Consider the following 230686-nt stretch of genomic DNA (forward strand, 5'->3'; position numbering starts at 1 on the left):
ACCCGCCGCTTCCCCGAATTGTCTGTGAACACCCGTTCACCCAGCCCCCTCTCTCCCGTACACTGCGCGATTGCGACAGTGTTTGTCGCATTGCCGAAAACCTTCTCAAAACTGGGTTTTGCGCTGTAACAAGTTGTCGCTTGGCCGCAAGGACAGGCGCGGATCAGTCCTTACAATCCCCCCATCGCTCGCCACTTCCAGGCCAGCGTTCCTCTTCAGGAGACTCAGATGTCCGTTGAGCAAGCCCCGGTGCAACGTGCCGATTTCGACCAGGTCATGGTCCCCAACTATTCTCCGGCGGCCTTCATTCCTGTGCGAGGCGAGGGTTCCCGAGTCTGGGACCAGTCGGGTCGCGAGCTGATCGACTTTGCCGGCGGCATCGCGGTCAACGCCCTGGGCCACTGCCACCCGGCACTGGTCAAGGCCCTGACCGAGCAGGCCAACACCCTCTGGCATGTATCCAACGTGTTCACCAACGAGCCGGCCCTGCGCCTGGCCCACAAGCTGGTGGACGCCACCTTTGCCGACCGTGCGTTCTTCTGCAACTCCGGCGCCGAAGCCAACGAGGCCGCCTTCAAGCTGGCCCGTCGCGTCGCCCATGACCGCTTCGGCCCTGAAAAGCACGAAATCATTGCCACCGTAAACAGCTTCCACGGTCGTACCCTGTTCACTGTCAGTGTCGGTGGCCAGCCGAAGTACTCCGACGGCTTCGGCCCGAAGATCACCGGAATCAGCCACGTGCCATACAACGACCTGGAAGCGTTGAAGGCACAGATTTCCGACAAGACCTGCGCCGTTGTGATCGAACCGATCCAGGGCGAGAGTGGCGTGGTGCCGGCTGACCTGGCCTACCTGGAAGGCGCGCGCAAGCTGTGTGACCAGCACAACGCCCTGCTGGTCTTTGACGAAGTGCAGACCGGTGTGGGTCGTACCGGCTCGCTGTACGCCTACCAGCACTACGGCGTGACGCCGGACATCCTGACCAGCGCCAAGAGCCTGGGCGGGGGCTTCCCTATCGGCGCCATGCTGACCACCAACGAACTGGCCAAGCACCTGGCCGTCGGTACCCACGGCACCACCTACGGCGGCAACCCGCTGGGCTGCGCCGTGGCCTGCGCGGTGCTGGATGTGATCAACACGCCGCAAACCCTGGCCGGCATCAAAGCCAAGCATGAGCGCTTCAAAACCCGCCTGGAGCAGATCGGCCAGAAGTACAAGCTGTTCAGCCAGGTGCGTGGGGTGGGCCTGCTGCTGGGCTGCGTGCTGACCGAGGCCTGGCAAGGCAAGGCCAAGGACGTGCTCAACGCTGCCGAAAAGGAAGGTGTGATGGTGCTGCAGGCCGGCCCGGACGTGGTTCGCTTCGCGCCAAGCCTGGTGGTTGAAGATGCCGACATCGATGCCGGCCTTGACCGCTTCGAGCGCGCCGTGGCCACCCTGACCCAGGGCTGATTCACCTGCGTTCCCTTCGCCGGCCCCTGTCGTGACCGGGCCGGCGATAGCCGATTTCAGTGCAGGTGCCTGTGTGCCTGCCGTTTTTCCGTGCCGCCGTGAACGGCCCGTATTCCAAAGGAGTGACACCATGCTGGTGATGCGCCCCGCGCAAATGGCTGATCTGAACGAAGTGCAGCGCATGGCTGCAGACAGCCCCATTGGTGTCACCTCGCTGCCGGACGACACCGCTCGCCTGGGCGACAAGATCGCCGCTTCCGAAACTTCCTTCGCCGCCGAGGTCAGCTTCAACGGCGAAGAAAGCTATTTCTTCGTGCTCGAAGACAGTGAAACCGGCAAGCTGGCGGGCTGCTCCGCCATCGTCGCTTCTGCCGGCTACTCCGAGCCGTTCTACAGCTTTCGTAACGAGACCTTCGTGCACGCCTCGCGCGAGCTGAAGATCCACAACAAGATTCACGTGCTGTCGCTGTGTCATGACCTGACCGGCAACAGTCTGCTGACCAGCTTCTACGTGTTGCCGGAACTGGTGAGCAGTGGCTGGGCCGAGCTCAACTCGCGCGGCCGCCTGCTGTTCATGGCCGCGCACCCGGAGCGTTTTGCCGACTCGGTGGTCACGGAGATCGTCGGCTACAGCGACGAGCAGGGTGAATCGCCGTTCTGGGATTCCATCGGCCGCAATTTCTTCGACCTCAACTACGCCCATGCCGAGCGCCTGTGCGGCTTGAAAAGCCGTACGTTCCTGGCCGAGCTGATGCCTCACTACCCGATCTATGTGCCGCTGCTGCCCGATGAAGCGCAGGAAGCCATGGGCCAGGTGCACCCGCGCGCGCAGATCACCTTCGACATCCTCATGCGTGAAGGCTTCGAAACCGAGCACTACATCGACATCTTCGACGGCGGCCCAACCCTGCATGCGCGTACTTCGGGCATTCGCTCGATCGCGCAAAGCCGCGTGGTACCCGTGAAAATCGAGGAAGCTCCGGCCAAGGGCAGCCGCCCGTACCTGGTCTGCAATGGCCAGTTGCAGGACTACCGCGCGGTGCTGCTGGAGCTCGACTGGGTGCCGGGCAAGCCGGTCAGCCTCAGCCTGGCAGCCGCCGATGCACTGGGTGTGGGCGAGGGCGCGAGCGTGCGCCTGGTCGCGGTCTGAGGTCTGGCAACAGACGTTTCGGGATTGATGCGTTAGCAGAGTTTCGCGCCGGCAGACGCCGACGCTCAAGGAGATAGCATGATCGTTCGTCCTGTACGCAGCAGCGATTTGCCTGCGTTGATCGAATTGGCACGCAGCACCGGTACCACCGGGCTGACCACGCTGCCGGCCAACGAAGAACGCCTGGGGCATCGCGTTGGCTGGGCGGAAAAAAGCTTTCGCGGCGAAGCCGAGCGTGGCGACACCGACTACCTGTTCGTGCTGGAAAACGACGAAGGCCTGGTGGTGGGCATCAGTGCCATCGCCGGTGCCGTCGGTTTGCGCGAGCCCTGGTACAACTACCGGGTCGGCCTGACCGTCAGCGCCTCGCAGGAGCTGAAGATCTACCGCGAAATCCCTACCCTGTTCCTGGCCAACGACCTGACCGGCAACTCCGAGCTGTGCTCGCTGTTCCTGCGCAGCGACCATCGCTCCGGCCTCAACGGTCGCCTGCTGTCGCGTGCTCGCATGCTGTTCATTGCCGAGTTCCCCGAGCTGTTCGGCAAGAAGATCATTGCCGAAATGCGTGGCATGTCCGACGAGCAAGGCCGCTCGCCATTCTGGGAAAGCCTGGGTCGGCACTTCTTCAAGATGGAGTTCAGCCAGGCCGACTACCTCACCGGCGTGGGCAACAAGTCGTTCATCGCCGAACTGATGCCCAAGTTCCCGTTGTACACCTGCTTCCTGTCCGAGGCGGCGCGTAGCGTGATCGGCCGGGTGCACACCGACACCGAACCGGCGCTGGCCATGCTCAAGCAGGAAGGTTTCAACTACCAGGGCTACGTCGACATCTTCGATGCCGGCCCGGCCATTGAATGCGAGACCGCCAGGATCCGCGCGGTGCGCGAAAGCCAGACCCTGGTGCTGGCGGTCGGCACGCCGGGCGATGACGCCACTCCATTCATCATCCACAACCGCAAACGCGACGACTGCCGCATCACTGCCGCACCTGCGCGGCTGGCTGCCGGTACCCTGGTGGTCGACCCGGCGACCGCCAAGCGCCTGCGCATGGGCGCAGGCGACAATGTGCGCGCCGTGCCGCTGTCTGCAAGCCGGGAGGCCCAGTAAATGACCACGCATTACATCGCAGGCAATTGGCAGTCCGGCCAGGGCGAACCCCTGCAGTCGCTGAACCCGGTGACGCAAGCTGTGGTCTGGCAAGGGCAGGGCGCTGACGCCAGTCAGGTTGACGCTGCCATCAAAGCTGCACGCCAGACCTTCCCGGCCTGGGCGCAACTGAGCCTGGAAGCGCGCATCGATGTACTGGAAAAATTCGCCGAGCAGTTGAAAACCCATGCCGAAGCGCTGGCCCAGTGCATTGGCGAAGAAACCGGCAAGCCGCTGTGGGAATCGGCGACCGAAGTCACCAGCATGATCAACAAGGTGGCGATTTCGGTGCAAAGCTATCGCGAGCGGACGGGGGAAAAAAGCGGCCCGCTGGCCGATGCCACGGCGGTGCTGCGGCACAAGCCGCACGGTGTGGTGGCGGTATTCGGCCCCTACAATTTTCCCGGCCACCTGCCCAATGGTCATATCGTGCCGGCGCTGCTGGCGGGCAATTGCGTGGTGTTCAAGCCCAGCGAGCTGACTCCCAAGGTCGCCGAACTGACCGTCAACTGCTGGATCGCTGCGGGCTTGCCGGCGGGTGTGCTCAATCTGGTGCAGGGCGCGCGCGAGACCGGCGTTGCGCTGGCCGCCAACGCAGGTATCGATGGGCTGTTCTTCACCGGCTCCAGCCGTACCGGCAACCTGCTGCACCAGCAGTTCGCAGGGCGCCCGGACAAGATCCTGGCCCTGGAAATGGGCGGCAACAACCCACTGGTGGTGGATGAGGTCAAGGACCTCGATGCTGCGGTATACACCATCATCCAGTCGGCATTCATTTCCGCTGGCCAGCGCTGCACCTGTGCCCGCCGCCTGCTGGTTCCGCAAGGCGCCTGGGGTGATGCGCTGATCACCCGCCTGGTCGAGGTGTGCAGAACCATCACGGTCGGCGCCTTCGATCAGCAGCCAGCACCGTTCATGGGCTCGGTGATTTCGCTGCAGGCGGCGCGGGCGCTGATCGCAGCCCAGGCCGAACTGGTCGCCAAGGGCGCCGTAAAACTCCTGGAAATGACCCAGCCGCAGGCGAATGCTGCGCTGCTGACCCCCGGCATTGTCGATGTCACCGCCGTGGCTGGGCGCCCGGACGAAGAGTTCTTCGGCCCGCTGCTGCAAGTGGTGCGCTATGTCGATTTCGACGCTGCCATCGATGAAGCCAACAACACTCAGTACGGCCTGGCCGCCGGGTTGCTGTCCGACTCACGTGCGCGCTATCAGTACTTCTGGCTGCGTAGCCGCGCCGGTATCGTCAACTGGAACAAGCAACTGACCGGTGCCGCCAGCAGCGCGCCTTTCGGTGGCGTGGGTGCCAGCGGCAACCACCGTGCCAGTGCCTATTACGCGGCCGACTACTGCGCTTACCCCGTGGCTTCGCTGGAGACCGCCAGCCTTGCCTTGCCGGCGACCCTCACGCCGGGCATCACCCTATAACAACAGGTCACGGAGCCTAGCCGATGAAATCCTATGAAGTGAATTTTGATGGCCTGGTGGGGCCTACCCACAACTATGGCGGCCTGTCCTACGGCAACGTGGCTTCGCAAAGCAACAGCCAGCAGGGTTCCAGCCCGCGTGAAGCGGCGCGCCAGGGCCTGGCAAAAATGAAAGCCCTGGCCGACATGGGCTTCAAGCAGGGTGTGCTGGCGCCGCAGGAGCGCCCCGACGTGGCCGCGCTGCGCCGCCTGGGCTTCAGCGGCAGCGATGCCGAGGTGATCCAGCGCGCCGCCATCGATGCCATGCCGCTGCTGGTGGCCAGCTGTTCGGCGTCGAGCATGTGGGTGGCCAACGCCGCCACGGTCAGCCCCAGTGCCGACACCGCCGATGGCCGTGTGCACTTCACCGCCGCCAACCTCAACTGCAAGTACCACCGCAGCATCGAGCACCCGACCACCAGCCGCGTGCTGGGGGCCATGTTCAACAACGAGAAACACTTTGCCCACCACCCGGCGCTGCCTGCCGTGGCACAGTTCGGTGACGAGGGGGCGGCCAACCATACGCGGTTCTGCCGTGGCTATGGTGAGGCTGGCGTCGAGTTTTTCGTCTACGGTCGCAGTGCCTTCGACAGCCGTTATCCGGCGCCGCAGAAGTATCCGGCGCGGCAAACCCTCGAAGCTTCGCAGGCAGTGGCCCGGCTGCATGGGCTGAGCGATGACGGGGTGGTCTACGCTCAACAGAACCCGGCAGTGATCGACCAGGGCGTATTTCACAACGATGTGATTGCTGTGGGTAACGGCGAGGTGCTGTTCTACCACGAGGACGCGTTCCTCGACACCGACGCGGTACTTGGCCAACTGCGAGCTAAACTGGCCAGCAAGGGTGGCAACTTCCAGGCCATCTGCGTGCCGCGGGCGGCGGTGGGGGTAGAGGACGCGGTGCGTTCCTACCTGTTCAACAGCCAGCTGCTCAGCCGTGATGACGGCTCCATGCTGCTGGTGGTGCCGGAAGAATGCCGCAGCAACGAGCGCGTGTGGGCCTACCTGGGCCAGCTGACGCACCAAGGCGGCCCGGTGAAGGAGGTCAAGGTGTTCGACCTCAAGCAAAGCATGCAGAACGGCGGTGGCCCGGCTTGCCTGCGTTTGCGCGTGGCATTGAAAGAAACCGAACTGGCGGCGGTCAACCAAGGCGTTATCATGACCGCCCCGCTGTACGACACCCTGCTGCAATGGGTCGACAAGCATTACCGTGATCGCCTTGTAGAGGCGGACCTGGCCGACCCACAGCTACTGCTGGAGTGCCGTACGGCCCTGGACGAATTGACCCAGATCCTGAAGTTGGGCTCGGTGTATCCGTTCCAACGCCAACCTTGAAGAGAGACTTTGTTATGACCGACGCCCTGCGCCTGATCCTTGAAGATGAAGACGGCACCCAGCTGGAAACCTCCTGCACCCGCTTTGCCGTGGTCTGGCAAGGCAAGGAAGTGTGGATTCAGCAGGATGGCCGTGGCCAGCTGCTGATCGGTGTGGATGTCGATGAGGACGATAGCGAATACGCCAACCTGCTGCTGCGTCCGATGGCCACCAACCTGGTCAGCCTGCAGCTGGAAATGGAACCGGCTGAAGTCGCCGAAGGCGACGATCACGTCCATGGTCCCGACTGCGGCCACCACCACTAAGGAAGCCCCTATGCTCGCCCTTGGCAAATTGCTTGAGCTGACCCTCACCGATCACGAACCGGCCGAGAAGACCCAAGTGACACCCAAGGGCGCGCGTTTGCGCTGGCTGGGGGAGGGCGCGCTCGAAGTGCGTCCCCCCGAAGCCGAGGATTGCGGGCTGGACCTGCTGCTCTCCGCCGGTATTCACGGTAACGAGACGGCGCCGATAGAGCTGCTCGAGCGGCTGCTCCACGGGGTCGCCAACGGCAAGATCAAACCGAAAGCGCGGGTGCTGTTCCTGTTTGGCAACCCCGCAGCGATCCGCAAGGGCGAGCGCTTCATCGAGCAGGACATCAACCGCCTTTTCAATGGCCGCCACGAGCTGTCCAGCGGCTTCGAGGCCCTGCGTGCCGCCGAGCTGGAACAATTCGCCCGGGTGTTCTTCAGCAAGCCGCTGCGCAGCCGCCTGCATTACGACCTGCATACCGCCATTCGCGGTTCGAAGATCGAGCAGTTTGCCCTTTATCCTTATAAAGAGGGCCGCACCCATTCCCGCCGCGAGCTGGCGCGCCTGGCCGCAGCAGGCATGGAGGCCGTGCTGCTGCAGAGCAAGTCCTCCATCACCTTCAGTGCCTTCACCTACGAGCAACTGGATGCCGAAGCATTCACCCTGGAGCTCGGCAAGGCGAGACCGTTCGGGCAGAACGAGCAGGTCAACCTCGACAGGCTGGAGGAGCGGCTGATCCAGATCATCGAAGGCACCGAGCCAGAGGGTGAAAGCTCTCTGGATGGTCTGCAGCTGTTCAGCGTCTCCCGCGAGATCATCAAGCACAGCGACAGCTTTCACCTGCACCTGCCTGCAGACATCGAGAACTTCTCCGAGCTCAGCAAGGGTTACCTGCTGGCCGAAGACCTGGCCGAAACGCGCTGGGTGGTGGAAGAGGAGGGCGCGCGCATCATCTTTCCCAACCCCAAGGTCAGAAATGGCCTGCGGGCGGGCATCCTGATCGTGCCGGATTCGGGCCAGCAGCTGGAGTGAGGCGCCCATCTCAGTCCTGCTATTTCGGATCCCATTACGGATGAACACCTTTTAATTCACCGCCTGTTCCATTTTCCCTTCCCTTGGGCGGTAATTGGCTTGCCAGTGGCGAAAGGCTGGATTTAGCATCCATTCATGCCATTTTCGTTTGCATGGCCATCAAAGCCGTCCAATCGACACTTTCTATCGCATAAACACACTGCACCGAGATTGCAGGACCGATATAATGCGGCCCTTTGCCGTCGTTTCGTCGACGTGTTTGCCCGACTGGGCCGCCGTTTCCGTGGAAGAACCTATGAAAAGCGCAGAAATCCGTGAAGCCTTCCTTCGCTTCTTCGAAGAGCAGGGACATACCCGAGTCGCCTCCAGTTCGCTGATTCCGAACAACGACCCGACCCTGCTGTTCACCAACGCAGGCATGAACCAGTTCAAGGACTGCTTCCTCGGTGCGGAGAAGCGTGCCTACACCCGGGCCGTCAGCAGCCAGAAGTGCGTGCGCGCCGGTGGCAAGCACAACGACCTGGAAAACGTCGGTTATACCGCGCGTCACCACACCTTCTTCGAAATGCTGGGCAACTTCAGCTTCGGCGACTATTTCAAGCGCGACGCCATCACCTTCGCCTGGACCTTCCTGACCTCGGAACAGTGGCTGAACCTGCCCAAGGAAAAGCTCTGGGTCACCGTCTACGCCACTGACGACGAAGCCTACGACATCTGGACCAAGGAAGTTGGCGTGCCGGCCGAGCGCATGGTGCGCATCGGCGACAACAAGGGCGCCCCGTACGCCTCCGACAACTTCTGGACCATGGGCGACACCGGCCCGTGCGGCCCGTGCACCGAGATTTTCTACGACCACGGCGCCGACATCTGGGGCGGCCCGCCCGGCTCGCCGGAAGAAGACGGTGACCGCTACATCGAGATCTGGAACAACGTCTTCATGCAGTTCAACCGCACTGCCGACGGCGTGCTGCACCCGCTGCCAGCGCCGTCGGTGGACACCGGCATGGGCCTGGAGCGCGTCAGCGCCGTGCTGCAGCACGTGCACTCGAACTACGAGATCGACCTGTTCCAGAACCTGCTGGCTGCCGCGGCCAAGGCCATCGGTTGCAGCAACGAGGGCCAGGCCTCGCTCAAAGTGGTCGCCGACCACATCCGTTCGTGCGGCTTCCTTATCGCCGACGGCGTGCTGCCATCCAACGAAGGCCGTGGCTACGTGCTGCGCCGCATCATCCGTCGCGCTTGCCGTCACGGTAACAAGCTGGGCGCCAAGGGCAGCTTCTTCTACCAGATCGTCGCCGCACTGGCTGCCGAGATGGGCGAGGCCTTCCCTGAGCTGAAGAGCCAGCAGGCGCACATCGAACGCGTGCTCAAGGCGGAAGAAGAGCAGTTTGCCAAGACCCTGGAGCAGGGCCTGCGCATCCTCGAGCAGGACCTGGCCCAGCTGCAAGGCGACGTGGTCCCGGGCGACGTGGTGTTCAAGCTCTATGACACCTACGGCTTCCCGATGGACCTGACCGCCGACATCGCCCGTGAGCGTGAGCTGACCATCGACGAAGCCGGCTTCGAGCGCGAAATGGACGCCCAGCGTGAGCGTGCCCGTTCTGCCAGCGCCTTCGGCATGGACTACAACAGTGTGGTCAAGGTCGACAGCGCCACCGAGTTCCTCGGCTATGACGCCACCGAAGGCCAGGGCAAGATCATCGCCCTGTACAAGGACGGCCAGGCGGTCGACCAGCTGGGTGAGGGCGAGCAGGGCGTGGTGGTGCTTGACCGCACGCCGTTCTACGCCGAATCCGGTGGCCAGGTTGGCGACTCGGGCTTCCTGCAGGCCGGGGCTGCACGGTTTGACGTGCGCGACACCACCAAGACCGGTGGTGCCTTCCTGCACCATGGCGTGGTCGCCAGCGGTGCGCTGCTGATCGGTTCGCCGGTCGAGGCCAAGGTCGATGCCGAGGTGCAGCACGCCACCTCGCTGAACCACTCCGCCACCCACCTGCTGCACGAAGCGTTGCGCCAGGTGCTGGGCGAGCACGTGCAGCAGAAGGGCTCGCTGGTCGACAGCCAGCGCCTGCGTTTCGACTTCAGCCACTTCGAGGCACTGAAGCCAGAGCAGATCAAGCTTCTGGAAGACATCGTCAACCGCGAAGTGCGCAAGAACACCCCGGTTGAAACCGAGCTGACCGACATCGAGACCGCCAAGGCCAAAGGTGCCATGGCGCTGTTCGGCGAGAAGTACGGCGATACCGTGCGTGTACTGAGCATGGGCGGCGATTTCTCGGTGGAGCTGTGCGGCGGTATTCACGCCAAGCGAACCGGTGACATCAGCCTGTTCAAGATCATCAGCGAAGGCGGCGTGGCCTCTGGCGTACGCCGTATCGAAGCAGTTACCGGGGCTGCGGCGCTGGCCTACCTGAACGCTGCCGAAGAGCAGGTCAAGGAAGCCGCGCAGCTGGTCAAGGGTAACCGCGACAACCTGATCGACAAGCTGTCGGCTGTGCTCGAGCGCAACCGCCAGCTGGAGAAGCAGCTTGAACAGCTGCAGGCCAAGGCCGCCAGCGCCGCCGGGGATGATCTCTCCAACGCGGCCGTTGAGGTCAAGGGTGCCAAGGTACTTGCAGCCCGCCTGGATGGGCAGGACGGCAAGGCCCTGCTGGCCCTGGTCGATCAGCTGAAGAACAAGCTCGGCCACGCAGTGATCCTGCTGGGCAGCGAGCATGAGGGCAAGGTCGTGCTGGTGGCCGGCGTGACCAAAGACCTCTCCAGCCAACTCAAGGCTGGCGATCTGATGAAGCAAGCCGCTGCGGCAGTGGGTGGCAAGGGCGGTGGCCGTCCGGACATGGCCCAGGGTGGCGGCGTCGACGTCGCTGCACTGGACCAGGCCCTGGCGCTGGCCGTGCCGTTCGCAGAGCAGGGACTTTGAGATGAGGGGGCCGGCGGTCTAGTCGCCGGCCCCTTCATGTTGGATTGTTTTTTGGGGCCCTGTATGGGCTGAGGCACCATTGAAATGGCGTTGATCGTACAGAAATTTGGCGGCACCTCTGTCGGTTCCATCGAGCGGATCGAGCAGGTAGCCGAAAAGGTCAAGAAACACCGTGAAGCGGGCGACGACCTGGTGGTCGTGCTGTCGGCCATGAGCGGTGAAACCAATCGCCTGATCGATCTGGCCAGGCAGATCACCGATCAGCCGGTGCCGCGTGAGCTGGATGTGATCGTGTCGACCGGTGAGCAGGTCACTATCGCCCTGCTGACCATGGCCTTGATCAAGCGTGGTGTGCCAGCGGTGTCCTACACCGGCAATCAGGTGCGCATTCTTACCGACAGCTCGCATAACAAGGCGCGCATCCTGCAAATCGACGACCAGAAGATTCGTGCCGACCTCAAGGAAGGCCGTGTGGTGGTTGTAGCGGGCTTCCAGGGCGTCGACGAGCACGGCAGCATCACCACCCTGGGCCGTGGCGGCTCCGATACTACCGGCGTGGCCCTGGCGGCGGCGCTGAAGGCTGACGAGTGCCAGATCTACACCGACGTCGACGGTGTCTACACCACCGACCCGCGCGTTGTGCCGCAGGCCCGTCGCCTGGAGAAGATCACCTTCGAAGAGATGCTGGAAATGGCCAGCCTCGGCTCCAAGGTGCTGCAGATCCGGTCGGTGGAGTTCGCCGGCAAGTACAACGTTCCGCTGCGCGTGCTGCACAGCTTCAAGGAGGGTCCGGGGACCCTCATTACCATTGATGAAGAGGAATCCATGGAACAGCCGATCATTTCCGGTATCGCCTTCAACCGTGATGAAGCCAAGCTGACCATTCGCGGCGTGCCGGACACCCCGGGCGTGGCCTTCAAGATCCTCGGCCCGATCAGCGCTTCGAACATCGAAGTCGACATGATCGTGCAGAACGTCGCTCACGATAACACCACCGACTTCACCTTCACCGTGCACCGCAACGAGTACGAGAAGGCGCAGAACGTGCTGGAGAACACCGCCCGTGAAATCGGTGCGCGTGAAGTGATCGGCGACACCAAAATCGCCAAGGTATCGATCGTTGGCGTCGGCATGCGTTCGCACGCCGGTGTCGCCAGCCGCATGTTCGAAGCCCTGGCGAAGGAGAGCATCAACATCCAGATGATCTCCACGTCCGAGATCAAGGTCTCGGTGGTGATCGAAGAGAAGTACCTGGAGCTGGCGGTACGTGCGCTGCACACCGCGTTCGAGCTTGACGCCCCAGCCCGACAGGGCGAGTAAGGCGCTGCCTGGAAGGGCGCGGCTTGCCGCGCCCTTCGCGTTTCTGCTTGCCGCGCAGGCCCTGTCCTGCCCTGTGTGGCGAGTAACCGGGCCAGGTCGTCGTCCACGGCCAGGCCCAGATACCCAAGACTGTTACCCCTGAATGTTTGCGTAAGGAGAAAGCTATGTTGATTCTGACTCGTCGGTGCGCCGAGAGCCTGATCATTGGAGACGGCGAGATCACCGTGACGGTGCTCGGCGTGAAAGGCAACCAGGTGCGTATTGGCGTCAGCGCCCCCAAGGAAGTGGCTGTTCACCGTGAGGAAATCTACCTGCGGATCAAGAAAGAGAAGGATGAAGAGCCAAGCCTTTAATTCTTTTGAAGTTTTTTTCAAAAAAAGGGTTGCAAAGGTGAAAGAGGTTCTTTAATATTCGCCTCGTGTTGCGGTGAGGTGGCCGAGTGGCCGAAGGCGCTCCCCTGCTAAGGGAGTATACCTCATAAGGGTATCGGGGGTTCGAATCCCCCCTTCACCGCCATTATTCGCTTAGGGCGCTGTAAACAGTAAGAACGCTAAGTAGTTGATCTTAAACGAAAAAGTTCTTGCAAAAATGTTTCAGCGACCTATAATGCGCGGCAAGACACGGACTCATAGCTCAGCTGGATAGAGTACTCGGCTACGAACCGAGCGGTCACAGGTTCGAATCCTGTTGAGTCCGCCACTTTTGAAGTGGCTTTGATTACAAGGCTACTTCAAACAACCAGTGGTAATCTGGTCTAAAACTACCAATTGCGGACTCATAGCTCAGCTGGATAGAGTACTCGGCTACGAACCGAGCGGTCGCAGGTTCGAATCCTGCTGAGTCCGCCACTTTCTTGAAGTGGCTCTGCTTGCAAAGCTGCTTCAGTCAACCAGTGGTAACCTGGTCTAAAACTACCACCACGGACTCATAGCTCAGCTGGATAGAGTACTCGGCTACGAACCGAGCGGTCGCAGGTTCGAATCCTGCTGAGTCCGCCATACCCCATCAAGAAGCCCGCTCAATTGAGCGGGCTTCTTGTTTTTATCGCCACTGAAATTGTTGGTGATGTCGATCTAAGCTCTTCTGTGAGCGCAATGTGCTTTCCCATCTTCCGCAACCGTCGCACTGATGGCTTCGACCGTTGTCCTAGCTTTATCACGCAAACGATTGTTCTGGCCGAAAATTTAAGCGATCTGACAGCTTGAGCAGTGTATGATTGCGCCCGTCAGCCCCGCCGGGGCTTGTGGAAAACCACCATGGACTTACCCAGTAGTTACCCCTTAACAAGTTTTATACAGAACGATCTGACCGATTGATTCTCCCGGCGTGCTCCACTGCTGGGAGTGGAGTTCGCCTATGACTGAAGTAGAAGTAAAAAAAGCGCAAGACAGCCTGCAGGACCGCCTGGCCCAGGTGGTCGAATTGCTGCAGCGCCAGCGCGTGGTCGAAGACCTGACCCACCGCCAGGAAGGTGCGCACAACGACCTGGTGGAAAACCTGGTACACCGCCAGAACCTCGTCGAGCTGCAGCGCAAGCTCGATGACCTGCACCCTGCCGACATCGCCTACATCCTCGAAGCCTTGCCCCTGGAAGACCGCCTGACGGTCTGGCAGCTGGTGCGCTCGGACCGCGATGGCGACATCCTGCTGGAAGTATCCGACTCGGTTCGTCAATCGCTGATCGCCGACATGGACGATCACGAACTGCTCGCTGCTGCCAAGGAAATGGACGCCGACGAGCTGGCCGACCTTGCGCCCGAGCTGCCGCGCGACGTTGTCCACGAGCTGATGGAAACCCTCGATGCCCAGCAACGCGAGCGCGTGCGTTCGGCGCTGAGCTACGACGAGGAGCAGGTCGGCGCGCTGATGGACTTCGAGATGGTCACCATCCGCGAAGACGTCAGCCTGGAAGTGGTGTTGCGCTACCTGCGCCGCCTGAAAGAGCTGCCCAACCATACCGACAAACTGTTCGTGGTCGACTACGAAGGCATCCTCAAGGGTGTACTGCCTATCAAGCGCCTGCTGGTCAACGACCCGGAGAAGAAGGTGGCGGAGGTCATGGCGACCGACCCGGTATCCTTCAAGCCCGAGGAAGATGCCTACGACGCTGCACTGGCGTTCGAGCGTTACGACTTGGTATCGGCACCGGTAGTCGACAAGAACGACCGCCTGATTGGCCGTCTGACCATTGACGAGATGGTCGACCTGATCCGTGAGGAAAGCGAAAGCGAAGTCCTCAACATGGCCGGTCTGCGTGAAGAGGAAGATATCTTTGCCTCGGTCTGGCGCTCGTTGCGCAACCGTTGGGCATGGCTGGCGATAAACCTGATTACCGCCTTTGTCGCTTCGCGAGTGATTGGTCTGTTCGAAGGCTCGATCGAGAAGCTGGTGGCGTTGGCCGCGTTGATGCCGATCGTAGCGGGTATTGGTGGCAACTCCGGTAACCAGACCATCACCATGATCGTCCGTGCCATGGCGCTGGACCAGGTGTCGCCGGGCAATACCAGCCGCCTGATGCGCAAAGAGCTGGCGGTGTCGCTCATCAACGGCCTGGTCTGGGGCGGGGTGATTGGTGCGGTGGCCTTCTGGCTGTATGGCAGCTGGTCACTTGGCGTGGTCATGACCGCGGCGATGACCTTGAACTTGTTGCTGGCGGCGCTGATGGGCGTGCTTATTCCGATGACCCTGGCCCGCCTTGGGCGCGACCCGGCGATGGGCGCGAGTGTGATGATCACTGCTGTGACCGACAGCGGCGGTTTCTTCATCTTCCTCGGCCTGGCTACGGTGTTCTTGCTCTGACCCGGCTGCAGGAGAGATTGCCCAGCCCATTGGGCTGCGCTTTTGCGCACAGAACTGATGCTGGGCGCTCCGCGTACACTGTGGGAGCGGGTGCGCCCGCTCCCACAGGTCCCTGGGGGCCGCCCACAAAAAAGCCAGCTTACGCTGGCTTTTTCATGTTCGCTGCAAACCTCAGGAGGCGTCGGCAGCCATTTCCACATCATGAGCGATGAGCGCCACCAGGGCGTTCTGCTGTCGGTGGGACAGCTGGCGGAAGCGTTGCAGCAACTCGCGCTCATGCAGGGACAGCTCCGGGCTGTCCAGGCGCATGCTCAGCTCTTCACCCAGCGCACCTTCCTGGATCAGGCTCTGTTCCAGGCGGGCGATGATTTCGGAGTTCATGCTGCGGTGATGGTTGCGCGCTACCTCGGCAATGCGCTCACGCATCCCGTCTGGCAGGCGGACGACGAACTTGTCAGCGGTGCGGCTCGAATAAATAGCCTGTTTCAATGGGCGCATATAAATTGACCAGATTTTGGTTCAGGGGGAAGCGGTTCTCAAATTGGCCGCACGGGATGGAAGTACGACCGTGGCGACGACAAAATGTTCAACCGTCGGTGAAAAATGGGTGTTCATCTTGCCTCATAGTCGCCGTTTCCTTGGCGTCAATTCTGTGACAAATAGTGAGCCGGGTAAAGGCTTTCTGCCAGTACCAATTATCAGAAATGAGCACTGGTTTGAAAAGTTTTACATACTCCGACTTGGCTAACCGTCAGACTTTTGCCGTCAAAAACGGGTAAAACACAGCAAAAGATCAGGAACCCCCCTAAAATGCGCCGGTTCCCCTACATAGAGCATAGTGGCTATGCAACATGACGCAAGCGACCGCCGATCAGGGACAGGCCGGTTGATATTTTTGTTAGGGCCGTCGGGTTCGGGGAAAGATTCCCTGCTCGACGCGTCACGTGAGCGGCTGGCGGCCGCAGGTGTGGAAGTCGCCCGGCGCGTCATCACCCGTTCCGCTGAAGCGAAGGGCGAAGCCGCCCAAGGCGTGACGGCGGAACAGTTCGAAACCTTGTGTGCACAGGGCGCCTTTGCCATGCATTGGCGAGCCAACGGCCTGGGCTACGGCATCCCGCGTCAGATCGACGATTGGCTGGCGGCGGGCAGGGCGGTGCTGGTGAATGGCTCGCGGGCCTATCTGGCCGAGGCCCGCCAGCGCTACCCGGACCTGTTGGCCGTGCTGATCGAGGTCAGGCCCGAGGTGCTGCGCCAGCGCTTGCTGGCACGCGGCCGGGAAACGGCAGAGGAAATCGAGCAGCGCCTGGCCCGCAACGCCCGGATGCAGACATCGGCCGACCCGTCGGTGCATGTGCTGGACAACTCCGGCACCCTGGAAACAGCTGTGGCGGGGCTGTTCCTTTTGCTTGGCGATGAGGGTGTGCTCCCCCGGTTGTAGCAATACCAGAAAAGGATTACGCAAAATCCCCGGCGAGTACATGACAAACGCCAGCATGCTGGTTAACATGCTGGCCGACCCGCTGCGCAGCGCCCGCTGCCGGTGCTTGCGTCTCAGTAGCTCAATTGGATAGAGCATCCCCCTCCTAAGGGGAAGGTTGGCAGTTCGAACCTGCCCTGGGACGCCATTTCTTGCCTCTCCCGTACCCGCAGGGCAACACTCGGTCAGCTGGCCACAAGCTTGCCTGCCAGGCGCTGACGCATCACCAGATACCCCGTCAAGACCAGCCCCACTGCCAGCACCGTAAACCAGAACTGGAAGCGCGACGCCGGGTCGAACGCCTGGGTGCCGATCACCGTCAGCAAGGCGAACAGTGCGACCAGATTGGCATACGGGAAGAACCAGGCACGGAATGCGTTCGGGTCGACGGGTTCGTGGCGGGTTTTCCAGCGCATGGCCACGTGGGCGATGATGATGAAGATCCACACGATCATCACCAGGCTGCCGGTGCTCTTGGCCAAGGTCATGAACAAGTCGCCGCCGCTGAGAAAATGCACGGTCAGGATCATCACGCAAATCGACAGGCTCAGCAGCAGCGCATTGATCGGCACGCCCTTGGCGCTGGTACGCGAGAACAGCTTGGGCGCGTGCCCACGCTGGCTCAGCGAGAACAGCATGCGCGAGTTGGAGAACATGAACGAGTTCATCACCGACATGAACGAGACGAACAGCACCAGCTTCATGGCCACTGCCGCGGCGCCGAAACCGGCCAGGCTGAACAGCGAGACGTAGGGCGAGGCCAGGTTGGCCTTGTCGGTCCACGGCAGGCACAGGATCAGGATCGACACCGAGCCGACATAGAACAGCATCACCCGCAGGATCACGCTCTTGATCGCGCGGATCACGTTCTGCCGCGGGTTCTCCGATTCACCCGCCGCGACGGCGGCGATTTCGCTGCCCCCCAGCGAGAAGATCACCACGATCACGCCGGCCATCACCGGCGACAGGCCGTTGGGCATGAAGCCGTCATGGGCGGTGAGGTTGACCAGGCCGGGGGAGGGGATATCGCTGTGCAGGCCGAGCAGGATGGACAGGCCCAGCAGCATGAAGATGAGGATGGTGGCTACCTTCATCGCAGCCAGCCAGTATTCCACTTCGGCAAACGAACGCACCGAGTAGGCATTGCTGGCCATCAGCGTCACCAGCATCAGGAAGGCGCCTGCCCAGATCGGCAGCCAAGGCAGAAAGTCATGCAGGATGGCGCCCAGCAATACGGCTTCGAGGGTGATGGTCATCATCGACTTGAACCAGTACAGCCAGCCGACGGCAAACCCCGCCCAGTCGCCCAGGTACATGTTGGCGTAGGTCGAAAACGACCCGGCATCCGGGGTGCGGCAGGCCATTTCCCCGAGCATGAACATGACCAGCGTGACCACCAGGCCGCCGATGAAGTACGACAGGATGGCTGCAGGCCCCGCCGATGCGATCAGCGCCCCCGAACCCATGAACAACCCTGCACCGATCACCCCGCCTAGCGCAATCATGGTGATATGCCGCTGCTTCAGGCTTTGCTTCAAACTGTTGGATTGCATTTCCTTGTCCTCTCTTATTATGGGGGGATACGAAAACATCCCCCGACGCAGGCGTCGTCATGCGCCTGCGTCGACGCGCGGCTGCCTTTTACAGGCAATGGCTACCAGCCTGCCACCATGGACAACAAGACCAAGGAGCTCAAACGAATTCTATGCACAACGTCCTGCCGATTTTTCCTGAGGGTTGTTGTGCTCCATGCTGCGGCGCAGAGCCTTTGGCGGCGGTGGAAGTGCCCTGCAGCGCCCAGTGTTTCAAAGCCCAAAGGACACCCATGCCCACGCCACCGGCCAGGGCCGCGCCCAGTCTTCAGGAATGCCAGCACCCAGGTACATGGCCACCAGCACGGACAGGTTCCAGCCGAAGCACATGGTGATGGCCGTGCCGGCTTGGTAGGGTAGGCATCGCCGCATGGCGTTTGCCCGGCGCCGAGGGCAACCAGAAGGTTGCCGCTGTGGAAGAGGCGTTGCTGCAACTGGCTTGAGCCGTTGCCGGGGAAAACCGTAGGCAAATAGCGCGTTGGGGCTATTCCGGTGGCGGCACGTCGGGCATATGCTTGCCCGTCAAAGGCATGATGTTGCCGTCTGCGGCAATTGCCATCATCGTCGGCAGCCCCTATGAAACGGGGCGCAGTTGCTGGGCATCAGGGAGAGCGTCCATGAATCAGGAAACCAGGCCGGCACCTGCAGGCTTCAGTGAACAGCAGCTGCACACCTTGTTCGAATTGATCAGTGATGGCATCTGGGACTGGAATGCCAACACCGGCTATGTCTACCGCAACCCAGGCTGGTACGCCATGCTCGGGTACCCCAGCCATTCCATGGACAACTCGGTCCTCACCTGGGAAAACGTCATTCACCCAGAGGACTACCCGCGGGTAATGGCGCATTTCGAAGCGTATATCCAGCAGCGCAACGAACATTACCTGGTCGAGTACCGCTGCCGGTGCCGCGATGGCAGCTACCTGTGGATCGAAGACAGCGGCTACATCATCGCCCGCAACGAGGACGGCTCGGTCGCGCGCATGCTGGGTGCCCACCGCAACATCGATGCCGGCAAGCGCCTGGTGGCGCAGCTGGAGCAGAAGAATAAGTCGCTGGAGTGCCAGGTGGCCGAACGCACCCGTGAGTTGTCCTGGGTGAACCAGCAGCTGCAGCGGCAACTGGACGAAAACCGCGAACTGGCCGAGCGCGATGCACTGACCCGCATTGCCAACCGTTATCGGCTGGAAAAGGCTTTGCAGCGGGAATGCGAGCGAGCCCAGCGCTTTCGCCAGCCATTGTCGCTGATCGCCATGGATCTGGATGATTTCAAGCCGATCAACGATTGTTACGGCCACGCTCGCGGCGACGCGGCGCTGGTACGGGTGGCCGAGAACTTGCGCACATGCCTGCGCGATATGGACCTGTTGGCCCGCTGGGGCGGTGACGAGTTCGTCATTGTGCTGCCGCAGACCACGCTGGGGGAGGCATTGGATGTGGCAGTGCGCTTGCGCCGGGTAATGGAGCAGGTGGAGCCGGTGGGGGATTGTCGGTTGACCATGAGTTATGGCGTGGTGCAGTGGCAGGAAGGGGAGGACCAGCAGGCGCTGCTGGCGCGTGCCGACCAAGCGCTTTACCGGGCCAAGGGGGCCGGGAAGAACGCCATAGGTCAGTGAGTTGGTTTATGGTTTTAGGATATCGCATCAGGGCTGACAGGTGCTTGCCGCGAGAGGTGCAGCGCCTGTGGCAAGCACCTATCAGCCCAGACGATCCATGTGGCCTCCCGCCATCACCCCTACCCCAGACAAAAAAACACCCGCAACGCCTCACGGCGCAGCGGGTAAAATCGGCCTGGGCCGCTTCAGTGTCAGATATGCAGGGCGTGGCCCAGCGCGCGCAGCGCCGCTTCCTGTACCGCTTCACCCAGCGTCGGGTGCGCATGGATGGTGCCGGCCACGTCTTCCAGGCATGCGCCCATTTCCAGCGACTGGGCAAATGCCGTGGACAGCTCGGAAACCGCCACGCCCACCGCCTGCCAACCCAGGATCAGGTGGTTGTCGCGGCGCGCCACCACGCGCACGAAACCGCTTTTCGCTTCCAGGCTCATGGCCCGGCCGTTGGCGGCGAACGGGAACTGCGCGACGATGCAGTCCAGGCCTTGCTGGCTTGCCTGCTCCGGGGTCTTGCCGACCACGACCACTTCCGGGTCGGTGAAGCAGACTGCGGCAATCGCCGTCGGCTCGAAGCGGCGCGCCTTGCCGGCGATGATCTCGGCTACCATCTCGCCCTGGGCCATGGCCCGGTGCGCCAGCATTGGCTCGCCCGCGACGTCGCCAATGGCCCAGACGTTATGCATGCTGGTCTGGCAGCGCTCGTCGATGGCGATTGCGGCGCCGTTCATTTTCAGGTCCAGGCATTCCAGGTTGAAACCTTGGGTGCGCGGGCGACGGCCCACGGCCACCAGTACCTGGTCGGCCTCCAGCCGCAGTTGCCCGCCCTGGCCATCGGCGGCCAGCAGGCAGCCATTTTCGTAACCTTCGACGCTGTGGCCCAGGTGCAGGGCGATGCCCAGCTTCTTCAGCGACTCGGCCACCGGGGCGGTGAGCTCGCTGTCATAGGTCGGCAGAATGCGCTCGCGCGCCTCCACCACACTGACCTGCGCGCCCAGCTTGCGATAGGCGATGCCCAGTTCCAGGCCGATATAGCCACCGCCCACCACCACCAGGTGTTGCGGCAGGGCTTTCGGGGCCAGGGCTTCGGTCGAGGAAATGACCGCGCCACCCAGCGGCAGCATTGGCAATTCGACACTGCTGGAGCCGGTGGCCAGCAACAGGTGTTCGCACTGGATGCGCTGGCCATCGACTTCGACCTGCTTGCCATCAAGCACCTTGGCCCAGCCCTGCACCACCTTGACCCCGTGCTTTTTCAGCAGGGCGCCAACGCCGGTGGTCAGGCGGTCGACGATGCCGTCTTTCCAGGCCACGCTCTTGCCGATGTCCAGCTGCGGCGAGGAGACGCTGATACCCAGCTCCGATGGCCCGGCAAACCGTGAGGTCTGGTGGAACTGCTCGGCCACGTGGATCAGCGCCTTGGACGGGATGCAGCCGATGTTCAGGCAGGTACCGCCCAGCGCCTGGCCTTCCACCAGCACCGTAGGGATGCCCAGTTGCCCGGCGCGGATGGCCGCCACATAGCCGCCAGGGCCGCCGCCGATGATCAGCAAGGTAGTTTGGATAGTCTGTTGCATGCTCACTCCACGAACAGGCAGGCGGGTTGTTCGAGCAGGCCACGCACGGCCTGAATGAACAGCGCGGCATCCATGCCATCGACCACACGGTGGTCGAACGAGCTGGACAGGTTCATCATCTTGCGCACGACGATCTGGCCGTCGATCACCACTGGCCGCTCGACCATGCGGTTGACGCCGACGATCGCCACTTCCGGGGTATTGACCACCGGCGTGCTGACGATGCCGCCCAAGGCGCCCAGGCTGGTCAGGGTGATGGTCGAACCAGACAGCTCATCGCGGTTGGCCTTGTTGTTGCGCGCGGCAGTGGCCAGGCGCGAAATCTCGCTGGCGTTGGCCCACAGGCTGCCCGCTTCGGCGTGACGCAGTACCGGCACCATCAGGCCGTTGTCACCCTGGGTGGCGATACCCACATGCACCGCGCCATGGCGGGTGATGATCTGGGCTTCGTCGTCGTAGGTGGCATTGATCTGCGGGAAGTCACGCAGCGCCACCACCAGCGCGCGCACCAGGAACGGCAGCAGAGTCAACTTGCCGCGGCTGTCGCCATGCTTGCTGTTGAGCTGCTGGCGCAGCGCTTCCAGGGCGGTGACGTCGATTTCTTCCACATAGCTGAAGTGCGCGACCCGACGTTTGGCATCCTGCATGCGCTGGGCGATCTTGCGGCGCAGACCGATCACCTGCACCTGCTCGCTGTCGGTGCGCCTGGCATAGCCAGTTGGCGCCTGCCCGGCGGCACTCTGCGGCTTGCTCATGAAGGCGTCGAGGTCTTCATGCAGGATGCGCCCGGCCGGGCCGCTGCCATGCACGTAACGCAGTTCGATACCGGCATCCAGCGCGCGCTTGCGCACTGCCGGCGACGCCAATGGCTTGTCGCCCGGCTGGCGCGGCACGATGGGGGCGGCCTCGTGGTTGACCGGCGCCTGCTGCTGGTAGGCAGCGGGTTTTACTGGCTGCTGTGGCTCCGGCTTGGTCGCCACCGGGGCCGCAGCGGTTTCGGCGGGTTTCGGCATTGGCGTATCCACATGGTTGCCGCTGCCTTCCACTTCGATGCGGATCAGCTCGCTGCCGACCGCCATCACTTCACCGGGCTGGCCACCCAGGGCCAGCACCTTGCCGCTGACCGGCGAAGGGATTTCCACGGTGGCCTTGTCGGTCATGACGTCGGCCACTACCTGGTCCTCGGCGATCATGTCGCCGACCTTGACGAACCATTCAACCAACTCGACCTGCGCGATGCCTTCGCCAATGTCCGGCATCTTGATGACGTGCGTGCCCATTCAGACCTCCATGACCTTTTTCAGTGCCGCACCTACCCGCGAAGGGCCTGGGAAGTAAGCCCATTCCTGTGCGTGAGGGTAGGGGGTGTCCCAGCCGGTGACGCGCTCGATGGGCGCCTCCAGGTGATGGAAGCAGTGCTCCTGCACCAGCGACACCAGTTCGGCGCCAAAGCCGCAGGTACGCGTGGCTTCATGCACGACAACGCAGCGGCCGGTCTTCTTCACCGACTCGACGATGGTGTCCAGGTCCAGCGGCCACAGGCTGCGCAGGTCGATCACTTCGGCATCCACGCCGCTTTCTTCAGCGGCCACCTGGGCCACGTACACGGTGGTGCCGTAGGTCAGCACGGTGACGTCATTGCCAGGGCGGGCAATGGCGGCCTTGTCCAGCGGCACGTTGTAGTAACCATCGGGCACGGCGCTGTGCGGGTGCTTGGACCACGGCGTTACCGGGCGGTCGTGGTGGCCGTCGAACGGGCCGTTGTACAGGCGCTTGGGCTCGAGGAAGATCACCGGGTCGTCGCATTCGATCGAGGCAATCAGCAGGCCTTTGGCGTCATACGGGTTCGACGGCATCACCGTGCGCAGCCCGCAGACCTGGGTGAACATCGCTTCCGGGCTCTGGCTGTGGGTCTGGCCGCCATAGATGCCGCCGCCGCATGGCATGCGCAGGGTCAGCGGGGCGATGAATTCGCCGGCTGAACGGTAGCGCAGGCGCGCCATCTCGGAAACGATCTGGTCCGAGGCCGGGTAGAAGTAATCGGCGAACTGGATTTCCACCACCGGGCGCAGGCCGTAGGCGCCCATGCCTACGGCGGTGCCGACAATGCCGCTCTCGGAGATCGGCGCGTCGAACACGCGGGATTTGCCGTACTTGGTCTGCAGGCCTTCGGTACAGCGGAATACGCCACCGAAGTAGCCGACGTCCTGGCCGTACACGACCACATTGTCGTCGCGCTCAAGCATGATATCCATGGCCGAGCGCAGGGCCTGGATCATGGTCATGGTAGTGGTGGCCATGGCGGTTTCCGGGTTGATGCTGTTGTTGTGGTCGTTCATCTCAAACCCCCAGTTCCTGGCGTTGACGGCGCAGGTGGTCGGGCATGTCCTTGTACACGTCCTCGAACATCGAGGCGGCGCTCGGAATGTGACCGTTGGCCATGGTGCCGTACTGCTCGGCTTCCTTCTGCGCCGCAATCACGGTGGCTTCGAACTCGGCCGTGGTGGCTTGGTGCTCTTCCTCGGACCAGTGGCCGATCTTGATCAGGTGCTGCTTCAGGCGGGCGATCGGGTCACCCAGCGGGAAGTGGCTCCAGTCATCGGCGGGGCGGTACTTGGACGGGTCGTCAGACGTCGAGTGTGGCCCGGCACGGTAGGTGACCCACTCGATCAGGCTCGGGCCCAGGCCCCGACGGGCGCGCTCGGCGGCCCAGCGCGAAGCGGCGTACACGGCGACGAAGTCGTTGCCGTCAACCCGCAGCGAGGCGATGCCGCAACCCACGCCACGGCCGGCAAAGGTGGTCGACTCGCCACCGGCGATAGCCTGGAAGGTGGAGATGGCCCACTGGTTGTTGACCACGTTGAGGATCACCGGCGCACGGTACACGTGGGCGAAGGTGAGGGCGGTGTGGAAGTCCGACTCGGCGGTGGCGCCGTCGCCGATCCAGGCCGAAGCGATCTTGGTATCACCCTTGATTGCCGAAGCCATGGCCCAGCCGACCGCCTGCACGAACTGGGTCGCCAGGTTGCCGCTGATGGTAAAGAAGCCGGCCTCGCGCACCGAATACATGATCGGCAGCTGGCGACCCTTCAGCGGGTCGCGCTCGTTGGACAGCAGCTGGCAGATCATCTCCACCAGCGACACGTCGCGGGCCATCAGGATGCTTTGCTGGCGGTAGGTGGGGAAGCACATGTCGGTGCGGTTAAGCGCCAGGGCCTGGCCGCTGCCGATGGCTTCTTCACCCAGGCTCTGCATGTAGAAGGACATCTTCTTCTGGCGCTGGGCGACCACCATACGGCTGTCGAAGATCCGCGTCTTGAGCATGGCACGCATGCCTTGACGCAGCACTTGCGGGTCGATGTCCTCGGCCCACGGGCCTTGGGCGTTGCCCTGCTCATCGAGCACGCGGACCAGGCTGTAGGACAGGTCGGCGGTGTCGGCAGCATCGACATCGACAGGGGGTTTACGGGCTTTACCTGCATCGTTAAGGCGCAGGTAGGAAAAATCGGTCTGGCAGCCTGGCCGGCCGGTAGGCTCGGGCACATGCAAACGCAGGGGGGCGTACTCGTTCATGCTGTTTACGCTCGCTCGGATATTTGTTTTTGTGAGCTCTGAAGCGGCCGCCGCTGAATACCGGCTTGTGACTGGTAGGTCAGCGTCATCTACATCTTAGTGGCCCGGCAGGAGAATTTTTCTCTCAAGTTGATTGCCTTTGCCGATCGGGCCAGATAAACATTCCGCATAAACACAAAAAACCGGTGATTTTGTCTCATGCGCAAACTCGATCGTACCGATATCGGCATTCTCAACAGCCTGCAAGAAAATGCCCGCATCACCAATGCCGAGCTGGCACGCTCGGTCAACCTGTCGCCGACGCCCTGTTTCAACCGGGTGCGGGCCATGGAAGAACTGGGGGTGATCCGCCAGCAGGTGACCTTGTTATCACCCGAGGCGCTGGGGCTTGATGTGAATGTGTTCATCCATGTCAGCCTGGAGAAGCAGGTGGAGCAGTCGCTGCACCGCTTCGAGGAAGAAATCGCCGAGCGGCCCGAGGTGATGGAGTGCTACCTGATGACGGGGGACCCGGATTACCTGCTGCGGGTCTTGCTGCCGAGCATCCAGGCGCTGGAGCGGTTTCTCGATTACCTGACGCGGTTGCCGGGGGTGGCGAATATACGCTCGAGCTTTGCGTTGAAGCAGGTGCGCTACAAGACGGCCTTGCCGTTGCCGGCCAATGGCATGACCTTGCGCGAATAGACGTCGTTTGAGCCGCTGATCATATTGGGCAATGCCCTTGGCTGGCATGGGCTACAGGTTGGGTCCTGCAGCCCATGCCGAGGCCCAATGTGGTTATGAGGCGAGTTGGATGTTTTTAAGATAGAACGTGACTATTTCTCCAGGCGTTTCGCCTGAATTCAGAAACCTGGCCCGATTCAGAGACAGGTCCACCGATGCGTCTTTGGACTTTGCCCGTGCTACACGGTGGCCGTGTTTGTCGCGCAGGTAGAACGGAATGCTGTCGGCGCTCTCCACGTTACCGTTCCAGTCCCGAAGCGTGTCAATTTTCCAATAGTCGCCAAATCCAGCCAGGTGCAGGGGGAGGTTCGTCACTGCATCAGTGACCCTGCCCGTCCATCCCGTGCCATACAGGCCCAGCCAGCCTCTGCCATTTCTTTCCAGCCTCGCGCCTGCATAGTTCCATCGGTTATTGCATTTTATGTTGTAGATCGCGCGCTCCCCGGCAGAGCCCCGCTCCATTCTCAGATACTCGAAGTCAAATTTGATACGCAGGAATTGGCCGCTGGTGAGTTGGTGGTCTTCGCGGTCGTTTTCGGCGCATAACCAGCCTTGGTCATCCAGTCTCATGGTAGGCTCATACCAACTTGCGTCTGCAACTACCACTTGGCCTGCGCCTTCACAATGCAACTCGGCGGTGAAATCAGCTTTGATCATGTAGTCTCCGGTCTTAGATAATCCCAGCATGGGGTGAGTAACGGTAATGCTCATGCTTGAGAAAAGAGAGTTGGAAAGCGTTGATGCGCAATAGGCCAGCTCCCTTCAAGCATGCCTCTTGAAACCAGACATAGGGCCAGCGTCCGCACTGTCCGGCACTGCGTTAACTCACCGCTACTCGATCAGGTTGATATTGCGTAGGTTGAACTTGAGTATGTCGCCGGGTGTTTCGCCGGCGTTCAAATATCTGTCATGTCTGGTGGACAGGTCGACGGCGGCGTCATCTGGCGTTGCCAGCGCAACACGATGGCCGTGTTTGTCGCGCAGGTAAAATGGAACGTCTTCGGCACTACGCAAGTCACCATCCCAATCCTGCAGTGTCTCGATTTTCCAGTAGTCACCCAGTCCTGCCAGGTGCAAGGGATAGTTTGTCACGGCGTCCGTGATTCTGCCGATCACACCCGTACCATATAGACCCAGCCAGCCCCTGGCATTTCTTTCCAGCCTGGCGCCGTCGTATTCCCACCCGCTTTTGCATGAGATGGAGTAAAGCGTGCGTTTCCCGACGCCTTGCCCTTCCTCTTTGATGTAATTGAATTTAAATACAATAGGTCTGTACTCCCCGCGGGTGAACTTATACTCGTCGCGCTCGGCATCAATGCACAACCAGCCCTCGTCATCCACTAACCCTTCCGGGTTAAACATTTTCCCTTTCTTGCTAAACAGACTCGGGCTTGCAACGACCACTTGGCCTCCGCCTTCGCGGTGCAACTCTGCGGTAAAATCAGCTTTCAACATACAGCCCTCCGGTTTCAATCACCCCAGCATGGGGTGAGCCCAAGGTAATCTTCAGGCGGGCGCAGGGGGGAGATGGAAAGCCTTGCTGCCAAGTCGGGGGCAGCGGGTAACCTCTAGTGAGCTTGCTGCTTGATATTTTAAACACCCCCGGCCTATGTTGTTGTCGGCATACAACAACAAGGACAAGTGTCATGAGCACTGCTCAGCTCCAAGGTATCGATGAAGTCGAATGCGTCACCCCCGACCTTAACGGCGTGCCACGCGGCAAGGTGATGACCGCCGAAGGCTTTCTCGAAGGCCGCCGCCTTCAGATGGCCCGCGGTGTGCTGCTGCAATGCATCATGGGCGGCTACCCGCCGGCGAAGTTCTATGGTGGCGATGACGGTGACCTGGCGCTGGTAGCCGAGCCCGGCCAGCTGCATCGTCTGCCTTGGAGCAGTGACGGCCGTGCCCTGGCCATCTGCGATGCCATCGAACTGGATGGCCGGCCTTCGGCGCTGTCCACCCGTGGCCAGCTCAAGGCGGTGATCGCCCGCTACGCAGCGCTGGGCCTTGCGCCAGTGGTGGCGACCGAGCTGGAGTTCTTCGTGTTTGCGCCCAACAGCGACCCGCTGCAGCCGTTCCAGCCACCGTTGGGTACCGATGGCCGCCGGGAGTCGGGCCATTCGGCATTCAGCGTCAGTTCCAACAACGGCCTGCGCCCGTTCTTCAGCGATGTCTACCAGTGCATGGCCGCGTTGGGCCTGCCGCGCGACACCTTCATGCACGAAATGGGCGTCAGCCAGTTCGAAATCAACCTGCTGCACGGCGACCCGCTGTTGCTGGCCGACCAGACCTTTCTGTTCAAACACCTGCTCAAGGAGGTGGCGCTCAAGCACGGCCTGACCGTGGTGTGCATGGCCAAGCCGCTGGCGCGCACCCCGGGCAGCTCGATGCATATTCACCAGAGCCTGGTCGAAGCCAGCAGCGGGCGTAACATATTCAGTGATGCGCAGGGCCTGCCGACCGACACCTTCCACCACTTCATCGGCGGCCTGCAGGCGTGCATGGCCGACTTTACTGGGCTGTTCGCGCCCAACGTCAACTCCTACCAGCGGCTGTGCCACCCCTATGCCTCGCCGAACAACGCCTGCTGGTCCGAGGACAACCGCGCCGCCGGCCTGCGCATCCCGGCCAGTGCACCGGTGGCGCGGCGAGTGGAAAACCGCCTGCCTGGCGCCGACGCCAACCCGTACCTGGCCATTGCCGCCAGCCTGGCTGCCGGCCTGCATGGCATCGAGCAGCGCCTGCAGCCGTCGCCGGCCATTCAGGGCGAGTTCGAGGTGCCGGAGCACCTGGGCCTGCCATGCACCCTGCATGCTGCGCTGCAGCGGCTCAAGGGCAGCACGCTGGCGCGGGAACTGTTCGGCAGCGAGTTCATCGAAGGCTACATCGCCAGCAAGACCCTGGAGCTGACCGACTTCTTCGACGAAATCACGCCATGGGAACGCCGGGTGCTGGCGGCACAGGCCTGATCGCGACACGACCTGCACCGGACACGCCTCTGCACCGGCAAATCGCTTATGGGGGGCCTGCGCCAGGCGGTTTTTGCCTTTATGCTGCTAGCACCCAACCGCCACCTGACCAGGGAGCTTCACGGGACGTATGCGAAATATCTGGAAGCCGTTTCAGTCGTTGTATTTCGCCGCGCTGATGATGTTGATCGGCTCGGGCCTGCTCAGTACCTACCTGGCCCTGCGCCTGGCTGCCGATAATGTCGACAGCCTGTGGATTGGTGCGCTGATGGCTGCCAACTACTTCGGTCTGGCCCTGGGCGGCAAGGTCGGCCACCGGTTGATTGGCCGGGTAGGGCATATCCGTGCGTACGCCACCTGCGCCGGTATCGTCGGCGCGGCGGTGCTGGGCCATGGCCTCACCAGCTGGTTGCCGGCGTGGGTGGGGCTGCGAATGATCGTCGGCCTGGGGATGATGTGCCAGTACATGGTCATCGAGAGCTGGCTCAACGAGCAGGCCGACGTCAAGCACCGCGGGGCGGTGTTCAGCGGCTACATGATCGCCTCTTACCTGGGGTTGGTGCTCGGCCAGCTGATCCTGGTGGTGCATCCGCAACTCGGCCCCGAGCTGCTGATGCTGGTGGCCATGTGCTTTGCCCTGTGCCTGGTGCCGGTGGCGATGACCCGGCGCATTCACCCGGCTCCGCTGCGCCCGGCGCCGATGGAGCCGAAGTTCTTCATCAAGCGCGTGCCGCAGTCGCTCAGCACGGTGCTCGGCTCCGGGCTGATCGTCGGCTCGTTCTACGGCCTGGCGCCTTTGTATGCCTCCAGTCAGGGTATGAGCACCGAGCAGATCGGTCTGTTCATGGGTAGCTGTATCTTTGCCGGCCTGCTGGTGCAGTGGCCGTTAGGCTGGCTGTCGGACCGCTACGACCGAGCGGTGCTGATCCGCAGTGTGGCGGTTGGCCTGGCGCTTGCCGCTGCGCCGCTGGCGATACTGCCCAGCGTGCCGCTGGAGCTGCTGTTCGGCATGGGCTTTCTGATTTCGTTGCTGCAGTTTTGCCTGTACCCGTTGGCGGTGGCATTCTCCAACGACCATGTGGAAAGCGAGCGACGGGTGTCGCTGACGGCAATGCTACTGGTGACCTATGGCGTGGGCGCATGCATCGGGCCACTGGCGGCGGGCGTGCTGATGAAGGTGCTGGGCCCGCAGATGCTGTATGCCTTCTTCGTGTTCTTCGCGCTGGTGCTGGTGTGGCGCATCCGGCCGAAAGCGGTTACCGGGCTGCACCAGGTGCAGGACGCGCCGCTGGGCCACGTGGCAATGCCCGCAGCCGGTTCGCCGTTGTCGGCAGCGCTGGACCCGCGGGTGGATGAGCAGACCGTGCAGGACGTGATGCAGGCGCCGGTGGCGGCGGAGGATACCGAGGCAGAAGAGAAGGGTGAGTCAGAAAGCAAGCCACAGGTTGCAGAACCTGCGGAGGCCAACAAAAGCTAGGTTGCCTGCCCTGGCCTCATCGCCGGCAAGCCAGCTCCCACAGGTACAGCTCATAGCCTGAGACTGGCGCCGTCCCTGTGGCAGCTAGGTTGCATGCCTTGGCCTCATCGCCGGCAAGCCAGCTCCCACAGGTACAGCTCATGGCCTGAGACTGGCGCCGTCCTTGTGGCAGCCAGGTTGCCTGCCCTGGCCTCATCGCCGGCAAGCCAGCTCCCACAGGTACAGCTCATAGCCTGAGACTGGCGCCGTCCGTGTGGGAGCTGGCTTGCCGGCGATGGGGCGCGTAGCGGCCCCAATGGCCAGCACAGGAGAAACACAAATGAAAACGCCACCTCGAAAGGTGGCGTTTGCGTTTTACAGACCGACGATCAATAGTCGTCCTTGTCAAACCGCCGCGCTTCACGCTGCAGCTGGTAGACAAAACTCTCGATTTTGCGCTGCGCCTGCCCACTGAGGTTGTGGAAGCGCACGCCAGCGAAGGTGGTGTTGATACGCTCTTCGTAGTGCAGGTGGCGCAGCTCGACCATGGTATCCACCAGGCCCAGCGGGTTCCCCGCCTTGAACCGCTCGTACACCTGCCCCAGTTGCAAGCGGTCTTCGACATTGCCCTCGAAGCGCAGTTTGCAGCCGGTGGCGGAGATGTCCAGCAGTTTGCCGCGCAAGGCGCCGTTGCCCTTGAGGTGGGTGCCGTCGAGGATGATATCGACCAGCTGCGAAAGCTTCAGCGCGGCACGGAAGGCGTTGCGGCGCTGGTGGTAGGTCATCTCTACAGGCATGGCGCCACGGTAGCTGCGGTGGCCATCGACCTCGGTAATCTTCAGTTCGTGGTCGCATTCCCAGGCGATGCGTACGCCATCGTGGAAGCCTTCGACGCGGAAGTGTTCGCCATTCTCGATGAACTTCTCGCCGTCACGCGGGATCATCTCGTCCAGCGCCAGGGTGTTGCTGTCACGGTCCACGTGCACCACGTAGCTCTGGAAGCGCTGGCTGCGGTCGTGGAAGGTGATGATCAGGGGGTCGTGGCTTTCCTGCAGCTGCCGCAAGTTGGCCGCAATCTCCAAAGGGGTGTTCAGCACCTTCGGCGGCTGCGGGGCATCGGTTTCATTGAACACGGCTTATCGTTCTCCAGGCAAAAGCGACACACGCAAGTAACGGCATTTTGCCAGTATGTTCCGTGCCTTGATAGAAAAAATCACACCTGGCTGAGCGCCCGAGGCTTGGCCAGCAGCGAGGTGCTGCCACGGCTGTCGTAGAGCGACGGCGAATCGCCACCCATGAGAATCCTGACCTGGTTGCTGGTGATGTGTTGCTGCACCTGGATGATCCGGCCATTGGTCTGGTTGACCTGCTGGCAGTCGTCCATCAGCTTCGACAGCATGTCGAGCCGCTGCAGCATCGCCTCGCCGTGCTGCGATTGCGCGGCCAATGCCTGCACGCCGGCACGGTCGGCAGTCAGGCCCAGGCTGCCGAGCAACTGGCTGCGGCGCTGGCCATGCTGCTCGAGCAAGATGATCAACGACTGCTTGCGGGCCAGGATCTGCTCCAGCAACGGCATGTCGCGGCCGTGCAGGGCGATTGCCTCCTTGTTCAGGAGATCGAGCAGTTCCTGCATCGGGGCAATGTCATCTTCCATCAGTTGCAGCAAGGTCGTGTCGTGCATGGCTAACTCTTGGCTTTTCAAGCGTCCGTGAAGTCAGCGCGCCGTAGGGTCAGCGCTGGGCTTCGAAATCAAGCAGTTTGCTGGCGACCCGGCCGGCATCGACCTGGTAGCTGCCATCGGCGATTGCCTGCTTCAACTGGGCCACGCGGGCGTTGTTGACCACTGGCTCGTCGCGCAGCTTGTCGCTGATCTTTTGCAACTGCTTTGCCTCTTGGCTGAGGTGTACCGCTTCTCCGCTGGCGCTGGTGCCGCTGGCGGCTTCCGGGCTGGCTGCCGGTTTTTCGGCGCTGCCGGGCGCGCTGTTGCCGCGCACACCGCCCGTGACGGACGGAGAGTTATTCAAACGACTGAAGTCGATGACCATGATCAGAAACCTCTGGGTATTTGGACGCTTGCCTTGTTTTCGGCCAACCCGATAGAAACTTTAGGCACAAATGCACAGCCGCCTGTCAGCAAGCTCGCGAACCCGTGTTCTGACACAGTTTAGAAAAAGCGGTTCCTCTCTGCCAGCGCAATCTGGCGGCTGGCCTACATGCTCACCTCGACCTGGCCCGGGCCGGTCACCCTGGCCTTGACCACCCGCTTGGAATTCAGGTTGCGCACCCGAATCTGCTCGCTCAGGCCACCCTTGGCCAGCGCTTCGCCGGGCATGCGCACACTCAGGCTGCCGCTGCGGGCGATGATCACCACATGGTCGCCCTTGCGTACCACCTCGGCCTGCTCAAGGTGCTGCGGGGTGAGCACCTGATCGATCACCGTGGGGCGCAGCATCTTCATGCCTACCGCCTGGTCCAGCTCGGTCAGGAAGCCCTGGCCCAGGGTGCCCACATCGCGCTCGCGCAGGGCCACGTCGCCTTCGCCCACCACGTTGTCACGCTTGAGCGGGCGGGTTACCACTACCACGTCGCGGAACAGGCGCACGGTAGCCGGCACAAACACCGTCCACGGTGCGGCGCTGTCACAGCGTACCCGCACTGTCACCCGGCCCAGCGGTAGCGCGGGGCTTTCCAGCGAGGCGTCCAGCTGCTGGCTGCACAGCGGCATGCGCAGGCGCGGGTCCAGCGGGTTGACCTGGATTTCGTAGCGGCCGGCTGTCTGGGTGGTGGCCAGATAATCTTCGACGGTGAATTCAAGAAACCCTTGGGTGACACCGATAAGCTGTTCAGGCAAGGTGAACGCGTCCGCTACCGTGCGAACGCCGGGCACCAGCAGGCACAGGGTTGCCAGCAAGCCAGTCAGCAGGTGCGTCAATCGTCGGAAAAATGTCGTTTTCGTGTGCATGGCGCTCAAAAAAGCAAAGCCCGTGCCGACTCGCTACCTGAGTTGCAACCAAAGGCTGAAATGTAAAGGAGTCTGGCATGGCGGGTGTTATGGATTCGGTCAACCAGCGCACGCAGCTGGTGGGGCAGAATCGCCTGGAATTGCTGCTGTTCCGCCTCAATGGCCAACAGCTGTACGGCATCAACGTATTCAAGGTCAGGGAAGTGCTGCAGTGCCCTGCACTGACCCTGCTGCCCAAGGCGCACCCCGTGGTGCGTGGCGTTGCCAACATTCGCGGGGCGACCATCCCGATCCTCGACTTGTCGATGGCCACCGGGTTGCGGCCGTTGGAGGAAGAGACGCGCAACAGCTTCGTGATCATCACCGAGTACAACACCAAGACCCAGGGTTTCCTGGTGCACTCGGTAGAGCGCATCGTCAACATGAACTGGGAAGAAATCCACCCGCCACCCAAGGGGACCGGCCGCGACCACTACCTGACGGCGGTGACCCGGGTGGACAACCGCATGGTCGAGATCATCGACGTGGAAAAGGTGCTGGCCGAAGTGTCGCCGTCGTCCGAGTCGGTGTCGGTCGGGGTGATCGATGCCGAAACCCAGGACAAGGCCGTGCTGCTGCGGGTGCTGACCGTCGACGATTCATCGGTGGCGCGCAAGCAGGTCAGCCGTTGCCTGCAGACCGTGGGGGTCGAGGTGGTGGCACTCAATGACGGCCGTCAGGCCCTGAACTACCTGCGCCAGCTGGTGGATGAGGGGAAAAAGCCGGAAGAAGAGTTCCTGATGATGATCTCGGACATTGAAATGCCGGAAATGGACGGCTATACGCTAACGGCAGAGATCCGCAGCGACCCACGCATGCAAAAATTGCACATCTGCCTGCATACTTCGCTTTCCGGGGTGTTCAACCAGGCGATGGTCAAGAAGGTCGGTGCCGATGACTTCCTGGCCAAGTTCAAGCCGGACGACCTGGCCCAGCGGGTGGTCGACCGGATCAAGGCAGCGCATTGAAGCAGCCGGGGTACGCCCCGGCACCAGTGATTGAAAAGAGGCGGCAAAGTAGTGTCTACGGGTAATTTGGATTTCGAACAGTTCCGGGTCTTCCTGGAGAAAGCCTGTGGCATCCTGCTGGGCGAGAACAAGCAGTATCTGGTTTCCAGCCGTCTCAACAAGCTGATGGAACAACAGGGCATCAAGAGCCTGGGCGAGCTGGTGCAGCGCATCCAGACCCAGCCGCGCAGCGGTTTGCGCGAGCAGGTGGTCGATGCCATGACCACCAACGAGACCTTGTGGTTTCGCGATACCTACCCGTTCGAAGTGCTGAAGAACAAGGTGATCCCCGAGTTCATCCGCAACAACCCCGGCCAGCGCCTGCGCATGTGGTCGGCGGCCTGTTCGTCGGGGCAGGAGCCGTATTCCATCTCGATGGCCATCGACGAATTCGAGCGCAGCAACCTTGGCCAGCTGAAGATGGGGGCGCAAATTGTTGCCACCGACCTGTCCGGCACCATGCTGAACAACTGCAAGACCGGCGAGTACGACAGCCTGGCGATTGCCCGCGGCCTGTCGCAGGAGCGCCTGCAACGTTACTTCGACCCCAAGGGGGCCGGGCGCTGGGCAGTGAAACCGGCGATTCGCAGCCGGGTCGAATTCCGCTCGTTCAACCTGCTGGACAGTTATGCCAGCCTGGGCAAGTTCGACATCGTGTTTTGCCGCAACGTGCTGATCTACTTCTCGGCGCAGGTGAAGCGCGACATTCTGTTGCGCATTCACAGTACCCTGAAGCCGGGCGGGTACCTGTTCCTGGGGGCTTCGGAGGCGCTGAACGGGTTGCCGGACCATTACCAGATGGTGCAGTGCAGCCCGGGGATCATCTACCAGGCCAAGTAAGCCCAAAGGCCGGCAGCGACAATTGCCGGCCTTTTTGTTGCCTGTCAGGGCCTTATCGCCGGCAAGCCAGCTCCCACAGGACCAGCACAGGCCTCAGCATTTGTGCAGTACTTGTGGGAGCTGGCTTGCCGGCGATGCAGGCGGCGCGGTGCCGACGTCAATTTTTTGGTTTGCCGCTCTTGCCGCCCGGCAATTGCCGCTTTCGCCGCACAAGGCGGAAGGCCTTTGCCGCTTTTCTGGCATCAACCCCACCGAACGCTGCCTCGCAGCCCAGTGTTTCCAGGCTTTGCAGTGGTTGGCACAGCCCTTGCTATACCTTGCTCAACGATATTCCGGTCAACCTCCGAAGGTTTCCCCGATATGAGCATCAGCTTCGACAAGGCGCTTGGTATCCACGAAAAGGCCCTGGGCTTCCGCGCCCAGCGCGCCGAAGTGCTGGCCAACAACATCGCCAACGCCGACACGCCCAACTACAAGGCGCGTGACATGGACTTTTCCTCGGTGCTGGCTGCCGAAACCAGCAAGCAGCAGGGTGGCCGGTTCGCCATGGACCGGACCAACAGCCGCCATATCGAAGCCGATGGGCTGGCGATCGCGGCCGACGATACCCTCAAGTACCGTACCCCGCTGCAGCCTTCGATCGACCAGAACACCGTGGACGCGCAGATCGAGCAATCGAACTACACCGAAAACGCCATCGGTTTCCAGGCCAGCTTCACCTTGCTCAACAGTAAATTCAAAGGGCTGGTTTCCGCCCTGCGGGGAGAATGACCATGTCCCTTTCCAGTGTTTTCAATATTGCCGGTAGCGGCATGAGCGCGCAGAACACGCGCCTGAACACCGTCGCTTCCAACATCGCCAACGCCGAGACCGTGTCCTCGAGCATCGACCAGACCTACCGCGCCCGCCACCCGGTGTTCGCCACCACCTTCCAGGATGCGCAGGTCGGCGGCAGCCAGTCGCTGTTCGAGGACCAGGGCGAAGCGGGGCAGGGCGTGCAGGTCAAAGGCATCGTCGAAGACCAGAGCACCCTGGAAGCGCGCTACGAGCCGAACCACCCGGCGGCGAACAAGGATGGTTACGTCTACTACCCCAACGTCAACGTGGTCGAGGAGATGGCTGACATGATCTCCGCCAGCCGCGCGTTCCAGACCAACGCCGAGCTGATGAACACCGCCAAAAGCATGATGCAGAAAGTCCTGACCCTGGGGCAGTGATAGGAAGCCGACATGACCACCACCAATTCCACCACCGACGTCGGTAGCGCCTACCTGACATCGCTGCAGAAGCAGACCTCCAAGACCGACAGCAGCACCGGTGCCGCCGGCAGCGCGTTGGGCAAGGACGCGTTCCTGCAGTTGCTGGTTACCCAGATGCAGAACCAGAACCCGCTCGACCCGCAGGAAAACGGCGAGTTCGTGGCCCAGCTGGCGCAGTTCAGCAGCCTCGAAAGCATGCAGTCGCTGAATGATGCGGTGACCTATATCGCCACTGGGCTGCAGTCTTCCCAGGCCCTGCAGGCGTCGTCGCTGGTCGGGCGCAATGTGATCGTGCAGACCGACAAGGCCGTGGTCGACACCAGCAAGGACATGAAGGGTTCGGTCAACCTGACCTCGTCCAGCACCTCCACCTCGGTGGGTATCTACGACAAGGACGACAAGCTGGTACGTACCATCGAGCTGGGTACCCAGAAGGCCGGCAGCATCGACTTCACCTGGGATGGCCTGAACGACGACGGTGAAGTGGCCGATGCCGGCACCTACACCTTCAAGGCCAGCGCCTCGATCGATGGCCAGGCCACGGCCATGACCACCAACCTGCCGGCCTCGGTGACCAGCGTGACCATGGGCAGCAACGGTTCGGAAATGACGCTCAACCTGGCCGGCCTGGGCAGTGTTGCGCTTTCCAAAATTCAAAGCATCGGCATCTAGGGCCTGAGCAAAACGACAGGAGTTACACATGTCTTTCAATATCGGCCTTAGCGGCCTCTATGCAGCAAACAAGGCCCTGAACGTTACCGGCAACAACATTGCCAACGTTGCCACCACTGGCTTCAAGTCGTCGCGCGCCGAGTTCGCCGACCAGTACTCCAACTCCGTACGTGGCACCAGCGCGGGCAAGACCGTGATCGGTACCGGGGTGAAAACCGCTGCGGTTTCGCAGTTGTTCACTCCAGGCAACATCAATGCCACCGGCCAGGCGCTGGACATGGCCATCGATGGCAACGGTTTCTTTGCCCTGAACGACAACGGTTCGAAGATCTACACCCGTGCTGGCGCGTTCTACAGCGACAAGGCCGGTTATGTGGTGAACTCTTCGGGTGCCAACCTGCAGGGCTATGCAGTCGGTGAGGACGGCAAACTCATCCAGGGCGTGCTGACCAACCTGCAGATCGATACTTCCAACCTGACGCCCAAGCCAACCAGCCTGATCACCGAGAAGATCAACCTCAACTCGGCCGCGACCAGCCCTTCGGTAACGCCGTTCGACCCGACCAACGCCAGTTCCTACAACTTCACGTTCAATACCCCGGTGTACGACAGCCAGGGCAACGAACACCAGATGAACCAGTATTTCATCAAGGACGACGCGACCAACACCTGGTCGATGCACACCACCATCGATGGCCGAAACCCGGAAAACCCGGCTTCCACCACGCCGCTGGTCAACAATGTGCCCTTCAAGTCCGATGGCACCCTGGACAAGGATGCAATGACTGCGGGCGCGGTCACCGGTGGCCTGGCCATTGGCGAAGACAAGATCTTCCAGCTGCAGAACTGGATCCCTGCGCAGAAAAATGCGGCCGGCGAGTGGTCGGCCAATGGCGCCATCGCCAACGCCGGCGGTGTCAAGCTGGACATGCTGGGAGCCACCCAATACAACGCCTCGTCGGCAGAAATCGCCAAAACCCAGGATGGCTTCGCCACCGGTGAGCTTTCGGGGTTGAGCATTGACCAGAACGGCTACCTGTTTGCCAGCTTCACCAACGGCAAGGACAAGGTGATCGGCCAGGTGGCGATTGCCAACTTCGCCAACCTGCAGGGCCTGACCCCGATTGGCGGGACCAACTGGAAAGAGTCCTACTCCTCGGGTGTGCCGGTGATCGGCGCCCCGGACACCGGTACCCTGGGCCAGATCTCGGGTGGTGCGCTGGAAGATTCCAACGTCGACCTGACTGGCGAGCTGGTCAACCTGATCAAGGCGCAGAGCAACTACCAGGCCAACGCCAAGACCATTTCCACCGAAAGCACCATCATGCAGACCATCATCCAGATGACCTGATGATGGCTGGGGCTGCTGCGCAGCCCATCGCGACACAAGGCCGCTCCTACAGGAGATCGCGATTCCGTTGTAGGAGCGGCCTTGTGTCGCGATGGGCCGCAAAGCGGCCCCAAATTCTAAAAGGCTGACACTCATGACAAGGCTGCTGCTGATAACCCTGCTGGCCATGGCCCTGCCGCTCTCCGCCGCCCCCGCCCCGTTCTACCAATGGCAAAGCCTGGTCACCGGCCGCTACCTGTGCTCGGCCCACAACCCGGGCAAGGGCTGGGTGCGCCATGCCGGCCCCTATAACAATGCCGCCTGTCGCAGCCATTGAGCACGCCCTTGCCGCAGGCGGCAAACATCCGCCGACAAACTGACGTTTCTTGCCCCTCGTCCCGCTGAAACCCCCGTAAACCGGTCGTTTCAGACTTGGTTCGATTATTGCTTCGAACCTGCCAAGTGACAGCGCGGCAGCGACGCGCAGAGGAGATACTGTGGACAAGTTGCTTTATGTGGCCATGACCGGTGCCAGCCAGAACGCGCTGGCGCAGAAGGCTCACGCCAACAACCTGGCGAACGTTTCCACCAACGGTTTTCAGCGTGACCTGGAGCAGGCCCGTTCGATGCCGGTGTTCGGTGACAGCTTTCCGGCGCGCGCCTACGCCCTGACGGAGCGCCCGGCCACCGACTTCAGCGAAGGCCCGCTGGTTGAAACCGGCCGCGAACTGGACGTGGCGGTGACCGGCCAAGGGTTCATCGCTGTGCAGGCACCCGACGGCAGCGAAGCCTATGTGCGCACCGGCAGCCTGAACATCGATGCCCTCGGCGTGCTGCGTGCCGGCAACGGCATGCCGGTGATCGGCAACGGCGGCCCGATCGCCATCCCGCCAGAGCAGAAGGTGGAAGTGGGCGCCGACGGCACCCTCAGCATCCGCTCCATGGGTGAAGACCCGCGGGTGATCGCCGAAGTCGACCGCATCAAGCTGGTCAACCCGGACACCAAGGGCCTGCAAAAGGGCCTGGACGGCCTGATCCACACCGCCTCCGGCCAGCCGGCCGATGCCGACGTCAATGTGCGGGTGGTGTCGGGCTTCCTGGAAGGCAGCAACGTCAACGCTGTCGAGGAAATGACCTCGGTACTGGCGCTGTCCCGCCAGTTCGAACTGCACGTCAAGATGATGAACACGGCCAAGGAAGGCGACGAAGCCATGGCTCGGGTTTTGCAAATCGGCTAATCACTTTTGAACGGGTGCCGTAAAACAGGCGCACGAGGAGAATTACATGCTTCCGGCTCTTTGGGTCGCTAAAACCGGCCTGTCCGCCCAGGACACCAACCTCACGGTCATTTCCAACAACCTGGCCAACGTCTCGACTACCGGCTTCAAGCGTGATCGTGCCGAGTTTGCCGACTTGCTGTACCAGATCAAGCGTCAACCGGGTGCCCAGTCCACCCAGGACAGCGAGCTGCCATCGGGCCTGCAGGTCGGTACCGGTGTGCGCATCATCGGTACCCAGAAGAGCTTTGTCGCCGGCAGCCTGCAGACCACCGAAAACCCGCTGGACATGGCAGTCAACGGCCGTGGTTTCTTCCAGGTCCTGCAGCCGGATGGCACGGTTTCCTACACCCGTGACGGTACCTTCCACCTGAACTCCGACGGCCAGATCGTTACCGCCAACGGCTACGCCCTGGAGCCTGCCGTGGTCGTGCCCAACGACGCGCAAACCTTCACCGTCGGCACTGACGGCACCGTGTCGATCACCACCGCCGGCAACCCGGCCGCCCAGGTGATCGGCAACATCCAGACCGCCGACTTCATCAACCCGGCCGGCCTGCAGGCGATTGGCGACAACCTGTTCCTCGAGACTGCCGCCAGCGGCGCGCCGCAAGTGGGCACGCCGGGCCTGAACGGTTTCGGCACCACCCAGCAGCAGACCCTGGAAAACTCCAACGTCAGCACCGTGGAAGAACTGGTGAACATGATCACCACCCAGCGCGCCTACGAGATGAACTCCAAGGTCATCTCCACCGCCGACCAGATGCTGTCGTTCGTTACCCAGCAGCTGTAAGCCGCTTCGTACTTTCGTTACACCCGTGCCCGTGAGGTAAGCGTCATGAATCGTCTGTTGTCCGTTTTCGCCCTGGGGGGGGCGGTGTTGCTGGCAGGTTGCGTCGGCCCGACGCCCAAGCCCAACGACCCGTACTACGCGCCGGTGTTGCCGCGCACCCCATTGCCGGCAGCGGCCAACAACGGTTCGATCTACCAGGCCGGGTTCGAGCAGAACCTGTACAGCGACCGCAAGGCGTTCCGGGTGGGTGACATCATCACTATCACCCTCAACGAGAAAACTTCGGCCAGCAAGAACGCCGGTTCGCAGATCGCCAAGACCAGCAAGACCGACATCGGCCTGACCTCGCTGTTCGGCAGTACCCCGAACACCAACAACCCGTTCGGCGGCGGTGACCTGTCGCTGGAGGCCGGCTACAGCGGTGACCGCGCCACCAAGGGCGACAGCAAGGCCACCCAGGGCAACACCCTGACCGGTTCGATCACCGTGACCGTGGCCGAAGTGCTGCCCAACGGCATCATTGCCGTGCGCGGCGAGAAGTGGCTGACCCTGAACACCGGCGAAGAGCTGGTGCGCATTGCCGGCATGGTCCGTGCCGACGACATCGCCACCGACAACACTGTGCCGTCCACCCGGGTGGCCGACGCGCGCATCACCTATTCCGGCACCGGCTCGTTCGCCGATGCCAGCCAGCCGGGGTGGCTGGACCGCTTCTTCATCAGCCCGCTTTGGCCTTTCTGAGTGCAGATGACCATGTTCAACCTGAGGCAGCTGTTTGCCGCAACCCTGCTGTTGTCCTGTGCCTTCGCGGCCCAGGCCGAGCGCCTGAAGGACATCGCCAGTATCTCTGGCGTGCGTTCCAACCAGTTGATCGGCTACGGCCTGGTGGTGGGCCTGAATGGCACGGGTGACCAGACCACCCAGACGCCGTTTACCCTGCAAACCTTCAACAACATGTTGTCGCAGTTCGGCATCAAGGTGCCGGCCGGTTCCGGCAACGTGCAGCTGAAAAACGTCGCTGCCGTGTCGGTGCATGCCGACCTGCCGGCGTTCGCCAAGCCAGGGCAGGTGGTGGACATTACCGTGTCGTCGATCGGCAACTCCAAGAGCCTGCGCGGCGGCAGCTTGCTGATGACCCCGCTGAAGGGTATCGACGGCAATGTCTACGCCATCGCCCAGGGCAACCTGGTGGTGGGCGGCTTCGACGCCGAAGGCCGTGACGGCTCGAAGATCACCGTCAACGTTCCGTCGGCCGGGCGCATTCCCGGTGGTGCCAGTGTCGAACGTTCGGTACCGAGTGGCTTCAACCAGGGCAACACCCTGACCCTGAACCTCAACCGCCCCGACTTCACTACTGCCAAACGCATTGTTGACAAGGTCAACGACCTGCTTGGGCCGGGCGTGGCCCAGGCCGTGGACGGTGGCTCGGTACGGGTCAGTGCGCCGATGGACCCAAGCCAGCGGGTGGACTACCTGTCGATTCTGGAAAACCTCGAAGTCGACCCTGGCCAGGCGGTGGCCAAGGTCATCATCAACTCGCGTACCGGCACCATCGTCATTGGCCAGAACGTCAAGGTGTCGCCGGCAGCGGTGACTCACGGCAGCCTGACCGTGACCATTACCGAAGACCCGATCGTGAGCCAGCCGGGGGCGTTTTCCAACGGCCAGACTGCCGTGGTGCCACGTTCGCGGGTAAATGCCGAGCAGGAAGCCAAGCCGATGTTCAAGTTTGGCCCGGGCACCACGCTGGATGAAATCGTCCGTGCGGTGAACCAGGTGGGCGCAGCGCCCGGCGACCTGATGGCCATCCTCGAAGCGCTGAAACAGGCCGGCGCCTTGCAGGCCGACCTGATCGTGATCTGAGGACGGCGCCCATGAACAGCAAAAGCCTGGTTTCCGGCAGCGCCGACAGCGGCGCCTATACCGACCTGAACCGCCTGAACGCGCTCAAACACGGCGACCGCGACAGCGAAGCCAACGTGCGCAAGGTGGCCCAGGAATTCGAGTCGCTGTTCATCAGCGAAATGCTCAAGGCCTCGCGCAAGGCCAGCGACGTGCTGGCCGCCGACAACCCGATGAACACCGAAACGGTCAAGCAGTACCGCGACATGTACGACCAGCAGCTGGCTGTGAGCATGTCCCGCGAAGGCGGCGGTATCGGCCTGCAGGACGTTTTGGTGCGGCAGCTGACCAAGGGCCGCAGCGCCTCGGTCAACACCAGCCCGTTCCCGCGTGTCGATAATGCTGGCCCGGCGCTGTGGGGCAACAAGGTGGCAGAGCCGGTACACGCCGCCGATACCACCACACGCAATGACGTCGCCGCGCTCAACTCGCGGCGCCTGGCCTTGCCCAGCAAGCTCACCGATCGCCTGCTGGCCGGTATCGTGCCAGCTGCGGCCACGGCCAACACCGCCGCCGTGCCGGCTCGCGATGGCCAGCAAGTGGCCAAGGCCTTTGCCGTGCCGGACAACGGCCTGCGCATTGTCGGCCGCGCCGTGGCCCAGCCACCGCTGGCGCCGAAAAAGGCCTTTGCCGACAGTGACGAATTCGTCGCCACGATGCTGCCGATGGCCGAGCAGGCCGCCAAGCGCATCGGTATCGACCCGCGCTACCTGGTGGCCCAGGCCGCGCTGGAAACCGGCTGGGGCAAGTCGGTGATGCGCAACAGCGATGGCAGCAGCAGCCACAACCTGTTCGGCATCAAGGCCAGCGGCAACTGGCAGGGCGAGCAGGCGCGCGCGATCACCAGCGAATTCCGCGATGGCCAGTTCGTCAAGGAAACTGCAGCGTTCCGCAGCTACGACTCGTACCAGGACAGCTTCCACGACCTGGTCAGCCTGTTGCAGAACAATTCTCGCTATCAAGGTGCGCTGGATTCGGCCGATAACCCGGAGCAGTTTGCAAGAGAGCTGCAGAAGGCAGGTTATGCGACCGACCCGGGCTATGCGCGCAAGATCATCAGCATCGCCCAGCAAATGCAGACAACCCCGCAATACGCCATGGCTGGCAGAACCACGAATCTATAAAAGGACTAAATCATGTCGAGCCTGATTTCGATTGGCCTGAGTGGCCTGAATGCCAGCCAGGCGGCATTGTCGGTAACCAGTAACAACATCGCCAACGCCGCGACCAGTGGCTACTCGCGCCAGCAGACACTGCAGGCGGCCGGCCCGTCGCATAATATTGGTGCGGGTTTCCTGGGCACCGGGACCACACTGGCGGACGTGCGCCGCATCTACAGCTCGTACCTGGACAACCAGTTGCAGACGGCCACCTCGCTGCAGGCAGACTCGGTTACCTTCCAGGACCAGATCACCAGCGTCGACAAGTTGCTGGCCGACCGTGACACTGGCATCAGCTCGGTCCTCACTGCATTTTTCTCGGCGCTGCAGACCGCGGCGGCCAAGCCGGGTGACGTTGCCTCGCGCCAGCTGCTGCTGACCCAGGCGCAAACCCTGAGCAACCGTTTCAATGCGGTAAGCACCCAGTTGACCCAGCAGAACGCCACGATCAACTCCCAGCTCGATACCATGGCCGGGCAGGTGAACAAGCTCACCGCCAACATTGCCGAGTACAACAAGCAGATCACCGCGGCCAGCGCCTCCGGCAACACCCCCAACAGCCTGCTGGACGCACGCAGCGAAGCCGTGCGCCAGCTCAATGAGCTGGTGGGCGTGACCGTGCAGGAGCGTGAGGGCAACTACGACGTGTACCTGGGCAGTGGCCAGTCGCTGGTCACCGGGACCAAGGCCAACACCCTGTCGGTGGAGCCGGGTGTGGCCGACAAGAGCCAGGCCGGCCTGCGCATCAACTATGACTCGTTCAGCTCGGACGTGACCTCAGTAGTGTCGGGTGGCTCGATTGGTGGCTTGCTGCGCTATCGCCAGGACGTGCTGACGCCGTCGATGAACGAGCTGGGTCGGGTTGCCCTGGTCGTTGCCGACAGCATCAACAGCCAGCTGGGGCAGGGCCTGGATGCCAATGGCCAGTTCGGCAGCTCGCTGTTTTCCAGCATCAACAGCGCCACGGCCATTGCCCAGCGCAGCCTGGCCTCGTCGAACAACAGTGCCGGCTCCGGCAACCTGGACGTGACCATCGCCAACAGCGGCGCGCTGACCACCTACGACTACGAGGTGAAGTTCACCAGCGCCAACCAGTACAGCGTGCGCCGCTCCGACGGCACCGACATGGGCAGCTTCGACCTCAGTGCCGACCCGGCGCCGGTGATCGACGGCTTCAGCCTGTCGCTCAAAGGTGGCGGCCTGGCGGCAGGCGACAGCTTCAAGGTCATCCCCACCCGTGCCGCCGCGGGCAGCATCACCACCACCCTGACCGATGCCAACAAGCTGGCCTTCGCCGGGCCGGTCAGTGCAGCCGTGGGCAGTGGCAACAGCGGTACCGGCACTATCACCCAGCCGACGCTGGGCGAGTCGCTGGATATCTACGGCGGTGCCGACACCGCGCTGATCCAGCAGTCGATTCGCGACTCGATGCCGGTGCGTGTGGTGTTCGACGCGGCCAGTGGTGGCAGCCAGGGTTACAAGCTGTTCGATGCCAAGGGCACCCAGATCGGCACTGGCAGCGTGGTGCCTGGCCAGGACAACAAACTGTCCGTGGCCGTGCCCATGCTCGATGCCGCCGGCGAGCCGATTCTGGATGGCAGCGGCAAGCCGCGCACGTTCTCGGTGGAAACCACCATTGGCGGCAGCCCGGCGGCCAACGACAGCTTCACCCTGTCGTTCAACGCCGACGGCAAGGCCGACAACCGCAACGCCACGGCGCTGCTGGACCTGCAGACCAAGTCGACGGTCAACACCGGCTCCGGTGGCGGTACCAGCTTCACTTCCGCCTATGCCTCGCTGGTCGAGCGCGTGGGCGCCAAGGCCAGCCAGGCGGCCATCGACAACACGGCGACCGAGGCAGTGCTCAAGTCTGCCAGCGAAAGCCGCAACGCGGTGTCCGGGGTGAACCTGGATGACGAAGCCGCCAGCCTGGTGAAATTCCAGCACTACTACACAGCGTCGTCGCAGATCATCAAGGCGGCGCAAGAAACCTTCAGCACCCTGATCAACGCCCTGTAAGGAGTAGCTAACGTGCGTATTTCCACTGCTCAGTTCTATGAGGCCAGCGCCAGCAGCTACTCCAAGAACTTCTCCAGCATGAACAAGACCAACGACCAGGTCACCTCGGGCATTCGCATCCAGACTGCGGCCGATGACCCGGTCGGTGCCGCGCGCCTGCTGCTGCTGCAACAGCAGCAGTCGCTGCTGGACCAGTACAGCGGCAACATCAACACCGTCAGCAATGCCCTGCTGCAGGAAGAGAGCGTGCTCTCCACCATCAACGATGCCATGCAGCGTGCCAGCGAGCTGGCGATCCGCGCTGGTGGCGCCGGGGTGACCGACTCTGACCGTGTGGCGATCAGTACCGAGCTGAAAGAGATCGAAGCGAATATCTTCGGCCTGCTGAATTCGCGCGACGCCAACGGCGACTACATGTTCGGTGGCTCGAAGAGCGAGTCGCCGCCCTATGTGCGCAATTCCGATGGCACTTACAGCTACCACGGTGACCAGACCCAGCTGAGCCTGCAGGTGTCCGACACCCTGAACCTGGCCACCAACGACACCGGTTTCAGCGTCTTCGACTCGGCCAGCAACAAGAGCCGCACCCAGTCGACCCTGCTGGCGCCGGCCAGCGACGATGGCGTGGTCGGCGTGTCGCCAGGGCTGATGACCTCGAGCAGCAGCTACAACAACAGCTTCACCGCCGGCCAGCCGTACAAGCTGACGTTTACCAGCGCAACCCAGTACACCATCACCGACGCCAGCGGCAAGGACATCACCTCGGAAACCGCGACCAACGGGACCTTCGACAGCAAGACCGAAGGCGCCAACAAGATTGGCCTGCGTGGCGTGGAGTTCGAAATCACCGTAACGCTGGAGGAGGGCGCCGATGCCGACGCCGCCGTGGCGGGCCGTGAGTTTTCCCTGCAGGCGCGTGCCGACTCGTTCAACACCACCCGCAACGCCAGCAACACCTCTGGCGCTCAGGTCACCGGCAGCACCGTCACCGACGAAGCCGCCTACCGCAGCACCTTCCCCAGCAATGGTGCGGTGATCAAGTTCACGGGGCCGGGCGCCTACGAGTTCTACGCCCAGCCGCTGACTGCAGACAGCAAGCCGGTGGCCAAGGGTACCTTCACTGCGCCGTCGCTGACCGTGGCGGGTGTGACCTACCAGGTGTCCGGTTCGCCGGAGGCGGGGGACCAGTTTGCGGTCACTGCCAATACCCACCAGAACCAGAACGTGCTGGAAACCCTCAGCCAGCTGCGCGCAGCTTTGGACACGCCGGTGACCGGCACAGGCCAGGCCAATGCGTTGAAGGATTCGGTGGCCTCGGCAATCGCCAACCTGGCCAGCGCCCGTGAGCAGATTGACATCACCCGGGGTTCGATCGGCGCCCGTGGCAACTCGCTGGAGATCCAGCGCCAGGAGAACACCAGCCTGGGCCTGGCCAACAAGACCACCCAGAACGCCATCGGCAACACCGACATGTCGCAGGCCGCCATCACCCTGACTTTGCAGCAGGCCATGCTCGAGGCCTCGCAGCTGGCCTTCTCGCGCATCTCGCAGCTGAGCCTGTTCAACAAGCTCTGATCTGCCGTGCCGAACACCGGGGCTGCTTTGCAGCCCCGGTTTTTTCGTGCCCGCAAAAACCTGGCCCTGCACCCTCGGCACGGCTTTCGTAGCATTTCAATGTGACCAATGAGTCAAAACGTTCATCTTCCCTGTATTCTATGCAGCAGCTGTTGCAGCATTTTGTTACCGGTGCGCAGGCGAGCACTGCCTTCAGCCCCCAGCGGTGACGCTCCGGTATTTGGCGCCCTCAATTCATCGAGTGGTGGTCTTTGGCTGTTTTCATTGGGAAGCCAGAATGATTGGCATCAAAAGCATCGCGAGTTACGTGCCCACCGCTGGCCTGGACAACTACGTCCAGGGTGCGAAGTTCGGCAAGGACGAAGAGTTCATGTTCGGCAAGATCGGCGCGTCGTTCCTGCCGCGCAAGGCCGAAGAGCAGGAAACCTCCGACCTGTGCGTAGAAGCCGCCCAGGCACTGTTCGCCAGCAACCCTGACCTCGACCCGCAGTCGATCGATGCGTTGATCGTGGTCACCCAGAACGGCGACGAAGAAGGCCTGCCGCACACCGCCGCCATCGTCCAGAGCAAGCTCGGCCTGTCTACCCGCGTGGCGGCGTTCGACGTGTCGCTGGGCTGCTCCGGCTACGTATACGGCCTGTACGCGATCAAAGGGTTCATGGAAGCTGCCGGGCTGAAGAACGGCCTGCTGATCACTGCCGACCCGTATTCGAAGATCGTCGACCCGGAAGACCGCAACACCACCATGCTGTTCGGCGACGCCGCTACCGCCACCTGGATGGGTGAAGGTGCGGTGTGGAACCTGGGTGAGGCGCGTTTCGGCACCGACGGTTCCGGTGCCGAGCACCTGAAGGTGACCGATGGCAAGTTCTTCATGAACGGCCGCCAGGTGTTCAACTTTGCTCTGGTCAAGGTGCCGGCGCACCTGCATGAGCTGCTGGATGCCAGCGGCCTGAAGTCGTCGGATATCGACGCCTTCTGCATTCACCAGGGCAGTGCGGCGATTGTCGATGCCGTGGCTCGACGCTTCGAAGAGCAGCACCCTGAGAAGTTTGTGAAAGACATGCTGGAAACCGGCAATACCGTGTCCTCCAGCGTGCCGCTGCTGCTGCAGAAGCACATGCTTGACGGCAGCTGGAAGCGCGTGGCCATCAGCGGCTTTGGCGTGGGCCTGTCGTGGGGCTCGGCCATCCTGTACCGCGACTGACCCCTCAGCCAGTCCAGAAAAGCGCCCGGCGGCCACCGCCCGGCGCTTTTTTCATGCCCGAAATAAAATTACGGCCCTGGCTCAATCTCTGTGGGAGCGGGTTCACCCGCGAACACCGGCTAGGCCGGTGCCATCCACCGCGTTGCCTTCTTCGCGGGTGAACCCGCTCCCACAGAGAAGGGGGCCTTCAGTTTCGGCTTGAACGGTTTTTGACGCCAATAAACCGCCCTTAACCCCTTGATTTCTCAGGGCTGGCCTCGCGCCAGCATTTTTTTTCGAAAAAGCCCTCAAGCAACCCGCGCACCCGACGATAACTATTACGAAGGTTCTCTAGGCCAATCCGGCGGTTGCCAAGGCCGGAAGCCGCAGTACCCATCCAACGAGGATTTCGTCATGGCTTTAACTGTAAACACCAACATTGCGTCGATCACCACCCAGGGCAACCTGACCAAGGCCAGCAACGCTCAAACCACTTCGATGCAGCGTCTGTCCTCGGGTCTGCGTATCAACAGCGCCAAAGACGACGCTGCCGGCCTGCAAATCGCCAACCGTCTGACCAGCCAGATCAACGGCCTGGGTCAGGCAGTGAAGAACGCCAACGACGGTATCTCGATCGCCCAGACCGCCGAAGGCGCGATGCAGGCTTCGACCGACATCCTGCAGAAAATGCGTACCCTGGCCCTGTCCTCGGCTACTGGCTCCCTGAGCGCCGACGACCGTAAGTCGAACAACGACGAATACCAGGCTCTGACCGCTGAGCTGAACCGTATTTCCGACACCACCACCTTCGGTGGCCAGAAGCTGCTGGACGGTTCGTACGGCACCAAGGCCATTCAGGTTGGTGCAAACGCCAACGAAACCATCAACCTGACGCTGGACAACGTTTCGGCCAAGAGCATTGGTTCGCAGCAAATCAAGAGCGTGGGCATCACGCCTAGCGACACTGGCGTCGCCGGCGGTGATATCACTGTTACCGGTAACGGTCAGAGCAGTGATGTAAACATCAAGGCAGGTGCTTCGGCCAAGGAAATCGCCAAGACCCTGAATGGCGCAGTTGGCGGCTTGACCGCTACCGCAAGCACTGAAGTCGAATTCACCATCGATGAAGCTGCAATCGCTGCTGCTACCCCTGCCTCTGCCAACTTCAAGCTGGAGGTCGGTGGTCAGACTGTTGACTTCGTTGGTGTCACCGACACCGCCGGTCTTGCCGACCAGCTGAAGTCCAACGCTGCCAAGCTGGGTATCAGCGTCAACTACGACGAAACCAAGGGCACCCTGTCGGTCAAGTCCGACACCGGTGAAAACCTGAAATTCACCGCAGCCGATCCAGGTGCCGTTGCCGGTATCGAGGTTGCTTCCAAAGACGCTTCCGGTAAGCTCGGCACTGCAGCTGCACTGGATGCGGCTACCCTGATTGTCACGGGTGCAGTCAACCTGGACTCCGCTAAAGGCTACTCGCTGACCGGCGCTGGTGTTGAAGACCTGTTCGCAGGTACTGGTGTTACCGCAGCTACTTCGGCCAAGACCTCGATCGCCGAAACCAACGTGACCGACGCTACCTACGCTCAGAACGCTCTGGCCGTTATCGACAAAGCCATCGGCTCGATCGACAGCGTCCGTTCGGGCCTGGGTGCTACCCAGAACCGCCTGCAAACCACCGTCGACAACCTGCAGAACATCCAGAAGAACTCCACCGCTGCCCGCTCCACCGTGCAAGACGTTGACTTCGCTTCGGAAACTGCCGAGCTGACCAAGCAGCAGACCCTGCAACAGGCTTCGACCGCGATCCTGTCGCAGGCTAACCAGCTGCCATCTTCGGTCCTGAAACTGCTTCAGTAATTCAGGCGCCTGAGTAAAAGGTGAAAGGGCGCGTTTACGTGCCCTTTCACCTTTTTTGACATGAGGAGTTCGAAACATGGACATGAGTGTCAAGCTGAGCCAGGTGTATCCGACAGTGCTACCCCAAGCGCCAGTCGCTGATCGCGATCAGCCATTGCCTGCCAAGGTGCAGGAGGCCGCAGCCCCCGATAACAAGCCGCATTCGCGCGAAGACCTGGAAAAAGCGGTTGGCGAAATTCGTGATTTCGTTCAGTCGAGCCAGCGTCAGCTGGACTTTTCCATTGATGATGCCTCCGGTCGGGTCGTGGTCAAGGTAATAGCCACCCAGTCCGGTGAGGTAATCCGGCAGCTTCCGTCGGAACTTGCGCTGAAGTTGGCGGAAAGCCTCAGTGAGGCCAGCAGCCTGCTGTTCGATGATCAGGCGTAGGCTGGCATGATTTTTGTTGCTGTCGGCCCTTTGATGGATTTATCCGCCAAGGATCCGGCAGCTACTGAACAAGGAGAGCAATGATGGCAGGTACAACAGTCAGCGGTATTGGCTCGGGCATTGATACCCAGGCGATTGTCGAATCCCTGGTGGCCGCGCAGAAAGCGCCGAAGCAGGCGCAGATCAATACCCAAACGCTGAAGGCAACCACCACGTTGTCCTCTATCGGCAAGATCCAGGCGGCCCTGGATGCCTTCCGTGGTGCGTTGACCACGATGACAGACAGCAACAGCTTCGGCGGCCTGAGCCTGAAGTCCTCGGATGAGAAGGTTGCGACCGTCACCATGGGCACCGGGGCGGCCAACGGTTCGTTCAAGTTGATTGTCGACAAATTGGCGACCGCCTCCAAGGTTTCGACCAAGGTCTATGCCAACGGTGCGGGCTCGGTAGTCAATGGCGGTACCACGCCCACCACCCTGACGATGACCCAGGGCGGCAAGGCCTTCGACTTGAGCGTTCCCGCTGGTGCCACATTGCAGCAGGTGCGCGACAGCATCAACAGCCAGTTCGGTGTTGCAGGCCTCAGTGCCAACGTGCTGACGGATGCCAATGGGTCGCGCCTGATTGTCACCTCGACCAAGATGGGTGAGGGCTCGGACATTACCCTTTCGGGCAATTCGGGCATCGACACCGGTTATACCGTTGTCGACGAGCCTACCGACGCTGAATATACGCTCGACGGTATCGCCATGAAGTCCAAGACCAACGACATCAATGATGCCGTCAGTGGGCTCAATATCAAGTTGGTGGGCACTTCGCCGACAAGCGCTACGAGTGGTGAAAAGACAGCCACCATTCTCTCGCTGACTACCAGCACCACCACCTTGAAATCGGGCCTCAAGGGTTTCATCGATACCTACAACGCCTTGTTGACTGTGATGAACGCAGAAACCAAGGTTACCAAGAATCCCGATGGCACCATGACGGCTGCGGCGCTGACCGGCGATGCCACGATGCGCACGCTGATGACTTCCATTCGTGAAGAGCTCAATGCGGTGTCGGGCAACGGTACCTTGAAATCGCTTGCCGCCTTTGGCGTCACTTCTGCCCAGGATGGCGGTGCGTTAAGCCTGGACGACAAGAAGTGGGACAAGGCCGCCACCACCAACGCGGCGGACCTTACCAGTATCTTCAATGGCAAGGACGGCCTGTTGGCGCGTCTGCAAAAAGTCACCGAGCCATTTGCCAAGGCCGCTACCGGTACCCTTGCCGAGCGCTCCAAGGTCCTCAGCGAAAGCCTGACCAAGCTCAAGACCGAGCAAGACACCCTTGACGCCCGTATGGAAGCCCTGCAAAAAAGCCTGCAGGACAAGTACAACAACATGGACACCCTGGTCACTCAGCTGCGCCAGCAACAGAACTCGGTATTGAGCACGCTCAACGCACTGAACAAGTCGAACAGCGACGATTAAGCCGTGAACATCACGTGAAGTCCGGGCATGATGCCCGGCTTCATGTCATCGGCCGGTAAAGTTTTTCGCCAGCTGCCCGATACAGGGAATATCACCCCAACAAGCCTGCCCGCCACGAGGTCGCAAGATGAATCCCATGAGAGCCCTTCGTCAGTACCAGAAGGTCAATTCCCATGCCCAGATTTCCGAAGCCACGCCGCACCGCCTGGTGCAGATGCTGATGGAAGGCGGCCTCGATCGCATGGCCCAGGCCAAGGGTGCAATGGCGCGCGGTGATATCGCGGAAAAGGGCCTGATGCTGGGCAAGGCCATCGATATCATCATCGGCCTGCGCGACGGCCTGCAGCCGGAAAAAAGCGAAAACCCCGAGTACGTCGAAAAGCTCGACGCGCTGTATGTGTACATGACCAACCGCCTGATGCAGGCCAACGTCGAAAACGATGCCAGCATGATCGACGAAGTTGCCCAGCTACTGATCACCGTAAAAACCGGCTGGGACGGCATCGCCGACGCCCAGCCTGCCAGCTGACGGCAAGGAGAATACCGTGACCGCACTGCAACGCCTCGATGACACCTGTGATGCCCTGGTCGGCGCCTTGAGCGAGCGAGACTGGGATGCCATTGCCCAGCTGGATGTGGCCTGCCGCACCTGCATCGACGAGGTGCTGGAAACCCACGCGATGGACCAGGCGTTGCTGCGCGAGAAGCTGGAAGGGGTGCTGGAGGTCTACCGCAACCTGATCGACGTGACAACCGGTGAGCGCCAGGCAATTGCGCAAGAGATGATGCAGATCAATCAGGCGAAAAATGCTTCGAAGGTTTACCATCTCTTCAGTTAAGATGCGCACAACTTAACAAAAGGCGCCATAAATTTGACTGTATGGCCCTTTTTGACTTTACTAGTGGCTGTTCTCGAATTTCAGACGTCCGAACACTGACCATTCAGTCGGAATGATGTCGAGCATGCCCCTGCAGGGCGCCGATATGACTAGGGAAGTTGCTATTGCATGTGGCGTGAAACCAAGATTCTGCTGATCGACGACGACAGCGCCCGCCGCCGCGACCTGGCGGTGGTGCTGAATTTCCTCGGCGAAGAAAACCTCGCTTGCTCAAGCCAGGATTGGCTGCAAGCGGTCGAGCCGCTGTCCTCGAGTCGCGAGATTTTGTGCGTGCTCGTTGGCACCGTGAATGCTCCGGGCAATCTCCTGGGGCTCGTTAAGACAGTGGCCGGGTGGGATGAGTTCCTTCCGGTTCTGCTTTTGGGAGAAATTTCTTCGGCCGAGCTGCCGGAAGAGCTTCGCCGTCGGGTCCTGTCCAATCTGGAAATGCCGCCCAGCTACAGCCAACTGCTGGATTCGCTGCACCGTGCCCAGGTCTATCGCGAGATGTACGACCAGGCGCGTGAGCGCGGCCGCCAGCGCGAGCCCAACCTGTTCCGCAGCCTGGTCGGCACCAGTCGTGCCATCCAGCATGTGCGGCAGATGATGCAGCAAGTGGCCGATACCGATGCCAGCGTGCTGATCCTGGGCGAATCCGGCACCGGCAAGGAAGTGGTGGCGCGCAACCTGCACTACCATTCCAAGCGCCGCGAAGCGCCGTTTGTGCCGGTGAACTGTGGCGCGATCCCGGCCGAGCTGCTGGAAAGCGAACTGTTCGGCCACGAGAAGGGCGCCTTTACCGGGGCGATCACCAGCCGTGCCGGGCGTTTCGAACTGGCCAACGGCGGTACCCTGTTCCTTGACGAAATCGGCGACATGCCGCTGCCGATGCAGGTCAAGCTGCTGCGTGTGCTGCAGGAGCGCACGTTCGAGCGCGTGGGCAGCAACAAGACCCAGAGCATCGACGTACGCATCATTGCCGCGACCCACAAAAACCTCGAGAACATGATCGAGGACGGCACCTTCCGCGAAGACCTGTATTACCGCCTTAACGTATTCCCGATCGAGATGGCCCCGCTGCGCGAGCGGGTCGAAGACATCCCGTTGCTGATGAACGAGCTGATCTCGCGCATGGAGCACGAGAAGCGCGGCTCCATCCGCTTCAACTCCGCCTCGATCATGTCGCTGTGCCGTCATGGCTGGCCGGGCAACGTGCGTGAGCTGGCCAACCTGGTCGAGCGCATGGCGATCATGCACCCGTACGGGGTGATCGGCGTGTCCGAGCTGCCGAAGAAATTCCGTTACGTCGATGATGAAGACGAGCAGATGGTCGACAGCCTGCGCAGTGACCTGGAAGAGCGTGTGGCGATCAATGGCCATGCGCCAAGCTTCAGCAACCACGCCATGCTGCCGCCTGAAGGCCTGGACCTGAAGGATTACCTTGGCAGCCTGGAACAGGGGTTGATCCAGCAGGCGCTGGACGATGCCAACGGTATTGTTGCGCGCGCGGCTGAGCGTTTGCGCATTCGCCGTACCACCTTGGTCGAGAAAATGCGCAAGTACGGCATGAGCCGCCAGGGTGGCGAGGAGCAGGCCGAGGATTGAAGTCCGGCGCACGCCTGTGCGGGCCCTTTCGCGGGTGAACCCGCTCCCACAGGTACCGCGCAGGCCTGTAGGAGCGGGTTCTCCCGCGAAGAGACCAGCACAGGCACTGCACAAGTCTCGAACCCCGCGCTGATCCTGTGGGAGCGGGTTCACCCGCGAAGAGGCCGGCACAGTCCAGCCAAATCCCCATCCCCGGCACGGCTATTGCTACACCGCTGGCAACACACCGTTTTTATGACGGTCAGCCACGCGAGAGAGCACGATGCCCCAGGCCGCCCACCTATCCCGAGCCCCCGATCCGCAGGGGCAAACCCCGGTCGAGCCGGACAGCCGCCCGGGCATCGAGCATGCCTTCGCCCTGTTCAACCAGGTGTCCAGCCAGCTCAGCCAGTCCTACAGCCTGCTCGAAGCCCGGGTCAGTGAGCTCAAGGGGGAGCTGGCCGTGGTCAGCGCCCAGCGCATCGCCGAGCTCAACGAAAAGGAACGCCTGGCCAACCGCCTGCAAAATCTGCTGGACCTGCTGCCCGGTGGGGTGATCGTGATCGATGGCCAGGGCCTGGTGCGCGAAGCCAACCCGGCCGCCTGCGACTTGCTCGGCGAGCCGCTGATCGGCCAGCTGTGGCGCCAGGTGATCGCCCGCAGCTTCGCCCCGCGCAAGGACGACGGCCACGAAGTCTCGCTGCGCGACGGCCGCCGGCTGTCCATCGCCACCCGCTCGCTGGACGCCGAACCCGGCCAGCTGGTGCTGCTCAACGACCTGACTGAAACCCGGCGCCTGCAAGACCAGCTGGCCCGCCACGAGCGGCTGTCGTCACTGGGGCGCATGGTCGCCTCGCTGGCCCATCAGATCCGTACACCGCTGTCGGCAGCCATGCTGTACGCCAGTCACCTGGCCGATCCCGAGCAGGCCCTGAGCGCGGAAACCCGCCAACGCTTCGCCGGCACTCTGAAGGAGCGCCTGCACGAGCTGGAGCACCAGGTGCGTGACATGCTGGTGTTCGCCCGTGGCGAGCTGCCGCTGGGTGACCGAATTACCCCCAAAGGCCTGTTCCAGGCCTTGCAGCAAGCCGCCCAGGCGCATGTGCAAGGGCACGCCGTGCGCTGGCAGTGCGACAGCCACCTTGGCGAGTTGCTGTGCAACCGCGACACCTTGGTCGGTGCCTTGCTCAACCTGATCGAGAATGCCTTGCAAGCCAGCGATGGCCCGGCGCGGCTGAAGGTGCACCTGTTCCGCCGCGAGCACACCTTGCATTTGTGCATCAGCGACGCGGGCTGTGGCATCGACGCCGATCTGCTCGGCCGCCTGGGTGAGCCGTTCCTCACCACCAAGGCCACCGGCACCGGTCTGGGCCTGGCGGTGGTCAAGGCAGTCGTGCGGGCGCACCAGGGCACGCTGTGCCTGCGCTCGAAAGTGGGCCGCGGCACCTGTGTACGGGTCGAGCTGCCGTTGATCGACGGGCAACCGTCGGAGGGCGTGTAATGCCAATCAAGGTGCTGCTGGTCGAGGACGACCGCGTATTGCGCCAGGCGCTGGGCGACACCCTGGAAATCGGCGGTTTCGCCTACCAGGCGGTGGGCAGTGCCGAGGAAGCGCTGGAGGCGGTGCTGGAAGAAGCCTTCAGCCTGGTGGTCAGTGATGTGAACATGCCCGGCATGGACGGGCACCAGCTGCTGGCCCAGCTGCGCCGCCAGCAACCACAGTTGCCGGTGCTGCTGATGACCGCGCACGCCGCGGTCGAGCGTGCCGTCGAGGCCATGCGCCAAGGCGCCGCCGACTACCTGGTCAAACCGTTCGAGCCCAGGGCGCTGCTCAGCCTGGTCGAGCGACATGCTGCCGGGCGGGTGGCGAACGACGAAGGCCCGGTGGCCTGCGAGCCGGCCAGTCGCCAGTTGCTGGAGCTGGCCGCCCGGGTGGCGCGCAGTGACTCCACCGTGCTGATTTCCGGTGAGTCCGGGACCGGCAAGGAAGTGCTGGCGCGCTACATTCACCAGCAGTCGCCACGGGCAGCGCAGCCCTTTGTGGCGATCAACTGCGCGGCCATCCCCGACAACATGCTCGAGGCCACGCTGTTCGGCCACGAGAAGGGCGCCTTCACTGGTGCCATTGCCGCGCAGGCGGGCAAGTTCGAGCAGGCCGAAGGCGGCACCTTGCTGCTCGACGAGATTTCGGAAATGCCCATGGCCTTGCAGGCCAAGCTGCTGCGCGTGTTGCAGGAGCGCGAGGTGGAGCGGGTAGGCGGGCGTAAGCCGATCAGCCTCGATATTCGGGTGCTGGCCACCACCAACCGTGACCTGTTCGGTGAAGTGACAGCCGGGCGTTTCCGTGAGGATCTTTACTATCGCCTGTCAGTGTTCCCCCTGGCCTGGCAGCCGCTGCGCGAGCGCCCAGGCGACATTCTGCAGCTCGCCGAACGCCTGCTGGCGCGGCATGCGGCCAAGATGAAGCATGCTCCCGTGCGCCTGTCGCCGCAGGCCCGCGCGTGCCTGCAGGCGTATGCGTGGCCGGGCAACGTGCGGGAGCTGGACAACGCCCTGCAGCGGGCGCTGATCCTGCAGCAGGGTGGGGTGATCGAGGCGGCGGATTTCTGTCTGGCAGGCGCCATTCCATTGTCGGCCGGCACCGAGCCATCCCTTGAGGTGGTTGCGCAAGCCAGCGGGCTGGGTGATGACATGCGTCGCCACGAGTACCAGATGATCATCGACACCCTGCGCGCCGAGCGCGGCCGCCGCAAAGAGGCGGCCGAACGCCTCGGCATCAGCCCGCGCACCCTGCGTTACAAGCTGGCTCAGATGCGTGATGCCGGGTTTGACGTCGAGGCCAGCCTGTTCGGCTGAAGATCGAAGGGGCTGCTGCGCAGCCCATCGCCGGCAAGCCAGCTCCCACAGAGACCGCATTGGCTTGAAGCCTGCACTTTACCTGTGGGAGCCCGGCTTGCCGGCGATGGGGCGCGAAGCGGCCCTGATAAACTGGCATTCAAGGCTGGCACCTTTGTTGCTTTACGTAGGCTATCCGCCGCATGAGTGTCAAAAAAATGCGGCCGCAGGAGAGAGAAGGTCATGAGCCAAGGTGTTGAATTCAATCGTCTGATGCTGGACATGCGGGCCATGCAGGCCGATGCCATGTCGCTGCCAAAAGTCACTGCCGCGCCCGAACTGGCGCCAGGGCAGAGCAGCTTTGCAGACATGCTGGGCCAGGCCATCGGCAAGGTGCATGAGACGCAGCAGGCCTCGACCCAGCTAGCCAATGCCTTCGAGATCGGCAAGAGCGGCGTCGACCTGACCGACGTGATGATCGCTTCGCAAAAGGCCAGCGTGTCGATGCAGGCCATGACCCAGGTGCGCAACAAGCTGGTCCAGGCGTACCAGGACATCATGCAGATGCCGGTTTGAGGACGGATGTAACCCATGGCTGAAGCAGTCGTCGACAACGCCCCTGCCAAAACCGGCTCGCCGGCGGCCAAGCCGCCGCTGTTCGGCATGGCGTCCCTGGAAAACATCGCGAAGATGCCCATGCTGCGTCAGGTCGGCCTCATGGTCGGCCTGGCCGCCAGCGTGGCGATCGGCTTTGCCGTGGTGCTGTGGTCGCAACAACCCGACTACCGGCCGCTGTACGGCAGCTTGTCGGGCATGGACACCAAGCAGGTCATGGACACCCTGGCCGCTGCCGACATCCCCTACAACGTTGAACCCAATTCCGGCGCGCTGCTGGTCAAGGCCGACGACCTCTCCCGTGCGCGCCTGAAACTGGCTGCCGCCGGCGTGGCGCCGAGCGACGGCAATGTCGGTTTCGAGCTGCTCGACAAGGAGCAGGGCCTGGGCACCAGCCAGTTCATGGAAGCCACCCGCTACCGCCGCAGCCTGGAAGGCGAACTGGCGCGCACCGTGTCCAGCCTGAACAACGTCAAGGCTGCCCGCGTGCACCTGGCCATCCCGAAAAGCTCGGTGTTCGTGCGTGACGAACGCAAGCCCAGCGCCTCGGTACTGGTCGAGCTGTACCCGGGCCGTGCCCTGGAAGCCGGGCAGGTGATGGCCATCGTCAACCTGGTCGCCACCAGCGTGCCGGAGCTGGACAAGTCACAGGTCACCGTGGTCGACCAGAAGGGCACCTTGCTGTCCGAGCAGTTGCAGGATTCGGCCCTGACCGAGGCCGGCAAGCAGTACGACTACAGCCGCCGCATGGAAAGCATGCTGACCCAGCGCGTGCGCAACATCCTGCAGCCGGTGCTGGGCAATGATCGCTACAAGGCCGAAGTGTCTGCCGACCTGGACTTCAGCGCTGTCGAATCGACTGCCGAGCAGTTCAACCCCGACCAGCCGGCGTTGCGCAGCGAGCAGTCGGTGGACGAGCAGCGCGCCAGCAGCCAAGGGCCGCAGGGCGTACCCGGCGCGCTGAGCAATCAGCCGCCCGGCGCTGCCTCGGCCCCGCAGACCACCGGTGGCGCGGCCACCCCGGCCGCCGCCATTCAGCCAGGTCAGCCGCTGGTGGATGCCAACGGCCAGCAGATCATGGACCCGGCCACCGGCCAGCCGATGCTCGCGCCGTACCCTGCGGACAAGCGCCAGCAAAGCACCAGAAACTTCGAGCTGGACCGTTCCATCAGCCACACCCGCCAGCAGCAGGGGCGCATGACCCGCCTGTCGGTGGCGGTGGTGGTGGACGACCAGGTCAAGATCGACCCGGCTACTGGCGACACCACCCGTGCGCCGTGGGCTGCCGAGGACCTGGCACGCTTTACCCGCCTGGTGCAGGACGCCGTCGGCTTCGACGCCAGCCGGGGCGACAGCGTGACGGTGATCAACGTGCCGTTCGCCGTCGACCGTGGCGAAGAAATCGCCGAGATCGCCTTCTACCAGCAGCCGTGGTTCTGGGACATCGTCAAGCAGGTGCTGGGCGTGGTGTTCATCCTGGTGCTGGTGTTCGGCGTGCTGCGGCCGGTGCTTAACAACATCACAGGGGGCGGCAAGCAGGCTGCCCCGGATAGCGACATGGAGCTGGGCGGCATGATGGGGCTCGATGGCGAACTGGCCAACGATCGCGTCAGCCTGGGTGGCCCGACAAGCATTCTGCTGCCTAGCCCGAGCGAGGGTTACGAGGCACAGCTCAACGCAATCAAAGGCCTGGTGGCCGAAGACCCGGGCCGTGTTGCCCAGGTCGTGAAAGACTGGATCAACGCCGATGAGTGATAACCGAGCCGTTACCGCCAAGCTGAGCCGCGTCGACAAAGCGGCGATCCTTCTGCTCTCGCTGGGCGAGACCGATGCCGCCCAGGTGCTGCGGCACATGGGCCCCAAGGAAGTGCAGCGGGTGGGCGTGGCCATGGCGCAGATGGGCAATGTGCACCGTGACCAGGTCGAGCAGGTGATGAGCGAGTTCGTCGACATCGTCGGCGACCAGACCAGCCTGGGGGTGGGCTCGGATGCCTACATCCGCAAGATGCTCAACCAGGCGCTGGGCGAAGACAAGGCCAATGGCCTGGTCGACCGCATCCTGCTGGGCGGCAACACCAGCGGCCTGGACAGCCTGAAGTGGATGGAGCCACGCGCCGTGGCCGACGTGATCCGCTACGAGCACCCGCAGATCCAGGCCATCGTGGTGGCCTACCTGGACCCCGACCAGGCCGGTGAAGTGCTGAGCAATTTCGACCACAAGGTGCGCCTGGACATCGTCTTGCGCGTGTCGTCGCTGAACACCGTGCAGCCGGCGGCATTGAAAGAGCTGAACCAGATCCTCGAGAAGCAGTTCTCGGGCAACTCCAACGCTGCGCGCACCACCCTGGGCGGCATCAAGCGCGCCGCCGACATCATGAACTTCCTCGACAGTTCGGTGGAAGGTGCACTGATGGACGCGATCCGCGAAATCGACAGCGACCTGTCGGAGCAGATCGAAGACCTGATGTTCGTCTTCAACAACCTGGCCGATGTCGACGACCGCGGTATCCAGGCACTGCTGCGCGAAGTGTCGTCCGACGTGCTGGTGGTGTCGCTCAAGGGCGCCGACGAGCGGGTCAAGGACAAGATCTTCAAGAACATGTCCAAGCGTGCCTCGGAGCTGCTGCGCGACGACCTGGAGGCCAAGGGGCCGGTACGGGTCAGCGACGTGGAAACGGCGCAGAAGGAAATCCTCACCATCGCCCGCCGCATGGCCGAGGCCGGCGAGATCGTGCTCGGCGGCAAAGGCGCCGAGGAAATGATCTGATCCAGAGGGCGACGCGGTCCCTGTAGGAGCGGCCTTGTGTCGCGAAAGGGCTGCGAAGCAGCCCCGACTATAGCTACTGCGAAGCTGAAATCTGGGGCTGCTCCGCAGCCCTTTCGCGACACAAGGCCGCTCCTACAGGGGGCGCGTTGGTTGCTGCTGGCTTTTGAGTATCTGAAAACATGTCCACCAAAGAACATCACCCCAGCGACCTGATCCGCGCCCGCGACCTCGAAGGCGTGGACGTGTGGAGGCTGCCCAGCTTCGACCCGGAGCCCGAGTACGTACCCGAGCCCGAGCCGGAACCCGAGGTGATCGAGGAAGAAGTCGAGGAAGTGCCGCTGGAAGAAGTCCAGCCACTGACCCTGGAAGAACTCGAGGCCATCCGCCAGGAAGCCTACAACGAAGGTTTCGCCACCGGTGAGCGCGAGGGCTTCCACAGCACCCAGCTGAAGGTTCGCCAGGAAGCCGAAGAGGCCCTTAAGGCGAAGCTGGTCGGTCTTGAGCGGCTGATGGCCAACCTGATGGAGCCCATCGCCGAGCAGGACACGCAGATCGAGAAATCCCTCGTGCACCTGGTGGCGCACATGACCCGCCAGGTAATCGGTCGTGAACTGCGCAGTGACTCCAGCCACATCACCCAGGTGCTGCGCGAAGCGCTGAAGCTGCTGCCCATGGGCGCGGACAATATCCGCATCCACCTCAACCCGCAGGATTTCGAGCTGGCCAAGGTCTTGCGCGAACGCCATGAGGAAAACTGGCGGCTGCTCGAAGACAGCGCGCTGCTGCCCGGCGGCTGTCGCATCGAGACGGCCCATAGCCGCATTGATGCCAGCATGGAAACCCGCATCGAGAAGGCCGTGGCACAACTGTTCGACCAGCTGCACGACCATTCCCTGCACCCTGCCGCGCCAGACATGGCGGTAGACCTGGATGCCCCGCTCGAGCGTTCTGTGGATGGCCCGGATGCGCCTTGAACGCACCACTTTCGGCAAGCGTCTCGGCAGCTACGCCGAAGCCATCGAGCTGCCGACCCAGCCCATTGTCGAAGGCCGCCTGCTGCGTATGGTCGGCCTCACCCTGGAAGCCGAAGGGCTGCGCGCCGCCGTAGGCAGCCGCTGCCTGGTGATCAACGACGACAGCTACCACCCGGTGCAGGTCGAGGCTGAAGTCATGGGCTTTGCCGGGCCCAAGATATTCCTGATGCCGGTCGGCAGCATCGTCGGCATCGCCCCGGGCGCCAGGGTGGTGCCGCTGGATGACGGCGGCCGGCTGCCGATGGGCATGAGCATGCTCGGCCGGGTGCTCGATGGCGCCGGCCGCGCGCTGGATGGCAAAGGCGGGATGAAGGCCGAGGACTGGGTGCCGATGGACGGCCCGGTGATCAACCCGCTCAACCGCGACCCCATCAGCAAGCCGCTGGACGTGGGTATCCGCAGCATCAATGGCCTGCTCACCGTCGGTCGTGGCCAGCGCCTGGGCCTGTTCGCCGGTACCGGGGTAGGTAAATCGGTGTTGCTGGGCATGATGACCCGCTTCACCGAAGCCGACATCATCGTGGTTGGCCTGATCGGCGAGCGCGGTCGCGAGGTGAAGGAATTCATCGAGCATATCCTCGGTGAAGAAGGCCTCAAGCGCTCGGTGGTGGTGGCGTCGCCCGCCGACGATGCGCCACTGATGCGCCTGCGTGCCGCCATGTACTGCACGCGTATTGCCGAATATTTCCGCGACAAGGGCAAGAATGTGCTGTTGCTGATGGACTCTTTGACCCGCTTTGCCCAGGCCCAGCGGGAAATTGCCTTGGCCATCGGCGAGCCGCCCGCCACCCGGGGATACCCACCGTCGGTATTCGCCAAGCTGCCCAAGCTGGTGGAGCGGGCCGGTAACGGCGAGGCGGGTGGTGGTTCGATTACTGCGTTCTACACCGTGCTGTCCGAAGGCGACGACCAGCAGGACCCGATCGCCGACTCGGCGCGTGGTGTGCTCGACGGCCACTTCGTGCTGTCGCGCCGGCTGGCCGAGGAAGGCCATTACCCCGCCATCGATATCGAGGCCTCGATCAGCCGGGTCATGCCGCAGGTGGTCGATGCCGATCATTTGCGCCAGGCGCAGAAGTTCAAGCAGTTGTGGTCGCGCCTGTCGCAAAGCCGCGACCTGATCAGCGTGGGCGCCTACGTGCCCGGCGGCGACCCGGAAACCGACCTGGCGATTGCCTTGCAATCCAGGCTGGTGGAGTTCTTGCGCCAAGGCCTGCGCGAGAACGTGGGCATGGCGCAGAGCCGCGACCAGCTGGGGGCGATCTTCTCGCCCCCGGCGGGCTGATAGGCCATGGCGCTGCCTGGGCGCGCCGCGCGCCTGGCGCCGGTGGTGGACATGGCCGAGGAGGCCGAGCGCAAGGCAGCGCAGCGCCTTGGGCATTTCCAGCAGCAGGTGACCACGGCGCAGGCCAAGCTGGCCGAACTGGAGCGTTTTCGCGAGGATTACCAATTGCAGTGGATCAACCGCGGCGGGCAGGGCGTCAATGGCAGCTGGCTGGTCAATTACCAGCGCTTCCTGGGGCAGCTGGAAACGGCCATGACCCAGCAGCGCCAGAGCCTGGTGTGGCACCAGAACAACCTCAACAACGCCCGCGGCACCTGGCAGCAGGCCTATGCCCGGGTGGAAGGTTTGCGCAAACTGGTGCAGCGCTATATGGACGAGGCCCGGCGCGCCGAAGACAAGCGCGAGCAGCGCTTGCTGGACGAGCTTTCCCAGCGCCTGCCGCGGCAGAATCACCTTTAGCCTGTACCGGCCCTATCGCCGGCAAGCCAGCTCCCACAAGAATTGCGCAGGGCTCAGGCCTTGCGCCGCACCTGTGGGAGCTGGCTTGCCGGCGATAGGGCCGGTACAGGTATGACCTTGCTACACCTGCAGCGGCCTGCTAAACCTTAATGGAGTTGCATTCGCCATCATCGAAGGAATCGCTAGCATGGCAGTCGATACGGATATTTCGCCGGACGGGAAAAAACTGACGATCAAGATCAAAGGGCGCTTCGACTTCGGCAAACACCAGGAATTTCGCAAGGCTTACGAACGCATCAGCAAGCCGGATTCGGTGGTCGTCGACCTCAGCGACGCCACCTACATCGACAGTTCCGCACTCGGCATGCTGCTGATGCTGCGCGACCATGTGGGCGGCGATGACTCGGATGTGCGTGTGGTGCATACCAACTCCGACGTGCGCAAGATCCTCGCCATTTCCAATTTCGAAAAACTCTTCGATATCAGTTGAGCGCCGACATGCCGGCCGAACAGGCGTTGACCGTGCTGGTTGCCGAAGACGGTGCCGCCGACCGCCTGCTGCTGGCGCAGATCGTTCGCCGTCAGGGCCATCAGGTACTTACCGCAGAAAACGGCGAGCAGGCAGTGGCGCTGTTCGTCGAACGGCGCCCGCAGCTGGTGCTGCTTGATGCGCTGATGCCGGTGATGGACGGCTTCGAGGCAGCGCGGCAGATCAAGGCCCTGGCTGGCGAGGCGCTGGTGCCGATCATTTTCCTGACCTCGCTCAATGAAGAGGAGGGCCTGGTGCGCTGCCTGGAGGCGGGCGGTGATGACTTCATGGCCAAGCCCTACAGTGCGGTGATCCTCGGCGCCAAGATCCGCGCCATGGACCGCTTGCGCCGGTTGCAGGCCACCGTGCTGCAGCAGCGCGACCAGATTACCCGGCACCATCACCACCTGCTCAACGAGCAGCGTGTGGCGAAGGCGGTGTTTGACAAGGTGGCCCACTCCGGCTGCCTGTCTGCGCCGAACATTCGCTACCTGCAATCACCTTTTGCGCTGTTCAACGGTGACCTCATGCTGGCGGCTTTCACCCCGGCCGGCGAAATGCGTGTGCTGCTCGGGGATTTCACCGGCCACGGCCTGCCTGCGGCGGTGGGCGCCATGCCGCTGGCCGAGGTGTTCTACGGCATGACCGCCAAGGGCTACGGCATGGCGCAGATGCTCCGCGAGATGAACGCCAAGCTCAAGCGCATCCTGCCGGTCGACATGTTTTGTTGTGCAGTGCTGCTCAACCTCAGCATGCAGCGCGGTACGGTGGAGGTGTGGAACGGCGGCATGCCCGATGGCTATCGCCTGTCGGCGAGCGGCGAGGTGTTGTCGGCGTTGAGTTCGCGGCATCTGCCACTGGGCATTCTGGCGGCCGAGCGGTTCGATGACAGCACCGAGGTACTGCCGCTGGCGCCCGGCGAGCGCCTGCTGTTGCTGTCGGACGGCGTGCTCGATACCGCCGACAACGATGACCGCCTGTTCGGCGTGCAGCGGCTGCGTGCGGTGCTTGCCGACAACCGTGACCCGGCGCAGCTGTTCGACCAACTGATGCAGGCCCTGGAGGACTTTGGCGGGCATCCGCGCGACGACATCAGCTTGTGCGACATCCGCATGTTCAGCGCCGATGAGCGGGTGCCGGCGCCGACGATTTACGCTGACAGTGGTCGCTCCAGCCCGCTTGACTGGTCACTGGGCTTCGAAGTGCGTGGCGAGAGCCTGAAGCGCTTCAACCCGGTGCCGTACCTGGTGCAGTTGCTGCAGGAAATCCACGGGTTGCGCGCCCGTACCGGTAGCTTGCACAGCGTGCTCAGCGAGCTGTACGCCAACGCCCTCGAGCATGGCGTGCTGGGCCTGGACTCGCAACTCAAGCGCGATGTGCAGGGTTTTACCGACTACTATCAGGAGCGCGCCCGGCGGCTGGGGTCGCTGACCGATGGTTTTGTACGCATTGATTTCAAGGTTGAACCGCATGCCGATGGCGGGCGTCTGATGATTCAGGTTCGCGACAGTGGAGCGGGGTTCGATGTGCAGCGGGTGCTTTCCCGGCCTTCGCAGGAGCACGGTCTGAGCGGTCGTGGCCTGCACCTGGTACGGCGGCTGGCCAGCCACGCGCGCTGGAGTGAGGGCGGGCGCTGTGCGCACGTCGAGTTCGTATGGTGAGCCACAGGCAGGCTCAGGCATAATCTGGCTTGATCAAGGAGTGAACAAGTGACTGACATGCATATCGACCAAAAGGTGCTCAGCGACCTGCGTGATGTCATGGAAGAGGGCTACCTGCAGCTGGTGCAGACGTTCCTCGAAGATTCCGAGCGGCGCCTTGCGCAGCTGCACGCTGCCAAGAGTGCCGAGGAGCTTGGCATCGCCGCGCACAGTTTCAAGGGCAGCAGCAGCAACATGGGTGCGGTGGCGCTGGCCGCGCTGTGCCAGCTGCTGGAAGACCGTGCCCGGCAGCCGCCGCTGTATGGCATCGAGGACCTTGTCAATCGCATCGACCAGGAATTTCTGGAAGTGCAGCGCTTCTACCAGGACGAGCACCAGCGCATTTCTGCGGGCTGAGACTCGACTTGGCGCGAGTCTTGCCTGTCTCTGGCCGGATGATCTTTTTGTTTCTGGCGCGGAGACCGCTCGATGCCTGTCGCACCCAACCCTTTGTTGCAAGCCAACGCCATCGCCAATTCCTCGCGTGCTGCCTCCGCGCAGATGGACAAACCGCTGCAGGCGCTGGGCGACAAGGGCGACGGCTTCGGCCAGGTGATGGCCAGGCAGGGGCGCGACAAGGTCGGCGGCCAGGACGACAAGGTCGCCCAGGCCAAGCCCAAGGACAAGCCCGAGGTTGCACAGGGCGGCAAGAAAGACCCCGCCGACAAAGCCGCAGTTGCCGATGACGGCAACAAGTTGCCAGCAGACGACCAGGCCGATACCGGGCTGCGCGATGCCAGCCTGGTGGCCGGCCAGGTAACCGACGCACAGCCAGGCAGCCAGCTGATCCAGGCCCAGGCCGAGGCGGTGGCGCCTGTGTTGCAGGCCGCTACGGCGCAGGCCTCTGCCGCGCAACCCGAGGAGGCGGCTGCCGAGGAAGCATTCGACCCGGACGCCGATCCCCTGGCCAATTTGCCTACACTGCGCCTGGCTCTGGAGCACAGTGCCCAGGCCAAGGGGGGCACTTCGGCGCATGCTCTGGACCCGTCACAGGCTCAGGGTGAAGAAGGGCGGGCAGCCGTCAATACCTTGGCGAATCTGGTCGAAGGCGGCGAAGGCGAATCCACTGAATCGGGTGACAAGGCCTTCGGTGCCTTGCTCGAAGATGGCCTGAAGGACACCAAGAGCGCCAGCAGCGATACCCGTGTCGACGATTTCGCCAACCGCCTGGCCAGCCTGACCCAGGCTGCCACGGCCAAGACCGCCAATGCCGTGCCGGCCAGCGCCAGCCCGTTGCACCAGCCATTGCCGATGAACCAGAACGCGTGGGCCGAAGGCTTGGTCAACCGGGTCATGTACCTGTCCAGCCAGAACCTCAAGTCGGCGGATATCCAGCTGGAGCCGGCAGAGCTGGGCCGCCTGGACATTCGCGTCAATGTAGCGGCGGACCAGGCCACCCAGGTCACCTTCATCAGCGGCCACGCTGGCGTGCGTGACGCTCTCGACAGCCAGGTGCACCGCTTGCGCGAGCTGTTTGCCCAGCAGGGGCTGGCGCAGCCGGATGTGAATGTGGCTGACCAGTCGCGCGGGCAGCAACAGCAGCAGGGGCAGGCGCAGGGTAGCAACCTGTCGGGGGTGGCGGCGCGGCAGGCGGAGCAGGGTCGTGAGGTTGTCGACAGCGCCCGGCCTGTGGAACAGCAGGTGGTTGTGGGTGACAGTGCGGTCGATTATTACGCCTGATGTTTACATGGGCGGGCCCTATCGCCGGCAAGCCAGCTCCCACAGGTACTGCACAAGGCTCAAGACCTGCGGGGAGCCTGTAGGAGCTGGCTTGCCGGCGATAGGGCCGAGCCTGCTCAAGCGCAATTGGTCCACCTCTGCAAAATCTGGCATAACACTTGCTCAAGCCAAGCCATTCTCCCTTGAACTCCCAATGGACGACGGATTATTGGCATGGCGAAAAGCGAAGCAGTCAAAGACCCCGCCACTAAAGGCAAACTCAAGCTGATCCTGCTGGCCGTCGTGGGCCTTTTGCTGGCGATCGGGCTTTCGGTGGGCGCTACCTGGTTCTTCATGCACAAGAGCGAGCCGGCCCCGGCCGCCGAAACTGCAGCCAGCAACGTCAAGCCTGTGGCCATCTACGAAGCCCTGACCCCGGCCTTCGTGGTCAATTTCAACCAGAACGGCCGGCAGCGCTACATGCAGCTCAGCGTCACCCTGCAGGCGCGTAACCAGGCCGACATGGACGCCCTCAAGGTGCACATGCCGGTGATCCGCAACAACCTGGTGATGATGTTCTCCGGCCAAGGCTTCGACACCCTTGCCGCCAGCCCGGTCGGGCAGGAGATGCTGCGCCAGAAGGCCACGGCCGTGGTTCAGGAAGTGGCGCAGAAGGAAGTCGGCAAACCGGTCATCGACCAGTTGCTGTTCACCAATTTCGTATTGCAGTAGGAGTCCGCAATGGCCGTACAGGACCTGCTGTCCCAGGATGAAATCGATGCCCTGTTGCACGGCGTCGACGACGGGCTGGTGCAGACCGAAAGTGCATCGGAACCCGGCAGTATCAAAAGCTACGACCTGACCAGCCAGGACCGTATCGTGCGGGGTCGCATGCCGACCCTGGAAATGATCAACGAGCGCTTTGCCCGCTACACCCGCATCAGCATGTTCAACCTGCTGCGCCGCTCGGCCGACGTGGCAGTCGGCGGCGTGCAGGTGATGAAGTTCGGCGAGTACGTGCATTCGCTGTACGTGCCCACCAGCCTCAACCTGGTCAAGATCAAGCCGTTGCGTGGCACCTCGCTGTTCATCCTCGATGCCAAGCTGGTGTTCAAGCTGGTAGACAACTTCTTCGGTGGCGATGGCCGTCACGCCAAGATCGAAGGCCGTGAATTCACTCCGACCGAACTGCGGGTAGTGCGCATGGTGCTGGACCAGTGCTTCGTCGACCTCAAGGAAGCCTGGCAGGCGATCATGCCGGTCACCTTCGAGTACATGAACTCCGAGGTCAACCCGGCCATGGCCAACATCGTCGGCCCCAGCGAGGCGGTGGTGGTATCGACCTTCCACATCGAGCTGGACGGCGGTGGCGGCGACCTGCACGTGACCATGCCGTACTCGATGATCGAGCCGGTGCGGGAAATGCTCGATGCCGGCTTCCAGTCCGACCTCGACGACCAGGACGAGCGCTGGGTCAAGGCCCTGCGCGAGGACGTGCTGGACGTGGCCGTGCCTGTGACCGCCACGGTCGCCCGGCGCCAGCTGAAGTTGCGCGACATCCTGCACATGCAGCCTGGCGATGTGATCCCGGTGGAGCTGCCCGAGCACCTGGTGCTGCGCGCCAACGGCGTGCCGTCGTTCAAGGCCCGGCTGGGTTCGCACAAGGGCAACCTGGCCCTGCAGATCATCGACCCGATCGTGCGCCGCTGACGGCGCAGCGCTCGCTCATAACGAATTGAATGCCTCTCGAGGAAACCATGGCTAACGAAAACGAAATCACCTCCGCAGAGGACCAGGCACTGGCCGATGAGTGGGCCGCAGCGCTGGAAGAAACCGGTGCCGCCGGCCAGGCCGATATCGATGCGCTGCTGGGGGGTGACACCGGCGGTATGGGTGGCCCGGGCCGCCTGCCGATGGAAGAGTTCGCCAGTTCGCCCAAGCCGAACGAGAACGTCAGCCTGGAAGGCCCGAACCTGGACGTGATCCTGGATATCCCGGTGAACATTTCCATGGAAGTGGGCAGCACCGAGATCAATATCCGCAACCTGCTGCAGCTCAACCAGGGCTCGGTCATCGAGCTTGACCGGCTGGCGGGCGAGCCACTCGACGTGCTGGTCAACGGCACGCTGATCGCCCATGGCGAAGTGGTCGTGGTCAACGAAAAGTTCGGCATCCGCCTGACCGACGTGATCAGCCCCAGCGAACGCATCAAGAAGCTGCGCTGAGTGAAGGGCACGATGCGCGCCATCGCGGCGTCCGCGGTGCTGCTTGCCAGCCAGGCCGGTCTGGCCGCAGCCACCCCTGCGGCGACCCCGGCGTCTGCGCCTGGCAGCCTGGGCGGGCAGCTGGCGCAGATGGTCTTCGGCCTGCTGTTGGTGGTGGGCCTGATCTTCTTTCTGGCCTGGCTGCTGCGGCGCCTGCAAAGCACGGCGGTAAAGGGCGGGCAGGTGATCGAGATCGTCGGCAGCCGCGCCATCGGCCCGCGTGACCGGCTGTTGCTGGTGCAGGTGGGCAACGAGCAGATCCTGATTGGCCATACCCCCGGCAGTATCGAGGCCCTGCATGTCATGGCCGAGCCCGTGCAAGTGCCGGTTGGCAGCCGCCAGGCGGCGCCCGAGTTTGCCCAGCGACTGATGGAGCTGATGGGCAAGGACCCTAAGGACAAGAAGTGATGAGTGGCGCGCTGCGTACGTTGTTGACCCTGGCGCTGCTGCTGGCGGCGCCGCTGGCCCTGGCCGCCGACCCGCTGTCGATCCCGGCCATTACCCTGTCCAATGGTGCGGACGGGCAGCAGGAGTATTCGGTCAGCCTGCAGATCCTGCTGATCATGACGGCGCTCAGCTTCATCCCGGCGTTCGTCATCCTGATGACCAGCTTCACCCGCATCATCATCGTGTTCTCGATTTTGCGCCAGGCGCTGGGCCTGCAGCAGACGCCGTCCAACCAGATCCTCACCGGCATGGCGCTGTTCCTGACCCTGTTCATCATGGCGCCAGTGTTCGACCGAGTGAACCAGAACGCCCTGCAGCCCTACCTGAACGAACAGCTTACCGCGCAGCAGGCCATCGACAAGGCCCAGGGGCCGCTCAAGGACTTCATGCTGGCACAAACCCGGCAAAGCGACCTGGACCTGTTCATGCGCCTGTCCAAGCGCACCGACATCGCCGGCCCTGACCAGGTGCCGCTGACGATCCTGGTGCCGGCGTTCGTCACCTCGGAGCTGAAGACCGCATTTCAGATCGGCTTCATGATCTTCATCCCGTTCCTGATCATCGACATGGTGGTCGCCAGTGTGCTGATGGCCATGGGCATGATGATGCTGTCACCGCTGATCATCTCGCTGCCGTTCAAGATCATGCTGTTTGTTCTGGTTGATGGCTGGGCGCTGATCATGGGCACCCTGGCCAGCAGTTTCGGCGGCGTCTGACGCCGTCAAGGAGAGCGCATGACCCCGGAAATTGCCGTTGACCTGTTCCGTGATGCCTTGTGGCTGACCACCCTGATGGTGGCCGTGCTGGTGGTGCCAAGCCTGCTGGTGGGTCTGGTTGTCGCGATGTTCCAGGCGGCCACGCAGATCAACGAACAGACCCTGAGCTTTCTGCCGCGGCTGCTGGTAATGCTGGTCACGTTGATCGTCGCCGGGCCCTGGCTGGTGCAGAAGTTCATGGAGTACATCACCAACCTGTACACCAACATCCCGCAGCTGATCGGTTGACGCGGCGATGCTGGAGCTGACAGACGCGCAGATCGGCACCTGGGTCGCCACGTTCATCCTGCCGTTATTCCGGGTGACGGCGGTGCTGATGACCATGCCGATCTTTGGCACCCGCATGTTGCCGGCGCGGGTGCGCCTGTACGTGGCGGTCGCCATCACCGTGGTGATTGTGCCGGCGCTGCCGCCACTGCCTGAATTCGACCCGCTGAGCCTGCGCGGGATGTTGCTGTGCGCTGAGCAGGTGATTGTTGGTGCGCTGCTCGGTTTTTCGCTGCAGCTGCTGTTTCAGGCGTTCGTGATCGCGGGTCAGGTCGTTGCCATCCAGATGGGCATGGCCTTCGCCTCGATGGTCGACCCTGCCAACGGCGTCAACGTGGCGGTCATCAGCCAGTTCATGACCATGCTGGTGAGCGTGCTGTTCCTGTTGATGAACGGCCACCTGGTCGTGTTCGAGGTACTGACCGAAAGCTTCACTACTTTGCCGGTGGGCAATGCGCTGGTGGTCAACCACTTCTGGGAGCTGGCCGGGCGCCTGGGCTGGGTGTTCGCCGCCGGCCTGCTGCTGATCCTGCCGGTGATCGCCGCCTTGCTGGTGGTGAACATCGCATTTGGCGTGATGACCCGCGCGGCGCCGCAGCTGAACATCTTCTCCATCGGTTTTCCGCTGACCCTGGTCATGGGCATGTTCATCTTCTGGGTCGGCCTGGCCGATGTGTTGTCCCACTACCAGGCATTGGCCAGCGAAGCGCTGCAATGGCTGCGTGAACTGGCGAGGGCGCGCTGAGCATGGCAGAAAGCGAAAGTGGCCAGGACAAGACAGAGGACCCCACCGAGAAGCGCAAGCGCGATGCCCGCGAGAAAGGCGAGATCGCCCGCTCCAAGGAGCTCAACACGGTGGCAGTGACCCTGGCCGGTGCCGGTGGCCTGCTGGCGTTCGGCGGCCACCTGGCCGAGACGCTGCTGGCGATGATGCGCATGAATTTCAGCCTGACCCGCGACATCATCGTCGACGAGCGGGCCATGGGTGCGTTTCTTCTGGCATCGGGCAAGATGGCGATATGGGCGGTACAGCCAATCCTGATCCTGTTGTTTGTGATCTCCTTCGTGGCGCCTATCGCGTTGGGCGGTTTTCTGTTTTCTGGCAGCCTGCTGCAACCTAAATTCAGTCGCATGAACCCGCTGTCGGGGATCAAGCGCATGTTCTCGATGAACAGCCTGACCGAGCTGCTCAAGGCGCTGGCCAAGTTCTTCGTGATCCTGATAGTGGCGGTGGTGGTGCTGACCAACGACCGCCAGGCCTTGCTGTCGATTGCCAACGAGCCGCTGGAGCAGGCGATCATTCACAGCTTGCAGGTGGTGGGCTGGAGTGCGTTGTGGATGGCGACCGGGCTGTTGCTGATTGCGGCGGCGGACGTGCCGTTCCAGCTGTACCAGACGCACAAGAAAATGAAGATGACCAAGCAGGAAGTGCGCGACGAGTACAAGGACAGCGAGGGCAAGCCCGAGGTCAAGCAGCGCATTCGCCAGCTGCAGCGCGAGATGTCGCAGCGGCGCATGATGGCCGCGGTGCCGCAAGCCGATGTGATCATCACCAACCCGACGCATTATGCGGTGGCGTTGCAGTATGACCCGGAGAAGGGTGGGGCGGCGCCGTTGCTGCTGGCCAAGGGGGCTGATTTCACGGCCTTGAAGATTCGCGAAATTGCTGTCGAGCACAAGATCCAGATTCTTGAGTCGCCGGCGCTGGCGCGGGCGATCTACTACTCCACCGAGCTCGAGCAGGAAATCCCCGCCGGGTTGTACCTGGCGGTGGCGCAGGTGCTGGCCTATGTGTTCCAGATCCGCCAGTACCGGGCGGGTAGAGGGAAGCGACCGGAGCCGTTGAAAGACGACCTGCCGATCCCGCCGGATTTGCGGCGTGACAGTTGATCTTGTCTCAGGGCCGGGACAGGCAATATAAATCCCCCACCGAGCAAAGTTGGACAGCTTCTTGCAAAGCCAGCCGCAGACGCCCCTCGGGCGTCAAAGTTTTGCATCAAGAGGACTCGCGGTGGATCGCACTCAGTTAATCAGCAACGCCCGTAACAACCTGGCCGGTCTTGGCCGGGGCAACCTGGGTGTGCCGCTGTTGCTGCTGGTGATGTTGGCAATGATGATGTTGCCGATACCGCCGTTCCTGCTCGACGTGTTCTTCACCTTCAACATCGCCCTGTCGATCGTTGTCCTGCTGGTCTGCGTGTACGCCCTGCGGCCGCTCGATTTCGCCGCATTCCCCACCATCTTGCTGGTGGCCACGCTGCTGCGCCTGGCCCTGAACGTGGCCTCCACCCGAGTGGTGATGCTGCACGGCCAGGAAGGCCATGGCGCCGCCGGCAAGGTGATCCAGGCCTTTGGCGAGGTGGTGATCGGCGGTAATTATGTCGTTGGTGCGGTGGTGTTCGCCATCCTCATGATTATCAACTTCGTGGTGGTCACCAAGGGCGCCGGGCGTATCTCGGAGGTGAGCGCGCGTTTCACCCTCGACGCCATGCCCGGCAAGCAGATGGCTATCGACGCCGACCTCAACGCCGGCCTGATCGACCAGGCCCAGGCCAAGCACCGCCGTGCCGAGGTGGCCCAGGAGGCCGAGTTCTACGGTTCGATGGACGGTGCCAGCAAGTTCGTCCGCGGGGACGCCATCGCCGGCCTGTTGATCCTGTTCATCAACCTGATCGGCGGCATATTGATCGGCATGATGCAGCACGGCATGAGTTTCACGGAGGCTGGCAAGGTGTACGCCCTGCTGACCATTGGTGACGGTTTGGTGGCGCAATTGCCTTCACTGCTGCTGTCCACCGCTGCCGCGATCATGGTTACCCGTGCCTCCGGCTCCGAGGACATGGGCAAGCTGATCAACCGGCAGATGTTCGATTCGCCCAAGGCACTGGCGGTTTCCGCCGGGCTGATGATCGTCATGGGCCTGGTGCCGGGCATGCCGCACGTCGCCTTCATCAGCCTTGGCCTGCTGGCGGGCGGTGGCGCCTACCTGGTGTGGAAGAAGCAGCAGAAGACCAGGCTGCAGGCACTCAAGGAGGCGCAGCAGCAGCAGGACTTGCTGCCTTCGCCGCAACGTGCACTGGAAACCAAGGAGCTTGGCTGGGACGATGTCACGCCGATCGACATGATCGGCCTGGAGGTCGGTTACCGGCTGATCCCGCTGGTCGACCGCAACCAGGGTGGTCAGCTGCTGGCGCGGATCAAGGGGGTGCGCAAGAAACTGTCCCAGGACCTGGGCTTCCTGATGCCCACGGTGCACATCCGCGACAACCTCGACCTGCAGCCCAGTGCCTACCGCCTGACCCTGATGGGGGTGATCCTTGCCGAGGCCGAGATCTACCCGGACCGCGAACTGGCCATCAACCCGGGCCAGGTATTCGGCACGCTCAACGGTATTGCCGCGCGGGACCCGGCATTCGGCCTGGAAGCGGTGTGGATCGACGTTGGCCAGCGCTCGCAGGCGCAGTCGCTGGGCTACACCGTGGTTGACGCCAGTACCGTGGTGGCTACCCACCTCAACCAGATCCTGCAGAAGCACTGCCACGAGCTGATCGGCCACGAAGAGGTGCAGCAATTGCTGCAGGTGCTGGCCAAGGCATCGCCTAAACTTGCAGAAGAGCTGGTGCCCGGTGTCATTTCCTTGTCGGGCCTGCTGAAGGTGCTGCAGGCCCTGCTGTCGGAGCAGGTACCGGTGCGCGATATCCGCAGCATTGCCGAAGCGATCGCGAACAATGCCGGCAAGAGTCAAGATACCGCCGCGCTGGTGGCGATGGTGCGCGTCGGATTGTGTCGCGCCATCGTGCAAAGCATTGTCGGCGTTGAGTCTGAGCTGCCAGTGATTACCCTGGAGCCAAGGTTGGAACAGATTTTGCTCAATAGTCTGCAAAGGGCCGGGCAGGGTCAGGAAGATGGTGTTCTTCTGGAACCTAGCATGGCCGAGAAGCTGCAACGTTCGCTGATCGAGGCGGCTCAGCGCCAGGAAATGCAGGGCCAGCCGGCCATCCTGCTGGTGGCCGGCCCGATCCGCGCCATGCTGTCGCGTTTCGGTCGCCTGGCTGTACCGAATTTGCATGTGCTGGCGTATCAGGAAATACCGGACAACAAGCAAGTCACCATCGTTGCCACCGTGGGCCCTAACGGCTGAGGTAGTGGATAATGCAAGTTAAGCGATTTTTCGCCGCCGATATGCGTCAGGCCATGAAACTGGTCCGTGATGAGCTGGGCGCCGATGCCGCGATCATTGGCAACCGCCGCATTGCCGGTGGTGTCGAACTGACGGCCGCGCTGGACTACAAGCTGTCCGCCCTGGCCCCGCGCGTGCCCAACGCCGAGCTGGAAGAAGAGCTGCGCAAAACCCACACGCGCATCGCCACTGCCCAGGCCGAGCTGGACCACCGCCAGGACAGCAGCGACAACAACCGCCAATTGTTTGCCGGGCAGTCGCTGACGGCCGCCGAACCGCTGGTCGAGCCCCACGTTGACACCCCCGAGGCGGCTGCCGCCCCGGCCGCGGCACCAGTCGACCCGCGCCTGTTCGATGCCATGCGCTCCGAGCTGTCGGGCCTGCGCGAGCTGCTGGAAGTGCAGCTCGGCTCCCTGGCCTGGACTCAGTTGCAGGGCAGCAAGCCGCAGCAGGCCAACCTCTGGCGCCGCCTGCAGCGCATCGGCCTGTCCGGGCCGATCGCCCGTGAGCTGCTGGACCTGACCGCCGAAATCGAAGAACCACGCCAGGCCTGGCGCATGCTGCTGGCGCACCTGGCGCGGATGATCGACATTCCCGAAATCGAGCCGATCGAAGAGGGCGGGGTGATTGCCGTGGTCGGCCCGGCCGGCATGGGCAAGACCACCACCCTGGCCAAGCTGGCCGCCCGCTACGTGCTCAAGTACGGCGCGCAGAACCTGGCGCTGGTGAGTATGGACAGCTTCCGCATCGGTGCCCAGGAGCAGCTCAAGACCCTGGGTCGCATCCTCAACGTGCCGGTGACCTACGTCGACCCGGGCCAGTCGCTGGCTGCGGCGCTGGAGCCGCTGCTGCGCAAGCGCGTGGTGCTGATCGATACCGCCGGCCTGCAGGCCAGCGACCCGGCCCTGCGCATGCAACTGGAAACCTTGGCCGGGCGTGGCATTGCCGCAAAGAATTACCTGGTACTGGCCACCACCAGCCAGAAGCAGGTGCTGACCGCCGCCTATCACAGCTACAAGCGCTGTGGCCTGGCCGGCTGCATCCTGACCAAACTCGATGAATCGGCAAGCCTTGGCGATGTGCTGAGCCTTGCCATCAGTCATGAACTGCCCGTGGCCTATCTCACCGATGGCCCGCGCATTCCAGACGACCTGCACTTGCCACGTGGGCACCAGCTGGTGACCCGGGCAGTCAATGTGCAGCAGCAGGACGAGCCCAGTGAAGAGGCCATGGCCGACATGTTCGCTGATCTCTATCACAACCCACGGCGAGCGGGTTGACCATGAAGCGTGTGCAAAGTCGCTATACCAAGGGGTACGCAGAATTGCCCTACGTGTGGCCTGAGTCCCAGCGAGACAAGGTAAAGAACAGACATGGGTAGCATGCATCCTGTACAGGTGATCGCCGTGACCGGTGGTAAAGGTGGCGTCGGCAAGACTAACGTTTCAGTGAACTTGTCCCTGGCGCTGGCCGAGCTTGGCCGCAGGGTCATGCTGCTCGACGCCGACCTGGGCCTGGCCAATGTCGACGTGTTGCTGGGCCTGACTCCCAAACGTACCCTGGCCGATGTCATCGAGGGGCGCTGCGAGCTGCGCGATGTGATGCTGCAGGGCCCCGGCGGCGTGCGCATCGTGCCGGCGGCCTCGGGCACGCAGAGCATGGTGCACCTGGCCCCGGCCCAGCATGCCGGGCTGATCCAGGCGTTCAGCGACGTCGGCGACAACCTCGACGTGCTGGTGATCGACACCGCTGCGGGCATTGGCGACTCGGTGGTGAGCTTTGTCCGCGCGGCGCAGGAAGTGCTGCTGGTGGTGTGTGACGAACCGACCTCGATCACCGATGCCTACGCCCTGATCAAACTGCTGAACCGCGACTACGGCATGAACCGTTTCCGCGTGCTGGCCAACATGGCGCAGAGCCCGCAGGAAGGGCGCAACCTGTTTGCCAAGCTGACCAAGGTCACCGACCGCTTCCTTGACGTTGCCCTGCAGTACGTGGGCGCCGTGCCGTACGACGAGTGTGTGCGCAAGGCGGTGCAGAAGCAGCGTGCAGTCTACGAAGCCTTCCCTCGCTCCAAGTGCGCGCTGGCCTTCAAGGCGATTGCGCAGAAGGTCGACAGCTGGCCGCTGCCGGCCAACCCGCGCGGCCACCTGGAGTTCTTCGTCGAGCGTCTGGTGCAACCCACCAGCGCGGGACCCGTGCTATGAACGCGAGTGGCTTCAAGATGTACAGCCGGGCGTCGAAAGACGCCCAGTACGAGCTGATAGAACGCTACGCGCCGCTGGTCAAGCGCATCGCCTACCACCTGCTGGCGCGGCTGCCGGCCAACGTGCAGGTCGAGGACCTGATCCAGGCCGGCATGATCGGCCTGCTGGAAGTGGCCAACAAGTACGACGCCAGCAAGGGCGCCAGCTTTGAAACCTACGCCGGTATCCGCATCCGCGGCGCGATGCTGGACGAAGTGCGCAAGGGCGACTGGGCACCGCGCTCGGTGCACCGCAACACCCGCATGGTCAGTGACGCGATGCGCGCAGTCGAAGCCAGAACTGGCCGTGACGCTAAAGATCATGAAGTTGCTGCCGAACTTCAATTGAGTCTCGATGATTACTACGGGATCTTGAACGATACCCTGGGCAGCCGCCTGTTCAGCTTTGACGACCTGTTGCAGGACGGCGAGCACGAAGGGCTGCATGAGGATGGCGCCAGCGGCCAGGTCGAACCTGCCCGCGGCCTGGAGGACGAGCGCTTCCAGGTAGCCCTGACCGAGGCCATCGCCAACCTGCCGGAGCGTGAGCGCCTGGTGCTGGCGCTGTACTACGACGAAGAGCTGAACCTCAAGGAAATCGGTGAGGTGCTTGGGGTCAGCGAGTCGCGGGTCAGCCAGTTGCACAGCCAGTGTGCTGCGCGCCTGCGCAGCCGCCTTGGGGAATGGCGGGCGCGTTGAGCCCGTTGTCGTTGCAGTCGTTTTCTACGTTGTACCGGATTGATTGAATGCGCGCTCGCAGCCGAGCGCGTTCGAGACTGCTTGGAGGTCTACTTGAACAAAGATATGAAAATCCTCATCGTTGACGACTTTTCGACGATGCGGCGGATCATCAAGAACCTGATGCGCGACCTGGGTTTCACCAACACGCACGAAGCGGACGACGGCACCACGGCGCTGCCGATGCTGGAGAACGGTGACTACGACTTTCTGGTGACCGACTGGAACATGCCTGGCATGTCCGGCATCGACCTGCTGCGTAAGGTGCGTGCCAGCGAGAAGCTGAAAACCATGCCGGTACTGATGGTGACCGCCGAAGCCAAGCGCGACCAGATCATCGAAGCGGCCCAGGCCGGCGTCAATGGTTACGTGGTCAAGCCGTTCACCGCTCAGGTGCTCAAAGAAAAGATCGAGAAGATCTTCGAACGCGTCAACGGCTGAGTCACGCCAGGGGGCGCGCCATGGAATCATCACAAACGTCGTTGGGCGAGTTCGAATCGACCCTCAAGAAGCATGCCCAGGAGCTGGTCGAAAGCCTGGAGCGAGGCCGTTTTGGCGAGGCGGTGCAGCTGATTCACGAGCTGAACCAGACCCGCGACCGCGGCCTGTATCAGGAAGTCGGCAAGCTGACCCGCGAGCTGCACAGTGCCATCGTCAGTTTCCAGATCGACCCGACCATGCCGCAAGCCGAGGAGGTGTCGCAGATTACCGACGCCACCGAGCGCCTGTCGTATGTGGTCAAGCTCACCGAGGGCGCGGCCAACCGCACCATGGACCTGGTCGAGGAAAGCACTCCGGTGCTCAACGACCTGGCCAGCGAGGCCAAGGCGCTGAGCACCGACTGGCAGCGCTTCATGCGCCGCGAAGTGGCTGCGCCAGAGTTCCGTGACCTGGTCAAGCGCGTCGACAGTTTCCTGACGCACAGCGCTGAAGGCAACCGCAAGGTAGCTGGCCACCTCAACGACATTCTGCTGGCGCAGGACTACCAGGACCTGACCGGTCAGGTGATCAAGCGTGTCACCACGTTGGTGACCGAAGTGGAAAGCAACCTGCTCAAGCTGGTGCTGATGGCCAGCCAGGTCGACCGGTTTGCGGGCATTCAGCATGACCACGATCAATTGCGTGCAGAAAAAGATCGAGAAAAACATCCGACTCGGGGTGAAGGTCCGCAGATTCATGCCGATAAGCGTGAAGACGTTGTGTCCGGTCAGGACGATGTCGATGATTTGCTGTCCAGCCTGGGTTTTTAAGGAGCACGTTTGATGAGCTTCGGCGCCGATGAAGAAATCCTCCAGGATTTCCTGGTAGAAGCCGGCGAAATTCTTGAGCAACTGTCCGAGCAACTGGTCGAGCTGGAAAGCCGGCCCGACGATGCCGACCTGCTCAATGCGATCTTTCGCGGTTTCCACACTGTAAAAGGGGGCGCCGGCTTCCTTCAGCTGAACGAGCTGGTGGAGTGCTGCCATATCGCCGAGAACGTGTTCGACGTGCTGCGCAAAGGTGAGCGCCGGGTCGACGCGGAACTGATGGACGTAGTGCTTGAAGCACTGGATACGGTCAACAGCATGTTTGGCCAGGTGCGCGAGCGCGCCGAAGTGACTCCGGCCACCCCTGAGCTGCTGGCGGCATTGTCGCGCCTGGCCGAACCTGGCAGCGCCGAAGCGCCTGCGGCAGCCGTTGCTGCACTCCAGCCCGCCGCCGAGGCGCCGCTGGCTGCTGCGGCCGATGACGCGCAACAGGACATCACCGACAGCGAGTTCGAGCAGCTGCTCGATTCGCTCGATGCGGTCAAGGCACAAGCTGCTGCCGACGAGCAGATGCAGGGTGAGCCCGTCAGTGCGGCCGGCGACGAAATCACCGACGCCGAGTTCGAGTCGTTGCTCGACCAGTTGCACGGCAAAGGCCAGTTCAGCGCTGAGGTTGTGGCGCCGCCGGCTGCCGTCAGCGCTGAAGCGGTCAGCGACGAGATCAGCGACGCCGAGTTCGAATCGCTGCTCGACCAGTTGCATGGCAAGGGTACGTTCCAGGTCGATGCGTTGCCGGGTGCCAAGGCGCCGTCGCCTGCCGCCGCTGAACAGACCGCTACGGCCAGCGCCGCCAGCGACGAAATCAGCGAACACGAATTCGAAGCCCTGCTCGACCAGTTGCACGGCAAGGGCAAGTTCGGCGGCGACGTTGCTGCGGTCGAAGCACCGGCTGCGGCCAGGGCGCAGGCGCCAGCTGCGGCGCCTGCGCCTGCCAGCAAACCTGCTGCTGCCCCTCGCGCGCCGGCCCCGGCCGCCGACAAGCACGCGGTCAGCGAAGCGGAAACCACCGTGCGGGTGGACACCGCGCGCCTGGACGAGATCATGAACATGGTCGGCGAACTGGTGCTGGTGCGTAACCGCCTGGTGCGCCTGGGCCTGAACAGCGGTGACGAGGCCATGTCCAAGGCCGTGTCCAACCTCGACGTGGTTACCGCCGACCTGCAGACCGCGGTGATGAAAACCCGCATGCAGCCGATCAAGAAAGTCTTCGGCCGCTTCCCGCGCCTGGTCCGCGACCTGGCTCGCCAGCTGAAAAAAGAAATCAACCTGGAGCTTGTCGGCGAAGAGACCGACCTCGACAAGAACCTGGTCGAGGCCCTGGCCGACCCGTTGGTGCACCTGGTGCGCAACGCCGTCGACCATGGCATCGAGATGCCCGATGAGCGTGATGCCTCCGGCAAGGCGCGCACGGGCCGCGTGGTGCTGTCGGCCGAACAGGAAGGCGACCACATCCTGCTGTCGATCTCGGACGACGGCAAGGGCATGGACCCGAACATCCTGCGCGCCAAGGCCGTTGAAAAGGGCCTGATGGACAAGGACGCCGCCGAGCGCCTGAGCGAGTCGGACTGCTACAACCTGATCTTCGCCCCGGGCTTCTCGACCAAGACCGAGATTTCCGACGTGTCGGGGCGTGGCGTGGGCATGGACGTGGTGAAGACCAAGATTTCCCAGCTCAACGGCTCGATCAACATCTACTCGGCCAAGGGTCAGGGCTCGAAGATCGTCATCAAGGTGCCGCTGACCTTGGCGATCATGCCGACCCTGATGGTGATGCTGGGCAACCAGGCGTTCGCCTTCCCGCTGGTCAACGTCAACGAAATCTTCCACCTCGACCTGTCGCGCACCAACGTGGTCGACGGCCAGGAAGTGGTGATCGTGCGCGACAAGGCACTGCCGCTGTTCTACCTCAAGCGCTGGCTGGTGCAGGGCCAGGTGCACGAAGAGCAGCGCGAGGGCCATGTGGTGATCCTGTCGGTGGGCACCCAGCGCATCGGTTTTGTCGTCGATCAACTGGTTGGCCAGGAAGAAGTGGTAATCAAGCCGCTGGGCAAGATGCTGCAGGGGACCCCGGGGATGTCCGGGGCCACCATTACCGGTGACGGGCGCATTGCGTTGATTCTCGACGTCCCGAGCATGCTCAAGCGTTACGCCGCGCGGCGTATTTGATTTCGGTGGCGCACCCTGGCGGGTTGCGCCGCCTAATGGAGTGTTTATGGCAGTCAAGGTCCTGGTGGTGGATGATTCCGGTTTCTTCCGCCGCCGCGTCTCGGAAATCCTCTCGTCGGATCCGACGATCCAGGTAGTGGGTACCGCGACCAACGGCAAGGAAGCAATCGACCAGGCGCTGGCGCTGAAACCCGATGTCATCACCATGGACTACGAAATGCCCATGATGGACGGCATCACCGCGGTGCGGCACATCATGCAGCGCTGCCCGACGCCGGTGCTGATGTTCTCCTCGCTGACCCATGAAGGCGCCCGGGTCACCCTCGATGCGCTGGATGCCGGTGCGGTTGATTACCTGCCGAAGAACTTCGAGGACATCTCGCGCAACCCCGACAAGGTCAAGCAGATGCTGTGCGAGAAGGTGCACACCATTTCCCGCAGCAACCGCCGTTTTGGCAGCTACGCCAGCCACGTGCCGTTGGCCGCACCTGCACCGGCGCCTTCCAGCAGCCCTGCACCTGCCAGCGGTTTCACCAGCCCTGCACCAGCGCGTACTCCCGTGCCTGCCCGTGCACCGGCCGCTGCGCCTACGCATTCGCCAGCCGCCAAGCGCAAGCCCTACAAGCTGGTCGCCATCGGCACCTCCACCGGTGGCCCGGTTGCCCTGCAGCGGGTGCTGACCCAGCTGCCGGCCAGCTTCCCGGCACCGATCGTGCTCATCCAGCACATGCCGGCCGCGTTCACCAAAGCCTTTGCCGAACGCCTCGACAAACTGTGCCGCATCAGTGTCAAGGAAGCCGAGGACGGCGACATGCTGCGCCCCGGCCTGGCGCTGCTGGCCCCGGGGGGCAAGCAGATGATGATCGACGGCCGTGGCACGGTGAAGATCCTGCCCGGCGACGAGCGCCTGAACTACAAGCCGTGCGTGGACATTACCTTCGGCTCGGCGGCCAAGTCGTATGGCGACAAGGTGCTGTCGGTGGTGCTCACCGGCATGGGCGCCGATGGCCGCGAAGGTGCGCGCCTGCTGAAACAGGGCGGCAGCACGGTGTGGGCCCAGGATGAAGCCAGCTGCGTGATCTATGGCATGCCCATGGCCATCGTCAAGGCCAACCTGGCTGACGCCGTGTACAGCCTGGACGAAATCGGCAAGCACCTGGTGGAGGCGTGCGTCTGATGGACGTCCTCAGCCTGATCGGCCTGATCCTCGCCTTTGTCGCCATTGTCGGTGGCAACTTTCTCGAAGGCGGCCATGCCGGTGCCCTTGTTAACGGCCCGGCGGCGCTGATCGTGCTGGGCGGTACCCTGGCGGCGGCGCTGCTGCAGTCGCCGCTGTCGTCGTTCAAGCGTGCCTTGCAGATCCTGCGCTGGATCCTGTTCCCGCCACGGGTCGACCTGGCGGGCGGGATCGACCGCGTGGTGAACTGGAGCCTGACCGCACGCAAGGAAGGCCTGCTGGGCCTGGAGGGGGTGGCCGACAGCGAGCCCGACCCTTATGCACGCAAGGGCCTGCAGTTGCTGGTGGACGGCGCCGAACCGGAAGCCATCCGCAGCATTCTCGAAGTCGATTTCCTGACCCAGGAAAGCCGTGACATCCAGGCTGCCAAGGTATTCGAGAGCATGGGCGGCTACGCGCCGACCATCGGCATCATTGGTGCGGTGATGGGCCTGATCCACGTGATGGGCAACCTGGCCGACCCGGCGCAACTGGGCAATGGTATTGCCGTGGCCTTCGTCGCCACCATCTACGGGGTGGCCAGCGCCAACCTGATACTGCTGCCGATCGCCAGCAAGCTGAAGGCCCTCGTCATGCGCCAGTCGCGCTACCGCGAGATGCTGCTCGAAGGCCTGCTGTCGATTGCCGAGGGTGAAAACCCGCGCTCGATCGAGCTGAAGCTGCAAGGCTTCATGGAGTAACCCATGCGTCGCCGTCGCCATACCGAGGAACACGAAAACCACGAACGCTGGCTGGTGTCGTACGCCGACTTCATTACCTTGCTGTTCGCTTTTTTTGTGGTGATGTACTCGATTTCCTCGATCAACGAGGGCAAGTACAAGGTCATTTCCCAGGCCTTGCTCGGGGTGTTCAACGACCCGGAACGCAGCATGAAGCCGATCCCTATCGGTGATGAGCAGCCGTTGAGCGTGCGCCCGGCCGAGCCGTTGGTCAAAGAGAGCGAGCAGACCGAGGCTGCCTTGGGCGCGACCAATGTCGACCCGCTGAAAACCATCAGCGATGACGTGCGCGATGCCTTTGGCGATCTGATCAACAGCAACCAGATGACCGTGCGTGGTAACGAGCTGTGGATCGAGATCGAGCTCAATTCGTCGCTGCTGTTCGGCAGTGGCGATGCCATGCCCAGCGACAAGGCCTTTGCCATCATCGAGAAGGTGGCCAACATTCTCAAGCCGTTCGCCAACCCGGTGCACGTCGAGGGCTTTACCGACAACCTGCCGATTCGCACGGCGCAGTACCCGACCAACTGGGAGCTGTCGTCGGCGCGGGCGGCGAGCATCGTGCGCCTGCTGGCCATGGAAGGGGTCAACCCGGCGCGCATGGCCTCGGTGGGCTACGGCGAGTATCAGCCGGTGGCCGGCAACGACACCGCCGACGGCCGTGCGCGCAACCGGCGGGTGGTGCTGGTGATTTCGCGCAACCTCGAAGTGCGCCGGAGCCTGACCGGCTCGGGCAGTGCCAACGCTAAACCGGACGCTGCATTGCGCCGGGCTGGCACACAAAGTGCACCGGCAACGCCAGCAACGGTGGCGGGGCAATAAGTCGTCAAATCTCTGTCACTGTTAACGAGTTCATGACATTGACGGCGATCCCTGTGGGAGCGGGTTCACCCGCGAAGATCGCGACTCGGTATATGGCACCGGCTTTGCCGGTGTTCGCGGCGGTTCGACGCTTCGATAAACCCGCTCCCACAGTGATTGCGCGAGCTTTCAAATTTTGAGCAAGGCAGTGTCCCTGCCAAATCAATAGATAGAGTTTGCTTGATGAGAGTCTGGGCAGTAGCCAATCAAAAAGGTGGCGTCGGCAAGACCACCACTACCATTGCCCTGGCCGGCCTGCTGGCCGAGGCCGGCAAGCGCGTGGTCGTCGTCGACCTCGACCCGCACGGCTCGATGACCAGCTATTTCGGGCACAACCCGGATGCCCTGGAGCACAGCTGCTACGACCTGTTCCTGCACAAGGGCGGGGTGCCCGAAGGCTTGCCTGGGCAACTGCTGCTGCCCACCAGCGACGAGCGCATTTCGTTGTTGCCGTCGAGCACCGCGCTGGCGGTGCTGGAGCGCCAGTCGCCGGGGCAGAATGGCCTGGGGCTGGTGATCGCCAAGAGTCTGGCGCAGCTGTGGCAGGATTTCGACTACGCCCTGATCGACAGCCCGCCATTGCTCGGCGTGCTGATGGTGAACGCGCTGGCGGCCAGCCAGCAGCTGGTGATCCCGGTGCAAACCGAGTTTCTGGCGGTCAAGGGGCTTGAGCGCATGGTCGGTACGCTGGCGATGGTCAACCGCTCGCGCAAGCAGGCACTGCCTTACCAGATCGTGCCCACCCTGTTCGACCGCCGTACCCAGGCCTCGCTGGGCACGCTCAAGCTGTTGCGCGATACCTACGGCCAGCAGGTGTGGCAGGGCTACATCCCGGTCGACACGCGGCTGCGCGATGCCAGCCGCAAGGGTGTCACGCCCTCGCAGTTCGACGGCAAGAGCCGCGGCCTGATTGCCTATCGGGCGCTGCTAAAGCACCTGCTCACTTACAAGACTGCAGCGCAGGTGGCTTGATGACCCAGACTCGGCACACCAGCACCCGGCCACAGGTGGCCCTGCAATCGTACCTTGACGGGTTGCTGCAGGAGGCCACCGAAGCTGACGACCTGATCGAGCTACCGGCAGCGGCGCAAGAATTCGCCGCAGCGGTGCGCGAGGAGCAGGCGCGTGATGCCCGCCAGCCGGCAAGGCAAGCGCCAGCCGAAGCCGACATCAGCCCTGCGCTGCGACCTTTCGCCGAGCCCCGGCTGGCGGTGTTGCCCAGCGTGATACCGGTTGAACCGCCGGTGGTGACCGTGGTCGAGCAGCAGGTGGTGGCCGAGGCCGCCATACCGGTGCTGGTCGAAGAGCAAGCCCCGCAGCCCGCGGTACCGTTGGTCGATGTGCATTTGCCGGCCCCCGACCTGCCTGCGCCGCCACCCAGTGAAGACGGTCGCCCGGCGTGGGCGGCCGAGCCGTTCGAATGCCTGCTGTTCGACGTTGCCGGTCTGACCCTGGCGGTGCCTCTGGTGTGCCTGGGCTCGATCTACAACCTGGCGGGCCAGGAGCTGACGCCGCTGTTCGGCCAGCCCGACTGGTTCCTCGGCATCCTGACCTGCCAGGCCGGCAACCTGAAGGTGCTGGACACGGCCCGTTGGGTGATGCCTGACCGCTATCGCGATGACTTTCGCCAGGGCCTGCAATACGTGATTTCCGTGCAGGGCTACGAATGGGGGCTGGCCGTGCACCAGGTCAGCCGTTCGCTGCGCCTGGACCCGTCCGAGATCAAGTGGCGCAGCCAGCGCGGCCAGCGGCCATGGCTGGCCGGCACGGTGATTGAACACATGTGTGCCCTGCTCGACGTCGCCGCACTGGCCGAGCTGATCGCCAGCGGCGCGGTCAAGCAGATGCATGCCAAACAGCAATGACAGCGAACACACCGCCAATGGCGGATTTTGAGGGTAGGGGAATGAAAAAGTCGTCCGCACAAGGTTCCGAAGATCCGATTCTGCAGTGGGTTACCTTCCGTCTGGACAACGAGTCCTACGGCATCAACGTGATGCAGGTGCAGGAAGTGCTGCGCTACACCGAAATCGCTCCGGTGCCGGGCGCGCCTAGCTATGTGCTGGGCATCATCAACCTGCGCGGCAACGTGGTGACGGTGATCGATACCCGCCAGCGCTTCGGCCTGATGCCCACCGAAGTTACCGACAACACCCGTATCGTCATCATCGAGGCCGACAAGCAGGTGGTCGGCATCCTGGTCGACAGCGTGGCCGAGGTGGTGTACCTGCGCCAGTCCGAGATCGAGACCGCGCCTAACGTGGGTAACGAAGAGTCGGCCAAGTTCATCCAGGGCGTGTGCAACAAGAATGGCGAACTGCTGATCCTGGTCGAGCTGGACAAGATGATGACCGAGGAAGAGTGGTCCGAGCTGGAGAATATCTGAGTTGATCCTACAGGTTGCTGTCATCTTCCTGACGCTGGTCTGGGCGCTGAGCCTGTGGTTTTTCCTCAACTACAGCAAGCGCCAGCGCGAGCTGGCCGCGCAGCAGGCCGAGGGCGATGCCCTGCGTGACCAGCGCATCAAGGACCTGGCCAAGCGCCTGGACGACTACCAGAACGGTACCGTGCGCATGGGCGAGGCGCTGCACGCGTTGAGCGCAGTGGTTACCCCGCTGCCCGACAAGATCCAGCAACTGGAGCAGCGCGACCCCAGCAACGTCACCTTCAGCCAGGCGGCCAAGCTGGTGGGCATGGGCGCCAGCGTCGCCGAGCTCACCGAAAGCTGCGGCCTGACCCAGGCCGAGGCGGAGCTGATGAGTAAATTGCATCGCAGCGAAAACGCCTCGTCCTGACGGCTCTGCCCCGGTCTGTTCGCGTATTTACCCCCGACCAGGCCGGGTCTGCTGCCGGCTCATGAGTGGCTCCAGGAATGATTGCCGCCAACCCTGGCGAAGCGGTTGAGTGGCAGCAGTGTGCGCATGGCCTTTTGGCTTTGGGCCAGGTCGACGAACCGGTAGGCATTGATCCGGGGTATGGCGTAAAGGTTGATCAGCTGGCGCAGGGTACGCAGCCCTGGCAGGTGACGGTCGACGACGTCGGTGAGCATGGCTGGGCCGGTAAGGCGACTGAGGCGGTTGGCATAGCGGTAGAAGTTGGCTGGGTCATCGGCCAGGCTCGGCTTGCTGTCGTAGAAGTCCTGGTTGGTCTGGTAGCGGGCGTGGATTTCTTCGGATATGGCCTCCAGCAACGGATTGCCCGGGTGGCTGCCTATCAGGCTGGTATTGTACAGGCAGTTCATGCCCAGCTTTTCATTGGACATGGGCGGCGCCAGCAGCAGGCCATCCGGGGTGGTGGCCAGCGTTACCTGGTCGATAGCTTCGCCAGGGCTGCCGGCGGTTTGCCCGTCGGTGACCTGCGGGTATTCGCCAGTGCGAAGCAAGGTGTCGTCGACGTCCATGTACAAGCCGCCTTCATGGTGCAGCATCGGGTAGCGCAGCACATCGGATGCCGAGGCGTAGTTGGTGGCGATACCACCGTTGCCATCCAGGGCCGCGTCGTACTGTGCGTAGTAGCGGCTTTGGCGAAAGGCCCTGAAGAACGCTTGCTCCTCTAGTGGCAGTACTTGCAGGCCGGGCGCATGTTCGGCCAGCAGTTCAAGGTTTTCGGCATAGGCCTGAGGGGCGGATTTGCCAAGGTACAGGCGCAACTCGTACTCGCTGTCCTTCAGCCGGGCAGCGTTATTGCCCAGGTTGGCCAGGAGCTTGGGGCTGATGGTGCGGTCGCCTACCCACAGGCACGAAATGGTCTTCGGAATCGGGTAGCTGTTGCTGGCCTGCACCGGGATATCTACCGGGAACATGAGCTCTACGCCCAGCGCACGCAGGCTCTGGCTGCGCATGCCATTGCCGGGCACGCGACTGGCGGGCGCAGCGACCAGGTCGCGGCGGCCAGCCAGGGCAACGTAACCGGTGGGCTCGATCTCGTTCAGATCCCCTTCGCGAATGAACACATCACGTTGAAGGTCGTAGACCATGCGCTGTGTGTAGCCGTCGATGCAGGCATCGAGGTGGTCGACATTGCTGTCGTATTGGGGCACGCGGATGACAGCGTCGGCGATGGCCTGATCGCAATCGGGCAGTGGCGGGATCGGCTCAGTGATATGGAAATAGGGCACGCCTTCCGGGGCTGGCAAGCGCGGGGCTGAGACCGGGCTTGCCGGGTAACCGATCTGCTCGTTCAGCCGGGTGGGCGGCACGAAGCCATCGAGTTTGAACTCGAACAGGGTCTGGGCCTTGGTGGCGCCTGCGATAGCCAACGGCAGGGCATTGAACAGGCCCCAGGTGATGTTGCCGACGCCATCCTGCTTTTCGTGCAGCGATTTGCCATTGATGGCCTGGTCCAGTCCCAGGCCCAGTTGTGCGATGCCGCCGATAGCCAGCAATGGCGCCAGCCCGGGTACTACCAGGCACAACGGAGCCAACAGGCTGAGGGTGCTGGACAGGTAACCGCCCCAGCGGGCTTTGCTGACCTGGCTGTCGGTGGTGATCAGAAAGGCTGCGTCGTCGTAACTGCGTTGGCGCTGGTGGTCTGCCATTGCCTGAAACAGGTCACCATCAATGTCGGGCGAGTATTTTTCCTGACGGTAATTCACGTAGGTGCGCGGTGACCACTTGCCGTCGTCGTTGAAAAAGCCATGTTCAGGCGGTAACGGATGCCGGGCAGGGTACGCGGCCAAACCCTCAAGGGCTGTATCCAGGCCGCTGAAGTCGAGGCCCTGGGGGGCGTCCGCCAGCCTGAAATGCTGCTTCAGCGCTGCGCGTCTGTCAGGGTTTTTGCATTGTTGGCCTACCCAGTCCTTCAGCAGGTCTTCGCTGGCGAACTCCAGCAGCGGCGAGCTGTTGCCGGGAACATAGAGCACGATCAAGCCGCTGGCGGGGGCCTTGAGGCACAACAGATCGGTGGCTGCGTAGCCGTAGATGTTCAACATGCTCACCCGTAGCGCACTGTCACGTGGCATCAGCCCGCCGGCTTGCCATATCAACCTTCTTGCTGCCTCGCTGAGGCTGCCTTCGCTGACCTGTTTGTTACAAGCTGCGATGAAGTTGAGCTTGCTGGCCAGCCGGTGGCCGTTCAGGTGGTCTCGCCAGTAGCGGTCCAGCTGGGCCTTGAAGGGGATATGGAAGTCCAGGGCGGCGATGAAGCGCTGCAATGCCTCGGCGGCTATCGGCAGGAGGGTCGAGGCGTCATAGCGTTGCGGCGAGGTTCGGCGAAACAGCCCGTTGAATACCTGGTATGGGGCGCCATAGTGGTTGAGCGCCGGTGCCGGCAAGGTCTCGACCAGGCGCAGCGGACCGCCAGGCAAGCTGCCGGCCCACGGCTGGCGAAACAGGGCGCCGAACAGATCGTTGTTGGTTACCCCCTGCCAGTTGGCCAGCAGAGCCTCGACCAGGCTTGCACGCTGAGTGACCGCGACCAGGTGGCCAGCTCGCACATCGGGGGCGTGATGCAAGGTAACCACGTCGATCTGCGTGGGGTCGAGATCATGGCCCTGTCTGGCCAGCCATTGGCGCAGGGCGCGGCTGGCCTCCTGGTCCGGGCGAGGCACCTGGCGCAGGTGGTCGCGAACATACTGCACGCCGGCGGCGTTGATGCGGGTCGTGGACATGGTGTTCACCTTGCTCATTTTTGGAAAGGGCAAGGCTGAACGGGTGACGCCGACTGGGGGTGGTAGATAGCTACCGGTTGTCGCCTGGTGGCGGCAGCAGGGTTACCGGGGTGATGTCGCGGGGCGTGGCGGGTTCGTCACTGAAGCCGGGCGGCACCTTGCCGCGCAGTTGCCAGGCAAATGCAATGATCTCTGCAATGGTCAGGTACAGCGCCTCCGGGATCTGCTCACCCAGCTCCAGGCGCGCCAGCAGGCGCACCAATTCGGCGTTTTCGTAGATCGGCACCTCGTGTTCGCGGGCCAGCGCCAGGATGGCTTCAGCGAGTGCATCGTCGCCCTTGGCGCTGAGGGTGGGGGCTTGCTGGCCGTCGTAGCTCAGGGCGATGGCCTGGCGGGGATGCTTCTGAGTCATGCGTTTTCATCCACCCAGCGTTGCTCTACCCGCGTGCGCGGGCCTTGTGGCGGGGTGCCGGGGTGGCATTCCAGGTCGCCGACATCCAGGCCGCGGGCCAGCAGGCGTTCGCGCAGGGCGCCGAGCTGGGTGTCGATCAGCCGCGCGGTTTGTTCGCGTTCTGCCCACAGCTGCCCGCTCAGCCGGCCCTGGCTCAGTTGCGCCTGGACCTGCATGGGGCCCAGTGGTGAGAGGTCGAAGGCCAGCTCGATGCGCCACAGGGCTTGTAGCGGGTCTTGCGCCTCATGCTGACGGTCGGCCTGTTGTTGCGGGGTTTCCTCGCGCTGCAGCTTCACCTGCAAGGGGATGAACTCCTGGCCGTGGCGGATCGGCACTTCGGTTTGCCAGGTGCTCTGCAGGTTGCCGTTTTCCAGTGTGCCGGTTTGCTGCAGGCTGCTCATGGCGTGGCTTTGCAGGCGTGAAACGGCAGCAGCGGCCAGGCGCAGCAGTTGCTGCAGGTCGCCTTCTTCTTCCATGGCCTTGAGCAGGCGCGACGGCAGCGGGAAGGCCCCGGGCTGCGGTTTGGGGCTGACCCGCTCGAGCATGCCCAGTGCGCCGCGTGCCAGCGCCGGCATGGTCACGGCGAGGCTGGCCGGGGCCAGGTTGGGGGCGCCGGTCGGGTTGATCGGCGCCTGTGCCACCAGCCGCAGCAGGTGCGCCTTCAGGTCGGTAGCGACGCTGGCAGGGAAGCCGCCCAGCAGTTTCGCTTCGAGGAAGGCCCCGCTGTTGTTCAAGGCCTGGGCCACACCCTTGGCGTCGCCCAGTTGCCGCGCGTCCGGCAGGCCGGCCAGCAGGCGTTCGGCGCTGGCCCGCAGGTTGCCCTCGACGCCTGGGTCGCGGGTCAGCTGTTGCAGGGCGTTAAGCAGGCCGGGCAGCGAGGCCTGCCGGTTTTGCTGGGTCAGCAGCTGCTGGGCAATATTGAGCTGGTCCTGCCGTCCGCTAAGCGGCACGAAGCGCAGCGACTGGTCGCCCTGCACCAGCGCACTGAGCAGGCTGCCGATGGCCAGCGGGCGCGGGCTGTCGATGCTCAGGGTAGCGCCGGCCTGGGCGCTGTTGAGCAGGCTGACCAGCGCCCGGTAGGCGGCGGGTTGCCCAGGGCCCTGGGGCAGCAGCTGATTGGTCACGACCTTGCCTTGCAGCAGGGTGCCCACTGGCACTTTGCTGGTATCGAGGCGGGTGAGGGTGGCGATCTGGCTGGCGTTGGCTTGCTGCAGCAGGATCGCCAGGCGATTGCCTTCGGTCTGGCTGACCGTGACCTGGCTGCCTTGGGGCAGGGGCTGGCTGGCGCTGGCTTGCAGCTGGGTCTGCACGCCGTTGGCCTGGATCAGGCGCAGCACCAGCTGGAATTCCTGGCCCGTCTGGCGCAACGACACCACCTGGGCCTGCGCGGTCTCGCCGGGGGCCAGCAAACCGGGCTGTGCCTGGATAAGGCGCAGCAGTTCGCCGGTCATGCCCGCCTTCATGGCTTGGTTGTTGATCGCGGTTTGTGTGCCGAGACTATTGATTTCAGTCATGATTGTATACAACCTGTCGAGCCCGGCCTCTTGGCAGCGCGGCGGCGCGTGTAATAATGCCGAGCGCCCGTGGTTGCCAGTATAACGGCAGCGCGGGGGGCGACTTGAGACATGAGGGCGTCAGCGCGGTGTTGCCTGCTTCGCGGGTGAACCCGCTCCCACAAGGTTTTTGTGCAGCATCCGAGCGCTGCGCGGTACCGGTAGGAGCGGGTTTGCCCGCGAAACAGGCAAAATATCGGGCTGGGCCCTACCAAGATAAGGCGAAACCGTGACCCTTCACCTCCAAGCCGCAGGCCTGGCCTGCGAGCGCGACTGGCGCCTGCTGTTCGAGCACCTCGCTTTCGAGCTGCGGCCCGGCGACATGCTGCAGATCAGCGGCCCCAACGGCAGTGGCAAGACCAGCCTGTTGCGCCTGTTGGCGGGCCTGATGCAGCCGACCGCCGGGCAGATCCTGCTGGGCGGCAAGCCATTGGCCGAGCAGCGCCATGCCCTGGCCAGCATCCTGCTGTGGATCGGCCATGCCGCCGGTATCAAGGACCTGCTCACTGCCGAGGAAAACCTCACCTGGTTATGCGCCTTGCACCAGCCCGCCAGCCGCGATGCGATCTGGGCGGCGCTGCAGGCAGTAGGCCTGCGCGGTTTCGAAGACGTGCCCTGCCACACCTTGTCTGCCGGCCAGCAGCGCCGCGTGGCCCTGGCCCGGCTGCACCTGGCCTGCCCGCCGCTGTGGATTCTCGACGAGCCGTTCACCGCCCTCGACAAGCAAGGCGTGGCGCAACTTGAAGCGCACCTGGCAGCCCACTGCGAGCAGGGCGGCACGGTGGTGCTGACCACCCACCACACGCTCGACCGCAAGCCGTCCGGTTACCGTGAGCTGAACCTGGGGCAGTGGGCCGCATGAGCGTATTCATCCTGCTGCTGCGCCGTGAAGCGCGCTTGCTGTTCCGGCGCCCGGCCGAGCTGGCCAACCCGCTGGTGTTCTTCGCCATCGTCGTGGCCTTGTTCCCGCTGGCGGTCGGCCCGGAAAGCCAATTGTTGCAAACCTTGTCGCCAGGCCTGGTCTGGGTGGCGGCGCTGCTGGCGGTGCTGCTCTCGCTGGACGGCCTGTTCCGCAGCGATTTCGAAGACGGCTCGCTGGAACAATGGGTGCTGTCGCCGCATCCGCTGGCGCTGCTGGTGCTGGCCAAGGTGCTGTCGCACTGGATCTTTTCCGGGCTGGCACTGGTACTGTTGGCGCCACTGCTGGCATTGATGCTGGGGCTGCCCAGCCAGTGCTTGCCGGTGTTGCTCGCTTCCTTGTTGCTGGGTACGCCGGTGTTGAGTTTGCTGGGTGCGGTAGGTGCCGCGCTGACGGTCGGTCTGAAGCGTGGTGGTTTGTTACTGGCATTGCTGATTCTGCCGTTGTATATCCCTGTATTGATCCTGGGCAGTGGTGCGTTGCAGGCGGCGTTGCAGAATATGCCCGCAACCGGCCACCTGCTCTGGCTCGCCAGCCTGACGGCCCTGGCCGTGACCCTGGCACCCTTTGCGATAGCGGCTGGCCTGAAGATCAGCGTTGGCGAATAACGAGTCCCGGGCTCTCAAGCCCGGCAAATACCCTGGATGTACCCTGATGAAAATAAGCTGGACGTGGTTCCACAAGCTGGGCTCCCCCAAATGGTTCTATGCCATCAGCGGCCGCATGCTGCCCTGGCTGGCTGGCGCTGCCGTGCTGCTGCTGGCGGTCGGCATCACCTGGGGCCTTGCCTTTGCGCCCGAGGATTACCAGCAAGGCAACAGTTTCCGCATCATTTATATCCACGTGCCGGCGGCGATGCTGGCGCAGTCCTGCTATGTGCTGCTGGCAGTGGCCGGGGTGGTGGGCCTGGTGTGGAAGATGAAACTGGCCGACGTCGCCCTGCAATGCGCCGCGCCGATCGGCGCCTGGATGACCGCCGTGGCGTTGGTCACCGGCGCCATCTGGGGCAAGCCGACCTGGGGCAGCTGGTGGGTCTGGGATGCACGACTTACGTCCATGCTTATCCTGCTTTTCCTGTACTTCGGCATCATTGCGCTGGGCCAGGCAATCAGTAACCGTGACAGTTCGGCCAAGGCCTGCGCGGTGCTGGCGATTGTCGGCGTGATCAATATCCCGATCATCAAGTATTCGGTGGAGTGGTGGAACACCCTGCACCAGGGCGCCACCTTCACCCTGACCGAAAAACCGGCGATGCCCGCCGAGATGTGGCTGCCGTTGCTGTGCACGGCGCTGGGCTTCTACTGCTTCTTCGGCGCCGTGCTGTTGCTGCGCATGCGCCTTGAAGTGCTCAAGCGCGAAGCGCGCGCCAGCTGGGTCAAGGACGAAGTGTTGAACAGCCTGGGGCGGAGGGCGGCACAATGAGTTTTGCCACCTTCGGTGACTTTCTCGCCATGGGCCACCATGGCCTGTACGTGTGGTCGGCCTATGGCATTTGCCTGGCAGTGCTGGCGCTGAATGTCGCCGCACCCCTGTTGGCCCGCCGTCGTTACCTGCAAGAAGAGGCGCGCCGTTTGCGCCGGGAGAACAACCAGTGAATCCGCAGCGCAAGAAACGCCTGTTGCTCATCGTCGGCCTGCTGGTCGGCGTCGGGGTTGCCGTCGGCTTTGCCTTGAGCGCATTGCAGCAGAACATCAACCTGTTCTACACACCCACCCAGATCGCCAACGGCGAAGCGCCGCAGGATACGCGCATCCGCGCCGGCGGCATGGTCGAGAAGGGCTCGGTGCAGCGCTCGGCCGACTCGCTGGACGTGCGCTTCGTGGTCACCGATTTCAACAAGTCGGTGCCCATCACCTACCGCGGCATCCTGCCCGACCTGTTCCGCGAAGGGCAGGGTATTGTTGCCCTCGGCAAGGTCAACGCCGAAGGCGTGGTCGTGGCCGATGAGGTGCTGGCCAAGCACGACGAGAAGTACATGCCACCCGAGGTCACCAAGGCCTTGAAGGAAAGCGGCCAGGCCGCCGCCGGCGCGGAGGCCAAGCCATGAACGCTGCACTGGTGATCCCCGAACTCGGCCAGCTGGCAATGATCCTGGCCATCTGCTTTGCCATCGTGCAGGCGAGCGTGCCGCTGCTCGGCGCCTGGCGTGGCGACAGCCTGTGGATGAGCCTGGCGCGGCCGGCGGCCTGGGGGCAGTTTGCCTTCCTGGCCTTTGCCTTCGCCTGCCTGACCCATGCCTTCATGACCGACAATTTCTCGGTTGCCTATGTAGCCAGCAACTCCAACAGCGCCTTGCCCTGGTACTACAAGTTCAGTGCCGTATGGGGTGCCCACGAAGGTTCGCTGCTGCTGTGGGCGCTGATCCTCGGCGGCTGGACCTTCGCCGTGTCGGTGTTCTCGCGGCAGTTGCCGCAGGTGATGCTGGCCCGAGTGCTGGCGGTAATGGGCATGATCAGCGTGGGCTTCCTGAGCTTCCTGATCATCACCTCCAACCCGTTCCAGCGGCTGCTGCCGCAGGTGCCGACCGATGGCCGTGACCTTAACCCGCTGCTGCAGGACTTCGGTCTGATCGTCCACCCGCCGATGCTGTACATGGGCTATGTGGGCTTCTCGGTGGCCTTCGCCTTCGCCATCGCCGCCTTGCTCGGCGGTCGCCTGGACGCAGCCTGGGCGCGCTGGTCGCGGCCCTGGACCATTGTCGCCTGGGCCTTCCTCGGGGTGGGTATCACCCTGGGCTCCTGGTGGGCTTATTACGAGCTTGGCTGGGGGGGCTGGTGGTTCTGGGACCCGGTGGAAAACGCCTCGTTCATGCCCTGGCTGGTGGGCACGGCGCTGATCCACTCGCTGGCAGTGACCGAAAAACGCGGTGTGTTCAAGAGCTGGACCGTGCTGCTGGCCATTGCCGCGTTCTCGCTGAGCCTGCTGGGGACTTTTCTGGTGCGTTCCGGCGTGCTCACCTCGGTGCACGCATTTGCTGCCGACCCGTCGCGCGGCATTTTCATCCTGATCTTCCTGTTGTTCGTGGTCGGTGGTTCGCTCACCCTGTTCGCCCTGCGTGCGCCTGTGGTCAAGAGCCAGGTCGGCTTCACCCTGTGGTCGCGTGAGACGTTGCTGCTGGCCAACAACCTGGTGCTGGTGGTGGCGGCCTCGATGATTCTGCTCGGTACGCTGTACCCGCTGGTGCTCGATGCGCTTACCGGGGCCAAGCTGTCGGTCGGCCCGCCGTACTTCGATGCCTTGTTCCTGCCGCTGATGGCCTTGCTGATGGTGGTGATGAGCGTGGGCGTGCTGGTGCGCTGGAAGGACACCCCGGGCAAATGGCTGGTCAGCATGATGACCCCCGTGCTGATCGGCAGCGCCATCCTCGCCCCGGCTGCCGGCTTCATCGTCGACGACTTCGACTGGCCGACCCTGACCGCCTTCGCCCTGGCCGCCTGGGTGGTGCTCGGCGGGCTCCGTGACATCTTCGACAAGACCCGCCACAAAGGCCTGATCAAGGGCTTGCCAGGCCTGGGTCGCAGCTACTGGGGCATGCAACTGGCGCACCTGGGCCTGGCGGTGTGCGCGCTGGGCGTGGTGCTGTCGAGCAACAACAGCGCCGAACGCGACCTGCGCATGGCGCCGGGCGAAAGCGTGGAGCTGGGCGGTTACCAGTTCCTGTTCCAGGGTGCCAGGCATTTCGAAGGGCCGAACTTCATCTCCGACAGGGGCACCGTGGTGGTCAGCCGCGATGGCCGTGAGGTCACCACGTTGCACCCGGAGAAGCGCCTGTACACCGTGCAGCAGTCGATGATGACCGAGGCCGGCATCGACGCCGGCTTTACCCGTGACCTGTACGTTGCCCTCGGCGAGCCACTGGAAAACGGCGCCTGGGCCGTGCGCGTGCACATCAAGCCTTATGTCCGCTGGATCTGGCTGGGCGGTCTGCTGACTGGCCTGGGTGGGTTGCTGGCGGCCCTCGACCGGCGCTACCGCGTCAAGGTCAAGACCCGGGTGCGTGAGGCCCTGGGCGTGTCTGGAGCAGCTGCATGAAGCGTTGGATCATGGTAGTCCCACTGGTGGTGTTCCTGCTGGTGGTGGTGTTCCTGTACAAGGGGCTGTTCCTCAAGCCCGACGAGCTGCCTTCGGCAATGATCGGCAAGCCATTCCCCGCGTTTTCCCTGGCCTCGACCCAGGGTGACCGCACGCTGACCCAGGTCGATCTGCACGGCCGCCCGGCGCTGGTCAACGTCTGGGCCACCTGGTGCCCGTCGTGCAAGGTCGAGCACCCTTACCTGAACCAGCTGGCCCGGCAGGGCGTGGTGATTCACGGGGTCAACTACAAGGACGACAACGCCGCCGCGCAGAAGTGGCTGGCCGAATTCCACAACCCCTACCAGCTGGATATCCGTGACGAGCAGGGCAGCCTGGGCCTGGACCTTGGCGTGTATGGCGCGCCGGAAACCTTCCTGATCGATGCCAAGGGTGTGATCCGCTACAAGCACGTGGGCATCGTCGATGCCACCGTGTGGCGTGAGCAGCTGGCGCCGCTGTATCAGGGCCTGGTCGACGAGGCCAAGCCATGAAGCGCTGGCTGGCAGCCGTTGTGCTGGGCCTGGGCGTAGCGAGTGTGGCCAAGGCAGCCATCGACACCTATCAGTTTCGCGATGATGCCGAGCGCGAGCGCTATCAGCAGCTGACCAAGGAACTGCGCTGCCCCAAGTGCCAGAACCAGGACATCGCCGATTCCAACGCGCCGATTGCCGCCGACCTGCGCCGGGAAATCTTTCGCATGCTCGGTGAAGGCAAGAACAACCAGCAGATCGTCGACTTCATGGTCGACCGCTACGGCGATTTCGTGCGCTACAAGCCGGCGCTCAGTGGCCGCACCTGGCTGCTGTGGTTTGGCCCGGGAATATTGCTGACGGGTGGTTTCGTGGTGCTGGCGCTGATCGTGCGCCGCCGCCGCAGTACGGCCGCACCGGGCGGTAATGAGTTGTCTGCCGAAGAACGCGAGCGTCTCGCCAAACTGCTGGATAAAGAACAGACCCATGATTGAATTCTGGCTTAGCGCGGGCCTGCTGCTGCTCGCTGCCCTCAGCTTCCTGCTGATCCCGATCCTGCGTGGCCGTCGTCGTCAGGCAGAAGAAGACCGCACCGCCCTGAACGTGGCCCTGTACCAGGAGCGCATCGCCGAACTGGCTACCCAGCAGGCCGCCGGAGTGCTCGACGAGGCGCAGCTGGCCAAGGGCCGCGACGAGGCTGCCCGAGAGCTGCTGGCCGATACCGAAGGCGCCGAGGCACCCCGTCAGGGCCATCTTGGCAAGGCCTTGCCGTTGCTTGCGGCCGTACTGGTGCCGCTGATGGCGCTGGGGCTGTACCTGCATTTTGGTGCGGCCGACAAGGTGGCCCTGACCCAGGAGTTTGCCCAGGCACCCAAGTCGATGGAAGAAATGACTACCCGCCTGGAGCGCGTGGTCAAGGCCCAGCCGGATTCGGCCGAGGCCCTTTACTTCCTCGGCCGCGCCTATATGGCCGATCAGCGCCCCGCTGATGCCGCGCGTACCTTCGAGCGTGCCGTGGCCCTTGCCGGTCGTCAGCCAGAGCTGCTCGGGCAGTGGGCCCAGGCCTTGTACTTTGCCGCCGACAAGCAATGGAGTCCGCAACTCCAGGCCTTGACTGACGAAGCATTGCAGGCCGACGCCAACGAAGTGACCAGCCTGGGCCTGCGCGGTATTGCCGCGTTCGAAGGCGAGCGCTATCAGGAAGCCATCGACTACTGGAAGCGCCTGCTGGCGCAGTTGCCGGAAGGCGATACCTCACGTGCGGCCCTGCAGGGCGGCATTGATCGCGCCGCCGAGCGCTTGGGCGGCTCGCCAGCGCAGGCCGCAGAGCCCGCGGCGGCAGTAGCAACGGCCCGTTTGAAGGTGCGGGTAGAACTGGCTGCCGCGTTGCAGGACAAGGTCAAACCGGAGGACACGGTGTTCATCTTTGCCCGCGCCAGCAATGGCCCACCGATGCCGCTGGCGGCCAAGCGGGTGACGGTGGCGCAGTTGCCGATCGAGGTGGAGTTGTCTGATGCCGATGCGATGATGCCGCAGATGAAACTGTCCGACTTCAGCGAAGTCCAACTGGTTGCACGTGTGTCACGGGCTGGCCAGCCTACCCATGGCGAGTGGATTGGCCAGGGCGCGCCAATGCCCAGCGCCAGCCAGGCCACCCAGCACCTGACCATCGACAGCCCTGACAAGTAAGAGAGCACTGCCATGCACAGCACCGTCCGCCTGACCCTGATCACCCTGGCCCTGGGTTTGTCTGCGTGTACGGTGCATCAGCCGTACGAGCAGCCCGCGCCACCGATCGAGCGGGTGCCGCCGCAGGGGCCGGTTGTGAAGCCGCTGCCGGGTGGGCAGCCGTCCACCCAGCCAAGCAAGCCGGCGGCGATTCCCAAGCCGATGCCACGTACCTCGGCCAGCTTTGCGCCACCGCCTGGCGGGGCCAGCCACTGGGACCCGAAGCTGGGTGTCTACGTACTCGAGAAGCAACCCAATACCTTCTACCGCCAGCGCACCTATTACCGGTTCGACAATGGCTGGAGCTGGTCGCTGAGCCCGAACGGCCCTTGGCAGGACACCGACAGCAGTGGTGTGCCGGGTGGGCTGGGGCGCGCTTTCGGCCAGTAGAGCGGGCTTGCCCGCAAAAGTGCCGAAACACCTGCCGACGCCATCCAGCGGCATGCCGACGAAATCGATGCCGTACTGACTCGCGGCGCGCTCGGTCAAGGTGCTGGGGTACTCCGTGCTCACACCCCACGTAGCCGGCCAGTCACCGGAAGGGGCGCGCGCTACGGTCAATCGGGTGCTGCGCAACCTGCAGGCGTTCTTCGCCGGCGAACCCGTGTTGACCCCAGTGCGCCTGTAACCTTTTCCCAGATATCCGCCTGGCAGCGCCCAGGTAACAAGGAGTGTGTGCATGCAACTCGAAATCTTCCAGGTCGATGCCTTTTCCGCCGAACCCTTCGGTGGCAACCCGGCTGCAGTGATCCCGCTGCAGAGCTGGCTGCCGGACGACGTGCTGCAGCGCATTGCCGAAGAGAATAACCTGTCGGAAACGGCTTACTTCGTACGTAATGGGGGAACCTTCGACCTGCGCTGGTTCACGCCCACCGTGGAAGTCGACCTGTGCGGCCACGCCACCTTGGCCTCGGCCTATGTGCTGTTCGAACAACTGGGCGAGCATGCCCAGGTGCTGCGCTTCAATACCCGCAGCGGCGAGCTACGCGTCAGCCGGGGCGCTGACGGGCTGCTGGCCATGGACTTCCCGGCCAAGCAACCGGTGGCCGTGGACGTACCGGCCGGGCTGCTCCAGGCGTTGGGCCTTAGCCAGGCGCAGGCGCTGTACCACAGCGACGATTATGTGGTGGTGATCGATGACGCCCTGTTGCTCGATACGCTGAAGCCGGACTTCGTTGCGCTGTCGGCGTTCGATGTGCGCGGCATCGCCGTGACCGCCGCAGGCCGTGGCTTTGATTTCGTCACGCGCTGGTTTGGCCCGCGGGTTGGCGTCAATGAAGACCCGGTGACAGGTTCGGCGTATACCTCGCTGGCGCCGGTCTGGGCCGAACGCCTGGGCAAGCACGTGTTGACCTGCGAGCAGGGCGGTGTGCGCAAAGGGCAGCTGCGGTGTGAAGTGCCGGGCAATGGCCGGGTGATAATCAGTGGGCGTGCGGCGCTGTACCTGCGCGGCACTGTGTTCATCTGACCGACCGATATTGCCCCTTGTAGGAGCGGCCTTGCGTCGCGATGGGCTGCGAAGCGGCCCCAGGATCCAACGTGTCCGCTTGAATCCTAGGGCCGCTTCGCAGCCCATCGCGACACAAGGCCGCTCCTGCAAGAGCGCGCATCTATACTTGCAGGCCCATCTTCCGCTCAAGGAGCCAGCCATGGCCCTGGAAAAACACGGCACCTGCCTGTGCGGCGCTACCCGGCTTACCGTCACCGTCGACAATACCCACATCAGCGCCTGCCACTGCAGCATGTGCCGCAAGTGGACCGGCGGCCCGCTGCTGGTGGTCGATTGCAGCAAACCCCCGCTGATCGAAGGGCGTGCGCCCAGCGTCTACGATTCGTCCGACTGGGCTCAACGCGCTTTTTGCGGCCAATGCGGCACACATCTCTACTACCGGCTCAAGGCCAACGACTTCCATGCCGTCCCGGTCGGCCTGCTCGACGGCGACCAGGACTGGGATTTCAATATGCAGATCTTCGTTGAAGAGAAACCTGCCTGGTACTGTTTTGCCAACCAGACCAGGGAAATGACCGGGCAGCAGGTGTTTGAGCAGACCAGCTGATTCAGGTCGGTGCACTTGTCAGCCCTGATGCGCTCCCTACGGCTGGCTCGCCTCCGCGCCCAGCCATGCCTCCAGAGAATGCCACCGTGCATCTATCTTTTGCCTGACCCCGCACACACTTGCCAAACCGGTGCATTCCTGAGAAAAGGGCGGCTTTGTTTTCCAGCGTTGGAGTGTCCCCGTGAGCCAAGAACTGCAGATCATCGACCTGGTCGAGGGTGAAGGCAAAGCCGCCGTCAAAGGCGCCCTGATCACCACCCAGTACACCGGCTGGCTGGCCGACGGCAGCGAGTTCGATTCGTCCTGGTCGCGCGGCAAGCCGTTCCAGTGCGTGATCGGCACAGGCCGGGTGATCAAGGGTTGGGACCAGGGAATCATTGGAATGCGCGTCGGCGGCAAGCGCAAACTGTTGGTGCCGGCCCAGCTGGGCTATGGTGAGCGCAGCATGGCGGCAATCCCGCCGAATTCGGACCTGACGTTCGAGATCGAATTGCTGGAAGTGCTGACGCGGGATGATTGATGAGGGCCCTGCATACGGGCACCGACCTATTACCCAGGTTCTGGCACCGTACACAATTCAGCAACACCGTTCCCTTAATCTAAGCATTGCCCAGGGAACGGCATCCACCTCCAGGGAGGAACCAAACGGGTTCAGGGCACTCTGACCCTCACTCGTTGCCAAGGATGGCATTCACTACTAATGGCGCCCCGTGATACCGCAAGCGGGGCGATGTGGCGGGTAGACCCGATTTTCTTTGCCACACGAGCCTGCCTTGATGAAGTTGCCTACATTCTTCCGCCGTCGTCGCCCCTTGCTGCTGAGCCTGGTGCTTGCAGCCGTCGCCGTACCGTTGGCGATGGAGGCAATCGAAAGCCGGGCACAACCGGTAGATGGCACCCAGACCCTGGTGTTCCTGCGCCATGCCGAAAAGCCGGGCGAGGGGCTGGGCCAGTTGAACTGCCAAGGCCTCAACCGTGCGCTGGATCTGGCCACGCTGTTGCCCGAGCGCTTCGGCAAGGCCGACTATGTGTTCGCTGCCAACCCTTCACGGCATGTCGAGGAAGGCAGCCAGGAGCAAACCTACAGCTACATTCGCCCGTTGATGACCATCACCCCCAGCGCCATCCGCCTGGGCCTGCCGGTGAACATCGACTACGGCGCCAACGATACCGACGAACTGGCCGATGAGCTGCTGAGCGACAAATACCGCAACGCGACGGTGTACACCGCCTGGTCCCACGGTTACCTCCCGGAGCTGATCAATAGCGTGGCCGGCAAGGCCCTCGGTGAAGAGCGGGTGATCACCGAGGACTGGAGCGGCGACGACTTCGACACCCTCTACGTACTGACCCTGACCTGGCATGACGGCAAGGCCAGCCTGCTCAGCCGCAACGTGCGCCAGGGCCTGAACGACGGCGCGCATAGCTGCCCGAGCTGATCCGCTGGTACTGTTCGGCCATGGTGCCGGAACAGGGATGAGCGATGAAACAGCGTGTGGCGGTAATTGGCGGTGGCGTGATTGGCCTGGCGACGGCCTACGCCCTGGTCCGCGAGGGGCATTCGGTCGACCTGATCGAAGCCCGCGACAGCCTGGCGTCGGCCACCAGCTTCGCCAACGGCGGGCAATTGTCCTATCGCTATGTGGCACCGCTGGCCGACGCCGGCGTGCCATGGCAGGCGCTGGGCTGGCTGTTGCAGGGTGAGTCGCCGCTACGCTTGCGCTTGCGCATGGACCCGGCGCAGTGGCGCTGGCTGTTGGCGTTTACCCTGGCCTGCCGGCGCAGCGTCAATCGCCGCAATGCCGCGCAGTTGCTGGACCTTGCGCTGCACAGCCAGGCTGTTCTGGCGCAATGGCGCGAAAGCCAGGACTTCGGCGATTTTGCCTGGCGACGAAACGGCAAGCTGGTGGCCTTTCGCAGCGAGCGCGCTTTCACCCATGGCCGCGATCAGCTGCTGGACCCGGCCAGCCAGCGTGTGCTGAGTACAGCCGAGCTGCGCGTGTTGGAACCTGCACTGGATGGCGCGCCGTTCGTAGGCGGCGTATTTACACCCGATGAAGAAGTCGGCGACTGCCACCTGTTCTGTCAGCGACTGGCGGCGCTGCTGCGCGCTTCGGGCGAGTGTCGTCTGCTGCTCGGCCAGCCGGTAACGCAACTGGTGCGGCACCAGGACCGGGTGGTGGCGCTGCAGCTGGGGCTCGACCGGCTGGACGTCGAACAGGTGGTGCTGTGTGCCGGGCATCGCGGCACAGCTTTGGCTTTGCCAGGCATGAAGCTGCCGGTCTACCCGTTGAAGGGGTACAGCCTGACCGCACCGATCAGTGCCGGGCACCAGGCGCCGGAGCTGAGCCTGACCGACTATGAACGCAAGATTGTCTATGCCCGTCTGGGGCAGCAACTGCGAGTGGCGGCGATGGTGGACATTGTCGGCTTCGACGAGTCGGTAGAAAAACGCAGGCTGCAGAGCATGCGGCGGTTGGCGCTGGAGACGCTGCCCAAGGCTGCAGATTATGGCCAGGCGGTGGAATGGGCAGGGATGCGACCGGCGACACCGACCGGCGTGCCGATGATTGGCGGCACGCTGTATCGCAATGTGTGGCTGAACCTGGGGCATGGGGCCTTGGGATTCACCCTGGCCTGTGGCAGTGCGCAGCGGTTGGCCAGGATGATGGATTAGCAGGACCGGCCCTGTCGCCGGCAAGCCAGCTCCCACAGGTACCGCAGGCCTCAAACCTTGCGCAGTCCCTGTGGAAGCTGGCTTGCCGGCGACAGGGCCGGTACGGGTAAACAGAAGGCTAGCGACCGAAGCGCATCGGCCAACCCACCACCTTCTTCGCCCGCGGCGTGGCATAGGTGCGCACCTTGGAAGTGCTCAGCCCCATGCGCACCAGCGATTCGGCAATGGTCACCGCCGCGCTCACACCATCCACCACCGGCACGCCAGTGCGCTGGCGGATCTGTTCATCAAGCCCGGCCATGCCGCCGCACCCCAGGCAGATCACCTCGGCCCTGTCCTCACGCACAGCGCGTTCGGCCTGCTCGACAATCGCCTCCACCGCCCGTTGCGGGTCGGCCTCCAGTTCCAGCACCGCCAGCCCACTGGCCCTTACCGACGCGCAGCGGTCATACAGGCCGGACAGCTTCAGCCGGTCCTCGATCAGCGGCACGGTGCGGTCCAGGGTGGTCACCACCGAGTAGGCGTGGCCCAGGTACATCGCGGTGCTGGCGGCGGCATCGGTGATGTCAACCACCGGTACATTCAGCAGTTCCTGCAGGCCTTCACGGCCATGCTCGCCGTAACCGGCCTGGATCACGGCGTCGTAAGGGCCCTCGTAGGCCAGCACCCGGTCCATTACGGCGATGGCGGCCAGGTAGCTTTCGAAGTTGCCTTCCACCGATTCGGCGCCGAACCAGGGGGTGAGGCCGACGATTTCGGTACCGGGCGAGGCCACGGCGCGGGCCTGCTCTGCAATGGCTTCGGTGATGGCTTCGGTGGTGTTGACGTTGGCGATCAGGATACGCATGTTCGGTTTTCCCCGGTCAGTGGCTGCTGTGGTCGACGGCAATGCATTCGCCGCTGACATCAAAGTATTGGCGGTGGCGTGGCGCGATCAGCAGGTACACGGCGGCGGCGATGCCGGCCCCGATCAGCCAGGAGAACGGCGCCACGCTGTGGAAGTTGGGCACCAGGGCCAGGACGATGGCCAGTAGCGCGGCCGGCAGGAAGGCGGCCACCGCGCGCAGGTTGATGCCCTTGGTGTAGTGGTAGGCGCCGGCCGGGTCTTCGCTGTACAGCTGCGGCACGTTGATGCAGCCTTTGCGCAGCAACCAGTAGTCGGCCATGATCACCCCGTACAGCGGGCCGAGCAGGGCGCCCAGGCCGGACAGGAAGTAGACGATCACCAGCGGGCTGTTGTAGAGGTTCCAGGGCAGGATCAGCACGGCGAGGGTGGCGCTGATCAGCCCGGCGCGCTTGAAGTTCAGGTGGCGTGGCGCCAGGTTGCTGAGCACGAAGGCCGGGGCGACGAAGTTGGCCATGATGTTCACCGCCACGGTGACGATCAGGAAGGCCAGGCAGCCGAGCACCAGCAATGGCGTGCTGGGGATGGCGGCGACGATCTGCGTCGGGCTGTCGATGATCTGGCCATTGATCTGGAACTGCGCGCCGCACAGCACCACGGTGATCATGGCGAACACCAGGATGTTCACCGGCAGCCCCCAGAAGTTGCCGACGCGGATGGTCTTGCGGCACGGCGAGCTGCGGGCGAAGTCACAGAAGTTCAGCACCAGGGTGCCGTAGATTGCCAGCCACAGCGCGCCGCCGGCGAAGATGTTGCGCCACATATCAACGCCGGTCAGTGGTGCGGCCACCGACCAGGCGATATGCGCGTCAGCCTTGATGTACATGAACACCGCCAGGGAGGCGACCGTCATCAGGATTACCGGGCCGGCGAAAGCCTCGTAGCGGCGCACCATCTCCATGCCGTAGGCCAGGATCCCCAGCTGCACCAGCCAGATCGCAACGAAGCAAACCCAGCCCAGGCTCGACAGGCCGAGAATGCTGTCATGATCGTAGGCGGCCAGTTGCGGCCACACGGCCGTCAGCAACACGCGCAGCACCACTGACGCCAGGTAGGTCTGGATACCGAACCAGGCAATGGCAATGACCGCGCGGATCAGCGCCGGGATCTGCGCGCCGTGGATGCCGAAGGCGATGCGGCTGATGACCGGGAACGGCACGCCGGTCTTCTGCCCCATGTAGCCCGACAGGTTCATGAAGAAGTACACCAGCGCCGCACCAATGCCCAGCGACAGTAGAATCTGCCAGCCACCCAGGCCGAGGGCGAACAAGCCCATGGCGAACGAATAGTTGGCGATGTTGTGCACATCGTTTGTCCACAAAGCGAAGATGCTGTAGCGCCCCCAGCGCCTGCCTTCGATGCGCGTCGGGGCAAGGTCGCGGTTATGCAGGCGCGGGCTCAGGGCAAGTTCCGGCGGGTTGCCGGCGAGGGTGGAAGCGGGGTGGGTGCTGGCGACGGATAGTTCAGGGGCAAGGTCGAGGCTGTTGCTCATTCCGGCGGGCTCCTGATGCACGTGACTGCGATGAGCGGGCATGCGCACGGGCTCGCCATCTCGTCGGTGCAGCGTTGGCATCACAGGGTTCTGGGCGCGGCGGCCGCTGTTGGGGCGGCGTCGCGAGTTCTTGTGTATTTATGTTTTGGTCGGTTTGTATACAAAACACGAACACACAAAAGCCAGTTCCATGCCAAGGGAAAAGCACACTTCAGGTGGCCATCATTTTGAATCTATCTAGTTGAAAGATAAGTTGATGAAATAACGAAGTTATAAGTTGACCAAATGAACAGGTTTAAATTTCAAGAGGCATAATTAGTTGATCATTTGGTCAAAATTAGTTGTGAGTACGGTGTAACGTATTGGGGCGTTACCTAAAAAGTGCACACAAAAATGGCACATAAGGTGACATTCTTGTGTACAAAAAATAGGCAGCTTTTCCAGTGCGGGCCTTTTCGGGGCACCGCTGACATCAATTCATTGGCGGTAACCGCCGCTTGACCGGGCTCTTCTTGACGATCGCGGTATTGGTATCGGCCAGTACATTGATACGGTCGAGCAAGGTGTCCAGCTGCTCCATCGAGCGCACGTGCAGCCGGGCGATGAAGCAGTCCTCGCCGGTAACCTTGTCGCATTCGGTGAACTCGGGGATGGCAATGATCTGCCGCTCCACCTCGTGCAACTGCCCCGGCAAAGGGCGAATGCGCACGATCGCCTGCAACTGGTAACCAAACGCGTGCGGGTCCACCTCCACGGTGTAGCCGCGCAGCACGCCGCGCTCTTCCAGGCGGCGCAGGCGCTCGCTGACGCTGGGCGCGGACAACCCGCTGACCTGGCCCAAGGCTTTGAGCGAGCGGCGCGAGTCCTCCATCAACGCATTGATCAGGGTCTGGTCGATGTCATCCGTCATTTTCGCCTCGTTAGGTAAACCATGTAATTTGCCTTGATAGTAAAGGTCAGCTTTCTAATTTGCCTTGGTTTTCCGCTGGAAGGCCCGCCAGTAACCTTCGCATACTGTTGCCATCGTCAATGGGAGGTGTGGGATGGACAGTTCGTTGCGCCGTGGTTCGCTGGAAATGGTCGCTGCCATGCTGATTTCGGGGACCATAGGCTGGTTCGTGCTGGTATCGGGTCAGCCGGTGCTGGACGTAGTGTTCTGGCGTTGTGTGTTCGGCGCGGTGACGTTGCTGGTGATTTGCGCTGCGTTCGGTTTTCTGCGGCCAGGTGTGATCAGCCGCACGGTGTTCCTGTTGGCAATTGTCAGTGGCATGGCCATCGTCGGTAACTGGCTGCTGTTGTTTGCCTCGTACTCGCGAGCGTCCATCGCTATCGGCACGGCGGTGTACAACGTGCAGCCGTTCATACTGGTAGGCCTGGCGGCGCTGTTTCTAGGCGAGAAGATCACCTTGGCCAAGCTCACCTGGCTGAGCGTGGCGTTCCTCGGCATGCTGGCCATCGTCAGCGCCCATGGCACGGGGCAGGGGGGCGGCGAGGACTACCTGCTGGGCATCGCACTGGCCTTGGGGGCGGCGTTCCTGTACGCAATTGCGGCGTTGATCATCAAGCGCCTCAGTGGCACACCCCCGCATCTGATCGCCTTGATCCAGGTGACTACAGGCGTGCTGTTGCTGGCGCCGTGGGTCAAGCTCGGCGGGCTGCCGGTTGAAGTGCCGGCGCTGACCAGCCTGCTGACCCTGGGCATGGTGCACACCGGCTTGATGTATGTGCTGTTGTACAGCGCGATCCAGCGCCTGCCCACGGCGTTGACCGGCGCGCTGTCGTTCATCTACCCGATTGCGGCGATTCTGGTCGACTGGGTGGCGTTCGGGCATCGCCTGGCGCCGCTGCAGTGGCTGGGGGTGGGGTTGATCCTGCTGGCCGCGGCGGGGATGCAGCAGGGCTGGTGGTTCAGGCCCAAGGTGTTAGTGGTCAAGGGCCATTGAGGCCGCTTCGCGCCCTATCGCCGGCAAGCCAGCTCCTACAGTTATTGCGCAAGCCTCACGCGTAGTGCTGTGCTGTGGGAGCTGGCTTGCCGGCGATAGGGCGCAAAGCGCCCTCAGGGGGTAGAATGCCGCTTTTTGCCAGCCTGCGACCCACCATGACCTCGCCCATCCAGACTCTGGAGCAACATCTGCTCGCCGCCCTCGACCCTGCCCCGCAGGAAACCCGCCGCCTGTTCCACGGCCGCGGCCGCTGCTGGCCGGGCCTTGAGCAGGTCACCGTCGACTGGCTGCAAGGGGTGTTGTCGGTCGCGCTGTTCCGCGAGCCGCCCGAAGGCCAGCTGGCCGAACTGGAAGCCATGCTGCGCAGCCTGGCCGAGCAACCACTGTGGTCTGGTCAAGCCATCATCATCCAGCACCGCTACCTGCCCGACAGCCCGGGCCAGTGGCTGCTGGGCGAGCCATGCCAGCAACGCGAGGTGGTCGAGGACGGCCTGACCTACCTGCTGGACCTGGGCGTGCGGCAGAACAACGGCCTGTTCCTCGACATGCGTCATGGCCGGCGCTGGGTGCGCGAGCAGGCTGCAGGCAAGCGCGTGCTGAACCTGTTCGCCTACACCTGTGGCTTCTCGGTGGTAGCGATTGCCGGTGGCGCCGAGCAGGTGGTGAACCTGGACATGGCCAAGTCGGCCCTGGCTCGTGGACGGGACAACCATCGGCTCAATGGTCACGATGCCTCGCGGGTGGCGTACTTGGGGCACGAGCTGTTCAAGTCATGGGGCAAGGTGCGCAAGTATGGGCCGTATGACCTGATCATCATCGACCCGCCGACGTTCCAGCGCGGCAGTTTCGTGCTGACTCAGGACTACGCGAAGATTCTGCGGCGCTTGCCAGAGCTGCTGAACGAGGGTGGGACAGTGCTGGCGTGCGTGAACGACCCGGGGATCGGGCCGGAATTCCTGATAGAGGGGATGGCGGAGCAGGCGCCGACACTGGCATTTGTCGAGCGCCTGGAAAACCCGCCGGAATTTCCGGATGTGGACCCGGCGGGGGGGCTCAAAGCCTTGGTATTCCGTCAGATCTGATATTGCCTGCACCGGCCCTGTCGCCGGCAAGCCAGCTCCCACAGGGACTGCACAGTATGCAAGACCTGTGCAGTACTTGTGGGAGCTGGCTTGCCGGCGATAGTGCCGACTTGCCTGCATCAATTACTGATTATTGGTGTAGATCTGGTCAAACACCCCACCATCGTTGAAGTGGGTCTTCTGCACGGTGCGCCAGTCACCAAAGGTCTTCTCCACCGACAGGAAATCGACTTTCGGGAAACGGTCGGTGTACTTGGCCAGTACCGTCGCGTCGCGCGGGCGCAGGTAGTTGTTGGCGGCGATTTCCTGGGCCTCTGGCGACCACAGGTACTTCAGGTATTCCTCGGCTACGGCCTGGGTGCCTTTCTTCGCCACCACCTTGTCGACCACACTCACCGGCGGCTCGGCTTCGGCCGACACGCTCGGGTAGACCACTTCGAACTGGTCGCGGCCAAACTCGCGGGCGATCATCTCGGCTTCGTTCTCGAAGGTCACCAGCACGTCACCAATCTGGTTGGTCATGAAGGTGGTGGTGGCCGCACGGCCGCCGGTGTCCAGCACGGGTGCCTGCTTGAACAGCTTGCCGACAAATTCCTTGGCCTTGTTCTCGTCACCGCCTTGCTTGAGCACATAGCCCCAGGCCGACAGGTAGGTGTAGCGGCCGTTACCCGAGGTCTTCGGGTTGGGCACGATCACCTGCACACCGTCCTTGAGCAGGTCGGGCCAGTCCTTCAGCGCCTTGGGGTTGCCCTTGCGCACGATGAACACGGTGGCCGAGGTGAATGGCGCGCTGTTGTTCGGCAGGCGGGTCACCCAGTTGTCCGGCACCAGCTTGCCGTTGTCGGCCAGAGCATTGATGTCGGTGGCCATGTTCATGGTGATGACATCGGCCGGCAGACCATCGATCACCGCACGCGCCTGCTTGCTAGAGCCGCCGAAGGACATCTGCAGGTTGACCTTCTCGTTGTGCTCGGCTTCCCAGTGCTTCTGGAAGGCCGGGTTGTAGTCCTTGTAGAAGTCGCGCATCACGTCGTAGGAAACGTTCAGCAGGGTCGGGGCGGCCTGGGCGATGTTGCCCAGCGCCAGGCCTGCGGCGAGCAGCGAGGCGGTGAAGAGTTTTTTCACGTTGCGTCCTTGTTCTTGAAGGTTTTTGGGGCAGGTTGCCAGCGACTATAGCGGGTGGGTTTGCGCGGATTAAAGAACAAAAATGACTTTGGTTATTCCGCTGCCTATACCGGCCCCATCGCCGGCAAGCCAGCTCCCACAGGTACTGCACAAGGCTTGATAGCTGTAGTGCACTTGTGGGAGCTGGCTTGCCGGCGATAGGGCCAGATCAGGCAACATCACTGTTTGGGAAACAACCCATTCCCGCACCGGGAACAGAACGCCGCCCCATGCTCATGGGTTTTCTTGTGGCAGGTCGGGCAATCATGCTGCAACTGCTCGCCGCGCATTGCATTGGCCAGCTCTGCGGTGAAGATCCCGGTCGGCACGGCAATAATCGAATAACCGGTAATCATCACCAGTGACGACAGCACCTGCCCGAGTGGCGTTTTCGGCACGATGTCGCCAAAGCCTACCGTCGTCAGGGTAACGATGGCCCAGTAGATCCCTTTGGGGATGCTGGTGAAGCCATGCTCCGGCCCCTCGATCACATACATCAAGGTGCCGAACACCGTCACCAGGGTCGATACGCTGACCAGGAACACGATGATCTTCTGCTTGCTGCCGCGCAGCGCCTCCATCAGGTAGTTGGCCTGCTTGAGGTACGGGCTGAGCTTTAGTACGCGGAAGATCCGCAGCATCCGGATCACCCGGATAATCAGCAGGTACTGGGCGTCGCTGTAGTACAGCGCGATGACCCCCGGCACGATCGCCAGCAGGTCGACCAAGCCGTAGAAGCTGAAGGCGTAACGCAATGGCTTGGGCGAGCAGTACAGGCGGGTGATGTACTCGGCCAGGAAGATCGCGGTAAAGCCCCACTCGATGGCGGCCAGCAGGCCGGCGTAGCCTTGGTGAACCTCGTCGATGCTGTCGAGGATTACCGTGACCAGGCTGGCCAGGATGATCAGCAGGAGGATCTTGTCGAAGCGCCGGCCGGCTACGGTGTCGGTCTGGAAGACGATGACGTAGAGGCGTTCGCGCAAAGATTGCGAGGACATGAGGTACCTGATACTTGACGTTGATGATCAACACTAAGGTGCGCGGGTGAGATGCACAAGCCGGCGCAGAGCTAGGGAACTGTTAGAAATGCCAGTTTTCCGCTGCAAGGGCAGCGGCCATCATTGAGCCTCAGTCTGCTTGAAAATGGAGCGAACAGAATGTCTGGATTACCTGCTTCACCCCCGTGCGCCGGCGAAACCCTTCTGCTGCAGGATGATGGCCTCGGTAGTACCGTCGCCGATCAGCGCGTTCGTCGTGAGGAGTGGTCTTTTCCACCCTATGGGCAGCTTCCCAAGCAGCGGGCCGGCGGCGGGCTGCGGTTTGTCGGGCAGTGGTTTGATCCCGCCGTGCAGGGATATCTGATGGGCAACGGGCACAGGGTGTATCGCCCGGCAATCATGCGGTTCCTGAGCTCCGACAGCCTAAGCCCCTTTGGTGCGGGCGGAGTCAACGCCTACGCATACTGCTCTGGCGATCCCGTAAATTTTCACGATCCTTCGGGACGTGGCAGAACGCTTCTTACCAAGCGGTTGAATAAATTCAATCTACCGAAGGAACCCCTTCGCGATTTTCTTAGACCACTGATTGATATAGAAAATTTTGGTAAGAAAAGGACGGTATACAAACTTAAAGGCGAACAATTTGAAAGGTATGAGTTCATGGGGTTTGGGACTAAGATCAAGGGGGAAAAGCTCTCCAGAACTAGGGTATTTGACTCCTTCTTGAGCGACGAGGTTTTTTATCGGCGTGACGATTTGTTTATTCCGGCAAGCAAAGCTCCTCCAAGCACAGTCGAAGGCCTTCTGAACGCTGGTTTTAGAAAATTCAAGTTTAACGTCGATACTCTTCTCGAGGCCATATCGCCTAAAGTGGGGAAAGCCCGAGCCGTCGGAATTGCCGATCTCAGCCTGAATGTCCAGAGCAACGACTATGGTGATGATCTTTCCGTTCTAATGCAGCGCACTAGAAGTACATCATCGAACTAAGTGGCCTTCACATGCGTTGGGTCAAGTCTTGATGCGATCTGCCTGGTTTCATTTGAACCAGGACGGCGCCCATGACCCAGCTGGCGACGACGAATGGAGCAGTCAGCAGCGGCAGGTCGAGGTTGGACGCAGTTCGTTGAATAACGATCGCCATGACGATCGCCAGCAGTGTCACCCACGGCCGCTCTCCTTGCCGACTGAATGCCAGTGCCGCCAGCGCGGCGTTGAAGCCATAAAGTCCAAGCCATGCCGCCTGGAAATCGCCGGCTAGCCAAGCTACGCCGGCGCCTAGCAATGAGCCAATTATCGCCCAGGTGGCGGCATAGGGATTAGCCAGGTACAAACCGCCGGCGATCAGCAGCCCTGCCATGGGCTGGTCCAGTAGGAAGATCTGGCCCACGCCGCGAAATACGGCAAATAGAGGGGCTGCGTCGACCGACGCCGAGGTGCCGGGGTCGGCCAGCAGCAGCGTGGCCCAGCCCAACAGCACGAACGGCGCGGTATAGGCGATCAACAGCTTGCCACCGCGCTTGCGCCACTGGTGGGTAATGATGCTGGACAGGCCACCCGCAGCGATGATCAGCGGCGGCAGAATGACCGACCAGGGCAGCACGGCGCAGATCAGGATGCCGATCAGCACGCCGTTGTAGCAGTACAGCCCGGCCTGGCGGTCGGCGCGGTCGTAGCCGCGGGCCTGGGCAGTCAGCAGGCCGGCCAGGGCGCCGAGCAGGGCGCCGCCGACCAGGCTGGGCGCGGTGAGCAGGATGGCCAGCAGGCAGCACAGGCCGCACAGGGGGCTGCGCAGCAGCAGTACCTGGCTGAAGCCGTTGAGCATAGCCGTGGCCCAGTCGGGGCACGGGTTGACGGAATTTTTACTGTACATGGGGCAGTCAGTGAGGTGGGTGGAGGGCGGTGGGCCTCTTTGGGCCTCAGGTTTTCCGCAGGTGTGCTTTATGTGTTGGGGGAGGGCTGCGCCCTCCATTCGCCGGCAAGCCAGCTCCCACAGGGGGCGCAAAGCGCCCCCTGCAATCTCAGATCAAGGTCTCGATCCGCAGGGTGTTAGTCGACCCCGGCTTGCCGAAAGGCACACCGGCAGTGATCAGCAGCGTGTCGCCACGGGTTGCCATACCCTGCGCCTGGGCAATTTCCAGCGCAGTTGAAACCACCTCGTCAACCTGACGCAGGCGGTCGTTGACCACCGAGTGCACACCCCAGGCCACGCTCAGGCGGCGCGCGGTGTTCAGGTTCGGCGTCAGGTTGAGGATCGGTGCCCGTGGTCGCTCGCGCGCAGTACGCAGGGTAGAGGCGCCCGACTCGCTGTAGTTGACCAGCACCGCCACCGGCAGGATGCCGCTGATGCGGCGAATCGCGCAGCTGATGGCGTCCGACACGGTAGCCTCGGCCTTCGGCCGGCCAACATCCAGCTGGGCCTGGTAGTCCGGGCCGTTTTCTACCTGACGGATGATCTTGCTCATCATCTGCACGGCTTCGAGCGGGTAGTCACCCGAGGCCGTCTCGGCTGACAGCATGACCGCATCGGCACCTTCGGCCACGGCGTTGGCCACGTCGGTGACTTCGGCACGGGTCGGGGCGGGCGAAAAGCGCATGGACTCGAGCATCTGCGTGGCCACCACCACCGGTTTGCCCAGCTGGCGGCAGGTAGCGATGATGCGCTTCTGGATCTGCGGCACGCTTTCGGCCGGTACTTCCACGCCCAGGTCGCCACGGGCCACCATGATCGCATCTGCCAGTTCGGCGATGGCTTGCAGTTGCTCGACCGCCGAAGGTTTTTCGATCTTGGCCATCAGGTAGGCGCGGTCGCCAATCAGCTGGCGCGCCTCGACGATGTCTTCCGGGCGCTGCACGAATGACAGGGCCACCCAGTCCACGCCCAGTTCCAGGCCGAAGGCCAGGTCGCGGCGGTCTTTTTCGGTGAGCGGGGACAGATCGAGTACCGCTTGCGGCACGTTGACGCCCTTGCGGTCGGACAGCTCACCACCGTTCAGCACTTCGGTGTCGATGGCGTCGCTGTGCTTGGCGGTAACCCGCAGGCGCAGCTTGCCATCGTCCAGCAGCAGGTCCATGCCCGGCTCCAGCGCGGCGATGATTTCCGGGTGTGGCAGGTTGACCCGGTGGCAGTCGCCCGGGGTTTTGTCCAGGTCCAGGCGCAGCGCCTGGCCGCGTTGCAGCTGCACCTTGCCCTCGGCAAAACGGCCGACGCGCAGCTTTGGCCCTTGCAGGTCCATGAGGATGCCCAGCGGGTAGTTGAGCTGCTGCTCGACTTCACGGATCCACTGGTAGCGCAGGGCGTGGTCGGCATGTTCGCCGTGGCTGAAGTTGAGGCGGAAGATGTTCACCCCGGCTTCGACCAGCTGGCGGATGTCATCGATGCCATTGATCGCAGGGCCAAGGGTGGCGAGGATTTTGACTTTTTTATCAGGCGTCATGATTGGGCAGTCTCGAGGATCAGGATGGCGCGGAAGTCGTTGACGTTGGTGCGGGTCGGCTCGGTGACGATCAGCGCATCCAGTGCGGCGAAGTAGCCGTAGCCGTTGTTGTTGTCCAACTCGTCGCTGGCCGACAGGCCCAGGGCCTCGGCGCGGGCGTAGCTGCCTGGGGTCATGAAGGCGCCGGCGTTTTCTTCCGAGCCGTCGATGCCGTCGGTATCACCGGCCAGGGCATACACGCCCGGCAGGCCTTTGAGGCTTTCGGTGAGGCTGAGCAGGAACTCGGCGTTGCGCCCGCCACGGCCATTGCCGCGTACGGTCACGGTGGTTTCGCCGCCGGACAGGATTACGCAGGGCGCCTTCAAAGGCTGGCCGTACTGGACGATCTGCCGGGCGATACCGGCGTGCACCTTGGCCACTTCGCGCGATTCACCTTCCAGATCGCCGAGGATCAGCGGGCTGAAACCGGCCTGACGGGCTTTGACCGCCGCTGCCTCAAGCGACTGCTGGGGCTTGGCGATCAACTGGAAGTGGCTGCGGGCCAGGGCCGGGTCATCGGCCTTGACGGTTTCCGATGCGGGGTTGTTGAGCCAGTCGATAACGGCTTTCGGTGCTTCGATGTTGTAACGCTTGAGGATGGCGAGCGCATCGGCCGAAGTGCTCGGGTCGGCCACGGTGGGGCCGGAGGCAATTACCGTGGCGAGGTCGCCGGGTACATCGGAAATCGCATAGGTGTAGACCGTGGCCGGCCAGCAGGCCTTGGCCAGGCGGCCGCCCTTGATCGCCGAGAGGTGCTTGCGTACGCAGTTCATCTCGCCGATGGTGGCGCCGGATTTCAGCAGCGACTTGTTGATCTGCTGCTTGTCCGCCAGGGTCAGGCCCTCGGCAGGCAGGGCCAGCAGCGCCGAGCCACCGCCAGACAGCAGGAAGATGACGCGGTCGTCTTCGTTGAGGTTGCTGACCAGCTCCAGCACGCGCTTGGCCACGGCCAGGCCGGCGGCATCAGGGACCGGGTGGGCGGCTTCGACCACTTCGATCTTCTGGCAGTTGGCGCCGTGGCCATAACGGGTCACGACCAGGCCAGAGACTTCGCCCTGCCAGCTTTTCTCGACCACTTCGGCCATGGCGGCTGCGGCCTTGCCGGCGCCGATGACGATGACCCGGCCGCTACGGTCGGCGGGCAGGTAGGGTTCGAGGACTTGGCGGGGGTGGGCGGCAGCGATGGCTGTGTCGAACAGCTCGCGGAGAATTTTTTGCGGATCGACCGACATGGCAGGCTCCCAGTTATTGTTGTTCTGCAGAATCAAAAACGCCCCTGGAACTGCCTCCGTGCAGGCCGAACCAGGGGCGGGTGTTGCTCGGTGTCACCTTATGAGCCTGTGGTCGCAGGTTCATCGGTGTGGAATTCATCGCGGGCAGGCCAGCTCCCACAGGTACAGCACAGGATTGAGGGATTGTGCGGTCCCTGTGGGAGCTGGCTTGCCGGCGATCGGGCTGCGCAGCAGCCCCCGAATTCGAATTACTTGTCGCCGCGGATCGAGAAGTTGGCCATGTGCTCCAGGCCTTTGATCAGCGCCGAGTGGTCCCAGTTGCCGCCACCCAGGGCCTGGCAGGTGTTGAACACTTGCTGGGCGTTGGAGGTGTTGGGCAGGTTGATGCCCAGTTCCTTGGCGCCCTGCAGGGCCAGGTTCAGGTCTTTCTGGTGCAGGTTGATGCGGAAGCCTGGGTCGAAGGTGCCCTTGATCATGCGCTCGGCATGCACTTCGAGGATTTTCGACGAGGCGAAACCGCCCATCAGTGCTTCACGCACCTTGGCAGGATCGGCGCCGTTCTTGGCGGCGAACAGCAGTGCTTCGCTGACGGCCTGGATGTTCAGGGCGACGATGATCTGGTTGGCGACCTTGGCGGTCTGGCCGTCGCCGTTGCCGCCCACGCGGGTGATGTTCTTGCCCATGGCTTCGAACAGCGGCAGTGCGCGCTCGAAGGCTTTCGGGCAGCCACCGACCATGATGCTGAGGGTCGCGGCCTTGGCACCGACTTCACCACCGGACACCGGGGCGTCCAGGTAGGCGGCGCCGGTGGCCTTGATTTTTTCGGCGAAGGCTTTGGTGGCGGTCGGCGAGATCGAGCTCATGTCGATCACTACCTTGTTCGGGCCGACGCCTTCGGCCACGCCGTTTTCACCGAACAGTACGGCCTCGACCTGTGGGGTGTCGGGGACCATGACGATGATGAATTCGGCTTCCTGGGCAACTTCTTTAGGGTTGGCCAGGGCCACTGCACCGGCTGCGATCAGGTCGGCAGGGGCGGCGTCGTGGTGAGTGGAAACGAACAGGCTGTGACCTGCTTTTTGCAGGTTCTGGGCCATGGGCTTGCCCATGATGCCGGTGCCGATGAAACCGATTTTAGCCATGAGAGATTACCTCGTTGTATTTGTTGAATCTCGATGGAACAGGGCAGCACAGTCCTCCTGTTGGACACAAAACTCCTGTGGGAGCGGGTTTACCCGCGAAGCAGGCACCGCGGTGGATGGCACCGGCTTTGCCGGTGTTCGCGGGTGAACCCGGTCCCACAAGGTCAATTGTGTGTCACAGGGTGTGAGCAGCCTTCAGATTGCGTTGTGGGTCTTCAGCCAGCCCAGGCCGGCTTCAGTGGTGGTCAGCGGCTTGTATTCCGCGCCCACCCAGCCCTGGTAGCCGATGCGGTCCAGGTGCTCGAACAGGAAGCGGTAGTTGATCTCGCCGGTGCCTGGCTCGTTGCGGCCGGGGTTGTCGGCCAGCTGGATATGGTTGATCAGCTTCAGGTTGGTTTCCATGGTGCGAGCCAGGTCACCTTCCATGATCTGCATGTGGTAGATGTCGTACTGCAGGAACAGGTTGTCGCTGCCCACTTCGGCCTGGATTTCCAGGGCCTGCTGGGTGGTGTTCAGGTAGAAGCCCGGGATGTCGCGGGTGTTGATCATTTCCATGACCAGGCGGATCCCGGCGGCCTTGAGCTTGTCGGCGGCATACTTGAGGTTGTCGACGAAGGTTTTGCGCACGTCGGCGCACTGCAGGCCTTGCGGGCGAATGCCGGCCAGGGCGTTGACCTGGGTGTTGCCGAGCACCTTGGCGTATTCGATGGCCTTGTCGACCCCGGCGCGGAACTCTTCGACGCGGTCGGGGTGGCAGGTGATGCCACGTTCGCCCTTGGCCCAGTCGCCCGCCGGCAGGTTGAACAGCACCTGGGTCAGGCCGTTGGCGTCCAGCTGCTGCTTGATTTCGGCGGCGCTGAAGTCATACGGGAAAAGGTACTCGACGCCGCTGAAACCAGCGTCTGCGGCAGCCTTGAAGCGGGCCAGGAAGTCCTGTTCGGTGAACAGCATGGACAGGTTGGCAGCGAAGCGAGGCATGGTTGTCTCCTTGCAGAATAGAGCCCCCGGCCGTGCTGGCGCGGGGGCGTCAGGCATTCAGTCGAGCATCGAGATCGCGGTAGGCGCGTCGTTGCCGACCAGGGCCAGGTCTTCGAACTCGTTGACCGCGTTGATCTCGGTACCCATCGAAATGTTGGTGACACGCTCGAGAATCACTTCGACAACCACCGGTACGCGGAACTCTTCGGCCATCTTCTGCGCCTTGAGCAGGGCAGGGGCGATTTCGGCCGGCTCGAATACGCGGATGGCCTTGCAGCCGAGGCCTTCGACCACGGCTACGTGGTCCACACCGTAGCTGGCGGCGTCGGTCGAGTTGATGTTCTCGAACGCCAGTTGTACACAGTAATCCATGTCGAAGCCACGCTGCGCCTGGCGGATCAGGCCCAGGTAGGCGTTGTTCACCAGTACGTGGACGTATGGCAGGTTGAACTGCGCGCCCACTGCCAGTTCTTCGATCATGAACTGGAAGTCGTAGTCACCCGACAGCGCTACAACCTTGCGCTTCGGATCGGCTTTCACCACGCCCAGGGCTGCCGGGATGGTCCAGCCCAGCGGGCCGGCCTGGCCGCAGTTGATCCAGTGGCGTGGTTTGTACACGTGCAGGAACTGCGCGCCGGCAATCTGCGACAGGCCGATGGTGCTGACGTAGCAGGTGTCTTTGCCGAACACCTGGTTCATTTCTTCGTACACGCGCTGCGGTTTCACCGGCACGTTGTCAAAGTGGGTCTTGCGCTGCAGGCTGGCCTTGCGCTGCTGGCAGTCTTCCAGCCAGGCGGCACGGTCTTTCAGCTTGCCAGCGGCTTTCCACTCGCGGGCCACTTCGAGGAACATGTCCAGCGCCTTGCCAGCATCGGAAACGATACCCAGGTCCGGGGTGAACACGCGGCCAATCTGGGTCGGTTCGATGTCGACGTGCACGAACTTGCGGCCTTCGGTGTAGACGTCGACGGAGCCGGTGTGGCGGTTGGCCCAGCGGTTGCCGATACCGAACACCAGGTCGGATTTCAGCAGGGTGGCGTTGCCGTAGCGGTGCGAGGTCTGCAGGCCGACCATGCCGACCATTTGTGCGTGGTCATCCGGGATGGTGCCCCAGCCCATCAGGGTCGGGATCACCGGTACGCCGGTCAGTTCGGCAAACTCGACCAGCTTGTCGCTGGCGTCGGCGTTGATGATGCCGCCGCCGGCTACCAGCAGTGGGCGCTCGGCGTCATTGAGCATGGCGAGGGCTTTTTCGGCCTGAACGCGAGTGGCGGACGGCTTGTTGACTGCCAGTGGCTCGTAGGCGTCGATGTCGAATTCGATTTCGGCCATCTGCACGTCGAACGGCAGGTCGATCAGCACAGGGCCTGGGCGGCCGGTACGCATTTCGTAGAAGGCCTTCTGGAAGGCGTAAGGCACCTGGCCTGGCTCCAGAACGGTGGTGGCCCACTTGGTGACCGGCTTGACGATGCTGGTGATGTCGACAGCCTGGAAGTCTTCTTTGTGCAGACGCGCACGTGGGGCCTGGCCGGTGATGCAGAGGATCGGGATGGAGTCGGCAGCGGCACTGTACAGGCCGGTGACCATGTCGGTGCCGGCCGGGCCGGAAGTGCCGATGCACACGCCGATGTTGCCTGGGTTGGCACGGGTGTAGCCCTCGGCCATGTGCGAGGCACCTTCGACGTGGCGAGCGAGGACGTGATCGATGCCACCGACTTTCTTCAGGGCCGAGTACAACGGGTTGATGGCAGCCCCTGGGATGCCGAACGCGGTATCTACACCTTCACGGCGCATGACCAGAACGGCCGCATCGATTGCTCTCATTTTGCTCATGGGTTGTGCCTCATCGATTTTGTAATTGTATACAACTTGCTTTGCGACAGAGTGTATTCACGCCTGACGGTTTAGGTCAATGGGTTTTCATCGGGTCAGCTGGCTTTCGTCTGAGCGCCCGTGAAAACAGGGGTTTGCGCTATCGCATACGATCATTTGAAAATATTGTATACAAAAATACTGTTCGTTGTGTTCTATTTGTGTGATCGGTTTTCAACTGCCCTCAGGGCTTCTCACAACAAGAAGAGGACCTTTTGCATGAATGCTTTGAACCTGAAACTCGCCGTCAGCCTGGTCAATGCCGCGCTGGCAGCGGGCCGCAAGATCAACGCCGCGCCGCTGACCGTGGCGGTGCTGGATGCCGGCGGGCACCTGCTGGCGCTGCAGCGCGAGGATGGTGCCAGCCTGATCCGGCCCGAGGTGGCCACGGGCAAGGCCTGGGGGGCGATTGCACTGGGCAAGGGCTCGCGTTTGCTGGCACTGGATGCACAGCAGCGTCCGGCGTTCTTTGCTGCGCTTAACGGGTTGGGGGAACGGCCGGTGGTGCCGGCACCGGGTGGGGTGCTGATTCGTGATCAGGATGGCAAGGTGCTGGGTGCGGTAGGGATCAGCGGCGATACGTCGGATATCGACGAGCAGTGTGCGATCAGTGCGATCGAGGAGGTGGGGTTGCGGGCGGATGCGGGTGTAGCAGCTTAAACCTTTATTGCCTGTTCTGGCCTCATCGCCGGCAAGCCAGCTCCCACAGGGACACCACAGTCAGATCTGTGATGGCCCTGCGGGAGATTGTATGGTTTTCTGCAAGCTGGCTCCCAGAGGTGCTTCACCGATCTTCAGGTCTGTGGAGGACCTGTGGCAGCTGGCTTGCCGGCATGGGCTGCAAAGCAGCCCCACTGGCCCTGTCAGGCCACCTCTGGCTCACAACCCTTGAGCACCATGCGAATGATGGTCTCGGCCGCCGCATCATAATCACTGTCAGCCAGCTTGGCCTTGCCGGTCACTGCCGAAATCTGCCAGTCGAAATCCGCGTACGTCTGCGTCGCTGCCCAGATGCTGAACATCAGGTGGTGGGCATCGACGTGGGCGATCTGCCCGCGGTCGATCCAGCGCTGGATGCACTCGATATTGTGACGGGCCTGTTCGTTCAGCTGTTCCACCTGGTTCGGCGACAGGTGCGGCGCGCCATGCATGATTTCGCTGGCAAACACTTTGGACGCATGGGGCAGGTCCCGCGAAATGCGAATCTTCGAGCGAATGTACGCACTCAGCACTTCTTTCGGATCGCCGTCGGCATTGAACGGCGTGGATGCCTGCATGATCGGCGCGATGATGCTCTCCAGGACCTCGCGGTAGAGGTTGTCCTTGGACTTGAAGTAGTAATACACGTTCGGCTTGGGCAGGCCGGCCTTGGCCGCGATATCGCTGGTCTTGGTGGCGGCGAAGCCCTTGTCGGCGAATTCCTCGCTGGCCGCGCGCAGGATCAGTTCCTTGTTGCGCTCGCGAATGGTGCTCATGGTCAGGGATCTTCCTCGTGTCTGGCCACCTCTAAGAGGGATCGGGCATGGTAGCACCGGGCTCGACGGGCGCTCAAGGCAGCGGCTTTGGGCTAGACTCCCGCTCATTCACACATTTGGAAACAGCTCAACATGGCAGGAAGCAGTCTACTGGTACTGATCGACGACATCGCCACCTTGCTGGACGACGTTTCGCTGATGACCAAGGTCGCGGCAAAAAAGACCGCAGGTGTATTGGGCGACGACCTGGCGCTCAATGCCCAGCAGGTCACCGGAGTGCGTGCCGACCGCGAACTGCCGGTGGTATGGGCGGTGGCCAAGGGCTCGCTGGTGAACAAGGCCATCCTGGTGCCGGCGGCGCTGCTGATCAGTGCCTTCATCCCCTGGGCGGTGACGCCGTTGCTGATGCTGGGCGGGGCGTACCTGTGCTTTGAAGGCTTCGAGAAGCTGGCCCACAAGTTCTTGCACAGCAAGGAGGATGACGCGGCGCAACACGAGGCACGCAAGGAGGCGGTGGCGGATGCCAGTGTTGACCTTGTGGCCTTCGAGAAGGCCAAGATCAAAGGCGCGGTGCGCACTGATTTCATCCTGTCGGCGGAAATCATCGCCATTACCCTGGGCATCGTCGCCGACTCGCCGCTGCCCCAGCAGATCATCGTGCTGTCGGGCATCGCCATTGTCATGACCATTGGCGTTTACGGGCTGGTCGGCGGCATCGTCAAGCTGGATGACCTTGGGTTGTGGATGACTACCAAGGCATCGCGCCTGGCGCAGGGGCTCGGCAACGGCATCCTGCGGGCGGCGCCATACATGATGAAGAGCCTGTCGGTGATCGGCACCGCGGCCATGTTCCTGGTAGGCGGCGGGATTCTGGTGCATGGCATCGCGCCTTTGCATCACGCCATCGAGGCATTCAGCGAAGGGCGCGGCGGGGCGTTGACAGGTGCGCTGCTCAACGCTGGGGTAGGTGTGGTGGCCGGTGCCGTGGTGCTGGCCGTGGTAAGCATTGCGGGGAAAGTGTGGCGGGCGGTTAGGCCGGCCACTTGAGGCGCATGGCCGGGGCTTTGCCTTAATGCCAGTCAGTTAAGCAATGGGGCCGCAAAGCGGCCCCCGACATACAGGTCAGAAGTGAACCTTGACCAGGAAGCTCATGGTGTTCTGGTCAGTGGTGAACGCATCGGAATCCTTGATCCCGTACTTGTTCTTCCAGTAATCGTACTCCACACCCACGTACAGCTGTTTCTCGCCCAGGTGCAACGCCTTGCCCAGGTCATACTTGATCTGCGGGTTGAAGTGCAAGTTGGCCTGGTAGGTGCCGCGGCGGTTCTCGTCATTGTCCACCACCCAGTCCATGAAGCCATCGATCAGCACGTCGGAATCGCCGACCGGGATGGTGTACGACCATACCGGGGTGATCTGCCACACGTTGTCGCCGGCGCGGCTGCCATCGGTGGTGCGGTTGTAGAAGTTCAGCTGGAAGTAGTCGAAGCCGGGGATGGCCAGGTCGAAGCCGGGGCCGATCAGGTAGCTTTCGGTGTCACCCTCGCCAAACTCGTAGGTCATCGCCAGCAGCACGTCCTTGACCGGGCCGAATTCCAGCTTCTGGTCGAAGATCTTGTTGAACGACAGGCGCGGGCTGATCTCGCCGTAGTAGGTGTTCGGGCCGTTACCTGCGTCTTTCTGCCCCTGGTAGAAGATCTTGTCGACAAAGATGAAGTTGTCGCCGTATTTCCAGCCGTCCGCGTGCTCGAAGGTGACCGTCTGCTGGATCGCCGGGTTGACCTTGAAGTTCTTGCCCCACAGGTAGGTCAGGCTGTTGTTCTGCCACTGCAGCAGGTCGTCGGCTTGGGTGGCGCCGCAGGCCAGCAGGCCGCCGGCGAGGATCAGGCTATTGATGGTACGCATCGCGAGTGTCGCTCCCTTGGTTGATCTGTTGTCAGCGCTCGGTGGTGGCGCTGTTCTTGTCTTTCGGGTCAGCTTTTTTCGATAGGCCACAGCTGTTTGGCAAGGGTTGGGCCAACTTTTCCGGGTTGGCAAAACCTTCCTGCTCGACTTCGTTCTGAACGGATGAAAAGGGTCTTTCAGGCTGGCAACACGTTGGCCAACCGCCCGTATTCATTGACTGAGCGGTCAGTAAACGCAGGCAGAATCCGTTCTGCCCTGATCGAGGGGGCGCGCAGATTACTGGCTTGCGCGCCGGGCCTCAAGTGCTCCGTCCTGGAGCGGGGTGATACAAACTTGTGCGTTTGGTCAACTTTCTAGAAGTGTACCTTGACAAGGGCACTGGCGACGCTCTGGTTACTGTCCAGGTTACCGCGGCTGTCGATGCCGTATTTGTCCTTCCAGTAGCTGTATTCAAAGCCGACATAAAGCTGTTTGGCGCCCAGGTTCAGCGCCTTGCCCAGGTCGTATTTGACCTGCGGGTTGATGTGCAGGTTGGCGTGATAGGTGCCGCGGCGTGTCTGGTCGTTGTCGGTGACCCAGTCCAGGTAGCCGTCGATCAGAATGTCTGACCTGCCCACGGGGATGGTGTACGACCAACCGGGGGTGATCTGCCAGACATTGTCACCGGGGCGGCTGCCCTCGGTGTTGCGCACGTAGAAGTTGAGGGTGAAGTAGTTGAAACCGGGGATGTCCAGGTCAAAGCCGGGGCCGATCAGGTAGGCCTCGTTATCGCCCTCGCCACGCTCGTAGGTCATGGCCAGCAACACGTCCTTGATCGGGCCGAAGGCAAGCTTCTGGTCGAAGATCTTGCCGAACGACAGGCGCGGGCTGAACTCGCCGTAGTAGGTGGTCACGCCTTTGCCCGGGTCGGGCTTGCCGTTGTAGAAAATCTTGTCGACGAACATGAAGGTGTCGCCGTACTTCCATTTGTTGGCGTGCTCGAAGGTCACCGTCTGCTGGATGCTCGGGTTGACCTTGAAATCCTTGCCGTACAGGTAGGTCAGGCTTTCGCCGTGCCACTGCAGCCATTCGCCAGCGTGAGCGGGGAGGGTGGCCAGCAGGCTGCTGCCCAGCAAGAGACTTGATGCGATGCGTTTCATGTTGTGGTTCCCGGACTTATTGTTTTTGTTGGGTTTTTTTGGCGCGCAGGCGCCCCGGGCGGCCCATTCCGGCGGGCCGACGGTGTTGCGATCAATGCAAAGGGGAGAAAGGGCGGCGTTGCGCCGCCCTGCGACTCAGTGCTGGTGACAGGCGTCGTTGTGCACAGCGCGATCGGCGCCACCGAGGATGTTGAACAACACGTTCAACACCAGGGCACTGACCGTGGCCATGGCAATACCGCTGTGGGTGATGGGTTCCATCCACTGCGGCATTTGCGCAAAGAACTCCGGACGCACCACGGGGATCAGCCCGAAGCCGACACTCACGGCAACCAGCAACTGGTTGCGGCGGTCGCCGATGTCCGCTTCCTGCAGAATCTTGATCCCGGTGGCGGTGACCATGCCGAACATGGCAATGGAGGCGCCGCCCAGTACGGCAGGCGGGATCGAGGCAATCAGGAAGGCCGCCTTGGGCAGCAGGCTCAGCACGATCAGCAGTGCACCGGCGACGATCGTGACAAACCGGCAGCGCACCCCGGTCATCTGCACCAGGCCGATGTTCTGGGCGAACGAGGAGTGGGTGAAGGTGTTGAAGAACCCGGCGATAAACGATGCACCGGCATCGCACAGCAGGCCGCGACGCAGCATGCCTGGGGTAACTTCGCGATCGGTCACCTTGCCCAGGGCCAGGAACATGCCGGTGGACTCGACGAAGATGATCACCACCACCAGGCACATGGACAGGATCGGCGCCAGGCTGAAGGTCGGCATGCCGAAGTGAAGTGGGGTTACCACTTGCACCCACGGTGCGTCGCTCAGGCCGGACAGATCGACCATGCCGATGGAACCGGCCAGGATGTAGCCCAGGCCCATGCCCACCAGCACCGACACGTTGACCCAGAAGCCACGCATGAAGCGGTTTATCAGCAGGATTACCGCCAGCACCAGGCCGGCTACCATCAGGTAGATTGGCGAACCGAAGGCTTCCGCTTCATGGCCGCCACCGGCCCAGTTGACTGCCACCGGGAACAGTGACAAGCCAATCGAGGTGATCACCGTGCCGGTGACCAGTGGCGGGAAGAAGCGTACGACCTTGGACATGAACGGCGCGATCAGCATGCCGAAGAAGCCGGCGGCGATGGTTGCACCGAAAATCCCCTGCAGGCCTACGCCCGGCATGCCGGCCATGGCCACCATGCTGCCGACGGCAGCAAAACTGGCACCCATCATCACCGGCATGCGGATGCCCACCGGGCCGATACCGAATGACTGGATGATGGTGGCGACGCCAGCGACCAGCAGGTCGGCGTTGATCAGGAAAGCGACTTCTTCACGGGACAAACCGGCGGCCTGACCGATGATCAACGGCACAGCGATTGCGCCACCGTACATCAGCAGGACGTGTTGCAGGCCAACCAGTATCAGTTGGAACAAGGGCAGAGGTTCTCGCGGCGGCGCAACAGGGATGTACGCCTTGCGTGACTCGGACATGCAGCACCTCGAGTTTTGTTTTTATTCTCGGATCCAAGCGGCAGGCCCAAGCGGCAGGCTCCCGGTGAAGAGAGCCTGGAATTCCCGCTTGAGTCTGAACGCTCGATGCTAGCTTGTTGCGTATGGCTTGAAACCGAGGCCGGCAATACCGGCCTCTTCGCGGGTGAACCCGCTCCCACAGGAGCGGCGAGATCCCGAGAGTTGTGTATCAGTTCACCGGGGCGCCTTTGGCGATCCAGTCACCGACCAGCTTGCGCTCTTCGGTGGTCATCTGGGTGATGTTGCCCAGCGGCATGATCTGGCTGGCGACCGCTTGCGCCTGAATGCGCGCGGCCTGGGCCTGGATCTGCTGCGGGGTGTCGAACATCACGCCGGCAGGAGCCGCGCTGAACAGTGGGCTGGTCGGCTTGGACGAGTGGCACACGGTGCAGCGTTCCTGGATGACATTGTGGATCTTGTCGAAAGCGTCACCGCCAACCTGCGCCGTGGCCTGGGCAGGAGCCTGGGCTTCAGCGGCGGGTGCTTCGGCAGCCTTGGCGGCGTCCTCGGCGCGCTGCTCGGCAGCGGTCTTGCCACCTACGGCGGTCGCCGGCAGCGGCTGGTACTCGATCTTCGCTGCGGCTTGCTCCGGGCTTACGGCCATCGGTTTCGGGCCGGTGACATAGGCCAGGCAGATCATTGCCAGGGCGCCGACGGGCAGGGTCCAGGCGTACTTGTTGCTGTCATGGCGGGTGTTGAAGTAGTGGCGGATCAGTACCGCGGCCACTGCAATGCCAGCCAGGATCAGCCAGTTGTACTGGCTACCGTAGGTGCTCGGGAAATGGTTGCTGATCATGATGAACAGCACCGGCAGGGTGAAGTAGTTGTTGTGACGCGAGCGCAGCAGGCCCTTGGCCGGCAGTACCGGGTCAGGTGTCTGGTTGTTCTCGATCGCCGCCACCAGCTGGCGCTGGGCCGGCATGATGATGCGGAACACGTTGCCGACCATGATGGTGCCGATGATCGCGCCGGTGTGCAGGTACGCACCACGGCCGCTGAACACCAGGCTGAAGCCCCAGCATGCAGCAATGATCAGCACGAACAGGACACCGCCGAGCAGCGCTGGCTTCTTGCCCAGAGGCGAGTCGCACAGGAAGTCGTAGATGAACCAGCCGGCGACCAGCGAGCCGATACCGATGGCCACACCTTCGGCGCCGCTCAGGGTGCTGCCAGGGGCCAGCAGGTACAGCGCCGGGTTCCAGTAGAACACCACGCACAGCAGGGCGATACCGGACATCCAGGTGAAGTAGGCTTCCCATTTGAACCAGTGCAGGTTCTCGGGCATTTTCGGGGGTGCGAGCTTGTATTTCTCCAGGTGGTAGATACCACCGCCGTGAATCGCCCAGAGATCACCCGACAACCCATCGCGCGGGTTGCTTCGGTTCAGGTGGTTCTCCAGCCAGACGAAGTAGAACGATGCACCGATCCAGGCGACACCGGTGATCATGTGAACCCAGCGAATGCTCAGGTTCAGCCATTCGTGAAGGTGTGCTTCCACAGTATGTACCTCTGCCAGTCACCGTTCAGGTCGAAACCCGGATGACCGACCTTCTCTTATTGGTGGGGATTGAGGACCAGCATTTGTTCCTCGGTGAAGTAATGCTCATCGCAGTTGTTGCCAGAACCACTGCGATCAACCACCAGGAAGTCATCCCGCTTTTCGATCGTCAGCACCGGGTGGTGCCAGACGCCGCGATGGTAATTGATGCCCTGCCTGCCATTACTGCGGAAGGCGCGGACCAAACCTGATACAGGTGCATCGCCAACTGGCGCGACCACGATCAGAAAGGGGTTGCCGAGCAGCGGAATGAAAGCCTGGCTGCCCAGCGGATGGCGTTCCAGCATGCGCACGGTCAGCGGCATGTCTAGCGCGTCGGCGCGGAAGATGCTGATGATCGCCTTGTCTTCAGGCTCGGCGGTTTCGACCGTGGCGAGCTTGTGAAAGCGCATGGTCGAGCCGTTGTTGATCATGAAGTGGTCGCTGCCGTCGGTTTCGATCACGTCTCCGAACTGGGCAAAGGCTTCTTTGGTCAGGGGCTCGATCATCAGGGTGCGCATGCGGGTCTCTCTTATATGTTCGTTGTACTGAAAAAGGTTCGGCTGTCGCTTACAACTGCAGCAGGCGGAACAGGGCGATCAGATTGATCTGCGCCAGGGCTTCCTTGAATTCGGCATCGGCATCGTTGTGGATGCGTTTTTCGAAGGCGGCCAGGATCTGGTGCCGGTTGCTGCCCTTCACCGCCATGATGAACGGGAACTGGAACTTGGCCTTGTAGGCATCGTTCAGCTCGGTGAAACGGGCGAACTCTTCGGCGGTGCACTGGTGGATACCGGCGCCGGCTTGCTCATTGGTGCTCGATTCGGTCAACTCGCCCTGGACGGCGGCCTTGCCGGCCAGGTCCGGGTGAGCGTTGATCAGCGCCAGCTGGTCGGAGTGGTTGGCGCTGAGCAGGATGTCGCTCATGCGCTGGTGCAGCGCCTCGATCTCGTCCAGTTCAGCCAGTTGCCCCAGGTCATAGGCTTTTTCGGCAACCCACGGCGAGTGCTCATAGATGTCGGCGAACGCCTCGACGAAGGCGTCACGGCCCAGGGTGGAAGGCTTGAGGGTTTTGAAGGCGGTCATCAGGCGGTCTCTTTCTTGTACGGGTGGGTGGCGTGCCAGTGGCGGGCGATGTCCTCACGACGGGCGAACCAGACCTGGTCATGGCTTTTGGCGTAGTCGACGAAACGCTTCAGCGCGGCCAGGCGCGCCGGGCGGCCCACCAGGCGGCAGTGCAGGCCGATGGAGAGCATTTTCGGTGCTTCGGCGCCTTCGGCGTACAGCACATCGAACGCGTCCTTCAGGTACTGGAAGAACTGCTCGCCGCAGTTGAAACCCTGTACCTGGGTGAAGCGCATGTCGTTGGTGTCGAGGGTGTAGGGGATCACCAGGTGCGGCTTGCCGGTGGGGTTGTTCGGCTCCCAGTAGGGCAGGTCGTCGTCATAGGTGTCGCTGTCGTACAGGAAACCACCTTCTTCCATCACCAGGCGGCGGGTGTTCGGGCCGGTGCGGCCGGTGTACCAACCCACCGGGCGCTTGCCGCTGATTTCGGTGAGGATGCGGATGGCTTCGAGCATGTGCTCGCGCTCCTGGGCCTCGTCCATGTTCTGGTAGTCGATCCAGCGGTAGCCGTGGCTGCAGATTTCGTGGCCGGCTTCGGCCATGGCACGGATCACGTCGGGGTGGCGCTGGGCGGCCATGGCCACGGCGAACACGGTCAGCGGCACGCCGCTGTCCTTGAACAGCTTCAGCAGGCGCCACACACCGGCACGGCTGCCATACTCGTACAGCGACTCCATGCTCATGTTGCGCGCACCCTGCAGCGGCTGGGCGGCAACCATCTCGGACAGGAAGGCTTCGGATTCCTTGTCACCGTGCAAGATGTTGCGTTCGCCACCTTCTTCGTAGTTGAGAACGAAAGACAGCGCGATGCGAGCGTTGCCCGGCCAGTGCGGGTGAGGAGGGTTGTTGCCGTAACCGATCAGGTCGCGAGGGTAGTCAGCGCTCACTGCAGTCTTCCTTCTTGTGCGTTAGTGCGGGTGGTGGGCGGGCCGCGTCGGTATGTCGCACCACCGGATGGGCTGATTGTATACAACTTCTGAAATCTTTTGTAAGCCTGTTTTTCCGCATTTCTTCCCTTTTGTCGCTTCGCAGCGCTCTGGAAATACAGTGCAAGAAACCTGCCTGATCGGTCAGCTAATGATGTTGACGTCGGCACGCAGCGTGTATTTGCGACCGATGGGTCGTTTATGGGCATGATCGGGGAGGAGCGCAAGAAGGGCCCAAAAAATTGTGTACAATTTTGCATCGGAATGTCTTAATAGCGTCATTCCCGCACATCGCAGGCCCTTTGGCGTGGTGATGGCCGTGTATTTTTTGCCCACAGATTGAACAAGAGGCGACAAGCAATGGGACGTTTGACCACACACGTACTGGATGCCGCGCATGGCTGCCCCGGCAGCTCGATCAAGGTCGAGCTGTACCGCGTCGAAGGCCAGCAGCTGGAGCTGGTGAACACCGCCCTGACCAACAGCGATGGCCGCGTCGACGCGCCGCTGCTGCAGGGTGACGACTATCGCAGCGGTGTCTACCAGTTGCAGTTCAGCGCTGGTGATTACTACCGCGCCCGCGGCGTGCAGCTGCCGGCCCAGGCGTTCCTGGACGTTGTGGTGCTGCGCTTTGGTATCGATGAACAGCAAGAGCACTACCACGTGCCGCTGCTGATTTCGCCGTACAGCTATTCGACCTATCGTGGAAGCTAGTTGGTCGCTAGAAGAATCTTCGTAGGTCCTTTGGCCCGCTCTCACACTGGCGGGCTTTTTTTCGTCTGCTGTTTTTGCATTGTCTGATCTGGCCTCTTTGCGGGTAATCGGATCGCCGCACCGCCGCACACAAACATCTATCACCTAACCCCAGGAGCGGGTTCACCGCGAAGAGGCAGGCACAGGCTAAAGCAATAGAGAAAGGGCGCCGAGGCGCCCTTGACTGGTGCAATGAGGGGTCAGAGAAACACGAACTTGGCTATGAAGATCGCGCACAACACCCACAAGCTGGCCGAGATTTCCTTGTATTTGCCGGTACCGGCCTTCAGCGCCACATAGCTGATGAAGCCCAGCGCAATACCGTCCGCTACAGAGAACGTCAGCGGCATCATGATCACCGTGACGATCGCCGGAATGCTGTCGGTGGCTTCGTCCCAATGAATGTGCGCCATGCTGCCCATCATCAGCATGGCCACATAGATCAGCGCACCCGCCGTCGCGTACGCCGGAATCATCCCGGCCAGCGGGGCGAAGAACATCGCGGCGACGAACAACAGGCCGACCACCACCGCCGTCAGACCAGTACGACCACCGGCAGCGACCCCCGCAGCGCTCTCCACATAGCTGGTCACCGGCGGTACGCCGACCACCGCACCGAACACGCTCGAAGCACTGTCAGCCTTTAGCGCCCGCGAGAGGTTCTCGATACGCCCGTCCGGCGCCACCAGATTGGCCCGCTGCGCCACGCCCATCAGCGTGCCTGCGGTGTCGAACATGTGCACGAAGAGGAACGCCAGCACCACGCTGATCATGCTGACGTTGAACACGCCAGCCACGTCCATGGCCATCCAGGTGGGTGCCAGGCTGGGCGGCATCGACATCACCCCGCCAAACTTGACCAGGCCCAGGCCCCAGCCAGCCACGGTTACGCCAATGATGCTGATCAGGATCGCACCGAACACCCGCTTGTAGCTGAGGATGGCGATCAACAGGAAGCACACGGCTGCCAGCAGCGGCCCTGGCTCATGCAGCGAACCCAGCTTGATCAGCGTGGCCGGGCTGTCGACGATGATGCCGGCGGTCTTCAGGCCGATCAGCCCGAGGAACAATCCGACGCCGGCCCCCATGGCATGGCGCAGGCTGACCGGGATGCTGTTCAGCAGCCATTCGCGCACTTTCGACAAGGTCAGGAACATGAACAGCACGCCTGAGACGAACACCGCCCCCAGTGCCGTTTCCCAGTTGTAGCCCATGGTGCCGACCACGGTGTAGGTGAAGAAGGCGTTGAGCCCCATGCCCGGCGCCAGGCCCACAGGCCAGTTGGCGTACAGGCCCATCAGCAGGCAACCCAGCGCGGCGGCGATGCAGGTGGCGACGAAGGCTGCACCATGGTCGATGCCGGCGTCGGCCATGATGTTGGGATTGACGAAAATGATGTAGGCCATGGTGATGAAGGTGGTCACCCCGGCGATCATCTCGGTTTTGACGGTACTGCCGTGTTGCTTGAGTTTGAAAATCCGCTCCAGCCAGCTCGTTTCGAGCGGTGGGGCGAGATCCAGCGCAGGGGCTTCGGATTTGCGGCTTTCCACAGCGAGTACTCCTCAAGTCTTTCTTGTTGTTGTAGGGGCCAGTTCCTGAGCGATGCACTTGGTAGCCCCAAGAGGGAAGGCAGACGTCCGACCTGTTTGTTGACTCATGGGTCAAGAAGTTGCTCGGTGGATTATGCTTTTGTGTACAAAGAATGCAAATAATGTTTTATCTTTTGTGTGCGCAATGCGTCGTACAACGGCTATATAGGTAAAACGCCCCCTGCGGAATCGCCTCAGCCTGTGTACAATGGCGCCATACTTTCTCTTCGTGCCTCGAGAGCCCATGAACGAACAGCTGCAACCTCTGAAGAAACCTGCGCGTGTCGGCAAGGCCGGCCGCAGTGGTACCCAGGACGACATCGTCTACGCGCACATCTTCGAGGCGATCCTCGAGCAGCGCCTGGCACCAGGCACCAAGTTGAGCGAGGAAGCACTGGGCGAAATCTTTGGCGTCAGCCGCACCATCATCCGCCGCGCGCTGTCGCGCCTGGCCCACGAAAGCGTGGTGCTGCTGCGGCCGAACCGCGGTGCGGTGGTGGCCAGCCCGACGGTAGAAGAGGCGCGCCAGGTGTTTTTCTCGCGGCGCATGGTCGAACGTGCCATTACCGAACTGGCCGTGCAGCACGCCACCCTCGAGCAGTTGAACGAGCTGCGGCAGATGGTGCGTGAGGAGCGCGACAGCTTCTCCCGGGGTGACCGGGGTGCCGGCATCCGGCTTTCCGGCGAGTTCCACCTCAAGCTGGCCGAAGCGGCGGGCAATGCACCGCTGGTCAGCTTCCAGCGCAGCCTGGTGTCGCAGACTTCGCTGATCATTGCCCAGTACGAAAGCGGCAACCGCTCGCACTGCTCGTATGACGAGCACATGCAGCTGATCGACGCCATCGAGGCGCGCGATGCCGACCTGGCAGTGAACCTGATGATGCACCACATGGACCACATCGACAGCAAGCTGAACCTGGACGAGGAGAGCGCCTCGGACGACCTGCATGCGGTGTTCTCGCATTTGCTGAAAAAGCCCAAGGTTTCGGCCAAGGGTTGATCGTTTGCCTGGCTGATTGAAGGGGGCCGCTTCGCCGCCCATTCGCAGCACAAGGCTGCTCCTACGGGCATCGCGTAACCCCTGTAGGAGCAGCCTTGTGCTGCGAATGGAACGCGAAGGGGCCCCAGTCATTTCTGGCCATCAGCCAAAGGTCTGCTAAATTCTTGTGGGCAAACCTTCATCAAGCAGTTGGGCTTGCGCATCCGTTGCGTTCCACTACTTGTTGAGGAAAGGTCCATGACCCTGTCTCTGGGTAAACGAATGGGTGCCGAGCTGATCGGTACCTTCTGGTTAGTGCTTGGCGGCTGTGGCAGTGCGGTAATCGCAGCCAGTTCCCCTTTGGGCATCGGTGTACTCGGTGTCGCCTTCGCCTTCGGCCTTACCGTGCTGACCATGGCCTTCGCCATCGGCCATATCTCCGGTTGTCATCTCAACCCCGCCGTGTCCTTCGGGCTGGTGGTGGGCGGGCGCTTCCCGGCAAAAGAGCTGTTGCCCTACGTGATAGCCCAGGTGATCGGCGCCATCCTGGCGGCCGGGGTGATCTACCTGATTGCCAGCGGCAAGGCCGGTTTCGAGCTGTCTTCGGGCCTGGCATCGAACGGCTACGCCGACCACTCGCCAGGTGGCTACACGCTGGGGGCGGGCTTTGTCAGCGAAGTGGTGATGACGGCGATGTTCCTGGTGGTGATCATGGGCGCAACAGACGCCCGGGCGCCGGCCGGCTTCGCACCGATCGCCATCGGCCTGGCCCTGACCCTGATCCACCTGATCTCGATCCCGGTCACCAATACCTCGGTCAACCCCGCGCGCAGCACGGGGCCCGCCTTGTTCGTCGGTGGGTGGGCGTTGCAACAGCTGTGGCTGTTCTGGGTGGCGCCGCTGATCGGGGCTGCAATCGGCGGCGCATTGTACCGGGGCCTGGCGAAAGAACCTTAGCGCTGGTGCACGCAGCGCCCGGCAGCGTAGGTTTCGCGTATGGTACGGTCGTCGCCCAGGGTGGTGAGCACGAACAGGGTCTCTTCGATGCTGTTGGACTGCTGGATGCGGTAGTCCAGCAGCGGCGTGGCCTTGTAGTCCAGCACCACGAAGTCGGCATCATTGCCGGTGCGCAGGCTGCCGATGCGATCGTCCAGGCGCAGTGCGCGGGCACCGCCGAGGGTGGCCAGGTACAGCGACTTGTACGGGTGCAGGCGCGCGCCTTGCAGCTGCATCACCTTGTACGCTTCGTTCAGGGTGTTGAGCAGCGAGAAGCTGGTGCCGGCGCCGACGTCGGTGCCCAGGCCGACGTTGACCTTGAACCGTTCGGCCTGCGGCAGGTTGAACAGGCCGCTGCCAAGGAACAGGTTGGAAGTAGGGCAGAAGGCCACCGCCGAGCCGGTTTCGGCCAGGCGCTGGCACTCGTCGTCGCACAGGTGCACGCCATGGGCGAACACCGAGCGCTCGCCCAGCAGTTCGAAGTGGTCGTAAACGTCCAGGTAACCCTTCTGCTCGGGGAACAGTGACTTGACCCAGTCGATTTCCTTGAGGTTTTCCGACAGGTGCGTGTGCATGTACACGCCCGGGTGCTCCTTGAGCAGCTGGCCCGCCAGGGTCAGCTGTTCAGGTGTGCTGGTGGGCGCGAAGCGCGGAGTGACGGCGTAATGCAGGCGACCCTTGCCGTGCCAGCGCTCGATCAGGGCCTTGCTTTCGGCGTAGCCGGATTCGGCGGTGTCGGTCAGGTAGTCCGGGGCGTTGCGGTCCATCATCACCTTGCCGGCGATCAGACGCAGGTCCAGGCGCTCGGCCTCTTCGAACAGGGCATTGACCGACTCGGGGTGCACGCTGCCGAACACCAGTGCAGTGGTGGTGCCGTTGCGCAGCAGCTCCTTGAGAAAAATCTTCGCTACCTGGTCGGCGTGGTTCTTGTCGGCGAACTGCTTTTCGCAAGGGAAGGTGTAGGTGTTCAGCCAGTCCAGCAGCTGCTCGCCGTACGAGCCGATCATACCGGTCTGCGGGAAGTGGATGTGGGTGTCGATGAAGCCCGGGGTGATCAGTGCGTCCTGGTAGTGCTGCACCGGGATGTCGGCATCCAGGCTTGGCAGCAGTTCGCTGGCGTGGCCAATGGCGCTGATACGGCCATCGTCGACTACCAGCAGGCCGTCTTCAAAGTACTCATGGGAAGCCTCCAGGCCCACCTCGGCCGGGTCGGCGATGCTGTGCAGGATGGCGGCACGGTAGGCTTTGCGGGTAACGGTCATAACACACTCGTCATAGGGCTTGGCTGCGCCGGGAGGGCGGCAGCAACTGGGCAATGGGGCCGGCATTGGCAGCAGCATCGTGCTGGCCGAAGCAGGCGTTGTAGGTGGCGATGATTTCGCCGGCGATGGACACGGCGATCTCGATGGGCAGCTTGCCCTTGACCTCCGCCAGGCCCATGGGGCAGCGCATGCGCGCCATCACGGCCTCGTCGAAGCCGCGCTCGCGCAGGCGGTGCTCGAACTTGACGCGTTTGGTCTTCGAGCCGATCAGGCCGAACCAGGTGAAATCGTTGCGCTTGAGAATGGCGGCGGTCAGCTCCATGTCGAGCTGATGGTTGTGGGTCATGACGATGCAGTAGCAGCCTGGCGGCAGTGCTGCCACTTCGTCGACCGGCTCTTCACTGACCACTTTGGTCACCCCGTTGGGGATGAACTCGGGGAATTCCTGCTCGCGCGAGTCGATCCAGCGCACCCGGCAGGGCAACGCGGCGAGCAAGGGTACCAGAGCCCGGCCGACATGGCCCGCGCCGAACACGGCGATCTGCGCCTGTACCGCCGCCATGGGTTCGAACAGCAGCACGGTCACCCCGCCACAGCATTGGCCCAGGCTGGCCCCCAGGCTGAAGCGCTCCAGGTGCGGGGTAGTGCGCTGCTCTTCGAGCATCTGCCGGGCGATGTGCAGGGCCTTGTATTCCAGGTGGCCACCGCCGATGGTGTCGAACAGGCCGCTGGCACTGACCACCATCTTCGAGCCGGCGTTGCGCGGGGTAGAGCCGCGCTCCTCGATGATGGTCACCAGCACGCAGGCTTCGCCCCGGGACTGGTGGTCGGCGAGGGCGTTGATCCATTGGTGCATGATCCATAACCTCTTTTAAGGTCTTCCACAGTCCCTGTGGGAGCGGGTTTACCCGCGAATGCGAGGGTGGAATTACCGCCGCCTTCGCGGGTGAACCCGCTCCCACAGGGTTCCTCGCTGTCAGTGAGGAGCGGTTTCCAGTTCCTGTTCGGCAGGCTGCGTGGCAGCCACCGCCTTGCGCATCTGCTCGCACCCCCACAACACCCGCTCCGGCGTCGCCGGCGCATCCACCTGCGGCTGCAGGCGATAATCGGCCAGGCTGGCCACGGCGTCCTTGATCGCACACCAGGCGGCGATGCCGAGCATGAACGGTGGCTCGCCCACGGCCTTGGAGTGGAACACGGTGTCTTCCGGGTTCTTGCGGTTTTCCACCAGCTTTACCCGCAGGTCGATCGGCATGTCGGCCACCGCCGGGATCTTGTAGCTGGCCGGGCCGTTGGTCATCAGCTTGCCCTTGGCGTTCCACACCAGTTCTTCTGTGGTCAGCCAGCCCATGCCCTGGATGAAGCCGCCCTCTACCTGGCCGATGTCGATGGCCGGGTTCAGCGAGTCGCCCACGTCGTGCAGGATGTCGGCACGCAGCATCTTGTATTCGCCGGTCAGGGTATCGACGATCACCTCCACACAGGCGGCGCCAAAGGCGAAGTAGTAGAACGGCCGGCCGCGTGCCTGGCTGCGGTCATAGTAGATTTTCGGCGTGCGGTAGAAGCCGGTGGTGGACAGCGATACCTGGGCGAAGTACGCCTGCTGCACCAGTTGCTCGAAGCTGACGATCTGGTCGCGCACGCGCACATGGCCGTTGCGGAACTCGACGTCTTCCTCGGTGACCTGGTAGTGCCGAGCGGCAAACTCGGTCAGGCGCTTCTTGAGGATTTCGGCCGCGTTCTGCGCCGCCTTGCCGTTCAGGTCGGCACCACTGGAAGCAGCGGTGGGCGAGGTGTTGGGCACTTTGTCGGTGTTGGTGGCGGTGATCTGGATGCGGCTGAAATCCACCTGGAAGACCTGCGCCACCACCTGCGCCACCTTGGTGTTCAGGCCTTGGCCCATCTCGGTCCCGCCGTGGTTCAGGTGGATGCTGCCATCGGTGTAGATGTGGATCAGCGCACCGGCCTGGTTGAGGAAGGTGGCGGTGAACGAAATGCCGAACTTCACCGGCGTCAGTGCCAGGCCTTTTTTCAGGATCGGGCTGTTGGCGTTGAACCGACGGATCGACTCGCGGCGCTCGGCGTAGTCGCTGCTGGCTTCCAGTTCGGCGGTCATCTCCTCGAGCATGTTGTGCTCGACGGTCTGGAAGTAGTGGGTGACGTTGCGCTCGGTCTTGCCGTAGTAGTTGGCCTTGCGCACCGCCAGCGGGTCGCGGCCCAGGTGGCGGGCGATGTGGTCCATCACCTGCTCGATGGCGACCATGCCCTGCGGGCCGCCAAAGCCGCGGTAGGCGGTGTTGGAGGCGGTGTTGGTCTTGCAGCGGTGGCCGTGCACGGTGGCGTCGCCCAGGTAGTAGGCGTTGTCGGAGTGGAACATCGCGCGGTCGACGATCGAACCGGACAAGTCGGGCGAGTAGCCACAGTTGCCGGCCAGGTCGAAGTTGATGCCATGCAGGCGGCCGTCATCGTCGAAGCCCACGTCGTATTCCACGTAGAACGGGTGACGCTTGCCGGTCATGGTCATGTCCTCGACCCGCGGCAGGCGCATCTTGGTCGGCTGGCCGGTCAGGCGCGCCACCACGGCACACAGGCACGCCGGGCTGGCGGCCTGGGTTTCCTTGCCACCAAAACCGCCACCCATGCGGCGCATGTCCAGCACCACCTTGTTCATCGGCACGTCGAGCACTTCGGCGACCAGCTTCTGCACTTCGGTGGGGTTCTGCGTGGAGCAATAGACGATCATGCCGCCGTCTTCAGTGGGCATCACCGAGGACACCTGGGTTTCCAGGTAGAAGTGCTCCTGGCCACCGATGTGCAGGGTGCCCTGGATGCGGTGCGGAGCGCTGGCCAGGGCAGCAGCCGAGTCGCCGCGCTGGTGGGTATGGCTGTCGAGGACGAAGTGCTTCTTGCGCAGCGCCTCGACCACGTCCAGCACCGGCTCCAGGTCTTCGTACTCGATGATCGCGGCCATGGCGGCGCGGCGCGCGGTTTCCAGGTCGCGGGCGGCGACAGCGAGTACCGGCTGGCCAAAGAACTCGACCTTGTCGATGGCCAGCAGCGGGTCGCCGGCCACCACCGGGCCGATGTCCTTGAGGCCGGGGATGTCTTCGTGGGTGATGGCGATACGCACGCCCTCGAATGCATAGCAGGGTGTGGTATCGACGCGCAGGATGCGCGCATGAGCGCGGTCGGCAGTGCGTGCGTACACGTGCAGCTGGTTGGGGAAGTCCAGACGGTCGTCGATATACACCGCCTCGCCAGACACATGCTTGTCGGCGCTGTCGTGCTTGACGCTGCGGCCGACACCGGTGGTCAGGTCCTGGCTGAACAGTTCGGCCATCTCGGCCTGGCTCTTGGCTACGTGATGGTTAGACATAAGCGGTCACCCGGGTCTCGATGTGCGGCGTTTGCTGTTCGATGAAGTACTTGCGCAGCAGGTTCTGCGCGGTCAGCAGGCGGTATTCCTTGCTGGCGCGGAAGTCGCTGAGCGGGGTGAAATCCTCGGCCAGAGCCTGGCAGGCGCGCTCGATGGCGGCCTGGTTCCACGGCTTGCCGCGCAGCGCCGCCTCGCAGGCGCGGGCCCGCTTGGGGATCGCCGCCATGCCGCCGAAAGCGATGCGCACGCCGCTGACCACGCCGTCTTCGATGCTCAGGTTGAAGGCGCCGCACACGGCAGAGATGTCATCGTCCAGTCGCTTCGACACTTTATAGGCGCGGAACGCCCAGTCGCTGGTGGCGCGTGGCACGATGATCTTCTCGATGAACTCGCTGTCCTGGCGGGCAGTGATGCGGTAGTCGATGAAGTAGTCTTCCAGCGGCATCACCCGTTGCCGCTCGCCCTGGCGCAGGACAATCTGCGCATCCAGCGCGATCAGCAGGGGCGGCGAGTCGCCGATCGGGGAGGCGTTGCCGATGTTGCCGCCGAGCGTGCCCTGGTTGCGGATCTGCAGCGAGGCGAAGCGGTGCAGCAGGTCGCCGAAGTCGGGGTATTCCTGGTGGAGCGCGCCGTAGCAGTCGGTGAGCGGGGTGGCGGCGCCGATCTGCAGATGGCTGGCGGTTTTTTCGATGCGCTTGAGTTCGGCCACGTGGCCGACATAGATCATCACCGGCAGGGTCTTGTGAAACTGCGTGACCTCCAGCGCCAGGTCGGTACCGCCGGCCAGCAGTCGCGCTTCGGGGTGCGAACTGTACAGGTCGGCCAGGTCGGCCACGGTCAGCGGCACCAGGCAACGCTTGTCGCCGCTGTTCAGCTCGCCGGTCTGGGTCGGTGCGATGGCCTTGAGGCGGCTGATGGTCTGCGCTTGCTGGGCATCGAACTGGTCGCGGCAGGGCTGGCGGCAACTTTGTTCGGCGGCATCCAGGATTGGCCGGTAGCCGGTGCAGCGGCACAGGTTGCCGGCCAGGGCTTCCTGGGCCAGGTGCAAGTCAGGGCCGCTGCTGTTCTTCTGCAGGGCAAACAGTGACATGACGAAACCGGGGGTGCAGAAGCCGCACTGCGAACCATGGCAGTCGGCCATGGCCTGTTGCACGCTGTGCAGCTGGCCCTGGTGCTTGAGGCCTTCGACGCTGATCAGTTGCTTGCCGTGCAGCGACGAGACGAAGGTCAGGCATGAGTTCAGGCTGCGGTAACGCAGGCTGTCGTTGCCCTGGTCGTCCTCGGTCAGTTCGCCGACCACCACGGTGCAGGCGCCGCAGTCGCCGCTGGCGCAGCCCTCCTTGGTGCCGGGTTTGCCCAGGTGCTCGCGCAGGTACTGCAGCACCGTCATGTTCGGGTCCAGGGCATGCTCGCTGCGCAGCTCCTGGTTGACGAGAAACTGGATCACGGGGGTGGCCTCGCAATGGTTTTATTGTTGTTGGGCGGACTCTAAGCAAGACCTGTCCAGCAGGTCAATATTTTTCTGACTCAAAGGTCAAGAAAATGCCCGTATCCATACCCGCCCGATCAGTACGCCCATATCACAAGCATAGATCGCGCCGCGCGCATGGCTGTCTGACAGGTCAAATAAACCGCCTGGCCCCTCTGCGCCAGCAGCGATCAAGTACGCTACAATCCGCCCCTTGTGCGAGCTCAACGATTTTGAAGGAAAACCATGACGTTCAAGGCCCCGGACAGCCTTTCCGAGCAGATTGCCGATTACCTGGCCGAACGCATCATTCGCGGCGAGCTGGCGCCAGGCGAGCGTATCCAGGAGCAAAAGGTTACCCAGGCGCTCAACGTCAGCCGCGGTTCGGTGCGCGAGGCGCTGCTGATCCTCGAGCGCCGTCACCTGGTGGCGATCCTGCCGCGTCGCGGTGCCCACGTGACCGAGCTGGACGAGCGCAGTGTGCGCAGCCTGTGCGCGCTGATGGGCGAGTTCTACATCCTGCTGGGCAACGCGGTTGCGCAAAAATGGCGCACCGATGCCGACCTGCGCCCGTTCCTGGACATCCAGCAGCGCCTGCAGCGCGCCCATGACCAGCTGGACATCAAGGCGTTCGTCGCTGACAGCTTCGCGGTCATGCGTGCGGCCTACCCGTTTGCCGACAACCCGTACCTGCAGGAAACCGTGGAAAACCTGCAGCCAGCCATGAGCCGCGCCTACTACCTGTCGCTGGACCAGCGCCAGGCCAACATGATCGACTACCTGGACCTGTTTGCCCGCCTGCTTGACGCCGTGGTTGCCCGTGACCTGCCGCGCATTCGCGAGGTGCTTACCGCCTATGGCCAGCGCAGCTGCGAACTGGTGCTGGCGGCGCTGGCCCGAGGCTGACCGATGCGCCTGAAATGCATTCGCCTGGCCGGGTTCAAGTCATTCGTCGACCCGACCACGGTCAACTTCCCCAGCAACATGGCGGCCGTGGTCGGCCCCAACGGTTGCGGCAAGTCCAACATCATCGACGCGGTGCGTTGGGTGATGGGCGAGAGTTCGGCCAAGAACCTGCGCGGCGAGTCGATGACCGACGTCATCTTCAATGGCTCCAGCGGCCGCAAGCCGGTCAGCCAGGCCAGCATCGAGCTGGTGTTCGACAACAGCGAAACCACGCTGGTGGGCGAATACGCCGCCTACGCCGAGATATCGATCCGCCGCAAGGTCACCCGCGACGCGCAGAACAGCTATTACCTGAACGGCACCAAGTGCCGGCGCCGCGACATCACCGACATTTTCCTGGGCACCGGCCTGGGGCCGCGCAGTTATTCGATCATCGAGCAGGGCATGATCTCCAAGCTGATCGAGGCCAAGCCCGAGGAACTGCGCAATTTCATCGAAGAAGCCGCCGGCATTTCCAAGTACAAGGAGCGCCGCCGCGAGACCGAGAACCGCATCCGCCGCACCCAGGAAAACCTGGCCCGCCTGAGCGACCTGCGCGAAGAGCTGGAGCGCCAGCTGGAGCGCCTGCACCGCCAGGCCCAGGCCGCCGAGAAGTACCGCGAGTACAAGGCCCACGAGCGCCAGCTGAAGGCGCGCCTGTCGGCGTTGCGCTGGCGCGATCTGGACGAGCGCGTGCGCCAGCGCGAGTCGGTGATTGGCGACCAGGACGTTTCGCACGAAGCGTTGGTGGCCGAGCAGCGTAATGCCGATGCGAGCATCGAGCGCCTGCGCGACGGCCATCATGAGTTGTCCGAACGCTTCAACCAGGTGCAGGGCCGCTTCTACTCGGTGGCCGGTGACATCGCCCGGGTCGAGCAGAGCATTCAGCACGGCCAGCAGCGCCTGCGCCAGTTGCAGGACGACTTCAAGGAAGCCGAGCGCACGCGGCTTGAAACCGAGTCGCACCTGGGTCACGACCGCACCCTGCTGGCTACCCTGGGTGAAGAGCTGGCCATGCTCGAGCCCGAGCAGGAACTGACCCTGGCCGCCGCGGAAGAGGCTGCGGCGGCCCTGGAAGAGGCCGAGCTGGGCATGCACGGCTGGCAGGAGCAGTGGGACAGCTTCAACAGCCGCTCTGCCGAACCGCGCCGCCAGGCCGAAGTGCAGCAGGCGCGCCTGCTGCAGCTGGAGGCCAGCCTGGAGCGCCAGGCCGAACGCCAGCGCAAGCTGGGTGAGGAGCGCGAACAACTGGGTAGCGACCCGCAGGACGCCGCCATGCTGGAACTGGCCGAGCAACTGGCCAGTAGCGAAATGCAGCTTGAAGAGCTGCAGCTGTCCGAAGAGCAGGTGGTCGAGCGCCTGGAAAACCTGCGTCAGCAGCTGCAACAGGCCACCCAGGCCCAGCAGCAGGCGCAGGGTGACCTGCAGCGCCTCGGTGGCCGCCTGGCTTCGCTGGAAGCCCTGCAGCAGGCGGCACTGGAGCCAGGTGCCGGTGCTGCCGACTGGCTGCGTGGCCAGGGCCTGGAGCAACAGCCGCGCCTTGCCGAAGGGCTGCGGGTGGAGCCGGGCTGGGAATTGGCGGTTGAGACAGTGCTCGGTGCCGACTTGCAGGCCGTGCTGGTAGATGATTTCAGTCGTCTCGATTTCGCTGGCCTGGAACAAGGTGAACTGCGCTTGCTGGTGGCCAGCAGCGTCAGCCCGGCATTGCCCGGCAGCCTGCTGGCAAAGGTCGAAGGCCGTATCGACCTGGCGCCCTGGCTGGGCCAGGTCAAGCCCGTGGAAGACCTGGCCCAGGCGCTGGCGCAGCGCGCATCGCTTGGCGAAGGCCAGAGCCTGGTCAGCCGCGACGGCTACTGGGTGGGTCGGCACTTCTTGCGCGTGCGCCGTGGCAGTGAAGCCGAGGGCGGCGTGCTGGCGCGCGGCCAGGAAATCGAGCGGCTGGGCCAGCAGCAGCTGGAACAGGAAGCGGCGCTTGAGCAGCTGGAGCAGCAACTGCAGGCCTTGCGTGAGCAGCAGCTGGGCCAGGAAGAACAACGCGAGCAACTGCGCCGCCGCACCCAGGAAGAAAACCGCCTGCATGGCGAGCTGAAAGCCAGCCTCTCGGCCAGCCGCGCCCGCGCCGAGCAGGTCGAACTGCGCCGCCGGCGCCTGCAGGAAGAACTGGCCGAGCTGGAGGAGCAGCGCGCCCTGGAGCACGAGCAACTGGGCGAAGGGCGCTTGCTGCTGCAGGAAGCCCTGGAACTGATGGCTCAGGACACCGAACAGCGCGAGCAGTTGATGGCCCGCCGCGACACCCTGCGCGAAAGCCTCGACCGGGTGCGTCAGGATGCCCGCCAGCACAAGGATCACGCCCACCAGCTGGCCGTGCGCCTGGGGTCGCTGCGTGCCCAGCACGACTCCACCCGTCAGGCCCTGGAGCGCCTGGAGCAGCAGGCCGCGCGCCTGACCGAGCGCCAGCAGCAACTGAGCCTGAACCTGGAGGAGGGCGAGGCCCCGCAAGAAGAGCTGCGCCTGAAGCTGGAAGAACTGCTGGAGCGGCGCATGAGCGTCGACGAGGAAATGCGCCTGGCCCGCTTGCACATGGACGAAGCCGACCGCGAACTGCGCGATGCTGAAAAGCGCCGTACCCAGGCCGAGCAGCAGGCCCAGCTGCTGCGTGGCCAGCTGGAGCAGTTGCGCCTGGAGGCCCAAGGCCTGGATGTGCGGCGCAAGACCCTGCAGGAGCAGTTGCTGGCCGATGGCTACGACCTGCAAGGGGTGCTCGCCACCCTGGAGGCCGAGGCCAGCGAACAGGCCACCGAACAGGAGCTGGAGCAGCTCGACGCGCGTATCCAGCGCCTGGGCGCGATCAATCTGGCGGCCATCGAAGAGTACGAGCAGCAGTCTGAGCGCAAGCGCTACCTGGACGCCCAGAACGCCGACCTGGTCGAAGCCCTGGAGACACTGGAAAACGTCATTCGCAAGATCGACAAGGAAACCCGCAATCGCTTCAAGGATACCTTTGATCAGATAAATGCCGGATTACAGGCACTTTTCCCAAAAGTTTTCGGTGGCGGCAGCGCTTATCTGGAACTGACGGGCGAAGATCTACTCGATACAGGGGTGACGATCATGGCGCGACCGCCGGGCAAGAAGAACAGCACCATCCACTTGCTGTCCGGCGGCGAGAAGGCACTGACCGCTTTGGCGCTGGTGTTTGCCATCTTCAAGTTGAACCCCGCACCGTTCTGCATGCTCGACGAGGTCGATGCACCGCTGGACGATGCCAACGTCGGGCGCTACGCGCGCCTGGTCAAGGAAATGAGTGAGAGCGTGCAGTTCATCTACATCACCCATAACAAGATTGCCATGGAGATGGCGGATCAATTGATGGGGGTGACCATGCATGAACCAGGTTGTTCACGTCTTGTAGCAGTTGATGTGGAGGCGGCCATGGCCATGGTCGACGCTTGATGCGCGACGATAGGGGCACATTCTGCAGCGAAATGCCCCCGTAAGGTGCGACAGACGGTGTAAAGTTGTCTTTGGTCGTGCTAGCTTAATGTCACTCGTTTTTTGCGTGGGTAAAACGCCTGTCAGAACATAGAGTTGGCGCCACGTGTTAAAGGGCTTTGAACCCTTTGTTTTCAAGCATATTTTTATAGAGGCACGGGATTACATGGAAATCGGTCTGCGCGAGTGGCTGATCGTCATCGGCATCATTGTCATTGCCGGGATTCTTTTCGACGGCTGGCGCCGCATGCGCGGCGGTAAAGGCAAGTTGAAATTCCGTCTGGATCGCAGTTATTCCAACGTACCGGACGAAGAGGGCGGCACTGCCGAAGTGCTCGGCCCACACCGGGTGCTGGATGCCCACAAAGAGCCTGAGCTGGACGAAAGCGACCTGCCGTCGCTCAGCGCTTCTGGGCGTGATCGCGAGCGCGAGCCCAAGCCTGCCAAGGCCAGCAAGCGCGGCAAGCGTGCCACCGCTACGGCAGAGGTGCAGCAGGGCGATCTCAACCTCAGCGCCGCTCCGCGCGAGGCCGACCTGTTTGCCGACAGCGATGACGACTTTGCCGCCGACAACACTCGCAGCAGCGGTGCGGCGCCTGCCAGCAGCAGCGTCAAGGAGCTGCCGCCGGCAGAGGAAGTGCTGGTCATCAGCGTGATTTCCCGCGACGAGGGCGGTTTCAAGGGGCCGGCACTGCTGCAGAACATCCTGGAAAGCGGCCTGCGCTTCGGCGAAATGGACATTTTCCACCGTCACGAGAGCATGGCCGGTCACGGCGAAGTGCTGTTCTCCATGGCCAATGCGGTCAAGCCTGGTGTGTTCGACCTGGACGACATCGACCACTTCAGCACCCGCGCAGTCAGCTTCTTCCTTGGCTTGCCAGGCCCGCGTCATCCGAAGCAGGCCTTCGATGTGATGGTGGCCGCGGCACGCAAGCTGGCCCACGAGCTCAACGGCGAGCTCAAGGATGACCAGCGCAGCGTGCTGACCGCCCAGACCATCGAGCACTACCGCCAGCGCATCGTCGAATTCGAGCGCCGCGCGCTGACCCAGAAGCGCTGACAGATCCAGACGAAAGAGCAGCCTGAGGGCGTGCTGGTCGGTTCGGGTACCTTTGTTGCCTGTGCTGGCCTCTTCGCGGGTAAACCCGCTCCCACAGGTACAACACTGCCCTTGAGGTTTGTGCTGTCCCTGTGGGAGCGGGTTTACCCGCGAAGAGGCCGGCACAGGCAACAATTACCTTGAACCCCACGCACCACTCCCAGGCTGCTCTTTTGCTTTGCAAGAGAAGACAAATCCCATGACCGCCGAATCCCGTATCCACGAACTGCGCCACGAACTCGACCAGCACAACTACCGCTACTACGTGCTCGACGAGCCCAGTGTGCCCGACGCCGAATACGACCGTCTGTTCAACGAGCTCAAGGCCCTGGAGGCCGAAAACCCGCACCTGGTAACACCCGACTCGCCCACCCAGCGCGTCGGCGGCCAGGCCTTGGCCGCCTTCAGCCAGGTGCGCCACGAAGTGCCCATGCTCAGCCTGGGCAACGCCTTCGAGGAAGCCGACCTGCGTGAGTTCGGCCGCCGCGTGGTTGACGGCCTCGACCAGCCCGGGGCGGTCGACTTCAGCTGCGAACCCAAGCTCGACGGCCTGGCCGTGAGCTTGCTGTACCGCGACGGCCAGTTGGTGCAGGGCGCCACCCGTGGCGATGGCACCACCGGCGAGGACATCAGCGCCAACGTGCGCACCGTGCGCAACATCCCGCTCAAGCTGCAGGGCGAGGGCTGGCCGGCGGTGCTGGAGGTGCGCGGCGAGGTGTACATGAGCAAGGCCGGTTTCGATCGGCTGAATGCTACTCAGGCCGAAGCCGGCGCCAAGACCTTCGCCAACCCGCGCAACGCCGCCGCTGGCAGTCTGCGCCAGCTGGATTCGAAAATTACCGCCAGCCGCCCGCTGGAGTTCTGCTGCTATGGCGTCGGTCAGGTTTCCGAGAGCATCGGCGACAGCCATATCGGCGTTCTCGAGCAGCTCAAGGCCTGGGGTATGCCGATCAGCCGCGAGCTCAAGCACGCGGCGGGTATCGAGGAATGCCTGGCCTACTACCGCGACATCGGCGAGCGGCGCAACAACCTGCCGTACGAAATCGACGGTGTGGTGTTCAAGGTAAACAGCCTGGCCTCCCAGCGCGAGCTGGGTTTCCGTGCCCGTGAGCCGCGCTGGGCAATCGCCCATAAATTTCCGGCCCTGGAAGAACTCACCGAAGTGCTCGACGTCGAGTTCCAGGTTGGCCGCACGGGTGCGGTAACGCCTGTGGCACGCCTGAAACCGGTCAAGGTGGCCGGCGTGACCGTGTCCAACGCCACCCTGCACAACATGGATGAAATCGCCCGCCTGGGCCTGCGCATCGGTGACACGGTCATCATCCGCCGTGCCGGCGACGTGATTCCGCAGGTGATGCAGGTGGTGCTAGAGCGCCGCCCGGAAGGTGCCCGTCCGGTCGCCGTGCCAAGCGAATGCCCGGTATGTGGCTCGCAGGTCGAGCGTACCCAGCTGGTCAAGCGCAGCAAAGGCAAGGAAACCACCAGCGAAGGTGCGGTATATCGCTGTGTCGGCCGGCTGGCGTGTGGCGCCCAGCTCAAGCAGGCAATCATTCACTACGTGTCGCGCCGCGCCATGGACATCGACGGCCTTGGCGAGAAGAGCGTCGAGCAACTGGTGGACGAAGGCCTGATCGGTTCGCCGGCAGACCTCTACAAGCTTGAATTCGAGCAGATCGTCGGCCTGGAAGGCTTCGCTGAAGTGTCCAGCAGGAAACTGCTGGACGCCATCGAGGCCAGCAAGCGCCCGAGCCTGGCGCGTTTCATCTATGCACTGGGCATTCCGGATGTTGGTGAAGAAACCGCCAAGGTGCTGGCCCGCTCGTTGGGCAGCCTGGCACGGGTGCAGCAGGCGCTGCCGCAGGTGCTCACCTACCTGCCGGACATCGGCCTGGAGGTTGCCCACGAGATCCACAACTTCTTCGAAGACGAGCACAACCAGAAGGTTATCAGGCAATTGCTGGACAGCGGCATGCAGCTGCAGGACGAAGGCGAGCTGGCGGCAGAGTTTGCGGCCAGCACCACCCTGGCCGGCATGATTGCCAAGCTCGACATCGCCTCGGTCGGCCCGACCGGTGCCGAGAAGCTGGTGGCCAAGCTCGACAGCCTGGAAAAGATCATCGCGGCCGACGGCATCGACCTGCGCCAGGCCTTGGCGGCCAAGCAGGCCGATGCCGTGCGTGAGTTCTTCAAGGATGAAGCCAACCAGAAGCTGGCGCGGGCCATCGAGGCGCAGCTGCTGGCGTTCGGCATGCACTGGAGCAGCGAGAAGAAGGTTGCCGAAGGCCTGCCGCTGGCGGGCCAGACCTGGGTGCTGACCGGCAGCCTGGAGCGCATGAGCCGCGACATAGCCAAGGACAAGCTGGAAAGCCTGGGGGCCAAGGTGGCCGGCTCGGTTTCTGGCAAGACCCACTGCGTGGTGGCGGGGCCGGGTGCCGGTTCCAAGCTGGCCAAGGCCAGCGAGCTGGGGGTGAAGGTGCTCGATGAGGATGCCTTCATCGGCTTCCTGGCCGAGCAGGGCATCGCGGTCTAACCCTTCTGCGCCACCCCTGTAGGAGCGGCCTTGCGCCGCCCCTCCCATTGTAGGAGCGGGTTCACCCGCGAATAGGCCTTTGCAGGTCACCCCTGTCCGGACAAGTCATTGAGAAATGATGACTTTTTCTCATCCAGAGGTTGTATCTGCCCCCAAGACCGGTACAATGGCGCCACTCGCTGCTCAGCGAGGCATGTAGTGGTGGCCCCATCGGTCCCCCCGCATTGATTACCCGTCAACCTGGTCAGATCCGGAAGGAAGCAGCCATAGCGGGAACATCGAGTGCCGGGGTGTGGCTGGTGGGGCCGCCTCCATTACGTAAGTCCTTAATTCTAAAGGACTTCCTCCCAAGAAAATCTAGAAGTGGGCCAGTACCGTATTGCACCTAGTGGTGCGCTGTGGACGGCATTCTAGCCGACTATAAACCGCCTTCAGACAGCCTCCACCACCACTTTTTGCTGCCGTGGTAATAGTCGTGTTCGTCAGGTTACTGTGAGGTTGCGGCCCCAATTTTCTACAGGGCAGTAGCATGCGCATTGCAGTACCCAGCGGCGTGGTACTGGCGATCAACCTAACCAAACAACTCGCAAGACTGCGTTTGATAAGAAGGTGGCTGCTGCGGCTCTAGCTGGAGCGGCAAGTACCGCTCCTTCTGGATACCCCGCAGTAGGCGTAGCAGTTGCAATTGTCAGTGTCTCCGCCATTTTTCCTACCCTATCTGTCCGCCATCATACATGAAGCCCCGCAGATCCAGGTCTGCGGGGTTTTTCATTTCGGGATTATAAATAGCATTTGTAGATAGCTCACCGTGACGGGGAAATATCAACTCACCGCTTCCGCGCGGGAAGTTGGTCGGAGCATCCCTGGTCTCAAAAGATGTGAAAGGAGAGGGGCTGGACCTGACATTTCTGCCAGTTGTCCTGCATAGCGGGCACTCCTACAGTAGAGCTGTTTAATCCATGCCGTTACGAGTGAGGAATGAGCCATGAGTTTACCAGGAGCTGTACCCCCAAGCGCCCCAGTAACAGTGGATGGCGTCGCGTCGATTGATGAAGAGCTCAAGGGCTTTGCGGCTTACGTGAAATCGAAATATCCGAACACGACGTCTACAGCCTTGCAACGTCCTTATATAGATGATGTGATTCACCCTGCGGCCACCGAGGATTTTGGGATCAGTGATGAACTGGTTGAGGATTCTGAAAGTACGGTGACTGTGCTTGTTGCTCTGGATGCCAAAACGGCGGAGCAAGACTATCTTGGCTTGTTTTGGGGGGGGAATCTGGTTGCGGGAGGGAAAATCACTAGTAGTGAGGCAGGGAAGTATAAGACATTCAAGATTGAAGGTAAGAAAATCCCAGAAGGTAGCTCTTTTTTGAAGTATACGGTGTACAAAGCAGTCGGCGGCGCATTTCTTGAGTCTCCGACAGTTAGCACGTTGTTCCGTAGAGGTCAGCCGGGCGTGAAAGGGACGCAAGGTGTTGGCTTGGAGCTCAGTGCGCCCGTCGTGGCCTTGCCTGCGTCTTCCGTTATTGGTCAAGACGAAGCAAAAGCAGGTATCAAGGTCACCATACTTGCCTATCTGAGCATGAATGAGAATGATGTGATCTATGTGTACTGGGGGGATCAGGAAATCTCGCACAAGGTGACTGAAGCTCAGGTCGGTAAGCCTATTGAATTGATGGTGCCGGAAGGTGTTGTAAAGGCAGAGGGCGATAGTAAATCATTGCCTGTATATTATTACGTTGCAGATGTCGTTGGTAACGAATCGGAATGGTCCGAAGAAACCAAGGTCGAGGTCAATACTGAAGGCGTTACGCTGAGCGCGCCTGAAGTGCTGAGTGGTAATGGTGCTGTTATCACAACGGGTGAGATCGAGACTGCCAGTATTTCACTGGACTATGTGGCCCTTCAGTTTCCTGGAAAGTTTCAGGTGGGTGACAGTCTCCTCCTGCATTGGGTGGGCACTACCGAGCAAGGTCAAAGCACATCAAAGAACTTTGGGCCGCTCATCGTCCAGGATTCGATCAAACCTCAGCGCGTTCAAATTCCGTACGATCAATGGTGGCCACTCGGTGGAGGCAGTGCACAGTTTTCATATACGTTGACACCCAAGACTGGGGTGCCCATTACATCGAAGAAAGGGTATATCAACGTTACAGGCATGGCTTCGTTGTTGCCAGTGCCGACGATCCACAAGACAGAAGGTGGTTGGGTTGATCCGGACCTCAAATTCATTAATGTCCTGATTCCGCTGACTGCCAATTTTCAAGCACAAGATGAAATTACCCTTGTGTGGCATGGCACAAAATCGGAGGGTTCCCCGCTTTCGATACCTGTAAAAAAGGTACCGGTCACCAGCAATATGGTTGGCAACCCGATAGCGATCCGGCTTGCTGGGCTGACTTTCCTCAAGGTGCTTGAAGGTGGTTTTGTGAAAGTCTCGTACCACGTGGCACGAGGCAAGCAGGTCTTCAAGTCTGAAACCGCAACTTACGAAATTGGCGACCCTGTTGAGAGCCTGCCGGCACCTGCAACTGAATTGCCGCTGATCAATAGCACCCTGGATCCCGATAATGATGAATATGAATTCAATATGGTCATCGAGATCCCTGAGGGTGCTGAGCAACCGGCCCCGTGCACGATTTACCTGCATTGGGAAACCTCTGAAGGTGATTATTATCGCGACGAACTGAAAGTCTCTAAAGATGATAACGGACCCTTTCGATTCACTGTGCCTCGCTCTGTCTATGAGTTAGAAGGTGCAGCGCCTGTAGAAATGACGGTATACTACGCGGTCGAATGGCCAGGAAAGCCTATTGCTGCATCCGCTGATTTTGTCTTCACCGTGGCAACCGCAGCGATGCAGAAGAATTTCATTGGCGCTCCAGTGGTGCCCTTGGAAGTGGGCGGCAAACTGAACCTGACACCAATCATTGACAATCTACTCCCCGTGCGTGTCGATCACCCCAGTCTGGCGCTTGGCGATGAAGTTGTCATCAAGGTCGGTAATTACTCAAGCGGTAAGATGCTGCTGACCAGTGCGGGTGCCAAAACATTCAATTTGCCGCTTGATCGAGTACTCGCTCAGAACATGAAATCACTGCTGGATAGTGCTGCTCAACCCCTTGCTGTGCGCTACGAATTGGTACGCAATGGGACCACGCAGGTCATTCTTTCCAATGTGCTTAATTTGCAGCTTATTGGAGCGGTTTCCAAGGAGAATTTTGAGTCGGTTGGGGCCAGGACTTTGCCGCTTGGGGCGGTACTAGAGTGCCCTGGGCTAACCGTTACAGTGACCAGAGGCCATTGCTCATTGTTGTGTAGCCGCTGCGATGGTTGGTATCCAACCTGGGGGAATATTATTTCTACGGGCCATGGTGCCCATATAAAATTTACTCTGAGAGGGTTGGCCAAGGCGATCAGCTTTGATATCGCGGATGATTTTAGAGGGGCGCATAAAGTACGCTTTTACACGGCAGCCGGCACTGTGATTACTACCATTCCAGCGCCGAAATTTTCCGACGCCAAGCCGGCGGGGTATCGACCTCATTCCACACGGGTTTCATTCACCTCACCTAGTTCTGCCATCAAGTCGTTTGAGTTCATGGATGGCGGTACAAATGTGCATCTCGATAACATTCGGTACACACCTTTTTAGGGATGGTCCGAAAAAGCCATGCATCTCTGGCTAACTTCAGTGGCTGCCAGTTTAAAAAGCATCCGACTGATCCCAAAACCGGGATCAGTCGCGCGGTTCTATATTTTTTATTACCGCCAGCGCATCACGGCAGCCCTTTTGCGTATTACACACGCATTGACTGTCATCTCGTCAGGCCTGTGTAGCCCCCTTTTTTCCCAAGCCCCGCCGCAGCTAGCTGCATCAGGCGGCGGAATTTCGGGCATGCCAAATGATCTTCTTCCGGGCATTGCGCTGCGTGCCGCAAGCCCTTGCTCATGGCCTGCAACTGCTTGATCCGCGCATCAAGTTCGTCCGCCTTAGCCATCAGCATCTGCCGGTCTACCTGCAGGTCCACCAGCATCGCCCCCACTTCGTCCAGTGAAAAACCTGCAGCCTGCCCTAGGGCGATCAACGCCAGGCGGTCCGCAACATCGGCGGCGAACTGCCGCCGTTGCCCAGGTCCGGCCAAGGACTTGAGCAAGCCTTTCTTCTCGTAATAACGCAGCGTCGATGCACGTACGCCTGTGCGCTTGGCGACGTCAGCAATATCCATTCGGGCCCTTGACTTGAAGTTGACTTCAACTTCTATGCTGCGCGGCATGGTGTTGATCGTCAATCCTGGAGGGCTTTTGCATGACATTTTTATCGATATTTTCCGCTGCGTTGCCCATTGGTATCGGTGCCACGGTAGTGATGGACCTGTGGGCGCTTCTGCTCAGGCGGCTGGGTATCGCCACGTTGAATATGGCCATGGTCGGGCGCTGGGCGGGGCATTTGCTGAGCGGGCGTGTGCGGCATCAGGCGATTGCCAAGGCCGAGCCGGTTCGGCATGAACTGGCGTTGGGCTGGGTGATTCATTACGCCATTGGCGTGCTGTTCGCGGTGCTTCTGGTGGTGGTTGCGGGGGAGGGGTGGTTGCTGGTCCCTACCTTGGTGCCAGCGCTGGCGCTAGGTGTGCTGACCGTCGTGGCGCCATTGTGCTTCATGCAGCCGGCGATGGGGGCGGGGTTCTTTGCGTCAAAAACGCCGATGCCTGCGCGTAACTGCCTTAAGAGCCTGGCCACGCACTTCGTGTTTGGCGTAGGGCTGTTTGTGAGTGCGCGGCTGCTGGCTTCGGTGTGAGGAGATAGGGAGATGCGGCAGTGCTGGCACGGCTGCGCCATCAAGCACTACCGCCGTACCCCAACCAACCCGATCCCCCCATACCGCTGCACAATCCGCTCGATCTCACCGGACTGCTTCATCCGCACCAAGGCCCGCAGCAGCCTCTGCGTCGGTATCGCCGGATCATTGCGCACCATGCACCCCAGGTCCTGTTCCTCCAGCACTGCCAGCGCAGGCAGCTGCTGCTGCGCCGGCAAGCCCTGGTTGAACCACTGCAACGACAGCTGGTTGCTTACCGCATGCCGATACCGCCCCGCCTGCAGCTTCTGCAGCACCAGCAGCTGGCTGCGGCTGTCTTCGCGTTGCAATCGGCCTTGGTCCAGCAGAGGCTGCAGGGTCGAATAGGTGTAGCCCAGCACGGTGCCGACCGTCTGGGGTGGCAGATCCTCAGGTGGCATCGGCTGGCTTTCACCCACCCCCCCCACCAGCACGTCACGTTGGTGAATCAGCGGGATGCTCCAGACAAAATCCCCCGGCCTGTCATTGAACCATTGGGTGCTCACATAGCAGCGCACATCGATATCGCCACTGTTCATGGCCTCCTGCAAGCGCAGGCGGGCCATCACGTGAAACGCCGGGCGGACGCCCACTTCCCTGGCCATGGCCTGCATCAGGTCGTACAGCAAACCCTCCACCGGCTGGTCGCCTTCGATGCGCACCAGTGGCATGCTCCAGCTTTCAGCTACGGAAAAACGCACTACGGGCTGCTCAGCCAGGCTGCAGGAGCACCAAAGCAGTAACAGGGTCAGCAGTGTTCGCAAAAGCAATCCTCCCTGGACAGCGCGTCAGTATTGAAGCTTAGACGACTCGCGCAGGGTGCAATTTTGCCCCCGCTCCGCTAGCATTAGCGATCTTCCGCTCGATCAGGCTACGATGGTTTTTCGATGAGTTATCAGGTTCTTGCACGTAAATGGCGTCCGCGCTCGTTTCGCGAAATGGTCGGCCAGGCCCATGTGCTCAAGGCCTTGATCAATGCCTTGGACAACCAGCGCCTGCACCATGCCTACCTGTTTACCGGTACCCGTGGCGTGGGCAAGACTACCATCGCCCGAATCATCGCCAAGTGCCTGAACTGCGAAACCGGCATCACCTCTACACCCTGCGGCACTTGTTCGGTGTGCCGGGAAATCGACGAGGGCCGCTTCGTCGACCTGATCGAGATCGACGCCGCCAGCCGTACCAAGGTCGAGGACACCCGCGAACTGCTCGATAACGTGCAGTACGCCCCCAGCCGCGGGCGCTTCAAGGTCTACCTGATCGACGAAGTGCACATGCTCTCGACCCACTCGTTCAACGCCTTGCTCAAGACGCTGGAAGAGCCGCCTCCCTACGTCAAGTTCATCCTGGCCACTACCGACCCGCAGAAGCTGCCGGCCACCATCCTGTCGCGCTGCCTGCAGTTCTCGCTGAAGAACATGAGCCCGGAGCGGGTGGTCGAGCACCTGAGTCACGTGCTGGCCGCTGAGAACGTGCCGTTCGAACCCGATGCCCTGTGGCTGCTGGGCCGCGCCGCCGATGGCTCGATGCGCGACGCCATGAGCCTGACCGACCAGGCCATCGCCTTTGGCGAGGGCAAGGTGCTGGCGGCCGATGTGCGCGCGATGCTTGGCAGCCTTGACCACGGCCAGGTCTATGGTGTGTTGCAGGCACTGCTCGAAGGCGACGCCCGGGCCTTGCTCGAGGCCGTGCGCAACTTGGCCGAGCAGGGGCCGGACTGGGCTGGCGTGCTGGCCGAAATGCTCAATGTGCTGCACCGCGTAGCCATTGCCCAGGCGCTGCCAGAGGCCGTGGACAACGGCCAGGGCGACCGTGACCGGGTGCTGGCGCTGGCGTCGGCGCTGCCCGCCGAGGACGTGCAGTTCTACTACCAGATGGGCCTGATCGGTCGCCGTGACCTGCCCTTGGCGCCGGACCCGCGTGGCGGCTTTGAAATGGTGTTGCTGCGCATGCTGGCGTTCCGCCCGGCCGACACCGACGATGCGCCGAAGCCGGTGCTAAAGCCAGTGGGGATCAGCCAGGCCACAGCTGATCCTGCAACCCCGGTGGCAGCGCCAGCGGTTGCCGTGGCGCCGCCCCCTGCCGAGGCTGTGTCGCCAGAACCTGCCCCTGCCACTGCGCCGCTGGTAGTGCCGCCGCCTGCCACAGCTGACCATGAACCGGAACAGGAACCAGACACCGCGCTGAAAGCCGAGATCGAGGCCATTTCAGTGCCCGAGCCGGTTGCCGAGGTGGTTGACCTGCCTTGGGAGGAGCCGGTCGCAGCCTCCGAGCCTGCGCCGGTCGAGCCTGTGCCAGAGCCCTTGGCTGCCCCGCAGGCAGCGCCTCAGCCTGCGCCGCCGGCAACCCGGCCGGCACCTCGGCCTGAAGCCGACGCGCCGCCTTTCGATCCGTCCGCCTACGCCGCCGTGGGCATGGATCGCGACGATGAGCCGCCGCTGGACGACGACTATTACGGCGGTGAAAGCGACCCGGTCGGCTTCAGCTACCTGGACGAACTGGCCGAACACATCCAGGAAGAGGCGCCCAAACCTGTCGCGCAACCGCTGCCAGCGGCCAAGCCGGCCACCGGCCTGGCCCTGCAATGGCTGGAATTATTCCCGCAGTTGCCTGTGTCCGGGATGACAGGCAACATCGCGGCAAACTGTACCCTGATCGCCGCCGATGGCGATGACTGGCTGCTGCACCTGGACCCTGGCCAAGGCGCGCTGTTCAACGCCACCCAGCAGCGGCGCCTGAACGATGCGCTCAACCAGCACCTGGGGCGTACCCTGAACCTGCGTATCGAGCTGATCCTGCCCGAGCAGGAAACCCCGGCCCAGGCAGGGGCGCGCAAGCGTGCCGAGCGCCAGCAGGACGCGGTTACCTCGATCGAGCAGGATCCGTTGATCCAGCAAATGATCAAGTTGTTCGGTGCCAAGGTGCGGCAGGATACTATTGAGCCTGTAGAGGCCCTGGCCAATCAGGGCCAGTAACGGATAACCATGCGGCCGGCCCGGTGCCGGGCCGCATCACATGACCCAATCGAGGTATACCCCATGATGAAAGGTGGCATGGCCGGCCTGATGAAGCAGGCCCAGCAGATGCAGGAAAAAATGGCCAAGATGCAGGAAGAACTGGCCAACGCCGAAGTCACCGGTCAGTCCGGTGGCGGCCTGGTGAGCGTGGTGATGACCGGTCGTCACGACGTGAAGCGCGTCAGCATCGACCAGAGCCTGATGTCGACTGACGAAGACGACAAGGAAGTGCTGGAAGACCTGATCGCCGCCGCGCTTAACGATGCCGTGCGCAAGATCGAGCAGAGCAGCCAGGACAAGATGGGCGGCATGACCGCCGGCATGCAACTGCCTCCGGGCTTCAAGATGCCGTTCTAAGGGCATTGCGATACCGAAACCGCCGCTGACAACAGCGGCGGTTTTTTTGTGCAGAAATTTCAGGCCAGATGCGGTCTGCTCTTTTGTAGGAGCGGCCTTGCCGGGGCGCCGGACCGGTCGGATAGGGCTGCGCATCAGCCGCGGCAATTCATGCTGCGAAACAAAGCTCCTGGGGCCGCTGCGCGCCCCATCGCGACACAAGGCCGCGCCTACAAGGACGGTGTGGGGCTGGAGGCTGATTTGACGCCACTGCCCACGCTGGGTATAAACCGCCTCTTATTGATTTGTCAGGCCATTCCCATGAGCTTCAGCCCCCTCATCCGCCAATTGATCGACGGCCTGCGCATTCTGCCGGGTGTCGGCCAGAAAACCGCCCAGCGCATGGCCCTGCAACTGCTCGAGCGTGACCGCAGCGGCGGCCTGCGCCTGGCCCAGGCGCTGACCCAGGCCATGGAAGGGGTGGGCCACTGCCGCCAGTGCCGTACCTTGACCGAGCAGGAGCTGTGCCCGCAATGCGCCGATACGCGTCGTGACGACACCCAGCTGTGCGTGGTCGAGGGCCCGGTGGATGTGTATGCGGTGGAGCAGACCGGCTACCGGGGCCGTTACTTCGTGCTCAAGGGCCACTTGTCGCCGCTGGACGGCCTGGGGCCGGAGGCGATCGGTATTCCGCAGCTGATGGCGCGGATCGAGGAGCAGGGCACCTTCACTGAGGTGATCCTGGCGACCAACCCGACGGTGGAGGGTGAGGCGACGGCGCATTACATTGCGCAGTTGCTGAACGAGAAGGGCCTGGTGGCGTCGCGCATTGCCCATGGCGTGCCGCTGGGCGGCGAGCTGGAGCTGGTGGATGGTGGGACCTTGGCCCACGCCTTTGCAGGGCGGCGGCCGATTTCGCTCTGATTCGGAATTGTCGGGGGCCGCTTTGCGGCCCCGAATAATCAGTATTCGCTGAGAGAAAATTCGGTAAGGCAGAAGGTAGGCACCCCGGCCGCCTGCAGCCGGCGCGACCCCTCCAGCTCTGGCAGGTCGATGATCGCCGCCGCCTCAAACACCTGCGCCCCGGTCCTACGCACCAGGTTCGCTGCTGCCAGCAGGGTACCGCCCGTAGCAATCAGGTCGTCGAAGATCAGCACCGAATCCCCTTCGCACAGGCTGTCGGCATGCACTTCCAGGAAGGCTTCGCCGTATTCGGTCTGGTAACCCTCGCTAAGCACGTCAGCCGGCAGCTTGCCTTGCTTGCGGAACAGGATCAGCGGCTTGTTCAACTGGTGCGCGATGATCGAGCCGATCAGGAAGCCCCGCGCGTCCATGGCGCCGATGTGGCTGAATTCAGCCTCGACATAGCGCTCGATGAACTGGTCGGCGACATAGCGCAGCCCACGCGGCGACTGGAACAGCGGGGTGATGTCGCGGAAGATCACGCCTGGTTTCGGGAAGTCCACTACCGGGCGGATCAGGGCTTTGAGGTCGAAAGCGTCGCTGTGCATTGTTGCGGGTATCCTGGGAAAACGAATGGCCAAGTATACCCGCTAAACGCAGGCCTCAGGCCTCGATTGCGCCACCGGCCAGCGCACACAGCTGGATCGGGTCGAGGATGTGCACTTCCTTGCCTTCGGCGCGCAGCAGGCCGTTCTGCTGGAAGCGGGTGAACACCCGCGACACGGTTTCCACCGCCAGGCCCAGGTAATTGCCGATTTCGTTGCGCGACATGCTCAGGCGGAACTGGTTGGCCGAATAGCCGCGTGCGCGGAAACGTGCGGACAGGTTGACCAGGAAGGTGGCGATGCGCTCGTCAGCGGTCTTTTTCGACAGCAGCAGCATCATTTGCTGGTCGTCACGAATCTCCCGGCTCATCACCCGCATCAGCTGGCGGCGTAGCTGCGGCAGTTGCACCGACAGCTCGTCGAGGCGCTCGAAGGGGATTTCGCACACCGAAGTGGTTTCCTGAGCCTGGGCCGATACCGGATAGGCTTCGGTATCCATGCCCGACAGGCCGACCAGCTCGCTGGGCAGGTGGAAGCCGGTGATCTGCTCCTCGCCGCTGTCGCTCAGGCTGAAGGTTTTCAGGGCGCCGGAACGTACTGCGTAAACCGAGCCAAAACTGTCCCCCTGGCGGAACAGGAACTCGCCTTTTTTCAGCGGTCGCCCGCGCTTGACGATTTCATCCAGTGCATCCATGTCTTCCAGATTCAGTGAAAGAGGCAGGCACAGGGGGGCCAGGCTGCAATCCTTGCAATGGGCCTGGTTGTGTGGGCGCAGTTTGACTGGCTCGGACATTTGAATCGATCCTTGTGGGAAAGCACACATAAGTCGTAAGGGTAACCCACGACACAGGGTGTAGGCCAGCGTGCGCGATGATGGTGCGCCGTGGCGAAACCCCGGCAGTGGCCTGCCGGGAGTCCTTGTGTGCCCAATAGTGTGCCCGACAAGGAAACTTGTCCATGCGGTCGAACGACTCGGTGTTCAGATCACCCGTGAGAAGCGTTGGCGGTTCTGCATCGCCAGGTAGGCGTCGAACACCATGCACACCGAGCGCGCCAGCAGGCGGCCAGCTGGCAGGATGCGGATGCCCTTGTCGTCCAGGCTGATCAGGCCGTCGCGCTGCAAGTTCAGCAGCTGGGGCCAGAGGTCGTTGAAGTAGCCGCGAAAGTCGAGGGTGAAAGCCTGTTCGATGGGCTCGAAGTCCAGTTCGAAATGGCAGATCAGCTGCTGGATCACCGCCCGGCGTACGCGGTCGTCCTGGCTGCAGAGCAGACCACGCTGGGTGGCCAGCTGGGCGTTGGACAGGCTTTCCTGGTAGGTGGCGAGGTCGCTGCTGTTCTGGCAATACAGGTCGCCGATCTGGCTGATGGCCGACACGCCCAGCCCGATCAGGTCGCAATGGCCATGGGTGGTGTAGCCCTGGAAATTGCGCTGCAGGGTGCCTTCTTCCTGGGCAATCGCCAGCTCGTCGTCGGGCAGGGCGAAGTGGTCCATGCCGATGTAGCGGTAGCCGGCTGCGGTCAGCTGGTCGATGGTCGCGTGCAGCATCTCCAGCTTGGCGGCCGCGCTGGGCAGGTCGTTGCTGTCGATGCGCCGCTGTGGCATGAACCGCTCGGGCAGGTGGGCGTAGTTGAACACCGAGAGCCGGTCGGGTTGCAGGCGGATCACTTCTTCGACGGTACGGGCAAAGCCTTCCGGGGTTTGCTTGGGCAGCCCGTAGATGAGGTCGAGGTTGACCGAGCGGAACTGCAGCGTGCGCGCAGCCTCGATCAGGGTGCGGGTCTGCTCCAGGCTTTGCAGGCGGTTGACTGCGCGCTGCACGGCCGGGTCGAGGTCCTGCACGCCGAGGCTGACGCGGTTGAAGCCCAGCTCGCGCAGCAGGCCCATGGTCGACCAGTCGGCCTCGCGGGGGTCGAGCTCGATGCCGTAGTCCCCGGAATCGTCCTCCAGCAAGTGGAAATGCTGGCGCAGGGTGGCCATCAGCTGGCGCAATTCCACATGGCTGAGGAAGGTCGGCGTGCCGCCGCCCAAATGCAGTTGCTCGACCCGTTGCCCAGGCGCCAGGTGGCAGGCGATCAGGCGGATTTCCTGCTCCAGGCGCTGCAGGTAGGGCGCAGCGCGGGCGCGGTCTTTGGTGATGACCTTGTTGCAGGCGCAGTAGTAGCAGATGTTGGCGCAGAACGGCACGTGCACGTACAGCGACAGAGGGCGCACCGCCCTGCGGCTTTCGCGCAGGGCGTGGAGCAGGTCGAACGAGCCCACTTCGCTGTGCAGCTGCACGGCGGTCGGATAGGAGGTATAGCGTGGCCCGGCCAGATCGTAGCGGCGGATCAGGTCGGTATCCCAACGTAGGTCGTCGAGCATGAAGGCGGTCCCTGGAAAGAGCAGCAGTGCACCGGAGTCTATGGTCGCGCGTAGGAATCTGTGTTGATTTGTATCAAGGGGAGTCGGCGTGCTATCGAGGGCCGCTGTGCGGCCCAATCGCCGGCAAGCCAGCTCCCACAGGGGGGCGTGCAAGTCTCAAGCTTTGTGCTGCCCCTTTCAATGCCCCATCAGCCAATGCTGGTGCGGGCCGGGCAGGGTCCATACCCCGAACAGGATCACCAGCACACCGCCGGCAACGCGCACACTGCGCCGTTTCAACAACCTGTTGACCTGCTCCGCCGCCAGACCCGTGGCCAGCAACACCGGCCAGGTTCCCAGCCCGAACGCCAGCATCAGCGCTGCGCTATGGCCAGCATTGCCCTGGCTGGCCGCCCACAGCAGGGTGCTGTACACCAGCCCGCACGGCAACCACCCCCACAAGGCCCCGAGCAGCAACGCGCGGGGCAGGCTGGATACCGGCAGCAAGCGCGACGCCACCGGCTGGACATGCCGCCACAGCCCACGGCCCAGGGCTTCGATACGGGTCAACCCGCTCCACCAGCCGGCCAGGTACAGCCCCATGGCAATCAGCAGCAGCGCTGCCAGCACCCGCAGCGCCAGCGCCGCCGGGCTGCTGGCCACGGCCCAGCCGGCCAGGCCCAGCAACAGGCCGGCACTGGCATAGCTCAGCACACGCCCAAGGTTGTACGCCAGCAGCAGGCGCAGGCGCCGACCGCGTTGCTCGGGCGGGATGGCCAGGGTCAGCGCGCCCATCAGGCCGCCGCACATGCCCAGGCAGTGGCCGCCGCCGAGCAGACCGAGGATCAAAGCCGAGCCGAGCAGGGGAAGCAGGTCAGGCACGGGGTGGTGGTTCCTTGTCGGCGTCAGCCGGGGCGTCGTCAGCGTTCACTGCCGCCTGGTGGCGCGGGTCCTGGTCGTCGAACAGGATGCTGTGGGCAGGGCCTTCGAGGTCGTCGTACTGGCCGCTGTCCACCGCCCAGAAGAAGATGTACACGGCCACGCCGACCAGCAGCAGGGCCGCGGGGATCATGACATAGAGGGCGGGCATGGCGACTTCCTCGCGGGCAAGTGGGTTGCAGGTGTCGGCAAGCCCGATGCCGGCATGCGGGTCAGGCGCAGGGCATTGAGCACCACGATCAGCGAGCTGATCGACATGCCGATGGCGGCCCATACCGGGGTGATCCAGCCGAGCGCGGCAAACGGCAGCATCAGGCCATTATACAGGGTCGCCCAGAGCAGATTCTCGAGGATGTTGCGGCGGGTGCGGCGGGCCAGTTCGAAGGCCTGCACCAGCGCCTGCAGGCGGTTGGACAGCAGCACGGCATCGGCGCTGGTCTTGGCCAGGTCGGTGGCGCTGCCCATGGCGATGCTGATGTCGGCAGCGGCCAGCACGGGTACGTCGTTGACCCCGTCGCCCAGCATCAGCACCTTGCACCCGGCCGCTTGCAGTGCCTTCAGGCGGTCCAGCTTGTCGTCCGGACGCAGGCCGCCAATAGCTTCGTCAATGCCCAGTTGCGCGGCCACTTCAGCGACCATCGGTGAGCTGTCGCCCGACAACAGCAACGTGCGCCAGCCACGGGCCTTGCAGGCGGCCAGCAGGGCCGGGGCATCGTCGCGCAGGCGGTCGTCCAGGCCGAACCAGGCCAGCGGCCCCTGGCGGTCGCCCAGTAGCAGCCACTGGCCGCGAGGCTCTGGCACGCCGGGGATTTCTGCGCCGCTCAGGGCGCAGACGAAGGTGGCCTGGCCAATGCGCAGGCGCTGGCCTTCGACCAGCCCTTCCAGGCCCAGGCCGGGCATGGTCTGCACGTCGTCGGCCGGTGTGGCGGTGCGGCCGAAGGCGCGGGCGATGGGGTGCTCGGAGCGGTTTTCCAGGGCTGCCGCCAGGGCCAGGCAGTGGTCGGCAGCCAGGTTGCCGAGCGGGCGAATGCTGCGCAGGGTCAGGCGGCCTTCGGTCAGCGTACCGGTCTTGTCGAAAATCACGGTATCGATCTGGCTCAAGCCTTCCAGCACATGCCCGCGGGTGATCAGCAGGCCGAGCTTGTGCAGGGTGCCGGTGGCTGCCGTCAGCGCCGTTGGCGTGGCCAGCGACAGGGCGCACGGGCAGGTCGCTACCAGCATGGCCAGGACAATCCAGAATGCCCGTGAAGGGTCGTGGTGCCACCACCACAGGCCGATGGCCGCGGCCGCCAGCAGCGAGAACAACAGGAACCACTGCGAGGCCCGGTCGGCGATTTCCGCCAGGCGCGGTTTTTCGGTCTGGGCCCGCTCCAGCAGGCGAACGATGGCCGACAGCCGCGAATCGTGGCCGAGGGCTTCGACTTCCACGTTGAGGGTGCTCTCGACGTTCAGTGTGCCGCCAGTGACCCGTTCGCCAACCCGGCGCGGTTGCGGCAGGTATTCCCCGGTCAGCAGCGATTCGTCGACGCTGGAGCGGCCTTCGACGATGCGCCCGTCGGCGGGGATGACTGCACCCGGCAGCACCTGCACCGTGTCACCGCAGTGCAGCTCGCTGAGCAGGATGCGCTCGCTGCGGCCAATGGCGTCCAGGCGCAGGCAGGAAGCCGGCAGCAGGTTGACCAGCTGCGCGGTGGCCGCGGCAGTGCGTTCGCGGGCGCGGCGTTCCAGGTAGCGGCCGGTCAGCAGGAACAGCGCAAACATGCCCACGGTGTCGAAATACAGCTCGCCGCTGCCGGTGATTGCGGTCCAGATACCTGCACCGAACGCCAGGGCGATGGCCAACGATACCGACACGTCCATGGTCAGGTGGCGGGTGCGCAGGTCGCGCGCTGCACCCTTGAAGAACGGCGCACAGCTGTAGAACGCGATGGGGATGGTGAGAAACAGCGCCACCCAACGCAGGATGGTGTGCAATTCGGGCGACAGGTCGATGTTGAATTCCGGCCAGGTGGCCATGGTCGCCATCATCGCCTGGAACCACAGCAGCCCGGCCACGCCCAGCCGGCGCAGGGCGCTGCGGTTTTCCCGGGCCAGCTGCTCGGCAGCCTGGTCCGGCTGGTACGGGTGGGCGGCGTAGCCGATCTGGCGCAGCTCGGCGAGCAGGCGTGACAGCGGCAGCTGCTGGTCGTCCCAGCTCAGCAGCAGGCGGTGGTTGGACAGGTTGAGGCGGGCTTCGGCGACGGCAGGCAGATTGCGCAGGTGCTTTTCGATCAGCCAGCCGCAGGCGGCGCAGCTGATGCCTTCGACCAGCAGGGTGGTTTCGGCCAGCTGGCCCTGGTGGCGGACGAAGCTTTGTTGCACGTCGCTGCGGTCGTACAGGGCCAGTTCGTCCTGCAACTGCCTGGGCAGGGCTTCGGGGTTGGCGCTGTTGTCGCTGCGGTGCTGGTAATAGTGCTCCAGGCCGCCGGCAACGATCGACTCGGCAACTGCCTGGCAGCCGGGGCAGCAGAACTGCCTGGGCTGGCCGAGGACCACGGCGCTGAAGCGGTTGCCGGCCGGGACGGGCAGGGCGCAGTGGTAGCAGGGGGTGGGTTGGGTCATCACATCATTGCCTTGCACATAGCGCGGGCCGGTCACAGTACCAGTGGGAGCGGGTTCACCCGCGAATGCGTCAGCTCAGGTAATGATGGGCTCAGGTCTGACGCATTCGCGGGTAAACCCGCTCCCACAGGGATTGGCGGCGGTGATTTGGTTAATGGTGCTCGGCGCCCTGGATGGCTTCGTCACCCAGTTGCAAGGTCACGCCATGCTCGACCTTTTCCTCCTCGAACAAGCGCCACACCTGGCCACCTTCGCTACCCAGCAGTTCCACAAAGCGGCGCCCGTCGACCTCATCCTCCAGCTGCCCCACGTAACGCCCGGCCTCGACCCGGCTCAGCAGTACCTTGCGGTCCTTCTGCGGCTGGGTCGGCGAAATCAGGTTCAGTTCCAGGCTCTGCGGGTCGCTGTTGCCGGCCAGGCGCAGGTCCACTTCGCCGGTCAGCTCGTCCAGGTGTACGCTGGCTTTCAGGTTCAGGTTCTGCGCCAGCAGTTCACGGTCCAGCGAGCGGTTGATGCCCTTGCCTGCCTCGTAGTAGTTGTCGTTCACCAGGTTGTCCGGGTTGCTCACGGCGATGCTGACCATGGTCAGGCTCAGGCACACCGAGGTGGTGAGGATGCCAATGATGATCCAGGGCCAGAGGTGCTTGTACCAGGGGCTGGTAGCGGTGGCGGCAGGCATTGTGCGATATCTCTCTGTTAGCGGATCTGTGGGCCGATGAAGCGGCTCTTGGCTTCAACCTGGGCGTCGCTGTCGTCGGCGCTCTTGAGGATGAAGGTGATTTCGTTGGTGGTCGACGGCAGTTTTTCAGGGGCTACCGACAGCTGCACCGGCAGGCTGACGATGTCACCGGCGGCGACGCGGATCTCGCGCTGGCCTTCCAGCTTGAGGTCCGGCAGGCCGGCGGCCTCCAGCACGTAGACGTGGTCGCGCTGGTCCTTGTTCATCACCTTCAGGCTGTACACGTTCTCGATTCGGCCCTGGGCATTCTCACGGTACAGCACGCGGTCCTTGCTGACGTCGAAGCCGACCAGCGAGCGGGTGGCGAAGGCAGTGGCCAGGCCGATCATCATCACCAGCAGCACGGCGGCATAGCCGATCAGGCGCGGGCGCAGCATGTGGGTCTTCTGCCCGGACAGGTTGTGCTCGGTGGTATAGCTGATCAGGCCTTTGGGGTAGTTCATCTTGTCCATGATGCTGTCGCAGGCGTCGATGCAGGCGGCGCAGCCGATGCACTCGATCTGCAGGCCATCACGGATGTCGATGCCGGTAGGGCAGACTTGCACGCACATCGTGCAGTCGATGCAGTCGCCCAGGCCCTGGGCTTTGTAGTCGGCGTCTTTCTTGCGCGGGCCACGGGTTTCGCCACGGCGCGGGTCGTAGGAAACGATCAGCGTGTCCTTGTCGAACATCACGCTCTGGAAGCGTGCATACGGGCACATGTAAACGCACACCTGTTCGCGCAGCCATCCGGCGTTGCCGTAGGTGGCGAGGGTGAAGAAACCGACCCAGAAGTAGGCCCAGCCGTCGGCCTGGCCGGTGAAGAATTCGATGACCAGTTCACGGATCGGCGAGAAGTAGCCGACGAAGGTCATGCCGGTGACAAAGCCGATCAGCAGCCACAGGCTGTGCTTGGCGAACTTGCGCAGGAACTTGTTGCCGCTCATGGGCGACTTGTCCAGTTTCATGCGCTGGTTGCGATCGCCTTCGGTGACCTTTTCGCACCACATGAAGATCCACGTCCACACGCTTTGCGGGCAGGTGTAGCCGCACCACACGCGCCCGGCATAGACAGTGACGAAGAACAGGCCGAAGGCGGCGACGATGAGGATGCCCGAGAGCAGGATGAAGTCCTGTGGCCAAATGGTGGCGCCGAAGATGTAGAACTTGCGTTCGGGCAGGTTCCACCACACGGCCTGGTGCCCGCCCCAGTTCAGCCAGACGGTGCCGAAGTACAGCAGGAACAGCAGCGCCCCGCCAACCATGCGCAGGCGGCGGAATACGCCGGTGAAGGCGCGGGTGTAGATTTTCTCGCGGGAGGCGTAGAGGTCGACGGAATCCTTCCCTTTGTTGGCAGGCGGGGTTACATCATGTACCGGAATTTGCTTGCTCATCATCAAGTCCCACGGCAGTGGAGAAACGCCGCGGCCAGTGCGTGCCGGCCGCAGTCTCGCGCAATCTGCTAGCGCTCTGCGGTCCATGATACGCCGCTGGTGGCGGTATGGGACCTCGCTGCGACCTTTAGTCGCGTTGGGTTTGGGGTGTGAAACGTGTTATGGCAGGTGTCAATTGATCCAGGTCATTTGCCTGCAAGAAATGCTGTGCCAGTACCGGCTTCTTCGCGGCTAAAGCCGCTCCCACAGCGATTGCATTATCCTGTGGGAGCGGCTTTAGCCGCGAAAGGGCCAGGCCTGCCTACTCAGCCTTGGCCTGTTCCTGGTCCTTGTGCGAGAGGCTGTACACGTAAGCCGCCAGCAAATGCACCTTGTCGTTACCCTGCATCTGCTCCTGGGCCGGCATCTGCCCCTGACGGCCATAGCGAATGGTCTGCTGCAGTTGCGCAAAGCTCGACCCATAGATGAACGCCTGCGGGTGGGTCAGGTTCGGTGCGCCCATGGCCGGCGTGCCCTTGCCCTCCGGCCCGTGGCAGGCCACGCAGTTGGCTGCGAAGATCTTCTGCCCGTTCTCGGCATCGGCCTTCGCGCCCTCTGGCAGGGTACGGCCATCGAGCTTGCTGACCACGAACGCAGCCACGTCGGCCACGCCCTGGTCACCGATCACCTCGGCCCAGCCCGGCATCACGCCGTGGCGGCCGCCCATGATGGTGGTCTTGATGGTTTCCGGCTCGCCGCCCCAGCGCCAGTCGTTGTCGGTCAGGTTGGGGAAGCCGAAGGCACCCTTGGCGTCGGAACCGTGGCACACCGAGCAGTTGGAGGCGAACAGCCGCGCGCCCATTTTCAGCGCCTGCGGGTCCTTGGCCACCTCTTCGATGGGCATGGCGGCAAACTTGGCGAAGATCGGCCCGAAGCGTGCGTCGGCCTTGGCCATTTCCTTTTCCCACTCGTGCACGCCGGTCCAGCCCGGCTGGCCGTTGGAAAACTCGGTCTGCTTCTCGCTGTCCAGGTACGAATAGCCCGGCAGGATGCCTTTCCAGTTGCCCAGGCCCGGGTATAGCACCAGGTAGCCGAGGGCGAAGATGATGGTGCCGACGAACAGCCAGAACCACCATTTCGGCAGCGGGTTGTCGTATTCCTCGATGCCGTCGAAGGCGTGCCCCACAGTTTCATCGGTCACCTCCTCGCGCTGGCCCTTGCGGGTCGACAGCAACAGCCAGGTCAGCGCGAAGATGGTGCCCAGGGTCAGGACGGTAACGTACAGACTCCAGAAGGTTGTCATTGTTTTTTGCTCCCAGAAGCTTTTGCGTGCTCGTGCTCAACGTGGCGGCTGGCATCGGGGTCATCTGCGAAGGGCAGCTGGGTCGCTTCGTCGAAGTCCTTTTTACGCCGCGGGTTGAACACCCACAGCGCCAGGCCCACGAAGGCCACCATCACCACCACGGTGCCCAGGCCGCGAATCATCCCGATATCCATCAGCGTCACCGTTTGCTCTTGATGATGGTGCCAAGACCCTGCAGGTACGCAACGATGGCGTCCATTTCGGTCTTGCCCTTGACCGCGTCACGCGCGCCGGCGATGTCGGCGTCGGTGTACGGGGTGCCGAGTGTGCGCAGCACTTCCATCTTCTTCGCGGTGTCCTTGCCGTCGAGCTTGTTCTCGACCAGCCAGGGGTAGGACGGCATCTTCGATTCCGGTACCACGTTGCGCGGGTTGTACAGGTGCGCACGGTGCCAGTCATCGGAGTAGCGGCCACCGACCCGGGCCAGGTCCGGCCCGGTTCGCTTGGAGCCCCACAGGAACGGGTGGTCCCACACGCTCTCGCCAGCCACCGAGTAGTGGCCGTAGCGTTCGGTTTCGGCGCGGAACGGGCGGATCATCTGCGAGTGGCAGCCCACGCAGCCCTCGCGGATGTAGATGTCGCGGCCTTCCAGCTCCAGCGCGGTGCGCGGCTTCATGCCTTCCACCGGCTTGTTGGTCACATCCTGGAAAAACAGCGGGACGATCTGGGTCAGGCCACCGACGCTCACGGCGATGACCATGAAGAAGGCCAGCAGGCCTATGTTCTTCTCGACGGCTTCATGCTTCATCAGTGCGCTCCCACGACAACAATCTTGGCGGCTTCCTCAGCCTCTACCGGGTTGGCGGCACGTACGGTACGGAACACGTTGTAGGCCATCAGCAGCATGCCGCTGGCGAAGAACGCACCGCCCAGCGCGCGGACGATATAGCCCGGGTGGCTGGCCTGCAGGGCTTCGACGAAGGAGTAGGTGAGGGTGCCGTCATCGTTGATGGCGCGCCACATCAGGCCTTGGGTGATGCCGTTGACCCACATCGAGGCGATGTACAGCACGGTACCGATGGTGGCCAGCCAGAAGTGCGCGTTGATCAGGCCGACGCTGTGCATCTGCTCGCGGCCATACAGGCGCGGGATCATGTGGTACACGGCACCGATGGAGATCATCGCCACCCAGCCGAGGGCGCCGGCGTGCACGTGGCCGATGGTCCAGTCGGTGTAGTGCGACAGCGAGTTGACGGTCTTGATGGCCATCATCGGGCCTTCGAAGGTGGACATGCCGTAGAACGCCAGCGACACCACCAGGAAGCGCAGGATCGGGTCGGTGCGCAGTTTGTGCCAGGCGCCGGACAACGTCATCATGCCGTTGATCATGCCGCCCCAGCTTGGCGCCAGCAGGATGATCGACATCACCATGCCCAGCGACTGCGCCCAGTCAGGCAGGGCGGTGTAGTGCAGGTGGTGCGGGCCGGCCCAGATGTACAGAGTGATCAGCGCCCAGAAGTGCACGATCGACAGCCGATACGAGTAGATCGGCCGCTCGGCCTGTTTGGGCACGAAGTAGTACATCATCCCCAGGAAACCGGTGGTCAGGAAGAAGCCCACCGCGTTGTGGCCGTACCACCACTGGATCATCGCGTCGGTGGCGCCGGCGTAGGCCGAATATGACTTGAACAGGCTTACCGGCAGCGAGATGTGGTTGACGATGTGCAGCATCGCGGTGACCACGATGAAGGCACCGTAGAACCAGTTGCCGACATAGATGTGCTTGGTCTTGCGCTTGACGATGGTGCCGAAGAACACCAGCCCGTAGGTGACCCAGACGATGGCCAGCAGGATTGCCAGCGGCCATTCGAGCTCGGCGTATTCCTTGGTGGTGGTGTAGCCCATCGGCAGGGTGATCAGTGCGCCGACGATCACTGCCTGCCAGCCCCAGAAGGTGAAGGCGGCCATGCTGTCGGAGATCAGCCGGGTCTGGCAGGTGCGCTGCACCACGTAGTAGCTGGTGCCGAACAGCGCACAGCCGCCGAAGGCGAAGATCACCAGGTTGGTGTGCAGCGGGCGCAGGCGGCCGAAGCTGGTCCAGGGCAGGTCCAGGTTCAGTTGCGGCCACACCAGCTGCGAGGCGATGAAGACGCCGAGGCCCATGCCAAGGATCCCCCAGACCACCGTCATGATGGCGAACTGGCGGACGACCTTATAGTTATAAGCAGTCGGACTGATTGCTGTGCTCATTCTAAGGTTCCACGGTTTTGATGTTCTTGTTGGTCGAAAAATCGGCGCCAGTATTGATAACCACCGCGGTTACCGCAACGCAACTTTGGTACGCCGACCCGTGTCCGGGCCCGTTCACTGATGTCCCGCAGCGATCGGGTCTGAACGATTGTACACAAATAAATATTTGTAATGTGTACCGTTTTTCATATTTTTCTGATCGATCGGTCAGGCTTTTATCGGGGCGGCGACAGGCCATGCGCCGCGTCTGCGTCGGCCCTTTTGGAGCGACGCCCGCTGAGGCAACAAGCTTAGTTGTGTTCGGAGGGGGTGCAAGGGAGGGTATGTGGCGGGCAAGAGCGGGGACCGCTTTGCGACCCTATCGCCGGCAAGCCAGCTCCCACAGGATTTCACAACGCTGAAGTCTTGCGCTGTACCTGTGGGAGCTGGCTTGCCGGCGATGGGCTGCAAAGCAGCCCCCGGGTGTTACTGGGCGGTGAGGTTTTCAGGCTCCTGCGACAGGCTGTACACATAAGCCGCCAACAGATGCACTTTGTCATTACCCTGGATCTCGGCCTGCGCCGGCATCTGCCCCTGGCGACCATAGCGAATGGTCTGCTGCAGCTGCGCAAAGCTCGAACCATAGATGAACGCCTGCGGATGAGTCAGGTCCGGCGCCCCCATGGCCGCTGTACCTTTCCCTTCCGGCCCGTGGCAGGCCACGCAGTTGGCGGCGAAAACCTCCTTGCCCTTGGCCGCGTCGGCCTTGATCCCTTCCGGCAGGCTGCGGCCATCGAGGTTGGTCAGCACGAACGCAGCCACATCCGCCACGCCCTGCTCGCCGATCACTTGCGCCCAGGCCGGCATCACACCGTGGCGGCCGTTCATGATCGAAGCCTTGATGGTTTCCGGCTCGCCACCCCAACGCCAGTCCTTGTCGGTGAGGTTGGGGAAGCCATAGGCACCCTTGGCGTCCGAGCCATGGCACACCGAACAGTTCGATGCGAACAGGCGCCCGCCCATCTTCAGCGCTTGCGGGTCCTTGGCCACTTCCTCGACTGGCATGGCGGCGTACCTGGCGAAGATCGGGCCGAACCTGGCATCCGCCTTGTCCATTTCCTTTTGCCATTCGTTGACGCCGGTCCAGCCGTTTTCATAGCCCGGCAGGATACCTTTCCAGTTGCCCAGGCCCGGGTAGAGGATCAGGTAGCCGACCGAGAACACCAGGGTGCCGACGAACAGCCAGAACCACCACTTGGGCAGCGGGTTGTCGTATTCCTCGATGCCGTCAAAGCTGTGGCCCATGGTCTGGTCGGTGGTGTTGTTGCTCTGGCCCTTGCGGGTCGACAGCAACAGCCAGGTCAGGCCGATCAGGCTGCCGATGGTCAGTACGCTGATGTACGTACTCCAGAAGGTGGTCATTGCCCATTACTCCTAACGGCAGTCTTGGCAGGTTCCTGCCCGGCAGCGGGCAGGCGGTCGTCGTCGAAGGGCAGCAGGCGCGCTTCGGCGAAATCACGGTCGCGGCGGCGGTTGAATACCCACAGGCTGAGGCCGATGAAGGCGATCATCACCACCAGGGTGCCCAGACCGCGGATCATGCCGATGTCCATTTCCATCGCAGTCACCTCTTGTTCTTGATCGCGGTGCCGAGCACCTGCAGGTAGGCGACCAGGGCATCCATCTCGGTCTTGCCCTTGACCGCCTCGCGGGCCCCGGCAATGTCTTCGTCGGTGTACGGCACGCCGAGGGTGCGCAGGGTGCGCATCTTGGTGTCGGTGTGGCTGTTGTCGACCTGCTCGGCCACCAGCCACGGGTACGACGGCATCTTCGACTCCGGTACCACGTTGCGCGGGTTGTACAGGTGCGCGCGGTGCCAGTCGTCCGAGTAGCGGCCACCGACCCTGGCCAGGTCCGGCCCGGTGCGTTTGGAGCCCCACAGGAACGGGTGGTCCCACACGCTCTCGCCGGCCACCGAGTAGTGGCCGTAGCGTTCGGTTTCGGCGCGGAACGGGCGGATCATCTGCGAGTGGCAGCCCACGCAGCCTTCGCGGATGTAGATGTCGCGGCCTTCCAGTTGCAGCGCCGTGTAGGGCTTCATGCCCTCCACCGGCTTGTTGGTCACATCCTGGAAGAACAGCGGGACGATCTGGGTCAGGCCGCCGATACTGACGGCGAACACCATCAGCAGGGCCAGCAGGCCGACGTTTTTCTCGATGACTTCATGTTTCATCAGGCAGGTCTCCTCAAGCCAGCTGGGCGTTCGCAGGGGCGATATCGAGCGCCGGCGAACGGACGGTGCGCCAGGTGTTCCAGGCCATCAGGAACATGCCGCTGAGGAAGATCGCGCCGCCGACGAAGCGCACCACGAAGCCTGGGTGGCTGGCCACCAGGGTTTCCACGAACGAGTAGGTGAGCGTGCCGTCACTGTTGACCGCACGCCACATCAGGCCCTGGGCGATGCCGTTGACCCACATCGAGGCGATGTACAGCACAGTGCCGATGGTAGCCAGCCAGAAGTGCGCGTTGATCAGGCCGAGGCTGTGCATGCGTTCTTTGCCGAACACTTTCGGGATGGTGTGGTACAGCGCGCCGATCGAGATCATCGCCACCCAGCCGAGCGCGCCGGCGTGCACGTGGCCGATGGTCCAGTCGGTGTAGTGAGACAGGGCGTTGACCGTCTTGATGGCCATCATCGGCCCTTCGAAGGTGGACATGCCGTAGAACGCCAGCGACACCACCAGGAAGCGCAAGATCGGGTCGCTGCGCAGTTTGTGCCAGGCACCCGACAAGGTCATCATGCCGTTGATCATGCCGCCCCAGCTGGGTGCCAGCAGGATCAGCGACATCACCATGCCCAGCGACTGCGCCCAGTCGGGCAGGGCGGTGTAGTGCAGGTGGTGCGGGCCGGCCCAGATGTACAGGGTGATCAGCGCCCAGAAGTGCACGATCGACAAGCGATAGGAATACACCGGGCGTTCGGCCTGCTTGGGCACGTAGTAGTACATCATCCCCAGGAAGCCCGCGGTCAGGAAGAAGCCCACCGCGTTGTGGCCGTACCACCATTGCACCATGGCGTCGGTGGCGCCGGCATACACCGAATACGACTTGGTCAGGCTGACCGGCAGTTCCAGGTTGTTGACCAGATGCAGCAGCGCCACAGTCAGGATAAAGGCGCCGAAGAACCAGTTACCCACGTAGATGTGCTTGGTGTTGCGCTTCATCAGCGTGCCGAAGAACACGATGGCATAGCAGACCCAGACAATGGTGATCAGGATGTCGATCGGCCATTCCAGCTCGGCGTACTCCTTGGAGCTGGTGTAGCCCAGTGGCAGGCTGATGGCCGCCAGCACGATCACCAGTTGCCAGCCCCAGAAGGTGAACGCCGCCAACCTGGGCGAAAACAGGGTGGTCTGGCAGGTGCGTTGCACCGAATAATAGGAGGTGGCGAACAGTGCGCAGCCGCCGAAGGCGAAGATCACCGCATTGGTATGCAGGGGCCGCAGGCGGCCGAAGCTGGTCCAGGGGAGGTCGAAGTTGAGGGAAGGCCAGGCGAGCTGGGCGGCGATGAAGACGCCGAGCCCCATCCCGACGATTCCCCACACCACCGTCATGATGGCGAATTGGCGGACCACCTTGTAGTTATAGGCGGTACTGCTGGTTGTGTTCATGTATGGGTTCCCATCCACGGTTATTTGGCAGGCTTTACAGCGAGGCAAGCATGATTAATGGGCAAAGTGCCGGTATTGACGGGGATCAATGGGCGAAGGTCGCAAATGTCCCAGGCTTGCGCTGCGATCCTGCCCAGGCGCAGGGCAAAGACGGCTACAAGGGCTGCCTGATCCTGGCCCATGGCGCCGGTGCGCCGATGGACAGCGGGTTCATGGAAGAAATGGCGCAAAGGCTTGCGGCACTTGGGGTAGCGGTAGTGCGCTTCGAGTTTCCGTACATGGCCGAGCGCAGGGTTGGCGGCGGCAAGCGGCCGCCGAATCCGCAAAAGGTTTTACTGGAATGCTGGCGCGAGGTGTACCGGCAGGTGCGACCTTTGGTCGCGGGCAAGCTTGCCGTGGGCGGCAAGTCCATGGGCGGGCGCATGGCCAGCCTGGTGGCTGACGAATTGGGCGCGGATGCGCTGGTGTGCCTGGGCTACCCGTTCTATGCGGTGGGCAAACCGGAGAAGCCACGGGTCGAGCACCTGGCCGATCTGAAGACGCCGACGTTGATCGTGCAGGGCGAGCGGGATGCGCTGGGCAATCGCGAGGCGGTGGCGGGGTATGTGTTGTCGCCGGCGATCGAGGTGTGCTGGCTAGTGGCGGGGGACCATGACCTGAAGCCGTTGAAGGCGTCGGGGTTCAGTCATGAGCAGCATATGCAGGCGGCCGCCGAAAAAGTAGCAGACTTCCTGGTTGGCAGATGATTTGCAGGAGCGGCCTTGTGTTGCGAAAGGGCTGCGAAGCAGCCCCAGGATCCAAGCTTCGCAACCGGAGTTGCTGGGGCCGCGTTGCGGCCCTTTCGCGACACAAGGCCGCTCCTACAAAGAGCGTGCCGATAGCAATGCTTAGTCGCGGTACTCGCACAGGTAAGCGGTATCCACTGCCACTTTCAGCTGGAACTTGCTGTCGGCAGCCACGTTGAACTTGTCGCCAGCCTTGAAGGTTTCCCAGTTGTCGCTACCCGGCAGCTTCACGGTCAGCGCACCCGATACCACGTGCATGATCTCGCGCTTGGCGGTACCGAATTCGTACTCGCCCGGGGCCATGACGCCCACGGTGGCCGGGCCTTCTTCGCCCGCGAATGCGATCGACTTGACGGTGCCGTTGAAGTACTCGTTGACCTGGAACATGGGCGACTCCTGAATAGAGGGAGATGAAAAAAGGGCTGGCCAGTATGCCCAAGCCCATCCGCCCCGTCATCCGCTTTCAGGTGCCATTTGGAGGCAGGGTCGAAGGCAGTAACCGCGCCGTGTTGCGCGCATCTTCCAGGGCCCGGTGCTGCTGCCCGCAAAAGTGCATGCCGGCCAGTTGCAGGGCACCATTGAGCCCGGTGGGGCGCTGCAGGTGGCGGGCCTTGGCAAAGCGTTGCTTGAGGTTGATATGGGGCAGGCTGCGCAGCAGGCTGTCGAGCCCCTGCTGCTGCCATTCCTGATGCAACTGCTGGCGGTCGTAGTCGCCCCAACTGACCCAGCCCTGAAGCTGCCCGCGATAATGCCCGAGCCAGCGCTCGAAGCTCGCCCACACCTCGCGAAACGGCACGGCGCTGTCCACGTCGGCCTGGCTGATGTGGGTCAGCTCGCGGCAGAACGGGGTCAGCTGCGGCCGCCGCCGCGGCCGCACGAAGCGCTGGAAGTGGTCGACTTCGCGGCCTTCGCGGGTCACAAGGCTTGCGCCGATTTCAATGATTTCCATCTCTGTGACCGGCCACCCACCCTCGTCGGTGGTGGCTTCCAGGTCGATCACCAACCAATGGCCCATAGCAGGCTCCCTTGCAGATCCTGCTAGAGCGTAGCCAAACTCGGGGCATCCGGCACCCTATGGCATTTTGCCGTCTGCCTTGGCATAAAGAGCGGCATGAAGAGTGGCAAAGATCAGGCATCAGCAGTTGTGCCCTCCCCGGAAAACGCCTAGCTTAGGCGGACCCAGGCATGATCCGTTACGAGTGTCCGTCTTGACTCCAGCGCCCGGCCTCAAGGCCTTGTCCACCCTGATGCTGCTGGCCATGTTCTGGCTGGCGGGGCCGGCATGGGCTGGTGCAGCGGTCGAGGTCAAGATCGGCGCGGCGCATTTCCCGCCTTACACGGTGCGCCCGGAACAGGGGGCCGACACCGGCCTGCTGCCGCAACTGGTCGACGCGCTGAACCGCGCTCAGCAGCACTACCATTTTGTACTGGTGCCGACGTCCATCCAGCGGCGCTTTGGTGACTTCCAGCAAGGCCGCACCGACATGGCCATCTTCGAAAACCCGCAATGGGGCTGGCAAACGATTGCCCACCAGACCGTGGACATGGGCCTGGAAGACGCCGAAGTATTCGTTGCCCGCCAGGCCAACGGCCGTGACCCGCGTTACTTCGACGAGCTGCGCGGCAAGCGCCTGGCCCTTTTCAACGGCTATCACTATGCGTTCGCCGGCTTCAAGGCCGACCCGGACTACCTGCGCAAAACCTACAGCGCGACCCTGACCTACTCACACGACAGCAACCTGCTGATGGTGCAGGCAGGCCGTGCGGATATCGCGCTGGTCACCCGTTCCTACCTCAGCGACTTTCTGGCGCGCAACCCGGCCAGCCAGGCGCAGCTGGTACCGTCGCAGCGTATCGACCAGGTCTATCACCACTACGCCTTGCTGCGCCCGGGCGCGCCGATTGGCGAGCAGTCGTTCGCCGAGCTGCTGCGGGGCCTGCGCGACAGCGGTGAGCTGGCGCGCATCTTCGCGCCCTATCGCATCACGGTCACGGCACCCAAGGAGTAAATTCCGGCGCGCCGGCCTCGTTCCCAGCAGTGAGCCTTTTCTTCATTTCAGTGAGTCGAGCCCATGCCCTTCGATGCCGCTTCGCAGCCACAATCACCGCCTCGCTGGCGCAGCCTCAGTGCCGAGGAGGGCGATAGCGTGTTGAGCTTGTCGCTTGAAGGCCGCCCGCTGATCCAGTTGCGGCTGGAGGCGGCGGGTGCCCCCCTGCATGTTCACCTTGAGCGCCTGTGCCCCGAGCGCCCCTATCAAGCCTTGTGGGCTGCCTGCTACTGGCTGTTGTCCCGCGACACAGCCTGCCAGCGCCTGGCCTGGCACCTGCCCGAGGCGCTGCCGCAGGCGTTGGCCAGTGGCCTGCTGCTGATCGGTGACCGGCCGGGTGAGTACCTGTGCGAGCGGTCGCTGTTCTGGCAGTTGCCGCAGCCTTGGCTGGGCGAGGCGGCGGCCGCGGTGTACCCGCAGCAGATGCAGCTCAGCAACGGCAAGCGCCACCCGCGCCGCGCGCCCAAACCGCGTGGCGAAGTGTACCGGCGTTTCGATGCACGGCTGGGGAGCTGGGTGTCGCTGCGCACCCTGGAGATCGAGCACGATCTGGAGCGTTTCAACCGCTGGCAGAACAACCCGCGGGTAGAAGCGTTCTGGCAGGAGGGTGGCTCGCTTGCCCAGCACCATGAGTACCTGAGCAAGCTTGAAGCGGACCCGCATACGCTGACGCTGATCGGCTGCTTCGATGATGAGCCGTTCGCCTATTTCGAGGCGTATTGGGCCAAGGAAGACCGCATCGCGCCGTTCTATCCGGCCGACGACTACGACCGTGGCATTCACATGCTGGTGGGGGAGGAGAGCCATCGCGGTCCGCACAAGGTGGCCAGCTGGCTCTCGGCGCTGGTGCACTACCTGTTCCTGGATGACCCGCGTACCCAGCGGGTGGTGGCCGAGCCGCGCGCCGACAACGGCAAGATGATCGGCTACATGCAGGATCAGTGTTTCCATTGCGACAAGGAATTCGACTTCCCGCACAAGCGGGCGGCGCTGATGATTCTCGGGCGGGAGCGGTTTTTCGACCGCTGCAAACTGGCTTGAGGGCCTGGGGCCGCTTTGCGGCCCATCGCAGGCAAGCCAGCTCCCGCAGGGATGGCGCATGGCTTGAAGTTGATGCGGTCGATGTGGGAGCTGGCTTGCCGGCGATGGGCTGCGTAGCAGCCCCATGGACGCGAACCTGAAGACTCAAGCCTGCCGGTTGGCCGTCTTGCGGCAATGCACCAGAGCATCGCGAATCATGAAGTTGACCAGCGTCGGCGACACGCCCAGCTCCTTGGCGATGTCCTTCTGCGGCACGCCATGCAGGCGGTACATCTCGAAGGCATAGCGGGTGCGCTGCGGTAGCTCGTTCAAGGCTTCGGCAATGTCGTCCAGTGCGGCAAGGTTGATGTGCGTGGCTTCGGGCGATGCGTTCTGGATGACCACGTTCAGGCCTTCCTCCTCGGTGCCGGAGTACTTCAGCTCCATCGCCTGCTTGCGGTAGTGGTCGATCGCCAGGTTGCGCACGATCTGGAACAGGTAGCTGAGCTGCGCCTTGAACGACGAGGTGATCTGCGGGGCGGCGCTGAGCCTGAAGAACGCATCCTGCACCACATCTTCGGCGCGCGAGCGGCAGCCGGTGATGCGTGCAGCGATCTTGACCAGGATGCTGCGGTTGTCGACGAAGGCCTGGAGTAATGGTGAATCGCACTTACTTGTGGATAGTTGTTCCGCCATGGAAATCACCTTGTCACAGAGGGGAAAGGACGCACCCGTTTTTGGGAAGCTTCCTACGACGTGCGACAAACTATTCAGAATGATAATGATTGTCAAATACGAAACGTAATTAGTATCTGTATCTTTCGGTTCTAAGGGCAGCCCTCTTAAGGCCTGCCCCCGCAACCCCCAAAACCCCAACCCCCCGCTAATTTCTCCCCCCGCCCATCCGTTCCCCTGTGTACATCCCCGGCCGCCGACCCTGCCCGCCCCACGTCGCGGAGCAGCCGGCCGACCCCACCAGACACTGGCAGGAACACCCCATGACGGACGCCTTCGAACTCCCGCTCTCGCTGGTCCAGGCCCTGGCGCAACGCGCCGCGCAGACCCCGGACAAGATCGCCTTGCGCTTTCTGGCCGATGCTCCCGGCGAGCAGGCCATGCTCAGCTACCGGGACCTCGACCAGCGCGCGCGCACCATCGCCGCTGCGTTGCAGGCCCGTGCCAGCTTCGGCGACCGTGCGGTGCTGTTGTTCCCCAGCGGGCCGGACTACGTGGCGGCGTTCTTCGGTTGCCTGTACGCGGGCGTGATCGCGGTGCCGGCCTACCCGCCAGAATCCGCACGCCAGCACCACCAGGACCGCTTGCTGTCGATCATCGCCGACGCCGAACCGCGCCTGCTGCTGACCGTGGCGGCGCTGCACCACAGCCTGCAAGGGCTGCATGCCCTGGCGGCAGCCGATGGCCCCGAACTGCTGGCGGTGGATGGCCTGGACCCGGCACTGGCCGCCAGCTGGCGCGAGCCGGCGCTGAAAGGCGATGACATCGCCTTCCTGCAGTACACCTCCGGCTCCACCGCACTGCCCAAGGGTGTGCAGGTCAGCCACGGCAACCTGGTGGCCAACGAGCAACTGATCCGCTGTGGTTTCGGCATCGACCTCAACCCCGACGACGTGATCGTCAGTTGGCTGCCGCTGTACCACGACATGGGCCTGATCGGCGGGCTGCTGCAGCCGATCTTCAGCGGCGTGCCTTGCGTGCTGATGTCGCCGGGTTACTTCCTGGCCCGCCCGCTGCGCTGGTTGCAGGCCATCAGCGAGTACGGCGGCACCATCAGCGGTGGCCCCGACTTCGCCTATCGCCTGTGCAGCGAGCGGGTCAGCGAAGCGTCCCTGGCCGGCCTCGACCTGAGCCGCTGGCGTGTCGCCTACTCCGGCTCCGAGCCGATCCGCCAGGACAGCCTGGCGACCTTCGCCGACAAGTTCCAGGCCTGCGGCTTCGACCGGCAGAACTTCTTCGCCAGCTACGGCCTGGCCGAGGCGACCCTGTTCGTCAGCGGCAGCCGCCGTGGCCAGGGTATCGCCGCACTGGAACTGGACGCCCAAGCCTTCGCCGCCAACCGCGCCGAGCCCGGCAAGGGCAGTGTGCTGATGAGCTGCGGCTACCCCCAGCCAGGGCACGCGGTACGCGTCGTCGAACCGCAGCGTCTGCAGGTGCTGGGCGACAATCAGGTCGGCGAAATCTGGGCCGGTGGCCCGAGCATCGCCCTGGGTTACTGGCGCAACCCCGAAGCCAGCGCCCGCACTTTTGTCGAAATGGACGGCCAGACCTGGCTGCGTACCGGCGACCTTGGCTTCATGCGGGGCGGCGAAGTGTTCGTCACCGGGCGCCTGAAAGACATGTTGATCGTGCGCGGGCAGAACCTGTACCCGCAGGACCTGGAAAAAACCCTGGAGCGCGAAGTCGAGGTGCTGCGCAAAGGCCGGGTGGCGGTGTTCGCGGTCGAGCACCAGGGCGAGGAGGGCATCGGCGTTGCAGTGGAAATCAGCCGCAACGTGCAAAAGGCAATCAACCCCCAGGAACTGATCAGGACGCTGCGCCAGGTCATCGCCGATGCGTGCCGCCAAGCCCCGGCCGTGGTCCTGCTGCTGAACCCCGGCGCACTGCCGAAAACCTCCAGCGGCAAGCTGCAGCGCTCGGCCTGCCGCCTGCGCATGGACGATGGCAGCCTGGACTGCTACGCGCGCTTCCCCGAGGTGAGCGAAGCGCGTGCGGGCGCGGCGGCGGGTGATGAACTGCAGGCACGCATCGCCGGCGTCTGGCGCGACATCCTCAAGGTAGGGTCGGTGGCGGCAGACGACCACTTCCTGTTGCTGGGCGGCAATTCCATCGCCGCCACCCAGGCCACCGCACGCCTGGCCGATGAGCTGGGCATCAACCTGAGCCTGCGCACCTTGTTCGAAGCGCCGGTACTGGCCGATTACAGCAACGCCGTGGCCAGCCTGCTCGCCGAAGGCGGTGCCCAGAACGCGGCAATCGCTACCTTGGAGCGCGCTCAGGCGTTGCCCCAGTCGCTGGCGCAAAACCGCCTGTGGTTACTCTGGCAGTTACAGCCGCAATCGGCGGCCTACAACATTCCGGCCGGCCTGCGTTTGCGTGGGGAGCTTGACCAAAGCGCACTGGAAGCCGCCTTCCAGGCATTGGTAGCGCGCCACGAATCCCTGCGCACCGTGTTCAGCGAAGACAACGGCCAGGCGCTGCAGCGCATCCTGGCGCATCAGCCCCTCGACGTGCAGCGCCTGGACCTGCAAGGCCTGGGTGGCGAAGCGGTTGCGGCCCGGCGCGAAGCCGAGGCCCGGTTGCCGTTCGACCTGACCCAGGGCCCGCTGCTGCGCGTCACCCTGGTACGCCTGGACGATGAAGATCACCAGCTGTGGGTGACCCTGCACCACATCGTGGCCGACGGTTGGTCGCTGAATATTCTGCTCGACGAGTTTGCCAAGCTGTACGCCGCGCGTTGCCAAGGCCTGGAGGCCACACTGGCGCCGCAGACCCTGGGTTACGCCGACTACGGCACCTGGCAGCGCCAGTGGCTGGCCGCAGGCGAAGCCAAGCGACAATTGCAGTACTGGAAAGGCAAACTGGGCGATGAGCTGCCGGTGCTCGACCTGTGCACCGACCACCCGCGCGCCAACCAGCGCGAGCACAGCGCCGCCCGGCTCAGCCTCAAGGTCCCGGCCCAGCTTGCCGACGCGCTCAAGGGCCTGGCCCGTGAGCAGCAGGCCAGCCTGTTCATGGTCCTGCTGGCAGGCTGGCAGGCGCTGTTGCACCGCTACAGCGGCCAGGCCGACATTCGCGTCGGCGTACCCAATGCCAACCGCCCACGCCTGGAAACCCAGGGTATGCTCGGCTTCTTCATCAATACCCAGGTGCTGCGCGCACAACTGGATGGTCGCCTGCCGTTCACCCAGCTGCTGACGCAGGTGCGCCAGGCCACGCTGGAGGCACAGGCCAATCAGGACCTGCCCTTCGAACAGCTGGTCGAAGCCCTGCCCGAAGCCCGTGAGCAGGGCCTGTTCCAGGTCATGTTCAACCATCAGCAACGCGACCTGTCGGCCCTGCGCCGGCTGCCGGGTCTGCTGGCCGAAGAGCTGCCATGGCACAGCCGCGAGGCCAAGTTCGACTTGCAGCTGCACAGTGAAGAAGACCACCAGGGCCGCCTGAGCCTGGCCTTCGACTATGCCGCCGAGCTGTTCGAGGCCAGCACCGTCAAGCGCCTGGCACAGCATCTGCTGGCCCTGCTGGAGCAGGTGTGTGCCGCGCCGCAACGGGCGCTGGGCGAAGTGCAGTTGCTTGACGCGCCAAGCCGCGCGCAGTTGCTGGGCTGGGGCCAGGCACCCACCGCTGCGCCGCAGCGCCTGTTGGTAGAACAGCTCAACGAGCAGGCACGCGCGACCCCGCAACGCACTGCCCTGGCCTGGGAAGGTGGCAGCCTGGATTACGCCGAGCTGCACCAGCAGGCCAACCGCCTGGCCCACTACCTGCGCGACAAAGGCGTCGGTCCCGACACCTGCGTGGCCATCGCCATCGAGCGTTCGTCACAACTGCTGGTCGGCCTGCTGGCGATTCTGAAGGCAGGCGGTGCCTACGTGCCGCTGGACGTGGATTACCCGGCCGAGCGCCTGGCGTATATGCTCGCCGACTGCAATGCCGGCCTGCTGCTTAGCCACAGCAACCAGCTGGGCAAGCTGCCGCAGGTCGAAGGGGTGAGCGCCATCGCCCTCGACCAGTTGCACCTGGACAGCTGGCCCAGCCATGCCCCCGGCCTGCGCCTGCACGGCGACAACCTGGCCTACGTGATTTACACCTCCGGCTCCACCGGCCAGCCCAAAGGCGTGGGCAACACCCACGCGGCGTTGGCCGAGCGCCTGCAATGGATGCAAGCCACCTATGCGCTGAACGACAGCGACGTGCTGATGCAGAAGGCGCCAATCAGCTTCGACGTTTCGGTGTGGGAGTGCTTCTGGCCGTTGGTCACCGGTTGCAAGCTGGTGCTTGCCGGCCCCGGCGAGCACCGCGACCCGCAGCGCATCGCCGCGCTGGTACAGGCCCATGGCGTGACCACGCTGCACTTTGTGCCGCCACTGTTGCAAGTGTTCGTCCAGGAACCACAGGCCGCCGCCTGCAGCAGCCTGCGCCGGCTGTTCTCCGGTGGCGAGGCGCTGCCTGCCGCACTGCGGGACCGGGTGTTGCAAGTGCTGCCCCAGGTGCAGTTGCACAACCGCTATGGCCCGACCGAAACCGCCATCAACGTCACTCACTGGCACTGCCAGGTTGCAGATGGCGAGCGTTCGCCAATCGGCCGCCCGCTGGGCAATGTGCTGTGCCGCGTGCTGGACGATGAACTGGAACTGGCCGCCCCGGGCGTTGCGGGCGAGCTGTACCTGGGCGGGGCGGGCCTGGCCCGTGGCTACCTCGGCCGCCCGGGCCTTACCGCCGAGCGCTTCGTACCCCACGCCGACGGCAACGGCGAACGCCTGTACCGCAGTGGCGACCGTGCCCGCTGGCAGGCCCAGCTCGAGGCGCTGGAGTACCTTGGCCGCATCGACCAGCAGGTAAAGGTGCGTGGCTTCCGCGTCGAGCCCGAGGAAGTCCAGGCCTGCCTGCTCGCACAGGCGGGTGTCGAGCAGGCGCTGGTCGTGATCCACAAGGATGCTGTCGGTGCGCAACTGGTCGGTTACTACAGCGGCAGCGCTCAGCCTGCCGAGGTGCTGGCCGTGCTGGCTGAACAACTGCCGGTCTACATGGTGCCGGCACAACTGATCCCGCTGGCACAGATGCCCCTGGGCCCCAGTGGCAAGGTCGATCGCAAGGCGCTGCCGGCCCCGGTGTGGCAGCAGCGTGAGCACGTCGAACCGCAAACCGAGCTGCAGCAACAGGTTGCCGCCATCTGGCGCGAAGTGCTGAACCTGCCGCGCGTGGGCTTGCAGGACGACTTTTTTGCCCTGGGCGGCCACTCGCTGCTGGCGACCCAGATCGTCTCGCGCAGCCGCCAGGCCTGCGATGTCGAACTGCCGCTCAAGGCCTTGTTCGAAGCCAGCGAGCTGGGTGCGTTCTGTGCCGAGATTGCGCGTATTCGCGCAGCCGGTGAGCGCAACCTGCAAGGCGAGATCGCCCGCGTCGATCGCCGCCAGGCGGTGCCGCTGTCGTATTCGCAGCAGCGCATGTGGTTCCTCTGGCAGATGGAGCCGGGCAGCCCGGCTTATAACGTCGGCGGCATGGCACGCCTGCGCGGCACCCTGCATGTGGATGCCTTCGAGCGCGCGCTGCAGGCGCTGATTGTGCGCCACGAAACCCTGCGCACCACCTTCCCCAGCATCGACGGCGTGCCGTACCAGTGCGTGGCCGAAGACAGCGGCCTGCAGCTGGACTGGCAGGATTTCAGCGCCTTGCCCGTCGATATGCGCCAGCAAAGCCTGCAGCAGCTGGCCGACGACCAGGCGCACCAGCCGTTCGACCTGGAGCGCGGCCCGCTGCTGCGTGCCTGCCTGGTCAAGGCCGGGGAGCGCGAGCACTTCTTCGTCCTGACCCTGCACCACATCGTCACCGAAGGTTGGGCCATGGACATCTTCGCCCGCGAGCTGGGCGAGCTGTACGAAGCCTTCGTCGATGACCGCGAGTCGCCGCTGGCGCCACTGCCGGTTCAATACCTGGACTACAGCGTGTGGCAGCGGCAATGGCTGGAAAGCGGCGAAGGCGCCCGCCAGCTCGCCTACTGGCAAGCCCGCCTGGGCGACGAGCACCCGGTCCTGGCCTTGCCCGCCGACCGCCCGCGCCCGGCTGTGCAGAGCCACCGCGGCGAGCTGTTCCGCTTCGAGCTCGACCCGGCACTGGTCGCCCGCGTGCATGCGTTCAACAGCCAGCGCGGCCTGACCCTGTTCATGACCATGACCGCCACCCTGGCCGCCTTGCTGCACCGCTACAGCGGCCAGCGCGACCTGCGCATCGGCGCGCCGGTGGCCAACCGCATTCGCCCTGAAAGCGAAGGCCTGATCGGCGCCTTCCTCAACACCCAGGTGCTGCGCTGCGAGCTGGACGGGCAGATGACCGCCAGCGCGTTGCTGGAGCAGATACGCCAGGCCGCCATTGAGGGCCAATCGCACCAGGACCTGCCTTTCGATCAGCTGGTAGAAGCCTTGCAGCCGCCGCGCAGCAGCGCCTATAACCCGCTGTTCCAGGTGATGTGCAACGTGCAGCGCTGGGCCTTCCAGCAAAGCCGCACGCTGGCGGGCATGCAGGTGGATTACCTGGTCAACGACGCCAGCGCCACCAAGTTCGACCTGTACCTGGAGGTGACCGACCTCGACGGCCGTCTGGGCTGCTGCCTGACCTACAGCCGCGACCTGTTCGACGAGCCGCGCATTGCGCGCATGGCCGAGCACTGGCAGCACTTGCTGGTCGGCCTGCTGGACAACCCGCAACAGCGCCTGTGCGAGCTGCCGATGCTGTGCAACGCCGAGCAGCAGGTGATGGTGAGCCAGCTGCAGGGCGAGCATGACTTCGACCTCAAGCAGACCCTGCATGGCCTGTTTGCCGCCCAGGCCGCACGCACGCCGCAGGCGGGTGCGCTGACCTTTGCCGGCCAGCACATGAGCTATGCCGAACTCGACCAGCAGGCCAACCGCCTGGCCCGCGCCCTGCGTGAGCGTGGTGTCGGCCCGCAGGTGCGCGTGGGCCTGGCGCTGGAGCGCTCGCTGGAAATGGTCGTCGGCCTGCTGGCCATTCTCAAGGCCGGTGGTGCCTACGTGCCGCTCGATCCCGAGTACCCGCTCGACCGCCTGCGCTACATGATCGAAGACAGCCGCATCGGCCTGCTGCTAGGCCAGCGCGAGCTGCTGCAAAGCCTGGGCGAGCTGCCCGAAGGGGTGGCGCGCTGGAGCCTGGAAGACGACGCTGCCAGTTTGTCGGGGTATAGCGATGCAGCGCTGGACAACCTTACCCTGCCGCAACACCAGGCCTATCTGATCTACACCTCCGGGTCCACCGGCAAGCCCAAAGGTGTGGTGGTCAGCCACGGCGAGTTCGCCATGCATTGCCAGGCAGTCATCGCTGCGTTCGGCATGCGCAGCGATGACTGCGAGCTGCACTTCTATTCGATCAACTTCGACGCTGCCAGCGAGCGCCTGTGGGTGCCGTTGATGTGCGGTGCCCGTGTGGTGCTGCGCGCCCAGGGGCAGTGGGGCGCCGAGGAAATCTGCCAGCTGGTGCGCGACCAGCAGGTGAGCATTCTTGGTTTCACCCCCAGCTACGGTAGCCAGCTGGCGCAGTACCTGGGCGGGCAGGCCGAACAGTTGCCCGTGCGCCTGGTGATCACTGGTGGCGAAGCGTTGACCGGCGAGCACCTGCAGCGCATCCGCCAGGCGTTTGTGCCGCAGCAGTTCTTCAACGCCTACGGCCCGACCGAAACCGTGGTCATGCCACTGGCCTGCCTGGCGCCAGAGGCGCTGCCGCCGGAGCTGGGCAGCGTGCCGATCGGTCGCGTCATCGGCAGCCGTACCGCCTACATCCTCGACGAAGACCTGGCCCTGCTGCCACAAGGCGGCATTGGTGAGTTGTATGTCGGCGGCGCCGGCCTTGCCCAGGGCTATCACGACCGCCCGGGCCTCAGTGCCGAGCGCTTCGTTGCCGACCCGTTCAGCACCCAAGGCGGGCGCCTGTATCGCACCGGTGACCTGGTGCGCCTGGGCACGGATGGCCTGGTGGAGTACGTCGGCCGTGCCGACCAGCAGGTCAAGATCCGCGGCTTCCGCATCGAGCTGGGCGAAATCGAAAGCCGCCTGCAGGCGCATGCCGATGTCGAAGAGGCGGTGGTGCTGGCGCTCGACCTGCCGGGTGGCAAGCAACTGGTGGGTTACCTGGTGTGCCGACAGGCCGCCGCCGACAGCGAGGCGCAAAGCCGCTTGCGTGAGGCGGTGAAGGCCGACGCTCGCCAGCATCTGCCGGACTACATGGTGCCCGCGCACCTGGTGCTGCTGAACAACCTGCCGCTGATGGGCAACGGCAAGCTTGATCGCCGTGCGTTGCCGCTGCCGGACCTGGAACAGGCGCGCCAGCAATACCAGGCGCCTGGCAACGAGGTGGAAGCGCAACTGGCGCAGATCTGGCGCGACGTGCTGAACATTGCCCGGGTCGGCGTGCAGGACAACTTCTTCGAACTGGGTGGCGACTCGATCCTGTCGATCCAGGTGGTCAGCCGCGCCCGTCAGGCCGGCCTGCAATTCACCCCGCGCGACCTGTTCCAGCACCAGACCATCCAGACCCTGGCGGCCGTCGCCCGCCACAGCGAAGCCCCGGGCAACATCGAACAGGGCTTGCGCCAAGGCCAGACTGGCCTGACGCCGATCCAGCACTGGTTCTTCGACAGCGAAGTGCCGCAGCCGCAGCACTGGAACCAGGCCGTGCTGCTGGAGGCGCGGCAGCCGTTGGACGAGGCCGCACTGGAACAGGCGCTGGCCGGCCTGGTGCAGCACCACGACAGCCTGCGCCTGCGTTTCAGCGACGCCGCTGGCCGCTGGCAGGCCGAATACACCGCGCCTGCCGCCGAGCAGCTGCTGTGGACCGCCAGCGTCGCCGACTTCAATGATTGCGAGGCGTTGTACAGCGACCTGCAGCGCAGCCTCGACCTGCAACAGGGCCCGCTGCTGCGCGCCTTGCTGGTGCAGGACGGGCAGGGCAGCCAGCGCCTGTTGCTGGCGATCCATCACCTGGTGGTCGATGGCGTGTCGTGGCGCGTGCTGCTCGAAGACCTGCAGGCGCTGTACCGCGGCCAGCCGTTGCCGGCCAAGACCCATGCCATGGGCGACTGGGCCGCGCGCCTGGCCAGCTACGCCGGCAGCGATTCGCTGCGCGACGAGCTGGGCTGGTGGCAAGGGCAGCTGGGCGGCGTGCGTCGTGAGCTGCCGTGCGATCACCCGCAGGGCGGCAACCTGCACCGCCATGCCCGCACCCTGGCCATCGGCCTGGATGTGGAGCAGACCCGGCAGTTGCTGCAGCAGGCCCCGGCGGCCTACCACACCCAGGTCAACGACCTGCTGCTGACCGCCCTGGCGCGTGCCCTGTGCACATGGAGCGGCGCCGAAGAAGTGCTGGTACAGCTTGAAGGCCATGGCCGCGACGGGCTGTTCGAAGACATGGACCTGACCCGCAGCGTCGGCTGGTTCACCAACGCTTATCCCCTGAGCCTGCGCCCGCTGCCGGGCGAGGACGAGGTGGCACGGGCCGGTTCGATCAAGCGCATCAAGGAGCAGCTGCGTCAGGTGCCGCACAAAGGCCTGGGCTACGGCGTGCTGCGCTACCTGGCCGATGCGGCCGGGCGCGAGCAGATGGCGGCCTTGCCGCAAGCGCGGATCACCTTCAACTACCTCGGCCAGTTCGACCAGCAGTTCGACAGCACCGCGCTGTTCCAGCCATTGGACAGCGCTGCCGGTCTGGCGCATGACCTCGACGCGCCGCTGCCCAACTGGCTGAGCGTCGATGGCCAGGTGTATGGCGGCGCCCTGCAACTGCGCTGGACCTTCAGCGCCCAGCGCTATGACGAGCCGACCATCGCCCGCCTGGCCGACGCCTATCGCCAGGAGCTGCTGGCGCTGATCGCCCATTGCCTGGCCGATGGCAATGGCAGCTTCACACCCTCGGACTTCCCGCTGGCGCACCTGACCCAGCAGCAGATCGACGCGCTGCCGGTGCCGGCTGCACAGATCGAGGACGTTTACCCGCTGACCCCGATGCAGGAAGGCATGCTGCTGCATACCCTGCTGGAGCCGGGCACCGGTCTGTATTACATGCAAGACCGCTACCGCATCAACAGCGCGCTCGACCCTGAACGCTTTGCCCAGGCCTGGCAGGCCGTGGTCGCGCGCCACGAGGCGCTGCGCGCATCGTTCAGCTGGAACAGCGGCGAGGCGATGCTGCAGATCATCCACAAACCGGGCAACCTGGCGGTGGACTACCAGGACTGGCGCGGCGTTGCCGATGACGCCCAGGAGCAGCGCCTGCAGGCCTTGCACAAGCAGGAGCGCGAAGCCGGCTTTGCCTTGCTCAGCGAAGCGCCGTTCCACCTGCGCCTGGTGCGGGTGGCCGACCAGCGCTACTGGTTCATGATGAGCAACCACCACATCCTCATCGATGCCTGGTGCCGCTCGCTGTTGATGAACGACTTCTTCGAGCTCTACCAGGCCCTCGGCGAAGGCCGCCAGGCGCAGCTGCCGGTGCCGCCGCGCTACCGCGACTACATCGGCTGGCTGCAACGCCAGGGCCTGGATGACGCTCGCGCCTGGTGGCAGGCCAGCCTGGCCGGCTTCGAACGCGCCACGGCGATCCCCAGCGACCGCCCGCTGCGTCATGACCATGCCGGTGACGGCATGATCGTGGGCGACTGCCATACCCGCCTGGACATAAGCGAAGGCGGGCGCCTGCGCGAACTGGCCCAGGCCCATCAACTCACCGTCAACACCTTCGCCCAGGCGGCCTGGGCGCTGGTACTGGCACGCTACAGTGGCGAGCGCGACGTGGCCTTTGGTGTCACCGTTGCAGGGCGCCCGGTCAGCATGCCACAGATGCAGCGCACCGTCGGCCTGTTCATCAACAGCGTCGCCCTGCGCGTGCAGTTGCCGGCAGCCGGCGAGCGCTGCAGCGTGCGCCAGTGGCTGCAAAGCCTGCTGGGGCGCAACATGGAACTGCGCGAGTACGAGTACCTGCCGCTGGTGGCAATCCAGGAATGCAGCGAACTGCCCAAGGGCCAGCCACTGTTCAACAGCCTGTTCGTGTTCGAGAATGCGCCGGTGGAAACCGCCGTGCTCGACCACGCCCAGCACTTGAACGCCAGCTCCGACTCGGGCCGTACCCACACCAACTTCCCGCTGACGGCGGTGTGCTACCCGGGCGATGACCTGGGCCTGCACCTGTCGTTCGACCAGCGCTACTTCGACTACCCGACCGTCGAGCGCCTGCTCGCCGAGTTCAAGCGCCTGCTGCTGGCGCTGGTGCAAGGTTTTGAAGGGGAGGTGAGTGCACTGCCGCTGCTGGGCGACGAGGAGCAGCGCTTCCTGCTGGAGGACTGCAACCGCACCGAGCGCGCCTACCCCCTGGAGCAAAGCTACATCGCGCAGTTCGAAGCGCAGGTCGCCGCGCACCCGCAACGTACCGTGGCGCGCTGCCTGGAGGCCGCCTACGACTACGCCGGCCTGAACCTGGCGGCCAACCGACTGGGCCACGCCTTGGTAGCCGCCGGGGTCAGCGTGGACCAGCCGGTGGCGTTGCTGGCCGAACGCGGGCTGCCATTGCTGGGTATGATCGTCGGCAGCTTCAAGGCCGGTGCTGGCTACCTGCCGCTGGACCCGGGCCTGCCGGCGGCGCGCCTGCAAAGCATTGTCCAGCTAAGCCGCACGCCAGTGCTGGTGTGCAGCGCGGCCTGTGCCGAGCAGGGGCGGCAGTTGCTGGGTGAACTGGAAGCGACCGTGCGGCCGCAGTTGCTGGTGTGGGAAGACATCCAGGCCAGCTCGGTGGCGAGCCACAACCCGGGTATCCACAGTGGGCCGGATAACCTCGCCTATGTGATCTACACCTCAGGCTCCACCGGCCTGCCGAAGGGGGTGATGGTCGAGCAGCGCGGCATGCTCAACAACCAGCTGAGCAAGGTGCCCTACCTGGCGCTGAGCGAGCACGACGTGATCGCCCAGACCGCCTCGCAGAGCTTCGACATTTCGGTGTGGCAGTTCCTTGCGGCACCGTTGTTCGGCGCCAAAGTGGAGATCGTGCCCAACGCCATCGCGCATGACCCGCAGGGCTTGCTGGCGCACGTGCAGGCCACTGGCATTACCGTGCTGGAAAGCGTGCCGTCGCTGATCCAGGGCATGCTGGCCAACGACCACCAGGCGCTGGATGGCCTGCGCTGGATGCTGCCGACCGGCGAAGCCATGCCACCGGAACTGGCGGCGCAATGGTTGCAGCGATACCCGCACATCGGCCTGGTGAACGCCTATGGCCCGGCGGAGTGTTCGGATGACGTGGCGTTCTTCCGCGTCGATGCCGCGTCGACCCAAGGCAGTTACCTGCCGATCGGCACCCCCACCGACAACAACCGCCTGTACCTGTTTGCCGAGGACCAGACGCTGGTGCCGCTGGGGGCGGTGGGCGAGCTGTGCGTGGCCGGTACCGGTGTGGGCCGTGGCTATGTGGGTGACCCTGTGCGCACTGCGCTGGCGTTTATCCCTCATCCTTACGGGGCGCCGGGTGAACGCCTGTACCGCACGGGTGACCTGGCCCGGCAACGACCGGACGGTGTGCTGGAGTATGTCGGCCGCATCGATCATCAGGTGAAGATTCGCGGCTACCGCATCGAACTGGGCGAGATCGAGGCCAGGCTGCATGAGCAGGCCGAAATCCGCGATGCTGCCGTCGGGGTGCAGGAGGGTGTCAACGGCAAGCACCTGGTCGGTTACCTGGTGGCGCACCAGGGCATCGTCGCTGATGCCGCGCTGCTGGAGCGGGTCAAGCAGCGCCTGCGTGCCGAGTTGCCGGAGTACATGGTGCCGCTGCACTGGGGCTGGTTCGACAGCCTGCCGCACAACGCCAATGGCAAGCTCGACCGCAAGGCGCTGCCGGCCATCGATATCGGTGGCCAGCACAGCCAGGCATACCAGGCGCCGGGCAACGAGCTGGAGGAGGTACTGGCCGGTATCTGGGCTGATGTGCTGAAGGCCGACCGGGTCGGGGTGCATGACAACTTCTTCGAGTTGGGCGGGCATTCGCTGCTGGCCACGCAGATCGCCTCGCGGGTGCAGAAGCAACTGCAACTGAATGTGCCGCTGCGGGCGATGTTCGAGTGCAGCACGGTGGCGGAGCTTGCGGTGTATGTGCAGGGGTTGCAGGGCAGTGCGCTGGATGACGACAAGGTCGACCGGCTGAGTGACCTGATGGCCGAGCTGGAGGGGTTGTAGGGGAGGGTTCGGCTTGGGACTTGCAGAGTGGCGGAAATCGAGCGCCGCGCGGGCGGCGCTCGATCTCTGCCCCACTGCAAAACTCACGACATGCGCTAGCGCTTGCCGAGAATCTTGCCCAGCATCTCCGGCCGCGGTGCCCCCTGCTGGCTCTGCAGCTGGCCTTGCTCATCCTGATAGAAAATCGCCGGGGTAGCCTGCAACCCCAGCTCTTCCATCAGCGCCATGTTTGCCGCCAGCTTCTGCTGCACTGCCTCCGGCACCTGGTCCAGGGCCTTCAGCGTACTGGCCTTGCCTGCCTTCTCGTGCTGCTGCAGCGCCTTGGCCGGGTCTTTCGCTGCCAGCAGCGCCGCCGACTTGCCAGGGCTGTCCTCGCGGATGATGCCGACCATGATATGGCGCAACTGCACCTTGCCCGACTCCACCCACGGCCGCGCCTGCTCCCAGAACATGTTGCAGTACGGGCAGTTGGGATCGCTGAACAGGTATACCTTGCGCGGCGCATCGGCCTTGCCGTCGGCGATCCAGGCGGTTTTCTCCATCTTCGCCCAGACCTCCTTGCTCATCGGTGCGTACACCAGCTTTTGCAGCGGCTCGGCGCTGAGGTCCTTGCCCTGTTCGTCGAACAGGCTGCCGACCAGTACGTGCTTTCCGTCTGGGGTCAGGTACAGGGCCAGGGCGTTGTTCTGATACTCGGCGGCATAGCCGCGCAGGCCGTTGGGGGCGTCGAAGCTGCCCTTGATCACGGCGCCTTTGGCTTGCAGTTGCTGAACCGCCTTGGGCAGTTCTTCGGCCTGAAGGGCGGGGGCGGCCAGCAGGGCCAGTGAAAGGGGCAGTAGTGCAGTCAATCGCATGTCAGTTTCCTTGTGCGGCAGGGGCGGGCGCGGCGGCCCGGTCGAAAGGCTCCAGGGCATGGCGCAGGCTGGCCCGGGACAGCTCGCCCAGGTGGCTGCCGACCAGCCGCCCATCGGCGTCGTAGAACAGGGTGGTGGGCAGGGCCATGGAGCCGACGCGCTGGGCCAGCAGGCCGGTACCATCGAACAGCACATGGGTCAGGCTGAGGCCGGTGGTGGCGAGGAAGGTGCTGACGTTTTCCGGGGTTTCGCCCTGGTTGACGAACAGGAAGGTCACGTGCGGATAGTCGCCTTGCGCCTGTTGCAGTACCGGCATTTCGCGCCGGCAGGGTGGGCACCAGGTGGCCCAGATGTTGATCACCAATGGCTTGCCGCGGTAGCTGTGCAGTGCCACCGGCTGGCTGCCGGCATTGCGCAGGGTCAGTTCGGGCAGCTCGGTGCCTTTGCTGTACAAGTGCCCGCCGAAGCTGGCCAGGCCCCAGAACAATGCGCCGCTGAACAACGCCCAGCCCAGCGGCCGGCGCAGGCCCGGCTGGCGCCAGCCCTGCCACAGGGCTGCGAGTACGATGCCGGCCAGGCCCGACCAGAACAGGAAACCGCCATCACGGATGTCGATGACCTGCACCAGGTCGCCCTGGTACATGGGCCAGTAGGCCAGCACGAAGCCGGCGCGGGCGCACAGCAGGCCGATCAGGAACAGGTTGAAAAGCGCCGATTCCGGGCTCTGGCCGCCACGCCGGGCCACCCACCAGCCGACCACGCTGGCGATTACCAGGGCGGTCAGCATCAGCAGGTGGTTCAGGGCCATGGTCAGTGGCCCGAGGGTTACGGTGAGCATCAGCCTTGGCTCCTGGTCTGGGTCCAGTGTTGCTGGAACGTGGCCGCATCCACTTCACCGGTGATGCGCCGCGCGCGGCGTTCGTCGCCTTCCGGGCCGATCCAGATGATGCTTGGCGGGCCGGGTACCTGGTAGCGCTGCAGCAGGGCTTTGCTGGCCGGGCTGTCAGCGGTCACGTCCAGCCGTAGCAGGTGCACACCGGCCAGGCCGGCCTGCACGTCGCTGCGGGCGAATACCTGTTTTTCCATGACCTTGCACGACACGCACCAGTCGGCATAGTAGTCGACCATCACCCACTGGCCACGGGCCTTGGCTGCATCCAGTTCACGTTGCAGGTCTTCGGGGCGGCTGACGGTGACGAAGCGGTCTTCGGCGTGCTGGCTGGCGGCCGGTGCACCCCCCCCGGCGAACGGGCGCAGCGGCTGCCACAGGTCGTCGCCACCGGCTGCTGCACCCACCAGCAGCAGGCCGCCCCACAGGGCACACAGCAGGGGCACCGCGCGCAACGCCGGCAAACGTTGCAGGGCTGGCCAGGCAGCCCAGGCCAGGGCAATCAGCCAGGCGCCGCCAATGCCCAGCACCAGGGGGGCAGGCAGCAGGCTGCGCACGGTGTACAGCGCCATGGCCAGGAACACGAAGCCGAACACGCCTTTTACCCGGTTCATCCAGGCGCCCGGGCGCGGCAGGTAGCGGTTGCCCAAGGTCACCAGCAACAGCAGTGGCACACCCATGCCCAGGCCGAGGCTGAACAGCACCAGCGCACCTTGCAGCACGTCGCCGCTCTGGGCGATGTACAGCAGCGCGCCGGCCAGTGGCGCGGTCATGCACGGGCCGAGCAGCAGGCCGGACAGCGCGCCCAGCAGCGCCGCGCCATACAGGTTGCCACCGCGGGTACCTTGCCCGGCGCGGTCGAGGCGGTCACGCAGGGCGGCGGGCAGTTGCAGCTCGAAGGCACCAAACATCGGCAGGGCCAGCAGCACGAACAGCCCCGCCAGGCTGCCCAGCAGCCAGGGTTGCTGCAGCCAGGCCTGCAGGCTGGCGCCCAGCAGCGCGGCGACCACGCCCAGGGCGGCATACACCAGGGCCATGCTCAGCACGTAGACGCCGGCCAGCAGCCAACCGCGCCGGGCGCTGGCGCCATTGCCCATGACCAGCCCGGCGAGAATCGGCAGCATTGGCAGCGAGCAGGGGGTAAAGGCCAGCAGCAGGCCAAGGCCGAAGAATGCCAGTACGCCCCAGGCCAGGTTGCCGCTTTGCAGGCCGCTGGCCAGGGCTTGGTCGCTGGCTTGTTCGGCGGCGGGTGCCGCGCTGCCGCCCAGCTCGATCATGGTTGTTTGCGGCGGGTAGCACAGGCCGGCGTCGGCACAACCCTGCCAGCCAAGGCGCAGCTGGCCCTGGGCGTTGGCGGGCAGCAGCAGTTCGAGCTGGTCGCGGTACACCGCGCTGTCGCCGAAGAACTCGTCATGGTGGTTGAGCGCCGGCGGCAATTGCGGGTGCTGCTCGGCCGGCAGGCCGTCGAATTTCAGGCGCTTCTGGTACAGGTAGTAGCCCGGCTTGATCTGGAAGTACAGGCGCATCTGGCCATCGGGCTGGCGGTCGTGGGTCAGCACGAAGGCCTGGTTGACCGGCAGGAAGTCGGGTTTGACCTCGAACGGGTTGGCCTGCAACGGGCCGGCCAGGAAAAATGTCAGGAAGAGCAGGAGGACGCGCATGTCTTCGCCTTGGCAGAACTGGGAATGGGGCCATGCTGGCTGGGGATGATTAAGTAAAGGTTAACCGCCTCACGCCCCGCACCCGCACACATCTGAGACATACCGCGACACATTGTCGGCTTGACTTTGCTTCCCCCCACCAATTTGCTGTAAAGTTGACGCACAAGTCAGCTTTTCCCCGCTAGTACTAGAATCAAAAAAGGGCAGGCCCCCAACTGCCCAGAGGATCAAGCATGTCCAACCGTGATATTTCCCGGCGCGCCTTCCTGCAAGGCGGCCTGATCGCTGGTGTCGGCGTGACCATGGCGCCGCTTGGCAGCCAGGCATTCGCCGCCCTGATGGAGGACCGCGTCACCACCTCGCCGCTGAAGTGGATGAACCATGACGGCAAGGCGCGTTTTCGCAACGATGCGTTGTCCAAGGTCTGCGGCGACAAGGTCTTCGCCCGCGACATCCGCGCCAAGGACATGCCCGGCTGGCCCGCGCAGCAGGGCCATGCGCTGTTGCTCAAGGCGACCAAGGCCGACCGCATCTACGCCGGGCACGACCTGACCCTGTTGGGCGCCGACCTGCAACCGGACCGCGTCGTCACCGCCGCCGACCTGGAGCAGGACGGCATCGCCTGGCCCGAGGCCCACTCGCCGGACCCGCTGCTGCCCCCGGGCAAAGTGCCGATGTTCATCGGCCACCCGGTGGCCATCTTGATCTGGCACGACTTCGAGCGCTTCCGCCAGGCCAAGCGCAAACTGCAGTTCAACGACCAGGCGATCCGCTACGGTGCCCAGGCCCCGTTGTATCAGCGCGACCCTTACGGCAGCTTTCGTTTCGTGCGGGTGGGCGGGGCTACGCCGTTCGACGACGATGAATTCTCCAGCCTGAAGAACTCCATGCTGTTCCCGACCATTCTCAACCGCAAACCGGTGTGGTCCAAGCAGCCCAACCAGCATGGCGACCTGACCGAGCAGGGGCTGTTCTACGCCGGGCGCATCGCCGAGCAGTTGGCCAACCCGCCGGAGAACTGGCTGGTGTTCGACGAACGCTACAAGACACCCTCCATCGAACCTGCAGCCCTCGAGCCGGACAACGGCAACGGCTGGTATGACCCGGCCACCGGCACCCTGCACTTCGTGGTCGCGACACAGTGCCCGTTCGAAGTGGCGCAGGAATGCGTGCACATGATCAAGCCGTCGCGCTTTGCCCTGAACACGTTGAACATGCACCCGGGCTACACCGTGGGCTATGGCTCGAAGGACAACAACATCTTCGTCTTCTACGCCGCCGTGGCCGCGTTGTACGGCGCGGGTGTACCGATCCGCCTGGCCAACGACCGCTACGAGCAGTTCCAGAGCGGCATCAAGCGCCATGCCTTCGATATCCGCTACCAGTTGGCCGTGGACAAGCGTGACAACAGCTTCAAGATCTTCCGTGCCGACCTGAGTTGCGACGGCGGCGGGCGTATCAACTACAGCCCGTCGGTGGCGGCGGTGGGGGCCACGGCGGCGCAGTCGATCTACTACATGCCGCAGAACGACCTGTCGGTCACCGCCTACCATTCGCGTGGGGTCGAGGCCGGCTCAATGCGCGGCTACGGCACCCTGCAGACCATGGCTGCGACCGAGATGATGGTCGACGAGATCGCCGGTCGCCTGGGTGTCGATGCCATCGACCTGCGCCGCGCCAACGCACTCAAGTCGGGCATGAAGAACACCCAAGGCGCGGTGCCGGCCGGTGCCCTGCGTCTGTACGAGATCCTCGACAAGGCCGCCGTGCACGACTGGTGGCGCAACCGTGACGCACGCAAGCAGCAGATGGATGCCCAGGACCAGGACCACTGGTACGGCGTAGGCTTTGCCATCTGCCAGAAGGACTTCGGCACCGGTTCCGAAGCGCCGATGGCCAGCATCGAGTTCAGCCGCGACGGGCGCATCAGCCTGCGCCATATCGGCACTGAGCTGGGCACTGGCATGTCCACTTCCCAGGCCCTGGTGGTCAGCGATTTCCTTGGTCGCTCGGCGGACGAGGTCAGGACTGCAGTCACCGAATGGCCGGAGTTGCAGCTGACCACCAGCGGCAACCCGTACCTGATCAGCCAGCCCGAGCAGGACGCTGCGCTGCGCAACCCGCGCTGGGTCGGCAAACTGGCTTCGCCATCATCGGCGACCAACTCGGCGTTCTACTTCAGCCATGCCACCCGCGAGGCGGCGCGCGTACTGTTCAACCACGGCCTGTGGCCGGCGGCCATGGCCATCTGGAGCCAGGGGCCATACGGCGGCCAGGCCAACCCGCTGGTGGTGCGCCGCGAGAATGCGGTGTGGGTCAACGGTGAGCTGACCGGCAACGGTCTGGCGCCGATCCCGTTCGCCCAGCTGGCCCAGAAGGCCCACGACATGGGCCTGGTTACCGGGGTTAGCGTGCACGGCTTCAACCGCTGGAGCTGGGCCCAGGCCGACTTCGTCGTCGACGGCGTGCGCGAGCGCTTCCCGCTTGATGCCGTGGCGGTGAAATACGGCGATGGCGCGGTGAATGCCAAGAAAGCGCAGATGAGCAGCCACGGCTACCACCTGCTCGACCGGCAGAACGCGCACTACCCGGACACCCAACTGAACAATGCCATGGTCACCTACTACAGCCCGGTGGCGACCATCGTCGAAGTCAAGGTCAACAAGGGTACGAATGAGGTGCAGGTGCTCAACCACCACAGCTGGGTCGAATGCGGCCGGGTGCTGGTGCCGGAACTGGTCAAGGGCCAGCTCGAAGGCGGTATCGCCATGGGCATTGGCCATGCACTGACCGAAGAAATGCCGATGTACGAGGGCGGGCCCGGGGAGGGCGACTGGAACTTCAACCGCTACCGCCTGCCGCATGCGCGTGACGTGGCGGTATGGAAGCAGACCAGCGAAATCCTCCCGCCGCTGTCACCGACCGACCCGTCGAAGGGTATCGCCGAAGTGGTGATGATCCCGGTCGTCGGCGCCATCGGCAACGCTGTCGCGCATGCCATTGGCAAGCGCGTGCGCGATCTACCCATCACCCCAGCCCGTATCAAGGAGGCCCTCAATGGCTAACCGTCCACTGCAACTGACCCTCAACGGTCAACCGGTCGGCCCGGTCGAGGTCCCTGATGACCTGGCGATGATCGATTACCTGCACGAACACCAGAACCTCACCGGTTCGCGCCTGGGCTGCGGCCAGGGCATCTGCCACGCCTGCGTGGTGATCGTCGACAAACCCGACGGTACCAGCGAGGAAGTGCGCACCTGCATCACCGGTGCTCACTACTTCGAAGGCAAGAAAGTCCGCACCATCGAGGGCCATGCCAGCCAGGACGAGGCCGGCAACCTGACGTTGAATCCGATCCAGCAGAAATTCGTCGACCTGTTCGCCTTCCAGTGCAGCTACTGCGCACCGGGCTTCGTCAACGCCGCCACCGTACTGGTGGAAACGGCGCAGCGTCAGCCGCTGAAAAAGAGCGAGGTGGAAGAGCGCATCGAGGCCAGCCTGGGCCACCATATCTGCCGTTGCACCGGCTACGTGCGCTATTACGCTGCCACCCGCACGGTGCTCAACGACCTTGGCCTGGTCAAGGAGGGTTGAGCATGGCTTTCGTTCGTAGCGCACTGGCGCTGGCCCTCGGCCTTGCCGTCACTTCAGCTGCCCTGGCCGACGACCAGGCACAGGTCAAGCGCGGTGAATACCTGGCCCGCGCGGCCGACTGCATGGCCTGTCATACCGCCGAAGGCGGCGCCCCATACGCCGGCGGCCTGCCGATTCATTCACCATTCGGCACTATTTATGGCAGTAACATCACCCCGGACAAGCAGTACGGCATCGGCAACTACAGCGCCGACGAGTTCTTTGCCGCCGTCACCGAGGGCAAGCGCAAGGATGGCGCCAACCTTTACCCGGCAATGCCGTACACCTCGTACCACTTGATCAGGCGCGAGGACTCGGACGCAATCCTCGCTTACCTGATGACCGTGCCGCCGATCAACCGCCCGGCGCCGCAGACCGCGCTGCGCTTCCCGTTCAATGTGCGCCTGGGCTTGAGTGGCTGGAACATGCTGTACGGCAAGAGCGTGCAGTTGCAGCCCACCGAAGGCAAAAGCCCGGCCTGGCAGCGTGGGCAGTATATGGTCGAGGTGATGGGCCACTGTGGCGAATGCCATACTCCGCGCAACCCGATCGGCGCGTTGCAGCAGGACCTGCGCCTGAGCGGCGGCCTGCTGGGCGGCTACCTGGCCCCAAGCCTGCTGGCGCAGGACCTGGCCGAGCGCGGCTGGACCCAGCCAGACCTGACCACCTTCCTCAAGCACGGCATCAGTGCCCAGGGCAGCATGTTCAACGAGATGTTCCCGGTGGTACACCACAGCACCCAGCATCTGCAGGACGTTGACCTGGCCGCCATGGCCACCTACCTGCTGGGCGACCAGCCACCGCCGGCCAAGGTGATCCAGGCGGTTGCCCTGGAACAGATGAGCGACAGTGCCAAACGCGGGCATCAGCAGTACCTGAACGTTTGCGCCGGCTGCCATGGGGTAGACGGCGAAGGCAAGCCGCACATCGCCGTGGCCATGCGCGGTAACACCGTGTTGCGCCAGGATGACTCGCGCAACCTGGTCAAGGTCATCCTCGAAGGTATCCGCGAGCAGCAGTTCACCGGCTTCGAACGCATGCAGCCGATGCCGGGTTTTGCCGACAAGCTCGATGACCAACAGGTGACGGATATGGTCAACTACTTGCGCCAGGCCTGGGGTGGACTGCCTGGCGACATGAACCTACAGCAGCTCGCCGAGCTGAAGGCGGAGTAAGCGTGCAGCATCTCGATCTACAGGTGATCCGCCAGGCCTTGCAGTGGTCGTGCGCTGGCCAGCGGGTGTGGTTGTGCACGGTGCTCGCCACCTACGGCTCGGCGCCGCGCGCGCCGGGTTCGCTGCTGGCGGTGAATGCCGGTGGTCAGTGGCTGGGTTCGCTGTCCGGTGGCTGCGTCGAGGACGATTTCCTTGAACGGGTGGCCGCGGGTGAATACCCCGAGCCGGTTGTCATCGTGCGTTACGGCGATGGCAGCGACCCGCGTTCAAGCATCCGCCTGCCGTGTGGCGGCGTGCTTGAGGTGCTGGTGGAAAACCTGCCGGCCGAGTGCGAGGTGCAGGCCCACCTGCGTGCGCTGGAAAGCGCGCTGCTGGGCCAGCGCCGGGTGCTGCGCGAGGTGAGCCTGCCCCAGGGGACGCGCCAGCTGGCCGATGACCTCAGCCAGGGGCCACGTGTGGAGCGGGAACACGCCCGTGTACGCTTGCGCGTCGGTGCTGCGCAGCGTCTACTGCTGGCCGGGTATTCCAGCGTGGCACATTTTTGCGCCGAATTTGGCAGGGGCATGGGTTTCGAAGTGGTGCTTTGCGAGCCACGTGAAGAATTGCTAGAGGGTGTGCAACTGGATGGCATCGAGGTGCGCCGCGAGCTGCCCTCGGAGTTCATCCTCAACGGCGGTTGCCATGCCGATACCGCAGTGGTGGCACTTACCCACGACCCGAAGATCGATGACCTGGCGATGCTCGAAGCCGTGCGCACCGAGGCTTTCTACATCGGCGTGATGGGCTCCCGGGCCACTTCCGACAAGCGCCGTGAACGCCTGCAGCGCATTGGTGGCCTGGGTGCTACCGAGCTGGGTCGCATCCACGCCCCGATCGGCCTCAACCTGGGCAGCAAGACCCCGGCGGAGATCGCCCTGGCGGTGTTGGCCGATATCCTCCGCGTGCGCAACGGTATCGAGCGGGTGGCGCTGTGAACGTGGTTGCATTGGTACTTGCTGCCGGGAACAGCGTGCGTTTCGGCACTGACAAGCGCCGGGCGCTGTTGATGGATGGTCGCAGCTTGCTGGTGCATAGCGTCGAGCGGGCCTGTGCAGTGTTCGATGATGTGCGGGTAGTGCTGCGCGACCGGGAGCGGGGCATGGACCTGGGGTTGCCACCGGGATGTCGGGTGATCTCCAGCCCGAATTGCGCATCGGGCATGGGCCATAGCCTGGCAGCCGGCGCCGCATCACTGGTCGACAGCGAGGCGCAGGCGGTGGCCATACTGTTGGGGGACATGCCTTGGGTGGAGACCGCGACCCTCGCGGGGCTGGGTTTCAATGCGAGCGCATCGACCATCGTCTTGCCTTGCCATGACGGGCAACAAGGGCACCCCGTGCTGTTCGGGCGCGCTTTCTGGCCGGCGCTGGCGCGGCTGACGGGTGATGAAGGTGCGCGTTCGGTGGTCAAGGCCAACCCGGCGAGTTGTGTCAGGTTGGAGGTGCAGGATGCCGGTGTGCTGCTGGATGTCGACAGCCCGGACGCCGTGCACCGGTGAACGCGCTTGTCAGCGCCGCTACCATGTCTTCGTAGTCCTGGGGATTTACCAGCCAGAACAGGCCACAGCCGTGGACCAGTATTCAGGAAGACGATCGGGGAGTTTGCCTTGGTAATGATCGAGGGCGCAGGGCGCTACAGGTTGGTGGCCGACGGTGTTCCGAAGGTTTCCAGGAAAACGGTGAGATCACGTCCATTTGTCAGGTCCTTTTTGTGTGCTCAGAAGTCGGAGAAACTGTAGGGTTCGAGGGTGGCAATCTGAGAAAGCAGTATCAAGTGTTCCACTGCCTTGACTTTTTCGATATTGGCAAGCTCACTTGGTCCGCCGAACGCCAAGGCCGGAACGAAACCGTACATTTCTTCGGGTTCAAGTATGCCGAGGCTATTTTTAGCAGGCACAAACATGTCACCGAAGTCATTCGAATCCAGATCTCGACTGGCAAAGAAATTTTGCACCTCTCTGTCCATGTCGGCCGTTGTTATCTCACGCTTACTAGCAATATAACGGCCTATGTGTGGCGCGACTTTCAATGAAAATCCTGTGCTTTCACCAAACAGGTAAAGGTCGCCAAAGGCGCCTCGGGCGATGAGATGAAATCTGTCGAAGGTTGCTAGATTTGCACTCTCAAGCACAGATGCGACCACCCCCTCATACTCTTTTGGGTTCACGGTCCAAAATATTCCTTCCCCGTACCCACACCACCCATGCTCAATCCAATATTCCAGAAGTTTGTCCGGTAGCTTCCCCAAATAGTTTTCGATAGTTGATGGGGGAACCTCCTGTCTGTGCATGGGTGCTCCAGCTTCTTCGATGAAAACAGAGAATGCTTCATCCATATGATGATCTCCCGTCTGTCAGCACTTGTGTAATTTCACGTTTAAATGGCCGCTCCCGCCACCCGACCCAGCCATTTCTTCGGCGACTTGGCGGAGCCCTCCGATCCGGCTTTTCCACTGAGGGCCGATGCTCGAATTAACCTTTTTATCGCCGAAGTCAGCGATAGTGTCTCGTCCACCCGCACTAAGATCAGGGTTGTGCAACGCTGCGAGCGTTGACATCGTCTCCTTGGCTTGCGTTTCCGAAAGCTTTCTTGCTTCACGCGGCCCCATCGTTCTGGATAAGTCCTGGTGAATCCTGTCTCTTAAATTTGTGTATAGATCCCTACGTGCCTTTTTGGCAAACTTGGGGTCACATTTGATGGGGTTGTTAACATTTTCCAGGAACTCTTCAACCGTCAGGCGGTTCAATCCATCCTGTTGCCCTTTCAACTGCCGCTCAAACTCTCCATGCTTCGATGCTGGCAATTTGTCCGCCTTGAAGCACGACACCGTATGCAGCGGCATGCTACCGGGCTTCCCTGGCGACGGCTCCTTGTCCTTGCCCGTCGGCCGCTGCGGGGGTATGGATTGTGATTCAATCACTGCTCCTTTGCGCCGCTCCGGCACCTGCAGATCCGGCCGTTGCTTCAACCCCTCTTCATGCTTGAGCATCCATTGCCCCAGCCTTGCGCCTTTGCGGCTGGCTGCCGTCTCCTGTGCCAGCACCCGGGCATCGCCGCGCCCGCGGGTGAGATACGACACCATTGCCCCCAGCAGCAACACCACCACGTCCACATGGCCCAGGGCGATGTGGTGAGCAGCCCTGGAAACTGCGTGCGGGTCGTCCCTCCCGAACGGGTTCTGGCTTTCGTCCCGCGTGCCCTCCCAGGCAATGCGGATGCCATCGAGGTAGTACTTGCCGGTGCGGGGCAGGCCTTCGATAAAGAATTCGGCAATCGAGGAAAGCCCTAGTACACCCAGTATCCAGCCACTGACCTTGAGCCCGATCATCGCGCCTGTGCCGGCCAGGGGAATGGCCCCGGCCCCCGCGCCAAATACCCCGATGCCGGCGCCAATGGCAGCGCCGCTGAGGGTGCTGCCGACGACGATCATCGCCATCTCTCTCACTGCCTGGAGCAGTTCGTTGAGGATGCTGGCGATTTCCAGCTCGGCAAAGCGCCGACGCAGGATGTTGCTGGCCTGCCATTCGGCCTGGTTGAAGGCTGACTGGACAGCCCTGACCCGACGTAGGTTGAGGGCCAGTGAAGCTGCCGGTTCGTTGAGCTGGGTACGATAATGGGCGTGTCCCTGATAGCCCGTTTCATCGGCAATGCGTGATTCGATCTCGGACCACGAGGGTACGGGGTAACCAAGGTACATGGGTGTCTCCCTGACAGCGTGGGCAGGGGGAAATCCCATCATGGATCGGGTTCGGAAATTGCTGAGTCAGTCGTAGGAAAAAGGCGACTTCGTTTCCGATGTGTGAAAATTGGCGATTGGCAAGGCCGTTAGCGCAGCCTGAGCGAGTACCCCACCCAGGCCACAAAGGTCCATAATCCCCCCTTAATCCGCCCAAGGTGCAATACCCGCCACACCACTCCGGGAGCCTCCACCATGCATGTTCTGCTCTGCGAGGACGACGACCTGATCGCCGCCGGCATCTGTGCCGGCCTCACCGCCCAGGGCCTGACCGTGGACCGGGTGGGCAACGCCAAGGATGCGCGGGCGATGTTGCAGGCCGCGCAGTTCGACGTGATGATCCTCGACCTCGGCCTGCCCGACGAAGACGGCCTCAAGCTGCTGCGCCGCCTGCGTCAGCAGGGCGAGACACTGCCCGTGCTGGTGCTCACTGCCCGCGATGCAGTCACCGACCGCGTCGATGGCCTGCAGGCCGGCGCCGACGACTACCTGCTCAAGCCCTTCGACCTGCGCGAACTGGCCGCACGCCTGCATACCCTGCTGCGGCGGGTGGCCGGGCGGGCGGTGAATGGGATCGAGCACGGCCCGCTGCACTATGACCCGAGCAGTTGCGTGGCCACCCTGGCCGGCCACCCGGTCGACCTGTCCCGCCGTGAGCAGGCGCTGCTTCAGGCCCTGTTGCAGAACCCCGGGCGAGTGCTGTCCAGCGAGCAACTGAAAGACTGCGTGTACGGCTTCAGTGACGAGGTCGAGAGCAATGCCCTGAACGTGCATATCCACCACCTGCGGCGCAAGCTGGGTAACGGCATCGTCGAAACCGTGCGCGGCCTGGGCTACCGGCTGGGCCCGGCGCAGGCGCCGGAAGAGGCAGCATCATGAGCCTGCGGGTACGTCTGAGCCTGATCCTGGGCAGTGCCTTCGTGATCATCTGGGCGCTGGCTGCCGCCTGGATGCTGCGTGACCTGCGCCAGCAGATGATGTTTTCCCTCGACCAGCGCCTGGTGGCGTCGGCACGGATGGTCGCCGGGCTGATCGACCAGCTGCCGCAACCGCTCACCGCCAAGGGCGGCGAGGCGCATTTTTCCGCTGACCAGTTCAGCGTGCCAGACGGCATGGCCTGCCAGGTCAGCTCGCTGCGTGGCGAGATTCTGGCCAGCAACCACAAGCACGATGGCGCCATGGACGACGAGCGCAGTGGTTTCCGTGACCAGACCATCGACGACGCACGCTGGCGCACCTTCACCTACAACCACGGTGATGTACGCATCACCACCGCCGACCGGCACATGGAGCGCGAGGCGCTGAACCAGTCGATTCTGCTGGCGGCGTCGGCCCCGGTGTTGATGGCGCTGCTTGGCAGCCTGGGGTTGCTGTGGATCGGCCTGGGCAAGGGCCTCGAGCCGCTCAACCGCATGCGTGATGCACTGCGCCGACGGCGCGCAGACAGTGTCGAGCCGCTGCAGGTGGCCGGCATGCCCAGCGAGCTGCAGCCGTTGCTGGAAACCCAGAACCAGCTGTTCCTGCGCATTGCCCAGACCATCGAGCGCGAGCGGCGCCTCACCGACGACGCCGCGCATGAATTGCGCAGCCCGCTGACCGCGATCAAGACCCACCTGCAGGTGGCGCGCATGACCGACGGTGCCGTGCGCGAGCAGGCGCTGGAGCATGCCGAGCAGGGCACCGACCGCATGCACCGCACGCTGGAGCAGTTGCTGATGCTGGCGCGGGTGGAAGGCAGCCTGTCGTTCGAGGATGGCGTGCAGTGCAGCGCCGAGCAGGTGGCCCGCCAGGCCGTGCAGGATGCCGGGGGCGGTGACAACCGGCGCATCGTGTTGCGCCTGCCGGAGGAGGCCACGCAGATCTACCTGGGCATGCCCGCACCGCTGGCAGTGGCGGCGCTGCGCAACCTGCTGGACAACGCCCTGCGCCATGGCGGTGATGCGGCGGTGGAGCTGGACGTGCAGATGGCCGACGGGCAGGTGGGTTTCATGGTGCGTGACCATGGGCCGGGGATTGCCGAGGCGGACCTGGAGCACCTGACCGAGCGCTTCTGGCGTAATGGGCAGAGTGGTGGCTGCGGCTTGGGCCTGGCGATTGTGCAGGCGATCGTGCAGCGCTGTGCCGGGCACCTCAGGTTCGACAGCCGTAGCGACGGGTTGCGGGTGCTGTTGCAAGTGCCGGCGCGCCCGGGGCATTGATTTCGACCGCCGCGAAAGGGCCGGTGCAGGTAAAGCAAAATCCGGTAACAACGGCTAAATCCTCCCCGCACTCAAGCGTTTCCCAAGCGATAACCGCTCATTCGCTTGCTTGCGAGGATTCACCCATGTCCACCGCTTCCAGCCTTGCCCAGGTCCCGCCGGCCAGCGCGCCGCAGCCTTTGTACGAGTTCAACGATTCGCCGTTGCTGCAACGCCAGCAGCAGCAGGAGTCCAACGCCCGCAGCTATCCACGACGCATCCCGCTGGCGCTCAAGCGCGCCCGTGGCATCTATGTAGAGGATGTCGAAGGCCGCCAGTTCATCGACTGCCTGGCCGGCGCTGGCACCCTGGCGCTGGGCCACAACCACCCGGTGGTGGTCGAGGCAATCCAGCGGGTACTGGCCGACGAGCTGCCTCTGCATACCCTGGACCTGACCACGCCGGTCAAGGACCGCTTCGTACAGGACTTGTTCGGCATCCTGCCAGAAGCCCTGCGCCGCGAGGCCAAGGTACAGTTCTGCGGCCCGTCCGGCACCGACGCGGTGGAGGCGGCGCTCAAGCTGGTTCGCATCGCCACCGGCCGCAGCACGGTGCTGGCCTTCCACGGCGCCTACCATGGCATGAGCCAGGGCGCCTTGAGCCTGATGGGCAGCCATGGGCCGAAACAGCCGCTGGGGGCCTTGCTTGGCAACGGTGTACAGTTCATGCCGTACCCTTACGATTACCGTTGCCCGTTCGGCCTGGGCGGCGAAGCCGGGGTCAGGGCCAGCCTGCATTACCTGGAAAACCTGCTGCTCGATCCGGAAAGCGGTGTACCGCTACCGGCTGCGGTGATCCTTGAGGTGGTGCAGGGCGAGGGCGGCGTGGTTCCGGCCGCTATCGAATGGCTGAAGGGCGTGCGCCGTATCACCGAGCAGGCTGGCGTGGCGTTGATCGTCGATGAGATCCAGAGCGGCTTTGCCCGTACCGGGCGCATGTTCGCCTTCGAGCACGCCGGCATCGTGCCGGACGTGGTGACCCTGTCCAAGGCCATTGGCGGCAGCCTGCCGCTGGCGGTAGTGGTGTACCGCAAGTGGCTGGACACCTGGAAGCCAGGCGCACATGCCGGCACCTTCCGTGGCAACCAGATGGCCATGGCGGCGGGGTCGGCGGTGATCGATTACCTGGTCGAGCATCGCCTGGCCGACCATGCGGAGGCCATGGGGCTGCGGCTGCGCAAGCATTTGCAGCCGCTACAGAAGGATTATCCGCAACTGGGTGATATTCGCGGGCGTGGGTTGATGCTTGGAGTGGAACTGATCGATCCACAAGCGCCGCGTGACGCCCTGGGTTACCCGACGGCCAATCGTGACCTGGCCGCGAAAGTGCAGCGTGAGTGCCTCAAGCGTGGGTTGATTCTGGAACTGGGTGGGCGCCATGGCGCGGTGATGCGCTTTCTGCCGCCGTTGATCATCAGTGGTGAACAGATCGATGAAGTGGCGCAGCGGTTTGCCGAGGCGTTTATCGCGGCCGTCTGATCGATTGTCGGGGCCGCGCTGCGGCCCTTTCGCCGGCAAGCCAGCTCCCACAGGGACCTCATCAGGGCCGACAGGCGCTGAAAATGTTGTGGCGTGCACCTGTCAGCCCTGAGGCGACCCCTGTGGGAGCTGGCTTGCCGGCGAAAGGCGTGCACAGCGCGCCCGGCGATTTCAAATCAATCGAATGTCCCCCGGCGCGCAGCCCTTGATCAGGCTGCGCAGGCCTTGCTGCAACGCTTGGGTGATGCTGGCGGAGCTGGACATGCGGGGGGCTTTTGCAAGCGGTGTTCTTCAGGAGCGAGCCGCCAGCGGCGCAAATTAACTCCACCCTGGCGGTTACCACCCGCGCCCGGAGTTCACCCAGAAGTTCACCGACAGGGAAGTGGATACCGACTCCACCTGGTGGAACCAGCCCTCAGGCAGGAACAGCAGGTCACCGGCCTGCAGCACCACGCGTAGAAAGGGCACGTCACGCGCTGCCGGGAAGCGCTGGTAATCCGGCGCGTCGGGGTTGAAATCACAGCCGTCGAGGCCGCCTTTGGGGCTGGTCGACCAGGTGCCCAAGGCCGGACGGTGATGTGGCGCGGCGAGGATGAACGACTTCTGCCCCCAGACCTGGGCGAACAGGTTGTCGGCATCGTCGCGGTGCAGGGGTGTGAGGGTGCCCTTGGGGCCGATCCAGATGCGCGGCGCGATGAATTTGTCGCGGCTGAAGTACTGCGGGTGACGGATCAGCGTCAACAGCTTCTCTGGCACGATGTTGTTGCCCATGTAGGCAGGGGTTTCACCCGGTTTGGCCGGGGTGTCCAGCGACGCGATGAAGTCGGCCATGGAGGTGGAGCGGAAGTCGCGGTCGGTGGAGAAGGTTTTCTTCACGTAATCGCCGTGCCGGGTGATGCCCTGCAATTCGGCGAAGTGCTCCAGCGAGGCTTGCCGACCCATGGTGAACAGCGGCCAGTCCTGCAGCGCATCGCAGATGACTACTGGTTTGCCGTGCTCCAGGTGCTCGCGCTGGAAGCGCGCCAGGGGCATGTCGGTGTAGGCGATGCGTGCCACCTCGCGCTGCAGCGGTTGCGCGGCCGACACCCGTTCGCTCAGGCGCGCCGGTGTCGGGTAACGCTGGTTCATCGATGCCTTGGCAGTTGGCGTGCCGCGACGGGCGTTGCTGATAATCTGCGGCAGCAAAGTGGCCAGGCCCATGTTGCCGGTGATCTTCAGCCGGGCGCTGGCGAACAGTTCCTCGACGTTGGCCGTGCCGCCCATGATGCCGAGGAAGTCGCGCTCGGCCACTTCGATGGTGACATCCGGAGCGCTGTGCCGGCCGGCACCGGTGCGGCTGCTGTCGCGCACCTCCGACCAGAAGGCCCGGTCGTCGCCGAAGACGAACTGGAAAACGCCTTCGATGCCGACGGCATGGGCGTTGGCGAACAGTTTGCTGAGGATGCTCTGAAGGTCCACGGTAAGCCTCTGGCGGTCTTTCGTTGTGCAGGAATAACGAGTACCTGCACCAGCGATTTAGGCGTGTGGTGGGTAATTTTTCAGGCTGCTGCTACGTCCCGTAGGAATGTTCGCGTCACATTCTTCACCCAAGGAACCCACATGGCATTGCATCCTGATCTGGCGGCATTTCTGGAACTGGTCGAATTTGGCCGGCTGACGGGCAGGAGCCTGCCCATGCATGCGATGGACGTTGCCCAGGCCCGGGCCGAGTTCGCCGGCAGCTCGCAGGTACTCGACCCGAGCCCGCCCGGCAATCTCACGGTCAGCGAACTGCAGCTCACCGCCCGCGACGGGGCCAGCCTGGCAGCGCGTCTGTATCGCCAGGGCGATGGCGGGGATGCCTTGCAACCGGTGATCTTCTACCTGCATGGCGGTGGCTATGTGGTTGGCAGCCTCGACTCGCATGACTCGGTGTGCCGCCGTCTGGCGGCGCTTGGCGAGTTTGCGGTGCTGGCGCCGGACTATCGGCTGGCGCCTGAGCAGCAGTTCCCGGTGGCCCTGCACGATGTGCTGGATGTCGCTAACTGGCTGGCCGAACAGGCAACGGCGCTGGGCCTGGACAGCCGCCGGGTGGTGCTGGCAGGGGACAGTGTGGGGGCGAGCCTGGCGGCGGTAATGGCCATTACTGCGGTCGAACAGCCCGAAGCGCTGGCATTCAAACCGCTGGCGCAGTTGCTGTTCTACCCGGTGACCGATATTTCCTGCCAGCGTGATTCTCATCGCGAGCACGCCGAGGGCTACCTGCTGGAGACGCCTACCCTGGAGTGGTTCTACCAGCACTATGCGCCGCTGCCTGCGCAGCGCCTGGACTGGCGGGTGTCGCCGTTGCTGTCGACGCTGCGGACACCCTTGGCGCCAGCGTACCTGTTCGTGGCCGAGTATGACCCGCTGCATGATGAAGGCATTGCGTATCGGGACTGGTTGCTGGCGGGCGGAACGGCGGTGAGCTTTGCCCGGGTGGAGGGGTTGACCCATGACTTCCTGCGCATGTCGGGGATTGTCGGGCAGGTGGAGGGGCTTTATCGGGATGTTGGGGAGTGGTTGAAGGTGGTCGACGGTCAGTCATGACTTTCCAGCTTCCAGCTTCCAGCTTCCAGCTTGCAGCTTGCAGATATGTGCCGGTTTTGATGCAGCGAACAGTCCATTTGCGATGGCGACGCTTACTCACCTTTTCGCCCTTACGGCGAGTCACTTTTTTTCTTGGAAAAAAGTAACCAAAAACCGCTCGCTCCCATCATCCGGCCCCTACGCTGCGCTTCGGGGTCCCCTCACTCCGGCCTTGCTCCCGGGAGGACCGCGCTGCAGGCCCCATCCTGGGGCCCAGCGCTTGACGGGCATCCATGCCCGTCACCTCCCTCCGCAAGGCCTGCGTTCGGCCTCCTGAAGTCGCGAAGATCAAGATCAAGATCAAGATCAAGATCTACAGCAACAGCAACAGCAACAGCAACAGCAACAGCAACAGCAACAGCAACAGCTCCTGCTCCTGCTTTTGCTTCTAAGCGCGCGATAGTCCAGGCGCCACGGATTGCGACTTCAGGAGGCCGAGCGTAGGGCTTGCGGAGGGAGGTGACGGGCATGGATGCCCGTCAAGCGCTGGGCCCCAGGATGGGGCCTGCAGCGCGGTCCTCCCGGGAGCAAGGCCGGAGTGAGGGGACCCCGAAGCGCAGCGTAGGGGCCGGATGATGGGAGCGGGCGGTTTTGGTTACTTTTGCCAAGACAAAAGTGACCCGCCGTAAGGGCGGAAAGGTGACTTAGCGCCATCCTCGCTAATGAATGTCAACTTGGTGTTGATGCCCATGGCTTGAAGTTTGAAGCTTGAAGCTTGAAGCCGCAACGCGCCCGCCCAGGGCGTCACCCGCGAACACGTCGCGCCAATACATCCACCAACCGCTCGATCTCAGCCTCGGTATTCAGCAGGCCAGGCGCCGTACGCACCACCGGCCCGGCATCCCGCGACACTGCATCCACAACGATGCGCTGGCTGTTGAGGTACTTGGCCACCTCATCGGCATCCTCCCCCTTGACCCGGAAGAAGGTAAAACCCGCCGAATAGCGGGCACTGCGCGGGGTGACCAGTTCGATCCCGGGCAGTGCCTCAAGCCGCTGCCTGAGGGCGTCGTTCAGCCCATGGATACGCGCCTGCACTGCCGCCTTGCCGAGCTGCAGGTGCAAATCGAACGCCTTGCCCAGCGCCCAGCGGTGCTCGAACGCGTGATAACCGCCTGGCGTCATGATCGTGGCGAAATCCTCATTCTCCGAAAACGAGGCAATGGTCGGCGTCAGTAGCTTCATTTCGCTGGAGGCTGCACAGATGATCCCGGTGCCTCGCGGGCCGAACATCCATTTGTGCGTGCCGGCGATGAAGTAATCGCAATTGAAGTCGGCGAAGCGCACGTCTTCAACGCCAAAGCCGTGCACCCCGTCAATCACGTAGATAATCTGGTCCTGTTCGTCACGCTGGCGATTGACCTCGCGCACCAGCTTGCCTATTTCGCCCACTGGCAGCTTCACACCGCTGCCCGAGTGGACCCAGGTCATCCCCAGTACCCTGGTTTTCGGCCCGATGGCAGCCGCAATCGTTGCCAGCACCTGGTCGGTACTGACCTTGGCCGGTTCTTCGAACAAGCGCAACCGGTGCACTGGCGTGCCGTCGCGGGTAGTGCGAAAACCCATGGTATGGCGGGCTGCCGAGTGTTCGTGCACGGTGGTAAGAATTTCCTGCCCTGGAGCAATCTTCAGCCCGCCATAGATCAGCCCGAGGCCTTCGGTGGTGCTGCCGGTCAGGGCGATCTGCCGGGGTGTCACTTCGAGGTAGCGGGCGGCCGACTCGCGCACGGCGGCTTCGTGCTTCCACTCGGACTGGCTGTCCCAGTCGACCATCTGTGCCGGGTGACGGTCGAAGCGGGCACGCAGGGACTCGATGGCTTCGCGTACCGGCCTGGGGTGTGAGGTGATCAGGAAGTTGGCGAAGTGCGCATAGCCCGGGTCCAGCTCGAACAGCTCGCGAAAGCCGGCCCAGTTATCGCCCGTGAGCGGTTTCGCAGGCGCTGCGTGGGCTGCAGGCAGCAATCCGCCCGGGCCGCTCAAGGGCAGGGCGGCAGCCAGCAGGCCAGCCTGCTTGAGAAAGGTGCGGCGATCATTCATGGCTGTGCTCGACGAGTTATGGAGACGAAGTGGCCACAGGCTGCGCGGTGCGCTGTACCTGTTCCCACACCCGCAGGAAATTGCCGCCCCAGAGCTTGGTGATATCCGCCTCCGAGTAGCCGCGGCTGATCAGCTCGGCGGTGACATTGCGTGCTTCGCTGGCGTCATGCCAGCCGTCGATGCCGCCGCCTTCGTTGAAGTCCGAACTCAGGCCGACATGGTCGATACCCACCTTGCGCACCGTGTAGTCGATGGCGTCGCCAAAGTCCTTGAGGGTGGCTGGCGGCTCTTCGTCGAGAATGCCGTACAGCTCGTTGGCATACTGGCCCACCTTCGGCTCGGGCCAGCCGGCAATCACCGGATCGCCGGGCATCAGTGCGTAGTTGAGGTTGGCCAGCGGTGGCAGGGCGTAGCGGGCACGCAGCGCGTTGAGCTTGTCCTGGGTGTTGCTGCTCAGGGGCTTGAGGTAGGTGGAGAAGGCCACCAGCTGGACCACGCCGCCACTGTCCTTGATCAGCTGCAGCTCCTTGTCGGAGAGGTTGCGGTCGATGTCGACCATCGCCCGCGGCGCCGAGTGCGAAGCCACCACCGGTGCGCGGCTGAGGGCGACCACCTGGACCAGCGCCTTGCTCGACATCTGCGACACATCGATGATCACGCCCAGGTCGTTCAGCCGCTGTACGGCACGCTTGCCGACCGGCGAAAGGCCGTCCAGTGCATCGGCAGTATCATTGAAGAACGGCAGCGGGCGCGAAGAGTCGGCCCAGCTGTTGTTGCCCACGTAGCTGAAGCCGAACATGCGCACGCCGCGCGCGGCCCAGCGGTCGAGTTGATCGATGTCATCGCCCAGCGCGTAGGCGTTGAGCATGCTGAGGAACACCGCGAACTTGCCTTCGCCGTGCAGGCGCCGCATGTCTTGCGGTGTGTAGGCGATGCCGACCTGCTGCGGGAAGTCGCGGACCATGGCGCTGATGGCGTTGAAGCGCACTTCCTGGGTATGCCGGGCAGCCTCGACGAAGCCCGGGGTAGGGCGGTGCGGGCCGCCGCTGCCGGTCCAGGACTCGGGCCAGGCGAAGATGGTCAGGGCCGCGCCCGACAAGCGCCCGCGCGCAGCCTTGGCCAGGTCGAAGCGGCCATCGCCGTCCTTGTCGGCTTCGCTGCCTTCGGTGCCGAAGGCCAGCGGCAGGGTGATATGGCTATCGAACGAGATGATGCGTTGCTGCAGGTCGTTGGCCTGGCGGGTCACCTCGCGCGAGTAGCCAGCGGGTGTGGCGAAGTAGTGCCAGGCGGCGAACCCGGCCCCTGCGGCAACTGCCGCGGCCAGGCTGATAAACAGGGCTTTCTTCCAGCGTGGAGTCGTCATCTTGGTCTCAGTAGGTTCACCGTCGAGGGATGGGCACAGAGGCCGCCGCTACCTGGAGGGAACGAGCCCGCAGCCGGGAAATTTAGCCAGTGACAGGGGCGCTGCGCCGTTAAATTTCGTCGCCCGCGCAACGTTCTAGCCTTGGACGGGCCGTGCTCCATGGCCGCAATGAATGCACAGGTATGCAATGACGATTTCCCGACGCGGTTTCATCGCCGGTGTGGCATTGACGGGTGTGGTGGTGCCCGGTGCGCTGGGTGCACTGTATGTGCAACGCCAGCGGGCCGCCGAGGAGTTCCCGGAAACCCCTGGCGAGGCCGTCGTCGAGCTGGCCGATACCGGGCTGCAGCAGCTGGGCGACACCTTGCGCGGCATCTGGCGCTGGACCATGCAGGGCAAGGACGCAGGCCTGCATGGCTTGCCCATGGGCGAACTGGAACTGTTCCTCGACGTGGCCGCCAGCGGCCGCGCCCTGCGCGGCTACCTGGATACCCCCGAACGCTTGCGCGGCGATGCGCAGCCGCGTTACCGGGTGGTCGGCGACTTGCTGGCAGACACCCCAGGCCGCTTGCGCTGGCGCCTGTTCGAAACCGGTCAGGCGCAGGCCCGCTATGAATGCCATATTGTGCTCGATCAGGTCTGGGGGCGTTTCGGCAACGCCGGCCCGGCAAGCCTCAACGGGCGCATCGCATGCATGGACCGCGCACTGTCGTTGCCCGTGCAGGACAACCGTTTCCTGGCCGTGAAGCGCACCTTCCCCGAGGCGCGCGAGCGTACCCCGCTCAACCCGGTACTGCTGGCCCGGCTGATCGCCCCGGAGCATCGCCTGTTCCACCAGCTGTGGCATTCGTCGCGGGACAAATGGCACAAGCTGGACAAGGACAAGCAGGGCGCGCTGCGCGGCCTGGGCTGGCAGCCAGGGCCACGAGACCACGAGCGTGACGCACGTGGCCGGCACAAAGACCGCAACGGCTCGGGCGAGGACTTTTTCTTCATGCACCGGCACATGCTCGGCAGCGCCCGAGCCTTGCAAGACTTGCCCTCATGGACGCGTTTTCCGCTGCCGCAACCCGAGCTCGAGCGTGACCGCGCAGGCTTTGCCCGCTACTTCGACAACCATGACGGCACTGCCTTGCCGCCGACCTGGCTGGCCAGCGGTGACGGGGAATACACCCAGTGGGTGCGCGACATCAAGACCCCGGACACCTTCCACGGCAACTTCCAGGTCTGGGAGTCGCGCTACACCGACCCGGACTACCTCAGCACCCTGACCCTGGGCCAGTTCGGCTCGGAGGTGGAGCTGGGCCTGCACGACTGGCTGCACATGCGCTGGGCCTCGGTGCCGCGTGACCCCTCCAACGGCATGCCGGTGCCGACGGCACGCACGCCGGATGACTTTGCCGAGCGCTGGTTCGCGGCGGAAAACGACTTTCTTGGCGACCCGTTTTCATCCCATGTAAACCCGGTGTTCTGGCATTTTCACGGCTGGATAGACGACCGCATCGAGGACTGGTTCCGTGCCCATGAACGGCTTCACCCCGGTGAGGTGCGGCGCCTTGAGGTCAACGGCGTGCCCTGGTTTGCGCCGGGGCGCTGGGTGGAAGTGGCGGACCCGTGGCTGGGGCCGGATACCCACGGGTGTTCGACGGTGCCAGGGCTGCGGCCGGGGCGCAGCGTGGAGATGGACCCGGAGACCATGAAGTTGGCATTGCGCATCATCTACAGCGATGAAGGCCTGTTCGACAAGCTGCGGCCCAGGGTGCCGCAGCGGCCGTGGTATGCGCGCAATCTGAAGGTTCGAGCTTAGCTGCGGGCTGTTTTGGGGCTATCGCTGCCGTACCTGTGGGGAATTCCATGGTATGTGCAGGTTGCATCAGGGCTGACAGGTGTATGCCTTGGTATATTCAGCGCCTGTCAGCCCTGATGCGGTCCCTATGAGAACCGGCCTGCCGGCAATGTGGTCGATGAACCCTACCGCCCAACCTCCCACCCGCCCCCCAGCGCCTTGTAAAGCGCCACGCTACCCTGCAACCGCGCCAGCCGCAGTTGCGCCTGCTGGTCTTGTGCCACATACAAGGTGCGCTGGGTCTCCAGCACGGTCAGCAGGGTTTCGGCCCCCGCCCCATAGCGTTGCTGCGCCAGGTCGAACGCCAGCCGCGCCTGATCCAGCTCTTCATCCTGCCACTGCCGCTGGCGGTCCACGCCCTGGATCGCATTGAGCGCTTTCTCCACATCGGCAAACCCGGCGAGGATGCTGCTGCGGTAGGCCTCCAACAGCTCCGCCTGCTCGGCTTCGGCCAGCTGGCGCGCGGCGCGCAGCCGGCCATTGTTGAAGATGGGTGCGACCAGGCCACTGGTGAGGGTGTAGTAGGAACTGTCGAACAAATGCGCAAAGGTGTTGGCGCCAGCCCCCAGATTGGCCCCAAGGGTAAGCTTGGGCAGCATGGCGGCGCGGGCGACCTGCACGTTGGCACTGGCTGCAGCCAGCCGTGCTTCTGCCGCGGCAATGTCCGGGCGACGGGTGAGCAGTTCACTGGGCACGCCGCTGCCTATGGCCGGCCATTGCAGCGCATCGATCGCCTCCTGGCTGGCGGGCAGCGACTGCACGGGGTCGCCGAGCAGGGTCGCCAGGGTGACCCGGCTGTCCTGCCATTTCTGTTCCAGCAGCGGCAGCTGACGTTGCTGGGTGGCGACCAGGCTGCGCTGCTGGGCCAGCTCCAGGCGGGTCGCAGAACCGCTGCGCTGGCGCGCCTCGACCAGCTTCAGTACGTCCTGGGCGTTGCGCAGGTTAAGGCGGGCAATGCGCAACTGCTGTTCCAGGGCCAGCCCTTGCAGGTAGCTGTCGGCGACCGCGCTGACCAGCGTCAGCTCTACGGTCTTGCGGTCCAGGCGGCTGGCATCAAGCGTGCGCAAGGCGCTGTCGCGGGTCGCGCGCAGGCCGCCCCAGAAGTCGATTTCGTAGCTGGCGCTGAGCTGCATGTCGAACGAGGTACTGGTGGGTTGGTTGCGGCTGACGTCGAGCTGGTCGTTGCCATCGCCGTGCAGCAGGCGTTGGCGTTCACCATTCAGGCCCAGTTGCAGCTCTGGCAGCAAAGGCGCGCCAGCAATCACCGCCCGCGCCTGTGCCTGGCGTACCCGCGCGGTGGCGGCGGCCAGGTCGTGGGCATTGAGCAGGGCCCGCTGCACCAGGCGGTCCAGCTCTCGGCTGGCGAAGGCATGCCACCATTTTGTTGTCGGCCGTTGTGCCGACGCCGATGTGCCGCCTTGCCAGGCGGGCGGCGCGGCGATGCCACTGGCGGGTGTGGGCGGTGTGCTGCAGGCGGCAATGGTTGCACACAGGGGCAGGCACAAGGTCAACAGGCTGATGCGGCTGGGCAATGTCATGGGCTATTCGCTGGTAAGGGCTTTGACCGGGTCAAGGCGGGCGGCCTTGCGTGCCGGCATGAAGCCGAACACGATGCCGGTGACGACGGCGCAGGCGAACGCGCCGAGCATGGCGGGCAGGGCAAAGGCCACCGCCACTTCGGCCAGCATCAGGCCACCGCCGATGGCCAGGGCCAGGACGATGCCGGCCAGGCCGCCGACCATCGACAGCATCACCGCTTCGCTGAGGAACTGGCGCAGGATGTCGCGCTGGCGTGCACCGGTTGCCATGCGGATACCGATTTCCCGGGTACGCTCGCGCACGGTCATCAGCATGATGTTCATCACGCCGATACCGCCCACCAGCAGCGAAATGGCTGCGATCGCCCCAAGCATCAGCGACAGGCTGTTCTGCGTGCGCGCTTCGGCCTGGATCAGTGCCGCATCGTTGGTCAGCTCGAAATCCTGGCGGCCGTTGTGGCGCTGGCGCAACAGCCGCTCGATGGCCGCTTCGGCTTCGTTTACGCGGGTAGAGTCGATGGCCGAGACAGTGATGTAGTCCGGGTCGCGCTGGCCGAACAGGCGGATGGCGGCGGCGGAGTAGGGCACCGCGATGCGCCCGTCGCTGTCTTGGTCGCCCGAGCTGGCGCCCTTGCCGGCCAGGATGCCGACTACCTGAAACGGCACATTGCCGATCAGGATGTACTGCCCCAGCGGATCGCGCCCGGGCTCGAGCATCTTTTCCCGCACTTTCTGGCCGATCACCGCCACTGCCGCGCCGTTGCGCTCGTCGGCGTCGGTGAAGAAGCTGCCTTCGACCGCTGGCCAGTTGAAAATCTCGGGAAACCAGGTGTTGTTGCCGCCCACGTAGAACCGCTGGCTGCTGTTGCCATGGCGCACCATCATCTTTTCGCCGATCACCGGCATCACGTGCCTGACCTGCGGCAGCTGGCCGATGGCGGCGACATCATCCAGGGTGATGGTGCCGGCCTGTTCACCCAGGCTGGCCGGTTTGCCGTTGAGGTAGAGGATGTTGGAGCCGAAGGCGGCCATCTGCGCCATCACCTGGCGCTTGCTGCCTTCGCCCACCGCCAGCATGACCACCACCGAGGCCACGCCGATGACGATGCCCAGCAGGGTCAGGGCGGTGCGGAAGCGGTTGACCCACATTACCCGCCAGGCGGCCTGCAGGGCTTCGATCAACTCGCCTTTCCACGCCCCGCGCAAGGTTGCGCCACGGTCCAGGCGCTGGCGCAGCTGGTCGGCCTGCAGCCCTTGGCCGGTGTCGGCGGGGCGTTGCTCGGCGGCCGAGTCGCTGATGACCAGGCCATCACGGATCTCGATCACCCGCTGCGCCCGCGCCGCCACTTCGCGGTCGTGGGTGATCAGGATGATCACGTGGCCCTGGCTGGCCAGTTCGTCGAGCAGCGCCATCACCTCGGTGCCGCTGTGGCTGTCGAGGGCGCCGGTGGGCTCGTCGGCGAGGATGATATGGCCGCCGTTCATCAGCGCGCGGGCAATCGACACTCGTTGTTGCTGGCCGCCAGACAACTGGTGCGGGCGGTTGCCGGTGCGGCTGGCCAATCCCAGCCGGCCGAGCAGGGCGCTGGCGCGGGCGTGGCGTTCGCTGGCGTCGATGCCGGCATAAATGGCCGGCATTTCCACGTTTTCCTGAGCCGAGCCCGAGGGGATCAGGTGGTAGCCCTGGAACACGAAGCCAAACGCTTCGCGGCGCAGCCAGGCCAGTTCGTCGCTGTCCAGTTCGGCCACGTCCCTGCCGGCAAACCGGTAGCTGCCGGAGGTAGGCCGGTCGAGGCAGCCAAGAATGTTCATCAGGGTCGACTTGCCAGAGCCCGAGGCACCGACGATGGCGACGAACTCACCGGGGTGGATGCGCATGCTGATGCCGTGAAGGATGTCGACCTTGGGCGTTTCGACGCCGCCGTAGGACTTGCGGATGTCGACCAGCTCGATCAATGGCGTGCTCATTCAGCCTCCGCTCACGCCAGGGGCGCCAATGACCAGGCGCTCGCCTTCGTCGAGCCCCTCCAGCACCTGCACTCGCAGGCGGTCGCTGAGGCCGGTGCGTACCTGGCGCTGCACCACTTTGCCCTCGCCGGTAAGCACATGCGCCAGGCGCAGGTCGTCGCCGTCCTCCAGCGCCGCCAGTGGCACGGTCAGCACCTGGCTGGCCTGGCCTGCAACAAAGAACACCTGGGTGGTCATATCGGCCATCAGCGCCCCGTCCGGGTTGTCGACATCCAGCAACACGCTGTACTGCACTACCTGGCTGCCGGCGCTGCCATTGCTGACGCTGGCCGGGCTGCCGCCACCCTGGCTGGACTGCTCCAGCGGTTTGGGCGGGATCGGCAGCACCTGCCGCACGGTGCTGGTCCAGCGGCGCTTGCCGCCGGCCAGGGTAGTGAAGTAGGCGGTCATGCCCGGTTGTACCTTGCCGATGTCGGCCTCCGACACCTGGGCCCATACGGTCATCGGCGAGAGCTTGGCAATGCGCAGGATCAACGGCGTCTGTTGCTGGGCGTTGAGGGTTTGCCCTTCACGGGCATCCACCGCCACCACCGTGCCGTCCATGGGCGCGTAGATACGCGTGTAGCCCAGTTCCGCCTCGTCGCTGCGCAGGCTGGCCTGGGCCTGGCGGATTTGCGCCTGGAACATGTCGATGCGCGCCTGGGTGACTTTCAGCTGGGCGGCGGCGGTTTGCACGTCCTCGTCACGGGTGGCGCCGGCGACGGCCAGGTCGCGCTGGCGCTTGAGCTGCTGTTGGGCCAGCAGGTACTGGGCACGTTGCTCGGCCAGCTGGGCCTTGAGGTTATCGATCGAGAAGCGCCCGGCATCCAGCCGCGCCTGCTGGGTGGAGGGGTCGATCTCGACCAGCAGCTCGCCTTTGCGCACCGTGTCGCCGACTTCGACGTGCAGCTTGTGGATCTGCCCGGACGCTTGTGCGCCAACGTCCACGTAGCGCCGCGGCTGCAGGGTGCCCAGCGCTGTTACGCTGCTTTCGATGTCGGCGCGGGTCACGGCAACCGTGCTCAGCGGCTGCGCGCCGTAGGGCAGGGTCTTCCAGGCCAGCAGGCTGCCAAGGCCGAGCAGGCCCAGGCCGGTGAGCAGGACACGGCGACGGGTGTTGGTTAAAGGTCTCATGCAGACATCCAGCCGAGGGGTGTGGGTACGCACGGGTGGCAGGCGCGGACCGGGTGCCAGATAGACGAGAGCGGGAGGGGGGGATTTAGCGGATATCGGGTTGGAGCTGACAACTTCGTGGCGGCAAACCTCTTCAGACACACCCCTGTTGCTGAGAATAATTATAATTTGTAAGATCGCACGTTGACATCACTCGGTCCCGCGTTGCCGCCTGAAAGGATTTTCGGGCATAAGCTGGCAGGACGATCTCAGGTAACGTCGTGGAACATTATTATCGCGAACTGGTGGGCTTCCTCTCCGCCCGCCTGGGCAGTCGCCAGGCCGCCGAGGACGTGGCGCACGATGCTTACCTGCGGGTGCTGGAGCGCACTGACGCCGAGCGCATCGAGCACCCGCGCGCCTTCCTCTACCGCACCGCGCTCAACCTGGTGGTCGACCGCCATCGGCGCCATCTGGTGCGCCAGTCCGAGCCGCTGGAGGTGCTGGACAGCGACGAGCGCTGGCACAGCCCGGCGCTCACGCATGACATGCAGCTCGATCAGCGCCTGGCGCTGATGCAGCGCGCGCTGGATGAACTGGGCCAGGTGTGCCGCGAATGTTTTTTGCTGCGCAAGCTCGAAGGCCTGTCGCACCAGCAGATTGCCGAACACCTGGGCGTGTCCCGCAGCGTGGTGGAAAAGCACATCGTCAATGCCATGAAGCACTGCAGGGTGCGCATGCGTGAGTGGGAATCCTGATTGCCGAGTTAAAGCGAAATGAAAATTCCGTCAGTCAATCACTTGATTTATGCGGCTTTCCCGACTTTTATCAAAGAAGACCGCTGCCACGCGTGGGTTTGGCAGTAGCCGTCACTGGCGCAGTTCTGGTCATGGAGCCTACCTATCAGCCAACTGCCCAGGTCCGTCCATGGCAAACAAGACCCTGCGCATCCTCATCGCCGACGCACACCCTTGCCAGCGCTTGCAGCTGGAGCGGCTGCTCAACGGCCTGGGCTACTTCCGCATAGCCCCCGTGGACAGTTTCGAGGAGCTGCAGCGCCTGGTGCATTGCGCCTTGCAGCCCTTCCACCTGCTGTTGGGCAATATCGAGCTGGCCAGCCATGCCGGGGTCGACCTGGAGCGCTTCTGCCGGGTCAGCACGCAAATCCAGCACGCCCTGCTTTACCACTCCACCCAGCTGAAGGTGCCTGCCGTACCGCAGACCGAGCGCCAGGCCGTCAGCCTGAGCCTGCCCCAGGTGCCCGATAACGAGGCGCTGGAGTCGTTCATGACGATCATCGACGCACCGCTGCTGGTCGGCAAGTTGCCGCTGCCAGGCGCCATGCCCGCTACCACGACGCGGCCACGGCCGCGCGCCAACTTCGCGCATACGGTGTTCAACCGCTAGCGACGCAGCGGGCAGGGCAACGCGGCAGGTATTTGTTATGCTCTTGCCCTTTGCCGATTTGCGGACCCTGCCATGACTGCCATCGATACCGCTCGCCCGCCGCGCTTCAGCCGCGGCGACCATCGGACCCTGGGCCTGGCGGCGCTGGGCGGCGCGCTGGAAATCTACGACTTCATCATCTTCGTGTTCTTTGCGCTAACCCTCAGCCAGCTGTTCTTCCCGCCCGAGATGCCCGAGTGGCTGCGCCTGCTGCAAAGCTTCGGCATCTTCGTCACCGGTTACCTGGCACGGCCGCTGGGCGGCATCCTGATGGCGCATTTCGCCGACCACCTGGGGCGCAAGCGGGTGTTCAGCCTGAGCATCCTGATGATGGCCCTGCCGTGCCTGCTGATCGGGGTGATGCCGACCTATGCCGACATCGGTTATGCCGCGCCGCTGATCCTGCTCGCCCTGCGCATCCTGCAGGGCGCTGCGGTAGGCGGCGAAGTGCCAAGTGCCTGGACCTTCGTCGCCGAGCATGCCCCGACCGGGCGGCGTGGTTATGCCCTGGGCTTTCTGCAGGCCGGGCTGACCTTCGGTTACCTGCTGGGGGCGCTGACCGCGACGTTGCTGGCGCAGCTGTTCAGCCCACAGGAAATCCTCGACTACGCCTGGCGCTATCCGTTCCTGCTGGGTGGGGTGTTTGGGGTAATCGGTGTGTGGCTGCGCCGCTGGCTTAGCGAAACGCCGGTGTTTCTGGCCCTGCGCGCACGCCAGCAGCAGCCGGTGAAGTTCCCGCTGCGGCGGGTGCTGGGCGAGCACCGTGGGGCGCTGATCCCGGCAGCATTGCTGACCTGTGTGCTGACCTCTGCCGTGGTGGTGCTGGTGGTGATCACCCCGACGGTGATGCAACAGCGCTTCGGCATGAGTGCCGGGCATACCTTTGCCCTCAGCAGCGTGGGCATCGTCTTCCTCAACATCGGCTGCGTGCTGGCTGGCCTGCTGGTCGATCGCGTGGGCGCCTGGCGTGCGCTGATGCTCTACAGCCTGCTGTTGCCGCTGGGGATCGGCGCGTTGTACGCCAGCCTGGTGGGGCAGTGGGGCATGACCTGGCTGGCCTATGCGCTGGCCGGGTTGAGCTGCGGTGTGGTGGGCGTGGTGCCGTCGATCATGGTGGGGCTGTTCCCTGCGGAGATTCGCGTGTCGGGCATTTCCTTTACCTACAACGTGGCCTACGCGCTGTGGGCCAGCACCACGCCGCTGGCGCTGATCGCGCTGATGCCCTGGAGCCCGTGGGTGTGTGTCGGCTTTTGTCTGGTGATGGGCGCTGTGGGGCTGCTGACCGCCTTGTATTTCGGGCGTCGCGAGCCATTGGCGCTGGCGGCAGAGCCGATGCCGATCATGTGCGGTGACAAATGAGCCGGTAACGGCTGTGGGGTGGTGAGGCAGACTTCTGGGCGGGGGTTATTGGAATAACCTATTAGCCAAATTTAACCTGGAAGGTTAATTTCTCATGGAAAAGAGAACGCCTCACTGCCCGCTGGAGCGGGTGAAGGCCTTGGCTGCGGCAAGGCGAATCAGCCCTACGGGCGCTGCATTGAGAGGTGCCAAGGCGCTGGGAATGGATTTTTCGGGCATGCTTGAAGTAATCAACAGCTTGAGGCGCAATGATTTCTACAAGAGCATGACCAGCCATATTGATCATCGGGTCTGGCAGGACGTGTATCGCCCGCTTACAGCAATTGGGTACGTTTATCTGAAATTGTCCGTGGTAGACGACGTGCTCATCGTGTCTTCCAAGGAGTTGTAACCATGAGATGTCCAATATGCGGCGGCTCGGAGCTTGCACCTGACGTTCAGGGCATGCCCTATAGCTACAAAGGAGAGGCGACAGTGATCCCTGAAGTAAGTGGCGATTACTGTTCCGCATGTGGTGAATGTGTACTGAGTCATGATGAAGCCATGCGCGTCAGTCACCTGATGACGGTATTCGAGCGCCAGATCAACGCAACTGTTGTAGATCCTTCCTTTATTGCCTCCATACGCAGAAAGTTCGACCTCGACCAGCGCGAAGCGGGTGAGATTTTCGGCGGTGGGGTCAATGCATTCTCCCGCTATGAAAACGGCAAGACCACGCCGCCAGTGGCGCTGGTGAAACTGCTCAAGCTGCTGGACCGTCATCCAGAGCTTTTCGAGGAAGTGCGTACGGCCTGACACCAGGAGGCAACAAAAAGCCCCCGGCTCATGAGAAGCGGGGGCTTTTTGTCGTCAAGGGCAGGGGCCTTACATGTTCGGGTAGTTAGGCCCGCCAGCGCCTTCAGGGGTGACCCAGGTGATGTTCTGGGCTGGGTCCTTGATGTCGCAGGTTTTGCAGTGCACGCAGTTCTGCGCGTTGATCTGGAAGCGCTTGTTGCCGTCTTCCTGGGTGACCACCTCGTACACGCCTGCCGGGCAGTAGCGCTGGGCCGGTTCGTCGTACAGCGGCAGGTTGCTGGCGATCGGCACGTTCGGGTCGGTCAGCTTCAGGTGGCAGGGTTGTTCCTCTTCGTGGTTGGTGCTGGAGAGGAATACCGAGCTGAGCTTGTCGAAGCTGAGTTTGCCGTCCGGTTTCGGGTAGTCGATCTTCTGCGAGTCGGCCGCCAGCTTCAGGCAGGCATAGTCCGGCTTGGTGTCGTGCAGGGTGAACGGCAGCTTGCCGCCGAACCAGTTCTGGTCCACGTAGTTGAACGCGCCACCGAGCAGCGGGCCGAACTTGTGCAAGGCTGGGCCGAAGTTGCGGCTGGCGAACAGTTCGTCATACAGCCAGCTGGCCTTGAACGCGCTGACATAACCGTCGAGCTGGTCACCACCCTCGCGGCCGGCGGCCAGGGCCTCGGCCACCGCTTCAGCGGCGAGCATGCCGGACTTCATGGCGGTGTGGCTGCCCTTGATCTTGGAGAAGTTCAGGGTGCCGAGATCGCAACCGATCAGCGCGCCGCCGTTGAAGACCATTTTCGGCAGCGAGTTCAGGCCGCCTTTGCAGATGGCCCGGGCACCGTAGCTGATGCGCTTGCCGCCTTCGAGGTACTGGCTCATCACCGGGTGGTGCTTGAGGCGCTGGAATTCGTCGAATGGCGACAGGTACGGGTTGGCGTAGGACAGGTCGACGATCAGGCCGACCACCACCTGGTTGTTTTCCAGGTGGTAAAGGAACGAGCCACCGGTGTTGTCCTTGGCCACCACGTCCAGCGGCCAGCCGGCGGTGTGCACCACCAGGCCCTGCTCATGCTTGGCCGGGTCGATTTCCCAGATTTCCTTCAGGCCGATGCCGTAGTGCTGGACATCGGACTCGTTGTCGAGATCGAAGCGCTTGATCAATTGCTTGCCGATGTGGCCGCGGCAGCCTTCGGCGAACAGGGTGTACTTGGCGCGCAGCTCCATGCCCGGGGTGTACAAGCCGTCCTTGGGGTTGCCTTCGCGGTCGACACCCAGGTCGCCGGTGACAATGCCGCGGACCACGCCGTTGTCGTCGAACAGCGCTTCCTGGGCGGCGAAGCCCGGGTAGATTTCCACGCCGAGGTTTTCGGCCTGCTGGGCCAGCCAGCGGCACAGGTTGCCCAGCGAGATGATGTAGTTGCCATGGTTGTGCATGGTCTTGGGCACGAACAGGTCAGGCACCTTGGTGGCGCTGCCGGCATCCTTGAGCACGTAGATGTCGTCGCGCTTCACTTCGGTGTTCAGCGGCGCACCGAGTGCTTTCCAGTCAGGGAACAGTTCGTTCAGGGCGCGGGGCTCGAACACCGCGCCGGAGAGGATGTGGGCGCCGACTTCAGAGCCTTTTTCCACCACGCAGACGCTGATTTCGCTACCGGTTTCGGCGGCCTTCTGCTTCAGGCGGCAGGCGGCGGACAGGCCTGCCGGGCCGGCGCCGACGATGACCACGTCGAATTCCATGTATTCGCGTTCCACAGGTTCTCTCCTACTCATCAAGGCTCGTGCTGTTGCTTTGTCTTATGGGTGCTTGCGCACAGTGGCTCATCACGGGAGCGAAACTGTAGCTGCGCAAATGACGGACTACACCGTTTTGTCTTGGCCGCGCATTATATCTACACCACTTGGCGGGTCCAATACAAACGTTTGTTTGAATTTGCCGCAGGCCAGTAAAATCACAGGAACGCGGCTGGAGGGTGACCGATTTGCCGTATTGACCGGATGGGGTGTTACGGTCAAGATACGAGCGGTTTTACGTTCGCCGTAGGCTTGCAGCCGGGCGCAGGTACACCTCTAAAGACCAGGTGTGGAGCAGGGTTTTCGGGCTGAAATCCGGTTTGTAGTGGAGTTTACACGCCACGACAGAAAATGACCCGCGAGTATTTGTCGCAAGAGTCCGGTCATGACTGTTCGGTCACTGTGAAGTTGCTGCCTCCCGCTACGTCTTCAGAGGTGCCCTTGTACCCACGCGCATCGCTGGGCTCTGCCCCAGGCGACTATCTATTCACCGGAGAGTAACGAGGAATCCATGAAGGTTCTTGTAGCTGTCAAACGAGTGGTCGACTACAACGTCAAGGTTCGCGTCAAAGCGGACAACTCCGGCGTCGACCTTGCTAACGTCAAGATGTCCATGAACCCCTTCTGCGAAATCGCCGTGGAAGAGGCCGTACGCCTGAAGGAAAAAGGCGTTGCGACCGAGATCGTCGTGGTTTCCGTCGGCCCGACCACTGCCCAGGAGCAACTGCGTACTGCCCTGGCCCTGGGTGCCGACCGGGCCATCCTGGTCGAAGCCGCTGACGAACTGAACTCCCTGGCCGTGGCCAAGGCGCTGAAAGCCGTTGTCGACAAGGAGCAGCCGCAGCTGGTCATCCTCGGCAAGCAGGCCATCGACAGCGACAACAACCAGACCGGCCAGATGCTGGCGGCGTTGACTGGCTATGCGCAAGGCACCTTCGCCTCCAAGGTCGAAGTGGCGGGCGACAAGCTGAACGTCACCCGTGAAATCGACGGCGGCCTGCAGACCGTGGCTTTGAACCTGCCCGCCATCGTCACCACCGACCTGCGCCTGAACGAGCCACGCTATGCGTCGCTGCCGAACATCATGAAGGCCAAGAAGAAGCCGCTGGAGACCGTCAAACCTGACGATCTGGGCGTTTCCCTCGCCTCCACCAACAAGACCCTGAAGGTTGAAGCCCCGGCTGCCCGCAGCGCGGGTATCAAGGTCAAGTCGGTGGCCGAACTGGTCGAGAAGCTGAAGAACGAAGCGAAGGTAATCTAAATGACTATCCTGGTTGTCGCTGAACACGAAAATGGTGCCGTAGCCCCGGCCACCCTGAACACCGTAGCTGCTGCCGCCAAGATCGGTGGTGATGTACACGTGCTGGTCGCTGGCCAGAACGTCGGTGGTGTTGCCGAATCCGCTGCCAAGATCGCTGGCGTGGCCAAGGTGCTGGTAGCTGATAACGCCGCCTACGCCCACGCTCTGCCGGAAAACGTTGCGCCGCTGATCGTCGAGCTGGCCAAGGCCTACAGCCACGTGCTGGCCCCGGCCACCACCAACGGCAAGAACATCCTGCCACGCGTTGCCGCGTTGCTGGATGTCGACCAGATCTCCGAGATCATCGCGGTCGAGTCCGCCGACACCTTCAAGCGCCCGATCTATGCCGGTAACGCCATTGCCACCGTGCAATCCAGCGCTGCGGTCAAGGTCATCACCGTGCGTACCACCGGCTTCGACGCTGTCGCTGCCGAAGGTGGTTCCGCTGCCGTTGAGGCGGTAGGTGCCGCGCACAACGCTGGCATCTCGGTATTTGTTGGTGAAGAGCTGGCCAAGTCCGACCGCCCAGAGCTGACCGCTGCCAAGATCGTCGTTTCCGGCGGCCGTGGCATGGGCAACGGTGACAACTTCAAGCACCTGTACAGCCTGGCCGACAAGCTCGGCGCTGCCGTCGGTGCCTCGCGCGCTGCGGTCGACGCAGGCTTTGTGCCCAACGATATGCAGGTCGGCCAGACCGGCAAGATCGTGGCCCCGCAGCTGTACATCGCCGTCGGTATCTCCGGCGCGATCCAGCACCTGGCCGGCATGAAGGACTCCAAGGTGATCGTTGCGATCAACAAGGACGAAGAAGCGCCGATCTTCCAGGTAGCCGACTACGGTCTGGTCGCTGACCTGTTCGAAGCGGTGCCAGAGCTGGAAAAGCTGGTCTGATCCGCCTGCTTCACTTATAAAGAACCCGGCCCTCGTACAGGGGGCCGGGTTTTTTTATGGTCTGTAGCGGCCTTGTCGCCGGCAAGCCAGCTCCCACAGGTACGGCGCCACGCTTCAGGGCGTTGCAGTACCTGTGGGAGCTGGCTTGCCGGCGATAGGGCCGGATCAAGCAATGCAAGGAGTGAGGGATGACATTGCGCGGAACGGGCAGGGCGCTGGCATGTATGGCGGTGTTGATATCACCACTGGCCATGTCAGCAGGCAAATGCGAGCGCCTGGTGGCGACCGGCAGCCCGGATGCGCCACCGTATTCGTGGCAAGACCCGAAAGACCCGAAACACCTGATCGGTGCCAATGTGGACCTGTTGCGCCAGGTAGCTGGCGAGCTGGGTGTAAAGGTAGAAGTGCTGAATGCGGGCCGTCGCGATCAGGCCTTGGACGAGGTACGCAGCGGGCGCATGGACCTGCTGCTCGACACCCCCATGCAAGTGGAGCAGCTGACCGCGCTGGACTACATCCATCCACCCCTGCAGCTCAACGAGTACCTGGTATGGACGCGCCATGATGCCGTGCTGGACTTCGACGGCCCGGCGGACCTGGCCAGGTACCAGGGCAGTTTGTCCGAACGCGCACGTCTCACGCCAGCCTTCACTGCCTTCGCCAAAACCCAGCTCAAGCTGGTGCCGGCACAGAACCTTACCCAGGCATTCCAGAAACTGGTGCTCGGCCAGGTCGACTATGTGCTGGCTGGCCGCTATGCGGGCATGGCCATGGCCCAGAGCCTGGGCATGAGCAATGACCTGATTGCCCGGGGCTTGCCGGTGGATCGGCCGGGCCTGTACCTGGCCCTGTCACACAACTCGGCATGCAATGACAGCTGGTTGCGTGGGCAATTGGCGAAAAAACTGACAGAATTGCCGATCTCCGGTGCGTCCGAGGCCGTGCTGCAACGTAATGTCGAGCGCTGGAAAGCGCAGCAACTGCGGGTGCCGACGGACGCCCCCAAACACTAGGAAGATTGCGTGAGAACCCAACCACTAATCCTTGCCCTGGCCGTGCTCGGCCTGGCTGGCTGCGCCAATGATCCGGCCCCTGACGAGCAGATGCGCATTTCCGAACAGGCACTGGAGCAGGCCAGGGCCGTCGGTGCCACCGACCAGGTCGAAACGCTGAAACTGGCCGAAGACAAGCTGGCCCGGGCCAAGACCAATATGCTTACCCAAGACTATCGCGATGCGCGCATGCGCGCCGAGCAGGCGGAGCTGGATGCACGTCTGGCCGAGGCCCAGGTGCTGAACCAGAAGAGCGAAGAGCAGCTGCAACTGCTGCAGTCGCGGGTCAAGCGCCTGCGCAAGCAGCTGGAGGTGCAGCCATGATTCGCCGTGCACCATTGGCCGCGCTGGCGTTGCTGGCGCTGGCGGCAGGTTTGCAAGGTTGCGCCAGCCAGCGCAGCAGCTCAGCGCTGGACGACGCCACTGCCGCGTTCCAGAAGGTCAAGGATGATTCCGATGTGCTGCGCAGCGCGCCGCGCGACGTGATTCGTGCTGGCGAATCGCTGGCACGCGCCGAGCGCCTGTCGAGCTATATCGGCACCGGCTCCGATGTGCGGCATTACGCCTATCTCAGCCAGCGCTACAGCGAAATCGCCGGCGAGCATGCCAAGTTGGCGCTGAGTCAGGAGCGTCAGGCCAAGCTCGATCTCGAGCGCCAGCGCCTGCAACTGGCCCTGCGCGAGGCCAAGCTGGCCAGCGTGCAGCAGCAGGGCAAGTGGGTCGAGTCGCAGATTGCAGCGCTGGCCTCGGAGCAGACCGACCGTGGCCTGGTGATGACCCTGGGCGATGTGCTGTTCGATACCGGCCGTGCCGACCTGAAGAACTCGGCCAGCCGTACCGTGCTCAAGCTGGTGCAGTTCCTGCAACTGAACCCGCGTCGGGTGGTGCGTATCGAGGGCTATACCGACAGCACCGGCGCCCCCGAGGACAACGTCAAGCTGTCGCGCGATCGGGCACAGTCCGTGGCCGACATGCTGGTCGACCTGGGCATCGACGAGAAGCGCCTGCAGGTGGAAGGTTATGGCGACCAGTATCCGATCGAGGCCAATGCGTCGGAGCGGGGCAGGGCGCAGAACCGCCGGGTAGAGATCGTGTTTTCCGATGAAAAAGGCAAGCTCGCGCCAGCGCGCTGATTGATGACAAGCGGGGGCGGCAGAGCAGCCCCCGCTTGTGATTGGTCTGGCAGCGGCATAATCCTTTCTATGGCTGCCACGCAATTGTATTGTTGACTATCTTGCCATCTGTCCCAGTACACTTTGCAACTGTTACGGTATCCTCTACCGTCAGTGTGTCGCACAAGAATAACTAGCCGTCCGCGCGTCGAGATCCAGCCATGACCAACCTGCTGCTGTACCAGCGTATCGCCCAGCAACTGGCCGATGACATCCGTCGCGGTGTCTACCAGCCAGGCGAGCGGGTGCCTTCCGTGCGCAAGATGAGCGCCCAGCTCAATGTCAGCCATGCCACGGTGCTGCAGGCCTATGCCAACCTCGAAGACCAGGGCCTTATCCGCGCGCGGCCGCAGTCTGGCTACTACGTGCACCAGACCCCGGCCCTGACTGCCCAGACCCCGGACATCGCCCGGGTCGAGCGCCCCGGTCTGGTGACCCGCGCCAGCATCATCCAGCAGGTACTGACCGAGGCGCGGCGCGACGGCGTTTTCCCGTTTGGCGCCGCCGTGCCGCATGTCGACTATCTGCCCGTGCGGGCCCTGCACCAGCAAATTGCCAAGGTGACGCGCTTTCACAGCCCGCGCGCCTTCAGTTACATGTTCAGCCCGGGTTTCGAGCCGCTGCGCCGGCAGATCGCCATTCGCATGCGCGATGCCGGGGTGCTGGTCGATCCGCGAGAGGTGATCGTGACCCACGGCTGTGTCGATGCGCTGCAGATGTCGCTGCGTGTGCTGACGCGCCCGGGTGATCTGATCGCCGCCGAGTCGCCGACCTATTACGGCTTGCTGCAATTGGCTGACCTGCTGGGCCTGAAGGTGATCGAGATCCCTAGTGACCCGTCCACCGGGATCAGTCTCGAAGCCTTGCAGTTGGCAGCCAACCAGTGGTCGATCAAGGCTCTGGTGCTGACTGCGCGCCTGAGCAATCCGCTGGGCGGCACCGTCCCCGAAGAACGGCAGAAGCAATTGCTGCGCCTGGCTTCGGACTTCGATATTCAGATCATCGAAGACGATATCTATGGCGAGCTGATGTTCGAGCAGGGCAAGACCAAGGCGCTGAAGGCGTACGACCGGCTGGACCGGGTGATCTACTGCTCAAGCTTTTCCAAGACCTTGTCACCGGGGGTGCGTGTTGGCTGGATGATTGCCGGGCGTTACCAGGACGAAATCCAGCGCCTGCAAACCTTCACCACCCACTCGGCCTGCAGCGTGACGCAGATGGGGGTGGCGGCTTACCTGGAAAACGGCGGCTATGATCGCCACCTGCGTTACATTCGCCAGGAGTACCGCAAGAACCTCAGTGCCTACCAGCTGGCGGTGCAGCAGCACTTTCCCGAGGGTACCCAGATGACCCGGCCGACAGGCGGTTTCATTCTGTGGGTGAGCCTGCCTGGGCGGGTCAATACCCAGGAGCTGCACGTGCGCGCGCTGGAGCAGGGGATCAGCATTGCTCCGGGGCTAATATTCAGTAACACAGAACAGTTCAATCACTGCATTCGCTTGAACTGCGGTATTCCGTGGAACAAAGAGGCCGAGCGCGCAGTGATTACCCTGGGTTTGCTGGCGCAACAGCTGTGCAGAGAGCCTGCCCTCACACTTTTGTAAGGCTTGCCAGCAGCCCGCGGAACAGAGAGCATACGCACTTTTCCGGCCAGTCTGTCCAATTGCCATGAGCGCCTTACGCCGTTTTGTCCTGATCTTGTGCCTTGCACCGTTCTGCACGCTGGGTAGTGTCGCCCAGGCTGCGCAGCCGGCTGCTCAGGCGCAGGCGGCCTCGAACAAGCCGGCGCCCAAGGCGGCAACCAAGGCGGCAACCAAGCCGGTGGCGAAGAAGGCCAGCAACAGCAAG

The 230686-nt window shown here is 63.3% G+C and carries 203 protein-coding genes, 5 tRNA genes, 1 other RNA gene and 1 pseudogene (1 of these 210 only partly in view); 137 read left to right on the plus strand and 73 right to left on the minus strand.

Annotation, left to right across the window (positions count from 1 at the left end; translation table 11 throughout):
* Window positions 1-228: 228 nt before the first annotated feature.
* The 15 genes from AC5O5R_RS07340 to mgtE all read left to right on the plus strand — a co-directional run bounded on the left by AC5O5R_RS07340 (window position 229) and on the right by mgtE (window position 14905).
* On the plus strand, window positions 229-1449 hold the full coding sequence (locus tag AC5O5R_RS07340; RefSeq protein ID WP_172222367.1) for an aspartate aminotransferase family protein: 1221 nt from the start codon (window positions 229-231) through the stop codon (window positions 1447-1449).
* A 130-nt stretch (window positions 1450-1579) separates the two neighbouring features.
* Complete coding sequence (aruF, locus tag AC5O5R_RS07345; protein ID WP_172222371.1) at window positions 1580-2599, plus strand: arginine/ornithine succinyltransferase subunit alpha; 1020 nt, start codon at window positions 1580-1582, stop codon at window positions 2597-2599.
* A gap of 78 nt (window positions 2600-2677) precedes the next feature.
* Window positions 2678-3706, plus strand: a complete 1029-nt coding sequence (gene astA / locus AC5O5R_RS07350; protein ID WP_172222375.1) for an arginine N-succinyltransferase — start codon at window positions 2678-2680, stop codon at window positions 3704-3706.
* Window positions 3707-5170 carry a succinylglutamate-semialdehyde dehydrogenase gene (gene astD, locus AC5O5R_RS07355; RefSeq protein ID WP_172222379.1) on the plus strand — a complete coding sequence of 488 codons (1464 nt, stop codon included), beginning with the start codon at window positions 3707-3709 and terminating at the stop codon, window positions 5168-5170. It begins immediately after the preceding gene.
* A 23-nt stretch (window positions 5171-5193) separates the two neighbouring features.
* On the plus strand, window positions 5194-6543 hold the full coding sequence (gene astB / locus AC5O5R_RS07360; RefSeq protein WP_172222383.1) for an N-succinylarginine dihydrolase: 1350 nt from the start codon (window positions 5194-5196) through the stop codon (window positions 6541-6543).
* Window positions 6544-6557: 14 nt separating this feature from the next.
* A complete protein-coding gene (locus AC5O5R_RS07365) occupies window positions 6558-6848 on the plus strand; it encodes a topoisomerase II (protein WP_172222387.1) in 291 nt (96 codons plus the stop codon).
* A gap of 10 nt (window positions 6849-6858) precedes the next feature.
* Window positions 6859-7866: a succinylglutamate desuccinylase gene (gene astE, locus AC5O5R_RS07370; protein WP_172287898.1), complete on the plus strand. Its 1008-nt coding sequence runs from the start codon at window positions 6859-6861 to the stop codon at window positions 7864-7866.
* 295 nt (window positions 7867-8161) lie between these two features.
* On the plus strand, window positions 8162-10786 hold the full coding sequence (gene alaS, locus AC5O5R_RS07375; RefSeq protein ID WP_494515138.1) for an alanine--tRNA ligase: 2625 nt from the start codon (window positions 8162-8164) through the stop codon (window positions 10784-10786).
* 84 nt (window positions 10787-10870) lie between these two features.
* Complete coding sequence (locus tag AC5O5R_RS07380; protein ID WP_172222400.1) at window positions 10871-12106, plus strand: aspartate kinase; 1236 nt, start codon at window positions 10871-10873, stop codon at window positions 12104-12106.
* A 164-nt stretch (window positions 12107-12270) separates the two neighbouring features.
* A complete protein-coding gene (csrA, locus tag AC5O5R_RS07385) occupies window positions 12271-12459 on the plus strand; it encodes a carbon storage regulator CsrA (RefSeq protein WP_003254503.1) in 189 nt (62 codons plus the stop codon).
* A gap of 72 nt (window positions 12460-12531) precedes the next feature.
* A tRNA-Ser gene (locus AC5O5R_RS07390) sits at window positions 12532-12622 on the plus strand.
* Between the two features lie 106 nt (window positions 12623-12728).
* Window positions 12729-12805 (plus strand) — tRNA-Arg (locus AC5O5R_RS07395).
* 72 nt (window positions 12806-12877) lie between these two features.
* Window positions 12878-12954, plus strand: a tRNA-Arg gene (locus AC5O5R_RS07400).
* A gap of 73 nt (window positions 12955-13027) precedes the next feature.
* Window positions 13028-13104: transfer RNA gene (locus AC5O5R_RS07405), tRNA-Arg, on the plus strand.
* A gap of 358 nt (window positions 13105-13462) precedes the next feature.
* Complete coding sequence (gene mgtE, locus AC5O5R_RS07410; protein WP_172222406.1) at window positions 13463-14905, plus strand: magnesium transporter; 1443 nt, start codon at window positions 13463-13465, stop codon at window positions 14903-14905.
* A 171-nt stretch (window positions 14906-15076) separates the two neighbouring features.
* Here the strand turns inward: mgtE and AC5O5R_RS07415 are convergent, their stop codons facing one another.
* Window positions 15077-15403 carry an Arc family DNA-binding protein gene (locus AC5O5R_RS07415; protein ID WP_172222409.1) on the minus strand — a complete coding sequence of 109 codons (327 nt, stop codon included), beginning with the start codon at window positions 15401-15403 and terminating at the stop codon, window positions 15077-15079.
* A gap of 346 nt (window positions 15404-15749) precedes the next feature.
* Between AC5O5R_RS07415 and phnN the strand changes: the two genes are divergently transcribed.
* Window positions 15750-16343 carry a phosphonate metabolism protein/1,5-bisphosphokinase (PRPP-forming) PhnN gene (gene phnN, locus AC5O5R_RS07420; protein WP_494515139.1) on the plus strand — a complete coding sequence of 198 codons (594 nt, stop codon included), beginning with the start codon at window positions 15750-15752 and terminating at the stop codon, window positions 16341-16343.
* A gap of 110 nt (window positions 16344-16453) precedes the next feature.
* Window positions 16454-16530, plus strand: a tRNA-Arg gene (locus AC5O5R_RS07425).
* Between the two features lie 37 nt (window positions 16531-16567).
* On the opposite strand, the gene AC5O5R_RS07430 is transcribed toward AC5O5R_RS07425, so the two are convergent.
* Both AC5O5R_RS07430 and AC5O5R_RS07435 read right to left on the minus strand, forming a co-directional pair.
* Entirely contained in the window at window positions 16568-17935 is a 1368-nt protein-coding gene (locus tag AC5O5R_RS07430) for an amino acid permease (RefSeq protein WP_494515140.1), read from the minus strand.
* A gap of 252 nt (window positions 17936-18187) precedes the next feature.
* Window positions 18188-18346, minus strand: a complete 159-nt coding sequence (locus tag AC5O5R_RS07435) for a hypothetical protein (RefSeq protein ID WP_172232814.1) — start codon at window positions 18344-18346, stop codon at window positions 18188-18190.
* A gap of 245 nt (window positions 18347-18591) precedes the next feature.
* Here AC5O5R_RS07435 and AC5O5R_RS07440 point away from each other — a divergent pair, with 245 nt between their 5' ends.
* Window positions 18592-19590 carry a sensor domain-containing diguanylate cyclase gene (locus AC5O5R_RS07440; protein WP_172232817.1) on the plus strand — a complete coding sequence of 333 codons (999 nt, stop codon included), beginning with the start codon at window positions 18592-18594 and terminating at the stop codon, window positions 19588-19590.
* 191 nt (window positions 19591-19781) lie between these two features.
* Here AC5O5R_RS07440 and lpdA read toward each other — a convergent pair whose 3' ends face one another.
* From lpdA to AC5O5R_RS07460, 4 genes are read right to left on the minus strand one after another with little or no spacing between them, the layout of a single operon-like run.
* The gene (gene lpdA, locus AC5O5R_RS07445; protein ID WP_172285841.1) at window positions 19782-21161 is read right to left on the minus strand and encodes a dihydrolipoyl dehydrogenase; all 1380 of its coding nucleotides are present in this window, start codon (window positions 21159-21161) and stop codon (window positions 19782-19784) included.
* A 2-nt stretch (window positions 21162-21163) separates the two neighbouring features.
* Window positions 21164-22441: a dihydrolipoamide acetyltransferase family protein gene (locus AC5O5R_RS07450; protein WP_172285839.1), complete on the minus strand. Its 1278-nt coding sequence runs from the start codon at window positions 22439-22441 to the stop codon at window positions 21164-21166.
* Window positions 22442-23500 (minus strand): alpha-ketoacid dehydrogenase subunit beta, encoded by a 1059-nt coding sequence (locus AC5O5R_RS07455; RefSeq protein ID WP_172229243.1) that lies wholly within the window; start codon window positions 23498-23500, stop codon window positions 22442-22444. It lies immediately after the preceding gene.
* A gap of 1 nt (window position 23501) precedes the next feature.
* Window positions 23502-24734 carry a 3-methyl-2-oxobutanoate dehydrogenase (2-methylpropanoyl-transferring) subunit alpha gene (locus AC5O5R_RS07460; RefSeq protein WP_172229241.1) on the minus strand — a complete coding sequence of 411 codons (1233 nt, stop codon included), beginning with the start codon at window positions 24732-24734 and terminating at the stop codon, window positions 23502-23504.
* Window positions 24735-24932: 198 nt separating this feature from the next.
* Here AC5O5R_RS07460 and bkdR point away from each other — a divergent pair, with 198 nt between their 5' ends.
* Window positions 24933-25418, plus strand: coding sequence for a Bkd operon transcriptional regulator BkdR (gene bkdR / locus AC5O5R_RS07465; RefSeq protein ID WP_012273540.1), 486 nt, complete (start codon window positions 24933-24935; stop codon window positions 25416-25418).
* A gap of 93 nt (window positions 25419-25511) precedes the next feature.
* Here the strand turns inward: bkdR and AC5O5R_RS07470 are convergent, their stop codons facing one another.
* Together AC5O5R_RS07470 and AC5O5R_RS07475 are read right to left on the minus strand one after the other, a co-directional pair.
* A complete protein-coding gene (locus AC5O5R_RS07470) occupies window positions 25512-26114 on the minus strand; it encodes a hypothetical protein (protein WP_494515141.1) in 603 nt (200 codons plus the stop codon).
* Between the two features lie 174 nt (window positions 26115-26288).
* Window positions 26289-26912, minus strand: coding sequence for a hypothetical protein (locus AC5O5R_RS07475; RefSeq protein WP_494515142.1), 624 nt, complete (start codon window positions 26910-26912; stop codon window positions 26289-26291).
* Between the two features lie 272 nt (window positions 26913-27184).
* Here AC5O5R_RS07475 and AC5O5R_RS07480 point away from each other — a divergent pair, with 272 nt between their 5' ends.
* Both AC5O5R_RS07480 and AC5O5R_RS07485 read left to right on the plus strand, forming a co-directional pair.
* Complete coding sequence (locus AC5O5R_RS07480) at window positions 27185-28426, plus strand: glutamine synthetase family protein (protein ID WP_494515460.1); 1242 nt, start codon at window positions 27185-27187, stop codon at window positions 28424-28426.
* A gap of 130 nt (window positions 28427-28556) precedes the next feature.
* Complete coding sequence (locus AC5O5R_RS07485; protein WP_172229235.1) at window positions 28557-29903, plus strand: MFS transporter; 1347 nt, start codon at window positions 28557-28559, stop codon at window positions 29901-29903.
* Window positions 29904-30271: 368 nt separating this feature from the next.
* On the opposite strand, the gene AC5O5R_RS07490 is transcribed toward AC5O5R_RS07485, so the two are convergent.
* The 4 genes from AC5O5R_RS07490 to flgA all read right to left on the minus strand — a co-directional run bounded on the left by AC5O5R_RS07490 (window position 30272) and on the right by flgA (window position 32844).
* Window positions 30272-31015 (minus strand): flagellar brake protein, encoded by a 744-nt coding sequence (locus tag AC5O5R_RS07490; RefSeq protein WP_172288035.1) that lies wholly within the window; start codon window positions 31013-31015, stop codon window positions 30272-30274.
* A gap of 80 nt (window positions 31016-31095) precedes the next feature.
* Window positions 31096-31563, minus strand: coding sequence for a flagella synthesis protein FlgN (locus AC5O5R_RS07495; protein ID WP_172232036.1), 468 nt, complete (start codon window positions 31561-31563; stop codon window positions 31096-31098).
* A 49-nt stretch (window positions 31564-31612) separates the two neighbouring features.
* Window positions 31613-31927 (minus strand): flagellar biosynthesis anti-sigma factor FlgM, encoded by a 315-nt coding sequence (gene flgM / locus AC5O5R_RS07500; protein WP_172232033.1) that lies wholly within the window; start codon window positions 31925-31927, stop codon window positions 31613-31615.
* Between the two features lie 164 nt (window positions 31928-32091).
* Window positions 32092-32844, minus strand: a complete 753-nt coding sequence (gene flgA, locus AC5O5R_RS07505; RefSeq protein WP_172232030.1) for a flagellar basal body P-ring formation chaperone FlgA — start codon at window positions 32842-32844, stop codon at window positions 32092-32094.
* Window positions 32845-32921: 77 nt separating this feature from the next.
* On the opposite strand from flgA, the gene AC5O5R_RS07510 reads away from it, so the two are divergent.
* From AC5O5R_RS07510 to AC5O5R_RS07780, 55 genes are all read left to right on the plus strand, one after another.
* The gene (locus tag AC5O5R_RS07510) at window positions 32922-33851 is read left to right on the plus strand and encodes a chemotaxis protein CheV (protein ID WP_172232027.1); all 930 of its coding nucleotides are present in this window, start codon (window positions 32922-32924) and stop codon (window positions 33849-33851) included.
* Between the two features lie 51 nt (window positions 33852-33902).
* A complete protein-coding gene (gene cheR, locus AC5O5R_RS07515) occupies window positions 33903-34730 on the plus strand; it encodes a protein-glutamate O-methyltransferase CheR (protein WP_172288765.1) in 828 nt (275 codons plus the stop codon).
* A gap of 360 nt (window positions 34731-35090) precedes the next feature.
* A complete protein-coding gene (flgB, locus tag AC5O5R_RS07520; protein WP_172232598.1) occupies window positions 35091-35501 on the plus strand; it encodes a flagellar basal body rod protein FlgB in 411 nt (136 codons plus the stop codon).
* Window positions 35502-35503: 2 nt separating this feature from the next.
* Window positions 35504-35947, plus strand: a complete 444-nt coding sequence (gene flgC, locus AC5O5R_RS07525) for a flagellar basal body rod protein FlgC (RefSeq protein ID WP_494515143.1) — start codon at window positions 35504-35506, stop codon at window positions 35945-35947.
* Window positions 35948-35959: 12 nt separating this feature from the next.
* The gene (gene flgD / locus AC5O5R_RS07530; protein WP_172232595.1) at window positions 35960-36661 is read left to right on the plus strand and encodes a flagellar hook assembly protein FlgD; all 702 of its coding nucleotides are present in this window, start codon (window positions 35960-35962) and stop codon (window positions 36659-36661) included.
* 28 nt (window positions 36662-36689) lie between these two features.
* On the plus strand, window positions 36690-38012 hold the full coding sequence (gene flgE, locus AC5O5R_RS07535) for a flagellar hook protein FlgE (RefSeq protein WP_172286027.1): 1323 nt from the start codon (window positions 36690-36692) through the stop codon (window positions 38010-38012).
* 133 nt (window positions 38013-38145) lie between these two features.
* The gene (locus AC5O5R_RS07540; protein WP_172223954.1) at window positions 38146-38328 is read left to right on the plus strand and encodes a hypothetical protein; all 183 of its coding nucleotides are present in this window, start codon (window positions 38146-38148) and stop codon (window positions 38326-38328) included.
* A gap of 160 nt (window positions 38329-38488) precedes the next feature.
* Window positions 38489-39229: a flagellar basal body rod protein FlgF gene (locus AC5O5R_RS07545; RefSeq protein ID WP_172223950.1), complete on the plus strand. Its 741-nt coding sequence runs from the start codon at window positions 38489-38491 to the stop codon at window positions 39227-39229.
* Window positions 39230-39275: 46 nt separating this feature from the next.
* Window positions 39276-40061 carry a flagellar basal-body rod protein FlgG gene (gene flgG, locus AC5O5R_RS07550; RefSeq protein ID WP_172223945.1) on the plus strand — a complete coding sequence of 262 codons (786 nt, stop codon included), beginning with the start codon at window positions 39276-39278 and terminating at the stop codon, window positions 40059-40061.
* A 45-nt stretch (window positions 40062-40106) separates the two neighbouring features.
* A complete protein-coding gene (flgH, locus tag AC5O5R_RS07555; RefSeq protein WP_172223942.1) occupies window positions 40107-40802 on the plus strand; it encodes a flagellar basal body L-ring protein FlgH in 696 nt (231 codons plus the stop codon).
* A 12-nt stretch (window positions 40803-40814) separates the two neighbouring features.
* Entirely contained in the window at window positions 40815-41924 is a 1110-nt protein-coding gene (locus AC5O5R_RS07560) for a flagellar basal body P-ring protein FlgI (RefSeq protein ID WP_172223938.1), read from the plus strand.
* 11 nt (window positions 41925-41935) lie between these two features.
* Entirely contained in the window at window positions 41936-43087 is a 1152-nt protein-coding gene (gene flgJ / locus AC5O5R_RS07565; RefSeq protein WP_172223933.1) for a flagellar assembly peptidoglycan hydrolase FlgJ, read from the plus strand.
* Window positions 43088-43099: 12 nt separating this feature from the next.
* On the plus strand, window positions 43100-45142 hold the full coding sequence (gene flgK, locus AC5O5R_RS07570) for a flagellar hook-associated protein FlgK (protein WP_172286026.1): 2043 nt from the start codon (window positions 43100-43102) through the stop codon (window positions 45140-45142).
* Between the two features lie 12 nt (window positions 45143-45154).
* On the plus strand, window positions 45155-46717 hold the full coding sequence (locus AC5O5R_RS07575; protein ID WP_494515144.1) for a flagellar hook-associated protein 3: 1563 nt from the start codon (window positions 45155-45157) through the stop codon (window positions 46715-46717).
* A 277-nt stretch (window positions 46718-46994) separates the two neighbouring features.
* Entirely contained in the window at window positions 46995-47924 is a 930-nt protein-coding gene (locus AC5O5R_RS07580; protein ID WP_172223920.1) for a ketoacyl-ACP synthase III, read from the plus strand.
* Between the two features lie 393 nt (window positions 47925-48317).
* On the plus strand, window positions 48318-49763 hold the full coding sequence (locus AC5O5R_RS07585; RefSeq protein WP_172286024.1) for a flagellin N-terminal helical domain-containing protein: 1446 nt from the start codon (window positions 48318-48320) through the stop codon (window positions 49761-49763).
* A 76-nt stretch (window positions 49764-49839) separates the two neighbouring features.
* Window positions 49840-50190: a flagellar protein FlaG gene (locus tag AC5O5R_RS07590; RefSeq protein WP_172223913.1), complete on the plus strand. Its 351-nt coding sequence runs from the start codon at window positions 49840-49842 to the stop codon at window positions 50188-50190.
* 83 nt (window positions 50191-50273) lie between these two features.
* Entirely contained in the window at window positions 50274-51662 is a 1389-nt protein-coding gene (gene fliD, locus AC5O5R_RS07595) for a flagellar filament capping protein FliD (protein WP_172223908.1), read from the plus strand.
* Window positions 51663-51789: 127 nt separating this feature from the next.
* Entirely contained in the window at window positions 51790-52191 is a 402-nt protein-coding gene (fliS, locus tag AC5O5R_RS07600) for a flagellar export chaperone FliS (protein WP_172223903.1), read from the plus strand.
* A gap of 16 nt (window positions 52192-52207) precedes the next feature.
* Window positions 52208-52501: a flagellar protein FliT gene (locus AC5O5R_RS07605; RefSeq protein ID WP_172223899.1), complete on the plus strand. Its 294-nt coding sequence runs from the start codon at window positions 52208-52210 to the stop codon at window positions 52499-52501.
* Window positions 52502-52669: 168 nt separating this feature from the next.
* Entirely contained in the window at window positions 52670-54145 is a 1476-nt protein-coding gene (gene fleQ / locus AC5O5R_RS07610) for a transcriptional regulator FleQ (protein ID WP_172223897.1), read from the plus strand.
* Between the two features lie 262 nt (window positions 54146-54407).
* Window positions 54408-55625 carry a sensor histidine kinase gene (locus AC5O5R_RS07615; protein WP_172286023.1) on the plus strand — a complete coding sequence of 406 codons (1218 nt, stop codon included), beginning with the start codon at window positions 54408-54410 and terminating at the stop codon, window positions 55623-55625.
* Window positions 55625-56980, plus strand: coding sequence for a sigma-54-dependent transcriptional regulator (locus AC5O5R_RS07620; RefSeq protein ID WP_172223889.1), 1356 nt, complete (start codon window positions 55625-55627; stop codon window positions 56978-56980). Before AC5O5R_RS07615 ends, AC5O5R_RS07620 begins: the two co-directional genes overlap by 1 nt.
* A gap of 222 nt (window positions 56981-57202) precedes the next feature.
* Complete coding sequence (fliE, locus tag AC5O5R_RS07625) at window positions 57203-57535, plus strand: flagellar hook-basal body complex protein FliE (RefSeq protein WP_172223884.1); 333 nt, start codon at window positions 57203-57205, stop codon at window positions 57533-57535.
* A gap of 15 nt (window positions 57536-57550) precedes the next feature.
* Window positions 57551-59329, plus strand: a complete 1779-nt coding sequence (gene fliF / locus AC5O5R_RS07630; protein WP_172230514.1) for a flagellar basal-body MS-ring/collar protein FliF — start codon at window positions 57551-57553, stop codon at window positions 59327-59329.
* A complete protein-coding gene (gene fliG / locus AC5O5R_RS07635; RefSeq protein ID WP_003254434.1) occupies window positions 59322-60341 on the plus strand; it encodes a flagellar motor switch protein FliG in 1020 nt (339 codons plus the stop codon). Before fliF ends, fliG begins: the two co-directional genes overlap by 8 nt.
* Before the next feature lie 179 nt (window positions 60342-60520).
* Window positions 60521-61315 (plus strand): flagellar assembly protein FliH, encoded by a 795-nt coding sequence (fliH, locus tag AC5O5R_RS07640; protein ID WP_494515145.1) that lies wholly within the window; start codon window positions 60521-60523, stop codon window positions 61313-61315.
* Window positions 61305-62660 (plus strand): flagellar protein export ATPase FliI, encoded by a 1356-nt coding sequence (gene fliI, locus AC5O5R_RS07645; RefSeq protein WP_172230508.1) that lies wholly within the window; start codon window positions 61305-61307, stop codon window positions 62658-62660. The genes fliH and fliI overlap by 11 nt, the downstream gene beginning before the upstream one ends.
* A gap of 6 nt (window positions 62661-62666) precedes the next feature.
* Window positions 62667-63119 (plus strand): flagellar export protein FliJ, encoded by a 453-nt coding sequence (gene fliJ, locus AC5O5R_RS07650; RefSeq protein WP_172230505.1) that lies wholly within the window; start codon window positions 62667-62669, stop codon window positions 63117-63119.
* A 187-nt stretch (window positions 63120-63306) separates the two neighbouring features.
* A complete protein-coding gene (locus AC5O5R_RS07655) occupies window positions 63307-63609 on the plus strand; it encodes an STAS domain-containing protein (RefSeq protein ID WP_172287361.1) in 303 nt (100 codons plus the stop codon).
* Window positions 63610-63617: 8 nt separating this feature from the next.
* The gene (locus AC5O5R_RS07660; RefSeq protein WP_494515146.1) at window positions 63618-65309 is read left to right on the plus strand and encodes a SpoIIE family protein phosphatase; all 1692 of its coding nucleotides are present in this window, start codon (window positions 63618-63620) and stop codon (window positions 65307-65309) included.
* 48 nt (window positions 65310-65357) lie between these two features.
* A complete protein-coding gene (locus AC5O5R_RS07665) occupies window positions 65358-65705 on the plus strand; it encodes an Hpt domain-containing protein (protein ID WP_172231635.1) in 348 nt (115 codons plus the stop codon).
* A 72-nt stretch (window positions 65706-65777) separates the two neighbouring features.
* A complete protein-coding gene (locus tag AC5O5R_RS07670; RefSeq protein ID WP_494515147.1) occupies window positions 65778-67028 on the plus strand; it encodes a flagellar hook-length control protein FliK in 1251 nt (416 codons plus the stop codon).
* Between the two features lie 213 nt (window positions 67029-67241).
* Window positions 67242-67739, plus strand: a complete 498-nt coding sequence (fliL, locus tag AC5O5R_RS07675; protein WP_172231641.1) for a flagellar basal body-associated protein FliL — start codon at window positions 67242-67244, stop codon at window positions 67737-67739.
* Window positions 67740-67748: 9 nt separating this feature from the next.
* A complete protein-coding gene (gene fliM / locus AC5O5R_RS07680) occupies window positions 67749-68717 on the plus strand; it encodes a flagellar motor switch protein FliM (protein ID WP_172232578.1) in 969 nt (322 codons plus the stop codon).
* A 47-nt stretch (window positions 68718-68764) separates the two neighbouring features.
* A complete protein-coding gene (fliN, locus tag AC5O5R_RS07685) occupies window positions 68765-69232 on the plus strand; it encodes a flagellar motor switch protein FliN (RefSeq protein ID WP_172232581.1) in 468 nt (155 codons plus the stop codon).
* A 12-nt stretch (window positions 69233-69244) separates the two neighbouring features.
* Entirely contained in the window at window positions 69245-69679 is a 435-nt protein-coding gene (gene fliO, locus AC5O5R_RS07690; protein WP_172232584.1) for a flagellar biosynthetic protein FliO, read from the plus strand.
* Entirely contained in the window at window positions 69679-70434 is a 756-nt protein-coding gene (fliP, locus tag AC5O5R_RS07695) for a flagellar type III secretion system pore protein FliP (protein ID WP_172232586.1), read from the plus strand. Before fliO ends, fliP begins: the two co-directional genes overlap by 1 nt.
* An 18-nt stretch (window positions 70435-70452) precedes the next feature.
* The gene (gene fliQ / locus AC5O5R_RS07700) at window positions 70453-70722 is read left to right on the plus strand and encodes a flagellar biosynthesis protein FliQ (protein ID WP_172232589.1); all 270 of its coding nucleotides are present in this window, start codon (window positions 70453-70455) and stop codon (window positions 70720-70722) included.
* A gap of 7 nt (window positions 70723-70729) precedes the next feature.
* A complete protein-coding gene (gene fliR, locus AC5O5R_RS07705) occupies window positions 70730-71506 on the plus strand; it encodes a flagellar biosynthetic protein FliR (protein ID WP_172231713.1) in 777 nt (258 codons plus the stop codon).
* A gap of 2 nt (window positions 71507-71508) precedes the next feature.
* Window positions 71509-72651 (plus strand): flagellar biosynthesis protein FlhB, encoded by a 1143-nt coding sequence (gene flhB, locus AC5O5R_RS07710; RefSeq protein WP_172231710.1) that lies wholly within the window; start codon window positions 71509-71511, stop codon window positions 72649-72651.
* Window positions 72652-72772: 121 nt separating this feature from the next.
* Complete coding sequence (gene flhA / locus AC5O5R_RS07715) at window positions 72773-74902, plus strand: flagellar biosynthesis protein FlhA (RefSeq protein ID WP_172231707.1); 2130 nt, start codon at window positions 72773-72775, stop codon at window positions 74900-74902.
* 11 nt (window positions 74903-74913) lie between these two features.
* Window positions 74914-76221, plus strand: coding sequence for a flagellar biosynthesis GTPase FlhF (gene flhF / locus AC5O5R_RS07720; RefSeq protein WP_494512273.1), 1308 nt, complete (start codon window positions 74914-74916; stop codon window positions 76219-76221).
* A gap of 93 nt (window positions 76222-76314) precedes the next feature.
* Window positions 76315-77148 (plus strand): flagellar synthesis regulator FleN, encoded by an 834-nt coding sequence (fleN, locus tag AC5O5R_RS07725; protein ID WP_027593013.1) that lies wholly within the window; start codon window positions 76315-76317, stop codon window positions 77146-77148.
* Window positions 77145-77885 carry an RNA polymerase sigma factor FliA gene (gene fliA, locus AC5O5R_RS07730; RefSeq protein WP_013973585.1) on the plus strand — a complete coding sequence of 247 codons (741 nt, stop codon included), beginning with the start codon at window positions 77145-77147 and terminating at the stop codon, window positions 77883-77885. The genes fleN and fliA overlap by 4 nt, the downstream gene beginning before the upstream one ends.
* A 105-nt stretch (window positions 77886-77990) precedes the next feature.
* Window positions 77991-78365, plus strand: a complete 375-nt coding sequence (locus AC5O5R_RS07735) for a chemotaxis response regulator CheY (protein WP_172228080.1) — start codon at window positions 77991-77993, stop codon at window positions 78363-78365.
* A 20-nt stretch (window positions 78366-78385) separates the two neighbouring features.
* Window positions 78386-79174 (plus strand): protein phosphatase CheZ, encoded by a 789-nt coding sequence (locus AC5O5R_RS07740; protein WP_172228078.1) that lies wholly within the window; start codon window positions 78386-78388, stop codon window positions 79172-79174.
* 12 nt (window positions 79175-79186) lie between these two features.
* Window positions 79187-81397 (plus strand): chemotaxis protein CheA, encoded by a 2211-nt coding sequence (locus tag AC5O5R_RS07745; RefSeq protein ID WP_494515148.1) that lies wholly within the window; start codon window positions 79187-79189, stop codon window positions 81395-81397.
* Window positions 81398-81443: 46 nt separating this feature from the next.
* Window positions 81444-82574: a protein-glutamate methylesterase/protein-glutamine glutaminase gene (locus AC5O5R_RS07750; protein WP_494515149.1), complete on the plus strand. Its 1131-nt coding sequence runs from the start codon at window positions 81444-81446 to the stop codon at window positions 82572-82574.
* Window positions 82574-83314 (plus strand): flagellar motor protein, encoded by a 741-nt coding sequence (locus AC5O5R_RS07755; protein WP_172228072.1) that lies wholly within the window; start codon window positions 82574-82576, stop codon window positions 83312-83314. The genes AC5O5R_RS07750 and AC5O5R_RS07755 overlap by 1 nt, the downstream gene beginning before the upstream one ends.
* 3 nt (window positions 83315-83317) lie before the next feature.
* The gene (gene motD / locus AC5O5R_RS07760; RefSeq protein ID WP_494512275.1) at window positions 83318-84175 is read left to right on the plus strand and encodes a flagellar motor protein MotD; all 858 of its coding nucleotides are present in this window, start codon (window positions 83318-83320) and stop codon (window positions 84173-84175) included.
* Window positions 84176-84397: 222 nt separating this feature from the next.
* A complete protein-coding gene (locus AC5O5R_RS07765; protein WP_172228068.1) occupies window positions 84398-85186 on the plus strand; it encodes a ParA family protein in 789 nt (262 codons plus the stop codon).
* Window positions 85186-86079: a CheW domain-containing protein gene (locus AC5O5R_RS07770; protein ID WP_172287504.1), complete on the plus strand. Its 894-nt coding sequence runs from the start codon at window positions 85186-85188 to the stop codon at window positions 86077-86079. The genes AC5O5R_RS07765 and AC5O5R_RS07770 overlap by 1 nt, the downstream gene beginning before the upstream one ends.
* Window positions 86080-86120: 41 nt before the next feature.
* Window positions 86121-86600, plus strand: a complete 480-nt coding sequence (locus tag AC5O5R_RS07775) for a chemotaxis protein CheW (RefSeq protein WP_003254393.1) — start codon at window positions 86121-86123, stop codon at window positions 86598-86600.
* A 1-nt stretch (window position 86601) separates the two neighbouring features.
* Entirely contained in the window at window positions 86602-87009 is a 408-nt protein-coding gene (locus AC5O5R_RS07780) for a DUF2802 domain-containing protein (protein WP_494515150.1), read from the plus strand.
* A 59-nt stretch (window positions 87010-87068) separates the two neighbouring features.
* Here the strand turns inward: AC5O5R_RS07780 and AC5O5R_RS07785 are convergent, their stop codons facing one another.
* From AC5O5R_RS07785 to fliK, 3 genes are all read right to left on the minus strand, one after another.
* Window positions 87069-89822, minus strand: a complete 2754-nt coding sequence (locus tag AC5O5R_RS07785; protein WP_494515151.1) for a dermonecrotic toxin domain-containing protein — start codon at window positions 89820-89822, stop codon at window positions 87069-87071.
* Between the two features lie 70 nt (window positions 89823-89892).
* Window positions 89893-90234: an EscU/YscU/HrcU family type III secretion system export apparatus switch protein gene (locus AC5O5R_RS07790; RefSeq protein ID WP_172230186.1), complete on the minus strand. Its 342-nt coding sequence runs from the start codon at window positions 90232-90234 to the stop codon at window positions 89893-89895.
* Window positions 90231-91787, minus strand: a complete 1557-nt coding sequence (gene fliK, locus AC5O5R_RS07795) for a flagellar hook-length control protein FliK (protein WP_172230184.1) — start codon at window positions 91785-91787, stop codon at window positions 90231-90233. The genes AC5O5R_RS07790 and fliK overlap by 4 nt, the downstream gene beginning before the upstream one ends.
* A 268-nt stretch (window positions 91788-92055) precedes the next feature.
* Here fliK and ccmA point away from each other — a divergent pair, with 268 nt between their 5' ends.
* From ccmA to AC5O5R_RS07875, 16 genes and pseudogenes are all read left to right on the plus strand, one after another.
* The gene (gene ccmA, locus AC5O5R_RS07800; RefSeq protein WP_172230182.1) at window positions 92056-92688 is read left to right on the plus strand and encodes a cytochrome c biogenesis heme-transporting ATPase CcmA; all 633 of its coding nucleotides are present in this window, start codon (window positions 92056-92058) and stop codon (window positions 92686-92688) included.
* Entirely contained in the window at window positions 92685-93353 is a 669-nt protein-coding gene (ccmB, locus tag AC5O5R_RS07805; protein WP_172230180.1) for a heme exporter protein CcmB, read from the plus strand. Before ccmA ends, ccmB begins: the two co-directional genes overlap by 4 nt.
* Before the next feature lie 46 nt (window positions 93354-93399).
* Window positions 93400-94167, plus strand: a complete 768-nt coding sequence (locus AC5O5R_RS07810) for a heme ABC transporter permease (RefSeq protein ID WP_172230178.1) — start codon at window positions 93400-93402, stop codon at window positions 94165-94167.
* Complete coding sequence (gene ccmD, locus AC5O5R_RS07815; RefSeq protein WP_012273475.1) at window positions 94164-94340, plus strand: heme exporter protein CcmD; 177 nt, start codon at window positions 94164-94166, stop codon at window positions 94338-94340. The genes AC5O5R_RS07810 and ccmD overlap by 4 nt, the downstream gene beginning before the upstream one ends.
* The gene (gene ccmE, locus AC5O5R_RS07820; RefSeq protein ID WP_172230176.1) at window positions 94337-94792 is read left to right on the plus strand and encodes a cytochrome c maturation protein CcmE; all 456 of its coding nucleotides are present in this window, start codon (window positions 94337-94339) and stop codon (window positions 94790-94792) included. Before ccmD ends, ccmE begins: the two co-directional genes overlap by 4 nt.
* An 11-nt stretch (window positions 94793-94803) precedes the next feature.
* Window positions 94804-96777, plus strand: a complete 1974-nt coding sequence (locus tag AC5O5R_RS07825; RefSeq protein ID WP_172286687.1) for a heme lyase CcmF/NrfE family subunit — start codon at window positions 94804-94806, stop codon at window positions 96775-96777.
* Entirely contained in the window at window positions 96774-97310 is a 537-nt protein-coding gene (locus AC5O5R_RS07830) for a DsbE family thiol:disulfide interchange protein (protein ID WP_172228650.1), read from the plus strand. The genes AC5O5R_RS07825 and AC5O5R_RS07830 overlap by 4 nt, the downstream gene beginning before the upstream one ends.
* Complete coding sequence (locus AC5O5R_RS07835) at window positions 97307-97783, plus strand: cytochrome c-type biogenesis protein (RefSeq protein WP_172228648.1); 477 nt, start codon at window positions 97307-97309, stop codon at window positions 97781-97783. Before AC5O5R_RS07830 ends, AC5O5R_RS07835 begins: the two co-directional genes overlap by 4 nt.
* Complete coding sequence (gene ccmI, locus AC5O5R_RS07840; RefSeq protein ID WP_172228646.1) at window positions 97776-98978, plus strand: c-type cytochrome biogenesis protein CcmI; 1203 nt, start codon at window positions 97776-97778, stop codon at window positions 98976-98978. Before AC5O5R_RS07835 ends, ccmI begins: the two co-directional genes overlap by 8 nt.
* A gap of 12 nt (window positions 98979-98990) precedes the next feature.
* Window positions 98991-99407 (plus strand): hypothetical protein, encoded by a 417-nt coding sequence (locus AC5O5R_RS07845; protein ID WP_172228644.1) that lies wholly within the window; start codon window positions 98991-98993, stop codon window positions 99405-99407.
* 103 nt (window positions 99408-99510) lie between these two features.
* A pseudogene (locus AC5O5R_RS07850) lies at window positions 99511-99645 on the plus strand (2-hydroxyacid dehydrogenase); the annotation flags it as partial.
* A 51-nt stretch (window positions 99646-99696) separates the two neighbouring features.
* Window positions 99697-100485: a PhzF family phenazine biosynthesis protein gene (locus AC5O5R_RS07855; protein ID WP_494515152.1), complete on the plus strand. Its 789-nt coding sequence runs from the start codon at window positions 99697-99699 to the stop codon at window positions 100483-100485.
* A gap of 181 nt (window positions 100486-100666) precedes the next feature.
* A complete protein-coding gene (locus AC5O5R_RS07860; protein WP_172228640.1) occupies window positions 100667-101074 on the plus strand; it encodes a GFA family protein in 408 nt (135 codons plus the stop codon).
* A gap of 181 nt (window positions 101075-101255) precedes the next feature.
* The gene (locus AC5O5R_RS07865) at window positions 101256-101594 is read left to right on the plus strand and encodes an FKBP-type peptidyl-prolyl cis-trans isomerase (protein ID WP_172228638.1); all 339 of its coding nucleotides are present in this window, start codon (window positions 101256-101258) and stop codon (window positions 101592-101594) included.
* 256 nt (window positions 101595-101850) lie between these two features.
* Window positions 101851-102513, plus strand: a complete 663-nt coding sequence (locus AC5O5R_RS07870; protein ID WP_172228636.1) for a histidine phosphatase family protein — start codon at window positions 101851-101853, stop codon at window positions 102511-102513.
* A 44-nt stretch (window positions 102514-102557) separates the two neighbouring features.
* A complete protein-coding gene (locus AC5O5R_RS07875; RefSeq protein ID WP_172228634.1) occupies window positions 102558-103751 on the plus strand; it encodes a D-amino acid dehydrogenase in 1194 nt (397 codons plus the stop codon).
* A 118-nt stretch (window positions 103752-103869) separates the two neighbouring features.
* Here the strand turns inward: AC5O5R_RS07875 and AC5O5R_RS07880 are convergent, their stop codons facing one another.
* From AC5O5R_RS07880 to AC5O5R_RS07890, 3 genes are all read right to left on the minus strand, one after another.
* Window positions 103870-104598, minus strand: a complete 729-nt coding sequence (locus AC5O5R_RS07880; RefSeq protein WP_172228632.1) for an aspartate/glutamate racemase family protein — start codon at window positions 104596-104598, stop codon at window positions 103870-103872.
* A gap of 16 nt (window positions 104599-104614) precedes the next feature.
* Window positions 104615-106147 carry an NCS1 family nucleobase:cation symporter-1 gene (locus AC5O5R_RS07885; RefSeq protein ID WP_172286680.1) on the minus strand — a complete coding sequence of 511 codons (1533 nt, stop codon included), beginning with the start codon at window positions 106145-106147 and terminating at the stop codon, window positions 104615-104617.
* Window positions 106148-106619: 472 nt separating this feature from the next.
* A complete protein-coding gene (locus tag AC5O5R_RS07890; RefSeq protein ID WP_172229294.1) occupies window positions 106620-107057 on the minus strand; it encodes an Lrp/AsnC family transcriptional regulator in 438 nt (145 codons plus the stop codon).
* Between the two features lie 133 nt (window positions 107058-107190).
* On the opposite strand from AC5O5R_RS07890, the gene AC5O5R_RS07895 reads away from it, so the two are divergent.
* Window positions 107191-108090 carry a DMT family transporter gene (locus AC5O5R_RS07895; protein WP_172229292.1) on the plus strand — a complete coding sequence of 300 codons (900 nt, stop codon included), beginning with the start codon at window positions 107191-107193 and terminating at the stop codon, window positions 108088-108090.
* Window positions 108091-108245: 155 nt separating this feature from the next.
* Window positions 108246-109172: a class I SAM-dependent methyltransferase gene (locus tag AC5O5R_RS07900; protein WP_372242451.1), complete on the plus strand. Its 927-nt coding sequence runs from the start codon at window positions 108246-108248 to the stop codon at window positions 109170-109172.
* A 123-nt stretch (window positions 109173-109295) separates the two neighbouring features.
* Here the strand turns inward: AC5O5R_RS07900 and AC5O5R_RS07905 are convergent, their stop codons facing one another.
* Both AC5O5R_RS07905 and AC5O5R_RS07910 read right to left on the minus strand, forming a co-directional pair.
* Window positions 109296-110297, minus strand: a complete 1002-nt coding sequence (locus tag AC5O5R_RS07905; protein WP_172229288.1) for a sulfate ABC transporter substrate-binding protein — start codon at window positions 110295-110297, stop codon at window positions 109296-109298.
* Between the two features lie 218 nt (window positions 110298-110515).
* The gene (locus AC5O5R_RS07910) at window positions 110516-111334 is read right to left on the minus strand and encodes an ion transporter (protein WP_172229286.1); all 819 of its coding nucleotides are present in this window, start codon (window positions 111332-111334) and stop codon (window positions 110516-110518) included.
* Between the two features lie 159 nt (window positions 111335-111493).
* Between AC5O5R_RS07910 and AC5O5R_RS07915 the strand changes: the two genes are divergently transcribed.
* Entirely contained in the window at window positions 111494-112321 is an 828-nt protein-coding gene (locus AC5O5R_RS07915; RefSeq protein ID WP_172229284.1) for an RHS repeat-associated core domain-containing protein, read from the plus strand.
* 7 nt (window positions 112322-112328) lie between these two features.
* On the opposite strand, the gene AC5O5R_RS07920 is transcribed toward AC5O5R_RS07915, so the two are convergent.
* The 6 genes from AC5O5R_RS07920 to gcl all read right to left on the minus strand — a co-directional run bounded on the left by AC5O5R_RS07920 (window position 112329) and on the right by gcl (window position 119992).
* Window positions 112329-113204: an urea transporter gene (locus AC5O5R_RS07920; protein WP_172229282.1), complete on the minus strand. Its 876-nt coding sequence runs from the start codon at window positions 113202-113204 to the stop codon at window positions 112329-112331.
* A 148-nt stretch (window positions 113205-113352) separates the two neighbouring features.
* A complete protein-coding gene (gene pyk / locus AC5O5R_RS07925; protein ID WP_494515153.1) occupies window positions 113353-114768 on the minus strand; it encodes a pyruvate kinase in 1416 nt (471 codons plus the stop codon).
* Window positions 114765-116039, minus strand: a complete 1275-nt coding sequence (locus AC5O5R_RS07930) for a glycerate kinase type-2 family protein (RefSeq protein ID WP_172220456.1) — start codon at window positions 116037-116039, stop codon at window positions 114765-114767. The genes pyk and AC5O5R_RS07930 overlap by 4 nt, the downstream gene beginning before the upstream one ends.
* A 248-nt stretch (window positions 116040-116287) precedes the next feature.
* Entirely contained in the window at window positions 116288-117181 is an 894-nt protein-coding gene (locus tag AC5O5R_RS07935; RefSeq protein ID WP_172220452.1) for a 2-hydroxy-3-oxopropionate reductase, read from the minus strand.
* Window positions 117182-117376: 195 nt separating this feature from the next.
* Window positions 117377-118159: a hydroxypyruvate isomerase gene (gene hyi, locus AC5O5R_RS07940; protein WP_172220449.1), complete on the minus strand. Its 783-nt coding sequence runs from the start codon at window positions 118157-118159 to the stop codon at window positions 117377-117379.
* A gap of 57 nt (window positions 118160-118216) precedes the next feature.
* Window positions 118217-119992 (minus strand): glyoxylate carboligase, encoded by a 1776-nt coding sequence (gene gcl / locus AC5O5R_RS07945; RefSeq protein WP_172220446.1) that lies wholly within the window; start codon window positions 119990-119992, stop codon window positions 118217-118219.
* Window positions 119993-120250: 258 nt separating this feature from the next.
* On the opposite strand from gcl, the gene AC5O5R_RS07950 reads away from it, so the two are divergent.
* Window positions 120251-120691 (plus strand): GlcG/HbpS family heme-binding protein, encoded by a 441-nt coding sequence (locus AC5O5R_RS07950; protein WP_172220443.1) that lies wholly within the window; start codon window positions 120251-120253, stop codon window positions 120689-120691.
* Window positions 120692-120894: 203 nt separating this feature from the next.
* Here the strand turns inward: AC5O5R_RS07950 and AC5O5R_RS07955 are convergent, their stop codons facing one another.
* Window positions 120895-121506 carry a TetR/AcrR family transcriptional regulator gene (locus AC5O5R_RS07955; protein WP_014590197.1) on the minus strand — a complete coding sequence of 204 codons (612 nt, stop codon included), beginning with the start codon at window positions 121504-121506 and terminating at the stop codon, window positions 120895-120897.
* Window positions 121507-121638: 132 nt separating this feature from the next.
* On the opposite strand from AC5O5R_RS07955, the gene AC5O5R_RS07960 reads away from it, so the two are divergent.
* Entirely contained in the window at window positions 121639-122553 is a 915-nt protein-coding gene (locus AC5O5R_RS07960) for a DUF808 domain-containing protein (protein WP_494515154.1), read from the plus strand.
* 75 nt (window positions 122554-122628) lie between these two features.
* Here the strand turns inward: AC5O5R_RS07960 and AC5O5R_RS07965 are convergent, their stop codons facing one another.
* The 7 genes from AC5O5R_RS07965 to puuE form a co-directional block, all read right to left on the minus strand.
* Window positions 122629-123411 (minus strand): outer membrane protein OmpK, encoded by a 783-nt coding sequence (locus tag AC5O5R_RS07965; protein ID WP_172220437.1) that lies wholly within the window; start codon window positions 123409-123411, stop codon window positions 122629-122631.
* Window positions 123412-123764: 353 nt separating this feature from the next.
* The gene (locus AC5O5R_RS07970) at window positions 123765-124550 is read right to left on the minus strand and encodes an outer membrane protein OmpK (RefSeq protein WP_172220434.1); all 786 of its coding nucleotides are present in this window, start codon (window positions 124548-124550) and stop codon (window positions 123765-123767) included.
* A 135-nt stretch (window positions 124551-124685) separates the two neighbouring features.
* Window positions 124686-126041 (minus strand): nucleobase:cation symporter-2 family protein, encoded by a 1356-nt coding sequence (locus AC5O5R_RS07975; RefSeq protein WP_172220431.1) that lies wholly within the window; start codon window positions 126039-126041, stop codon window positions 124686-124688.
* Window positions 126042-126249: 208 nt separating this feature from the next.
* Window positions 126250-127578 carry a urate hydroxylase PuuD gene (locus tag AC5O5R_RS07980; protein ID WP_172220428.1) on the minus strand — a complete coding sequence of 443 codons (1329 nt, stop codon included), beginning with the start codon at window positions 127576-127578 and terminating at the stop codon, window positions 126250-126252.
* 56 nt (window positions 127579-127634) lie between these two features.
* Window positions 127635-128138 (minus strand): ureidoglycolate lyase, encoded by a 504-nt coding sequence (locus AC5O5R_RS07985; protein ID WP_172220425.1) that lies wholly within the window; start codon window positions 128136-128138, stop codon window positions 127635-127637.
* Between the two features lie 49 nt (window positions 128139-128187).
* A complete protein-coding gene (gene uraD, locus AC5O5R_RS07990) occupies window positions 128188-128703 on the minus strand; it encodes a 2-oxo-4-hydroxy-4-carboxy-5-ureidoimidazoline decarboxylase (RefSeq protein WP_172220422.1) in 516 nt (171 codons plus the stop codon).
* Complete coding sequence (puuE, locus tag AC5O5R_RS07995; protein ID WP_494515155.1) at window positions 128703-129629, minus strand: allantoinase PuuE; 927 nt, start codon at window positions 129627-129629, stop codon at window positions 128703-128705. The genes uraD and puuE overlap by 1 nt, the downstream gene beginning before the upstream one ends.
* Before the next feature lie 399 nt (window positions 129630-130028).
* Here puuE and uraH point away from each other — a divergent pair, with 399 nt between their 5' ends.
* Window positions 130029-130382, plus strand: coding sequence for a hydroxyisourate hydrolase (gene uraH / locus AC5O5R_RS08000; RefSeq protein WP_016711727.1), 354 nt, complete (start codon window positions 130029-130031; stop codon window positions 130380-130382).
* Between the two features lie 239 nt (window positions 130383-130621).
* Here uraH and AC5O5R_RS08005 read toward each other — a convergent pair whose 3' ends face one another.
* Window positions 130622-131971: an NCS2 family permease gene (locus AC5O5R_RS08005; protein ID WP_172220416.1), complete on the minus strand. Its 1350-nt coding sequence runs from the start codon at window positions 131969-131971 to the stop codon at window positions 130622-130624.
* Window positions 131972-132254: 283 nt separating this feature from the next.
* Here AC5O5R_RS08005 and AC5O5R_RS08010 point away from each other — a divergent pair, with 283 nt between their 5' ends.
* Entirely contained in the window at window positions 132255-133010 is a 756-nt protein-coding gene (locus AC5O5R_RS08010) for a GntR family transcriptional regulator (RefSeq protein WP_172220413.1), read from the plus strand.
* 237 nt (window positions 133011-133247) lie between these two features.
* Entirely contained in the window at window positions 133248-133946 is a 699-nt protein-coding gene (gene aqpZ / locus AC5O5R_RS08015) for an aquaporin Z (RefSeq protein WP_172220411.1), read from the plus strand.
* Here the strand turns inward: aqpZ and guaD are convergent.
* From guaD to xdhA, 4 genes are all read right to left on the minus strand, one after another.
* Window positions 133943-135247, minus strand: a complete 1305-nt coding sequence (guaD, locus tag AC5O5R_RS08020; RefSeq protein ID WP_172220408.1) for a guanine deaminase — start codon at window positions 135245-135247, stop codon at window positions 133943-133945. The genes aqpZ and guaD overlap by 4 nt on opposite strands.
* A gap of 10 nt (window positions 135248-135257) precedes the next feature.
* Entirely contained in the window at window positions 135258-136103 is an 846-nt protein-coding gene (gene xdhC / locus AC5O5R_RS08025; protein WP_172220405.1) for a xanthine dehydrogenase accessory protein XdhC, read from the minus strand.
* A 120-nt stretch (window positions 136104-136223) separates the two neighbouring features.
* On the minus strand, window positions 136224-138623 hold the full coding sequence (xdhB, locus tag AC5O5R_RS08030) for a xanthine dehydrogenase molybdopterin binding subunit (RefSeq protein WP_172220402.1): 2400 nt from the start codon (window positions 138621-138623) through the stop codon (window positions 136224-136226).
* On the minus strand, window positions 138616-140070 hold the full coding sequence (xdhA, locus tag AC5O5R_RS08035) for a xanthine dehydrogenase small subunit (protein WP_172220399.1): 1455 nt from the start codon (window positions 140068-140070) through the stop codon (window positions 138616-138618). Before xdhA ends, xdhB begins: the two co-directional genes overlap by 8 nt.
* Before the next feature lie 267 nt (window positions 140071-140337).
* Between xdhA and AC5O5R_RS08040 the strand changes: the two genes are divergently transcribed.
* The 6 genes from AC5O5R_RS08040 (at window position 140338) to AC5O5R_RS08065 (ending at window position 151815) form a co-directional block, all read left to right on the plus strand.
* A complete protein-coding gene (locus tag AC5O5R_RS08040; protein WP_172220397.1) occupies window positions 140338-140997 on the plus strand; it encodes a GntR family transcriptional regulator in 660 nt (219 codons plus the stop codon).
* A 3-nt stretch (window positions 140998-141000) separates the two neighbouring features.
* Window positions 141001-144489, plus strand: a complete 3489-nt coding sequence (gene smc, locus AC5O5R_RS08045) for a chromosome segregation protein SMC (RefSeq protein ID WP_494515156.1) — start codon at window positions 141001-141003, stop codon at window positions 144487-144489.
* Between the two features lie 205 nt (window positions 144490-144694).
* A complete protein-coding gene (zipA, locus tag AC5O5R_RS08050) occupies window positions 144695-145588 on the plus strand; it encodes a cell division protein ZipA (protein ID WP_172286890.1) in 894 nt (297 codons plus the stop codon).
* A 238-nt stretch (window positions 145589-145826) separates the two neighbouring features.
* Complete coding sequence (gene ligA, locus AC5O5R_RS08055) at window positions 145827-148157, plus strand: NAD-dependent DNA ligase LigA (RefSeq protein WP_494515157.1); 2331 nt, start codon at window positions 145827-145829, stop codon at window positions 148155-148157.
* Between the two features lie 208 nt (window positions 148158-148365).
* An RNA gene (ffs, locus tag AC5O5R_RS08060) (signal recognition particle sRNA small type) lies at window positions 148366-148462 on the plus strand.
* 680 nt (window positions 148463-149142) lie between these two features.
* Window positions 149143-151815 carry a hypothetical protein gene (locus AC5O5R_RS08065; protein WP_494515158.1) on the plus strand — a complete coding sequence of 891 codons (2673 nt, stop codon included), beginning with the start codon at window positions 149143-149145 and terminating at the stop codon, window positions 151813-151815.
* Window positions 151816-151978: 163 nt separating this feature from the next.
* On the opposite strand, the gene AC5O5R_RS08070 is transcribed toward AC5O5R_RS08065, so the two are convergent.
* Window positions 151979-152389 (minus strand): helix-turn-helix domain-containing protein, encoded by a 411-nt coding sequence (locus tag AC5O5R_RS08070; protein ID WP_172227569.1) that lies wholly within the window; start codon window positions 152387-152389, stop codon window positions 151979-151981.
* Between the two features lie 80 nt (window positions 152390-152469).
* Here AC5O5R_RS08070 and AC5O5R_RS08075 point away from each other — a divergent pair, with 80 nt between their 5' ends.
* A complete protein-coding gene (locus AC5O5R_RS08075) occupies window positions 152470-152958 on the plus strand; it encodes a DUF2938 domain-containing protein (protein WP_172227557.1) in 489 nt (162 codons plus the stop codon).
* Between the two features lie 47 nt (window positions 152959-153005).
* Here the strand turns inward: AC5O5R_RS08075 and AC5O5R_RS08080 are convergent, their stop codons facing one another.
* The gene (locus AC5O5R_RS08080) at window positions 153006-153761 is read right to left on the minus strand and encodes a substrate-binding periplasmic protein (RefSeq protein ID WP_494512298.1); all 756 of its coding nucleotides are present in this window, start codon (window positions 153759-153761) and stop codon (window positions 153006-153008) included.
* A gap of 123 nt (window positions 153762-153884) precedes the next feature.
* Here AC5O5R_RS08080 and dnaX point away from each other — a divergent pair, with 123 nt between their 5' ends.
* From dnaX to recR, 3 genes are all read left to right on the plus strand, one after another.
* Entirely contained in the window at window positions 153885-155972 is a 2088-nt protein-coding gene (gene dnaX, locus AC5O5R_RS08085; RefSeq protein ID WP_494515159.1) for a DNA polymerase III subunit gamma/tau, read from the plus strand.
* A gap of 63 nt (window positions 155973-156035) precedes the next feature.
* Window positions 156036-156371 carry a YbaB/EbfC family nucleoid-associated protein gene (locus tag AC5O5R_RS08090; protein ID WP_172227563.1) on the plus strand — a complete coding sequence of 112 codons (336 nt, stop codon included), beginning with the start codon at window positions 156036-156038 and terminating at the stop codon, window positions 156369-156371.
* A 300-nt stretch (window positions 156372-156671) separates the two neighbouring features.
* Entirely contained in the window at window positions 156672-157274 is a 603-nt protein-coding gene (gene recR / locus AC5O5R_RS08095; RefSeq protein WP_172227565.1) for a recombination mediator RecR, read from the plus strand.
* A 38-nt stretch (window positions 157275-157312) separates the two neighbouring features.
* Here recR and AC5O5R_RS08100 read toward each other — a convergent pair whose 3' ends face one another.
* The 16 genes from AC5O5R_RS08100 to ccoN (AC5O5R_RS08175) form a co-directional block, all read right to left on the minus strand.
* The gene (locus AC5O5R_RS08100; RefSeq protein WP_054573138.1) at window positions 157313-157861 is read right to left on the minus strand and encodes an adenine phosphoribosyltransferase; all 549 of its coding nucleotides are present in this window, start codon (window positions 157859-157861) and stop codon (window positions 157313-157315) included.
* 55 nt (window positions 157862-157916) lie between these two features.
* Window positions 157917-158651, minus strand: a complete 735-nt coding sequence (fnrA, locus tag AC5O5R_RS08105; protein ID WP_003254301.1) for a Crp/Fnr family transcriptional regulator FnrA — start codon at window positions 158649-158651, stop codon at window positions 157917-157919.
* Between the two features lie 186 nt (window positions 158652-158837).
* A complete protein-coding gene (hemN, locus tag AC5O5R_RS08110; protein ID WP_494515160.1) occupies window positions 158838-160220 on the minus strand; it encodes an oxygen-independent coproporphyrinogen III oxidase in 1383 nt (460 codons plus the stop codon).
* A 177-nt stretch (window positions 160221-160397) separates the two neighbouring features.
* Entirely contained in the window at window positions 160398-161081 is a 684-nt protein-coding gene (locus AC5O5R_RS08115; RefSeq protein WP_172231398.1) for a sulfite exporter TauE/SafE family protein, read from the minus strand.
* Window positions 161074-161289 carry a cbb3-type cytochrome oxidase assembly protein CcoS gene (gene ccoS, locus AC5O5R_RS08120; RefSeq protein ID WP_494512300.1) on the minus strand — a complete coding sequence of 72 codons (216 nt, stop codon included), beginning with the start codon at window positions 161287-161289 and terminating at the stop codon, window positions 161074-161076. The genes AC5O5R_RS08115 and ccoS overlap by 8 nt, the downstream gene beginning before the upstream one ends.
* Window positions 161268-163739, minus strand: coding sequence for a heavy metal translocating P-type ATPase (locus tag AC5O5R_RS08125; protein ID WP_494515161.1), 2472 nt, complete (start codon window positions 163737-163739; stop codon window positions 161268-161270). Before AC5O5R_RS08125 ends, ccoS begins: the two co-directional genes overlap by 22 nt.
* A gap of 151 nt (window positions 163740-163890) precedes the next feature.
* A complete protein-coding gene (locus AC5O5R_RS08130; RefSeq protein ID WP_494515162.1) occupies window positions 163891-164418 on the minus strand; it encodes a FixH family protein in 528 nt (175 codons plus the stop codon).
* A gap of 17 nt (window positions 164419-164435) precedes the next feature.
* Window positions 164436-165851, minus strand: a complete 1416-nt coding sequence (ccoG, locus tag AC5O5R_RS08135; protein ID WP_172286820.1) for a cytochrome c oxidase accessory protein CcoG — start codon at window positions 165849-165851, stop codon at window positions 164436-164438.
* 301 nt (window positions 165852-166152) lie between these two features.
* Window positions 166153-167133: a cytochrome-c oxidase, cbb3-type subunit III gene (gene ccoP, locus AC5O5R_RS08140; RefSeq protein ID WP_172231935.1), complete on the minus strand. Its 981-nt coding sequence runs from the start codon at window positions 167131-167133 to the stop codon at window positions 166153-166155.
* Window positions 167130-167327, minus strand: coding sequence for a cbb3-type cytochrome oxidase subunit 3 (locus tag AC5O5R_RS08145; protein WP_172231941.1), 198 nt, complete (start codon window positions 167325-167327; stop codon window positions 167130-167132). The genes ccoP (AC5O5R_RS08140) and AC5O5R_RS08145 overlap by 4 nt, the downstream gene beginning before the upstream one ends.
* A gap of 5 nt (window positions 167328-167332) precedes the next feature.
* Window positions 167333-167941, minus strand: coding sequence for a cytochrome-c oxidase, cbb3-type subunit II (gene ccoO, locus AC5O5R_RS08150; protein ID WP_003254286.1), 609 nt, complete (start codon window positions 167939-167941; stop codon window positions 167333-167335).
* Complete coding sequence (gene ccoN / locus AC5O5R_RS08155; protein ID WP_172286827.1) at window positions 167941-169383, minus strand: cytochrome-c oxidase, cbb3-type subunit I; 1443 nt, start codon at window positions 169381-169383, stop codon at window positions 167941-167943. The genes ccoO (AC5O5R_RS08150) and ccoN (AC5O5R_RS08155) overlap by 1 nt, the downstream gene beginning before the upstream one ends.
* Window positions 169384-169848: 465 nt before the next feature.
* Entirely contained in the window at window positions 169849-170784 is a 936-nt protein-coding gene (ccoP, locus tag AC5O5R_RS08160; protein WP_172232485.1) for a cytochrome-c oxidase, cbb3-type subunit III, read from the minus strand.
* The gene (locus tag AC5O5R_RS08165; protein WP_172232488.1) at window positions 170781-170981 is read right to left on the minus strand and encodes a cbb3-type cytochrome oxidase subunit 3; all 201 of its coding nucleotides are present in this window, start codon (window positions 170979-170981) and stop codon (window positions 170781-170783) included. Before AC5O5R_RS08165 ends, ccoP (AC5O5R_RS08160) begins: the two co-directional genes overlap by 4 nt.
* Window positions 170982-170986: 5 nt before the next feature.
* Window positions 170987-171595 (minus strand): cytochrome-c oxidase, cbb3-type subunit II, encoded by a 609-nt coding sequence (gene ccoO / locus AC5O5R_RS08170; RefSeq protein ID WP_172232491.1) that lies wholly within the window; start codon window positions 171593-171595, stop codon window positions 170987-170989.
* A 13-nt stretch (window positions 171596-171608) separates the two neighbouring features.
* Window positions 171609-173033 (minus strand): cytochrome-c oxidase, cbb3-type subunit I, encoded by a 1425-nt coding sequence (gene ccoN / locus AC5O5R_RS08175; protein WP_172229182.1) that lies wholly within the window; start codon window positions 173031-173033, stop codon window positions 171609-171611.
* 50 nt (window positions 173034-173083) lie between these two features.
* Here ccoN (AC5O5R_RS08175) and AC5O5R_RS08180 point away from each other — a divergent pair, with 50 nt between their 5' ends.
* Window positions 173084-173779: an alpha/beta family hydrolase gene (locus AC5O5R_RS08180; protein ID WP_494515163.1), complete on the plus strand. Its 696-nt coding sequence runs from the start codon at window positions 173084-173086 to the stop codon at window positions 173777-173779.
* Window positions 173780-173920: 141 nt separating this feature from the next.
* Here AC5O5R_RS08180 and ppnP read toward each other — a convergent pair whose 3' ends face one another.
* Window positions 173921-174205, minus strand: a complete 285-nt coding sequence (gene ppnP / locus AC5O5R_RS08185) for a pyrimidine/purine nucleoside phosphorylase (RefSeq protein WP_043203870.1) — start codon at window positions 174203-174205, stop codon at window positions 173921-173923.
* Window positions 174206-174281: 76 nt separating this feature from the next.
* Window positions 174282-174833 (minus strand): 3'-5' exonuclease, encoded by a 552-nt coding sequence (locus tag AC5O5R_RS08190; RefSeq protein WP_172286229.1) that lies wholly within the window; start codon window positions 174831-174833, stop codon window positions 174282-174284.
* Window positions 174834-175026: 193 nt separating this feature from the next.
* Between AC5O5R_RS08190 and AC5O5R_RS08195 the strand changes: the two genes are divergently transcribed.
* A complete protein-coding gene (locus AC5O5R_RS08195; RefSeq protein WP_494515164.1) occupies window positions 175027-175827 on the plus strand; it encodes a substrate-binding periplasmic protein in 801 nt (266 codons plus the stop codon).
* Window positions 175828-175890: 63 nt separating this feature from the next.
* Window positions 175891-176907, plus strand: coding sequence for a GNAT family N-acetyltransferase (locus AC5O5R_RS08200; protein WP_494515165.1), 1017 nt, complete (start codon window positions 175891-175893; stop codon window positions 176905-176907).
* 144 nt (window positions 176908-177051) lie between these two features.
* On the opposite strand, the gene AC5O5R_RS08205 is transcribed toward AC5O5R_RS08200, so the two are convergent.
* The gene (locus AC5O5R_RS08205) at window positions 177052-177582 is read right to left on the minus strand and encodes an RNA polymerase factor sigma-70 (protein WP_012273397.1); all 531 of its coding nucleotides are present in this window, start codon (window positions 177580-177582) and stop codon (window positions 177052-177054) included.
* 302 nt (window positions 177583-177884) lie between these two features.
* Between AC5O5R_RS08205 and AC5O5R_RS08210 the strand changes: the two genes are divergently transcribed.
* A complete protein-coding gene (locus AC5O5R_RS08210) occupies window positions 177885-190838 on the plus strand; it encodes a non-ribosomal peptide synthetase (protein WP_494515166.1) in 12954 nt (4317 codons plus the stop codon).
* 95 nt (window positions 190839-190933) lie between these two features.
* Here AC5O5R_RS08210 and dsbG read toward each other — a convergent pair whose 3' ends face one another.
* Genes dsbG through dsbD form a run of 3 tightly spaced genes read right to left on the minus strand, consistent with a single transcriptional unit; the run spans window position 190934 to window position 194242 of the window.
* Window positions 190934-191692 carry a thiol:disulfide interchange protein DsbG gene (dsbG, locus tag AC5O5R_RS08215; RefSeq protein ID WP_172224109.1) on the minus strand — a complete coding sequence of 253 codons (759 nt, stop codon included), beginning with the start codon at window positions 191690-191692 and terminating at the stop codon, window positions 190934-190936.
* A gap of 1 nt (window position 191693) precedes the next feature.
* Entirely contained in the window at window positions 191694-192530 is an 837-nt protein-coding gene (locus tag AC5O5R_RS08220) for a TlpA disulfide reductase family protein (RefSeq protein WP_172224112.1), read from the minus strand.
* Complete coding sequence (gene dsbD, locus AC5O5R_RS08225; RefSeq protein WP_172224115.1) at window positions 192530-194242, minus strand: protein-disulfide reductase DsbD; 1713 nt, start codon at window positions 194240-194242, stop codon at window positions 192530-192532. Before dsbD ends, AC5O5R_RS08220 begins: the two co-directional genes overlap by 1 nt.
* 233 nt (window positions 194243-194475) lie before the next feature.
* On the opposite strand from dsbD, the gene AC5O5R_RS08230 reads away from it, so the two are divergent.
* The 5 genes from AC5O5R_RS08230 to AC5O5R_RS08250 are packed head-to-tail and all read left to right on the plus strand — an operon-like array spanning window position 194476 to window position 200587.
* Complete coding sequence (locus AC5O5R_RS08230; RefSeq protein ID WP_172224118.1) at window positions 194476-197307, plus strand: xanthine dehydrogenase family protein molybdopterin-binding subunit; 2832 nt, start codon at window positions 194476-194478, stop codon at window positions 197305-197307.
* Complete coding sequence (locus AC5O5R_RS08235; RefSeq protein WP_172224121.1) at window positions 197300-197836, plus strand: (2Fe-2S)-binding protein; 537 nt, start codon at window positions 197300-197302, stop codon at window positions 197834-197836. Before AC5O5R_RS08230 ends, AC5O5R_RS08235 begins: the two co-directional genes overlap by 8 nt.
* A gap of 2 nt (window positions 197837-197838) precedes the next feature.
* Window positions 197839-199050 carry a cytochrome c gene (locus AC5O5R_RS08240; RefSeq protein WP_172224124.1) on the plus strand — a complete coding sequence of 404 codons (1212 nt, stop codon included), beginning with the start codon at window positions 197839-197841 and terminating at the stop codon, window positions 199048-199050.
* A gap of 2 nt (window positions 199051-199052) precedes the next feature.
* Window positions 199053-200024 carry an XdhC family protein gene (locus AC5O5R_RS08245; protein WP_172224127.1) on the plus strand — a complete coding sequence of 324 codons (972 nt, stop codon included), beginning with the start codon at window positions 199053-199055 and terminating at the stop codon, window positions 200022-200024.
* Entirely contained in the window at window positions 200021-200587 is a 567-nt protein-coding gene (locus AC5O5R_RS08250) for a nucleotidyltransferase family protein (protein ID WP_172224130.1), read from the plus strand. Before AC5O5R_RS08245 ends, AC5O5R_RS08250 begins: the two co-directional genes overlap by 4 nt.
* 218 nt (window positions 200588-200805) lie before the next feature.
* Here the strand turns inward: AC5O5R_RS08250 and AC5O5R_RS08255 are convergent, their stop codons facing one another.
* Together AC5O5R_RS08255 and AC5O5R_RS08260 are read right to left on the minus strand one after the other, a co-directional pair.
* Window positions 200806-201423: a GAD-like domain-containing protein gene (locus tag AC5O5R_RS08255; protein ID WP_172232895.1), complete on the minus strand. Its 618-nt coding sequence runs from the start codon at window positions 201421-201423 to the stop codon at window positions 200806-200808.
* Between the two features lie 18 nt (window positions 201424-201441).
* A complete protein-coding gene (locus AC5O5R_RS08260; RefSeq protein WP_172232892.1) occupies window positions 201442-202785 on the minus strand; it encodes a DUF6861 domain-containing protein in 1344 nt (447 codons plus the stop codon).
* Between the two features lie 234 nt (window positions 202786-203019).
* On the opposite strand from AC5O5R_RS08260, the gene AC5O5R_RS08265 reads away from it, so the two are divergent.
* From AC5O5R_RS08265 to AC5O5R_RS08275, 3 genes are all read left to right on the plus strand, one after another.
* Complete coding sequence (locus AC5O5R_RS08265; protein ID WP_172287027.1) at window positions 203020-203703, plus strand: response regulator; 684 nt, start codon at window positions 203020-203022, stop codon at window positions 203701-203703.
* Window positions 203700-205022, plus strand: a complete 1323-nt coding sequence (locus AC5O5R_RS08270; RefSeq protein ID WP_172230523.1) for an ATP-binding protein — start codon at window positions 203700-203702, stop codon at window positions 205020-205022. The genes AC5O5R_RS08265 and AC5O5R_RS08270 overlap by 4 nt, the downstream gene beginning before the upstream one ends.
* 125 nt (window positions 205023-205147) lie before the next feature.
* The gene (locus AC5O5R_RS08275; RefSeq protein ID WP_172230526.1) at window positions 205148-206539 is read left to right on the plus strand and encodes an aspartate aminotransferase family protein; all 1392 of its coding nucleotides are present in this window, start codon (window positions 205148-205150) and stop codon (window positions 206537-206539) included.
* A 336-nt stretch (window positions 206540-206875) separates the two neighbouring features.
* On the opposite strand, the gene AC5O5R_RS08280 is transcribed toward AC5O5R_RS08275, so the two are convergent.
* Window positions 206876-207997: a cupin-like domain-containing protein gene (locus AC5O5R_RS08280; protein WP_172230529.1), complete on the minus strand. Its 1122-nt coding sequence runs from the start codon at window positions 207995-207997 to the stop codon at window positions 206876-206878.
* Between the two features lie 141 nt (window positions 207998-208138).
* On the opposite strand from AC5O5R_RS08280, the gene AC5O5R_RS08285 reads away from it, so the two are divergent.
* Window positions 208139-209107, plus strand: a complete 969-nt coding sequence (locus tag AC5O5R_RS08285) for an alpha/beta hydrolase (RefSeq protein ID WP_172230532.1) — start codon at window positions 208139-208141, stop codon at window positions 209105-209107.
* 272 nt (window positions 209108-209379) lie between these two features.
* Window positions 209380-209538, plus strand: coding sequence for a hypothetical protein (locus AC5O5R_RS08290; protein ID WP_494515167.1), 159 nt, complete (start codon window positions 209380-209382; stop codon window positions 209536-209538).
* 352 nt (window positions 209539-209890) lie between these two features.
* Here AC5O5R_RS08290 and pvdN read toward each other — a convergent pair whose 3' ends face one another.
* Window positions 209891-211183: a pyoverdine-tailoring periplasmic protein PvdN gene (pvdN, locus tag AC5O5R_RS08295; protein WP_172226179.1), complete on the minus strand. Its 1293-nt coding sequence runs from the start codon at window positions 211181-211183 to the stop codon at window positions 209891-209893.
* Between the two features lie 16 nt (window positions 211184-211199).
* Complete coding sequence (locus AC5O5R_RS08300) at window positions 211200-212546, minus strand: dipeptidase (protein WP_172226176.1); 1347 nt, start codon at window positions 212544-212546, stop codon at window positions 211200-211202.
* 187 nt (window positions 212547-212733) lie between these two features.
* Between AC5O5R_RS08300 and pvdP the strand changes: the two genes are divergently transcribed.
* Complete coding sequence (gene pvdP / locus AC5O5R_RS08305; protein ID WP_172226173.1) at window positions 212734-214353, plus strand: pyoverdine maturation tyrosinase PvdP; 1620 nt, start codon at window positions 212734-212736, stop codon at window positions 214351-214353.
* 164 nt (window positions 214354-214517) lie between these two features.
* Here the strand turns inward: pvdP and AC5O5R_RS08310 are convergent, their stop codons facing one another.
* The 3 genes from AC5O5R_RS08310 to AC5O5R_RS08320 are packed head-to-tail and all read right to left on the minus strand — an operon-like array spanning window position 214518 to window position 219071.
* The gene (locus AC5O5R_RS08310) at window positions 214518-215930 is read right to left on the minus strand and encodes an efflux transporter outer membrane subunit (RefSeq protein ID WP_172226170.1); all 1413 of its coding nucleotides are present in this window, start codon (window positions 215928-215930) and stop codon (window positions 214518-214520) included.
* Window positions 215931-215933: 3 nt separating this feature from the next.
* Window positions 215934-217898 carry a MacB family efflux pump subunit gene (locus AC5O5R_RS08315; protein ID WP_172226167.1) on the minus strand — a complete coding sequence of 655 codons (1965 nt, stop codon included), beginning with the start codon at window positions 217896-217898 and terminating at the stop codon, window positions 215934-215936.
* Window positions 217899-219071 carry an efflux RND transporter periplasmic adaptor subunit gene (locus AC5O5R_RS08320; RefSeq protein ID WP_172226164.1) on the minus strand — a complete coding sequence of 391 codons (1173 nt, stop codon included), beginning with the start codon at window positions 219069-219071 and terminating at the stop codon, window positions 217899-217901.
* Window positions 219072-219331: 260 nt separating this feature from the next.
* Here AC5O5R_RS08320 and AC5O5R_RS08325 point away from each other — a divergent pair, with 260 nt between their 5' ends.
* The 5 genes from AC5O5R_RS08325 to AC5O5R_RS08345 all read left to right on the plus strand — a co-directional run bounded on the left by AC5O5R_RS08325 (window position 219332) and on the right by AC5O5R_RS08345 (window position 222650).
* Window positions 219332-219808, plus strand: coding sequence for a sigma-70 family RNA polymerase sigma factor (locus tag AC5O5R_RS08325; RefSeq protein WP_172226161.1), 477 nt, complete (start codon window positions 219332-219334; stop codon window positions 219806-219808).
* 169 nt (window positions 219809-219977) lie between these two features.
* Window positions 219978-220457 carry a histidine kinase gene (locus tag AC5O5R_RS08330; RefSeq protein WP_172226158.1) on the plus strand — a complete coding sequence of 160 codons (480 nt, stop codon included), beginning with the start codon at window positions 219978-219980 and terminating at the stop codon, window positions 220455-220457.
* Between the two features lie 72 nt (window positions 220458-220529).
* Window positions 220530-221855 carry an MFS transporter gene (locus AC5O5R_RS08335; RefSeq protein ID WP_494515168.1) on the plus strand — a complete coding sequence of 442 codons (1326 nt, stop codon included), beginning with the start codon at window positions 220530-220532 and terminating at the stop codon, window positions 221853-221855.
* 94 nt (window positions 221856-221949) lie between these two features.
* Window positions 221950-222246, plus strand: a complete 297-nt coding sequence (locus AC5O5R_RS08340) for a type II toxin-antitoxin system MqsR family toxin (RefSeq protein WP_494515169.1) — start codon at window positions 221950-221952, stop codon at window positions 222244-222246.
* Between the two features lie 2 nt (window positions 222247-222248).
* Window positions 222249-222650 (plus strand): type II TA system antitoxin MqsA family protein, encoded by a 402-nt coding sequence (locus AC5O5R_RS08345; RefSeq protein WP_172226149.1) that lies wholly within the window; start codon window positions 222249-222251, stop codon window positions 222648-222650.
* A 69-nt stretch (window positions 222651-222719) separates the two neighbouring features.
* Here the strand turns inward: AC5O5R_RS08345 and AC5O5R_RS08350 are convergent, their stop codons facing one another.
* Window positions 222720-224402: an electron transfer flavoprotein-ubiquinone oxidoreductase gene (locus AC5O5R_RS08350; RefSeq protein WP_172226146.1), complete on the minus strand. Its 1683-nt coding sequence runs from the start codon at window positions 224400-224402 to the stop codon at window positions 222720-222722.
* A 532-nt stretch (window positions 224403-224934) separates the two neighbouring features.
* On the opposite strand from AC5O5R_RS08350, the gene AC5O5R_RS08355 reads away from it, so the two are divergent.
* The 7 genes from AC5O5R_RS08355 to AC5O5R_RS08385 form a co-directional block, all read left to right on the plus strand.
* Window positions 224935-225684 (plus strand): electron transfer flavoprotein subunit beta/FixA family protein, encoded by a 750-nt coding sequence (locus tag AC5O5R_RS08355; RefSeq protein ID WP_494515170.1) that lies wholly within the window; start codon window positions 224935-224937, stop codon window positions 225682-225684.
* Window positions 225685-226614 (plus strand): electron transfer flavoprotein subunit alpha/FixB family protein, encoded by a 930-nt coding sequence (locus tag AC5O5R_RS08360; protein ID WP_494512320.1) that lies wholly within the window; start codon window positions 225685-225687, stop codon window positions 226612-226614.
* A 188-nt stretch (window positions 226615-226802) separates the two neighbouring features.
* Window positions 226803-227627: a substrate-binding periplasmic protein gene (locus AC5O5R_RS08365; protein WP_494515171.1), complete on the plus strand. Its 825-nt coding sequence runs from the start codon at window positions 226803-226805 to the stop codon at window positions 227625-227627.
* Between the two features lie 9 nt (window positions 227628-227636).
* Entirely contained in the window at window positions 227637-227990 is a 354-nt protein-coding gene (locus AC5O5R_RS08370) for a DUF4398 domain-containing protein (protein WP_172231007.1), read from the plus strand.
* Entirely contained in the window at window positions 227987-228799 is an 813-nt protein-coding gene (locus tag AC5O5R_RS08375; protein WP_172231004.1) for an OmpA family protein, read from the plus strand. The genes AC5O5R_RS08370 and AC5O5R_RS08375 overlap by 4 nt, the downstream gene beginning before the upstream one ends.
* Window positions 228800-228999: 200 nt before the next feature.
* The gene (locus AC5O5R_RS08380) at window positions 229000-230442 is read left to right on the plus strand and encodes an aminotransferase-like domain-containing protein (RefSeq protein WP_172231001.1); all 1443 of its coding nucleotides are present in this window, start codon (window positions 229000-229002) and stop codon (window positions 230440-230442) included.
* Between the two features lie 64 nt (window positions 230443-230506).
* A protein-coding gene (locus tag AC5O5R_RS08385; protein ID WP_172230998.1) for a hypothetical protein crosses the window boundary here: on the plus strand, window positions 230507-230686 show its 5' end (the start). 300 nt of this gene lie beyond the right edge of the window; the window shows 180 of its 480 coding nt (coding positions 1-180); its start codon is at window positions 230507-230509; its stop codon lies off the right edge, out of view.

The sequence above is a fragment of the Pseudomonas sp. 8_5_2 genome (assembly GCF_059295255.1).

Bases quoted from the DNA above. Each gene is read 5' to 3' on its own strand.
- ccmI (WP_172228646.1), top strand. From the start codon at position 97,776: ATGATTGAATTCTGGCTTAGCGCGGGCCTGCTGCTGCTCGCTGCCCTC.
- AC5O5R_RS08320 (WP_172226164.1), bottom strand. From the start codon at position 219,071: ATGAGACCTTTAACCAACACCCGTCGCCGTGTCCTGCTCACCGGCCTG.
- lpdA (WP_172285841.1), bottom strand. From the start codon at position 21,161: ATGCAACAGACTATCCAAACTACCTTGCTGATCATCGGCGGCGGCCCT.
- pvdP (WP_172226173.1), top strand. From the start codon at position 212,734: ATGACGATTTCCCGACGCGGTTTCATCGCCGGTGTGGCATTGACGGGT.
- AC5O5R_RS07475 (WP_494515142.1), bottom strand. From the start codon at position 26,912: ATGTTGAAAGCTGATTTTACCGCAGAGTTGCACCGCGAAGGCGGAGGC.
- flgM (WP_172232033.1), bottom strand. From the start codon at position 31,927: ATGGTCATCGACTTCAGTCGTTTGAATAACTCTCCGTCCGTCACGGGC.
- fliF (WP_172230514.1), top strand. From the start codon at position 57,551: ATGGCTGAAGCAGTCGTCGACAACGCCCCTGCCAAAACCGGCTCGCCG.
- AC5O5R_RS08180 (WP_494515163.1), top strand. From the start codon at position 173,084: ATGATTAATGGGCAAAGTGCCGGTATTGACGGGGATCAATGGGCGAAG.
- AC5O5R_RS08270 (WP_172230523.1), top strand. From the start codon at position 203,700: ATGAGCCTGCGGGTACGTCTGAGCCTGATCCTGGGCAGTGCCTTCGTG.
- AC5O5R_RS08065 (WP_494515158.1), top strand. From the start codon at position 149,143: ATGAGTTTACCAGGAGCTGTACCCCCAAGCGCCCCAGTAACAGTGGAT.
- AC5O5R_RS08235 (WP_172224121.1), top strand. From the start codon at position 197,300: ATGGCTAACCGTCCACTGCAACTGACCCTCAACGGTCAACCGGTCGGC.
- fliI (WP_172230508.1), top strand. From the start codon at position 61,305: ATGCGCCTTGAACGCACCACTTTCGGCAAGCGTCTCGGCAGCTACGCC.
- AC5O5R_RS07955 (WP_014590197.1), bottom strand. From the start codon at position 121,506: ATGAGCACCATTCGCGAGCGCAACAAGGAACTGATCCTGCGCGCGGCC.
- AC5O5R_RS07860 (WP_172228640.1), top strand. From the start codon at position 100,667: ATGGCCCTGGAAAAACACGGCACCTGCCTGTGCGGCGCTACCCGGCTT.
- AC5O5R_RS08340 (WP_494515169.1), top strand. From the start codon at position 221,950: ATGGAAAAGAGAACGCCTCACTGCCCGCTGGAGCGGGTGAAGGCCTTG.
- AC5O5R_RS08145 (WP_172231941.1), bottom strand. From the start codon at position 167,327: ATGGATATCGGGATGATTCGCGGCCTGGGCACCGTGGTGGTGATGGTG.
- recR (WP_172227565.1), top strand. From the start codon at position 156,672: ATGAGCTTCAGCCCCCTCATCCGCCAATTGATCGACGGCCTGCGCATT.
- AC5O5R_RS07875 (WP_172228634.1), top strand. From the start codon at position 102,558: ATGAAACAGCGTGTGGCGGTAATTGGCGGTGGCGTGATTGGCCTGGCG.
- AC5O5R_RS07435 (WP_172232814.1), bottom strand. From the start codon at position 18,346: ATGCGGCGATGCCTACCCTACCAAGCCGGCACGGCCATCACCATGTGC.
- AC5O5R_RS07750 (WP_494515149.1), top strand. From the start codon at position 81,444: ATGGCAGTCAAGGTCCTGGTGGTGGATGATTCCGGTTTCTTCCGCCGC.
- dsbD (WP_172224115.1), bottom strand. From the start codon at position 194,242: ATGCGCGTCCTCCTGCTCTTCCTGACATTTTTCCTGGCCGGCCCGTTG.
- phnN (WP_494515139.1), top strand. From the start codon at position 15,750: ATGCAACATGACGCAAGCGACCGCCGATCAGGGACAGGCCGGTTGATA.
- AC5O5R_RS07540 (WP_172223954.1), top strand. From the start codon at position 38,146: ATGACAAGGCTGCTGCTGATAACCCTGCTGGCCATGGCCCTGCCGCTC.
- AC5O5R_RS08260 (WP_172232892.1), bottom strand. From the start codon at position 202,785: ATGTACCTTGGTTACCCCGTACCCTCGTGGTCCGAGATCGAATCACGC.
- AC5O5R_RS07620 (WP_172223889.1), top strand. From the start codon at position 55,625: ATGCCAATCAAGGTGCTGCTGGTCGAGGACGACCGCGTATTGCGCCAG.
- AC5O5R_RS08165 (WP_172232488.1), bottom strand. From the start codon at position 170,981: ATGGAAATGGACATCGGCATGATCCGCGGTCTGGGCACCCTGGTGGTG.
- AC5O5R_RS07615 (WP_172286023.1), top strand. From the start codon at position 54,408: ATGCCCCAGGCCGCCCACCTATCCCGAGCCCCCGATCCGCAGGGGCAA.
- bkdR (WP_012273540.1), top strand. From the start codon at position 24,933: ATGCGCAAACTCGATCGTACCGATATCGGCATTCTCAACAGCCTGCAA.
- AC5O5R_RS07975 (WP_172220431.1), bottom strand. From the start codon at position 126,041: ATGTCCGAGTCACGCAAGGCGTACATCCCTGTTGCGCCGCCGCGAGAA.
- flgB (WP_172232598.1), top strand. From the start codon at position 35,091: ATGAGCATCAGCTTCGACAAGGCGCTTGGTATCCACGAAAAGGCCCTG.
- hemN (WP_494515160.1), bottom strand. From the start codon at position 160,220: ATGCTCGACGACCTACGTTGGGATACCGACCTGATCCGCCGCTACGAT.
- AC5O5R_RS08375 (WP_172231004.1), top strand. From the start codon at position 227,987: ATGATTCGCCGTGCACCATTGGCCGCGCTGGCGTTGCTGGCGCTGGCG.
- AC5O5R_RS08210 (WP_494515166.1), top strand. From the start codon at position 177,885: ATGACGGACGCCTTCGAACTCCCGCTCTCGCTGGTCCAGGCCCTGGCG.
- AC5O5R_RS08190 (WP_172286229.1), bottom strand. From the start codon at position 174,833: ATGGGCCATTGGTTGGTGATCGACCTGGAAGCCACCACCGACGAGGGT.
- guaD (WP_172220408.1), bottom strand. From the start codon at position 135,247: ATGACCGTTACCCGCAAAGCCTACCGTGCCGCCATCCTGCACAGCATC.
- flgC (WP_494515143.1), top strand. From the start codon at position 35,504: ATGTCCCTTTCCAGTGTTTTCAATATTGCCGGTAGCGGCATGAGCGCG.
- AC5O5R_RS07380 (WP_172222400.1), top strand. From the start codon at position 10,871: ATGGCGTTGATCGTACAGAAATTTGGCGGCACCTCTGTCGGTTCCATC.
- fliS (WP_172223903.1), top strand. From the start codon at position 51,790: ATGAATCCCATGAGAGCCCTTCGTCAGTACCAGAAGGTCAATTCCCAT.
- AC5O5R_RS08380 (WP_172231001.1), top strand. From the start codon at position 229,000: ATGACCAACCTGCTGCTGTACCAGCGTATCGCCCAGCAACTGGCCGAT.
- uraD (WP_172220422.1), bottom strand. From the start codon at position 128,703: ATGACCGCCTTCAAAACCCTCAAGCCTTCCACCCTGGGCCGTGACGCC.
- AC5O5R_RS08075 (WP_172227557.1), top strand. From the start codon at position 152,470: ATGACATTTTTATCGATATTTTCCGCTGCGTTGCCCATTGGTATCGGT.
- AC5O5R_RS07340 (WP_172222367.1), top strand. From the start codon at position 229: ATGTCCGTTGAGCAAGCCCCGGTGCAACGTGCCGATTTCGACCAGGTC.
- AC5O5R_RS07560 (WP_172223938.1), top strand. From the start codon at position 40,815: ATGTTCAACCTGAGGCAGCTGTTTGCCGCAACCCTGCTGTTGTCCTGT.
- AC5O5R_RS08330 (WP_172226158.1), top strand. From the start codon at position 219,978: ATGGCAAACAAGACCCTGCGCATCCTCATCGCCGACGCACACCCTTGC.
- AC5O5R_RS07965 (WP_172220437.1), bottom strand. From the start codon at position 123,411: ATGCGTACCATCAATAGCCTGATCCTCGCCGGCGGCCTGCTGGCCTGC.
- AC5O5R_RS07775 (WP_003254393.1), top strand. From the start codon at position 86,121: ATGAAAAAGTCGTCCGCACAAGGTTCCGAAGATCCGATTCTGCAGTGG.
- AC5O5R_RS07510 (WP_172232027.1), top strand. From the start codon at position 32,922: ATGGCGGGTGTTATGGATTCGGTCAACCAGCGCACGCAGCTGGTGGGG.
- AC5O5R_RS08220 (WP_172224112.1), bottom strand. From the start codon at position 192,530: ATGCTCACCGTAACCCTCGGGCCACTGACCATGGCCCTGAACCACCTG.
- fleQ (WP_172223897.1), top strand. From the start codon at position 52,670: ATGTGGCGTGAAACCAAGATTCTGCTGATCGACGACGACAGCGCCCGC.
- AC5O5R_RS07485 (WP_172229235.1), top strand. From the start codon at position 28,557: ATGCGAAATATCTGGAAGCCGTTTCAGTCGTTGTATTTCGCCGCGCTG.
- AC5O5R_RS07855 (WP_494515152.1), top strand. From the start codon at position 99,697: ATGCAACTCGAAATCTTCCAGGTCGATGCCTTTTCCGCCGAACCCTTC.
- AC5O5R_RS08130 (WP_494515162.1), bottom strand. From the start codon at position 164,418: ATGCCTGCCGCCACCGCTACCAGCCCCTGGTACAAGCACCTCTGGCCC.
- fliA (WP_013973585.1), top strand. From the start codon at position 77,145: ATGAACGCGAGTGGCTTCAAGATGTACAGCCGGGCGTCGAAAGACGCC.
- AC5O5R_RS08010 (WP_172220413.1), top strand. From the start codon at position 132,255: ATGAACGAACAGCTGCAACCTCTGAAGAAACCTGCGCGTGTCGGCAAG.
- AC5O5R_RS08205 (WP_012273397.1), bottom strand. From the start codon at position 177,582: ATGGCGGAACAACTATCCACAAGTAAGTGCGATTCACCATTACTCCAG.
- aqpZ (WP_172220411.1), top strand. From the start codon at position 133,248: ATGACCCTGTCTCTGGGTAAACGAATGGGTGCCGAGCTGATCGGTACC.
- dsbG (WP_172224109.1), bottom strand. From the start codon at position 191,692: ATGCGATTGACTGCACTACTGCCCCTTTCACTGGCCCTGCTGGCCGCC.
- fliM (WP_172232578.1), top strand. From the start codon at position 67,749: ATGGCCGTACAGGACCTGCTGTCCCAGGATGAAATCGATGCCCTGTTG.
- flgG (WP_172223945.1), top strand. From the start codon at position 39,276: ATGCTTCCGGCTCTTTGGGTCGCTAAAACCGGCCTGTCCGCCCAGGAC.
- pvdN (WP_172226179.1), bottom strand. From the start codon at position 211,183: ATGAATGATCGCCGCACCTTTCTCAAGCAGGCTGGCCTGCTGGCTGCC.
- flgE (WP_172286027.1), top strand. From the start codon at position 36,690: ATGTCTTTCAATATCGGCCTTAGCGGCCTCTATGCAGCAAACAAGGCC.
- alaS (WP_494515138.1), top strand. From the start codon at position 8,162: ATGAAAAGCGCAGAAATCCGTGAAGCCTTCCTTCGCTTCTTCGAAGAG.
- AC5O5R_RS07660 (WP_494515146.1), top strand. From the start codon at position 63,618: ATGCCGGCCGAACAGGCGTTGACCGTGCTGGTTGCCGAAGACGGTGCC.
- AC5O5R_RS08360 (WP_494512320.1), top strand. From the start codon at position 225,685: ATGACTATCCTGGTTGTCGCTGAACACGAAAATGGTGCCGTAGCCCCG.
- csrA (WP_003254503.1), top strand. From the start codon at position 12,271: ATGTTGATTCTGACTCGTCGGTGCGCCGAGAGCCTGATCATTGGAGAC.
- AC5O5R_RS07580 (WP_172223920.1), top strand. From the start codon at position 46,995: ATGATTGGCATCAAAAGCATCGCGAGTTACGTGCCCACCGCTGGCCTG.
- astE (WP_172287898.1), top strand. From the start codon at position 6,859: ATGCTCGCCCTTGGCAAATTGCTTGAGCTGACCCTCACCGATCACGAA.
- AC5O5R_RS08365 (WP_494515171.1), top strand. From the start codon at position 226,803: ATGACATTGCGCGGAACGGGCAGGGCGCTGGCATGTATGGCGGTGTTG.
- flgJ (WP_172223933.1), top strand. From the start codon at position 41,936: ATGAACAGCAAAAGCCTGGTTTCCGGCAGCGCCGACAGCGGCGCCTAT.
- AC5O5R_RS08300 (WP_172226176.1), bottom strand. From the start codon at position 212,546: ATGACGACTCCACGCTGGAAGAAAGCCCTGTTTATCAGCCTGGCCGCG.
- astD (WP_172222379.1), top strand. From the start codon at position 3,707: ATGACCACGCATTACATCGCAGGCAATTGGCAGTCCGGCCAGGGCGAA.
- AC5O5R_RS08315 (WP_172226167.1), bottom strand. From the start codon at position 217,898: ATGAGCACGCCATTGATCGAGCTGGTCGACATCCGCAAGTCCTACGGC.
- AC5O5R_RS07890 (WP_172229294.1), bottom strand. From the start codon at position 107,057: ATGACGGATGACATCGACCAGACCCTGATCAATGCGTTGATGGAGGAC.
- AC5O5R_RS07755 (WP_172228072.1), top strand. From the start codon at position 82,574: ATGGACGTCCTCAGCCTGATCGGCCTGATCCTCGCCTTTGTCGCCATT.
- AC5O5R_RS08100 (WP_054573138.1), bottom strand. From the start codon at position 157,861: ATGCACAGCGACGCTTTCGACCTCAAAGCCCTGATCCGCCCGGTAGTG.
- AC5O5R_RS07835 (WP_172228648.1), top strand. From the start codon at position 97,307: ATGAAGCGCTGGCTGGCAGCCGTTGTGCTGGGCCTGGGCGTAGCGAGT.
- fliR (WP_172231713.1), top strand. From the start codon at position 70,730: ATGCTGGAGCTGACAGACGCGCAGATCGGCACCTGGGTCGCCACGTTC.
- AC5O5R_RS08090 (WP_172227563.1), top strand. From the start codon at position 156,036: ATGATGAAAGGTGGCATGGCCGGCCTGATGAAGCAGGCCCAGCAGATG.
- AC5O5R_RS07845 (WP_172228644.1), top strand. From the start codon at position 98,991: ATGCACAGCACCGTCCGCCTGACCCTGATCACCCTGGCCCTGGGTTTG.
- AC5O5R_RS08265 (WP_172287027.1), top strand. From the start codon at position 203,020: ATGCATGTTCTGCTCTGCGAGGACGACGACCTGATCGCCGCCGGCATC.
- AC5O5R_RS08310 (WP_172226170.1), bottom strand. From the start codon at position 215,930: ATGACATTGCCCAGCCGCATCAGCCTGTTGACCTTGTGCCTGCCCCTG.
- AC5O5R_RS07745 (WP_494515148.1), top strand. From the start codon at position 79,187: ATGAGCTTCGGCGCCGATGAAGAAATCCTCCAGGATTTCCTGGTAGAA.
- fliN (WP_172232581.1), top strand. From the start codon at position 68,765: ATGGCTAACGAAAACGAAATCACCTCCGCAGAGGACCAGGCACTGGCC.
- AC5O5R_RS07365 (WP_172222387.1), top strand. From the start codon at position 6,558: ATGACCGACGCCCTGCGCCTGATCCTTGAAGATGAAGACGGCACCCAG.
- xdhB (WP_172220402.1), bottom strand. From the start codon at position 138,623: ATGTCTAACCATCACGTAGCCAAGAGCCAGGCCGAGATGGCCGAACTG.
- AC5O5R_RS07585 (WP_172286024.1), top strand. From the start codon at position 48,318: ATGGCTTTAACTGTAAACACCAACATTGCGTCGATCACCACCCAGGGC.
- ccoP (WP_172231935.1), bottom strand. From the start codon at position 167,133: ATGACAACCTTCTGGAGTCTGTACGTTACCGTCCTGACCCTGGGCACC.
- AC5O5R_RS07470 (WP_494515141.1), bottom strand. From the start codon at position 26,114: ATGATCAAAGCTGATTTCACCGCCGAGTTGCATTGTGAAGGCGCAGGC.
- AC5O5R_RS07970 (WP_172220434.1), bottom strand. From the start codon at position 124,550: ATGAAACGCATCGCATCAAGTCTCTTGCTGGGCAGCAGCCTGCTGGCC.
- fliE (WP_172223884.1), top strand. From the start codon at position 57,203: ATGAGCCAAGGTGTTGAATTCAATCGTCTGATGCTGGACATGCGGGCC.
- mgtE (WP_172222406.1), top strand. From the start codon at position 13,463: ATGACTGAAGTAGAAGTAAAAAAAGCGCAAGACAGCCTGCAGGACCGC.
- AC5O5R_RS07415 (WP_172222409.1), bottom strand. From the start codon at position 15,403: ATGCGCCCATTGAAACAGGCTATTTATTCGAGCCGCACCGCTGACAAG.
- astB (WP_172222383.1), top strand. From the start codon at position 5,194: ATGAAATCCTATGAAGTGAATTTTGATGGCCTGGTGGGGCCTACCCAC.
- ccoG (WP_172286820.1), bottom strand. From the start codon at position 165,851: ATGAGCAAGCAAATTCCGGTACATGATGTAACCCCGCCTGCCAACAAA.
- ccoP (WP_172232485.1), bottom strand. From the start codon at position 170,784: ATGACCACCTTCTGGAGTACGTACATCAGCGTACTGACCATCGGCAGC.
- AC5O5R_RS07440 (WP_172232817.1), top strand. From the start codon at position 18,592: ATGAATCAGGAAACCAGGCCGGCACCTGCAGGCTTCAGTGAACAGCAG.
- uraH (WP_016711727.1), top strand. From the start codon at position 130,029: ATGGGACGTTTGACCACACACGTACTGGATGCCGCGCATGGCTGCCCC.
- AC5O5R_RS07910 (WP_172229286.1), bottom strand. From the start codon at position 111,334: ATGTCCTCGCAATCTTTGCGCGAACGCCTCTACGTCATCGTCTTCCAG.
- AC5O5R_RS08125 (WP_494515161.1), bottom strand. From the start codon at position 163,739: ATGACCCAACCCACCCCCTGCTACCACTGCGCCCTGCCCGTCCCGGCC.
- ligA (WP_494515157.1), top strand. From the start codon at position 145,827: ATGACCGCCGAATCCCGTATCCACGAACTGCGCCACGAACTCGACCAG.
- dnaX (WP_494515159.1), top strand. From the start codon at position 153,885: ATGAGTTATCAGGTTCTTGCACGTAAATGGCGTCCGCGCTCGTTTCGC.
- AC5O5R_RS07785 (WP_494515151.1), bottom strand. From the start codon at position 89,822: ATGTCCACGACCCGCATCAACGCCGCCGGCGTGCAGTATGTTCGCGAC.
- fliG (WP_003254434.1), top strand. From the start codon at position 59,322: ATGAGTGATAACCGAGCCGTTACCGCCAAGCTGAGCCGCGTCGACAAA.
- gcl (WP_172220446.1), bottom strand. From the start codon at position 119,992: ATGAGCAAAATGAGAGCAATCGATGCGGCCGTTCTGGTCATGCGCCGT.
- fliL (WP_172231641.1), top strand. From the start codon at position 67,242: ATGGCGAAAAGCGAAGCAGTCAAAGACCCCGCCACTAAAGGCAAACTC.
- flhB (WP_172231710.1), top strand. From the start codon at position 71,509: ATGGCAGAAAGCGAAAGTGGCCAGGACAAGACAGAGGACCCCACCGAG.
- flgH (WP_172223942.1), top strand. From the start codon at position 40,107: ATGAATCGTCTGTTGTCCGTTTTCGCCCTGGGGGGGGCGGTGTTGCTG.
- AC5O5R_RS08275 (WP_172230526.1), top strand. From the start codon at position 205,148: ATGTCCACCGCTTCCAGCCTTGCCCAGGTCCCGCCGGCCAGCGCGCCG.
- ppnP (WP_043203870.1), bottom strand. From the start codon at position 174,205: ATGTTCCAGGTCAACGAGTACTTCAACGGCACCGTCAAGTCGATCGCA.
- AC5O5R_RS08285 (WP_172230532.1), top strand. From the start codon at position 208,139: ATGGCATTGCATCCTGATCTGGCGGCATTTCTGGAACTGGTCGAATTT.
- aruF (WP_172222371.1), top strand. From the start codon at position 1,580: ATGCTGGTGATGCGCCCCGCGCAAATGGCTGATCTGAACGAAGTGCAG.
- fnrA (WP_003254301.1), bottom strand. From the start codon at position 158,651: ATGTCCGAGCCAGTCAAACTGCGCCCACACAACCAGGCCCATTGCAAG.
- AC5O5R_RS07985 (WP_172220425.1), bottom strand. From the start codon at position 128,138: ATGCGCACCCTGATGATCGAGCCCCTGACCAAAGAAGCCTTTGCCCAG.
- AC5O5R_RS07455 (WP_172229243.1), bottom strand. From the start codon at position 23,500: ATGAACGACCACAACAACAGCATCAACCCGGAAACCGCCATGGCCACC.
- AC5O5R_RS08040 (WP_172220397.1), top strand. From the start codon at position 140,338: ATGACGTTCAAGGCCCCGGACAGCCTTTCCGAGCAGATTGCCGATTAC.
- AC5O5R_RS08355 (WP_494515170.1), top strand. From the start codon at position 224,935: ATGAAGGTTCTTGTAGCTGTCAAACGAGTGGTCGACTACAACGTCAAG.
- AC5O5R_RS08290 (WP_494515167.1), top strand. From the start codon at position 209,380: ATGCCCGTCACCTCCCTCCGCAAGGCCTGCGTTCGGCCTCCTGAAGTC.
- AC5O5R_RS07590 (WP_172223913.1), top strand. From the start codon at position 49,840: ATGGACATGAGTGTCAAGCTGAGCCAGGTGTATCCGACAGTGCTACCC.
- fleN (WP_027593013.1), top strand. From the start codon at position 76,315: ATGGGTAGCATGCATCCTGTACAGGTGATCGCCGTGACCGGTGGTAAA.
- AC5O5R_RS08350 (WP_172226146.1), bottom strand. From the start codon at position 224,402: ATGAGTAGGAGAGAACCTGTGGAACGCGAATACATGGAATTCGACGTG.
- fliK (WP_172230184.1), bottom strand. From the start codon at position 91,787: ATGACTGAAATCAATAGTCTCGGCACACAAACCGCGATCAACAACCAA.
- AC5O5R_RS07495 (WP_172232036.1), bottom strand. From the start codon at position 31,563: ATGCACGACACGACCTTGCTGCAACTGATGGAAGATGACATTGCCCCG.
- AC5O5R_RS07740 (WP_172228078.1), top strand. From the start codon at position 78,386: ATGGAATCATCACAAACGTCGTTGGGCGAGTTCGAATCGACCCTCAAG.
- AC5O5R_RS07930 (WP_172220456.1), bottom strand. From the start codon at position 116,039: ATGTCGGTCGATCCGCAAAAAATTCTCCGCGAGCTGTTCGACACAGCC.
- AC5O5R_RS07460 (WP_172229241.1), bottom strand. From the start codon at position 24,734: ATGAACGAGTACGCCCCCCTGCGTTTGCATGTGCCCGAGCCTACCGGC.
- flhF (WP_494512273.1), top strand. From the start codon at position 74,914: ATGCAAGTTAAGCGATTTTTCGCCGCCGATATGCGTCAGGCCATGAAA.
- fliP (WP_172232586.1), top strand. From the start codon at position 69,679: ATGAGTGGCGCGCTGCGTACGTTGTTGACCCTGGCGCTGCTGCTGGCG.
- ccmD (WP_012273475.1), top strand. From the start codon at position 94,164: ATGAGTTTTGCCACCTTCGGTGACTTTCTCGCCATGGGCCACCATGGC.
- AC5O5R_RS07880 (WP_172228632.1), bottom strand. From the start codon at position 104,598: ATGCGTATCCTGATCGCCAACGTCAACACCACCGAAGCCATCACCGAA.
- AC5O5R_RS07765 (WP_172228068.1), top strand. From the start codon at position 84,398: ATGAGAGTCTGGGCAGTAGCCAATCAAAAAGGTGGCGTCGGCAAGACC.
- fliQ (WP_172232589.1), top strand. From the start codon at position 70,453: ATGACCCCGGAAATTGCCGTTGACCTGTTCCGTGATGCCTTGTGGCTG.
- motD (WP_494512275.1), top strand. From the start codon at position 83,318: ATGCGTCGCCGTCGCCATACCGAGGAACACGAAAACCACGAACGCTGG.
- fliH (WP_494515145.1), top strand. From the start codon at position 60,521: ATGTCCACCAAAGAACATCACCCCAGCGACCTGATCCGCGCCCGCGAC.
- AC5O5R_RS07900 (WP_372242451.1), top strand. From the start codon at position 108,246: ATGACCTCGCCCATCCAGACTCTGGAGCAACATCTGCTCGCCGCCCTC.
- AC5O5R_RS07870 (WP_172228636.1), top strand. From the start codon at position 101,851: ATGAAGTTGCCTACATTCTTCCGCCGTCGTCGCCCCTTGCTGCTGAGC.
- ccoN (WP_172286827.1), bottom strand. From the start codon at position 169,383: ATGAGCACAGCAATCAGTCCGACTGCTTATAACTATAAGGTCGTCCGC.
- AC5O5R_RS08200 (WP_494515165.1), top strand. From the start codon at position 175,891: ATGCCCTTCGATGCCGCTTCGCAGCCACAATCACCGCCTCGCTGGCGC.
- AC5O5R_RS07915 (WP_172229284.1), top strand. From the start codon at position 111,494: ATGTCTGGATTACCTGCTTCACCCCCGTGCGCCGGCGAAACCCTTCTG.
- ccoN (WP_172229182.1), bottom strand. From the start codon at position 173,033: ATGAACACAACCAGCAGTACCGCCTATAACTACAAGGTGGTCCGCCAA.
- AC5O5R_RS08345 (WP_172226149.1), top strand. From the start codon at position 222,249: ATGAGATGTCCAATATGCGGCGGCTCGGAGCTTGCACCTGACGTTCAG.
- AC5O5R_RS07790 (WP_172230186.1), bottom strand. From the start codon at position 90,234: ATGACTCAGAAGCATCCCCGCCAGGCCATCGCCCTGAGCTACGACGGC.
- hyi (WP_172220449.1), bottom strand. From the start codon at position 118,159: ATGCCTCGCTTCGCTGCCAACCTGTCCATGCTGTTCACCGAACAGGAC.
- flgA (WP_172232030.1), bottom strand. From the start codon at position 32,844: ATGCACACGAAAACGACATTTTTCCGACGATTGACGCACCTGCTGACT.
- AC5O5R_RS07670 (WP_494515147.1), top strand. From the start codon at position 65,778: ATGCCTGTCGCACCCAACCCTTTGTTGCAAGCCAACGCCATCGCCAAT.
- AC5O5R_RS07935 (WP_172220452.1), bottom strand. From the start codon at position 117,181: ATGGCTAAAATCGGTTTCATCGGCACCGGCATCATGGGCAAGCCCATG.
- AC5O5R_RS08230 (WP_172224118.1), top strand. From the start codon at position 194,476: ATGTCCAACCGTGATATTTCCCGGCGCGCCTTCCTGCAAGGCGGCCTG.
- smc (WP_494515156.1), top strand. From the start codon at position 141,001: ATGCGCCTGAAATGCATTCGCCTGGCCGGGTTCAAGTCATTCGTCGAC.
- AC5O5R_RS07810 (WP_172230178.1), top strand. From the start codon at position 93,400: ATGAAAATAAGCTGGACGTGGTTCCACAAGCTGGGCTCCCCCAAATGG.
- AC5O5R_RS08070 (WP_172227569.1), bottom strand. From the start codon at position 152,389: ATGGATATTGCTGACGTCGCCAAGCGCACAGGCGTACGTGCATCGACG.
- ccoO (WP_003254286.1), bottom strand. From the start codon at position 167,941: ATGAAGCATGAAGCCGTCGAGAAGAACATAGGCCTGCTGGCCTTCTTC.
- AC5O5R_RS07960 (WP_494515154.1), top strand. From the start codon at position 121,639: ATGGCAGGAAGCAGTCTACTGGTACTGATCGACGACATCGCCACCTTG.
- AC5O5R_RS07885 (WP_172286680.1), bottom strand. From the start codon at position 106,147: ATGAGCAACAGCCTCGACCTTGCCCCTGAACTATCCGTCGCCAGCACC.
- astA (WP_172222375.1), top strand. From the start codon at position 2,678: ATGATCGTTCGTCCTGTACGCAGCAGCGATTTGCCTGCGTTGATCGAA.
- flgD (WP_172232595.1), top strand. From the start codon at position 35,960: ATGACCACCACCAATTCCACCACCGACGTCGGTAGCGCCTACCTGACA.
- xdhC (WP_172220405.1), bottom strand. From the start codon at position 136,103: ATGCACCAATGGATCAACGCCCTCGCCGACCACCAGTCCCGGGGCGAA.
- AC5O5R_RS07480 (WP_494515460.1), top strand. From the start codon at position 27,185: ATGACCGCCGAAGGCTTTCTCGAAGGCCGCCGCCTTCAGATGGCCCGC.
- AC5O5R_RS07830 (WP_172228650.1), top strand. From the start codon at position 96,774: ATGAAGCGTTGGATCATGGTAGTCCCACTGGTGGTGTTCCTGCTGGTG.
- ccoS (WP_494512300.1), bottom strand. From the start codon at position 161,289: ATGCCCGCCCTCTATGTCATGATCCCCGCGGCCCTGCTGCTGGTCGGC.
- fliO (WP_172232584.1), top strand. From the start codon at position 69,245: ATGCGCGCCATCGCGGCGTCCGCGGTGCTGCTTGCCAGCCAGGCCGGT.
- AC5O5R_RS07655 (WP_172287361.1), top strand. From the start codon at position 63,307: ATGGCAGTCGATACGGATATTTCGCCGGACGGGAAAAAACTGACGATC.
- AC5O5R_RS07450 (WP_172285839.1), bottom strand. From the start codon at position 22,441: ATGGGCACGCACGTCATCAAGATGCCGGACATTGGCGAAGGCATCGCG.
- fliJ (WP_172230505.1), top strand. From the start codon at position 62,667: ATGGCGCTGCCTGGGCGCGCCGCGCGCCTGGCGCCGGTGGTGGACATG.
- AC5O5R_RS07430 (WP_494515140.1), bottom strand. From the start codon at position 17,935: ATGCAATCCAACAGTTTGAAGCAAAGCCTGAAGCAGCGGCATATCACC.
- AC5O5R_RS07895 (WP_172229292.1), top strand. From the start codon at position 107,191: ATGGACAGTTCGTTGCGCCGTGGTTCGCTGGAAATGGTCGCTGCCATG.
- AC5O5R_RS08255 (WP_172232895.1), bottom strand. From the start codon at position 201,423: ATGGATGAAGCATTCTCTGTTTTCATCGAAGAAGCTGGAGCACCCATG.
- AC5O5R_RS07950 (WP_172220443.1), top strand. From the start codon at position 120,251: ATGAATGCTTTGAACCTGAAACTCGCCGTCAGCCTGGTCAATGCCGCG.
- ccmB (WP_172230180.1), top strand. From the start codon at position 92,685: ATGAGCGTATTCATCCTGCTGCTGCGCCGTGAAGCGCGCTTGCTGTTC.
- AC5O5R_RS07770 (WP_172287504.1), top strand. From the start codon at position 85,186: ATGACCCAGACTCGGCACACCAGCACCCGGCCACAGGTGGCCCTGCAA.
- AC5O5R_RS08240 (WP_172224124.1), top strand. From the start codon at position 197,839: ATGGCTTTCGTTCGTAGCGCACTGGCGCTGGCCCTCGGCCTTGCCGTC.
- zipA (WP_172286890.1), top strand. From the start codon at position 144,695: ATGGAAATCGGTCTGCGCGAGTGGCTGATCGTCATCGGCATCATTGTC.
- AC5O5R_RS08335 (WP_494515168.1), top strand. From the start codon at position 220,530: ATGACTGCCATCGATACCGCTCGCCCGCCGCGCTTCAGCCGCGGCGAC.
- AC5O5R_RS07735 (WP_172228080.1), top strand. From the start codon at position 77,991: ATGAAAATCCTCATCGTTGACGACTTTTCGACGATGCGGCGGATCATC.
- pyk (WP_494515153.1), bottom strand. From the start codon at position 114,768: ATGACGCCTGATAAAAAAGTCAAAATCCTCGCCACCCTTGGCCCTGCG.
- fliD (WP_172223908.1), top strand. From the start codon at position 50,274: ATGGCAGGTACAACAGTCAGCGGTATTGGCTCGGGCATTGATACCCAG.
- ccoO (WP_172232491.1), bottom strand. From the start codon at position 171,595: ATGAAACATGAAGTCATCGAGAAAAACGTCGGCCTGCTGGCCCTGCTG.
- flgK (WP_172286026.1), top strand. From the start codon at position 43,100: ATGTCGAGCCTGATTTCGATTGGCCTGAGTGGCCTGAATGCCAGCCAG.
- AC5O5R_RS07920 (WP_172229282.1), bottom strand. From the start codon at position 113,204: ATGTACAGTAAAAATTCCGTCAACCCGTGCCCCGACTGGGCCACGGCT.